Genomic DNA, 230,686 nt, shown 5'->3' with positions numbered 1-230,686 from the left:
CTGTCCCAATCGGTCGGCTGGCCGACCCCGGCCTTGTCGAGCAGCTTGGTGTTGTACCAGATCACCCGCATGTCCAGGTTGTACGGGATCGCCGCATAGCCCTTCTCCACCTTCATGGTGTCCAGCAGGCCGGGCAGGAAGTCGTCGTAGAGCCCGTTCTGCTTCCAGGAGTCCAGCAGGTTGTCGGCGTAGGCGATCTTGCCCTCGGCCTCGAACTGGAAGGCCATCGTGCCGCCGCCGGAGGAGACCGCGGGGCCGGTGTTGGATGCGATCGCCGACGAGAAGGTCTGCGACCAGCTCGCCCACTGGATGATCTGGTAGGTCGCCGCGCCCAAACCCTTGGCGGGCTTGAAATCGGTGGTGATCTTCTTGTCCAGAACGTTGAACTGGGTGTTGCCCCAGGGCATGTTCCAGAATTTGAGTGGTTTGCCGCCGCCGCTGCCGCCCGCTGTGGAGGCCGCCCGATTGCACCCGGTCAGGGCCGCGGCGCCCGCCAGGCCGGCACTGCCGGTCAGTCCGATGAACGCCCGCCGGGACAAGCCCGTAGTCGATAAGCCCGGGCGCGATGATGTTGCTGCCATGTCAGTCCTTTTCAGGCCCTGCAGAGGGCCGGAATGCTCGCCGTTGAACAAAAAAGACCGTCAACGCCAAGCCGGTACCTGACGTCGGCAGCAGCCAGCCTAGACCGGAACCGAGGTGAATCCCGAGAGATCGGGTCGGATGTCGGGATCCAGCCGGATCACCGTCTTGATCACCTCCGGACCGATCGCCAGCGCGGAGTTGAAGTCGTCAAGATCAGCGGTGGACGTGATCAGGCCGTGCAACCAGCGCGGATCGGCCTTCTCCAACTCGGATTGCGCGGTGGCGAAGTGCTCCGGCCCCGAACTGTGGATGCCGAAGATCGCGGAGTTGCCGCCGACCAGTATCCCGCTGAGATCGCCGGTGTCGACCGGATCGTTGCGGCCACCGGCATCGGGGGCGTTGTCGTGGGCATGGGCGATGTAGCAGGCGGCCCCGCCGCGTGACAACAGGGTGACGGTCGCCGCGGTGAATGCGCCGCTGCACTCGACGATCGCGTCAAAGCTGCCGGTCAGCGCGTCGGATCCGCAATGGTACGTGGCTCCGAGTGCTCTGCACTGGTCGACCTTCGGGCCGGCGTCGACCTGATCGACGATGTGGACGTCGTAGCCGCGATGCCGGGCCAGCAATGCGGCCAGCAGCCCGATCGGTCCGGCGCCGAAGATCAACGCCCGGCCGGTCGTACGGCGGGCGAAGGCGTCGATCCGCTCCCAGGCCTTGGCGACGATGCTGGCCGGTTCGATCAGGATGCCCAGCAGGCCGAGTCCATCCGGACCGGCATTGACGCCTACGGCGTACTGCTCGTCGAGCAGGTAGCGTTCGGCGCCGTAGCCGTCCTGGCCGCGGATCCCGCGCTCGACCAGTTGCCCGTTGTCGCACAGGTCGAGCTGTCCTGCCGCACAGGCCGGGCAGGGCACCGGGTCGGGGCGGCGGACGAGCGCGGTGACCAGATCACCGGGCTTGAAGCGCGACCCGGCCGGAGCCGTACGCACCCGGCCGAGCGATTCGTGACCGAGCACCAGGAAGTCCTGTCCGGCCGGTGGTCGTTCGGGGCCCCGGGCGATCAGGCCGCGGTCGGTGCCGCAGACACCAAGCAGCAAACCGTCGACGACCAACTCGTGACCGGATCCGGTCGGCTCGCCGAGATCGGCGATGCCGGGTCCGGCGGTGGTGATGGTCAGCGCGCGCACTCCTCAGATCCCCAGCTTGCGCAGGTTCGCGCGGCTGACCTTCGCGCTCTCCGCCGCGCTGGGCAGCTGGGTGACGTCGGTCTCGACGATCAGCCAGCCGTCGAAATCGTGCTGGTCCAGGACCTGGAACAGGCCGCCGAAGTCGACCGAGCCGTTGCCGACCTCGGTCCAGATCGCGTTCTCCTCGAAGGTCGCGTAATCCCAGCCCTCGGCTGCGCCGCGGGCCTGGACGGCAGCATCGACATCCTTCAGGTGCATCGTCTTGATCCGGTCGCCGTGCCGCCGGGCGAATTCGACCACGTCGATGCCGGCCCAAGCCAGGTGGCCGGTGTCGGCGCCGATGAACAGCACCTCAGGGTCGGTCGCAGCCAGCAGTTTCTCGAATTCGTCCTCGCGCTCGATGAAGGTCCCGCCGTGGTTGTGGTAGCAGGCCTTGACGCCGAATTCGAGCATCGCCTCACCGACCAGCTGCGCGGTCTCGGCGAACACGGCGAACTGCTCCTCGGTGAGCGAGTCCTCCGGTCCGCTGTGGGCGACCACCTTGCTGCGAGTGGTGCCGCTGCGGGTCGGTTCGTTGAAGCCGCCGGCTGCCACGTAGATCTCGGTCAGCCCGAGGGCCTGTGATGCCCGGGCGTACTCGCGCGCGGTGGCCAGCTGCTCATCCCGCTTGCTGAGATCCCAGTAGTCGCCCCACAGGTAGCCGGGCGCCGGCTGGAGTCCGTGCCTGTCGAAGATCTCCCGGGTCTCTTCGGCAGTTCGCTTCGGGCCGCCGAACGGCGCTCCCACATATCCGGCACCGGCGATGTCTGCCAGCACCTCGTCCTCGGTCACCCTCGGCGCCAGATGGTGGTGCCAGGTGATCTGTCCACAGCCGAGTTTGACGTTCATGGTCATCTTGCTGATGCTCCGATCAGACTTTCGGGTCGAGTTGTCGGCGCTCTGCGTCGGACAAGGGTTCTGGTTGCTGGACGGTGCTGGTCAGGGTCACGCTCTGCCCCGACTCGGCCGCCTTGATCAGGCTCTCGATCACGTCCACCACGTGACAGGCGAGTTGTCCTGAGGCGCGCGGCGTCCGGCCGACAGCGATGGCGGCGGCCATCTCCGCGACGCCGAGCCCGCGCCGGTTGTAGAGCCAGTCGGCGGGCTGCCGGCTGCCGGGGATCTCCTGCCACTGTTCGGCCGGGTCCTCGTGCAGCCGTAGGAAGGCCGGATCGCCGAAGTTGTTCGGATTGGCGAACCGGACCACGCCGGACTGGGTGTAGACGTCGAGCACCGGGACCTCGTGCCGGAACGACGAGCCCCAGTTCAGGGTCAACGACGCCGTCAGGCCCGACTCGAAGTGCAGGACGCCGGAGACTCCGACCGTCAGCACCGGCTGACCGGGCTCGGTCGGTGCATTCTCCAGATAGCCGGACACCTCGGTGACCGGCCCGAACAGTGTCGCCAGGGCGCTGACATAGTACGGCGCCATGTCGAAGATCGCGGTGTAGTCGCTGAAATAGCGGGTGCTCAGCGCCTGGCTGCGCAACATCGCCGCGACCGCCGTCAGGGGCCGGCCCAGGGAGCCGTGCTCGAGGGTCCGGCGAGCCGCCTGGAACGCCGTGCCGAGCAGGGTGTCCGGTGCCCCGGCGATCACCAGGCCCTTGCTGTCCGCCAGCGCCAGCAAGTCCTGGGCCTCGGTGACGGATTTGGCCAGTGACTTCTCGGAGTAGACGTGTTTACCCGCCTCGAGGATGTTGCGGGTGACCGGCACGTGGAAGGCGATCGGGGTCAGGTTGACCACGATCTCGATGCTCGGATCGGCCAGCAGTTCGTCGACCCCGACGGCCGGCACGCCGAACTCCTCGGAGACGTTGGCCGCGACGGCGGTGTCGACGTCGCTGACGGCCGCGACCTCAAGGCCCGGCAGTCTCAGCAGATTGGGCAGATATTGGTGGCTGACCGCTCCGGCGCCGGCCAGTCCGATCCGGGTCGGTGACCCGTCTGTTCCCGTGTTGCCTGTCATGCTCGTTGCCTCCTCAGGCATATCCGGCGCTCGTCGGGCCGGGCGTCGCAGGTTCTTCGTCGATGTCCGGCTTTGCCCGCAGCGGGTGGCCCGCGGCGGCCTTCAGCGCCTGGGTCGCGGCAGCGCGCATCAGGCCGGCATCGGAGGCCAGGGTGCACATCCGATAGCCGAGCTCCCACCAGCGGGTGACGGTTTCCACACTGTCGCAGTGGATTCCGGCGACCACGTCATGCTGTTGGCAGCCTTCGAGGATCCTGGTGATCAACTCTTCGTGCTGCGGGTCCTTGACGTCCAGGGCCGGCGGGATGCCGTGCGCCAGCGCGAGATCCATCGGACCGACGTAGACGGCGTCGACGCCCGGGACGCTGAGGATCTCGTCGAGGTTGTCCACCCCGTCCTTGGTCTCGATCATGACGATCACCAGTGTGCTGGCGTTGGCCGATTTCGAGTTGTAGGCCGGCAGTCCGAAGGAGGCGCGGATCGGGCCCCAGCTCCTGGTCCCCAGCGGGGGATACTTGACCGTCTCCACCACCTGGCGGGCATCGTCGGCGTTGTTGATCATGGGAACGATGACGCCTTGGGCGCCGGCGTCCAGCGCCTTCATCACATTCTCCGGTGTGTTCCACGGGACCCGGACCAGCGTCGGTGTGCCGGTAATGCTCAACGCCTGCAGCATCACCGCCATCTGGTCGTAGCCGATCAGTCCGTGCTGGGTGTCGATACACACCCAGTCGAAGCCGGAGCGCCCCATCAGCTCGGCGCTGAAGGCGCTCGGGATCGAGCACCAGCCCCCGACCGTCGGTTGTCCGGTGTCCAGTAGTTCTCGCAGCGTCATCGGCGCTCCTCGTTCGTGGTCGGTCGTTGTCAGATGATCATGGCTTCAAGATCACGCTCGCCGGCGATGATCACTGCGGCTGCGATCAGTGCAGCTGCGGCAGCAGTGCGGAATTGACGACGTGATGGGGTGGCAGATCCTTCAGGAGCACCCGCTGCAGGTTGTCCGCGACCAACTCCAGCAGCCGGGTCCGGGACTCCCGGGTGTCGCCGGCGATATGCGGGGTCAGGAAGACGTTGTCCAGGCCGCGCAGCGGTGAGTCGGCGGCCAGCGGCTCCACCTCGTACACATCAAGGGCGGCGCCGCCGATGGAGCCGGCCGTCAGGGCGTCGACGAGGGCCGACTCGTCGACGAGCGGGCCGCGGCTGGCGTTGATGATCAGGGCCTCGGGACGGGTCCGGCCCAGGGTCTCGGCATTGATCAGGTGCCGGGTCTGGTCGGTCAACGGTGCGTGGATGGTGATCAACTCGGCCTGTTGGAGCAGGGTCTCCAGCGGCACTTGCTCGACGCCGGGGATCGGGTCGGTCGCGACCGGGTCGTAGCCGATCACCGTCGAGCCGAAACCGGCGAACCTGCGGGCGACGGCCTTGCCGATATTGCCCAGGCCCACGATCCCGACTGTCAGTGCCGAAAGCTCGCGGGAACGTTCGAAGGCCCGGTCGTAGTGGCCGGCGTGCATGGAATGATCGCGTCGGGAGCCGTTGCGGGCCAGGTTGAGCGCCGCCATCAGCACCCAGTCGGCCACGGCGTCGGCGTTGTAGCCGCCGGCGTTGGCGACCGGGATGCCGAGGGCCGCGGCAGCGGATGCGTCGATCGAGTCGTAGCCGACGGCAGGCTGCTGGATCAGCCGGCAACCGGCGGCTCCGGACAGGGTGTCACGGTCGAGCCGATGCTTGGCCCGGACGTCGCCGATGATCACATCGGCACCGACCACTGCATCGCGTACGGCCTGGGGTGCGGGCGGGTCGGGCACCAGGCGGACGTCGATCCCTTCCGTGCCCGCCAGGACTTTGACCTGGTCGGACGTGTACGGACTCAGACAGGTGACTACGGTCATCTTCGACCTTCGACTCGGATTGGTGGACCACCGGCGTACGAGCAATTCGATCATAGCGATGGGAGATGATGTGATCATGACCCTCCCCGCCGATGCGCACGTACACAGCGAATGGTCCTGGGACACCGGTGGCCCGGACTCCGATGCCGCGGGCACCATGAGGCGTACCTGTGAACGGGCGGTGCGGATCGGGCTGCCCGCGGTGATCTTCACCGAGCACCTGGACTTCGACGGCTGGCTGATCGACCGGGAGGACGTGCCGCCCGAGCAGGCGAAACTGATCGAGGACGGCCGGCTGGTGCCGACTCCGCTGGACGTCGACGGCTATCTGGAGTCGATCGAGCGGTGCAGGCATGACTTTCCCGAGCTGCGGATCCTGACCGGAGCCGAATACGGCCAGCCCCACCTCTTCGATGATCAAGCCCGGGCCCTGCTCGACCTCGGCTCGCTGGGGCGGGTGAACGGGTCGCTGCACACCTTGGAGATCGATGGTCAGCGCGCGGAGCCGTTCACCCTGTTCCGGCGCTGGCCGGCCGAGAAGGTGATCACCGAATACCTGGCCGAAGTGCCGCGGATGATCGCCGGCTCGGACAGCTTCGCCTGTTTCACCCACATCGACTACGCCGTACGCTACTGGCCGACCGAGACCGAGGGCCCCTTCGATCCCACCCGTTTCGAGGAGCAGTTCCGGACCGCGATGCGGGCGATCGCCGCGGGCGGCCGGGCACTGGAGATGAACACCCGACGGCTGTGGTCGTGGGTCCCGCAGTGGTGGGCCGAGGAGGGCGGCCGGGCGATCTCGTTCGGCAGTGACGATCATGCCACCGCGGCGCTCGCCGCCGGCCTGCCGGAGGCGGCGATCATGGCCGAGCACTTCGGCTTCCGTCCCGGACGGCGACCTGAGGACTTCTGGAACCGGTAGATCGGCGTCTTCGGTCGCCCTCAGCTGACCGCGTTGCCTGTCGGCCATTGGCCTGCGGCTGAAGCCGCTGGTTTTGTGACCGAGGATGACCTCGCCCGGGGCGACACGCCGGGATGGCCTGATCGTCGGCCACAGAATCAGCGAACCCCGAGTCTGAGACGTTGCCCCGTAGAGATCCGCTCTGCGGTTCAGCATCTTCAGGCGGGTTGGGTGGGCGACGGGGTTCGATGCTTCTGCATGCGGATCGGGGCCACTCCGACGAGGTTCCCCGGTTCGTTGGTGCTGACGGTCAGAACGTCGTGATACGGATTCTCTGGTTCGATGACGGGTCAGTCCACGCTCAGCTCGGCCCCGGCCGCCTCGGCCAGCTCCGCTCCGAACAGACCGCCGGGGGTGAACGCTCCCGGCCGGCCTTCGCCGCGGGCCAGCCGCGACGCCACCTCGGCGGTGACGGCAGCGGTGAAGTCCATCGCGTCGCCGGCCCGTAGCCAGGCCGTACGCTCCCGGCCGGCGGTTGTCCGCACCCGGGCGCGGGCCCAGGTGGACGTACGCTCCGCCTCGGAGTCCAGCGATCCCTCCATCGCTGCCATCCGCCGGACCAGCGTCGACCGGATCCAGCCGATCCGGGCCAGTACGCCGATTGCGGTCAGTGCGACCCGGACCGGCAGGCCGGTCGGCAGCAGACTCGTCGCGGCGAGCACGTTCGGAGCACCGCTGGCGCGCTGCGCGGCGATCAACTCACCCGTCGGCGCGGAGCCGGTGCGGATCGTCGTCCCGTCCGGCGTGGTGATCGTCTCCACCCGGCTGCCGATCCCGGCACGGACCAGGCGGCCGCCGGCATAGCGCAGCCCGCCGGCGGTCAGGCCGCCGATGATGCTGCCCGCCAAGGCCTCGCCCATCCGTCCCGGTTCGGGCGCGACCAGCGGCATCGCGTCGCCACGCACGGTGTCGATGTCCTCGAGGCCGGCGCAGGCTTTCAGGACCGCCGCCTCGACTCCGAGGACGCCGAATCCGGTGGCGGTCACGAGGCTGCGGCCGGCGGTGACCGCGTCGTCGTGGCGGGCGAAGACGGCGTTCATCGCCAGGATCTCGTTGGTGATGTCGAGATAGTGGCTGCCGGGCAGGCAGGCGTCGATGATCGGCATCGCCGTCTCGGCGAACGGCCCGATGGTGTTGATCACCACCGATGGCTGTTCCCGGGCGATCAGCTCCGCGGTGGCCGTCAGTGATCCGGCCTGGAGCACGCGTGCGGCGCCGCCGATGACCGACGCGGCGCCGGCCAGCCGCTCGGGGTTGCGGCCAACCAGCACGACATCGAGGCCGGATGCAGCCGCTCGCGGCCCGACCAGCAGTGGGGCAACGGCCCGGCCGACACGACCGGTCGCACCGAGGATCCAGATTTCCGGCATGACGACTCCTCCGAGTGATGACACCTAGTGACATGACGAGTGTAGCCAGATATGGCACCTAGTGTCATCACCTAGACTCGACGCCATGGTCCGCTGGGAACCCGGGGCGAGCGATCGGCTCCAGGAGGCTGCACTCGAACTCTTCGAGGAACGCGGCTACGACGCGACGACGGTGGCCGACATCGCCGAACGCGCCGGACTTACCAAACGCACCTTCTTCCGCTACTTCGCCGACAAGCGTGAGGTGTTGTTCGCCGATCCAGGACCGCTCTACAGCTATGCGACCAGTGCTGTCGCGGAGGCGGATCCGACGCTCACGCCGGTCGAGGCGATGAACGCCGCACTGGCCGAGATCGGCGAGCAGTTGGCCCGGATCGCCGACCAACCGAACCGGCGGCGAGCCGTGATCGCGGCCAGTCCGGAGTTGCGAGAGCGCGAACAGCACAAGATGGCCGACCTGACCCAAGCGGTGATCACCGGGCTGGAGCAGCGGGGGCTTGGGGCCACCGAGGCGGATCTGGTGGCGCGGCTCGGCCTGGCGGTCTTCGCGTCCGCATGGAACCGGTGGGTGGAGCAGGGCGGAGCGGAGTCGTACGCGGCGATCTTCGGCGGCCTGCTGGACACCGTCCGTACGCTGCCTGGCCTGGTCGGTCGTTAGTCCGGTCAGGGTCGGTTCCGGGGCCGGCCAGGGCCGGGGGCGGCATCGTCGGCGGTTGCGTGCGACCGGGGTCCGTACGCTTGAATCGGATGGCCGGATCTTCCGGCCCGATCGGACAGGGACAACATGCCGTCAGCATCCGACTGGTTCTCGACAGAGTTCCGGACGCAGTTCGACAAGCAGGACGCGGCGATCGGGCGCTTCAACCTGGCGATCTTCGGCAAGACCGGTGTCGGCAAGTCGACCTTGATCAACGCGATCTTCGGCGAGGAGGTCGCCGAGACCGGGATCGGCGCCCCGGTGACCAAGGGCAGCAAGATCTACATCGACCGGATTGGCCATCTCGGCATCGTCGACAGTGCCGGACTCGAGGTCGGCAAGGACGACCGGGAGATCCTGTCCGAGCTGGACAAGGCGATGAAGCAGATGCGCCGGCAGCCGCTCGGTGATCAGATCCACCTGGCCTGGTACTGCGTGCGCGGCATGGACCGGCGCTTCGAGGAGGCCGAGGCCGACTTCATCCGGCGACTCGACAAGCTCGGGCTGCCGGTACTGCTGGTGCTGACCCAGGTGCCGATGATCAACGGGCAGTACCACCCCGACGCGATCGCGCTCGCCGAGCACATCCGCTCCCTCGGGCTGCCGATCGTCGGTGATCGGCCGTTCGTCACGCTGGCCAAGGACGATCCGTTCACCGGTGCTCGCGCACACGGTCTGCTGGAGGTTCTCGATGCCTCCTTTCGCGTTGCTCCGGAGGGGGTCCGGCTTGCCCTCACCACAGCCCAGACGATCGACTCCAAGCGCAAGGCGGTGGCGGCGCAGCGGGACATAGTCCTGGCGGCGGGCAGCGCCGCAACCGCCGCCGCGGTGCCGATCCCGTTCTCCGATGCGGCCATGCTGGTGCCGATTCAGCTGGGTCTGATGGCCCGGATCGCGCACATCTACAAGATCAAGGTCGAGCGGGCGGCGTTGATGGCGATCGCCACCACGACCGCCGCGACCCAGGGCGGCCGGGCGGCCTTCACCGGACTGCTCAAACTGGTGCCGGGAGCCGGCACCGTCGCCGGCGGCGTGATCGGTGCCGCGGTCGCGTCGTCCTTCACCTTCGCCCTCGGCCAGGCGTGGCTGGTGGTCTGCCAGCAGATGTCGGCGGGGGCGTTCCTCACCGGCAACGGGCAGGTCGACACCAACGCCGTACGCGATGCCTTCCTCAAGGAATTCCGCAAGCGGATGGCTCCGATCCGCAAATGATCAAGGACCGGTGATGATCAGTTCTTGAGCAGCGGGACGTCCGGCGGATTCAGCCATTTGCCTTGCAGGGAGGCGATCGCGCCGTTGTCGTGCAGTGTCGCCAGCGTTTGGTTGATGCAGCCCGTCAGCTTGCTGCCGTGATCGAGTACGAGCCCGAACTGCTCGGGGTTGCCGTCGGCGGTCGGCAACCGACCGACCATCAGCCCGCCGTCCACCTCGCCCGACACCATCTCGGCCGCGGTAGGCAGGTCGACGACCAGACCGTCGATCTTCTTCTGCTCCAAGGCCTTCACGCCGGCGTCGTTGGTGGCCAGCACGGTCGGCGGGACGTCGGGCTTGATCACGTTGTTGATCGCATCCAGGCTGGTGCTGTCGGCTTGGGCGCCGAGTTTCCCGCCGCGCAGTTCGGCAATGCTGGTGTCGCCGGCCAGCTTGTCGCCCTCGATCGTGATCACCGCCTGGTAGCCGGTGTAGTAGGGATCGGACAGGTCGACGTTCTGCCGCCTGGCGGAAGTGATCGTGACCTGGTTGATGTCGACGTCGAAGGTCTTCTCGCCTGGAGCGATCGCCGCGTTGAAGCCGACGTCGACCCAGTCGACCTCGTCGTCGGTGAATCCGAGATCCTTGGCGATGGCGTAGATCAGCGCCGACTCGTAGCCCTGCCCGTTGTTGGGGTTGTCGGACTTGAACCACGGGGGATAGGCCGGGCTGTCGGTGCCGACGGTGAACCGGCCGGGATTCTTCAGCGGCAGCCGCTTGACCGTGCAGTCCTTCCCCGACGGCGCCGGGCTGGCCTGCAGGCCACCGCTGGGTTGCTGCCCACAGCCGGCGAGGGCGACCGCCACCACGATGGCGCACCCGGTGATGATCTTGGTCCTGATGCCCGACACTGGGAAACCATAAACGCCGTCGGCCGGTGATGGGTGGAACAACGCGCCTGGGACCAGTCCGCGGACCGGTAGCGTTAAGGATCGGGCGCTCGATCGGGCGCAGGACGGGAGTGGACTGTGCCTGACGAGTCGACCGTGGATCCCGCGGAGCAGGCGATCAGGTCCGCACTGGAGGAGTTGGGGCAGCAGGATCTGGGGCTCAGCTGGCAGCGGACCGGTCCGGGCCTGTTCTCGGTGACGCTGCCGGGCACCCGCAAACTCAGCACCGACTGCGCCCTGCAGCTGGGCCGCCACGATCTCGACCTGCGCGCGTTCGTGGCCCGCAATCCCGACGAGAATCACCTGCGGGTCTACCGGTGGCTGCTGGAGCGCAATCTCCGGCTCTACGGGATCCGGTTCAGCGTCGACTCGCTGGGCGACATCTACCTGACCGCTCGGATCTCCCGTGCCGCGGTCACGGTCGAGGAGATCGATCGGCTGCTTGGTGCGGTCGCCGATGCCGCGGATTCGTCCTTCAACACGATCCTGGAGTTGGGCTTCGCCGAAAGTATTCGCAAAGAATGGGCCTGGCGGCTGTCCCGGGGCGAATCGACGGCGAATCTTGATGCATTCACGCACCTTGCCCCACCTGCGGCCCCGATCAGACGTCCGCCATCGACTTGACCTGCAGACCCAAGAGCCGTTTGATACCTCCTAGCCGGGGGAATCTGCTTGTGAAACATGACGAGTTCGAAGAGGAATCGTGGACCAGTCCCAGCTGAGAGATCTGTCCGACCAGGCGACCATGCGGTTGCAGAACATGCCGGGAACGGCATCCAGCCGCCGCGGTGGCTGGATGATGATCTCCACGATCCTGATCGAGGCCTGGGATCTGTACGCGATCTCGTTCCTGTTGATCTTCATCAAGGCGGAGTTCAGCCCGACCGACGTCCAGCTCGGCCTGGCCACCGCCGCCGTCCAGGGCGGCGCGCTGGTCGGCGCGTTGATCGGCGGCTACGTCGCCGACCAGTTCGGCCGCAAGCGCGTCTTCATCACGACGATGATCTTGTTCATCCTGCTCGCGATCGCCCAGGGCTTCTCCCAGAACATCTGGGAGTTGATCATCATCCGGTTCCTGATCGGCGTCCCGCTCGGCAGTGACATCTCCAACGGCTACGCCTACATCATGGAGTCGATGCCCAAGGGCAAGCGCGAGGAGATGGGCAGCCGCTGGCAGGCCATGTTCGGCCTCGGCGAGGTGGGCGCGATCGTGATCGTGACCATCATGTACGTGGCCGGGCTCGATCACGAACTGCTGTGGCGGATCGGCCTCGGACTGGGCGCCATCCCGGCGATCATCCTGCTGCTGTCCCGGCTGAATCTGCCGGAGACTCCGTCGTCGCTGGTACAGCGCGGCCGGTTCCGTGAGGCCAAGGCGTCCTCCCAGGCGCTCTTCGGCGACTCGCTGGACATGTTGCCCAATGAGGACGTGCAGATCGACCGGGTCAAGGTCAGCGACTTCCTGTCGGTGATGTGGGCCGATCCGATCAAGAAGCGGGCCACCATCTTCGGCTGGATCTCCAATGCCATGCAGGGCGCGGAATTCACCGCCTTCGGTTTCTACCTGCCGGTGATCCTGGTCGCCGCGGGCGTCGGGGTCACGGGCAGCGGCGCGGACCAGAACATCGTCGGCACCAACCTGGTCACCGCGCTGGTCTACGTGCTGGCGACCATCGCCGGCTTCGTGGCGCCGATGATGCTGCCCCGGGTCGGCCACCGTGGCCTGTCCATGTGGGGATTCGGGCTGTCCTTCGGCGGTCTGATCGTCGGTGCGTTCGCCCTCGGCATGGACATCAAGCCACTGATCGTGATCGCCGCCTGCGTGCTGATGTGGGGCCACTACTGGGACGCCTCGAACGGAATGACGATCACGTCCCTGGTGGCGCCGCCGCGCTTCAAGGCGACGGCCTCCGGCTTCGGCTACGTCTTCGTCAAGGGCGCCTCGTTCTTCGGCGCCTTCGTCTTCCCGATCATGACCGCCCACTGGGGATCGGTCGGGGCGACGTTGGCCGTCTCGGTGCTCTCGCTGACCGGTTTCCTGTCGGCGAAGTTCATCCTGCCCGAGGTGTACGGCTACGTGGAGCAGGAGACCGCGGCGCTGGAGGAGCGGGTCGAACCGGCCTGACCGAGTCGTGCGTTGAGCTTGTCGAAGCGCGGCCCCTCGACAAGCTCAGGGATCGTGGCGTCAGCCGGCGGCGTCCAGTCGGGCCGCCACGTCGGCCGGGAAACCGCCGGTGGCGATCGGACCCCAGCGGGTCGGGGTGATCCTGATCAAGGACTTGTTCTGCAGTCGCATCGCCGTCCGGTACTCGTCCCAGTCCGGATGCTCCCCGGAGATACAGCGGAAATACTCGACCAGTCCCTCGACCGCCTCCGGCATGTGCAGCACCTCGGCGTCGCCGTCCACCTGGATCCAGGGGCCGCCGAAGTCGTCGGAGAGCACCAGCACCGAGACCTGCGGCCGGACGTCGGCATTGCGGGTCTTGGCCCGGCCCGGGTAGCTGGAGATCACGATCCGGCCCTGCGGGTCGACGCCGCCGGTGACCGGCGAGATCTGCGGACGCCCGTCGGCGCGCTCGGTCGCCAGCAGCAAGTGGTGGCGGGGAAGGACGAAATCCAGCATCTCGTCCCGGTCGATCGTGGTGGTGGTGGCGACAGTACGAGGCATGTTCCGAGACTAGTTCAGCGACGCTGCGGCCGGGTCAGAGCGGTCGGAGACCGGGCAGGATCCCTGGGCGGGATATCCGGGCAGGATTTCCGGACGGGATTCCGGGCAGGGAGCGGAACCGTACCGGGTGCGTACGCGTCCCAGCCCGTGTCGATGGTGATCGAACGCCGACGGCGCAGGACAGTCCGCGCATTCAGCTATTGAACCCTTTATCCGCTAGCTTTCATCGCGGTGATCCCGGTCGGGGTCATCGAACATACCCCAGGAGCACATTCGTGAGCAGCAATTACCCGCCTGGAGGCGACGGGTCGGATCCGCGCAATTCCCAGGGATTCGGTGAGCAGGCACCCAATCAGCCGGGATTCGGATACGGTCAACAGCCCGGCTACGGGCAGAATCCTGCTGGTGGCGATGCTCCGCAGTACGGCGCACCGCAGCAGCCGGGCCAGCAGCCCAACTACGGTGCCCCCGGCAGCCAGCCCTCGGCCGGTCAGCCGGGCTACGGCCAGCAGCCGGCCAGCCAGCCGTCACCCTACGGTGCACCGGGCCAGCAGCCCGCCCAGCCGGCATACGGGCAACCCGGCCAACCGGCCGGTCAGCCGAGCGGTCAGGGCTCGCCGTATGGCGCGCCCGGCCAGCCGGGCGGACAACCCGGTTACGGCCAGCCGGGCCAGCCGCCGGCGTACGGGCAGCCCGGTTACACCCCCGGCGGTTTCGGCCCGACCGGTCCCGGCAACGGCGGCGGGCGCAGCAAGCTCCCCTTCATCATCGGTGGCGGTGGACTCGCCCTGGTGGTGGTCGTCGTCCTGATCATCGTCGCGGTCGTGCACGCTTCCCACAACGGGACGACCGCCAGCGGACCGGACAACTCCTCGCCGACGGCCAAGGCGGAGAATGCCTCGGACGCGGTCAAGGGCTACCTTGACGCGCTCTCCACCGGCGACGCCAAGAAGGCTCTGAGCTACCTGTCCGAGCAGCCGTCGGACACCTCGCTGATGACCGATGACATCCTCAAGGTCTCCACCAAGGAGGCGCCGATCACCGCGATCAAGGTCCCGCAGGTCACCGACAAGTACGCCTACGAGGTCAGTGCCTCCTACAACCTGGGCGACCGGCCGGTCAACGCCAAGTTCGAGGTTGACGACTCCAGCGGCCACTACCTGCTCAGCGATGCCTACGCCACGGTCGATCTGAGTGTGGGCACCAAGGGCCTGCCGCTGACCATCAACGGCACCAAGGTCGCGGCCGACAAGATCTACCTGCTGCCCGGCTCGTACGATCTGGAGACCACCGAGAAGTACATCTCTCTCGGCTCGAGCGGGAAGTTCCTGGTCCAGCAGCCCAACGACTACCCCGACATCGAGCCCAAGCCGGTGCTGAATTCGGCCGGACAGGCGATCTTCAAGAAGAAGGTGACCGAGGCGATCGATGCGTGCGTCAGGTCGACCAAGCTGACGGCCGGTTGTGGTCTGGACGTGCCGGCCACCGTCGACGGCTACAAGATCAAGGACGGCAGCGTGCACCGCACGCTGGACGCCGACACCAAGGCGAAGGTCAAGAGCCTGAAGGGAACGCTGGACTACAGCTCGACGACGGTGGCCGAGGACGAGGACTTCTACGGTGACGTCAACATCACCGTGACCGGGGTCAAGGGCGGCAAGACCTACAAGAATCTCGACTACTTCGGTGGCGGCGAATCCTTCGGCACTCCCAAGATCGACATGTCCAGCTCGGCCCTCACGGTCGAGTGGGAGTGATCTTCGTCAAGACCGACTGAACCTGCGGGCTCAGGCTTCTCGATGCACCTTGTGCTGGGCGGCCTGGGCCCGCGGTCGTACGGTGATCCGGTCGATGTTGACGTGCTCCGGCCGGGTCGCGATCCAGCCGATCACGTCGGCGATGTCGTCGGCCACCAGCGGCGCCGCGACACCGGCATAGACCGTGTCAGCCCGCTCCTGATCACCATGGAACCGGGTCAGGGAGAATTCCTCGGTGTGCACCATGCCGGGGGCGACCTCGCTGACCCGGACCGGTTGGTCGACGATCTCCAGACGCAGCGACTGGACGATCGATCGTTCGGCCGCCTTGGCCGCGCAGTAGCCTGCCCCACCCTCGTAGCCACCGTCGGCGGCGGTCGAGGTCACGAAGATCACCTGGCCCTGGTTCGTGATCAAGGTCGGTAGGAATGCCTTGGTCACGGCGGCCGCGCCCAGCACGTTGGCCGCGTACATCGTCTGCCACGCGTCGAGATCGGCCTCGACGACGGGCTCCATGCCGAGTGCGCCGCCGGCGTTGTTGATCACCAGCGTGACGTCCTCGCCGGCCTCGGCGACCAGCCGCTCGACTGCCTGAGGATCGGTCACGTCACAAGAGACCGCCCGACCGCCGATCCCGGCGGCCAATTCCTCGATCCGGTCGGTTCGGCGGGCCGCGCAGACCACCGAGAATCCTTCTGCGGCCAGTCGGCGGGCGGTCGCCGCACCGATGCCGCTGCTTGCTCCGGTGACCACGGCAGTGCCGTTGGAGGTCCCGGTCGGGGTCTGGCTCGGGCTCTGGGATGTCATGGAGCGCATTCTGCACGATCGCCCACGAAGCTGAAAGGCGCCTGGCCGCCCGGCTCCGGACCCGGCCCGCGGCGTCGGTAGGCTATCGCCATGACGTTCAAGTTGATCTTGCTGCGGCACGGTGAAAGTGCATGGAACGCGAAGAATCTCTTCACCGGCTGGGTGGATGTCGACCTCAACGACAAGGGGCGTGAGGAGGCGCGCCGCGGCGGTGAGTTGCTGGCGGCCGAGGGGTTGCTTCCTGATGTCCTGCACACCTCGCTGTTGACCAGGGCCATCCATACCGCCCAGATCGCCCTGGACGTCCTGGAGCGGCCCTGGCTGCCGGTCCGCCGGTCCTGGCGGCTCAACGAACGTCACTACGGCGCCCTGCAGGGCAAGGACAAGGCTGCGACGCTGGCCGAATTCGGTGAGGAGCAATTCATGATCTGGCGGCGGTCGTACGACACCCCGCCTCCGGCGATCTCCCCGGACGACGAATTCGCCAACTTCTCCGATCCGCGCTACGCGTCGCTGCCACCCGGGGCGCGGCCGGCGACCGAATGCCTGAAGGACGTCCTGGTCCGGGCGCTGCCGTACTGGTACGACCAGATCGTGCCCGACCTGCTGGCCGACAAGGTTGTCCTGGTTGCCGCGCACGGCAATTCGCTGCGAGCACTGGTCAAGCACCTGGACAAGATCAGTGACAGCGATGTGGTCGGCCTCAACATCCCGACCGGCATCCCGCTGCTCTACGAGCTGGACGAGGACCTCACGCCGGTCACCGCGGGCGGCCGCTACCTGGATCCCGAGGCCGCGGCGGCCTCGATCGAGGCGGTCAAGAACCAGGGCCGGAAGTAGCGGTCAGCCGAAGCGGCCGGAGATGTAGGCCTCGGTCTCCGGCAGGCTCGGTTTGGTGAACATCTGCTCGGTGGCGTCGAATTCGACCAGATGGCCGGGTTCGCCGGCCGCCTTCAGGTTGAAGAAGCCGGTCTCGTCGGACACCCGCGCGGCCTGCTGCATGTTGTGGGTCACGATGACGATCGTGTAGTCCTTCTTCAGCTCGTGGATCAGGTCCTCGATCGCCGAGGTCGAGATCGGGTCGAGTGCCGAACACGGCTCGTCCATCAGCAACACCTCCGGTGACACCGCGATCGCACGGGCGATGCACAGCCGTTGCTGCTGCCCGCCGGACAGGCCCATCCCGGGTTTGCCGAGCCGGTCCTTGACCTCGTTCCACAGATTCGCCCCGCTGAGCGAGCGTTCGACGATGGTGTCGGCCTCGGAGCGGGAGAGCCGCCGCGAATTGAGCCGGGCCCCAGCCAGCACGTTGTCGTAGATCGACATCGTCGGGAACGGGTTGGGTCGCTGGAAGACCATCCCGATCTTGCGCCGGACGGCGACTGGGTCGACCGCCGAGGCGTAGATGTCCTGGCCGCCGATGGTCACGGTGCCGCGGACCTTGGCGCCGGGAATGACCTCGTGCATCCGGTTGAGCGTCCGCAGGAAGGTCGACTTCCCGCATCCGGACGGACCGATGAAAGCCGTCACCGACCGCGGCCGGATCGCCATCGACACGCCCTGGACGGCGAGGAAGTCGCCGTAGTAGATGTCGAGATCGCTGACCTCGATTGCCTGTGCCATACCTGCTGTTTCCTTGTCCGGCTGATCTTGGTGATCTTGGTGGTCTTGTGTCGTGCGTCGCTAGCCACTGATCTTCGGCGCGAAGATGCTGCCGATGATGCGGGCGATGATGTTGAGCACCATCACGATGGCGATCAGCAGGAGTGCGCCGCCCCAGGCGAATGCGTAGCCCTGCGGGGTGCTGGTCTCGTACTCGGTCATGATGAAGACCGGCAGGGTCTGGATCCGGCCGCTGAAGAGATTGGTCTGGATGACGTCGATGCTGCCGATCGCGACCAGCAGCGGTGCGGTCTCGCCGATCACCCGGCTGATCGCCAACATGACGCCGGTGACGATGCCGCCGATGCTGGTCGGCAGCACGACCTTGACGATGGTCCGCCAGCGCGAGACCCCCAGGGCGTAGGCCGCCTCCCGGAGATCGTCGGGCACCAGGCGGATCATCTCCTCGGTGGACCGGACGACCGTCGGGATCATCAGCAGCGACAGCGCGACCGAGCCCATCACGCCCATCCGGGTGCCGATCCCGCCGAACTGGGCGAACAGCGCCAGGGCGAAGAGACCGGCGACGATCGACGGTATGCCGGTCATCACGTCCACCAGCAGGGTGACCATCCTTGGCAGCTGCTTGCCCCGGCCGTATTCCACGAGGTAGATCGCGCACATCAGACCGAGGGGCACCGAGATCACGATCGCGCCGAATGTGACCAGCAGGGTCCCGATCAGCGCGTGCAGGACTCCGCCGCCAGACTCCATCTTGAAGGTCACCGGGTTGAGCTTGGTCTGCATGTCGTGGGTCAGGAAGTGCACCGTGATCGCCGGGATGCCCGAGACCAACGTGGTTACGAGCAGCCAGACCAACGGTGCCATCGCGCACAGCAGGGCGGTCCACACCAGGCATGTGACCAGTCGGTCGGTGGCAGCGCGTCGGTTGACCACGACAGCGGTCCAGACCGGCAGCGCGATGTCGACGGCGATCACGCCGAGGATGATCGACGCCACCGGGCCGAGACCGACCGCGGTCAGCAGACCGGCCAGTACCAGACCGCCGACGATCACGATCAGTGGTGCGCTGCGGGGCATCGTCCGTCCGCTGAACATCAAGTCGCCCCGGGCGTTGGATGTCGTGCCGACCGCGGTCATGCGAATCTTCTCTCACTACGGGCGACGATCGCCCGGGCGACGAAGTTGACCAGGAACGTGAAGACGAACAACACCAGGCCGGTGGCGATCAGCACCGTCTGGATCCGGACGTCCTCGGCCTGGTAGTTCGCGGCGATGTTGGATGCGATGGTGGCCGGGTTGTCGCTGGTCAACAGCTTGAAGGTGACCTGCGGGCTGGCGCTGAGCACCATCGCAACCGCCATCGTCTCGCCGAGTGCGCGTCCCAGACCCAGCATCATGCCGGCGACCATGCCGGAGCGGGCGTGCGGGAAGACGGCGTACCTGATCATCTCCCAGCGGGTCGCTCCCAGGCCCAGCGCCGCCTCCTCCAGCAGTTTGGGGGTGCGTTGGAAGACCTCGCGGCAGATCGCGGTACTGATCGGCAGCACCATGATCGCCAGCACGATGGCCGCGATCAGCATGGTCCGGCCGGTGGCCGAGATCTGGCCACCGAACAGCGGGATCCAGCCGAGATGGGCGTTGAGCCAGGTCTGCAGGCCGTGGCTGGCCGGAGCCAGCGTCCGGGCTCCCCACAGGCCGTAGATCACCGAGGGGACTGCGGCCAGGATGTCGATCACGTACGCCACCGGTACGGCGATCCTGCGGGGTGCGTAGTGGGAGATGAACAAGGCCAGCCCGATGGCGAAGGGCACGGCGATGATCATCGCCAGCAGCGACGACAGCGCGGTGCCGAAGAGCAGTTTGGCGGCGTAGGAGAAGAAGTTGTTCGCGGCCGGCTGGTAGACCTCGGGATCGGCGTGGAAGCCACGTGCTCCCTGGGAGATGAGGAAGATGAAGACCGCCGCCAGGGCGATCAGGATGGTCAGTCCGGCCGCCAGGGCGGTCGACGAGAAGATCCGGTCGCCGATGGCGCGGCGCCGTCGGCTCGACGCAACGAACGGGTCGGATCCGGGTTCCTCAACGATGGGAGGACGCTCCCTGGTGACGCTCACAGCTGGGCTCCTGATCACATGTTCTCAATGTGCCGGAAGCGGCGGGTCCCTGAGCGACCCGCCGCTTCGACCAATTGTCGGCGATCAGCCCATCTGGTCGATAATCGCCTGCTCCTTGGCGGCGACTGTCGACGGGAGCGGGGCCGAGTAGGCGTTGGCGGCAGCGGCCTTCTGGCCGTTCTCGGAGATGATGTAGGTGAGCCAAGCCTTGACGATAGCAGTGGTCGACGGGTCGCTGTAGGACTGGCAGGCGATCTCGTTGGAGGCCATGAAGATCGGATACTCCGACGGATCGGTGGTGGTCCGGTTCAGGTCGTAGGTGAGGATCGAAGCCGGAGTTCCGCTGATCTGCTTGGAGGACTCGAGGGCTGCTGCGGCGCCTGCGGCGGTCGGCGCCACGAACTTCGAGCCGACCTTGATCTTGGCGACGCTGAGCTTGGTCCCGTGCACACCCGAGTCGTCGATGTAGGCGATGGTGCCGTTGCCGCCCTGAGCGGCGCCGACGACGCCCGAGGTGCCCTCGGCGGACTCACCCTTGGTGGTGGGCCAGTCGGTGTTGGCCGGCTTCGTCCACGACTTCGGAGCTGCTTTGGACAGGTAGTCGGTGAAGTTGAAGGTGGTGCCCGAGCTGTCCGAACGGTGCACCGGCGAGATCGCGGTGGACGGCAGATTGACCCCCGGATTCAACTGGGTGATCGCCGGATCGTTCCACTTGGTGATCTTGCCGGCGAAGATCTTGGCGACGGTGTTGGCATCCAGGTTGAGCGAGGTGACACCCTCCAGGTGGAAGGCGACGGCGATCGGCGAGATGTAGACCGGGAACTCGATCGGGTCGCCACCGCATTGCGACTTGGCCTGGGCCACGGTGGCATCGTCCATCGCCGAATCAGAGCCGGCGAACTTGTACGCGCCGCTGACGAAATTCTTCTGACCGTCACCGGATCCGACCGGGTCGTAGGTGATGGTCACGCCACCGTTGGTCTGGCTGAAGCCGGCCCGCCAAACCTGCTGGGCGACCTGCTGGGCCGACGAACCGCCGGCGGCGATCTTGCCGCTCAGCTCGGCGGCGGGACTGCTGGCTGCGGGGCTGGAGGCCGAGTCCGCCGGCGCCGAACCGCTCGGCGAAGCCCCGCCCGACGCGTCGTTTCCGCCACATGCCGCGAGCCCGACGGTCGCGGCGAAGAGCGCCGGAATGATGATTCGCTTGAACTTCAAGGGACACCTCAATTGTCTTCGGTCTGCGGGACCGTTGGACATGGCGCTGGGTGCGCGCACGGCCCGCAGGTTGACGTTTCTGCGGGGAACCGTAGGTCGGCGACATGGCGGATCGGGATGGGTCAGGTTAACGGCAGTTGAATGCGGGAAGGTCTCGCGATGAGCATTGCGCGCCGTCGAGATGGTCGGCAGGTGAACGAGGTCTGTCGCCGGGCATGCCTCGATCCCGAGACGCCGAAGTCGTACGGCTCCGGCTGCGTCTCCCGGGAGCCGCAGATCCCGGCCCGGTGGCTATCTGCTCAGTGAGTGGCCGGCGTGACCGGCCAGCTGTGGCCGGCCGGCTCCCGGTCGGCCTGGGCCCAGACATCCTCGTCGGGATATTCGCCGGTCACGACGAACACGACCCGGCGGGCCAAGGAGACCGCGTGATCAGCGATCCGCTCGAAGTAGCGACCGAGCAGGGCGACGTCGACGGCCGCCTCCACCCCGTACGGCCAATCGGTGCCCAGCAGCGTACGGAATTGTGATCGGCGCAGATCGTCCATCTCCTGGTCCTGCTCCAGCAGGTCCCGCGCCAGAGCGACATCGCGCTCCTTCAGCGCCTGGCCGGCGATGGTGACGATCTTCTGGGCGACCTCGCCCATCCGGACGAAATTCGCTCGCAGGCCGTCCGGCACCGCGCTCTCCGGATAGCGCATCCGGGCGATCTTGGCGATATGGGCAGCGAGATCGCCGGTGCGCTCCAACTCGGAGACCATTCGCAGGGTCGCCACCATCATCCGCAGTTCACCGGCGACGGGAGCTTGCAGTGCCAGCAGCGAGAATGCGTGATCCTCGACTCCCGAGCATGCGGCATCGATCTGGCTGTCGCCGCTGATCACGCCTTCGGCGAGATGGATATCGGCGTCGAGCAGTGCCCGGGTCGCGTTGCGCACCGAGACCGACACGGCACCGGCAACCCCGACGAGGTCCCCGAGCACCTCATTGAGTTCCTCCTGATAGGAGTCCCGCATGAACCGCCTCATCCCTGCCGCGCGCGAGTCTCACGCGCTCATCCGCACCTGACATCATCGACCTGATATCGACCCGACGACAACCCGACAACGACCCGACGAAACTCTTCGCGCACGCGTAACGGGTTGCGATGAGCCGCTACCGACCGGTCGATATCCGCATTACCCGGACGCTGCAGCCCCACACGTCCGGTGCACCGCAGTTTAGGCCCGGCCCGTACCACCCCCGTCGCACCTCATGAACGGCGCGTAAACAGTTCCGGAACCCTGGATTTCGATCCCGGTCGGGGAGGAGTTCGGCGTCCCGGGGACCTATGGATATCGGTTTAGTATCGAGCGTGTGAACGCGGGAGCTGTCGGCTTGGCGCTGGTCGCCGGCCTGCTGGTCGGCAGCCTCGTCGTCTGGCTGCTCACCCGCCGGCGGGTCCATGACTCTGAGGCCGACGATCCCGACCAGGTCGCTGAGCGGGTGCCCGCCGGAGTCTCGGACGTGCTGTCGGCGTTGAGTTCCTCGGCCGTTCTGGTCGGGTCGGACGGAGCGATCCTTGAGTCAACGCCGCAGGCCCGGGCTCTCGGCCTGGTGCGCGGCAGCCGGCTGCTGGCGCCGCCGCTGGTGAAGATGGTCCGCGATGTCCGCGAGGACGGCGAGATCCGCAGCGCGGAGTTGGAGTTCAAGCGCGGCGGGACCGGCAGTGTCGAGGTCGTGATCAGTGCTCGGGTGGCGCCGCTGGGGGACGGCCTGGTCGTGATCGTCGCCGAGGACCTCACGGCGGCGCGTCGGGTGGAGGCGACCCGGCGCGATTTCGTGGCCAATGTCAGCCACGAGCTCAAGACGCCGATCGGTGCGGTTGCGTTGCTCGCCGAGGCGCTGGAGGGCGCGGCCGACGACCCGCAGGCCGTGCACCGGTTCGCAGCCCGGCTGTCGGTGGAGTCCCAGCGGCTCAGCGATCTGGTCCAGCAGATCATCGATCTCTCCCGGCTGCAGGCCGACGACCCGCTGGCCAATACCGAACCGGTCGACATCGACGACGTCGTCCAGACCGCGATCGACCGCTGCCGCGTCGACGCGGAGCGACGCGACATCGCAGTGACCGTCGGTGGCGAGCGCGGGTGCAAGGTAGCCGGCAGTCGCGACCAACTGATCGTCGCGGTGGGCAATCTGGTCGAGAACGCGATCATCTATTCCGACACCGGCGCCCGGGTGGCGGTCGCCGCGTCCCGGGTCAGCCGGGGCGGTGTCGAGGCGGTCGAGATCACCGTCTCCGACAACGGCATCGGCATCTCCCGTTCCGATCTGGAACGGATCTTCGAGCGCTTCTACCGCGTGGACTTCGGCCGCAGCCGGGCCAACGGCGGCACCGGGCTCGGCCTGGCGATCGTCAAGCACATCGCCGCCTCCCATGGCGGCGACGTCTCGGTCTGGAGCCAGCTCGGGCAGGGCTCGACCTTCACCATCAACCTGCCGGTCACGGCCGGTTCGGCCGCCGATCTCGACCCCGACCTCGGCCCTCACGCCGACCCTCAGACCGGCCGGGATCTCGATCCCGAGCTTGATCCGGGCCGCGATCTGGGCCGTGACCGCGAGCATGACCTTGACGTTGACCACAGCACCGGATCGACGACCGCGCAGACCGCGCCGGACCACTCGACCCGTGACTGCCGGGACCCCATCGATGCGGAGCCGGCCCACAGCCGTACAACACAACCCCAGGAGATCGTCAGATGACCCGTGTGCTGGTGATTGAGGACGAAGAGTCCTATCGCGAAGCCACGTCCTACATGCTCCGCAAGGAGGGCTTCGAGGTGGTCGAGGCCGCCGACGGCAGCCAGGGCCTTGCCGAATTCGACCGCGTGGGCGCCGACATCGTGCTGCTGGACCTGATGATGCCGGGACTGCCCGGCACTGAGGTGTGCCGACAGTTGCGGGCCAGGGCCGCGGTCCCGGTGATCATGGTCACCGCCCGCGATTCCGAGGTCGACAAGGTGGTCGGGCTCGAGCTCGGTGCCGATGACTACGTCACCAAGCCGTTCAGCCACCGCGAGCTGGTGGCCCGGATCCGGGCCGTCCTGCGGCGTGGCCAGGACGTCGAACTGTTGCCCGATGTGGTCGAGTCGGCGGGCGTACGGATGGACGTCGAGCGGCACGAGGTGTCGGTCAACGGCGAGCGCGTCAAGCTGGCGTTGAAGGAATTCGAACTGCTGGAGATGCTGCTGCGCAACGCCGGCCGGGTGATGACCCGGGGGCAGCTGATCGATCGGATCTGGGGTGCCGACTACGTCGGTGACACCAAGACCCTCGACGTACACGTCAAGCGGTTGCGGACCAAGATCGAACCCGATCCGGCCAATCCCCGGTTCCTGGTCACCGTACGAGGTCTCGGCTACAAGTTCGAAGGGTAGCCGGGAAACCTTCTGCACAAGAAAAAACTGCACCCCGATCCGTACGAAACGGGGTGCAGCTGCTTGATCGAGACGATCTTGCTCAGGCGGCGGCGCGGACCGGCTTCAGGGCAGCGGTCCAGGCCTCCAGCTGATCGAAGAGCACCTTGGCGGATTCCTCGTGCTGCGGGCCCGGCTTGAACTCGGAGAAGTTCTCGAAGTCGGTGAACAGCGAGAAGGACAGCTGCTGGCGTACGTGAGCGATCTGCAGCTCGGACGCGACGCCACGCAGGTGCTCGATGGCGCGGGCGCCACCCAGCGAGCCGTAGCTGACGAAGGCTGCGGCCTTGTTGTTCCACTCGGCGTAGAGGAAGTCGATCGCATTCTTCAGGACCGCCGAGGTGGAGTGGTTGTACTCCGGGGTCACGAAGATGAAGCCGTCGAAGCCGGCGATCTTCTCTGCCCAGGCTTTGGTGTGGTCGTTCTGGTACTGGCCGAACGACGGTGGGATCGCCTCGTCCAGATGCGGGAGCGGGTAGTCGGCGAGATCGACCAGCTCGTAGTCGGCGCCGGTGCGGGCGGAAGCCTTCTCCAGCACCCAGTCGGCGACGGCCTTGCCGTTGCGGCCCGGGCGAGTGCTGCCCAGGATGATGGCGATTTTCAGGTCACTCACGAGTGATTCCTTTCGAGCCCGGATCGGGCTGCGTACCAATGAACTTGAACCTTCAAGAGAAGCGTAGACTAGTTCACATGAACCTTCAAGTAAGGCCGGTTGCGGATCCTGATTCCCGCCGACAGGCCCAGCGACGAGGGCATAGGGTTGGCGTCATGTCCACCGAAGCCGACGCCCCGGCGGATGGCGCGACGGGGGTCGATGCGAGCGGGTCCGGCGAGCCGTCAGTCGCCGGCCCGCCGGCCGAGCCGAACTGGCTCAATGCCGAGGAGTTGCAGGTCTGGCGGGCCTTCACGCTGCTGATCGCGCGGCTGCCGACAGCCCTGGAGTCCCAGTTGCAACGCGACTCGGGACTCAGCTTCGTCGAGTACTACGTGCTCGCAGGTCTCTCCGACGCGCCGGAGCGGACCATGCGGATGAGCCAGCTGGCGATCTTCGCCTATGCGGAGCTGTCCCGGCTCTCCCATGTCATGACGCGGCTCGAGCGGCGCGGGCTGGTGCGCCGCGAGCCTGACCGGACCGATGGCCGCTACACCAATGCGATTCTCACCGACGAGGGGTACGCGTTGCTGGTCCGGGCCGCGCCCAGCCACGTCGCGGCCGCCCGAGAGCTGGTCGTCGATGCGCTCGACCGGGATCAGCTTCAGCAGCTCGGGGCGATCAGCGAGACCATCGTCGCGCGGATCGGCGCCCGGCTCGATCGCGAGACCGGCTGCAGGAGCGACTGCAGGAACGACCCTGCCGATCCCTGCTGAGCCGCGCGATGTGGGGCAGTCGATAGGGCGTCGATAGAGTGAGGGCGTGCTCAGTGACGGCGTCGACAGCGACCGTGCCCTCCGCGATATCACCGTGTTCACCGGTTCCGCGCATCCCGAATTCGCCCAGGAGATGTGCGACATCCTGGGCATCGAGTTGTCGCCGAGCCGGACCACCCGGTTCAGCAACGACTGCCTTCAGGTCCAGTTGAGGTCCAACTGCCGCCAGCGGGACGTCTTCATCGTCCAGCCGCTGGTGCCGCCGGTGCAGGAGCATCTGGTCGAGCTGTGCCTGATGCTGGATGCCGCCCGGGGCGCCTCGGCGGCCCACATCACCGCCGTGATCCCGCACTACGCGTACGCCCGATCCGACAAGAAGGACGCGCCGCGGATCTCGATCGGCGGCCGGCTGGTCGCCGACATGATCGCCACCGCCGGTGCCACCCGGGTGGTGACGATGGCGCTGCACGCGCCGCAGGTGCACGGCTTCTTCTCGATCCCGGTCGATCATCTGAACGCCGTGCACGAGTTGGCCGAGCACTTCAAGCAGCGCGACCTGACCAACACGGTGATCGTCTCGCCGGATCTCGGCAACGCCAAGGTCGCGACCCAGCTGGCGCGCAAGCTCGACCTGACGGTCGCCGCCGGGAACAAGCGGCGGCTGGCCGACGACAAGGTCGTGATCGAGAGCATCGTCGGCGACGTGCAGGACAAGAACGTGATCGTCTTCGACGACGAGATCGCGACCGCGGCCTCGACCGTTGAGCTGTTGCGGTTGGTGCGCAGCCAAGGGGCGCGGCGGATCTCGCTGGCCTGCACCCATGGACTGTTCACCGGCCCGGCGATCGAGCGGCTGGGGGCCGAGGCGGATATCGACGAGATCGTGATCACCAACACCGTGCCGCTGGCGCCGGAGAAGCGGCTGCCGAACATCTCGGTCCGCTCGGTCGCCCCGCTGTTCGCTGAGGCCGTACGGCGGATCACCTCGGGCCAATCGGTGAGCAGCCTGTTCAGCGACGAACCGACCTACGGCTGACGAAGCCGGGACCGGACGACTCGCGTCCGGACCCGGCTCATCGCCGGTGATCTGCTACGGCGCCTGCGTCGCCGCCGTACGCAGGGCGTTGATGAAGGTCTGGCCGTTCGGAGTGCCCAGACCCGTCATCGTGTCGTAGCCCTTGGTCGTGCTCTGGTCGGTGTACACCCGATCCTGCGAGTCGAGCGTCTCCAGTCCCTCCCAGCACAGCTCGCTGGTCGGCGGACAGTAGACGGCCGACCGACTGGCCGGGGTGGACTTGGTCACCGCGAGGGTGTCGTGCCACGCCGCCGTTCCGGCCAGCGAGTACAGCGTCGGATTGACGAAACCGAGTCGGACGCCGCCCTGCTGGACATCGGCCATGATGCCGGCCACCAACGGCGAGGACAGGCTGGTGCCGCCGTCGGGGAAGATGTCGTAGAAGTCCTTGCCCTTGTCGGTCTGCTCGACGTCCACCTGCTGGATGCCGGTGTAGGCGTCGGCGACCGCCGACAGGTCCGGTACGGTCCGGCGGGGCTGGGTCGAATCGCCGGACGGCGGGATGGCCACCTTCTTCGGCACCACGCCGGCCTGATAAGCGGGCTGGGCGTAGAGCAGACTGGCGCCGCCGCCGGCCGCGCTGCGGCCGATGCCCTCGTTGTCGTACTTCTTGCCGTCAAGATCAAGTTCCTCGTTCGACCAGCCGGTCTCGAACAACCGCTGGTCCTTGGCGCCGATCCCCAGGCTGGTGCCGCCGACCGAGATCGCCAGCGAGTCGTCGGCCGGTTGGGACAAGCCGGGGTTGTCCCCGGAGGAGAAGTACATGCCAACGCCCTCGGCCGCGGCCCGCACCAAGATCGAATGCATCGCGGTGGTCAACGCGCTGGTCGCCGCCTCGCCGGTCAGGCCCCAGGAGTTGGATTCGATCGTCGCGAAGGGCGCGCTGCCCGAACCGTCGAGCACGGCGAGCTCGGCATCCAACAACGCCTGTACTCCGCCGTACTTGAGATTGCAGCCGTCGCCGCCGACCAGCAGATGCTTGGCTCCGGGCGCGGTCGTGTAGCCGGCCTCGACATCGAGCTGTTCCTCGACGTCGAACGCATTGCCGCAGTTGTTGACGTCGTCGCCGACCGTGAGCTCGTTGTAGCTGGTCGACTTGGGCGCCGGGAGGCCGCCCAGGGTGGCGTACCTCTTCAGCGACTTCAGCATCCGGTACGGCGTGCCGATCTCGATGTAGGCGATCGTCTGACCGGCGCCGTTGTTGGCCGTGTTCATGCCGTACGCCGCACGCAACTGCTTCGCGGTGTAGCCGCAGCCGACGTACGGGAAGGACGTGCTGCCCTTGTATTTCGGCAGCCCGGTCTTGGTCTTCTGGCCGTAGTAGGTCGAGCAGTCGGCATCCGGGTCGGCGGCCGCGGCCTCTGCTGTGGCGGCCTGTGCTGCGGCCGTCTTCGCCGTGGTCGGACGGGCGGAGTGGAAGGTCCGCGGCTGGATGGTGTCCAGGCCGGTGACCGCCGAGACGTCGCTGCCCAGAGCTGCGGGCAGGGTGATGTCGCGGTCATTGGATGTCACCGTCTGCTGGGTTCCGTCCGGGCCGGTCACCCGATACTTGTTGATCTTGACCGAGAAGGCCTTCTGTACCGTGCTGACCGGAGCCTGGGCGCTGACGTAGTTGTGTTGGCTGTCGGTGCTGAGGTGGCTGAATCCGTGGCCGGTCAGCCAGGACCGCACCTGCTTGATCGTGGCTGAACCGGCGCCGTACGCCTGGGTGTACTGGTCCGGCGTGAGGAAGTGCCGGTAGGTCAAGGAGCCGGGTGTGCTGACAGCGGTGGCGAAGCTCTCGGCCGCCGCTTTCGGCTTCAACCACAGTTGGACGGTGCGGGTCTGTGATGCCGCGGCGGCGCCGATCGCGGGGTGGCCGCTGATCTCGGGCGCGACGCTGCCCTTGAGGACATGAGCCTTCGCATCGGTCGGCGCTGCCTGCGCCTGGCTGGTCGCCAGGGCCAGACAGCCGGCCGAGATCAGTGCTCCGGCCGCCACGATCCGACGGCGTAGTCGTGCTGGTGGCATGGACGTGCTCCTGGAATTGTCGGGTTCCCGCCCGCTGCGGACGAGATGGCGACGATTCTTCCGATGCAGCCCAGCCAACACATCGGCCGGCGGTTTGACTCCGCATCGGCCGACAGGTTGACGTCCTTAGCTACCCGGGTTGGCCGGAGCCGAGGGCGAGACCGTCCCGTAGGTCTCGTTGTTGCCGTCGATGATCGGCACCTTGACCGATTCCGAACCGGCATTGGAGAAGGTCAGCGTCAGGTCGGCATCCTGGCCGGCAGGCAGCGACGACGCGGTGACCGTGATCGGTGCCCGGTCCACGAGCACGACAGCGCTGTTACCGCCGACATTGACCGGGCTGGACAGATTGACGGTCAGGGCCGGGCCGTTGCTGCCGTCGGGGTTGAGGACGTTGCCCGTGACGCCGGTCAGGGAATCGTTGTCCTCCGCGACCAGCGTGGCGGACAGGAAGCCGGAGGTGTCCGACTTGGCCAAAATCATCAGTCCACGGACCTTGATGGTCGAGGAGATCGGGTCCCCGTTGGGTCCGGAGCCGACATCGACGTTGACCCCGTCGGCCGGGGTGTACGGCTGCAGGGTCTGCTCGTCGAACCCGCAGGCCGATAGGGCGAACAGCAGACCAGCCGAGGCCGCCGCCGCGGCGATCAGGCCGCGCTTCCTGGCCGGCGAAGTCTGCGAGGTCTGCTTCATCGTGGTCCTACTCCTACTGTCCCGGGCCGTCGGTCACATCAACTCTTCCGACTCGTCCGCGTGGATCCGCACGTGCTGTCAGCTGCTGTTTCCGATGCTGTTTCCAACTGCTACGCCGATCTACTACAGACGATCGTGGTCAGCCTAGCGACTCGGCGTCCGGCTTCGTAGCCAAGGTGGTCCGTGCCCTCAGATCGGCAGCCGGATCAGCATCGCGCCGAGGACTCGATTTGGCGCTGCGGACTATCCTGGATGAGTTGGGGACCAGCCTCGGATGTACGACCTGAAGAGGGCGTACGGCGCCGGTCGGCCGGGCCGGAAAAGCTGAAACGGCGAGCAGTGGGATGCACATCCGACCGTGGTTTGTCAACCTCTCGGCTGTGGCAATTGTGGCTCTGGCTAGCGCAAACGCCCGCGGCCTGACCCTGAGAGCGTGCTAAACTAGAGGTCGCGAAAGGGGTAGGTAGACAATATGACCTTCACAGTCGGCGAAACGGTGGTTTACCCCAATCACGGGGCGGCCGTCATCGAGGACATCGAAACTCGCAAGATCAAAGGCGAGGACCAGCTCTATCTCGTACTACGCATCGTCGGCCAGAACGACCTCGTCGTGAGGGTGCCGGCCTGCAATCTCGATCTCGTCGGAGTGCGGGATGTCGTGGGCTCGGAGGACCTCGAGAGGGTCTTCAGCATCCTGCGGGCACCGCGCACCGTTGAGCCGACCAACTGGTCACGGCGCTACAAGGCCAACATCGAGAAGCTGCACTCCGGCAACGTCATGCGGGTGGCCGAAGTGGTGCGTGACCTGTGGGGACGCGAGCGCGAGCGCGGCCTCTCCGCGGGTGAGAAGCGCATCCTGGCCAAGGCCCGGCACATCCTCGTCTCGGAGCTTGCTCTGGCCGAGAAGATCGAGGAGGACAAGGCCGAGGTGCTGTTGGAAGAGGTATTGGCTTCCTGACGGCGCGATAACAGCTACGAAAGGGCGGGCATCCGACAGGGTGCCCGCCCTTTCTGTCTGGTTTCTCTGCGAAGCCTTAGGATCTGGTCGCAGCGGTTGGTTGACGAGGAGCGGCGATGTCGGAGTGGATGCACGAGCAGCAGTTCCGGACCGGGATCGGAACCGACGTCCACCGTCTGGTCCCCGGCCGGCCGATGTGGATGGCGGGACTGCATTTCCCGGAGGAGACCTCCGGACCCGAGGGTCACTCAGACGGTGACGTCGCCTGCCACGCGTTATGCGATGCGCTGCTGAGCGCCGCCGGGCTGGGGGATCTGGGAAGCAATTTCGGTACCGACCGGCCCGAGTGGGCAGCGGCGCCGGGAACCGGCTTCGTGATGCAGACCGCTCGGCTGATCAAGGATGAGGGCTTCGTCGTGGCCAATGTCGCCGTCCAGGTGATCGGCAATCGGCCGAGGATGGCGGCCCGGCGGCAGGAGGCCGAGGCGGCACTGTCCGGCATCGTGATGGCTCCGGTGTCCGTCTCCGCCACCACGACCGACGGCCTGGGACTGACCGGCCGCGGCGAGGGGATAGCGGCGATCGCCACCGCGCTCCTGATCGTCAAGCCGAATTCACTGCTCTACTGACCCGCGAGCTATTGACCCGGGAGGCTACTGACCCGGGCCCGCGCGGCCGGCGAGTGGGCCGATCGGCCGCTACTTGACCTCGCTGGCCGGCGCGGTGAACGTGTTGCACTGGCCGACCGCCGAGCTCCCGATACCGCGCCGGGCCCAGAACAGCCGGCTGGTGCCGTGGCCGTGGGTGGATTCGATATTCGGGTTGTCGCTGAGGGTGTCGTCGCCGATCGCGACGAAGATCACCTCCATCGCCGGCACGTCACTCTGCTTGATGCCCAGCGACTGAGCGGTGGAGCGCAGGAACAGTCCGGAGAAGCAGTCGGCCTGCTGCTCGATCCGACGGCTCATCTCCAGGCCCGCGGCCGAATTCGTACCGGCCTGCTGTTCGAGGCCGTTGGCCGAGATCAGGATTCCGGTACGCGCCTGGATGGCATGGCCGAATTCGTGGGCCAGCACCAGGTCGGGACCCCACTTGGACCCCTTGAGATCGGCGACCACATCGGGCAGCGTACGGCTGTAGTAGACCTGCTGGTCGGCCGGACAGTAGAAGGCGTTGCCGCCGGTGGCCTTGCCGCACTTGGTGGTGATCGAGTCGCCGTAGATGGTCACACTCGGTCGTACGATCTGATACCCGGCCGCAGTGACCGCCGGCTGCCAGGCCCGGACCAGACAGGCCATCAGGTTGTTCAGATGGGTGTTCAGTTCGGCGTCGGTCGACTGGTCGGTGATCGGCTTGAGCTCGCAGCGGACGGGGATCGGCATCTTCTGGTTGTAGATCTTGTTGCTGGTGGTCCACTGCTGCGCCTCGTCGTAGGTGCTGGGCGCGGGCAGCGACGGCGGATTCTGGTCCGGCGGCGGCACCTTGTAGTTGTCGTTCTGGTAGGCGACGGTGGTGGTGGAACTCCCGACGACCAGATTCACCACGACCAGACCGACCAGCGCGACCCCGACCAGGCACATCACCGCGACCAGGACTCGCTTCAGCGGGTTGCTCTGCGGCCGGGCGCTGAAACCACCGGGCGTGGGCGCCGGAAGTCCCGGAAAGCCGCCGTTTCGGGCGGGCTGGCCCGGCGCCCAGCCCTGGCCCGGACCGGCCTGCGGCCAGCCCTGTGGTGCTGCGCCGAACTGCCCGCCGAACTGGCCGGTACTCCTCTGCGGCCCGCCCCACTGCTGCTGCGTCACGAGCACCCACCCTAATGGGGACTCGGGCCATCACGGTCGAGCGGTCATCGGGATGGGCCGCCGGTGCGGTAGTTTCCAGCGGGAAGACGATGCGTGATTGAGGCTTGACTGAGCCGCTCGACCGAGAAGGGGCGCCTGGTGCACCAACGAGTACAGCGACTTTCGACCGCTGCACGGATGCTCGCGGCGGCAGCTGCCGCCGCCGGAGTCCTGCTGTTGGGGCAGGTCGTGGGTGGCGTAGTGCCGACCGCTCACGCCGACGGTGCGGCCAGCACGGTCGAGGTGACCTCGACCCTCGACTCCAAGGGCGTACTGAAGGTCCAGGAGAAGATCACCTTCTCCGGTTCAGCGCCCGCTCAGGTCCAGCAGAGTTTCGAGACCAGCGAGAGCCTGATCGGCAACCGCAGCCGGGAATTCGACCTCAGCGGCATCGGCGTCACCGCTGACGCCGGCACCATCCGGTCATCGACCTCCACCGACGGTGATCTGACAACCCTCAGGTTCGCCCCGGGCTCGGCGAAGACGGCAACCGTCAGCTACACCGTTGCCGGCGCGGTGATCAGCAACGGCGGGAATCCGACGCTGCACTGGCGCTTCCTGCAGGGCCTGTCGCTGAGCGTTCGGTCTTTCACCGCTGTGGTCAACATCCCCGGCAACTTCAGCTACGTGAACTGCACCTCCGGGCCGCCGAACACCACCACCCCGTGCTCGAGCTTCTCGGCCGGCGTCGGGTCGCAGAGCCCGACCTTCTCCGACGGTCCGCGGGGTGAGGGCGAAGTGGTCGCCGTGGAGATCGGCTTCCCGGCCGGAGCCGTACCGATCACCGAGAACATCAAGGAGCACTGGTCTTTCGCCCGGGCGTTCTCGGTCAAGCCGCTGCCGCTGGGTCTGGCGATCGGGCTGCTGGTGCTCGGCGGTATCGGGCTGCTGGCCGCGCATCGGCGGATCGGTCGCGATGTCGCCCCGTCCGACGAGATCCGCAAGCCCGCAGACTTCGTGCCGGTGGGCGAGGGGCAGTCGGAATTCCGGGTCGTCGGCGACATTCGGCCGGGCCACATCGGCACCGTCGTCGACGAACGTGTCGACCCGATCGACGTCACCGCGAGCCTGCTCGATCTGGCCGTCCGCGGTCACGTGCTGATCACCGAACTGCCGACGGGCAGCAAGTACGCCCGGACCGACTGGCGGCTCACCCGTACTCCCGCCGACCAGGCCCCCGATGATCTTCGTCCGTTCGAGCGGGTGCTCCTGGACACGGTCGCACCGGCCGGTGAAGGCACCCTGGTGTCCGAACTGGGTCACAAGGTCAGCGGCTCGGTGCACCTGGTGCAGTCGGAGTTGTACGACGAGATGGTCGAGAACGGCTGGTTCCAGCGGCGCCCCGACGCAACCCGCAACACCTGGACCCAGGCGGCGCTCGCCGGGCTGATCGCCGCAGCGGTGATCACCGCGCTGTTGGTGATCTTCACCGAGTTCGGTCTGGTCGGCATCGCGCTGATCCTGCTCGCACTCGGACTGATGTTCATCGGCCAGGAGATGCCGGCCAGGACCGCTCAAGGATCGGCGCTGCTGGCCGGGCTCGGCGCGCTGCGGTCGGATCTGCTGACCACTCCGACCGACCGGATGCCGCCGGGTCGGGAGCTTTCGGAATTGTCCGAGGTGCTGCCGTACGCGGTCGTGCTCGGCGGCGCCGAGCGCTGGCTGGATGCGATCGTCGCAGCCGACGACGACGACGAGCCCGACTCGGAGGACCTGAGCTGGTATCACGGTCCCTCCGACTGGCAGCTCGCCGATCTTCCGCACTCGCTGCGGAACTTCATCGTCACGGTGAACGGGACGCTGTTCAGTCGATAGTCCCTTTCCTTCGGCTGCGATCCCTTCTCGTCGGCTTCCTGCTGCTGCGATCCCTTCTGGTCGGCTTCCTGCTGCTGCCGCCGGTTCTGTGTGACCAATTGCCAGTTCCGGGGGACGACCCCCGGCCCCGTGCGCACTGGCGTCCTCGGCGAGCCAGACCCGGCCCCCTCGTACCTCGGGACCGGTCTCGCTGGCGCTCGACGGGTGCCGTTCCCCGTTTTCTGGCGGCTGGCGTCGGCCTGTCGCTCGGCCCCGAAAGTCGTGACAAGTCGAGTTTGTGGCTGGATCCGGCCCGCCGGCGCCGCGAAGTCGTGACAACTCGAGTTTGGGGCCGGAGCCGGGCCTGCTGGCGCTGTGAAGTCGGGACGACTCGACGTTTGCGGCTGGGGCCGGCGGTGATCACGTCGAGGCGCGGGGGATGAGCTCCATCTTGGTGAGTTCCGTGCCGTGGTGAGGCGTCCCGGCGATGGCGTCGAGGAGGAGCTCGGCGGCGCGGCGGCCGAGGTCCTCCAGGCGCAGATCGATGGTGGTGAGCGGGGGACGGCTGGCCAGCGCCATCACCTCCCAGTTGTCGAAGCCGGTGACCGCGATCGCTTGCGGGACAGCGATCCCGAGCTCCCGGAGCCGGTCCGTCACACCACGCGCTATCTGATCACTGCCGCAGGTGATCGCGTCCACACCAAGATCATCATCGCGGCCCGGGGTCGCCTCCAGTAGTTGATCAACGGCCCGACGACCCCATTCCTCGCTCCACTCGCCGAAGAGCGGCGGGGTAACCAGCCCGAGCCCCACATCGGCCAGTGCCGCGGTGACGGCGGCCGCCCGGACCTCGGACGCGTGCTTGTACGGCAGCCCACCGACGTGAGCAATCCGGTGCCGGCCGCGGTCGAGCAGGTGCTTGACGATCTTGGTCATGCCGTCGGCATCGTCGGGTACGACCGAGGCATCGTCGGCGCTGGTGGACGGGGCGAAGGCGTACACCACCGGGATGTCCGTCTCGACCGGCGGCCTGGGATCAGTGGTCCGGCCGGTGACGATGATGCCGTCGACCCGACGGGCCCGGAAGGTCTTCAGATGGTACGCCTCACGCACCGGGTCGTAGCGGGTGGTTGCCATCAGCGCCGACATCTCTCCCGCTGCCAGGGCGTTCTCGGCGCCGAGCATCACCGGGATCGAGAAGCGGCCTGCGGCGTCGACGCTCAGCAGGCCCACTGTGTAGCTGCGCCGTGCTGCCAGCCAGCGGGCGTCCGGATCCGGGACGAAACCGAGTTGATCGGCCGCGGCCTTGATCCGCTGCCGGGTGCTCTCCTTGAGCGACCCGGTGTTGTTCAGCGCTTTGGAGACAGTGCCGGGGGAGACGCCGGCGAGCGCTGCGACGTCGGTGATCCTGACCGGGCGCTGCACGCTGATACCGATCACCTCCCGTTTCTCAGGTTTCCTATCGCATTGCGGTGAGAGCCGCATCGTACGCGAAATTCCGTGCCCGAGCGCCTATTGACGCGATCGTGTGATCGGCACTAGCGTCTAGGAAAACGCCTTTCCTAGTTTTCCAACACGTTCGATGTGCACTGCCTGATCAGGTGCTCGAAGGAGACCACTCGATGACCACTGCCGGACCGGCACGACCGACAGCACAGGCATGGTCGGCATTCCGTCCGATCGCACCCGGACAGGCCCGGATCACCGGAGGTCTCTGGGCGACCCGCGCCGACCGCAACCGCAGTGCGGCCATCCCGACCGGGTTGAAGCAGCTGCGGGAATTCAAGAACCTGTTCAACTTCGAGGTCGCGGCCGGTCGTGCCGAGGGCGCTGCGATCGGCCCGATCTTCGCCGATTCCGACGTCTACAAGTGGCTGGAGGGGGCTGCCTGGGAGTACGGCCGACAGCCCGACCAGGAGCTGCTTGACGACATCCTCGAGATCGTGGCCCTGCTCGCCAAGGCCCAGGACGACGACGGCTATCTGAATTCGGTGGTCCCGGTCCGGGACGGCGGTCGGTATGTCGACCTGCCGCACCATCACGAGTTCTACTGCTACGGCCACCTCATCCAGGCGGCCGTCGCGCTCAACCGGGCCGCCGGACGGAGCGAACTGCTGGATATCGCGATCAAGGTCGCCGATCATCTGGCCCGGACCTTCGGCCCCGACCTGCGGCACGATGTCGACGGTCACCCGGTGATCGAGATGGCCTTGGCCGAGCTCTACCGGGAGACCGGCGAGCAGCGCTATCTCGATCTTGCCCAGTACTTCGTCGACGCTCGCGGCACCGGTCTGATCGCCGGCTACGGGCTGCCGCCGGCCTATTTCTCCGACCGGGTGCCGCTGCGCGAGCAGACCACCGTCGAGGGACATGCCGTCCGCGCGGTCTACCTCGCCGCCGGCGCCACCGACGTCGCCGTCGAGATCCATGATCAGGAACTGCTCGATGCGCTCGAGGTGCAGTTCGCCTCGATGGCGGCGGAGAAGGAGTACCTGACCGGCGGGCTGGGCTCGCGCTGGGAGGGCGAGGCGTTCGGTGACCCGTTCGAGTTGCCGACCGATCGCGCCTATGCCGAGACGTGCGCGGCGATCGGCGGAGTGCAGTGGGCTTGGCGGCTGTTGCTGGCGACGGGCAAGCCGGCCTATGCCGACCAGATCGAGCGGATGCTCTACAACGGCATCCTCTCCGGGGTCTCGTTGTCCGGCGACGAATACTTCTACGTCAATGCGCTGCAGTTGCGCGACCGGGCGCTGGCCGACACCGAGCGGAGCGTGGCTCACGGCCGGCAGGGCTGGTTCGCCTGCGCCTGCTGCCCGCCGAACGTGATGCGGACCTTCGCCAGCCTGGAGGGCTACGTCGCCACGGCCGACGACTCCGGCGTCCAGCTCCACCAGTACGTACCGGGCACGATCACCGCCGGTGATCTCGGCCTGACGATCGCTACCGAGTACCCCTGGCAGTCGACGGTGACGATCACCGTCGAATCGGCGCCGGCGACCGAGACCTCCATCAGCGTGCGGATCCCGGCCTGGGCCGCCGGTGCCACGTTCGACGGTGCACCGGCCGAGCCGGGGACGTACGCCACGATCACCAGGACCTGGCAGCTGGGTGACCGGCTCGTCCTGGAGCTGCCGATGGAGCCGCGGCTCACGGTCGCCGATCCACGCGTCGACGCCGTACGAGGTTGCGTCGCGATCGAGCGTGGACCGCTGGTGTACGCGCTCGAGCGCGAGGACCAGCCGGGTGCGGTCGCACCGGATGATCTTGTCCTGGACACCGCCGCGGCGCTGACCGAACAGCGATCGGAGCTGCTCGAGGGCATCGTGATCATCAAAGCCTCCGGCGCCGTCGTCGATCATGACGCGGTGCCGGGAGGTTACACCGGCCAGCCGGGGCCCGAGTATGCGCGCCGGGACACCGAACTGGTCGCCATTCCGTACCACCTGTGGGCCAATCGCGGTCCACAGCCGATGAGGGTCTGGATCCCGGTGCAGTAGCCGGGACCGTCCGCGGACGGTCCGGAAGGATCCGGCAACGAAGCTGGAGGTACACGTGTCGCTGACGCGGAGGAGTCTGCTCGCGCTCACCGGCGCCGGGGCAGTGGGCGGCCTGCTGGCCGGATGTGCGGGCAACCTGCCCAAGATCAACACCTCGGCCGCGTCCTTCGGGCGCAACGGGAGCGGTCAGGTCGAGGTGTGGTGTCGGGCGGCGACCCAGACCGGCATCCAGGTGATCGTCGACAACTTCCACAGGAGTCAGGACCGGATCCGGGTCCGGGTGACCGCGGTACCGGATGCGCAGTTCGTCACCAAGCTCGCGACCGCGATCCGTGGCGGCCGGGTCCCTGATCTCGTCGACTTCGACGACATCAACTCGATGCCGTTCATCTATCGCGGTGCATTCGCCAATCTCACCGACCCGATCTCCAAGCTGCCCAACTCCCAGGATCTGAGCCCCGGTCACCTGAATCTGGCGACAGTCAAGGGCAGGACGTACGCGATGCCCTTCCTGGCCGACAATTCCGTGCTGTTCTGCAACACCGAGCTTTTCGAGAAGGCCGGCCTCGACGTGGACGAGTCGACCAAGTCCCTGGAGACCCTGCTGGAGGCCGCGCGCAAGATCAGCAAGCTGGGTAACGGCATCTACGGATGGTCCTATCCGGGCAACAGCGAGGGTGCGCTCGGATTCACCGTGCAACCCCACATCTGGGCGGCCAACACCGACCTGATCAAGGGTGACCTCGGTGCCCAGAGCGGCAACGTCGCGGGTAACGGCGCGGTCCGTGCAACGCTGGAGTTCGTCCACTCGTTGTGGGCCGAGAAACTGGTCCCGCCGCTCTCGTACGCCGACGACGCCTCGCACTGGGGCTCGGACTACCTGGCCGGCAAGATCGGCATCTTCCCGGCCTCGTACGGCGCGGTGGTCCCGGCGGCGAGCAAGGACATGATCGCGAAGACCACTATCCGGTTGATCCCGGGCCCGACGGGGGGCAGGCGCTTCTTCGACGGCGGTGACAACCTCTGCATGCTCAACGGCGCCCCGAATGCCAGTGCAGCTTGGGAATTCCTGGCCTTCTGCGTCACGCCGAGTCAGCAGCAGCACCTGCCGGAGGGCGGCTACGCGCCCATCCGGTCCGACGCCGCGACGCCCGCGTTCCGCAAGCAGTTCCCGCTCGCGGTGCCGACACTGGACAACATCAAACTCGGCTACGCACCCAAGACGCTGGCCTACAACCTGATCTACAACCAGAGCGACGGGCCATGGCTGGCGATGTTCCGTCGCGCCGCATTCCAGGGCCAGGTGGAGGCCGCAATGGAGGAAGCCCAGAAGGGTTACGACCGGATCTTCGCGGAGGCCCAGGCATGACCGCCGTCGTGGGGGCGCGCCGGACGACACTGACCCCGGCCGCCAGCACGCCGCAGCGACGCGACGGGTCGTTGACCCATCCGCCGCGGACCGGTCTGCTGCTCACGCTGCCGGCGGTGATCTTCGTGGTGGTGTTCGTGATCGTCCCGCTGCTGGTGGCGATCTACATCTCGCTGACGAATTTCCCACTGATCGGCGACTACCACTTCATCGGCCTGAAGAACTATCTGCAGGTCTTCACCGATCCGGAGTTCGGCTGGTCGCTGCTCTACACCCTGATCTACACCGCCATCGTCACCTTCCCGATCCTGGCGCTCGGATACTTCCTTGCCGTCCTCGTACGGGCCAACCGGCGGGGCGCGAAACTGCTCCGAACCGTGTTCTTCCTGCCCTTCGTCGTCGGCCTGACGACTCTGAGCTTCTTGACGCTGCTGGAGGCCCAGCCCAACAGCGGGATGATCAACGTCGTGCTGAAGTGGCTGCACATCACCGATGGCAGCACCGCGTGGTTGGTCAGCGGCCCATTGGGAACGGCATTGATCTGCGTGATGGTGGTCTGGGCCGTCTCGGGCCTGACGATGATGTTGCTGATGTCGGGCATGCAGGGGATCACCAGTGACATCTACGAATCGGCCGAACTCGACGGCGCCACCTGGTGGCAGACCGAACGGCACGTCACCATGCCGATGCTGCGCAGGACGATCGCGTTGAGTCTGATCATCTCGGTGATCGGATCGTTCCTGGCCTTCACCCAGTTCTTCATCCTCACCCAGGGAGGACCTGGTATCTCCACCACGACCGTCGTGATGGGGATCTACAAGCGGGCGTTCGTCCAACTGCAGCTCGGGGCGGCGACGGCGATGTCGCTGGTCCTGGTGGTGATCATCGGGCTGATCACCGCAGCCCAGTTCTGGCTGCTCAGGGAGAGGGAGGACTGATCATGGCAACGATCACCGGGTTGGAGCGCGATACACCCACCAAGCAGACCCTGTACGTCATCGGCGGCCTGCTCAGCTTCCTGGTCTTCATCGTCCCGCTGCTGTTCGGCCTGTTCCGGTCCCTGCAGCCGAGCGCGGTGATCACCGCGCCGCCGAGTGTGCACACCTTCTTCGACGTGACTTGGAAGAACTTCTCGGCACTCTTCGCCCAGAGCAACCTCGGCCGCTCGGTGATCAACAGCCTGATCGTCTCGGTCTCCACGGCCATCCTGACCGCCGCGATCGCGCTGTTCGCCGGCTACGGCTTCTCCCGGTTCCGCTTCCGGCTCTCGCCGTTGCTGTTCGCGATCATCGTGCTGACCATGATGGTGCCCTTCCAGGCCATCCTGACGCCGCTGTATCTGCAGATGAACGAGATGCACCTGACCGACAGCCGACTCGGGTTGGTGCTCTTCTACACAACGGTGAATCTGCCCTTCGGCGTCTTCGTGATGCGCAACTCGTTCGCCGGCGTTCCTGCCGAGTTGGAGGATTCCGGGCACGTCGACGGCGCCGGCACCATGCGGACGCTGTTCTCCGTGCTGTGGCCGTTGGTGGTGCCCGGCGTGGCGACCACGGCGCTGTATTCCTTCCTGGCTTCGTGGACCGAGTTCCTCGGCGCACTGACCTTCATCACCAACCCGGATCTGTTCACGCTGCCGGTGGACATGGTCAATCTGCAGCAGGGGGCGTACGGGCAGGTCGACTTCGGGTTGCTCGCCGCCGGAGCTGTCGTCGCCATGATCCCGTGCGTGGTGCTGTACGCCGCTCTGCAGCGGTACTACGTCCGCGGCCTCGCCAGCGGTGCGGTGAAGGGCTGATCCGTCCGCCCGGTTCCGCCTCCGTCGAGTTCGACGCGGATCAACGCACCAGGAACCCGCCGTCGACGGGGATGATCGCGCCGTGGATGTAGTCGGCGGCGGGCGATGCCAGGAAGACTGCGGCACCGGCCATGTCCGCCGGTGTACCCCAGCGGCCGGCCGGGATCCGTACGCTGATCTGCTCGTTGCGAGCGGGGTCGGCGATCAGTGCCTCGTTCATCTCGGTGTCCATGTATCCGGGAGCGATCGCATTCACGTTGACGCCGCGGCCGGCCCACTCGTTGCACAGCGCCTTGGTGATTTGGGCGATGGCGCCTTTGCTGGCCGCGTAGGCCGGGACCCGGTAGCCGCCGGACCAGCTGACCATCGACGCGATGTTGATGATCTTGCCGTATCCACGCTCCAGCATCGGGCGACCGAGCAGCTGGCAGAGCTGGAAGGCGGCCCGCAGATTGACCTGCAGCACTCGGTCGAATTCGATCGGTGAGAAGTCCACCGAGTCCTCGCGATACTGCAGCCCGGCATTGTTGATCAAGATGTCGACCTGCCGCTCGGCCAGCAGATCGGTGATCACCGATTCGATCCGCTCCTGGTCACCCAGGTCCAGCTCGACTCCGGTCACCGCACTCCCTCGATCGGCGGCGTAGTGCACAAGATCATCCGGGACGGCTCCGCGCTGGACTGTGATCACGTCGGCGCCGGCGGCCAGCAGGCCCTCGGCCATACCGCGGCCGAGCCCGCGCGACCCACCGGTCACCAATGCAGTCCGTCCGGTCAGGTCGAAGATCATCCGAACCAGCCCAACAAGGTCCGAGGATCGTCGCTGGTGGTGCCGTCAACGCCGAATTCCACTGCCCGTTCCAGATCCGTACGCTCCCGGCACGGCCAGCCGTGCACACCGACTCCGGCGTCGTGCAAGGAGGACACCGTCTCCGCGGTCAGCCCTGCCCAGCCGGTGTGCACCCGGGACGACCCGGTTTCCTTGATCAACGCCTCGGGTCCGCCGGGATAGCTGAGCGCGGTGTCCCAGGATCCGACGATCACGCCGCGCGGGATCGTCGGCAGCCGCCGTGAGACGGCGGCCATCGCCTCGGCGGAGAAGCTGGTCAGCACCGTCCGGGCCGCTTCGGCCGGATGATCATCCAGATATCCGACCAGCGCGTCGAGGACCGCGAGATCCTTGATCTCCAGCTGGATCGTCCGCGTGGTTGCGGCGTACATCTGCTCCAGGGTCGGCACCCGCTCGCCGGCACCCACGTCGACAGCACTGATCGTCGACCAGTCCAGCTCAGAGGTCGGGCCGAGTTCTTTCCCCTCGGGCCTGGCGGCGACCCGATCCAGGGTGGCGTCGTGCAACATGAACAGCTGCCCGTCGGCGCTGATCCGGACATCGGTCTCCACCTCGTCGACGCCGATCTCCTCGGCGGCGCGGTAGGACGCGATGGTGTTCTCCGGCGCCTCGGCCATCGCCCCGCGGTGCCCGACGACGGCAAGCCTCACCTGCTGCATGATGGGTTGGATCTCCCGACTTCTCATGGTGTCCGATGCGTTCCCCGACAGCGTACGGGGGACAGGGTATGGCCCCGCATCACCGTGCTGAATCGGAGGTAGGGGGATGAATTAGAGTCAGCCCATGGCCTCCGCACGTATTGTCATCGACCCGGCCTTCGAGGTCGGCAGCATTGATCGTCGACTGTTCGGCTCGTTCGTCGAGCACCTTGGACGTTGTGTCTACGACGGTATCTACGAGCCCGGCCACCCGGCTGCCGACCCCGACGGATTCCGTACCGACGTGCTGGATCTGGTCCGCGAGCTCGGCGTCTCGACGGTCCGCTATCCGGGCGGCAACTTCGTCTCCGGTTACCGCTGGGAGGATGGGATCGGCCCGCGTGACCAGCGCCCGAAGCGACTTGATCTTGCCTGGCACTCGACCGAGACCAACGAGGTCGGGGTGCACGAATTCATCACCTGGGCCAAGGCAGCCGGCGTCGAGCCGATGATGGCCATCAACCTCGGCACCCGCGGCGTCCTGGACGCCATCGACCTGCTGGAATACGCCAACGTGCCGGCCGGATCGGCGCTGGCCGATCAGCGGGTCGCCAACGGCGCCGCAGAGCCCTTCGACGTCCGGATGTGGTGCCTGGGCAATGAGATGGACGGCCCCTGGCAGCTGGGACACCGCAGCGCCGAGGACTACGGCAAGCTCGCATCCCAGACAGCCAAAGCAATGCGGCAACTGGACCCGTCGGTCGAGCTGGTCGCCTGCGGCAGCTCCAACCGCCGGATGCCGACCTTCGGCAGCTGGGAGCACACGGTGCTGCAGCACACCTACGACGACGTCGACTTCATCTCCTGCCACGCCTACTACGAGGAGCACGAGGGCGATCTGGACAGCTTCCTGGCTTCCGGGGTCGACATGGACCGCTTCATCGAGTCCGTGGTCGCGACCGCCGATGCGGTCGGTGCCGGGCTGAAGAGCAGCAAGAAGATCAACATCTCCTTCGACGAGTGGAATGTCTGGTACAACGTCCGGGACAAGGAGAAGAACACCATCCGCGGCATCGACAACTGGCCACGAGCACCGCGGATCCTCGAGGACGTCTACTCGGTGACCGATGCGGTCGTGGTCGGCGATCTGCTGATCTCGCTGCTCGGCCACGCCGACCGGGTCCGGGCCGCGAGCCTGGCGCAGCTGGTGAATGTCATCGCGCCGATCATGACCGAGCCGGGCGGCCCTGCCTGGCGGCAGACGACCTTCTATCCCTTCGCCGAGACCGCCCGGCGTGCGGTCGGCTCGTCGCTGCGACTGACCCTTGACTCCGACAGCCACGACACGGACGCGTACGGCGAGGTGGCGACGATCGCGGCCGCCGGAACCCATGACCCGGCTTCGGGGACGACCAGCCTGTTCCTGGTCAACCGTGATCATCAGGCATCGAGCTCGATCGAAGTCGATTGTGCCGCGCTGCCCGGTGTCACGGTCCGGAGTGCGGTGCTGATCGCCGACGATGACCGCCACGCCGCCAACACCCTCGAGCAACGTGACCGGGTCACGCTGAGCGAGCTGACGACGTGCGAGATCGACGGCAACCAGCTCACGATCGAGCTGCCGCCTCTGTCCTGGGCAGCGCTCACCCTGGCCTGACCTTCGACAGGCTCAGGGATCAGCCGCCGAGGACCTCGCCGAGCGTCACCCGGCGGCCCTGGTCGGACGACAGCACGGCCGCCTCGACCATGGCCAAGCTGGCGATGTTGGCCGAGGCGGTCGTTGCCGGCTCTGCCCCGGTGCGCAGGCAGTCGACGAATTCGGCCAGCGAGCCGGCGATCTGCTCCGGCAGCCCGGGTGCGGGCGGCACGTCGGTGCTGCCGTCGAGCCGTTCCACCGTCGGAGCGTTGTCCCCGTCCCAGATCGCCGTTCCGTCCTGGGCGTTCGCCCGCCAGGTGCCGTTCCACGAGGTCTGCTGGCCGTCGGCACACCAGCAGCCCACATAGCTGAAGCGGATGCCGTCGGGGAACTCGAAGACAGCGCTGGCGGCGGCGTCGCCGGCGTACCAACTCCACGCAGGGTTGAAGGTCTCGCAGTAGACGCTGAGTGGATCGGTCCCGATCAGGGCCCGTGCGGCGTCGAAGGTGTGGATCGCCATGTCCACGAGCAGCGGCTGGTCCATCGCGTCCCGGAAGCCGCCGAAATGCGGCGCCTTGAAGAACTCGCAGCTGACCGACCCGAGCGTCCCGAGACCGCCGACCACCTGCCGGAACTGCCGGAAGCCGTCGAAATACCGCCGGGACTGGCTGATCATCAACAGCTTGCCCGCTGCCGCCGCTGCTGCCGCCATCTGCTGTGCCTCGGCAACGGTCGGCGCGATCGGTTTCTCGCAGAGCACCGGCAGCCCTGCTGCCAGGGCTTGCCGGGCGACCGGGGCATGCGCCTGTGGGACGGTCACGTTGATCACCGCGTCGGCTTCGACGCCCAACTCGTCCAGCGAGCGGGCGACCGGCACACCATCGTGACCGGTGCCGGCCGCCGAGGCGCGGGCCGTGTCAAGATCAAGATCGACCAGACCGACCAAGCGGACATCGGGATTCTTCTTGATCGTCGCGAGCCAGCCGCGCCCCATCGAGCCGGCGCCGACCTGGACGACTGCTATCGGATCGCCGATCATCACGCCTGCCTGTTCTGCCATGCGCTCTGGTATTCCTTGCCCGCGAAGAATTCCCCGGTCTCGTGCCGACGGAGCGTCGGCAGTGTCCGGGGCACGGCAGGCCGGGCCCACTGGACGCCGTTGGCGATCACCCGGCGGACATCCTTGTGGTGATAGACCGGGAAGTCCTGGTCGCCGGGGGAGAAGTAGAAGATCTTGCCATTGCCCCGGCGGAAGGTGCAGCCGGACCGGAAGACCTCGCCGCCGCTGAATGAGCTGATGAAGATCAACTCGTCCGGTGTCGGGATGTCGAACTGCTCGCCGTACATCTCCTGCGCCTCGATCTCGATCGGGTGCGGGATGCCACGGGCGATCGGATGGGTGCGGTCGACGGTCCAGACCAGCTCACGATCATGTTCACTGCGCCAGCGCAGCGTGCAGGTGGTGCCCATCAGCTTGCCGAAGATCTTGGACCAGTGGCCGGAGTGCAACACGATCAGGCCCATCCCGGAGAGCACGTGCTGGTGGACGCGCTCGACGATCTCGTCGGCCACCTCGCCGTGAGCCGCGTGTCCCCACCAGAGCAGGACGTCGGTGTTGGCCAGCACCTCCTCGGTCAGCCCGTGCTCGGGCTCGTCCAACGTCGTGGTGCTCACGACGGCCGCGTCGCCGAGATTCTCCTCGATCCCCTCCTTGATAGTGGTGTGCATGCCGTCCGGATAGATCTCGGCAACGTGGGGTTCGCGTCGCTCGTGGCGGTATTCGCCCCAGACGAGGGCCCGGATGGGAGCGTCGAGGTCGACGTCGTTGCTGCCGGAAGCCGGTTGGGTGATCATTCTGGTCGGGTTCTCCCTTGAATCGCGCCGATCATGAGCCCGCTGGGGCGAGCGCACCCAGCTGGAGTTTCGAAAACTTTAGGACGGCGATGACCAATCTAGTGGCGCCCGGAACCCGGCTGTCAAGGGTCGGTCTCGCAATTCAGCGGCGCCGTGGACGGCTCGCTGGGAGAAGCTAGCGGGCGGGCCGGTGGCCGAGATCGCGGGTGCTCTCCCGCTCGATCAGCGCGGTGGCCAGCTCCTGGCGCCGGCTATCCACCCGAACCCCGTGGATCAGCCGGATCAGGGTGCTGGTCGCGCTGGCCGCCATGTCTTTGATCGGCTGCCGCACTGTGGTCAGGTTGGGGTGCACCCAGCGCGCCTCAGGAAGATCATCGAAGCCGACCACGCTGATGTCGTCCGGCACCTTCAGACCGGCCTCGGCGATCGCCTCGTAGCCGCCGATCGCCATGTGATCGGAGCAGATGAAGAGCGCGGTCGGCCGCGGCGACGTGGCAAGCACGGCCGCCGTGAGTTCCCGGCCGCTGGCTCGATCGTAGGTGCCGTGCCGGATGTGCTCGGGACGTACCGTCAGGCCGGCAGCGGCCATCGCGGACCGGAAACCGGCGATCCTGGCGTGCACGTAGAGGTGCTGGGCCGGGCCGGTGATCAGGGCGATGGCGCGATGGCCGTGGTCGATCAGGTACTGGGTCGCCTCGTGGGCTCCGGCCCAGTTGCTGGTGCCGACCGAGTACGCGCCCGTCGGTGGATCTGCCAGCGGATCGATCACGACGTACGGGATGTTCGCGTGCTGCAGTCGGAGGAGTTCGTCCCCGACCAGGTCGACGAGTCCGAGCAGCACACCCTGGCTGCCGGCGGCGATCACCGCATCGACCCAATCACCCTGCTCGGTCGGCGGCCGGGCGACCGAGATCACCACCCGGAATCCGGCCTCGTACGCCGTGGCCTCGGCACCGCTGGCCGCGCTCGCAGCCCAGGAGCCGTCCAGCCCGCGCACCACCAGATCGATCGTCGGCACCGGTTCGAGGCTCGGCTCGGTCTGCCGGCGACGGACGTAGCCGTACTGGGACAGGGCCTGTTCTAGGCGTTGCCGGGTGGCAGCGCCGACATCGCCACGACGATTGAGCACCTTGGAGACGGTCGACACCGAGACACCCGAGGCGGCAGCGATCTGGGCCAGGGTGGGACGATCTTCGGCGGGCGACAGTGGGCACTCCTCACGTTTCGAAACTCCGTGCAGCGCGATCATCAAACCATAGCCGCGCGGGCAACGGTGGTTGGTCGACCCGATCCTGGCTTCAAGGCTGAGCCGGCCTTGACACTGCTGTTCCAACTCGTTCATAGTGAACCCGAGATCCTTGCGGAAACTTTCGAAACTTAGACCGAGTCACGCCGATGATCTCGGCGACCCGAGGATCTTCTGCAACCGCGCGAGGCAAGTTCAAGGGAGAACGACTCATGACGGCACCCATGCTGCGCCGCCGGCCCGTGTGCTGACCCCGCTTGATCATTCGGAACCTCTTTCCAGCTGCGCTACAGAAGGGTCCAGATTGTGAGCATTACCAGACGCGGCCTGCTGTCCGGGGCAGCGCTTGCCGCCGGCAGCGCGCTGCTCTACGGATGCAGCAGTGGCAGCGACAAGAACTCCTCCGGATCCGACAATTCCGGATCCGGCAACTCCGGCGACACCGATGCGTCCACAACGAGTGCGAAGAAGGGTGATGCCACCAAGCCTGTGGCGCGACCGACATCGTTCCAGGAATCGCCGGCGCTCAAGGGGAAAGGTCTGCCGCCGGTCGACCAGCGGCTACCGAAGAACCCCTACGTGATCCCGCACCGGTGGACGGGCGCCGGCAAGTACGGCGGCAAGCTGCAGATGGTCGTGTTCGGTACGACGGGTGCGGCAAATGCGTCCTCGGTGGCAGAGTTCTTCTACGGCAGTTCGCTGCTGCGGTTCCTCAATGACGGCCTGGACATCGGGCCCGGCCTGGTCGACCAGTGGTCGGCCAACGACGACACCACCCAGTGGACGCTGCACTTCCGTGAGGGCATGAAGTGGTCGGACGGGCACCCCTTCACCGTCGACGATGTGCTCTTCTGGTGGGAGGACATGGTGCTTCCCGGCCACGACGCATTGGTGCCGCCGGCGTCCAACGTCTCCGGTAGCGGCAAGTTGGTCACGATGCACAAGACCGATGACAACACCCTGACACTGACCTGGGACACGCCGGCGCCGTTGTTCCCCGACGAGCTCGCGACCTGGGTCAACGGTCCCGGTGGGAACGGGCCGATCTGGGTGCTGCCCAAGCACTATCTCAAGCAGTTCCATCCGAAATACAACAAGAAGGTCGGAAAGGACTGGGACGTCACGGGCGGACTGTGGGAGCAGAAGGCCGACTTCAAGCGCAACCCTGACCTGCCGACCATGAACGGCTACAAGTGCAAGACCTTCGACAACAACAACGGCATCACCCTGGAGCGCAATCCGTACTACTACGTCATCAACACCAACGGCGACCAGCTTCCCTACATCGACCAGATGCAGTTCACGATGCAGCAGAAGGCCGAGACGATCCTGCTCCAGATCCAGCAGGGGACCGTCGACTACTGCCACGGGCGGTTCAACAACATCACTCTCGGTGATGTGTCGACGCTGTCGTCGAAGAAGGACTCCGGCAACTACGACATCCTGTTGTGGAACACGGGATCCGGGACCGGCGACATGTTCTTCTTCAACTACGACTACATCGCCAAGGACGAGAAGTACGGAAAGCTGATCCGTGACCCGAGGCTGGTCCGGGCGATCTCCTACGGCTGGGACCGGAAGACGACGCAGAAGACCTTGTACTTCGGCACCGGCGAACTGACCACCGGCACATTGGGCACAGCCACCGCGGAATTCCATGCCGACCCGGACGGCCCGCAGTCCTACAAGCAGTGGCGCGACGCCTACAACAGCTACGATCCCGCGAAGGCCAAGTCGCTATTGGCCGAACTCGGGCTGAAGGACGTCAACGGCGACGGTTATGTGGAATTCCCCGATGGCAGCAAGTTGACCATCGACGTCCCCTACTCGGCCGACATCGGCAAGGACGGCGCCGCGAAAGATGATCAACTCGTCTCCGACATGAAGAAGATCGGGCTGCGGATGCTGCGGGTCCCGATCGCTCCGAGTGCCTTCGCCGACGAATGGACCTCGGGATCGCTGATGTCGCACACGAACTGGGAGGCCAGCAACGCCGGAACGATCCTCGGCGCACCCGCCTGGCTGCTGCCGGTGAGCAACAGCTACTGGGCGCCGCTGGAGGCCAGCTGGTTCACCTACACCGGCACCGGCAAGAACGAGACCGAACTGGACGTCGCGCCGATCAAGCGACATCCGCCACGGATGAAGCCCGATGCCGGTGGCCCGATCGAGAAGCTGACCTCGCTCTACAACCAGGCGATCAGCGAATCCGATGAGATGAAGCGCAACCAGCTGGTCTGGCAGATGATCAAGATCCACGTCGAGGAGGGGCCATTCTTCCTCGGGTCGACCGCCAACTACCAAGGGGTGACGACCAAGAACCGGGACCTGCAGAACGTGCCGACTGCCGGGAACCTCGCGCTGGGCGGCGACATCAACGACTGGGAGGCACCGAGCCCGGCGATGTACGACCCCGAGTGCTGGTACTGGACCAACCCCGAGCAGCACTCGTGACCGAGGCGGGGTCGCTAGCGGGGTTGCCGTCGCCCGTGCGGCACGGATCGCGGCGCCGGTCCGGTCGAGGTCCGGATCGTCAGCTCGGCGGGGACCGAGCGATTTTGCCGGCGGGGGAGCCGTCCGGTGGCGATCCGCTCGATCAATGCCTGGGTGGCGAGTTCTCCGGCCCGCTCCGCGGAACCGGTCACCGTGGTCAGCGACGGATAGGCCAGTTCGGCTCCGAAGACGTCGTCGCAACCGACGACGCTGATCTGATCGGGGACTCCGACACCCAGCGCACTCAGACCGCGGAGCAGTCCGAGCGCCTGGACGTCGTTGTACGCGATCACGGCGGTCGCCCGGCCGGCTGCGATCTGGGGCGCCGCGCGCTGGCCGCCGTCCAGCGTCGGCGGATGGGCGCCGAGATGCTCGCAGTCGATCTTGTGGCGGATAGCGGCCGACTTGATCGCCTGCCAGCGGCGAGGGCTGAACCAGGCCGACTCCGGACCGCCCAGGTAGGCGATCCGGCGATGCCCGAGCCCGGCGAGATGATCAACGGCCGCGGCCAGAGCCGGTGGGGTGTCGACCAGGACGCTGGGCACTCCGCGGATCCGCCGGTTGACGCTGACGATCGGATACAGCTGCGACAGTTCGGCGAGATCGGCGTCCGACAGCCGCGGGCCGGCGAGGACGGCGCCGTCGGACGTCTTTCGTGCGGCCAGCAGGTGGGTCCGCTCCTGCTCGGTCGATTCCTCGGTGTCGACCAGCATCTGGGTGTAGCCGGCGCGGGCTGCCTCGTGCTGGGCGCCACGGATCAGGTCGAGGAAGAACGGGTTGGTGATGTCAGGCAGCACGAGGGTGATCGCCTCGGACATGCCGGTGTGCAGCCAGCGGGCCTGTGGGCTGGGGGAGTAGCCGAGTTCGGTGGCGGCGAGCCGGACCCGCTCCACCGTCGCAGCGGCGACGAGCTCGGGTCGTGCCAATGCACGGGATACGGTCGCGGGCGACACCCCGACTGCCGAGGCGACATCGTGGATCGTCGCACGCGTTGGCGCCATCTGCACTCTTTCTGTGCCGGCTCAGCCTTCCGGCGTTCGTGGTCAGGTCGCCCCGCGGACCGGACGGTGGAGATTCTAGCGCCAAGAATTGCGCCGCAAACGTTTGCAGTATTGTCGGGAGCAGCCTTAGAGTGCAAGGGGCAACGGCACCGGGCAGGACCATGATCGACAGAACGGGCTGACAGTTGATCGTCAGTCGTGGGCTGACCAGATTCGTCCTTCCGCCACGACGTCTGCTCGCAACGATGTGATCATCCGCTGTGCTTTCCTGCTTGTTTCACAGACCAATGGGGGTCGGAACATGGGTCGTATCAGTCGACGTCATCTGCTCTACAGCTCGGCGCTGGTCGCCGGCGGTGCGGCGCTGGCCGCCTGCAGTGGTGGCGGGTCGAACAATGCCGGGGACAACTCCTCGTCGAATCCGTCCGCCGGCGGAACCGCCGGTGCATCGAAGAAGGGTGACGTCACGACGGCGCTCGCGCGCCCGTCGAGCATCCAGGAATCGCCTGCACTGAAGGGAAAGAGCCTCCCTCCGGTCGCCCAGCGGATCCCGGACAAGCCGTACGTCATCCCACACCGTTGGGCCGGTGCCGGTAAGTACGGCGGCACGCTCAACCAGGTCGTCTTCTCGGCCGACGGCGCGTCGAACGCGACTTCGATGGCCGAGTTCTTCTACGGCAACTCGCCGCTGCGCTTCCTCAACGACGGCCTGAACATCGGGCCGGGTCTGGCCGATTCATGGGAGTCGAATGACGACGCCAGTGAATGGACGTTGCACTTCCGCAAGGGGCTCAAGTGGTCCGACGGCCAGCCGTTCTCCGTCGACGACATGCTGTTCTGGTGGGAGGACATCGTCCTGGCTGGTCATGACGCCCAGGCGCCCCCACCCGCGCTGGTCTCGGGCAAGGGCACCTTGGCCAAGGTGAAGAAGACCGACGATCAGACCCTCGTCTTCACCTATGACGCACCGGTCCCGTTGTTCCCGGATGGTTTGGCGACCTATGTGAACGGCGGCATCGGCAAGAACGGGCCGATCTATCTGCTGCCGAAGCATTACCTCAAGCAGTTCCATCCCAAGTACAACCCCAAGACGCCGAAGGACTGGGACAGCCCGGGCGGACTCTGGGAAGCGAAGTCGAACTGGGTCATGAATCCGGACTGCCCGACCATGACCGGATTCCGGTGCAAGACGTTCGACAACAACACCGGCGTGGTTCTGGAGCGCAATCCGTACTACTACGTGGTCAACACTAACGGCGATCAGTTGCCCTATCTCGACGAGGTGCATTTCACCGTCCAGACCAACGCGCAGACGATCAAGCTGCAGATCCAGCAGGGCTCCGTCGACTTCTGCATGGGCCAGTTCAACCAGATCACGCTGGCCGACGTCTCGACGCTCACCGATGCCAAGGAGAAGGGCAACTACGACATCCTGCTGTGGAACAGCGGTTCCGGGACCGGATCGATCTTCTTCTTCAACTACGACTGGATCGCGACTGACCCCAAGGTCGGCAAGCTGATCCGTGACAAGCGGTTCCGGCAGGCGGTCTCGTACGGCTGGGATCGCGAATCGACCCGCAAGACGTTGTACTTCGGCACCGGTGAGCTCACCACCGGCACGGTCGGCCCGGGCTCGACGGAGTTCCACGCCCAGCCGAACGGACAATCGGCGTACAACCAGTGGCGGGATGCCTACAAGGCTTTCGATCCGGCCAAGGCCAAGTCGCTGCTCACCGACCTCGGACTGAAGGACACCAACGGCGACGGCTATCTCGAGTTCGCGGACGGCTCGAAGCTGAGCCTGCAGATTCCCTACTCGGCCGACATCCCGGCGACCGAGGCGGCCAAGGACGACCAGTTCGTGGCAGACATGAAGAAGATCGGGCTGCACTTCACCCGCAACCCGATCTCGCCCGCGGCATACACCACCAACTGGACCAACGGACAGTACATGGCGCACACCAACTGGTCATGCGACAACGGCACGTCCATCCTGGTCGTCGCGAACTGGTTGGTTCCGGTGAACAACCAGAACTGGGCGCCGCTGGAGGGGTCCTGGTTCAACTACCTCGGCACCGGGACCAACGACAAGGAGACCAACGTCGCGCCGATCAAGCGACATCCACCGCGGATGGAGCCCGAGAAGGGCGGTCCGGTCGAGAAGATGACCCAGCTCTACCAGCAGGCCCGGGTCGAGCCGGACACCACCAAGCGCAACCAGCTGGTGTGGGAGATCATGAAGGTCCACGTCAGCGACGGGCCGTTCTTCATCGGATCGACGGCGAACTACCAGAATGTCGTCACAAAGAGCAAGGACCTGGGGAACGTGCCGACATCGGACAACCTTGCCCTGGGCGGGATCACCAACCCCTGGCACACACCGACGCCGGCGATGTATGACCCCGAACTGTGGTTCTGGAGCGATCCCACCAAGCATTCCTGATCGGCCCGTCGGACAAGATCATCTCGGGAGATTCCTATGCTGATTGTCGTCGTACGCCGGATCGTGTACATGATCGTCACGATCGCGATCGTGTCGGTGTTGAGTTTTGCGATCATTTCGGCTCCGCCTGGTAGTGCGCTGGCGCAGAAGATCAATCAGTTGCAGTCGCAGGGTGGTGCGGTGACGCAGCAGCAGGTGGAGGCGTTGGAGGCTCAGTACGGTGTCAATGATCCGTGGTTTGTGAAGTACGTGAAGTGGATCGGCGGATTCCCGCACGGAAATTTCGGGCAGTCGTTCACGTTGAACGAGCCGGTCGGCAACCTGATCTGGTCCCGGCTGGGCCTATCGCTGGTATTGAGTCTTGGTGCTCTGGTGATCGCGTGGGGGTTGTCGATCCCGCTCGGGGTGTTCTCGGCGACGCATCGGCATACGTTGCCGGATGCGGTGATCACGGTGATCCAGTTCGTGGGTGTGGCGATCCCGGAGTTCTTGTTCGCGTTGGTGGTGATGACGTTGGCGGCGACATATCTGGGTTCGGATGTGGGGGGCTTGTTCTCCGAGCACTTTCAGGGTGCGGCCTGGGACTGGTCGAAGTTCGTCAACCTGTTGTCACATCTGTGGATTCCGCTGGTGGTGATCTCGGCGGGGTCGACGGCCTGGTTGACGCGGGTGATGCGGGCGAATCTGTTGGATGTGTTGAACCAGCAGTATGTGCAGACAGCGCGGGCCAAGGGAGCGACGGAGAGGGTGGTGATCTGGCGGCATGCGGTGCGTAATGCGTTGCATCCGTTGGTGATGACGTTCGGGACGACGTTTCCGGCGTTGATCTCGGGTGAGGCGATCGTGTCGATCGTGTTGAATCTGCCGACGACGGGTCCGTTGCTGGTGAATGCGTTGTTGAACAAGGACATGTATCTGGCCGGGACGATCATCTTGATGTTGTCGGCGTTGTTGGTGATCGGCAATTTCGTCGCCGACATCCTGTTGGCCGTGGTCGATCCGCGGATCCGGCTGGAAGCAGGTCGCTCGTGACCACGGCGGTGCTGCCGGAGACCGGCTCCGACATCCCCCCGCCTGATCAGGCGGGGATCGCCGAGCCGTCGTCGATCGGTGAGGTGTCGCAGTGGCGGTTGATGGCGCGCCGGTTCCGGGCCAGTCGGCTCGCGGCGGCGAGTGTGATCGTGTTGTTGATCTTGTACTTGTGTGCGGTGTTCGCAACCTTCCTGGCGCCGAATCCGTACGACCAGCAGGATTCGGACCAGAAGTACGCGGCCCCGTCGGCGCTGACCTGGGACGGCGGTCCGGCGATCTGCTCCAAGACCCAGTATCTGGACAAGGCCCGGTTCGAGTACAAGTACCGCACCGACTGCGACAACGGTGTCCCGATCCGCGTCTTCGGCCGGGGTTTCGAGTACAAGTTGTTCGGTGTGATCCCGACCGACCGACACCTGCTCACGGTGGCTGCGCCGCACAAACTGTTGCTCTGGGGTGCCGATTCGCAGGGCCGGGACGTTTTCGCCCGCGCGATGCAGGGCGCCCGGGTGTCGTTGACGATCGGCCTGATCGGGGTGGCGGTCGGCACCTTCCTCGGAGCGACGATCGGCACCGTGTCGGGGTTCTTCGGCGGCGCGATCGACAACATCCTGCAACGCTTCATCGAGTTGCTGCTGTCGTTGCCGACGCTGCCGCTGTGGCTGGCGCTGGCGGCGATCCTGCCCCAGGACATGTCGGTCACCAACCGGTATCTGCTGATCACCCTGATCCTGTCGTTGGTCGGCTGGGCCGGGCTGGCACGGCAGGTCCGTGGAAAGGTCCTGGGCTATTCCTCCAGTGAATACGTGGCAGCGGCGCGGGCGGCCGGTTCCGGGAACGCCCGGATCGTATTCACCCACCTGTTGCCGAACGCCACCAGCCATATCGTGGTGACCGCGATGCTCGCCGTCCCGGCCACCATCATTGCCGAGACCTCGCTGTCCTTCCTGGGTGTCGGGATGCTGCCACCGGCAGTCAGCTGGGGCGTCCTGCTCTCCGATGCCCAAAGCGTCTCCACCGTCCAGCAGTATCCGTGGCTCCTCATCCCCGCCGGACTCGTCGTCCTCGCCGTCATCTGCTTCCAACTCATCGGCGACGGACTCCGCGACGCCGTCGACCCCTACAGCTGATGATCCGCACAGCTGATGACTGGTCACTCCGGTCAGGTCCGCGAAGTGTCCGCATGATGATCATCAGGTGGCAATCGGCTGCAACCGGTAGGAATCCGGTGCCCGGCATCGGCAGACTGAGGCAGTAGCTGTAGCAGAGATTGATGAAAGGAACGCGATGACCCAGCAGCCTGTCCGCTTCGCGGCAGTCGGTCTTGATCATGCCCACATCTTCGGTCAGGTCAAGGGCCTCTCCGGAGCAGGAGCCGAATTGGTCGCCCTGGCCAGCGACGACCCGGAGGCCTCGGTCGCGCAGCAGATGCGGGACCTGGTGCCGGACGACGTGCCGTTCGCCGATTCGGTCGACGAGCTGCTCGAACGCGACGACATCGACCTGATCGTCACCGCTGCGGTCCCGGACCGGCGCGGGCCGATCGCGATCAAGGCACTGAAGTCGGGCAAGGACGTGGTGACCGACAAGCCGGGCTGCACGACGCTTGATCAACTCGAGGAGATCCGGCAGACCGTCGCCGACACCGGCCGATTCTGGTCGGTGACCTTCTCCGAGCGGTTCGAGGTGCCCGCGGTGACCAAGGCGGGCGAACTCGTCCGCGCCGGGAGGATCGGCAAAGTCGTCCAGACCCTCGGGCTCGGTCCGCATCGGATCGGTGACCGCGCTCACCTCGCGGGCGGCAAGGGCCGGCCGGAGTGGTTCTACCAGAAGGAGCGCTACGGCGGAATCCTCGCCGACATCGCCTCGCACCAGATCGACCAGTTCCTCTGGTTCACCGGTGCAACCTCGGCCGAGGTGGTGACGAGCACAGTCGGCAACTTCGCCAATCCGGACACTCCCGGGCTGCAGGACTTCGGCGAGGTGCTGTTGCGCAGCGAGGGTGCGCAGGGGTACATCCGCGTCGACTGGTACACCCCGCAGGGCCTGCCGACCTGGGGTGACGGCCGGCTGCTGGTGCTGGGCACCGAGGGTTACATCGAGATGCGCAAATACATCGACATCGAGGGCAGGCCGGGGGGCAACCACCTCTTCCTCGCCGACCAGAACGGCACCGAATACGTCGACTGCTCCGACGTCACCCTCGACTACTACCCGAATCTGATCAACGACGTCCGGGATCGTACGCAGACCGCGGCGCCGCAGGAGCACACCTTCGAAACCATGCGGCTGGCGCTGGTCGCCCAGCAGGACGCCACCTTGCGCGGAGCCGCTCAGTAGAGCGGCCACGAGAGCCGCCCACCAAAGGAGAAGTTGATGGCACAGGCACCGCTGAAGGTCGCCGTCGTCGGTTGTGGAAACATCGGCAACCGGCACGCGGCCGGCTACCTGGCGACCGGCAAGACCGAACTCGTCGGCGTGGCCGACCCTGTCAAGGATCGTGCCGACGGCTACGCCGCGAAGTACGGTTCGACGGCCTACGGCAGTGCCAAGGAGCTGCTGGCCGAGCAGCAGCCCGACCTGGTGTCGGTGCCGACGCCGCCCGGCAGCCATGCCGAGGTTGCGCTCGAGGTGCTCGCGACCGGAGCGTCGGTGCTGCTGGAGAAGCCACCGGTGCTCAACCTCGCCGAGATGGATGCCTTGGCCGAGGCCGAGGCCGCCAACGGCGGGTCGGTCTACGTGATCTTCCAGCACCGGCACGGGTCCGGTGCGCAGCGGGCCCACCGCCTGCTGTCCGCCGGTGATCTTGGTACGCCGCGGGTTGCGGTCTGCGAGACGCTCTGGTTCCGGCCGCGGAGCTATTTCGATCCCGATTGGCGTGGCACCTGGGTCGGGGAGGGCGGCGGCCCGACACTCGGCCATGGGATCCACCAGGTCGATCTGCTGCTGCATCTGCTCGGCCCGTGGAAGACCCTGACCGCAACCGCCGTACGCCTCGACCGCCCTGTGCAGTTCGAGGACGTCTCGCTGGCTACAGTGATCTTCGAGAGCGGCGCCGTCGGCACGGTGATCAACAGCCTGTTGTCGCCGGACGAGTTGAGCCGAATCCGGATCGACACCGACGGTGGGTCGCTGGAAGTCGATCATCTCTACGGCTACTCCGATGCCGACTGGAAATTCCACCCGGCGCCAGATGCGGCCCGCGCCGCGACCTTCGGCCTGAACCCGGGCGAGCGGGGCGCGGACGGCTCGGCATCGGTTGCGGCCACTGATCCGTGGACCGCCTCGGCAGGCGAGGATGCGCCGAGCAACCACCAGGCGCAGATCAGCCGCCTGGTCGACGATCTGCTGGCCGGGCGGACCCACGAGACCACTTTGGCCAGCACGCGGCCGACGATGGAATTCGTCAGCGCTCTCTACGCGTCCGCGCTGACCGGCAGCCCGGTGGACCGGGCCGATCTCGTTCCGGGACATCCGTTCTACGCGGCGCTGAACGGCGGTGTCGGTCAGGACGCGATCGACAAGGCGATGATCATCACCTGATCCGAAAGGCCCTGAGCTGGTCGAAGGGCAACCGGAGCCCTTCGCCAGCGGCGCCGCCCGCCGGCAGCAGGGGGCTCAGACGGGGAAGGTCTCGGTCAGGAACGGTGCGGTCCAGGCACCGTACGCCTTCACCTGGGCGGCGGTGTGTGCGATCCGCAGCCGGGAGTTGATCATGGTTTCGGCAAGCGCTACCGCCGTGGAGACAGGATGTCCGGGGTCCTTGGCCCAGGGCAGCAACAGGGTCTCGTGCGTGATCGTGGCAATCTCGTCCAGAGCTGGCAGATCGGTGGCGGCAGCACCGCGCATGATCGTCGCCATGAGCTCCGGCCTGATGTCCGGCGCCGGCGGTTCGGCGAACATGTCGGCGAAGATCTCCGGTTCGGTCGCATCGGCGAACATCGCCTCAAGGGCTTCTTGATCATTGCGCTCCAGGGCGTCGGCCATCCGGACATAGAAGTCGGATTGCGCTATCCGGGTCTGCCAGGCGGTCGGCGGAGCCGTGAGCACCAGCGCTCCGATCCGGTCGGGCTCCTTGAGCGCGGCGAAGATCGAGGTGGCAGTACCCATCGAGTTGCCCACCAGTGCGACCTGTTGGCCGGGTGCGACGGCCTCGGCGAAGGCGAGCAGGTCGTCGGCGAGCGCGGACCAGTGATAGTCACCCGGGTCGGTGCTGCCGGTCGATTGGCCGTGCCCACGGGCGTCGTAGGAAACCAGCGTGTAGCCGGCGTCGATCACCGGCGACAGATCGAGCAGTCCGGTGGCGGCATTGCTGGCCCGGCTCGAAGTGAGCCCGTGGGCGATGATCACCACCGGTCCGGACCCAGCCCTGGAGTAGGCGAGGTCCACGCCGCGGACAGGGACGGTGCCGGTGGTTCCAGCATCAGTATCGGTCACAGCTGCTGATCGTACGACCGGGTCACGATGCCGCCGCGTCCCGCATGCCCGGCGGGGCTTGCACGAAGGTCCACCGGCGGCCCTCGAGATCCTCGGCCCGGTAGCTGGTGAAGCCATAACTGGTGATAGGGGAGATGATCTTTGCGCCGGCTGCGCGAGCATGATCGAAGTGTTCCTTCAGATCGTTCACATGCACCCAGACGTCGTGGCCGCGCGGCGGCAGATCCTGATCACCGCCGGCGAACAGCGTGACCAGGCCGTCGCCCACGTGGAACTCGATCCAGCCGGATCCGGCACCGGGCTCGGGCAGCTGATCGACGTCCCAATCGCCCAACCGGAACACTGACCGCAGCCAGGATGCAGCAGCTGCCGGATCCCTGTAGTACAAGGCGATTCCCAGCCTGTTGATCTGGCGGGGCGTACGGCTCGCGGTGTTCCGCCGGAGGAACCAGGCGCCGTACGTTCGCAGCATGTTGACCCAGCCGAACCCGGCCTTGGCGGGATCGCCGGCGGGCAGCAGATACTGTCGGACAGTGACTCGGGTGCCGGTGTCGATCTTGGTGAATCTGATCTCGACCTCGGTGTCGGCACCGGTCAGCACCAGTCGCTCGCCGGGCTCCCAGACGGTGACGGTTTCTCTACTGGCCATCTCCCCGGCGGCCTCGTCGTAGACCTCGAGGACCCGGCCGCCGACGCCCGGCTCGATCCGGAACTCCGACAGTCGCGATGCGTCGTAATGGTTGATCGGACCTCGGACCCACCAGAGATCGATCTCGGTGGTGAAGATCTCGAAGGCGGTCATGGGATCGACGGCGACCTCCACGCTGGTCTCGGCCTCGGTACGCGGGGCATCGGTGCTCATCGGGTACGCCTCTTCTCCTCGACATGGGTTTTGAAGGATCCGAGCTGCTCGTCCCAGTGCGCCTGGACCTGGTCGATCCAGGCCTGCAGCGAGGTGATCAACTCAGGGCGAAGCGTGAAGATCCGGGCCCGTGCGTCATCCGGATCGCGAGTGTCGCTGACCAGGCCGGCCTGCAGCAGTTGGCGCAGGTGCCGGCTCATCACCGGGGCTGAGACTCCCGCTCGGGACGCGAGCTCGCCCGCCCGCTGCGGGCCTTCGCCCAGCAGCTCGACGACCCGGAGTCTGGTCGGGTCGGCCAGCGCGGCGAACATCTCCGATTGCTGCACCATAGGGCAATAGTTGTCAATATCTACAACTATTGTCAAGACCCCGGGAACGGAATCAGTGCAGATTCTGCAGCGGGTACCCGTTTTCCTTGCAGCCCCGGATGATCAACTTCTTGGCTTGCTTCGAGGTGTGGGTGGGGTGGTCAGAGGTGAGCAGGGCGATCGCCGCGTCCAGCCATTTCTTGGTGTCCTTGGACGGGTGTGACCGGTCGCGTACCTCTTTCAGCGTGGTCACCGCGACTTCGTTGGCCACCGAACCGGAGGCGACCGTGGCATCGATCGCCGGGCAGCCGATCTTGTACGCGTCCTCGGTTGTCAGATTGGTCTGCGAGCAGCCGGCCAGCGCGGCGATAGCCGCGACTGCCAGCGCGATGGACACCATCTTGCTCCCGAACACGCCCGCCAGTGTAGGTGGGCGAAAGGCCGGAGAACCGTGCACGGGCAGTCGTTCCCGGCCGGGCGGGCGACTTCTTCGGCTGCTTTGTGGATTGCCTCAGCAAGCCGCTATGCGTCGGTTCCGTGGCTGCGTGACCCGTGGAAAGAATCCTGGCGGTCGGGCAGGCCGGCCGTAGGGTCAGTCCGAACCAGAGGGCAGCTGACGACTGCTGACAGCGTCGTCGACGAGATCACCGGATCCCGATGTCCGAGGACGACTACCTCGCCCTCGATGACACCGTCCGCGGCGAGTACTGGATCGTCGACCCGGGGGATCATCAGATCCTCACCCACCAACTGCGCGACGGCTACTTCGTCGAGACCCGGCCGATCCACCGGCGGCGACGCCGCCCTGCGGTACGGCGACGTGACCGTAGCTGTCGACGTGGACGAACTGCTTCAGCCGTGGGGTTCCTAGAGTTCCAGGCCCGGATACAGCGGGTGGTTGCCCAGCAGTTCCTCGGCCGCCTTGTGGGTCGCTTCGGCAACGCCCGGTGCGATGCTGTATTTGGCCTTGCCCGGGGCACCGGAGCGGGTCGGTGTCGCCTCGGTCTGGGACAGGACGCCGACGATCAGCTCGGCCACCCGGTCGAAGTCGTCGATGCCGAGTCCGCGCGAGGTCAGTGCCGGGGTACCGAGCCGTACGCCCGAGGTGTACCAGGCACCGTTGGGGTCGTTGGGGACCGAGTTCCGGTTGGTGACGATGCCGGAATCCAGCAGCGCCGATTCCGCCTGTCGGCCGGTCAGCCCGTACGCCGTGGTGTCCAACAGCACCAGGTGGTTGTCGGTACCGCCGGTGACCAGCTTGGCGCCGCGCTTGAGGAAACCGTCGGCCAGGGCGTGCGCGTTGTCGGCGATGTGCTGCGCGTAGGTCCGGAATTCCGGCCGCCGGGCCTCCGCCAGGGCGACTGCCTTGGCGGCCATCACGTGGCCGAGCGGGCCGCCGAGCACCATCGGGCAGCCGCGGTCGACATCGGCGGCGAACTCCTCCGTGGCCAGCACCATCCCGCCGCGCGGGCCGCGCAGTGACTTGTGGGTCGTGGTGGTGACGATGTCGGCGTGCGGCACCGGGTCCTCGTCGCCGGTGAAGACCTTGCCGGCCACCAGACCCGCGAAGTGGGCCATGTCGACCATCAGCACGGCGCCGTTCTCGTGGGCGATCTCGGCCATCTTCGCGAAGTTGATCCGACGCGGGTAGGCGGAGTAGCCGGCGATCAGCACCAGCGGCTTGAACTCCCGGACCACCCGGGCGACCTCGTCGTAGTCCAGCAGCTCGGTTTCGGGATCGGTGCCGTAGGAACGCTGGTGGAACATCTTGCCGGAGATGTTGGGCCGGAACCCGTGGGTCAGGTGGCCGCCCGCGTCCAGCGACATGCCGACCGCCCGCTGCTCGCCGAACTTCTTGCGGAGCACCTCCCAGTCGTCCTCGGACAGGTCGTAGACGCTCTTCACGCCGTGCTCGGCAAGGGCCGGCGTCTCGACCCGGTTGGCCAGGATCGACCAGAAGGCCACCAGGTTGGCGTCGATGCCCGAATGCGGCTGGACATAGGCGTATTCGGCGCCGAACAGCTCGCGGGCGTGCTCGGCGGCGACCGATTCGACGGTGTCGACATTCTGGCAGCCCGCATAGAAGCGGTGCCCGATGGTGCCCTCGGCGTACTTGTCGCTGAGCCAGTTGCCCATCGTCAGCAGGACCGCCGGCGAGGCGTAGTTCTCCGAGGCGATCAGCTTCAGCGAATCGCGCTGGTCGGCGAGCTCGGACCTGATGGCGCCGGCGATGCGGGGCTCGACCGACTCGATCACCGAGAGCGCGGCGCGATAGGACTCCGAGGCCTTGGCGGTTGCGGTGGCGGCATCGAGGGATTCGGGCACGACGTACTCCTGTGTCGAGGGCTTTGGTCTCGGTGGACCGGTGCTTCTGTGAAAGCTGACTTGCCCAAATCTAGTGGTTGGGGCCCGTCGCTGCCCGACGGGTAAGGTCGCGACCGTGCATGTACGCCCCACGACCGCAGGCGAGGAAGACCGGTGAGTTTGGCGACTGCCGGACCCGGTCCAGGCTCCGCGATCCTGGTCGCCGCCTTCCTCACCGTCGCGCTGGCGGGGATGGCGTACGTGTCGCGGATGCTGGGCAACGGGACACTCGGACCGAATCCGTTGGTGGGCTTCCGGTTCCGGCCGCTGCTGCGGTCTGAGGAGGCTTGGCAACGCGGCCACCAGGCGGCTGTGCGGCCGCTGGTCACCGCCGCCTCAGTCGGCTTCCTGTCCCTGGTCGGTTCGGTGATCGGCTCGCGGCACGTGCTGCCGTATCTGATCTTCGTCGGCATCGCGCTGGCAGTGATGATCGTCGGCGTGATCCTTGCCGCGGTGCTGGCGGTGCGCGCGGCCAAACGGGTCTGACCGGCCCGTTTCAGCCGGCCGGAAGCGGTCCGGCAGACTCTGCTCATGCAGCCTGCGGTACGACGGGATCTTGTGGCGGTCCTGGTGTGTTTCGGCCTCTGCGGTGTCACCGTCGGCACCTGGGTCTCACGGATCCCGGCTGCCCGCGATCAGCTGGACGCGCCGCTGAGTGTGATCGGCCTGGTGCTGCTCTGCATGGGGCTCGGCTCGCTCGTGACACTGCCCTTCGGCAGCAGGTTGATCCACCTGCTGTCGGCGCGGGTGCTGTGCATGATCGGCGGCGCCGCGATGGCTGCCGCCTTCGCCGTGCTGCCGGACCTGCGCTCGCCGTACCTGTTCGGACTGATGTTGCTGATCGCCGGTGGCGCGCTCGGTTGCTGGGAGCTGGCGCTGAACGTGCACGGCGCGGAGGTCGAGAAGGCTGCCGGGCGGGCGGTGATGCCCGCCTTCCACGGATTGTGGAGTGGCGGCGTGATGCTCGGCTCAGGAGTCGGCGCGATCATGGCGTCGACCGGACACGGGATGGGAGTGCACTTCTGGATCGTGCTGCCGATCGCGGCCGTGGCCAACGCGCTGTGGGCATCGCGCTGGGACGATCACCGAACGCCGGTGGCCGAGGACGGCCGTCGCGTCAGGCCGTCGGTGAAGGTGATCACTCCGGCGATCATGGTGCTGGCGGTGATCATCCTGTTCTCCAACACCGGTGAGGGTACGGCCTCGGACTGGCTGGCGCTCTACGTCCACGATCAACGAGGGCTGGGCCAGGGTCTGGCTGCCGCGACCTACACGACGTACTCGGTGACCAGCACCTTCGGCCGGCTGGTCGGCGGATTCGTGGTCGACCGGCTCGGACGGCTTGCGGTGCTGCGGATCTCGGGGCTGCTGACCTGCGGTGCGATCGCGATCGTGCTCTTCGTCCCCGGCGGCGTCGCCCCCTATGTCGGCGCGGCTCTCTGGGGACTCGGCCTGGCCGTGGTCTTCCCGACCGTGATCACGATCGCGGGCATGCGGGGCGGCGACAACTCCGCCGGTGCGATCGCCGTGGTGTCGACGCTGGGCTACGGATCATTCCTGATCGCGCCGCCGCTGATCGGTCTGCTCGCCGACCGGGTCTCATTGCAGTTCGCGCTGGGCTGTGTGATGGTCCTGGTGCTCGGCATCGCGATCATGGCCGGCCCGGCGTTGGCAATGCGGTCAGCCGGCTCCGAGCCGAGTCACGATCACAAGCTCAAACGCTGATCCTGGTGGTGGGTCGCCGGGGCGGATCCGCTGGGATTGTGACCGAGGATTGCCCGGGTCCGGCCGACACGCCGCGGCAGACCGATCTGTGGTCACAATTTCAGCGCGGCCCGAGGGGGATCGGGGAGGCGGTGGTTGGCAGGCGGTGGTTGGCTAACCCTGAGCAGAGGTGGTCCGGGCGCGGAAGACTTCGTACAACGCGATGCTGGTCGCGACGCCGGCATTCAGCGATTCGACCGAGGACGTGATCGGGATGGCGGCGACCGTGTCGCAGGCCTCACGGACCAGGCGTGACAAGCCCTCGCCCTCACTGCCGACGACCAGCACCACCGGATCAGCAGCCTGGGGGAGTTCGGCGATGTCGGTGTCGCCGTCGCCGTCCAGCCCGACCACGAAGACGCCGGCCTTGGCGTAGCTCTGCAGCGTACGGGTCAGATTCGTCGCACGCGCCACCGGAATCCGGGCGGCCGCACCGGCCGAGGTCTTCCAGGCCGCGGCAGTCATCCCGGCCGATCGCCGCTCGGGGATGATCACACCATCGGCACCGAAGGCGGCGGCCGACCGGATCACCGCACCGAGGTTGCGCGGGTCGGTGACGTGGTCGAGAGCGACGAACAGCGGTCGCTCGGAGGCCTCGGCGAGCAGGTCGTCGGGATGCTTGTAGTCGTAGGCCGGCATTTGCACGGCAACGCCCTGGTGTACGCCGTCGGCCGTCATCCGATCAAGATCATTGCGGGTCGTCTGCAGCATCGTCATGCCGCGGTCGGCGATGATCCTGAAGATCTCCCGCAGCCGGTCGTCGCGTTCCGATCCTTCGGCGACATAGGCGGCCTGGATCGGCAACTCCGCCTGTAGGGCCTCGAGCACCGGGTTACGGCCGAAGATCCACTCCGGGCCGACGCCCTTGGGACCGGCGGCACGCCGCGGGCGGGTCGTGGTCGTCGACTGCCGGTCGCGGGACTGTTTGGCCTTGTACGCCTTGTGGTAGGGGCGGTCCTCGGCCTTCGGCGTCGGGCCCTTGCCCTCCAGGCCCCGGCGTACCCGACCACCGGAACCGGCGGTGTTGCCCTTGCCCTTGTGCCGTACGGCGCCCTTGCGCTGACTGTTTCCGGGCAAGATCAACAACCTTCTGTGTCGGGATCCGCACCAATTTCCGAGATCCGCACCAGCTGCAACGGGTGCGGCTCTCGGTATCTGGTGCGGCTGCGTGCTGTCATCGGGCGAGCCGCCATTTCGGCCCCTGCGGGGTGTCGGAGATCTCGACACCGAGTTTGATCAAGGAGTCGCGGATCCCGTCGGAGGCGGCGTAGTCCTTGCGGGCCCTGGCATCCTCGCGCTGCTTGAGCAGTTCGCTGATCAGGCCGTCGACGACCGTCTCGAGGGCGTCGTCGTGTCCGGACTGATGCTGCCAGACCGGGTCGTCGGCGGCCAGGCCGAGCACGCCGAGCATCCCGGAAACCTCGCCGAGGCGCGCGGCGACGACCTGCCGATCACCGGACTCGATCGCCGAATTCCCTTCCCTGACGGCGGTGTAGAGCACGGCAATGGCGCCGGGCGTACCAAGATCATCGTTCATCGCCTCGATGAATGCGTCCGGCAGCGTCGGCTCGACCGGACCGATGACGTCGCGGGCCCGGTCGACGAAGTTGTCGATCCGATCGAGCGACGCGGTCGCCTCGGCCAGCGAGGTGTCGGCGTACTCGATCGCCGAGCGGTAATGCGGTGCGAGCAGGTAGAAGCGGACGGCCCGGGGCGGATACTGCTCGGTGACCTGTTTGACCAGCGCACCGTTGCCGAGCGACTTGCTCATCTTCGCACCCGAAGCGGTGACCCAGGCGTTGTGCATCCAGTAGCGCGCGAACTTCCGGCCTGCTGCGGTCGACTGGGCCAACTCGTTCTCGTGGTGCGGGAAGCGGAGGTCGATCCCGCCACCGTGGATGTCGAATTCGTCGCCCAGGTACTTGCCGGCCATCGCCGAGCACTCAAGATGCCAGCCCGGACGGCCGCGGCCCCAGGGGGTCTGCCAGGAAGCGGTCTCCGGCTCGCCGGGCTTGTGGCCCTTCCAGAGCGCGAAATCCCGCGGATCCTTCTTGCCACGCGGCTCGGAGTCCTCGGCCGGTTCCATATCGTCGATCTTCTGCCGCGACAGCTTGCCGTAGTCGGGCCAGGAGCGGACATCGAAATAGACATCACCGGACCCGTCGGCAGCGGGATAGGCGTGACCCCGGTCGATCAGGACCTTGATCAACTCGATCATCTCCGGGATGTGCCCGGTTGCGCGCGGCTCGTAATCGGGCGGCAGGCAGCCCAGGGCGGCGTACGCGTCGTGCAGCTCCCGCTCGAACTTGTACGCATGCGCCCACCACGGGACGCCCAGCTCCGCCGACTTGGTCAGGATCTTGTCGTCGATATCGGTGACGTTGGCGACCACGGTGACCTGATAGCCGATCCTGGTGAGCCAGCGGCGCAGGACGTCGAAGACGACCTCCTTACGGATGTGGCCGACATGCGGTGAGGACTGGACGGTCAGGCCACAGTGGTAGATCGACACCTGACCCGGGACCACGGTGTCGAGGTCCCGCACGGCCTGCGTGGCGGAGTCATAGAGTCGAAATGGCACGGGCCCAGCTTAGTGTCCACCCCGCCGTGGGACTGCTTCGTTATCCGGCGGCGGCGCCGACTGCACCTGGGGCGTCAGTCGTCGGAGTCGATCAGACCATTCAGCGCCGCGATCGAACGGCGCACCGCGGCCCGGTCCTCGGCGTTCAGAGTGCCCAGCCGGGGCGCCAGGAACGAGCCCAGCTCGTGCCGGATCGCCGACAGCTTGGCCCGGCCCGAAGAGGTCACCGAGATCAGCGAGACGCGGGCGTCCCGCGGGTCGGAGTGCCGCTCGACCAGCCCTTGTTCCTCGAGGCGCTTGATGTGGTTGGTGATGGTCGGCTGGGAACTTCGCTCCTGCAGCGCCAGATCGCTGATCTTGAGCTGGCCGGCGTCCCGCAGGCGGGAAAGGATCCGGGTTGCCGCAACACTGAGGCCTGCCTGGGTTGCCGGTGCCCAGCGGACAACGCGCGCCGAAACGGCGATCAGGTCTTCACCCAGTTGGTGGAGATCGTCTGTCATTGCCGAATCGTACCCGGATCGGGCGGTGCAGGGGGCCGGATCGGAGGCAGTGAAACGTGTGTAGTCTCGGCATCGAGTCAATTTCGCCTCAGCGGAGTTGGCACTGGATTGCCACGGTGTTTCTCGCAGGAGTCTGCCGATGTCTGTCGATCGCTTGTTGCCCGGCGCCGGGTCCGAAGAACTGGTCGCTCTGATTTCGGAGATCGCACACGAACAGCTGGCGCCCCGAGCGAGTGCCGCGGAGGCAGCGGAGAATTTCCCCCGCGACGAATTCCGATTGCTCGGACGTGCCGGGATGTACGGCCTGCCGTATCCCGAGCGGTGGGGCGGACTGGATCAGCCGTACGAGGTCTATCTGCAGGCGTTGGAGGAGGTCGCCGCCGCCTGGATGTCGGTCGGCGTCGGCGTGTCGGTGCATGTCATGACGTGTCTGGCTCTGGTCCGTCACGCCACGCCGCAGCAGCAGGACCGGTTCCTGCCCGAGATGCTGGGCGGGGAGTTGCTGGGGGCGTACGCGCTCAGCGAGCCGCAGGCCGGATCCGACGTGGCGAGCATAACGAGCCGGGCGAAGCGCACCGATTCCGGTTACGAGCTGCACGGCCAGAAGGCATGGATCAGTCACGCCGGGCATGCCGACTATTACCTGAGTTTCATCAGGACCGGCGAGGACCGCAATCACGGGGTCAGTTGTTTCCTGGTCCCGGCGGGAATTGGTGGCCTTTCGTTCGGCGAACCGGAACGCAAGATGGGCCTGACCGCATCGACCACGGGTGCGGTCTATTTCGATGGCGTCGCGGTCGGCGATGACCGGCTGATCGGGGCCGAAGGGGATGGGCTCACGATCGCCCTCGGCGCACTGGATTCGGGCCGGCTCGGAATTGCCGCCGCAGCAACCGGCTTGGCCCAGGCGGCTCTCGACCTGGCTTCGGAGTATGCGGAACAGCGGGTGCAGTTCGGGCGCACCATCGGCGAATTCGAGGGCCTGCAGTTCCTGCTCGCCGATATGGCGGCCGCGGTCGGCAGTGCCCGGGCCTGTTACCTGCTTGCCGCGCGCAGGCGGGATGCGGGCAAACCCTTCAGTCGCGATGCGGCCATCGCCAAGCTGACCGCGACCGATGCGGCGATGAAGGTCACCACCGACGCGGTGCAGGTGCTCGGCGGGTACGGCTACACCCGTGATTTCCCGGCCGAACGCTACCTGCGGGAGGCGAAGGCCACCCAGATCTTCGAGGGCACCAACCAGGTGCAGCGTCTGGTTATTGCCAGGGAACTCCTCCGCGATTGAGGTGCTGGCGCACCGCAACCGCGGAGGAGTTCCGGCAATAACGGCAAGGGGGACGACCCCCTTGCATCCCCCGGTCGCATGCCTCGGGTGCCTTCGGTTGCGAGAGCGGTCGAATCGCATCGAGCGATTCGACCACTGATCGGTGCCTCGGTTCGGTGCCTTCGCTTTCGAGAGCCGCTCAGTGGCTGTTCTTGTCGTCGCGCCAGGCGAGCCAGTCGCGCAGGGGACCGACGTCGTAGCCGGTCGCGCCGTCGCACTCGACGGTGAGCAGCCGGGTGCCGGTCTCATAGATCGCGTCGCCGCCGGCATCGGGCGATCGCGGGGCGCCGGAGGCACGTTCGATCTCGGCGGGATTCCGACCGACCCGGGTGCACCAGTCGTTGAGCACCTGGTTCTTGTGGGCCAGAGTTTCGGCGTCACCGAAGCCATGCCAGATATCGGCGTGTTCCGCGACGATCTTGAGCGTCTTGCGTTCGCCGCCGCCGCCGATCAGGATCGGGATCGACCGGGTCGGCTGCGGATTCAGCTTGGCCCAGCGGGCCTTGATCCGCGGCAACGCCTGTGCCAACTCGTCGATCCGCGAGCCGGCAGCGCCGAATTCGTAGCCGTACTCGCTGTAGTCGCGCTCGAACCAGCCGGCGCCGATGCTCAGGATCAGCCGGCCGGAGCTGATGTGATCAACGGTGCGGGCCATATCGGCCAGCAGATCCGGATTGCGGTAGGTGTTGCAGGTCACCAGGGCGCCGATCTCGGCCCGGCTGATCTGCTCGCCCCAGGCACCGAGCATCGTCCAGCACTCGAAGTGCTTGCCGTCGGCTTCGCCGGACAGCGGGAAGAAGTGGTCCCAGTTGAAGATCACGTCGACGCCGAGTTCCTCGACCTGGTCGACCGCCCGCCTGATGTCGGCGTAGTCGGCGTGCTGAGGCTGGATCTGGACGCCGATCCGCATCGGACGGTCGGCGTACGAGGGTTCGGTCATGGCTGCTCGCCTTCTGAGGGTGGTGGGTGTGGCGCGATCTCAGGCCTGCTTCTGGCGCTCGGCGCTGCGGCGTCGCAACGCTTCGATATCAAGGAATCCTGGTTGCACGTCGGCTTCGGTCTCCGCGGCGGGATCGTCCTCCCACGGGTCGTACGGCTTGTCCTGCTCGCCGTCGGCGAAACCCTGGGACGGATCGTACGGATTCTCCAGCCGGCCCAGCTCGTCGCTGTCGGGGACCTCGACCTGTTCGTCGGGCAGGTTGCGCAGCACCGTTCGTACGTAGCTCTTGGTGGCGTCCGGCATGGAGATCTCGTGGCCGGCCCGCTCGGACTCGAACCAGCGGTGGTCGAGCACCTCATGATAGATCTGGGCCGGCTCCAGCTTGCCCCGCAGGTCGCTCGGGATCGCGGCGAGCACGGGCTCGAAGCGCTGTTGCAGCCACTGGTGGGCGACGATCGCCTCGTCGGCGTTCTGCTGGTCGGTCTGGGCCCGGAAATAGTCCAGGTCGTTGAGCAGCCGCCGGGCCTGGTTCTCTTCGACGTCCAGCCCGGTCAACCGGAGCAGCCGGCGGGTGTGGTGACCTGCGTCGACGACCTTGGGTTGGATCCGGACCGTCGAACCGGCGAAGTCGGTGGTGATGTCCAACTCCGCGACGTCGAAACCCAGCGCGTTGAGCCGCCGGACACGGCCCTCGATGCGGTGCATCTCACTGCCGTCGAATTCCTCGACCTCGGTCAGCTCGGCCCACAGCTCCCGGTAGCGGCTCTCGATGGTCTCGACCAGGGTCTGCGGATCCAGCGACTCGTCCAGCAGGCCGCCGGCCTCGACATCAAGGAACTCTCCGAAGAGGTTGGTCCGGGCGATCGACAGGTCGTGTTCGCGCTGGCCGTCGGTCAGCTCCTCGTGCAGTTCGCCGGTCTCCGCGTCCACCAGGTAGGCAGCGAACGAACCGGCATCGCGACGGAAAAGCGTGTTGGACAGCGACACGTCGCCCCAGAGGAAACCGACCAGGTGCAACCGGGCCAGCAGCACGACCATCGCGTCGACCAGGCGGTTGACGGTGTCCTGGCGGACGCCCCGGTTGAACAAGGACCGGTAGGGCAGCGAGAACTGCAGATGTTTGGTGATCAGCACCGAGTCCAGGACTTCGCCGTCGGGGTCGTAGCGCTCGGTGACGACGCCGAACGGCTCGACCGACGGGGTGGCCAGCCGGTTCAGGTCGCGGAGCATCTCGTACTCGTGCCGGGCCAGGTGCTCCACGACCTCTTTGAAGGCGTAGATCTCCTTGCCGACGCGGACGAACCGGACGACGTGGCGGGAGATGCCTCGCGGCAGCGCGACCAGATTGTCGGTCGGCCAGTCTTCCAGCGGCTTGTCCCAGGGCAGGGTGATCAGCTGGGGATCCGGCCTGGCAGACAGGAATCGGGGCACTGTTTTCCTTGAACGGGTCTAGCCGAGAGGCCGCGAGCCCCCGGACGCACCAGGCGCCGGGGGCTCGCGAACTTGCAGCTATCTCTCCTGGAGCTTCTCGCCGGGGCGATCAGTCGGAGATGCGATCGCCGCTGCTGGTCGAGAACACGTGCAGGTGCTCGGGATCAGCGGTCAGCCGTACGGTGTTGCCGCGGCCCGGCGCCTGACGTGCGGAGATCCGGGCGACGTACTGCTGGCCGGTGATCTCGTTGTCGGTGGCGCCGCTCAGGGTGCCGTAGAGGTAGCTGTCAGCACCGAGTTCCTCGACCATCACGACGTCCAGCGGGATGCCCTGCTCGGCGATCGAGAGATTCTCCGGGCGGATGCCGACCGTGAGGGTCTTCTCGTTGCCGGCCTTGGCCAGCACGTCGCGGGCGATCGGCAGCGTGTAGTCGCCGATCTTGACGCCACCCTCGGTGGCCTCGCCCTCGATCAGGTTCATGGCCGGCGAACCGATGAAGCCGGCGACGAACAGGTTCTTGGGCTTGTCGTACAGGCTCAGCGGGCTGTCGACCTGCTGCAGCAGGCCGGCGCTCATCACGGCCACCCGGTCGCCCATCGTCATGGCCTCGACCTGGTCGTGGGTGACGTAGACGGTGGTGACACCCAGGCGGGCCTGCAGGGCACCGATCTGGGTACGGGTCGAAACGCGGAGCTTGGCGTCCAGGTTCGACAGCGGCTCGTCCATCAGGAAGACCTGCGGCTGACGGACGATGGCGCGACCCATCGCGACGCGCTGACGCTGACCACCGGACAGCGCCTTCGGCTTGCGGTTGAGGAATTCCTCCAGGCCGAGCAGCTTCGCGGCGTCGAGGACGCGCTGCTGACGCTCGGCCTTCGGAACATTGGCCATTTTCAGGGCGAAGCCCATGTTGTCGGCAACGGTCATGTGCGGGTACAGCGCGTAGTTCTGGAAAACCATCGCGATGTCGCGGTCCTTCGGCGGCAGATCGGTGACATCACGATCGCCGATCGTGATGCTGCCGGAATTCACCTCTTCCAGGCCCGCGAGCATGCGGAGCGAGGTGGACTTGCCACAGCCGGAGGGGCCGACCAGGACCATGAATTCGCCGTCACCGATCTCGAGTTCGAGTTTGTCGACAGCGGGTCGGTCCGACCCAGGATAAATGCGAGTTGCTTCGTTAAAAGCCACGGCAGCCATGCCGCACTTCCTTCCACGGGCAGGTACGTGCCCGACGATCCGTAGTGGATAGAAACTGTGGCCCAAGGATGCCATGCGGCCGTCCCGGCGACAACTACCACCCCCCGGGTCGACTCCCTGCGGCTGCCGCGACCTGGCACCACCAATTGCGAGTTTTCGGGGGCGACCCCGAACCCCGGGCCGGTCGCCTCCTCAGACCGGCTTGCGGGGCGGTTGCTCCGCACGCTCCGCAACCACGAACCGCCGGGTGGCTAACACTCCACGATGTTGACGGCGAGGCCGCCGCGGGCGGTCTCCTTGTACTTGATCTTCATGTCCCGGCCGGTCTCCATCATGGTCTTGATCACCTTGTCCAGGCTGACGGTGTGCCGGCCGTCGCCGCGCAGGGCCAGCCGGGCAGCGGTGATCGCTTTCACCGAGCCGACCGCATTTCGTTCGATACAAGGGATCTGGACCAGTCCGCCGACCGGATCGCAGGTCAGTCCGAGGTGGTGTTCCATGCCGATCTCGGCGGCGTTCTCGACCTGGTCGACGGTGCCGCCGAGCAACTCGGTCAAGGCTCCGGCGGCCATCGAACAGGCGGTGCCGACCTCGCCCTGGCAGCCGACCTGGGCGCCGGAGATCGAGCCGGTCTGCTGGTAGATGGCCCCGATCGCGCCGGCGGTCAGCAGGAAGCGGATGATCTCGTCGTCGCCGACACCGGGCACGAAGCGTACGGCGTAGTGCAGCACGGCCGGGATGATGCCCGCCGCACCGTTCGTCGGGGCGGTGACCACCCGGCCGCCGGCGGCATTCTCCTCGTTGACGGCCAGGGCCCACAGCGAGACCCAGTCCATTGCGGCCAGCGGGTCTGCGTCCTGTGAGGGTGCCGGAGAGCCGGCCAGCTGCTGGTGCAACTCGCTGGCCCGGCGGCGTACCTTCAGCCCACCCGGCAGCGTGCCGGGCGTGGTGCAGCCGTGCGCGACGCAATCGGCCATCGTCTGCCAGATCCGCAGCAACCCGTCCCGGACCTCGGGCTCCGGCCGCCGCGCCACCTCGTTGGCGAGCGCGACGTCGGAGATCGACAGGTCTCCTGTGTGGCAGATGGCCAGCAGTTCGTCACCGGTCCGGAACGGATAGGGGACCGCGGTCGGATCCGGCTGCAGGGTCGGCCGGCCGGATCCGTCGTCGTTCAGGACGAAGCCGCCACCGATCGAGTAATAGGTGCGTTCGGCGAGCACCAGGCCGCTCGCGTCCCACGCGGTGAAGATCATGCCGTTCGGGTGGAAAGGCAGCGACTTGCGGCGATGCAGGACCAGATCCTCGTCCGGGGCGAAGTCGATCTCGTGCCGGCCGGCAAGACAGATCGTCCTGGTGTCGCGCATCTCCTGCGCACGTTTCGGCCCGGTGTCGGTGTCGACCTTCTCCGGATCCTCGCCCTCCAGTCCCCAGAGCACGGCGTTCTCGCTGCCGTGACCATGGCCGGTGGCACCCAGGGACCCGTACAATTCGGCCCGCACCCGGCCAACGCGCGCCAGGGCGCCGGAGTCGGCAAGCTCAGTCGCGAACCGTCCGGCGGCGCGCATCGGGCCGACGGTATGGGAACTGGACGGGCCGATGCCGATACTCAACAGATCGAAGACACTGATGCTCACGACGTGGTCACGGTTCCGATCTCCATGCTCCCAGTATCCGCATCGCACCACCCCCGCGTGTCGCTACCCCGGGAGCGGCCGAGCTCTGCCAAGACTTGGTTCCAAGCGTCCTCTCCAACGACGGCGGGTGCGTGGCGCGGTGCCGGGTATGAGCCGGCACCGCTTTGTTTTCCCCCTCCAGGCCGCGATCGGGCGATGGAATAGGTTCAGCGGTGTGAAAGCGCTGGTGAAAACGACAGCCGGACCCGGACTCGAGCTGGCTGACGTGCCAGAGCCGACCGTGGGGCCCACCGACGTCCTGATCGAGGTCAAGCAGACGGGGATCTGCGGGACGGATCTGCATATCGAGGGCTGGGACGACTGGGCCGCCGGCCATGTGACCGCGCCGCTGATCGTCGGCCACGAGTTCTCCGGTGTCGTGGTCCAGGTCGGCCAGTCGGTCACCGACGTCGCCGTCGGAGACGTGGTCAGCGGCGAGGGTCACCTGGTCTGCGGCCGTTGCCGCAACTGCCGAGCCGGCCGCCGGCATCTGTGCATCAACACCCGCGGTATCGGGGTCCAGTTGGACGGCGCCTTCGCCGAATACATCGCGATCCCGTCGTCCAACGTCTGGGTGCACACCAATCCGATCGGCTTCGACGTCGCGGCGATCTTCGATCCCTTCGGCAACGCCGTGCACACGGCGCTGACCTTTCCGATGCTGGGGGAGGACGTGCTGGTGACCGGCGCCGGACCGATCGGGATCCTGGCGGCGATGGTCTCCCGGCACGCGGGCGCGCGGAACGTGGCGATCAGCGATCTGAGCGAGCCGCGGCTGGAGCTGGCCAGCCGGCTCGGTGTGAGCGTCGCGCTGGACGCCCGACAGCACAAACCGCAGGACGCGTACGCCGAGCTCGGCATGTTGGAGGGATTCGACGTCGGGCTGGAGATGTCGGGCAGCCCGGTCGCGCTGCGGGACATGATCGGCTCGATGACCCACGGCGGCCGCATCGCCGTGCTCGGCCTGCCGTCCGGAGAGATCAACATCGACGTCGCGACGGTGGTGTTGAACATGCTCACGATCAAGGGCATCTACGGCCGGGAGATGTTCGAGACCTGGTACGCGATGTCGGTCCTGTTGCAGAGCGGGCTGGACATCTCCGGAGTGATCACCGATCGCTTCGACCACACGGAATTCGAGAAGGCGTTCGCGACAGCGCGGTCCGGGCACGGTGGCAAAGTGATCATGAGTTGGGAGAAGTAGATGTACGGGTCGATGAAGGATCAGTTGATCACCGAGCTGGAGCAGCTGAGGGTCGAGGGCCTGTACAAGGCCGAGGCGGTGATCGACACACCTCAGTCAGCCTCGATCGGCGTCGGGGGTGAGACGGTTCTCAACCTGTGTGCCAACAACTACCTCGGCCTCGCCGATCATCCGGCGATGATCAAGGCTGCCCACGAAGCCTTGGAGCGTTGGGGATTCGGGATGGCATCGGTGCGGTTCATCTGCGGCACCACGGCACTGCACAAGCAGCTCGAGGCCAAGATCTCCGGCTTCCTCAAGACCGAGGACACGATCTTGTACGGATCCTGCTTCGACGCCAACGGCGGTCTGTTCGAGACCTTGCTGGGCGATCAGGATGCGATCATCTCCGACGAGCTCAACCACGCCAGCATCATCGACGGCGTACGGCTGTCGAAGGCCCGCCGGCTGCGCTATCGCAACCGCGACATGGCCGATCTGGAGGCCCAGCTGCAGGTGGCCGCCGACGCGCGGTATCGGCTGATCGCCACCGACGGCGTCTTCTCCATGGATGGTTATGTCGCCCCGCTGGACAAGATCACCGAATTGGCCGAGAAGTACGACGCTCTGGTGATGGTGGACGACTCTCACGCCGTCGGCTTCGTCGGCCCGACCGGGGCCGGCACGCCGGAACTCTTCGGTGTCCAGGACAAGATCGACATCGCGACCGGGACCCTGGGCAAGGCGCTCGGTGGCGCGAGCGGTGGTTACACCTCGGCGCGCAGTGAGATCGTCGAGATCCTGCGGCAGCGGTCCCGGCCGTATCTCTTCTCGAATTCACTGGCCCCGTCGATCGCCGCGGCCGCCGTCGCCGCGCTCGACCTGCTGGAATCCTCGGGCGACCTGTTGGAGCAGTTGCGTGAGAACACCGCGTACTTCCGTGAGCAGATGAACCAGCGGGGCTTCGAGATCCCAGAATCTGATCATGCGATCGTCCCAGTGATGATCGGCGACGCAGTGCAGGCTGCCCAGATGGCCGACAAGCTGCTTGCCGACGGCATCTACGTCCGTGCCTTCTCCTATCCGGTGGTGCCGCGCGGCAAGGCCCGGATCCGCACCCAGATGTCGGCCGCGCACACCCGGGATGATCTTGATCGGGCAATCGCCGCCTTCGAGCGGGCGCGCGAAACGGTTTGATCAGCGGTTCACAAGCGATCGTCGTGCCCTCGGTTGAGGCGACCGTCTCCATGGACAACTCCTGGGTGGTCGGTCTCCCTGCGCGCCCCGCATCCATCCTGACGAGCGATCCGGCTCCGGGGACCCGATCCAGGCAGGCTTCGACTGCGCCTTACCGGAACTGTCGGAGGCTTGTTGTAGCGTCGCGGGGGGACACCTGTCGGTCATGCCCGGGGTTGCCGATTTTCTCTTGTATGTAAGGGATTCCGGAGATTTCGGGTGTTGCATTCGTACGGGGGATCGAATAGAATCTGTCGTTATGGGGTATCAGTCGTTGTCGGGGCCGGAGTGGCTTCCGGGTGAGCTGGATGCCCTGTTCGCGAGGGAGCCGGAGGAGTTGGAGCCGACGGTCCCGGATCCTGAGGATCCCTGGCCGGTGGACGTTGACGATGAAGATCTTGGCGGCTGGTTCGAGTCTGACCCCGATTACGACCCGGTTCCCGATTCCGGTCCTCGCTCCGATTCGGGTCCGGGCTGTGGCGGGGCGTCTGTGTCTCCGGTGTCGGTGGTGGATCGGTTTGCTGGCGCGGTGGGCCGGTTGTCGGCGGATCTGGATGATCTGGCGTCGTTGGCTGGCGATCCGGGGCTCGGCTTGGCCGACGGGGACTTGTTGATCCGCTGGGTGCAGCAGTTGGAGCGGTCCAGGAATCGGTTGCAGGTTCCGGATCAGGTGTTGCTGAATTTGATGGAAGCGGCCGGGTGTCGGGTGGATGGGCCGCTCGGTTTGTTCGCCAGTCCGCAGGCGTTTCTGGCCGCTCTGGTGGGGGTGCCGGTGGGTCAGGCGCGGGCCCGGGTGCAGGCGGCCGGTCTGTTCGCCCCGACGGTCGGCACGGATGGTCAGCGGGTGCCGGCAAGGTTTCCGGTGTTGGCCGAGGCGATCGGGTCGGGGGAGATTTCTGCGGACCGGGTGTGGTTGGTGACCAAATCCCTGGTGGAGTGGGAGAAGCTGCTCCCGGTCGACGGTAACAACGTCACTGCTGAGACCTTGGTTGAGGCCGAAGGACTGTTGGCGGCTCAGGCGCGGGTGTTTGGTGGCCGGCAGTTGATGCAGGTGTTGGATCGGGTGGCGGCCTGGTTGTGTCCGGACGGGATGGTGGATGACCGTCCGGCGCAGGATGCGGTGCGGGGGTTGGAGGTCCGTCCGATCGACCGGGGCATGCATAAGGGCATGTATCGGGTCGAGGGTCGGCTGACCGCTGAAGCCGGGGCGAAAGTGTTGGCGGTGTTGGATCCGTTGTCCAAGCCTCAACCGGTCACTAATGAGTCTGGGCATCTGGTCGAGCAGGACTGTCGGGACCGCGGCCAACGTATGCACGATGCGCTCGAGACGGTGATGGATCGCAGCCTTCGGGCGGGGGAGTTACCAGCTCATGGTGGGACGCCGGCGACGTTGATCCTGCTCGCCGAGGAGGACGAGTTCGTTGCGGGTACGGGTACGGGTACGGGTGCGGGTGTGACCGAGACCGGCGACCGCTTGCCGATGGATGTGGTGCGCGGTCTGGCGGATGAGGCCGAGATCGTCCGCACGGTGTTTCACAAGCAGACCCGGGAAGTTCTCTCCCTGGGTCGGACCCGCCGGCTGGCGTCGTATGCGCAGACTCTTGCTCTGGCCGCTCGGGATGGTGGGTGCACGTTCCCGGGCTGTGACAAGTCGCCGAAGTGGTGTCAGCGTCATCACATTGTGGATTGGGCCAAGGGCGGCAAGACGGATCTGGTGAATCTGGCGTTGTTGTGCCCGTTTCATCATGCCCGGTTTGCTCGGCATGGCTGGTCGGCTGAGTACCAGGCTGGCAGGGTGTGGTGGCGGCCGCCGAAGATCATCGATCCGGAGCAGAAACCGATCCTGAACATCCGCCACCGCGCCGGACCACTCCTCACCTGAGTCGCGAGGGAGGCAGAGGTCCCGGGTCACGCGGTCAGCTGCGGGCGCCAGTGCGCCTGGCGGGCAAGACCTCGCGGAGTTGATCGCCCGCGCCCGCGATCAGGCCGAAGTGAATGCGTCGTAGGTATCCTGCCCGAAGAGTACGAAGATCACTTCGCCAACCGCGGTTCCGGCGGAACGCACAGTGCTGACGCCGATTCGGGCTGCGTCATCAAGCGGCCATCCGTAGATCCCGGCCGAGATGGCTGGGAACGCGACGGTCTTCGTGCCGAGCTGGTCAGCGACGCGGAGCGACTCCCGATAGGCCGAGGCCAACAGCGCAGATCGATCCTCGGCCTTCGCGTACACCGGGCCGACTGTGTGGATGACCCACCGCGCCGGCAATCGTCCGGCGGTCGTCGCCACCGCCTGCCCGGTGGGCAGACCGTCCGGGTAGCGGGTCCGCCGCAGCTCCCGGCATTCGGCCAGGATCTCCGGCCCGCCGCGGCGATGGATCGCGCCATCGACGCCGCCGCCGCCCAGCAGCGACGAGTTCGCCGCGTTGACGATGGCATCGGCGCTGACCGTGGTGATGTCGGTCTGGATGAATCGCAGCTCGGTCATGCCACCACGCTAATCATCCGGTGTTCACGACCCCGCGCTGGTGTGTAGCCGCACTCCGCTCTATGTTTGACGGTGAATTAACGACCAGTCGTACGCCAAATCCGACCAGGACCCGCGGACGACGGGTCACCGGACGTCCGAATGGGGAGCACGGCTTGAGTAACGCGTTGGCCCACGAGGTTGTGATCACGGGTTTCGGGGCGGTCACGCCTGTCGGCAACGACCGCGAAAGCACCTGGCGTGCATTGCTTGCGGGCACGTCCGGCGTCGCCGAGATCACCCAGTTCGACTCCAGCGACTTCGCCGTCCACATCGCCGCCGAGGTCAAGGGTTTCGACCCGTCGAGTGTGCTGATCGGCAAGCGACTGCGCCGATCGACCCGATTCACCCACCTGGCGGTCGCCGCCGCGCGGGAGGCCGCATTGGACGCCGGCCTGATTCCCCCGGAGGCTGACGTCCCGCGGGACGAGCGCGACCGCGTCGATCTGGCCGAGGGCATCGATGCGACCAGGGTGGGCGTCGTGATCAATGCCGCCGTCGCCGGCTTCGACACCATCGAGCACGCGACCCGGCAACTGCTCGGTGACGAACAGGGTCGGATCAGCCCGTACTTCGTCTCCTCGTCGCTGACCAACATGCCGGCCTGCGAGGTGGCGATCGATCTCGGCCTGCACGGTCCGGTGACTGCCAGCGCATTGGCGTGCGCGAGCGGTGTCTACGCCTTCCTCGAGGCCCGCAGGCTGATCCTGTCCGGCGAAGCCGATGTCGTGGTCTGTGGTGGCACCGACGCCGCGATCACGCCGGCCATGTTCGCCGGACTGCAGGCGATGGGTGCGCTCAGTAAGTACGACGGCGACCCAGCCAAGGCGTCCCGACCGTTCGATGCCGACCGGGACGGATTCGTCTTCGGCGAGGGCGCGGTGGTTGCGGTCCTGGAGTCGGCCGAGCACGCCGCATGCCGGAGCGCCAAGCCGTACGCCGCGGTCGCCGGCGGTGCGCTGACCGCCGACGCGTTCCACGTCAGTGCACCCGAACCGACTGGCACGTACGCCGCCAACTCGATCTCGGTCGCGCTCCGCAACGCCGGCGTCAAGCCGGACGAGGTCGACTACGTCGCCGCGCACGGCACCTCGACCAAGGCCAACGATCGTACCGAGACCGCCGCCCTGCACCAGGCGTACGGGGACGCGGCCGGCAAACTGGCGATCAGCAGCCCGAAGTCGATGGTCGGCCATCTGATCGGCGCTGCCGGGGCTCTTGGCGCGATGGCATCGGTACTGGCGATTCGGGACCAGATCGTGCCTCCGACGATCAACCTCGACACCGCCGACCCGGACTGCGACCTGGATTATGTGCCCAACGTCGCGCGGCGGATGCCCGTCGGTATCACCGCGACCAATGCCTTCGGATTCGGCGGTCAGAACTGCGTGGCGGTGTTCAGCGCCGTACAGTGACCGACATCGCCGCTCGCGGCGAGAGCCGGTCGCCGGAGACCGGGGTCGAGGAAGATCGAGGGGAACATGTCGTACAGCTATGACAACAGCGCGTACCGCGCCACATTCGACGCCAACTTCACTTACCTGGCAGGGTTCTGGCGCAATGTCGGCCGATTCGGCGACCGGCCCGCGCTGATCGACCCGGCAGCCGGGACCAGCTGGACCTACGCCGAACTCGGCGAGGTTGTGGCCCGGCTGGCGCAGGGCCTCGCCGACCGCGGTGTCGGCCCCGGCGACGTCGTCACCTATCAGCTCTTCAACTCCGCCGAATTCGCCCAGCTCTACTTGGCCGTCGAGCAACTCGGGGCGGTCGCGTCGCCGATCAACTTCCGCTTCTCCGCCGGTGAAACCGCTCACGTGCTGGACGACAGCCTGCCCAAGGTGTTCATCTACGACTCGAGCCTGGCCGAGGCTACTGCAAGCGCATTGGAACTGGCCGCACATCGTCCGAATGCGCTCGTGGCCGTCGGCGGTGAACCGGGGATCGACGGCGCCGAGCGTTACGAGGAGCTCCCGGCCGGCCCGGGGATCGGGACCCCGCACCCGACCGCCGCCTGGGACGAGACTCTGCGCCTGTACACCTCGGGGACCACCGGTATGCCGAAGGGGGTTTCGCTGCCGAACTCCGCCGAGGTGCTCAGCGCCCACGACGTGATCATGCACTTTCCGCTGGCGCCGCAGGACAAGACTCTGAATATGACGCCGTGGTTCCACCGCGGCGGGATATCCTCCGGCGGCCCGCAGCCGGTCTTCTACGTCGGTGCCGCATCGGTGATCCTGAAGCACTTCGACGCCGATGTCGTTCTCGATCTTGTCGAGCAGCAGGGCCTGACCTTCCTGGTCGGCGCCCCTACCAACCTGGCGTTGCTGGCCGCCGCCCAGGAGGAGAGTCCTCGGGACCTGGGCACGCTGTCCGGCATCGTCACCATGGGTGCTCCGCTGGAACGGGCTGCCTGTCTGCGCTACCAGCGGGTGCTGACTCCACGGATCTTCAACGGCTATGGCACCACCGAGGCATTCTGGAACACTTTCCTCCGACCGGCTGACCTGCCCGACCACGCCGGCAGTGCCGGCCAGGCCTGCACCGACGACGACGTCCGCGTCGTCAACGTCTACGAAGATCATCCGGCCGACCCGGATGATCTTGCGCCGAAGGACGGCAGTTCCACCGGCGAGGTGATCATGCGCTCGCTGAAGTCAGGATATGCGTACGTGAACAAGCCGGACGAGCAGGAGGCGAAGTTCCGCGACGGCTGGCTCTACTCCGGCGACCTCGGCACCTGGGACGCCGCGGAATTCGTGACCATCGTCGGACGTAAGGACGACATGATCATCTCGGGCGGGGAGAATGTGCACCCGGTCCAGGTCGAGGAGGTGCTCAACGAGCACCCCGGCGTGGCTGATGCGATCGTGGTCGGGCTGCCCGACGAGCGATGGGGCGAGGTGGTGGTCGCCTATGTCCAGCGCACCGACGGCACGGTGTCGGCCACCGAACTCGACAAACACTGCCTGGCCAGCCCGATGCTCGCCGACTTCAAACGGCCGCGTCGGTACGGCTTCGTCGATGATCTTCCTCGGACCGCGACCGGCAAGAAGATGCACTACGTGATGCGTGGCCGGTTGTCCGATTCCGGCGAGGTCGACCGGTTGCACAAACCCTGATTGCGCTTCGGGATTTACTGCAGGTATCAAGGGCGGGTTGATAGTTCCTTCACAGAAGCGCGTGTCAGGATTAGTGCCGATCAGCGGCCGTCCTGCGCCCGTGAACCGGGACGGGTGATCGCGTGCGACTTCGAAGGAGCCCTGCCTGTGCCGGAACCGACGGCGACTGCCGATACCGATCAGCAGACCTCGGAACCTCGACCGACCAACGGTCCGGTTGGCGACGCCGGCGATCCGACCGGTCGCCGGGGCCGTCACCAGTCCCTGTTGATGGTCACCGGGCCCGGCCGCAGCGGCACCAGTGCGGTCACCGGAGCGCTGAACCAGTTGGGCATCCACGTTCCGCCGGTGCTGGTCAAACCGAACCGGAGCAACAACCGCGGCTTTTTCGAGACCCGCTGGGTGGTCGACTTCCAGCGAAAGGTGCTGGAGAAGGCGCACACCTACGAGTTCGACGCCGACCCGCAGGCGGTCGAGCGGATGGCCAAGGCCGACAGTCAACGCAACCGGGAGCAGTTGACGAACTGGCTACGCAGCGCAGTCCGCGGCCATCAGCAAGTGGTCATCAAGGACCCCAGGTCAGTCTGGCTGGACGACCTGTGGGCGGGCGCCGCCGACACGATCGGGCTGACGATCAGCTTCCTGACCATGCTCCGGCATCCAGCCGAGGTTGTGGGCAGTCGGCAGACCTACTACGCGTCGACCGACGATGAGCGCAAGGCTCGTGACTATGCGATCTCCAAGGTGGCCGGCTGGATCAATGTCAGCCTGATCAACGAGCGTCAGACCCGCGGTCGCTCCCGGGTCTTTCTGCGCTACACCGACCTGCTCGACGACTGGCGTACGGCTCTGGGCGGCATTCGCGACCGGCTCGGCCTGGAATTCAACGCCTCGCTGGATCCCGGCACACCGAGCCCGATCGACGACTTCATCAGCCCGGAGCTGCATCGGATCCGGACCGGATGGGACGACCTCGGGGTGCCCGAGCCGTTGCGGGAGTTGGCCGACGAGGTGTGGGCCGCCTGCGAACGACTGGCCGACGACGGAGAGAGCGCCGAACTCGAAGCTGTTTTCGATGCCCTGTCCCGGCGCTACGAACGGCTCTACCGCGACGCCGCGGCGATCACCATCGACACCACCGCATCCGCCGTCTCCCGCGCGGTGGCTCGCGTCACCCGATCTCTGCAGCAGCAACAGACCCGGGACTCCGCCAAATCGCCGTCGATCGGCCGGGCCGTCGCGCTCGGCCGGCGGGCCGCCAGGCGCGTACGCCGCCGGATCGGACGCTGACCGGTCGGCCGGTTTGATCGTTGCGGGGGTCGGCTGTCTAGGATTGGCGCGCACGGTCACCCGTGCGCGCCGCGTTAGCTCAGTTGGCAGAGCGTCGATCTTGTAAATCGAATGTCGGGAGTTCGATTCTCCCACGCGGCTCCGGGAGCAGGACCGGCCGCAATTGCGACCGCGCCGGCGCTCAGGAGCGGACCGCGGTCGCGGACAAGAATGAGCGTGTCGCAGCAAGCGATTCCTCGGTCGTGATCACCGGGCGAGGCTTGCGGATCAGCTGGGTCAGCACCCACTCAGCCGGGTCGCTGAACGGGCCGCAGGAAACTGCGATCGGGTCGCCACCGTTGGTGGCCGAGCGCAGCACTCCGCTGGCGACGTCCCATTCCACCGCGCCGGCCGGCCCGGCAACCTGCAGGATCGACTGGCCCTGGGGCAGGTCGGAGCGTCGGCGGACCTCAAGAGTGACCGGTCGGCGCGGATCTGTGCCGGCCATCGCCAGGATCAGCTCGCCGAAATCGCGATCCTCGTCCGGCTCGTCGGAGATGGTCGTCGACCCCAGGGTCGCGCCGGTCAGCCAGCCGAACAGATCGAGCGCCTCGCCGATGATCCGGTCGAGCTCGCCGCCGCTGACATCGGCCGCCACGATCAGCGACACCAGGTCCGGCGTGCCCAGCGAGCCGGAGGAGACGATCTCACGGGCGGTGAGCGAGGCCGGGTGGCCGCGATAGAGATGAGCTGCCGTCACCTGGTGGCCGCTGGATCGGGCCAGGTCGGTGATCTCGTCCAGTTCCGCGGCTGTCAGGCAGACCGGAGGGGTGACCAGCACATCGGCCCCGCTGCGGAGTGCGTCGATCACCACCGGGCCGGGATTCGGGACGGTGACGGCCACCAGGGACGGCTGGATCGCGGCGAGGAGCTCGCGATGATCGGCAAAGACCGGCAGCTCGTACTGCTGGGCGAACTCGTCGCGGACCTCCGTGTCGGGATCGCTCAGACCTACGATCCGTACGCCGGCCCGCCGTCGCAGCAGCGGCTTGAGATAGCGGCGGTGCCGTGGGTCCGAGCCACCCACCAGGCCGACCCTGATCACCGGGCGACCACTGTGTCGTCGTTATACATGGGATGAGTATTCACGGCCGCCCCCGACGTCGTGCACCCGGACCGGCCCGGCATGATGGGCGGGCCTGCCGAGCGGCCTGCGCGGCAGGACGGGATGGGCTCGACGAGGAGGCACAAGTGGGCATAGCGGAGCGGCCGCGGGTGGCATTGGCGATGGGTGAAGCGGTGGCCGAACGGCAGTTCGGCGGCGGCCGGCTCGACAGGCTGCGCGACAACGTCGAGGTGCTCCCCGGTGTGATCACCGACTTCGCCGGACCCGGTGCGCGGCAGCTGCTCGCGGAGGCCGACATCCTGCTCACCGGCTGGTCCTGTCCACGGATCGACGGCTCCGTGCTGGAGGCGGCGCCCCGGCTGCGGGCCGTGGTGCACGCGGCCGGCACCGTCAAGGCGATGCTGGCCGACGAGGTCTGGGACTCCGGCCTGCTGGTCTGCTCGATGGCCGAGCTGAACGCGCTCCCGGTCGCCGAATTCGTCCTGGCGATGATCTTGTTGGAGAACAAGCGGGTGCTGCCGATCACCGCCGAGCATCGGCGCACGCGACGATTCCCGGCCGAAGCGGTCTATGCCGGAGCCGGGAACTACCGCAAGCGGATCGGCTTGATCAGCGCATCCAAGGTCGGTCGCCGGGTCGCGGAACTGCTACAACCCTTCGAGCTCGACGTGGTGATCGCTGATCCGTACTGCGGGGCAGTGGAGGTCGAGGCACTCGGCGCCACCAAGATCGAATTGGAGGACCTGTTCGCCACCAGCGACATCGTCAGCCTGCATGCACCACTGCTGCCACAGACCATCGGCATGATCAACTCCGACCTGCTGGCTCGGATCAAGGACGGCGCAACCTTCATCAGCACCGCCCGCGGCAAGATCGTTGATCATGACGCGTTGATCGGCCAGGCGCGGACCGGGCGGTTCCGGGTGCTGCTGGACGTCACCGATCCGGAACCACTGCCCGCCGACTCGGCGTTGTGGGACCTGGAGAATGTCGTGATCACTCCGCACCTGGCCGGCTCCAAGGGAGTGGAACTGGACCGGATGGCCGACGGTGCGATCAGCGAGATCAACCGGATCGTCGCCGGCGAGGAGCCGCTCTTCCGGGTGCCGCCGGAGCGCCGCGACCTGCTGGCCTGAACCGGATTCGCGAGGCGGAACGGCCAACTCGTTCAGACCAGGCCGTCGGCGCCGATGAAGACCGTCCCGGACCCGCGGACGACTGCACTCTCCTCGGCCTTCAGGAACGCCGACTGGCCGCGGCCCAGACCAAGATCGAATCCACCGGATCGCAGGGTGACCGAACCGTCGCCGCAGAGCACCACACGCCCGGAGCCGTACGCTGGAATCGCGACGCCCTCGGACGGCGCCTCGTCGACGGCCACCCGCCACAATCCGAATTCCGGCGCCGGCGTGCGGTAGCGGTAGACGGCATCGGACTGCCGCTCGATCGGCACCGGCCCGGCCCAGCCCGGGGTGAAGTCGAGCAGCTTGAGCAACTCGTCCACGTCGATGTGCTTGGCGGTCAGGCCGCCGCGCAGGACGTTGTCGGAATTGGCCATGATCTCCACGCCGAGACCCTTGAGGTAGGCGTGCAGGTTGCCTGCGGGCAGATAGAGGGCGTCGAAGCGCGACAGCGACACACGATTCATCATCAGCGCCGCCAACACCCCCGGATCGCCCGGATTGAAGCTGGCGATCTCGACGGCCGTCCGTGCGAACCGGCCGACCGGACCCGGCTCGGAGACCAGCCGGACCGCGGTGTGGACCACCGAATCGGCCAGCCGGCCGGCCTCCGGCATCCGGAACAACCTGCCGAAGACCTCCTCGATCTGAGCTGCGCCGCCGTTCTGCAATCCCGCGACCAGGTCGAGCGCCTCCGGCTCGCCGAGTGCGGCGAAGAGCTGATAGGTCTCGGCCGGCTCCCGAAAGCCGCAGAGCGCCTCGAAATCGCCGAGCGCACAGAGCGCCTCCGGCTTGGGCCAGTCGTCACGATAGGTACGCTCCGGGGCGTCCCGGGCGATGCCTGCCGCCTCCTCGCGGGCGAATCCCTGCTGCGCCTGTTCGCGATTCGGATGGGCCTGCAGCGACAGCGGCTGGGCCGCAGCCAGCACCTTCATCAGGTAGGGCAGCCGTGGTCCGAACCGATCGACCGCCGCGGTCCCGAGCCAGGCGTTCGGATCGGCCCCGATCGCCGCATCGAGGGTCTGGTCTCCGTCCAGTTCGGCCGGTGCCATCGGATGGGCACCCAGCCACAACTCGGCCTGCGGATCGCCGGTCGGCTCGGCCCCCAGGAAGTCCGGCAGGGCAGTGGTCGATCCCCACGCGTACGGCTGGATCTTGCCGACCAGGCGCTTCACCGACCGCCCTCCTCATGGTTTCCGGGTTCGACTCGTCCGGGTTCGACTCGTCCGGGTTCGACTCGTCCGGGCCCGCCGACCTGATCGAGCCAACGATCCAGCGTTCGGGCCACTCCCAGGGTGTCTACCCACGGAACCAGCGGCGACTCGAGTTCGCCGGCCCGCAAGCGCTGCATCACCTCCTGGGCCTGCAGGGTGTAGCCACCGCCGGGCAGTTGAGTGGTGAGTTCCTCGGAGGTCTCCTCCGGTTGGCCCTCGGCCGGGTCGCCGGTCGGGCTCCGGACGACCGTGATCGACTCCGGCTTGACGACGTTGCCGATCTCGATCCGGCCGTCCTCGCAGTAGACGGTGGTGCGGTTGGCGGGATTCAGGTCCAGGGTGCACAGCGCCGAAGCCGTGGCAGCCGGGCGTTGCGCGGTGGCCGGGTAGGCGTACACCGCCGCGGCATGGGCATCGACACCGGTCCGGGCCCGGTAGCCGTAGCCGTGCACGCTCTCCGGCTCGCCGAGGAACAGATTGACGACGTGGGTCGGGTAGACGCCGAGATCGAGGATCGCGCCACCAGCGAGGTCCGGATTGACCAGTCGGTGATCGTCGTCGCCGGTGAAGCGGAAGCCGAAGCTGACCTCGACGTGGCGGATCGGGCCCAACTCACCGGACCGGGCGATCTCGGCTGCCCTGCGGAGCAGCGGATTGGTGCGCGTCCACAGCGCCTCCATCAGGAACAGCTGCTTCTCGGCCGCGAGCCGGATCAGTTCGTCGGTCTCGGCGAAGCTGGTGGTCAGCGGTTTCTCGACCAGGACCGACTTCCCGGCCTCCAGACAGAGCTTCGCCGACGCGAAGTGATCACTGTGCGGCGAGGCGATGTAGACGACCTCGACGTCGGGGTCGTCGACGAGCTCGGCATAGCTGCCGTAGGAGCGCGCGAAGCCGTGCTCGGCGGCGAACGCGCTCGCCTTCTCGGGCGTCCGGGAGGCCACGGCGGTGAGTTCGGCCTCATCGGGCAACAGGGCCAGGTCGCGGGCGAAGACCCCCGCGATATGGCCGGTGCTGAGGATCCCCCAGCGGACGCGGGGCAGAGTGCTGGCGGGTTCTGCGGTGTCGGTCACATCGGCTATCCAACCGCATCGGCGTACGGCCGTGGCCGGGAGTCCTCGATCAGTCCGCCGGGGGCCGCGCGGCGAGATTCGACGCGCCTGCGGGGGACCGGCTGAATGACACGGCTGTTATTTGGTCCTAGGATGGGCGGCATGGTGTCAGCGAACGAGGCAGTCAACGTCCCGGGTGAGGACCGGGCGGGCGAACTCAACGAGCGCGATGCCGAGATCCTGTCCTTCGAGCGCCAGTGGTGGAAGTTCGCCGGTGCCAAGGAGCAGGCCATCCGCGACAAGTTCGAGATGTCGGCGACGCGCTACTACCAACTGCTCAACGCCCTGATCGACCGGCCCGAGGCGCTCGCTTTCGATCCGCTGCTGGTCAAGCGGCTCCGTCGGCTGCGGGCGACCCGGCAGCGCAACCGCTCGGCCCGCCGGCTGGGTATCGACCTCGGCGTCGACAACTAACGCGCCCGGCACGTCCCGCCCGGGATCCCCGCAGGACCGCAGGTGCAGTTGCACGACGATCAGCTGCCGATCGACGAGGCGCTGGTCCGCTCCCTGATCGACACCCAGTTCCCGCACTACTCGGGACTCCCGCTCCGGCAACTCGATCTCTCCGGATCGACCAACACGCTCTTCCGGCTGGGCGACGATCTGGTCGTACGCCTTCCGCTGCAGCCGGGGGCCGGTGCGGCGATCGCCTCCGAACGACACTGGTCCGACACCTTTCGCACCCGATTGCCGGTCGCATTGCCCGAAACCGTCGCGATCGGCAGTCCGGGGTCCGGCTATCCGGAGACGTGGGCGATCCTGCGCTGGCTGCCCGGTGATCGACCGGGAGCGTACGAATCCGGAGACCCGCCCGATCCGGTGCGGAGCCGGCTGGCGGCAGATCTCGCCGCCGTGATCACGGCGCTGCGCGACACCCCACTGACCGAGCAGGCCGTCCACGATCCTCGGCTGCGGGGGTACCGCGGCCGGTCGCTGGCCGAATTCGATCCGTCGGTACGCAGCTATCTGGCCGATTGCCGGGCCAACGAGGAGATCGATCTCGACCTGGATCACGCCCAGCGGGTCTGGGAGCAGTCGCTGGAGTTGCCGGGATCCGGCCATCCGGGACCCCACCCGGTGGCCGCCGATCGTTGGTATCACGGTGATCTGGTCGCGGAGAATCTCCTGGTCGGTGACGGCCGGCTGTCTGCGGTCGTCGACTTCGCCGTCTCGGTGGGGGACCCGACCGTCGACCTGCACGGGGCCTGGGAGTTGTTCGACCCGCCGGCTCGTGAGGTCTTCCGACAACGGCTGCAGGTCGACGACGCCGCCTGGCTGCGCGGCCGGGCGTGGGCGCTGGGGATCGCACTCGGCACCTTCAGCTACTACTGGCACAGTCTTCCGGCCCGCCGGCGCGACCGGCTGGCGATGATCCGCAACGTCCTCGACAACGCCTCCTGACGGGCGCGGCTGCCCAGGATATGGGCATCATGCCCGAAATGTGAGACGGGGATTAGGTGTGGAGTGGGTCCGCGACCGTAGTCTTGACCCAGCTCATCAAGAGGGGGCGAGGGACCGGCCCGCTGACCCCCCGGCAACCGGCTGTTCAGATCAAGCAATGTTCTGAACAGACAAGGTGCCAACTCCGACCCGGACGAAAGTCGTCCGAGACAGATGATGAAGGATGGTCCCGCTGTGACGACGGCGCTTGAAACCGAACTTCCCGCAGGGTGTCGCCCCGGTGCGTTCGGGAATGCAACCCACCTGGTCTGCCGCGCATGTGGCGCGACGAGCCCGCTCGGCCCGTTCTACGCGTGCGTCGAATGCTTCGGCCCGCTCGAGGTCGGTTACGAATATCCGCGGATCACCCGCGAAGAGATCGAGCGCGGACCGAAGAGCATCTGGCGCTACCAGCCGCTGCTGCCGGTGCCGGCCGACATCGCGAGCTTCCGGTCCACCGACCCCGGTTTCACCCGGCTGGTCGACGCGCGCAACCTCGCCGATGACCTCGGTCTGCGGCAGCTGTGGGTCAAGGACGACTCCGGCAACCCGACGCACTCCTTCAAGGACCGGGTCGTCGCCGTGGCCCTGTCGGCCGCCCGCGAGCTCGGCCTGCAGGTGCTGGCCTGCCCGTCGACCGGCAACCTGGCCAACGCCGTGGCAGCAGCAGCGGCCCGCGCCGGCATCCGCTCGGTCGTGCTGGTGCCCTCCAATCTCGAACAGCAGAAGATCATCGCCTCGGCGATCTACGACACCACCCTGATCGCCATCGAGGGCAACTACGACGACGTCAACAAGCTCGCCAGCGAGATCGCCGGCGAGGAGGAGGGCTGGGCGTTCGTCAACGTCAATGTCCGTCCGTACTACTCCGAAGGCTCCAAGACCCTCGGCTTCGAGATCGCCGAACAGCTCGGCTGGCGGCTGCCCGACCAGGTCGTGATCCCGGTCGCGTCCGGCTCCCAGTTGACCAAGATCGACAAGGGATTCCGGGAGTTGATCAAGCTCGGGCTGGTCGACGACAAGCCGTACAAGATCTTCGGCGCCCAGGCCACCGGTTGCTCGCCGGTCGCCCAGGCCTACCGCGAAGGCTACGACGTGGTGCGGCCGGTCAAGCCGGACACGATCGCCAAGTCGCTGGCGATCGGCAACCCGGCCGACGGCCCGTACGTCCTGGACACGGTTCGCCGGACCGGCGGCAAGATCGCCGACGTCGACGACGAGACCGTGGTGACCAACATCCTGCGGCTGGCGCGTACCGAGGGGATCTTCGGCGAGACCGCCGGCGGTGTCACCGTCGGCGTCACCGCCAAGCTGATCGCCGACGGTGATCTCGACCCTGCGGCCGAGACCGTGATCATCAACTCTGGCGACGGTTTGAAGACGCTCGACGCCGTCTCGGGCAAGGTGGGACCGAAGACGACGATCAAGCCGCGCTATGACGCGTTCGAGGAATTCTGGAAGGCCAACAGCTGATCATGAGTGCATCCGTACGCATCCCGACCATCCTGCGCACCTACACCGGTGGCGAGAAGGAGGTCAAAGCCGACGGCGGCACCATCGCCGAGCTGATCGACTCACTGGAGCAGGATCATCCGGGGCTGAAGGCCAGGGTGCTCGACGACACCGGTGCCCTGCGGCGGTTCGTCAACGTCTATGTCGGTGACGATGACGTGCGCTTCATCGGCGGCCTGGAGGCCGAGGTCCCCGACGGCGCCCAGGTCTCCATCATCCCGGCTGTCGCCGGCGGCAGTAGCCCGAATCCGGACCAGCGGATCTGATCAGGCGACAAGACTCGACACCGCGCCGGCCACCAGCAGCAGGGCGCCGACGCCGCCGACCACCCAGGTCCAGATGCCGAACGGGATGAAGAACAGGGTCGACTGGGTCCGGCGGAAGAGCGGCTGGCCGGTCTGTGGGTTGACTGCCTGGACGGGTCGTGCCGGGACCGGTCGGCCCCACTGGTCGACGGTCGGGGGAGCCATCACGAGCACCGGGATGGGCTTGTCCATCTTGGGCAGGACGTAGTGGTCGAAGGCCCAGATGCCGGCGCCGGCGAGCAGCAGGCCGACACCGAAGAACACCGGCTGCAGGCCGCCCACGGACGCGAACACCGCACTCAGCAGGCCCCCGAATCCCATACCGGCCAAGGCGATGAGGACGACGAGGAATCCCCAGCGGCTCCAGATGATCACCGCAGAAATGTAGCGACCCAGAGGTTCAACCCGGCACGGCTAACCGCCCCAGGATGACAGGCCGGGACCGGTCGGCAGCGGGTAGCAGCCGTCGACCAGTTGCACCGAGCCGTCGGCCGGCAGCAGCCCGCTCTCCATGAAGATCGTGTTCGGCAGTGCCGCCAGTACGTGGATATGGGCGCCCCCGCCGTGCGAGGCGTACGGGATCCCGAATCCTGCGGCCATCAGGCCGACCTCGTAACAGTCGGTGATCCCGCCGGCCCGGCGCAGGTCCGGCTGCACGACGCCGACGCCGTTTCCGGCGATCAGGTCGCGGAAAGCCTGCTGTCCGTAGCGGTTCTCGCCGGCGGCGATCGGGATGTCCAGGTGTTCCGCGAGTCTGACGTGCGCATCGGTGTCCGAGGCGGCGACCGGCTCCTCGAACCAGTAGCAGCCGAGATCCTGGTACGCCTTCCCGCGCCGCAGGGCCTCGGCATAGCTGAAGGCCTGGTTGGCATCGACCATCAGCGCAGCGTCCGGGCCGATGACGTTGCGGACGGCGGCGATCCGGGCGAGGTCGGTGCTCAGTGGCCCGCCGCCGACCTTCATCTTGACGCCCAGGAAGCCCTGTTCCATAGCGGCCGCCGCTACCCGTTCCAGGCCGGGTACGTCGAGCTCGAGCCAGCCGACCATCGCGTACGTGGCGATGTGGGTCCGCTGAGCACCCAGCAGTTGCCAGACCGGGACACTCAGCGCTCGACCCTGCAGGTCCCAGAGCGCCTGGTCGATCGCGGAGATCCCATACGACGACAGTCCGGCGGTGCCCTGGTAGTCGGTGAGCCGGCGGAGCTTTTCGCGGATCAGCCGGATGAAGGCCGGGTCCTCCCCGATGATCACGGGTGCCAGCTGCTCGTCGATGATCTTCGCCAGCACGGCCGGGGAGGACGGCATCCGGCCGAAGTAGGTGCGGCTGCTGCCGCTGACTCCCTCGTCGGTGTGGATCGTCACGGTGGTGAGTCCGTCGTAGTCCAGCAGCTGCAGGGCGTCCCGGACCGGATGCTTCTTGGGTGTCGCGCTGCTGCTGACCTCGATCGTGGTGATCTTCACGACGTGCTCCTCTGCTGGTCGGTGAGGTTGCGTCCCGGTCGATCCGTCAGCCGGATGGTCTCTTTCAGCCGGATGATCACGGCCGGAACCCAATTGTCGCGTGCCGAAACAATGCGGCGGCCGGCGGGTGTCCGGTCTGCCGACTACCGGTCCAGTACGGTCAGGGCCATGACAGTTGCTCTCGAGCGTGGGGCCGAACTCGACCGGTCCGATCCACTCCGTGATCACGCCGACCGATTCGTCCCGACCGACGGTTCCGTGCGGGCATATCTGGATGGCAACTCGCTCGGCCGGCCGGCAGTCGATCTTGCCCAGGTGATGGCCGATTTCATCAACCACAGTTGGGGCAGCCGGCTGATCCGCGGTTGGGACGAGGAGTGGATGGACTGGCCGCTGGCCGTCGGTGACGCGCTGGCCGCGGCGGCGCTCGGCGCCGCCGCGGGGCAGACGATCATCGCCGACTCGACCTCGGTGTTGATCTACAAACTCGCTCGGGCGGCACTGAGCCTGCGGTCACCCGAACGGGACGAGATCGTCGTGGACGTGGACAATTTCCCGACCGACCGCTATCTGATCTCCGGGATCGCCGACGAGCTCGGCCTGCGGCTGCGCTGGATCCGGACCGATGCGGATTTGGGTATCACTCCCGACCTGGTGGCCCGGACGGTGGGGGAGCGTACGGCGCTCTTCCTGGCCAGCCACATCTCCTACCGGTCCGGCTATATCGCCGATGCCGCCGAGATCACCCGGATCGTGCATGCAGCGGGGGCGCCGGTGCTGTGGGATCTGTGCCATTCCGTCGGCGCGATCCCGATCGCACTGGACAACTGGCAGGTCGACTTCGCCGTCGGCTGCGGCTACAAGTTTCTCAATGGCGGGCCGGGCGCGCCGGCCTTCGGCTACGTCGGGGCCCGGCACCAGGACCAGGCCCGGCAACCGCTACAGGGTTGGATGGGGCACGCCCGGCCGTTCGAGATGGGGCCGGGCTACCAACCGCACCCAGGCATCCGCAGCTTTCTCACCGGTACGCCGCCGATCCTGGCCATGGTGCCGCTGCGGCACGCCATCGGTATGATCACCGAGGTCGGGCTGGATGCCATCCGGGCGAAATCGCTGGCGCTGACAGATTTCGCGATCGAGTTGATCGACGAGCGGCTGGTGCCGCTCGGCGTACGGCTGGCCTCGCCTCGTGATCATGAGCACCGCGGCGGCCACGTGACGATCGTCGGGGACGGTTTCGCCGAGGTCAAGGACGAGCTGTGGAAGCGCGGCGTGCTGCCCGACTTCCGCCGGCCGGACGGCATCCGGCTCGGCCTGTCGCCGCTGTCGACCCGGTTCGCCGAGGTGGCGCTCGCGGTCGAGGAGATCGCCGACATCCTCGGCTAGCGGCCAGGATCAGATCGTGATCGGCGTGCCCTGGTCGACGCTGGTGTGCACCGCCTCGATCGCGCGGGTGATCAACTCGCCGTGCCGGCCGTCGGGCAGCTCGAGATCGACACCGTTCAACCGGTCGATGAAGGAGTTGATCATGTCGATCGGGACACCGGTCAGCGGCGGCCCATCGACGACTCCGAACTGCGGACGGCTGATGCCGGTGCTGTCGTATCTGGTCACACCGGAGTCGGCGATGTCGAAGTAGTAGCTGGACGCTTCGGTGTGCAGTTCGTAACGGAAGTCGAAGACCGACGGGTGGCTCTCGGTGAGGATCCACTGGGAGTTGAGCACCAGCAGCGATCCGTCCGACATCGCGAACGATGCCGTGATCGCGTCCCAGGTCTGTACGCCGCGGGCATCGAGGTAGCCGCGACGGCCGCGGGCGTACACCTCGGTCGGGGACGCACCGGACAACCAACAGGCAAGATCGAGGGTGTGCGGCATCAGGAACCAACCGGGGGTGGAGCGGCCCGCCCAGCCCAGCATCGAGGTCGGTACGAACCGGGTGTCGTTGAGGTTGATCACCTGGTTCACCACGGGCGAACCGGCAGCGGCGAGCTGGTCGCGTACCGCGCTGAACCGCGGGTTCCAGCGATTCTCGAAGCCGATCATGATCATCGTGCCGGCTGCCTCGGCAGCGGCGACGATCGCCCTGGCCTCGTCGACCGCGGTCGCCAACGGCTTCTCGATCATCAGATCCAGGCCGTGCTCGATGCCCAGCAGTGCCACGTCGCGGTGGGCGAAGTCGGGAGTCGCGATCACCAGTGCGGTGAGCTCGGGCACGCTCGTGATCATGGAGCCCAGGTCGGCGAAGGTGTCGACCGACAACTCGGCTGCCAGCCGCGTCCGGCGGCCATCGTCGGATTCGCAGATCCCTGCCAGCCGGGCGTCCGGATGCTGGCGCACCGCTGCGGCGAACATCGATCCCCGGATTCCGCCACCGACAATGCCGATCACCGGCTGCACCGAACGTGCCATCGCATCCCCCTGAACATCATCTGGCCGAATATCGTCGGGCTGGGCCCTGCCGGGCTGCGCCTCACCGAGCCCGCACGGTGACGGGTCTGCGCACATCGTGCCGTAGACCGGTGGAGCCCGAGCAACGCGGGGCCTGTGGACAGTTTGCGGACGGCGTCGGTGCGGACAGGCATGATGGCCGCATGGCCACCACGACCAGCCGACAGAGCACCGAGACCGCCGAGATCCTGGACCGCACGATCAAGTCGGTCGCCGGTCCTGAAGCGGCACCGCGGGAGGACCAGCTGAGCGCCGTCAGTGCGCTGGTTGACGAGCGCCGCCGGGTGCTGGTGGTGCAAGCGACCGGCTGGGGTAAGTCCGCGGTCTACTGGGGTGCGACCGCTGCCCTGCGCGCAGCTGGGGCGGGCCCGACGCTCGTGGTCTCGCCGCTGCTGGCGCTGATGCGCGACCAGATCGCGGCCGCCGGCCGGGCCGGGTTGCAGGCGGCCACCATCAACTCGACCAACGTCGACGACTGGGATGCGATCTTCGCCGATCTGGACATCGACCGGCTGGACGTGTTGCTGGTCTCGCCCGAGCGGCTGTCGAATCCGCGCTTCGCCGGCCGGCTGCCGCAACTGCTGTCCCGCTGCGGACTGCTGGTGATCGACGAGGCGCACTGTGTCTCCGACTGGGGTTTCGACTTCCGTCCTGACTACCAGCGTCTGACCCGGACGCTGCTGTCGCTCGCGCCGGGGACACCGGTGCTGGCAACCACCGCAACCGCCAACCGGCGGGTGACCGCCGACGTCGCGGCCCAGCTTGGCGAGGACACCGTCACCTTCCGCGGTTCGCTGGCCAGATCCTCGCTGCGGCTGGCGGTGGTTCCCGAGCTGGCGCCGTTGGAGCGCTACGCCTGGGTCTCGGAGGCGCTCGATTCGTTGCCTGGCTCGGGAATCGTCTATGTGCTCACGGTCGCCGAGGCGGAGCGGGTCGCGGGGTTCCTCAGCGAGCAGGGCCACACTGTGGCCGCCTATACCGGGCAGACCGACAACCGCACCGAGCTCGAAGATCAGCTCCGGGACAACCGGGTGAAGGCACTGGTCGCCACGTCGGCGCTCGGGATGGGGTACGACAAACCTGATCTTGCCTTCTGCATCCATCTCGGCTCGCCCGCCTCCCCGGTCGCCTACTACCAGCAGGTCGGCCGTGCCGGCCGGGCGCTGGACGATGCGGTCGCCGTGCTGGTGCCGTCGGTGGCCGACGAACGGATCTGGGACTACTTCGCCACTGCGGGCATCCCCGATCCCGAGCAGGTCGAGCGGGTGCTGGCGGTGCTCGCCGACGAGCCGCAGTCGGAGAGCGCGATCAGTACGGCGACCGGGATCCGTCCGGGGCGGCTGTCGACGCTGCTGAAGATCCTGGCCGTGGACGACGCCGTGCAGCGGGCGCCGGGCGGCTGGCTGGCCAGCGGCAACGGGTGGACCTACGACGACCGCAAGTGGTCCGAACTGCGGCGGGTCCGGGCGACCGAGGCCGATCTGATGCGGCACTACGCCCACGGCGACGGCTGCCTGATGCAGTTCCTGCAGCAGGCCCTCGACGATCCCGATCCCACCCCGTGCGGCCGCTGCTCGGTCTGCACCGGACGACTGCCGGCGCCCGGACCGAGGCCGGATCCTGCCACCGTCCGGGCCGCACAGCAGTTCTTTCGCGGGCTCGACGTCGCGGTGGAGCCACGCAAGCTCTGGCCCTCCCGCATCGACGGAGTCAAGGGCAAGATCAATTTCCTGGCCGAGGGCAGGGCGATCGCGTACGCCGACGATCCGGCCTGGCAGCAGACCCTGGCCGCGCTCTGGCGCTCCGACTCCGCGGCACCGCAGGAGATTCTCGACGCCGCCGTCGAGGTGCTGAAGCGCTGGTCCCGCAGCTGGCGGCGCCCGACGGCCGTCGTGCCGGTGCCGTCGCGGCGGTTCCCGATCTTGATCAACTCCGTGGCCGCCCATCTCGGCGAGGTCGGCCGGCTGCCGGTGGTCGACGGGTTGACGATCATCGGACGGCGGCCGACCGACGATGCTGCCTCGGGCGTTCGGGTGCGTGAGCTGCTGGATGGACTCGCGGTCCGGGACGGGGTCCGCTTCGACGGCCCGGTGCTGCTCGTCGACGACACCATCCGGACCCGGTGGACGATGACCGTCGCCGGAAAGTTGATCACCGACGCCGGTGCGAGCGAGGCGTTGCCGTTCGCCATCCACCAGCTGCCCTGATCACAGCTGTCGGGATCACGCGCAGTTCAGTCCCGGGGCGGCACGCTGACGATCGCCTTGCCCGGATTGAGAATCCCGTACGGATCCAGTGCGGCCTTGACATCGGCCTGCATTCGTTGCACCACGGGATCCAGCTCGGCCGCCAGGCCGTCCAGCTTCAACAGTCCGACACCGTGCTCGCCGGTCACCGTCCCGCCCAGCTCCAGGCAGCCGGCGATGATGTCGGCAAAGGCTGCCTGGGCCCGCTGCCGGGCCGCCTCGTCGCCGATCGGCGTGATCAGCAACGGATGCAGATTCCCGTCGCCGACGTGGGCGATGTTGGCGATGGTCGTCTCGTGTTCGGCGGCGATCGCCTCGATCCGGGCCAGCATCGCAGGAACTTGACGAAGCGGCAGGCAGATGTCCTCGGTCAGCACCGGCCCGAGGCGTTCCAGCGCCGGATAGGACAACCGGCGGGCGGCGAACAGGGCATCACCCTCGGCCGGATCGTCGGTCTGCGCGCTCCAGGTCGCGCCACCGGCCTCGAATGCGGCAACCATCGCACTCGCCTCCTGGGCGCCCGCCTGCCCGGGAGCATCGGTACGCCCGAGCAGGATCACGTTGGCATCGGCCGACAGACCCATGTTCTTCCAGGCGTCGACGGCTTCCAGACACTTCCGGTCGACCAGTTCCAGCGCCGACGGCACCACACCGGACTCGGCCAGTCGGGTCACGGCCAACCCGGCGTCGGTGATCGAATCGAAGTAGCCGACCACCGTGTGCTCGACCGGCCGGGCCCGCCGGAGTCGTACGGTGATCTCGGTCACGATGCCCAATGTGCCCTCGGAGCCGACCAGCAGCGAGGTCAGGTCGTAACCGGCGACTCCCTTGGCCGTCTGCGTGCCGATCCGGACGATCTCGCCCCGACCGGTCACCACTTCCAGGGCCAGCACGTAGTCCCGGGTGACGCCGTACTTCACACAACACACGCCGCCGGCGTTGGTGGCGACGTTGCCGCCGATCGACGACCAGGGGGAGCTTGCCGGATCCGGCGGATACCAGAGCCCCTGTTCGGCCACCGCGGCCCGCAGGTCGTCGTTGATCACACCGGGGCCGACGACCGCCAGCCGCTCGGTCGGATCGATGATCTTGATCTCGTTCATCCGGGACAGGTCGATGACGATCGAGCCGGCGACCGCGTTCGCACCGCCCGACAGCCCGGTGCCGGATCCGCGGGGCACCACCGGTACGCCGTGCCTGATCGCTGCCCGGACCACCGCCTGCACATCCGCGGCCGAGCCGGCCCGGACGACGACGGCCGGCAGCACCCATGGCGCCCACTCGGCGTCGTCGTGGGCCAGCGACTCCATCACGTCAGGATCGGTGACGAGCTGATCCGGGCGGAACAGCGAAGCAAGATCATCCAGCAGTGACGGCAGGGCGGCAGAACTCACCCGCCCAACCTAACCGGAGCCGGCGACCGGGCTGCAAGACTTTGGGTATGAACGCGGCCATGACCGAGAACAGGCCGGTGGACAGCTGGTTGACCGACATGGACGGCGTCATGGTCCACGAGCAGAGCGCGCTGCCTGGGGCGGCCGACTTCATCGCCGCGCTGCAACGCGCCGGGCGACGGTTCCTGGTGCTCACGAACAACTCGATCTACACCCCGCGCGATCTCCGGGCCCGGCTGCTGTTCAGTGGCATCGACTTGCCGGAGGAGTCGATCTGGACCTCGGCGCTGGCGACTGCCCAGTTCCTGTCGGAGCAGAGTCCGCACGGTTCGGCGTACGTGATCGGTGAGGCCGGCCTGACCTCGGCCCTGCACGATGCCGGCTTCGTGCTCACCGAGTCCGATCCGGACTACGTCGTGTTGGGCGAGACACGGACCTATTCCTTCGAGGCGATCACCCGGGCGATCCGGCTTTTGGAGCGCGGCGCCAAGTTCATCGCCACCAATCCCGATGCCACCGGCCCGTCGGCCGAGGGATCGCTGCCGGCCACCGGTTCGGTGGCGGCGTTGATCACCCGTGCTACCGGGCGGGAGCCCTACTACGTCGGCAAGCCCAATCCGTTGATGATGCGTTCGGCGCTCAATCGCCTGGAGGCGCACTCGGAGACCACGATCATGGTCGGCGACCGGATGGACACCGACGTGATCGCCGGGATCGAGGCCGGGATGCGGACCATCCTGGTGCTCACCGGTTCCACCACCCGCGACCGGGTCGGTTCCTTCCCGTATCGGCCGACCATGATCAAGGACTCGATCGCCGACGTCGTCGGGCTGGTGCAGGAGTTCGCCGCGGGCGACGGGGGAGCCGAGAGCTGACGAACGCTCAGCCGTCGTCGCTCTTCCTGCGCCGGCGATAGGCCCGCATCGACACCATCGACGCGCAGTTGGGGCCGTGGTAGACCGCCGACCCGTTCCGGGACCGGTCGAAGAACCCGGCGTGACAGATGTCGTTGCGGCACGCCTTGACCCGCTCCCAGACGCCTGCCCGATCCAGATCCGCAACGCCGGCCAGGACAGCACCCAGTGCAGCCCACATGCCCGTGCCCGGCGCTCGCAGCGACACACCGGTCGCAGTGATCAGCAAGGTCACCGGGACCTGGTCAGCCGTACGGGCCAGTCGGGTCTCGGCGGCCTGCACCCGGTCCCGAGTAGCCGCATCGTCACCCGAATGCGCCAGCATCAGCAGCTGCAGACAGTCCCGGACCTCGCGGACCACGGCCGCGTCCGCGTCTGTCACGTCGGCATCCGGGTATCCGGCGCCGTCGAGCCAGCCGCGCAGGCCGCCGGCGTCTGCCAGCTCGTCGTCGCGGTCACCGGCAGCCGTGTTGACCAAGCTCAGCACCAGGCCTGCCTGCTCCGGCTGCGTCAACGGGCTGACTGAAGCTCCTGCTGGCATCCGATCCTCGATCCCTGATGGTCCTTTTCGGCTCAGGATACCCAATCCGATCAGTTGGTCGAGAAATCAGCACGACTCCAACGTTTTTGGATCTGAGGGCTTGATAGTTATGGTCGAAACTAATACGCTCGCAACTATGCAATTGTCGAACGCCGAGTCATCGACTGTCCTGGACGATCCCGGACTGGACAACCCGGTGTTAGGATCCCTGGCCGGTCGGCATCGTGGACTGGCGATCGGCGATGCACGGGCCGTCCGCTATCCCGGCGAGGTCTCCCCGTTCATGGCGATCGCCGACGATGCCGATGCTGAGGACTGGGTGGCGTTGGCCCGGTTGGCGGCGCCCGGGCCGGTGATGATCCTGGACACGACGACAGCGGTACCGCCGTCGTGGCGGCTGGTGCACCGCTTCGACGGGTTGCAGATGGTCGGCCCAGTCGGCGATGCCCTGCACGATGCATCGATCCTGGCCCGGACGGCGGGCGACCTCCAGCTCGTACGACTCGGATCGGGCGACGTGCCCGCAATGCTCGACCTGGCCGGTCGCACCAAACCTGGCCCGTTTTTGCCCCGCACGGTCGAACTCGGCGTCTACTTCGGCGTCCGCGACGGCGACCGCTTGGTCGCGATGGCGGGCGAGCGGCTGCAGCCGCCGGGTTGGAGCGAGATCAGCGGTGTCTGCAGCGATCCGGACTATCGCGGCCGCGGGCTGGCCCGGCTGCTGGTCGAAACGGTCGCCGACGAGATCCGGGCTCGCGGGGCCAGGCCGTTCCTGCACGTCGTCGAGGGCAACGACACCGCGATCCGGCTCTACCGGTCCATGGGTTTCACGACCCGACGAGGTCTGACGATCAGCTCCTACCAACCCGAAAGCAGGTAATCGTGTCCCACCCGTTGTCCAACTCGTCCTCCATCACAGCCTTCGCCGTCACCGTCGACGCAGCCGACGCTCGTCGAGTCGCGACATTCTGGGGCGCCGCCCTCGGCCGCCCGGTTGCTGCCGGCGCCGACGAGGACAGCGCCTCGGTCGAGGAGGATCCGCAGCTTCCCGGCCCGCGACTGGGATTCCGCAAGGTCCCTGAGCCCAAGGCGGTGAAGAACCGCCTGCACTTCGATCTGGTGACCCAGGAGTTCGACCCCGAGGTGCAGCGCCTCGTCGGTCTGGGCGCCACCAAGCTGCGGGAGAGCAACGGCGGCCTGCGTTACGCGACGCTGGCCGATCCGGAGGGCAACGAATTCGACCTGGTCGCGGTCTGAGCAGGGTAGCGGGCCCTGAGCTGGTCGGCGACCATGATCAATGAGTCGATCAGCTCCGGCGGCTCGAGGACCTCGATCATGTCGCCGAACCCGGCCAACATGCCTGTCGTTCCGCGGATGCCGGTGACCGGTGCCTCGATGATCATGGCGTCGCCTTCTGTGGTGATCACTGGCGGACCGGCCAGCTGCACGGCGAGGTTGCGCCTGACCAGGTCCAACCACTGCCGCGGCACCCGGATCTTGATCATGATCGCGGCCGCAGCGTGGGCGTACTCCGTGCGCAGCTGTTCCCACAGCGCAGCCAGATCAAGATCATCGGGCCGTACGGCAGGCTGGGCGAGGATCCGGGCGGAGATCATCCGCGAGACCCGGTAGGTCCTCGGCCGACCGCGATGGGCGGCGATCAGGTACCAGGCTCCGGCGGCCTGCAGCAGGCCGTACGGATCGACCGTACGGACGCCCGGTCGCCGTCCCGGCCGCGGCAGGTAGTCGAATCGGAGTCGACGGTCGTCGAACACCGCCTGCTGCACCGTTTCCCAGCAGGGCAGCGATTCCGGACCCGTCGTCCAGCCTGCTGCGGCGATCACGATCCTGCTGCTGGTCCGGTCGACCCGCTGCTGGTGCTCGGGTGGCAACTCCATGCCGAGCTTGGTCAACGCCGATGCCAGCGGCGCAGCCAGTCCGAGCCGGTCGAGTACGGGCTGTCCGCCGGCCAGGAACAAGGCCCGGGCCTCGTCGGCGCTGAGACCGCCGACATCGGGCCGGTACTCGGGCAGCAGAGCGAAGCCGCCGTTGCGCCCACGCTCGGCGTAGATACCGAAGCCGGCCGTCGACAGCGCCTCGACGTCCCGCAGCACCGTCCGCCGGTCGACCTCCAGGCGCCGCGCCAGCTCGGTCGCCGACAGCTTGCCGTGCCGGCGCAGCAGCGCCACCAGGGTCAGCAGCCGGTCCGCACGCATGGGATCCAATTTCTCACAAATACACGACACCGGATGTCACTCTTCGGGCTTCACCATCGATCTGTCGGCCGCAGCGAGCGGCCCGGACTCTCGAGGAGCAGACGATGAACGCGACACCCGCCACCGAAAGGCCCGTAAGCGCCCTGCCCGATCTGCGCCCGCAGCTGGCGCGCGCCCAGCAGTGGGTGGAGACCCTGATCGCCGGTGTCACACCGGACCAGTTCGACGATCCGACGCCGTGCGAGGAATTCGACGTACGGACCCTGATCGGCCACCTCTACACCGGTGCCCGACGGGTCGAGGCGATGGGCAAGGGCCGTGATGCGCGCACGGTCGAATTCATCACCGACCTGCCCGACGGCGACCTCGCGGCCGGCTACCGGAGCCATACCGCGGCCAGTCGGCTGGCCTGGGCCGGCAAGGATCTGGGCGAGCCGGTCACCGCGCCGTGGGGCACCGTCCCCGGCGCCCTCGCCGTCGGCGGCTACCTCCAGGAAGCACTGACCCACGGCTGGGACCTGGCCGTGGCGACCGGTCAGCCGGCCGAGGCGGACGCCGACCTGGCCGCTGCCGCCCTGGCCGTCGCGCACCGAGCGCTGCCGGCCCAGCCGCGAGGTGGACCTGTCCCCTTCGGTCCGGTCGTCGAGGCCCGCCAGGACGCGAGTCCGACCGAGCGACTGGTCAACTGGACCGGCCGGTCGGCGGCCGACTGGATGAAGCGGGTTGGATGAAGCGGGTTGGATGAGCCCGGTTGGATCGCGGCAAGGGACCGGCCGCCGGTTCAGTCGGCGGTGCGGATCTGCCGCGGTATCACCAGGATCGCCAGCACCATGATCACCGCGACCGCCAGGGCGCCGATGAAGACCTGATGGACGGCATGCGACAGCAGTACCGGCGAGATGGCCAGCGAGCCGTCGGCATTGGTGTCGTTGATGGATCCGTGGCCACCGAGCGAGGCGTTGGCGACGGCACCGAAGACAGCGGTACCTACCGCGCTGCCCATTGAGCGGGCGAACATGTTGGTTCCGGTGACGACGCCGCGCTGTTGCCAGGTCACCACCGACTGCGCGGCGACCAGTGTCGGGCTGGCGATCAGTCCCAGTCCGAGACCGATGACGACGCAGCTGACCGCGACCTGGATCGGGCTGGAACCGGATCCGAGCAACAGCAGTGACGCAGCGCCGACGAGGGCGAAAGCGCCGCCGATCAGCCCGGTGTTGCGGAAACCGATCCGCAGATAGATCCTGCCGGCCTGGCTGGCGGCGACCGGCCAGCCGAGGGTCAGCGCGGCCAGCGCGAAACCGGCCACCAGGGCACCGGTTCCGAGCACCTCCTGGACGAACATCGGCACGTACGAGCTCAGCCCCAGGGTGAGTACGCCGACCGCCATCGAGGCGATGTAGACACCGGCGAAGATCCGCCGGGTGAAGGCCCAGCCGGGCAGCACCGGTTCCGCCGCGTGTCGCTCGATCACGACGAAGATCGCCAGCAGCAGGAAGCCGATCGCGAAGATCGCGATACCGGGCAGCGAGACCCAGTGCCACAGGACTCCACCCTCGAGCAGCCCGAGGATGATCAAGGACGCGCCGAAGGTCAGCGTGATCGCACCGGAGAAGTCGATCTTGTGCCGGGTGATCGTGACGTCCTCCTTGAACCGCCGCACCAACATCACCGCCGCGATGATGCCGAGCGGGATGTTGATCACGAAGATCGCCCGCCAGTTAACGAAATCGGTGAAGACGCCACCCAGAGCCGGCCCGACGACCGAGGCCACACCCCAGACGCTGGCCACGTAGCCCTGCACCTTGGCGCGTTCGGCGACGGTGTAGATGTCACCGATGATCGTCATGCCCATCGGCCCGATCGCGCCGGCGCCGAGACCCTGGACGGCCCGGAAGATGATCAAGGAACTCATCGACCAGGCGAAGGTGCAGAAGATCGATCCGAGGACGAAGAGTCCGACACCGACGAGCATGATCGGCTTGCGCCCGATCTGGTCGGAGAGCTTGCCGTAGATCGGCACCGACACCGCCTGGGCCAGCACGTAGATGCTGAACAGCCAGGGGAACTGCGAGAAGCCGCCGAGCGAGCGGACGACCGACGGCACTGCCGTGGCCAGGATCGTCGAGTCCAGTGCGATCAGCGCCGTACTGAGCATCACCGCTCCGAGGATCGGCCCACGTTCGGAGCGCAGGCCCACTCCGGTGGCTACGGTCGGCTGGCTCATCGGTCCCCTTCACGAAACGGCTTCACAGAACGGCGGAACCTGCGATCGCGCACCGGACGGGTCCGCGATCGCAGGCAGGAGAAGAGCGGGTGCGGCACGGGCCGCACCCGATGATCACGTCACGCTTCCTCCAACACCTCGCCGGAGTGCTGTGCCGCGATCAGTTCGGCAGCCCGCACCGATCGTACGGCTGCGATCCGCTCGCCGACCAACGTGACCACCGTGACCAACACGGCGACGCCGATGAAGATGGTCGAGGTGTGGAAGGCGTGATGCATGCCGGTCATCAAGGCTCCTACCGATGCGACGCTCCCGCTGCCGATCCCGGAGGCTGCGACCAGGACCGCGAGGCCCAGCGCCGCGCCACCGGCCTGTTGTGCGGTCTGCAACATCCCGGATGCCGCACCTGCGTCCTGGGGGCGGACGCCGGCCAGGATCCGGATGTTCATGGGCAGGAAGACCATCGCTGCGCCGATGCCCAGGAACAACATCGGCCAGAACACTCCGGCCAGGAAGCTGTCGGATGCGGTCACCTGACTGAGCCAGATATGGGCGGCCAGCAGCAACGCCAGTCCGACGAGGGCGACGCGCAACGGGTGGAACCGCCCGATCAGCCGCGGCACGATCCGTGACATCACGAAGATGCCCAGCGACAGCGGCAGGAACGCCAGCCCCGAGGTGAAGGCGTCGTAGCCGTGGGCGCTCTGCAGGTACTGCACCAGGAAGAAGAAGCCGCCCATCTGCCCGCCGACCACCAGCATGAAGGTCAACAGGGCGCCGACCCGACCGGGGGAGCGGAGCAGGCGGAGTGCGAACAGCGGGTGGGCCATCCTGCGCTCGATGATCACGAAGGCGGCCATCGCCACCACACCCAACCCGATCGCGGCGATGGTCCGGGTCGACCAGCCGTACTCGGGGATCCAGACGAAACCGGCGACCAGTGAGGTCATGCCGACAACCGCGGCGAGCGCGCCGCCGAAGTCGAACGGCTCGTGGCGACGATCGGTCTCCGGCAGCAGCCGTCGGCCGAGGATGATCGCAGCGATGCCGATCGGAACGTTGATGTAGAGGGACCAGCGCCAGGAGACGCTGGTGGTCAGCAGGCCGCCGACGATCAGTCCGATCGAGGCGCCGCCGGAGCTGACGGCCGCGAACAGACCGAGTGCGCGGTTGCGGGCGGTGCCCTCCGGGTTGGACCGGGTGATCAGCGACAGGGCGGCCGGTGCGGCGAGCGCGGCACCGATGCCCTGGGTGGCCCGCGCTGCGATCAGCCAGGCCGAGTCCTGCGCCGCGCCGCCGAGTGCGGAACTGAGCACGAAGACGGCCAGGCCGAGCAGGAACGTACGACGATAGCCGAGAACGTCGCCGAGCCGGCCGCCGAGCAGCAGCAGGCCGCCGAAGGCGAGGGTGTAGGCGTTCAGCACCCAGGACAAGCCGGCGGCGGAGAAGCCGAACTGCTGGTGGATGACCGGCAGCGCGACGTTGATGATGGTGGAGTCGAGCACCAGCATGAGTTGGGCGGTGAGGATGACCGCCAGGGTGAGACCGGCGCGGGTGCGGTTGCTCGCTGCCGGTGTGGTGATGTCGGTGGAAGTACCAACAGACACAGGTAATCCTTCTGACGACGGTTGGTCGGCGACCCCACGCCGTCGGGTACGACGGGTCGGAGGGTCACAGGCCGGATATGGATGGCTGGGACGTCAGCAGTGACGTACGGAACAGGCGTCGGCACTGACGTCAGCGGAGAACTCGGAGTAGAGTTATTCGGAGAGCGGCTCCGATTAGCGCTGCTGAGCGTTCCGATCAGGTGATCGGGATGATGGGGTAACCGGAGACGGTCTCCGTATACAGTAGCGGAGACAGTCTCCGGATAGCAAGGGTTTCAGTCAGCCAATTAGGACGTGTGATGCAGGCCACATCGGGATCGGTCGCATCGGTGCCCCGGAAGATGCGGGCGGATGCGCAGCGGAACTACGACACCATCGTGGCGACCGCGCGCCAGGTCTTCAGTGAGTCCGGTGCCAACGCCTCGCTCGATGAGATCGCCAAGCGCGCCGGCGTCGGACCCGGCACGCTCTACCGGCATTTCCCGACCCGCGGTGATCTGCACCGCGCCGTCCTCCAGGACTGGATGGCCGAGGTCGAGCGCGAGGGGAACAGGATCGCCGCCATCGAGGATCCCGAGGCGTCGCTCGACCAGTGGCTGCGCCGCTACGCCCAGTACAAGAACTTCTTCCGCGGCCTGCACGAGGCCCTGCTCGAGGTGCCGGGAGAGAACGACAATTCGGCCCTGGCCGAGTGCAAGGGCCTGATGACGGGGATCAGCGCACGGATCATCGAGCGCGCCAAGACCTTCGGGTTGGTACGCCAGGACGTCAATCCGATCACCGTCTGCCAGATGGTCAGCGGGATCGCGTTCCTGGTCGACCGTAGCCCGGTGGGCTCGGTCGACGTGGACGCCCAGTTGGACATCATTCGGGCCGGTATCCGCCCTGCAGCCTGACCCTCCGCTTCCGCCGGTCAGAGCCCGCGCCGCTTCCGCGAGGGGTCACAAAATCCTTCATTTGTGCGGTGTGTCGTGGGGCGAGCGACGAGGCGTACGACGACACGCCGCCCATATTGAGGAATAAGTGACCCCTCGGCGGGGTCGGCGCTAGGGCTGGGAGCGCAGCGATTCGACGATCGCGGCGAACTCCTCGACCCGTTCCAGGTGTGGCGAGTGTCCGACGCCGTCCCAGACGTGTTCGGTGACGTCGCCGCCGCGATCGCGATAGCGGTCGAGCACCCGCTTCCGGAAGTCCGCCTGGTGCGCCCGGTTGGGTACGTCGGCTCGTAAGTCGTGACAAGCCGAGTTTGGTGGTTGGCTGCGTTCGGTTCGGGCTGCGTAAGTCGTGACAAGTCGAGTTCGGTGGTCGGTTGCGTGAGGAAGGCACCACGTGGCGCCGAACGAACGCAGTTCGGCCACGGAGTCCGGTTCTCCGGCGCCAGATGGTGCGAAACGCGCACCGAGTCCGGTTCGAACCGGCGTACGGATTTCGACCGCGGTCGGGAAGTGTTCGTCCGTCGTCGAATCGGGACAGCCCCCGAACGTCGTAGCCTGATCGTCATGGCATGGTCTGGATGGGGACAATCCCCGCAGCAACCGCCGGCTCCGGTGAAGAGACGGAGCGGCACACCCCAGCTCGTCATCGGCATCGTGCTGGTCGCGTTGGTCCTCGTCGGCCGGGCCGGGAGCGCCTCGACTCCGCTGCCGAGTGACCCTGCCGAGCTCGCCGGCTACGTCTTCTTCAACCTGGCCATGCTCGCCGGCGGGGTGGTTCTGATCGTGATCGGCGCACGGATCAAGTCCAAGAACAACAAGGCCGATCTGGCCGCCCGACAGCAGGCTCAGCTCGGTTGGCAGGCACAGCCCGGGCCGTACGGTCAGCCGGGCCACTACGGGCCACAGCCGGGCCAGCCGAGCGGGTACGGCCAGCCGGATCCGTACGGTCAGCCGGGCCAGTACGGCCAACCGCCGGGCCAGCCGGATCCGTACGGTCAACCAGGCCAGTACGGCCAACCGCCGGGCCGACCGGGGAACCAGGGACAACAGCCCGGGGCAGCCGGGGCCGTCCGCACCGTACGACCAACCCTGGCAGCCGGGACCGTACGGTCAGTCGCATCCGCCCGAGGACCAGAACCCAAGCTCCTGAAAGGGCGGGGACCGTTTGCACTCGCACCGGTCGAGTGCTAAACATTGAGCTAGCACTCTCCCCGTGAGAGTGCCACCAACCCAAGGTCGGTGAGGTCCTCGGCTCAACACCGGAGGCCGTCCGTCGCGGGCACCGCTCTGGGGCAACTTGACATCCATGACAGTCAAACGGCGGCTGGTGTCGCCTGACGCGGGAGGACTCGCGGAGCAACATGCCCAAACTCATTGAATTCGACACCGAGGCGCGGCGTGGCCTCGAGCGAGGAATGAACATCCTCGCCGACGCGGTCAAGGTGACCCTTGGCCCGAAGGGCCGCAACGTCGTCCTTGAGAAGAAGTGGGGCGCGCCCACCATCACCAACGATGGTGTGTCGATCGCCAAGGAGATCGAGCTCGAGGAGCCGTACGAGAAGATCGGCGCCGAGCTCGTCAAAGAGGTCGCCAAGAAGACCGACGATGTCGCAGGTGACGGCACCACCACCGCCACCGTGCTGGCCCAGGCGCTGGTCCGCGAGGGCCTGCGCAACGTCGCCGCCGGCGCCAACCCGATGGACCTCAAGCGGGGCATCGACAAGGCCGTGTCCGCGATCAACGAGCAGTTGATCGGACTGGCCACCGAGGTGGAGACCCGCGAGCAGATCGCCGCCACGGCGTCGATCTCGGCCGGTGACACCCAGGTCGGCGAGATCATCGCCGAGGCGATGGACAAGGTCGGCAAGGAAGGTGTCATCACCGTCGACGAGTCCAACACCTTCGGTCTGGAGCTCGAGCTGACCGAGGGCATGCGGTTCGACAAGGGCTACATCTCGGGTTACTTCGTCACTGACGCCGAGCGTCAGGAGACGGTGATCGACGATCCCTACATCCTGATCGCCAACTCCAAGATCAGCAGCCTGAAGGATCTGCTGCCGGTGCTGGAGAAGGTCATCCAGTCGGGCAAGCCGCTGGTCGTGATCGCCGAGGACGTCGAGGGCGAGGCGCTGGCCGGCCTGATCGTCAACAAGGTGCGTGGCGTCTTCAAGTCCGTCGCCGTCAAGGCCCCGGGCTTCGGCGACCGCCGCAAGGCCATGCTCGGTGACATCGCCATCCTGACCGGTGGCCAGGTCATCTCCGAAGAGGTCGGGCTGAAGCTCGATCAGGTGGATGTCGATCTGCTGGGCCAGGCCCGCCAGGTCGTCGTCACCAAGGACGAGACCACCATCATCGAGGGCGCCGGCGACTCCGACGCGATCGCCGGCCGGGTCGCCCAGATCCGTGGCGAGATCGACAACAGCGACTCCGACTACGACCGCGAGAAGCTGCAGGAGCGCCTGGCCAAGCTGGCCGGCGGTGTTGCGGTGATCAAGGTCGGCGCGGCCACCGAGGTCGAGCTGAAGGAGCGCAAGCACCGGATCGAGGATGCCGTCCGCAACGCCAAGGCTGCGGTCGAGGAGGGCATCGTCCCCGGCGGTGGCGTGGCGCTGATCCAGGCCGCCAAGCTAGCCGACATCAAGCTCGAGGGTGAGGAGGCCGTCGGCGCGCAGATCGTGCTCTCCGCCGCCGCCGCACCGCTGAAGCAGATCGCCCACAACGCCGGTCTCGAGGGCGGTGTGGTCGCCGAGAAGGTGGCCTCGCTGCCGGCCGGTCAGGGTCTGAACGCTGCCACCGGTGAGTACGTCGACATGCTCGCCGCCGGCATCAACGACCCGGTCAAGGTGACCCGTTCCGCGCTGCAGAACGCCGCCTCGATCGCCGGTCTGTTCCTGACCACCGAGGCCGTCATCGCCGACAAGCCGGAGAAGGCTCCGGCCGTTCCGGCCGGTGGCGACGGTGGCATGGGCGGCATGGACTTCTGAGTCCGACCACCTGAGCCCGTCGAAGGGCAAACAAGATCGCCGGAAGGGGCGGTCCCGGTTCGCCGGGGCCGCCTCTTCCTGCGTGCTCAGCAGGTGGACGTGCATTCTTGCGGGCCGGATCGGCCATTAGCGTCGTCAACGGACGTCCCGGTGCATCTGGCCCGCAGATGTACTCACGAAGCGCAGGAGCGATGATGGCGACGGCGGTGCAGTACCGCGAATTCGGCGGCCCGGAGGTACTCGAGGTGGTCGAGGTACCGACCCCCGTGCCCGGACCCGGCGAGGTGCTGGTCGCGATCCGAGCCGTCGGGGTCAATCCCGTCGAATGGAAGCAGCGCCGGGCCCTCCGTCCGACCGGACCGATCATCGAACCGCGACGTCTCGGCAGCGACGGGTCCGGTGTGATCGCCGAGGTGGGCGACGGTGTTACCGGGTGGCAGCCCGGCGACGAGGTGATCATCAAGTCCGGAGCTGGCACCTACGCCAGCCATCTCGTCGTGCCGCCGGAGAAGCTGGTCGCCAAGCCGTCCGGGATCTCCTTCGAACAGGCCGCCGCGATCGGCGTTCCGGCCAGTACGGCCTACCAGGCACTGAAGTCACTCGGGGTCGGCGAAGGCACCACGCTGCTCGTGCACGCCGGTTCCGGCGGCGTCGGCCAGTCCGCGATCCAGTTCGCCAGACTGTGGGGTGCGACGGTGATCGCCACGGCCAGCGAGCCGAACCATGATCGACTGCGTGAGCTCGGCGCGATCCCGGTCGCGTACGGCCCGGGCCTGCTGGACCGGCTGCGCGCGGTCGCACCGGACGGCGTCGACGTCGTCCTGGACGCCGCCGGCACCGACGAGGCGCTGGAGGCATCCTTCCCGTTGGTCGCCGACCGTCAGCAGATCGCCACTGTCGTGGCCGGCCCGCGAGCCGCCGAGCTCGGGATCCGGGCCTTCTCCGGCGGCAATCCGGTTCCGCTGACCGCTGAGGAACAGCGGCTGCGGGAGGAGGCGTACGAGGTCGTCGGCGACCTGCTCGCCCAAGGCCGGTACGAGCTCGAGGTCGGTGACGTCTATCCGTTGTCCGAGGTGGTCGCCGCTGCGCGGCAGAGCGAGTCCGGTCATGTCCGCGGCAAGATCGTCCTGATCCCTGAGGACCCTGATTCCTGAGGACGCGGATCCCCGGCGCCAACCTTAGGCGTTGCTGACCGACAACACGCCCTGGTTGGCCAGCTGATCGGCACGTTCGTTGCCCTCGTCGCCGGAATGGCCTTTCACCCACGTCCAGTTCACCTGGTGCCGGGCGAGTTCCTCGTCGAGCTCGCGCCACAGCTCGGCGTTCTTCACCGGTTTCTTGTCCGAGGTCTTCCAGCCGTTGCGCTTCCAGCCCGGCATCCATTTCTGGACGCCGTTCATCACGTACGAGGAATCGACGTGCAGCTCCACCTGGCAGGCCCGGGAGAGCGCGCGGAGGCCCTGGATCACCGCCATCAGCTCCATCCGGTTGTTGGTGGTCAGCGCCTCGCCGCCGAACAGTTCCTTGCGATGATCGCCGAAGCGCAACAGCGCGCCCCAACCGCCAACACCCGGGTTGCCCTTGCACGCGCCGTCGGTCCACATCAGCACCGGCGGTTGATCATCGGTTTTCGCCACGCTGACAACCTATCGAGCGGACCGTCCGGACCGTACGGACGCGGCAGTGCGAAGATGGCCGGGTGACGTTTCCCTTCCTGAGTGTTGTCGACGGCCACAACGATCTCCCGTGGGCGATGCGGACCGTCAACTACGACTTCGGTGTCCGCGACATCGCCGAACACCAGCCCCAGATGCACACCGACATCGCCCGGCTGCGCGCCGGCCAGGTCGGCGGTCAGTTCTGGTCGGTGTACGTGCCGAGTTCGCTGGCGGGCGACAGCGCCGTGACCGCGACCTTTGAGCAGATCGACGCCGTCTACTCCATGATCGAACGCTATCCCGACCAGTTCGAGCTGGTGACCAGTGGGGCCGGGTTGACGGCCGCCGTCGACGGGGCCGGATCCGGCGGCCCGATCGGTTCGCTGATGGGCGCCGAGGGCGGCCACTCGATCAACAACTCACTGGGTACGCTGCGCAGCCTCTATCGGGCCGGTGTCAGGTACATGACACTGACCCACAACGACAACACCGCCTGGGCCGATGCCGCGACCGCCGAGCCCGAGCACGACGGCCTGACCGACTTCGGCCGCGAGGTCGTCCGGGAGATGAACCGGCTCGGCATGCTGGTCGACCTGTCCCACGTCGCCCCGGCGACGATGCACGCGGCTCTGGACGTGTCGGAGGCGCCGGTGATCTTCTCCCACTCGTCGGCGCGCGCGATCTGTGATCATGTCCGCGATGTCCCGGACGAGGTGTTGGCCCGGCTCGCCGACAACGGCGGCACCTGCATGATCACCTTCGTCCCGGACTTCGTCAGCCCGCGGGTCCGCGAGTGGTCCCTGCAGGTCAAGCAGGCTGCCGAGGATGCCGGAGTCGACAGCTTGGACTGGCCGGCGATGAAGGAGTTCCGGGCCGGCTACGGCGTCCCGCAGCCGACGGCGACTCTGGACGAGGTGGTCGCTCACGCCGAGCACGTCCGGGAGGTCGCCGGGATCGATCACATCGGCGTCGGCGGCGATTTCGACGGCGTCGGGTCACTTCCCGAGGGCTTGCAGGACGTCTCGGCCTACCCCAACCTGTTCGAGGCGCTGGCCGAGCGCGGTTGGAGCGAGGAGGACCTGCTCAAGATGGCGCACGGCAACATCATCCGCACCTTCGCCGCGGCCGAAGCACGCGCCGCCGAGATCCGTACGACCCGGGGTCCGTCGCTGGCCCGGATCGAGGATCTCGACCGGGTTCCGGCCGGATCGTAGGAGCGCGACGCGGATGGCCGGCCTGCTGGAGGTGATCGCGCTGCATGCTGCCGACGCCGAACGGGCGGAGGCGGGCGGTGCCGACCGCCTTGAGGTGGTCGGCACCATGGACAGCGACGGCTTGTCCCCGGAGCCGGCACTGATCGGCCAGCTCAGCCGGGTGACGTCGCTGCCGTTACGGGCGATGGTCCGGCTGCGCGAGGGCTTCAGCACCGACGGCGGAGAGATCGTCCGGTTGAAGGGGCTGGCGGCCGGCTACCTCGACGTCGGAGCCGAGGGGCTCGTGCTGGGCTTTCTCAACGGCTATACCGAGATCGACGTCGAGGTCGTCGCCGAGTTGATCAACGATCTCGACTGCCCGTGGACCTTCCACCGGGCGATCGACTCCTGCATCTCGCCGGATCGCGCCTGGCGCGACCTCCGTTCGCTGGCACGGCTGGACCAGGTGCTGACCGCGGGTTCGGCGCGCGGGGTCGAGGACGGTCTGGAGGATCTGCTGCGCAGGGCCGGCCAGGACGCGTTCGCCCGGAAGATGATCATGGCCGGTGGCGGCCTGAAGGCCGAGCACGTGCCCTGGTTGGCCAACGCCGGCGTGCGGGCCTTCCACATCGGCAGCTCGGCACGACCGACCGGATCCTTCAAGGCCTACGTCGATCCCGAGCTGGTCCGCAGCTGGCGGACCTTGATCGACAACGCCGTCGCCCATGCCAGCGGTCGTACCGATCAGCCCGGCGCAGCGGGCTGATGGCGATCTTCATCGACGCTCCGAACTGGCCGGGGCACGGCCGGTACTGGTCGCATCTGATCAGCGACCGGTCGTTCGCGGAGGTGCAGGAATTCGCCGACCGGCTGGGGATTCCGCGCCGGGCGTTCGACGGTGATCATTACGACATCCCCGGGGAGCGTTTCGAGGAGTGCCTGGCGGCAGGAGCCGTACGCTGCCGGTCCCATGACCTGGTCGTGAAACTGAATGCGGCCGGACTGCGAAGGAGAAAACGATCACGACTCGCGCTCTGAGCTCCCGCACCTGGCCCGCCTCGATCGGCGCCGGGTCGGTGATCGGGCTGGTCGCACCCAGTGGCCCGATGGCACCGGATCGGATCGACGCAGGCATCGAGAACCTCGAGGCCTGGGGTTTCGAGGTGCGTGCCGGCAAGCATCTCTACGACCGGCATCCCCGGTTGAGCTATCTCGCCGGATTCGATCAGGAACGAGCCGCGGACCTGCAGGCGACCTGGACCGATCCGGACGTCTCCGCGGTCTGGTGCGCCCGCGGCGGCTACGGCGCCCAGCGGATGATCGACCTGCTGGACTTCGACGCGCTCCGGGCCGCGGGACCCAAGCACCTCATCGGCTTCTCCGACATCACCGCCCTGCACACCCGGATCGGCCGCGAGCTCGATCAGGTGACGATCCACGGCCCGGTCGGCACCGGCACGCAACTGGCGGATGCACCGTCGGCCGAAGCGTTGCGGTCGCTGATCCTGCGGCAACCCGGACCGGGCGCGACCCTGCTCACCGGTAAGCCGCTGGTCCCGGGCTCCGCGACCGGCCGACTGATCGGTGGCAACCTGGCACTGATCGCCGGCGATCTCGGGATCGAGCCCGCGCCCGACGAGCCGAGTGTGGTGATCATCGAGGACGTCGGTGAGTCCGGATACCGGCTGGACCGGATGCTCACCTCGCTGCGCCGGGCCGGATGGTTCGAGTCGGTCACCGGTGTCGTGCTGGGCGACTTCACCGAGGCCGATGACGACGACCTGGTGGCCGCGGTGCTGGCCGATCGGCTGGCCGACCTCGGCGTCCCGGTCCTGCAGCGGGCGGTATTCGGGCACGGGGACTGCAACCTGGCGCTGCCCCTGGGTGCGGTGGTCGATCTGGATGCCGCGGCCGGGACTGTACGCCTGGCCGCGTGAGTCGGGCAGCTGGGTCTGGCGGCTGGGCCCGGCAGCTGGATCGGGCGAACGCCGGGTCCTGGCACCAGGCTGTGGCCCCGGGACCGGCGACACTACGGCCGTCCCGGGTCGATCGATAGAATCACCGGGTCCATCCATTCCGGCAGGAGCCCCAGCACGCCAACCGCAGCACAGTTCTTCAGCACCTTCAGCTTCCAGCCGGTGCCGGCGATCATGATCATCCTGCTGGCCGGCGGCTATCTGGGCGCGGCGGTGATCGGCGTCCGACGGGGCGTGGGCGTCGTCTGGCCGGCGGTGCTGGCGTTCCTGGCTGGGCTGGCGCTCTACGGCTGGGCCTGTTTCGGCTTCCTGGGCGTCTATTCCGCCCAGTTGCGGTGGGCCTTCAGCACCCGGATCGCGATCATGCTGGTCGTCGCACCGTGGCTGCTCGGGCTCGGCCGGCCGGTTGCGGTGGCCCAGGCGGCCCTCGCCGAGCGCGGCCGCGCCGGACTCGACCGCTTCCTGCAGTCGCGCCCGATGCGGATCGTCGGGTTCGCCGGCTTCGAGCCGCTCTTCACCCTGGCCTTCCTGCTGGTCTTCCTGACTCCGGCTGCCGGGTTCCTGCGCACCGTGCCCGCCGCCGAAGCCGGTGTCAGCATTCTGGTTCCCCTGATCGGGCTACTGATGGTGACGCCGATCGCCGAGGACACCCGGCCGTACGCGACCTATTTCGTCGGTCTGGAATTCCTGATCGCCTTCATCGCGCTGGTCGCCGACGCGATCCCCGGCCTGGTGTTGCGGCTGACCGACACGATCTATGACGGTGTCGCCAGCGCCGGTACGGCGCCGGGATGGTTCCAGACCAGGCTCCAGGACCAGCACCTGTCCGGGGACATCCTGTGGTGCCTGGGCGAGGCGGCCGACCTGCCGATCCTGGCGATCCTGTTCGTCCGCTGGGCGCGCATCGACCGGCGCGAGTCGAAGGCGGTCGACGACCTCAGCGACGAGGAGTTCGAGCGGCTGAGCCGGGAGCATCTGCGCCAGGGCCGTTGACCGCAGATCGCTCAGGGACCGTCGACAGGCCCAGGGACTTCGACAGGCTCAGGGACCTTACGCGGCGACCTGGTCCTGCGGATCCAACTCCGACGGCAGCGGCTCGGTGTGCACGATCTGCAAGGACGTGACCGCTCGGGTCAGGCAGACGTAGAGCCGGCGCAGGCCGGTGACTCGGTCGGGCTCCCCGGCGACGATGGCGGCCGGTTCGAAGAGCACCACGTGGTCGAATTCCAGGCCCTTCGCGATGGACGCCGGTACCACGTCGACCCGCCGGGTCAGTGCTTCGTCGACCGGTTCGCCGTCCTCGGTCTCGGTGATGCTGCGGCCCAGGACGGCGTAGGAGATCCGATGATCGCCCAGGGCGGTCTCCACCGCGGCCAGCCGGGCGTCGGGGGTGATCAGCCCGATGCTGCCCTCGCTCTCCAGCGCGACGGCGACGGCCCGGGCGAGATCGTCGGCCGGGGCGGCGCTGGTGATCATCACCAGATCGCCACGGGTGCGGCGTACCGAATGCGGGGGTGTGAGCTCGGGTGCGATGTCCGGCAGCAGCCGGGCGGCGAATTCGATCACCGCGGCCGGCACCCGGAAACCGGCCACCAGTTCCTCGACCACGGCCTCCGGCTTGCCCAGATGGCCGAGACTGTCGGACCAGGACGTGGTCGCCCAGGGCGTGGTCGCCTGGGCAAGATCACCGAGCACCGTCACCGAACCGGTGCTGGCCCGGCGACCGACCGCGCGCAACTGCATCGCCGACAGGTCCTGGGCCTCGTCGATGATCACGTGGCCGAGGCTCGGGGTCCGGTTCAGCTGATCGGCGGCCTCGTCCACCAGGACGATCTCGGCGACCGACCACTTGTGGGATTTCACCGACCGGCCCGGTTTGGCGAGCGATACGCGTTGCTGCTCGGCCTCGGTCAGCAGTCCCTCGGCATGGGCGGCCAGGAACTCGGGCTCGCTGAGCAGCCGGAGCACCAGCTTGGCGGCATCGAGCGTCGGCCAGAGCTGTTCGGCGTACGCCTTCACCGGCTTGCTGCGCGCCACCGCGTTCTGCACGCGGTCATCGGGTGAGTCGCCGTCGGCCTCCATCCGCAGCAGCACCTGGTGGGCCAGCCGCTGCGGCAGCATGTCGCGGCCTGCTGCGTATCGGACGCCGCGCGCCTTGATCGTGGCGACCATCTCGTCGGCCAGATAGGCAGCCACCCGCCACTGGTGCGAGCCGCGCGGCACGACCAGGGTCCCGGTCGCCGGTCGCAGGTGGCTCCACACCGCGCGCCGGATCACCTCGGCCATCCGGGCATCGCCCTTGATCACTGCCGAGGCAGCATCCTCCAGCCGTCCGGCCTTCAGGCCGGTCGCCCGGCTGACCAGCGCCTCGACGGTGGTCTGGGTAGCATCGATCTCACCCAGCGCCGGAAGCACGTCGGCGATGTAGGACAGGAAGCTGTCGTTCGGCCCGACCACCAGCACGCCCTGGCGGGACAGCTGGTCGCGGAACGCATAGAGCAGGTACGCCGCCCGGTGCAGCCCGACAGCGGTCTTCCCGGTGCCGGGAGCACCCTGGACGCAGACGGACCGGCTGAGCTCGGTCCGGACGATGACGTCCTGCTCCGGCTGGATGGTGGCGACGATGTCGCGCATCGGCCCGGTACGGGGCCGTTCGATCTCCGATTCGAGGATGTCGGAGTTGTTCAGGGTGTCACCGGCCAGCAGCTTCTCGTCCTCGTACGCGGTCAGCGAGCCGGCGGAGAAGCCGAACCGGCGTCGCAGTGCGACGTCCATCGGCTGGTCCCGGGTGGCCTGGTAGAAGGGCAGCGAGATCGGCGCCCGCCAGTCGATCACCATCGGCTCGCCGCCCGCCTCGCCGGTGATGTGCCGGCGGCCGATGTAGAGCCGGGCCGGTAGGTCGGACCGCTGGTAGTCCAGCCGGCCGAAGAACAGCGGCACGGTCGGGTCGTCCTGGAGGGATTGGACCCGGCGGTAGAGGGCCTGTTTGAGGTGCTCGGTCGAGACATTCGGGCCCTCGCTGACCGCCGCGGCACCGACGGCGTTGAGACCGCCCACCCGCTCGCGCATCAGGGCCAACGCGGCCCGGGACTCGGCCAGATGCCGCCGCTCGGCTTCCAGGGCCGGGTCGAGCTCGGCGTCGGGGTGGCGATCCCCAGGGGAGTCGGCCGGGGAATCGGTGGTGTCGGGTTGACTGGTTCCGGGCATGCAGAGACACTCCGATGCTGGTCGGGTGGCGAAAAGGGAGCGTCGGGACGTTACTCCCCGGTTGCGCCAACGGCAACTGCTTTTCCGCCGGCCGCCCTATTGCGAGTTCCGGGCCCCGGCTAGCCTCGGCCTGTGACCGTCCCGCCGCGCCCGTTCGTGATCCCCGATGACCCGGCCGACCGGCTCTGGCGGCGGCGTACCGCCGCGCGGGTGATCGTCGTCGATCACCAGGACCGGATCCTGCTGCTGCAGGACACCGATCCGGGCTATCCGGATCAGCACTGGTGGGTGACTCCCGGAGGCGGTATCGATCCGGGTGAGACCGAGCGGCAGGCCGCCGTACGGGAGATCGCCGAGGAGACCGGCCTGGTGATCGCCGAATCCGATCTGGTCGGACCGGTCGCGCACCGGCTGGTGCGGCACGGCTACTCCGACCAGGTGCTCGAGCAACGGGAGGCGTTCTTCCTGGTCCGGGTGCAGCACTTCGTCCCGGACGACTCGGACTTCACCGAGGAGGAGAAGGTCACCATCGCCGGCAGCCGATGGTGGACGCCCGCGGAGGTGCAGGCCGCGGTCGATTCGGAGTGGATCTGGCCGCGGTCGCTGCTGGAGCTGGTCGCCCATGCAGGCAGGATCGGCGCCGAACCGATCGACCTGGGGCTGGTCACCGACGAGTCGACGCGTCCGGTCTGAGGTCCTGCGGCTGAGAGCGATCTGAATCGCGGTGTTCACCGGGAGGTCGTGACTCGGCAGGATGTCGGCCGCCGGACCGTTTTCCACCACTCCGTACGCTGCGAGCATGACCCCGATCAGGTCCACCGGGTGAATCCGATGCGGATCGCGCTCGTCACCGAGACCTGGGTCCCCGCCGTCGACGGAGTCGTGACCCGACTGCGCGTGACGATCGCCGAGCTCGTCCGGCGCGGGCACCAGGTGCTGCTGATCGCGCCCTCCGGCCACGGCACGTCCGAGCATCCGGACGGCGTCACGGTCGTCGAGGCGCCGTCGGTCGCATCACGGTTCGTGTCCGACGGCCGCCGCTTCGGAGTGCCGTTGCGCGGGCCGGTCCGCCGGGCGCTGCAGGAGTTCCGACCGGATGTGGTGCACGTGCTCAGCCCTTACATCCTCTGCCGGCCGGCGATCACCGCGGCGCGGCAGCTGTCGGTGCCGGTGGTCGGTTCCTTCCACTACCACCTGCCCGATGCCGCGCGGTCGACCGGGCTCGGGCTGCTGTCGCGGCCGTTGTGGGCCTATCTGCGTCACCAGCACGGCCATGCCGACCACACCCTGGCGACCTCGCACGCGATGGTGCAGGTGATGCGCGAGCTGCAGGTCGGGCCGGTTTCGCTATGGCCGTTCGGTGTCGATCTGCAGCGCTTCACGCCGCTGCGTCGTACGCCCTCGGCCCGCCGTGCTCTGGTCGGCGACCGGGAAACGACGATCGCGCTCTACGTCGGCCGGCTCGCCCCGGAGAAAGGGGTCGAACGGCTTGTCCCGCTGGCCCACGACCCGCGGATCACGCTGGTGGTCGTCGGCGACGGGCAGTTGCGGCCGCGGTTGGAGCGCGAACTCAGCGGAACCGGCGCCGTGCTGACCGGCTGGCTGTCGGGCGATGCGCTGGCCGATGCGTACGCTGCAGCGGACGTCTTCACCTTTCCCAGCGATTCCGAGACCCTCGGATTCGTCCTGATCGAGGCGCTGGCCTCCGGTCTGCCGGCGCTGGCGGCCGACAGTGCGCCGACTGCGGAGATCCTCGGCGATTCTGGCGCCGGGGTGCTCCTCCGGCGGCCTCAGTGGGCAGGCGCTGCGGAGCTGGTCGCCCGGCTCGGACGCGGGTCCGGGCGATCACGGGCCGCCGCTGCCGCCCGTTCCCGGGCCAGCGGCTGGGACTGGTCGGCTGCGACCGACAGCCTGCTCGACGTCTACCGCAGCCTGGTCGGGTCCGAACCGGTGCTGGTCGGATAACAACTCCGCAGCATTGCCGCGTCGGGTTGTGGATTGACGGAAGATGGCAGTCAAACTTGTTACTGAAGTTGCACAGGAGACTGCTGTGACTGAGGTGTCGAGCTATTCCCAAGGGGGACCGATGCGGGAGACCGTCAATCCGCTGTTGCTGCAGGTGCTGCACCGACGCCGGATGCTGCGGGGGGTGCGCTGGAGCGCGACCGCCTGGGTGATCTTCGGCGGGCTGCACATCGCGGTCTGGTGGTTCGCCTTCGAGCACACCCCGGACGGCTGGCCGCGTGGCCTGCTCGGTGCGGCGGTCTGGCCGCTGTTGCTGATCGCGACCGCCAGCTTCATCACCCTGGTCGTCTACGGCACCCGCTGGCTGCTGTCCCCGATCGAGGCGCCGGCGGACGACTGGTTGGAGCGTGCGGTCGCAACCGAACCCGGCATCGACCGGGATGCGGCCGACGACGGCGAGCCGACGATCGTCGGACTGCGCGCCTGACCTCGGCGGCGCCCGAGTCGCGAGTGACCCGCAAGCTCAAGCTTTGAGGCTCCGGTGTCCGGCCTCGGCGTGTGGCCCCGCAGGGTCAAGGGTTGAGATTCGGTCGAGGGTCCCAGCGGCGAAACAGCAGGGCCGGTCGGGTTGGGGCGTCGTGGTTACAGTGTGCGGGTGATTCTCCGCCGCCGGACCATCGCAGCAGCCCTGATCAGTGGCGCTCTGACTGCTTCCATCCTGTTGGCCGCCTGCAGCGGCGGCAGCGACGGCGCCGGCACTCCCGCGCCGAGCCCGGCCGGACCGGCGACGGTTGCCTCCCTTCCGGCCGGATCTGGCACCGGATCGCCATCCGCGAGCGTGCCGCCGCCGAAGGCGCCCGGCTCCTCAGACGTGTCGCTGGGCGATCTGGACACCAAGAACTTCAGCTACGCCGGGGGCTGCGGATTCGAGTTGCCGGCGCCGCCGATCGCCCTGGTCGACGGCCGGCAGAGGCACCAGACGCCGGCCTTCGACGGTCATTCCAGTAGGGCGACCTGGTCCTCGAGCACCGAGGTCACCCTCGCCGGCCGGCCCTACCTGGTGGTCCAACTGCGGTGCGCGGTCGGGTCGACCCGCTACGTCGGCGCCCACCTGGTCGGCCTCGCCGATCACAAGCCGACCGATCTGGGCATCATCGCCACCGGAACCAAGATCACCATCCGCGCGAAGCATGACCAGCTCGCGGTCAGCACTGCGTACCCGACCATCAAAGATGATCATGTCGGTCCGACCGGACATTCGTCGTACGCGATCACGATGGCCGGGCTGACACCGGTCAGGTTGTACGCCGGCGAGCACGCCGCGCAGATCGACCGTGCGATCGCGAAGCTCCCGGCACACGGCTATGACGCCGGACTGGTCGGCATCAGCGGCTATGCCGACGACCCGAGTGACACGAGCTGGGTGGTCGGGCTGCTGGACCGACCGGGACGGGTGCTGACCGCCGAGCTGCTCGGCGGCGGTTACGACTCGGGGCTGTGTTGGAAGGCGACGATCTACACCCAGGCGAGTGAGAAGCTCGGCCACAAACACCTTGCCTACAACGGAAATGACGGCGGCACCGGGACGGCGATCGACCTGTCCGCGCCGAGCAAGGCGACCACTGGAGTTCGGGGCACGACCGACTTCCCGGTCACTGAATCCACGCCCGGCCTGTTGATTCCGGCCAACGGCGTTGTCCCGGCTCTTGCGACCGCGACGACCGAGACCGCGGCCAACGGCCAGGGCGACGCGGTGGTGACCACCAAGGCGCCTGCCGACGCCGTCCTGGACATCGAGCACTTCGGTGCCGCGTCGGGCAGCGAGTATTCGCTCCCGGTCGGCGCGTTCGCGACCGCCGACGGCAAGATCGCAATGACCGGGGCCTGGTACAACGATCCGGTCGACAAGAGCAACGCGGCCTTCGGCATGCGGCCGATCGTCGACCCGGCCGATCTCGGCGAGAAGACCTGCTGAATCTGTGAGCGACGGCCCGGGCCCAGCGGTCGTTGACCCGGGCGTCCCTACCATCGGTGCATGCGATTGCAGTTCGAGATCAGTGCCGCTGATGCGGAACTGTCCGACCCGATTCCCGCCGACCAGGCCGCCGCACTGGTCGAGCGGATCCGGGATCGGCTCACGGTTGCGGGATTGTCGGTCTCGGTCGGCTCCGACGAGGCGTCGGTCTCCCCGGGCGAGGCCGACTGGGAGCTCCTGACGCCCGTGGAACAAGAGGAGGGCGGATTCACCTACCCGGAGCTGTTGGTGGACGGTCCCGCCGACATCGCGGTGAGTGTGTTCAAGCGGTCGGTCTTCTTCAGCTCGGATCCCGGTTTCGGCGACGAGCAGCTCGCCGCCGCACAGGTGGTCACCGCTGTCCGGGCCCTTGATGGTCTGGTCCCGGTCCCGGCAGACGTCAGGGCAGAACTGACCGAGCGCGCCGCACAGCTCGGGATGGGCCGCCAGTGGTCACCCCGCAGTGGTCACCCCTAGCGGTCAGACTGCGTCGGCAGCGTCGAGGATCCGGTAGGCGTACCCCTGCTCGGCCAGGAAACGCTGCCGGTGCTGGGCGAAGTCGGCATCGACGGTGTCCCGGGCGACCACCGCGTAGAAGCGTGCGGTCGTGCCCGAACCCTTCGGGCGCAACAGCCGGCCGAGTCGCTGGGCCTCCTCCTGCCGGGACCCGAACGCGCCGGAAACCTGGATCGCAACCTGGGCGCTGGGCAGATCGATGGAGAAGTTGGCGACCTTGCTGACCACCAGCAGATCGATCTCGCCGGACCGGAACTGCTCGTACAACTTCTCCCGCTGTCGTACGGTGGTCTCGCCCTTGATCAACGGCGCGCCGAGCCGCTCGGCAAGATCATCGAGCTGGTCGACGTACTGACCGATCACCAGGGTCGGCTGGCCGCGGTGCTTGTTGACAAGATCGACAACGACCTCGGTCTTCGACTCCGCGGTCGAGGCCAGCCGGTATTTCACGTCCTCCTCGGCGATCGCGTACGTCATCCGCTCCTCATCGGTCAACGTGACCCGTACCTCGACACAGTCGGCGGGAGCGATGTAGCCCTGTTGTTCGAGGTCCTTCCAAGGAGCGTCGTAGCGTTTGGGCCCGATCAGGGAGAAGACATCGCCCTCGCGGCCGTCCTCCCGGACGAGTGTCGCCGTCAGACCGAGCCGCCGGCGGGCCTGCAGATCCGCGGTCATCCGGAACACCGGCGCCGGCAGCAGGTGCACCTCGTCGTAGATGATCAAGCCCCAGTCCCGGGCATCGAAAAGCTCCAGGTGCGGATGGATCCCGCCGCGCTTGGTGGTGATCACCTGATAGGTGGCGATGGTGACCGGACGGATCTCCTTGCGGGCACCGGAGTATTCGCCGATCTCGTCGGCGGTCAGTGACGTCCGGCGCACCAGCTCGTCCTTCCACTGCCGCGCCGACACGGTGTTGGTGACCAAGATCAACGTGGTCGCCTTGGCAGCGGCCATCGACGCCGCGCCGACGACCGTCTTCCCCGCGCCACAGGGCAGCACGACCACACCCGATCCGCCGTGCCAGAACGACTCAGCGGCCTCCTTCTGGTAGGGCCGCAGGTGCCAGCCCTGCTCGGCCAGGTCGATCGCGTGCGCCTCGCCGTCGACATAACCGGCCAGGTCCTCGGCCGGCCAGCCGAGCTTGAGCAGAACCTGCTTGAGATGGCCGCGTTCGGACGGGTGCACAACGACCGTGTCGTCGTCGATCTTCGCTCCCAGCAGTCCCTTGACCCGGGCGCTCTTGGTGACCTCGGTGAGCACCGCGCGATCGGTGCTGACCAGCACCAGCCCGTGGGTCGGGTGCTTCTCGATCCGCAGCCGGCCGTAGCGGTCCATGGTGTCGGCGACGTCGACCAGCAGCGAGCTCGGCACCGGGTAGCGGCTGTAGGTCAGCAGCACGTCGACGACCTGCTCGGCGTCGTGTCCGGCGGCGCGGGCATTCCACAGACCGAGCGGGGTCAGCCGGTAGGTGTGGATGTGCTCGGGTGCCCGCTCGAGCTCGGCGAACGGAGCGATCGCGATCCGGCAGGCGGGTGCGTCAGGATGGTCGACTTCCAGGAGCAGGGTGCGGTCGGACTGGACCACGAGCGGGCCTTGGCTCATAGCGTTCGAGCGTACTCGGCGCCGCCGACAGCCCCGGAGCGTCCTCGGTCGTTCGTCGCGGATCGGGCTATGGCCCGGGGACGCCCGATCGGGCGGTCGCCGGTCCGGGCGCCGAGTCCGGGTCGCCGGGAACGACCGGCTTGACCGGTGGCCCGGTCTGCGGCGGTGCGCTGCTGAGCGCAGCGGTCTCCGGCTGGACCGGTGACGCAGTCGGAGTCTGGCCGGGTGTCGGGGGCTGACCGGGTGTCGGGGTCTGGCCTGGCGTTGGGGTCTGGCCCGGCGCCGGCGGGGTGGACTGGATCGGCGTCGGGGACGGCCGGGTCGTCGGGCTGGTCGTGGGCCTCGGGTGGCTCGTCGGACGGCTCGGCGGGGTCGGACTCGGAGCCGGCGGTCGATCGACGACCAGCGCGTTGCCGGGCCGTCCGCGGGTGCCGTCGAGAGCGACGGCGTTGACCCGGATGAAATGCGAGGTCATGTCGTCGTTGAACCAGTCGATCGTCAGTTCCAAGCCGGCGGTTTCGCCGACCGGGATGCCGTTGAGCGTGGCGTGGTAGTACGCGACGGTCCCGGCTCGTCGGCCGGCCAGGTCGGTATCGGCCGGCGGGGACACCGGATTCCAGCGGATCGTGATCGAGTCGTGGTCGGCCTGGATCACCCGCAGTCCTCGGACAGCCGCTGGTCTCAGGTCTGCGCCGGGCAGTTGCTCACCGTTCGGGAGGCGCTGACCGACCGGCAGGCGACTGTCGGGATCCGTACGACGCCCCGAGGCGGACGAGTCGGGCGCAGACGAGTCGGGTGCAGCGGGGATCGGTGACGACGCGTCGGCGGTCGGGGCGGGTGAGGACGCAGGCAGGATCCCGGACCGGCTGCTCGCCCCGGGTTGCACCGGGACTGCAGCGTCCAGAGTCGACAGCGACCGATCGGCCACGATCCAGAGCGCCACGACACCGCAGGCGCACAGGACGATGACCAGCAGGCGCCGGATCGTCGTCTCGCGCATTTGCGCGAAGTCTATGTCGGGCCGGATCGCGCAGGCGGTTAATTCGGCGGGTCGCCGAGGAGAACACCGGAGATTCGTGCGATCGGCACCGAGACCGTCTCACCGGTGCCGGGATCCACGCCGTGCACGGCGCCGTCACCGACCCGCTGGACGCGCAGCTCGCGGGTCGACGGACGGCCGTTGCCGTCGACCAGTCCGAGGCGTACGACCTCGGCCCGCTCGGCTGCCCGACGCAGAGACTCCAGGCCGTCGTCGACCGACGCCCCGGCGCCGGCCGGCGGGCGCGGCAGCCGGCGGTCGGCCGCCAGTACCGCAGCGGCGATCTCCTCGGCCGCGGCCTGTCGACGCTCGGGTGGATCCGGGCGGCGGCTGCCGGCCCGGCGCGGCGGGCGGGTGGTCAGCAGTCGGCCCTGATCGTCCTCGGCCGCAGGTTTGAGGCCCAGTCCGCGGAGTGCCTGGACCACCTCCTCGGGATCGGCACCCGACACCAGGACGCCTGGGGCGATCGAGCGCAGCTGGAGCCGCGCCGCCTCGGGATGGGCCAGGATGGCGGCCTGCTGGGCGGGGTCCTCGATCCGCAGGTAACTCGCCGCGCCGCCGACCCGGACAGTGCCGTGCTGCCGGGCGACGTCGTCGATCAGATAACGCAGGGGTTGCGGGATCCCGGTCGCCGAGTGCCGGATCAGCCAGTCGCTGATCTCGGCGGCGGCCCAACCCGAGTCGAATCCGCGGCGCACCGAGCCGGGGCTGAATCGATAGACCGCACCGCCGCCCCGGGACTCCTGGTCGGCCAGGAGCCGCAAGGTGCTGGCCACGGCCGCCTCCAGTGGGCCCTGGGCGATCGCGGTCAGGTCGGACTGGATGATCACTCGGTCCAGCGGCTCGGGGAACAGCCCGGCGAGGTCGTCGGGGACCGGACGATCGTCGAGCACCGCGGGCAGCAGATCGGTGACCGCACCCAGCGCGGTCAGCCCGAGCCAGGTCGCTTCCTGCCAGGTCCAGCCGATCACCACCGCGAGCTGCTGGGCGTGCCGGCCCGCCGATGGCCGGTGCCAGGCCGTGACCTCGGCAAGATCGTCGACGTTGATCACGGTTCCGACGCCGGCGGAGGCCGCGGCGTTCATGATCAGTCGCCGGTTGTCGGGTGCGCGGGGCGCAACCGCCTCGGCGCTGAGCGGGTGCGACTCGACGGTCGAGGAGAAGTAGCGGTCGGCATCCCGCCAGGCCGTTGCCAGTCGTAGCCAGCGGTCCGGGCCCGGCAGGGTCACCCAGCGGTCGAATTCGGTGGTCGGCAGCACCGTGATCCGGTCGGGGCTGCCGATCAGTCCGGCCGCGGAGGCGGCCTCCAGCAGGAATCCGGTGTAGTCGACCCGGCCGTCCAACGCCCTGCTGATCGCCTGGACGTCGCGGGTCGAGATCCCCGAGTCCCGCAGGAGTCGCCGCGGGTGGGCGTCGAGGTCGGAGATGATCAACTCGGCGTCGTGGACGATCTCGTTGGCCGCGCCGGCTGATGCCGATCGGATGACCGTCCGGCTCGCTGCCCGCCCGGTGATCATCGGCGCGGCCGGCGACACCGGCTCGGGGCCGAGCAAGTAGTCCGATGTCGCGGACCGCAGCCGCAGCGCCACCTCCTGGGGCATGATCACGGTGTCGCGGTCCAGGGGCCGGAGCAATCGGTGCGCGAGCAGCAACTCGACCGGGGTGCGGGCATCGGCGACCCGGATCGTCCGGTCGGCGTTGCGGACGGTTCCGGTCGGCGGGCCCCAGAGCAACCTGTCGAGCACCGGCCGGACCTGATCGCCGGCCGCCGCCAGCGCGGTGTCGATCTGCCGGTCGGTCAGGGGGTGGGGGGAGGGCGGTGCCAGCCCGGCCGGATAGCTTCCGAAATGATCACGGGCGGCACGGACCAGATGAAGATCAGCATCGGTACCCCAGAGCAGTGCCCGGCGGCGCAGGTCCTCGATGGCGCCGCTGATCGCCGGCCGCGGCCTGCCGACGAGTCCGCGAAGATCGTCGATCGTCGCGCCGTCGGCGAGGACGGCCAGCCCCCCGGCGATCGCCAGCTGCCAGGCATTCAGTGCCTCGATCGCCCGGCCGATCGAGACCGACGTGGTCGCTTGGCTGACGAGTTCGCCGATGTGGCGGGGAAGCGGATAGCCGAGATCGGGCCGGAGCCGGAACAGTTCGGTCAGTTGATCTTGATCGAGAGCTCGCAGTGCCTCGGTCAGCGTACGCGCCGGCGTCACTGCGAAGTCATCGTCCGGACGGCGGCCACTGCTGTTGATCATGGCGGGGCTGCCCGGGCGCCGGTTGATCATGACGGGGTTGGTAGTCGCGCGGGAGCTGGGGATAGCCGCCGGGATTCCCGGGACCGGGTCCGCCGCCGAGATTCTTGAGCTCGGTGTTCACCAGGACCAGGATCAGCACGATCATCAGCAGCGAGCCGAGCAGCGTCCAGGTCGACAGCAGCCGATACCAGTCGCCGAAGGTGCCGAAGTTGCTGATCGTCGTAATGGTCGCGATCAGCAACACCACGACGGAGACGACGGTGAATGCCGTCAGGATGCGGCGCCGGGCGTAGCGGGCCCGAGCGGATAGGACGAAGCCGACTGCGAAGGCGAACGGTGCGACGATCCAGAAGATCGAGATCGCCAGCACGATGATCGCGCCCGGCGGCGTCGCTCGGAACAAGGTCGGCGGCGGCTGCCGCGGTGCGGGCGCTGCCGGCCCGGGCCCGAACCAGCCAGGCGTGCCGGGTGCCGGCAACCCGTTCGGAGCCGAGGGCGGCGCCGAGTGCAGTGTCATCGGATCGGTGGGCAGTGCCGTCGGGACGCTGCTGGGCGGCCCCCAGGGCGCCGGTGCAGCAGTGCCGGCCGGTGGGCCGGTCGGTGGCCGCCAGTGGGCCGCGCCCCAGGCGCCGCCACCGCCACCCGACTGGGTCATGGCGTCGGAATCCACTTCGAAGGGTTGATGCGGATCCCGCTGCTCGCCGCCGATCGACGGCACCAGCGTGGCCAACGGCGCCGTCTGCTGCTGCGGCTCGCCGAAATACGGCTGCTCAGCCGGCGCGGTGGGCGGCTCGGGCGGTGGGTCGGCCTGGGACAGCGGAGGAGCGTCCGCCTCGCGGAACTCCGCCGGCGGTTCCAGCGGGGCGTATTCCGGCCCGTCCTCCCAGGTAGCCATGCCGGACAGTCTATTTGCTGGCCGGCCCAGCATCAGCAGGGCGGTGGCCCGCCGGCAACCGTCAGGTCACCGAGAGCTCGATGATCCGGTCGTCGCCCGACTCCGGGGTGGTCCGGCCGTCTGTATTGCTGGTGGTGATCAACAGCGTGTGATCGTCCAGGGCGATCACGCTCCGCAGCCGGCCGAAGCGGTCCTTCAGGAAGTCTTCGGGCGGACCTGCGGTGTGGGCGCCGTCCAAGGGGATCCGCCACAACCGCTCGCCCTTCAGCGCGGCCATCCAGATCGACCCGCCGGCATAGGCGATCCCGCTCGGCGAATCTTCCTCGGTGCCCCACTGGGCCACTGGCGAGGTGTATTTCGCGATGTCAGTCTTCCCTTGGGTGGCCGGCCAGCCGTAATTGTGGCCCTTCTTGATCAGGTTGAGTTCGTCGACGTCCCGGTCACCGAATTCGGAGGCCCACAGCCGGCCCGCCGGGTCCCAGGCCAGCCCCTGGACGTTGCGGTGCCCGTAGGTCCAGACCAGCGAATCCGGGTCCGGGTTGCCCGGGGCCGGTGCTCCCGATGGGGTCATCCGCAGGATCTTGCCGCCCAGCGACGACTTGTCCTGGGACAGTTCTGGCACTCCGGACTCGCCGGTGGTCGCGTACAACATTCCGTCCGGGCCGAACGCCAGCCGTCCGCCGTTGTGGTGCAGTCCGTGCGGGATGCCTGTGACGATCACGTGCAGCCCGTGCAGCTGATGGCCGGGCTTCGCCGTCGGGTCGTAGGTCAGCCGGGCGATCCGGTTGTCGTTGTCGGTGGAGTAGTAGACGTACAGCCGGTGGTCGTGGGCGAAATCGGGGGACAGGACGAGACCGAGCAGCCCGGCCTCGCCGCCCTGGTCGCCGTTGGATCGGGCCTGGCTGATCTCGCCGACCGGCGTCTTGTGGCCGGTCTTCAGATTGACCCGGGTGATCGTGCGGGTGTCGCGGGAGGTGACCAGCAGCTCGTTGCCCGGCAGCAGCGCCAGGCCCCAGGGGACGTTGAGTCCCTCCGCGACCGTACGCACCACCCGTACGGACCCGTGCACCGGGGCTGCGGTCGGACTGGCGGAGGCCTTCGTGGGTGATGGGGTCGGGGAGGGCGACTTCGAGGGGCCGGTCGGCGACGGTGTAGTCGACGGTGTAGTCGGCGACGGTGTAGTCGACGACGGTGTAGTTGCCGACGGGGTCTTGGTGGTCGGGGAACCGGTGGCCGACGGCGTGCCGGCGGGTCCAGCACCGGAGCAGCCGGCCAGCGCCAGCGCGATCGCCGTCGCTGTGGACAACACGGCTGTACGCGCCCGCTTCATGCCGCCAGCCTGTTCATGCCCAGCCTTTTCATGCCCAGCCTTTTCATGCCTCCAGCCTCTTCATACCGTCAGCGTACGGACACCTCGATGATCCGGTCGTCGGAGCGGCCCGGGGTGGCCCGGCCGTCGGTGTTGCTGGTGGTGATCAGCAGCTTGCCGGGGCTGAGTCGCAGTACGCCGCGGATCCGGCCGTACTTGCCGACCAGGAACGCCTTGGGCGTGCCGGCTTTCGCGCCGTGCATGGGGATCCGCCAGAGTCGCTCGCCCTTCAGCGCGGCCATCCAGATCGTGTTGTTGGTGTAGGCGATCCCGCTCGGGCTGTCGACCTCGGTGCCCCACTGGGCGACCGGGCTGGTGTAGCCCTTGTGGCTGGTCTTGCCCTGGGTAGCCGGCCAGCCGTAGTTGTGGCCCTTCTTGATCAGGTTCAGTTCGTCGGCCTTCCGATCGCCGAATTCGGAGGCCCACAACCGTCCGGACGGGTCCCAGGAGAGGCCCTGGACATTGCGGTGCCCGTAGCTCCACACCGACGATCCCTTGAACGGATTGTTCGGTGCAGGCTTGCCGTAGCGGGTGATACGCAGGATCTTGCCGCCGAGCGACGTCTTCTTCTGCGGCAGCGAGGTGTTCTCGGCGTCACCGGTGGTGACGTACAACATGCCGCCCGGGCTGAATCTGAGTTGGCCGCCGTTGTGGTGCAGCCCGTGCGGGATACCTGCCTTGATCACGTGCGGTCTGCCCAGCTGGTGGTACGGAGCGCGGTTCGGGTAGTAATGCACCCTGGCCACCCGATTGTCCTTGGCGGTCGAGTAATACACGTAGAGCACGTGGGTCTTGCTGAACTGCGGATCCACCGCGATGCCCAGCAGGCCGCCCTCGCCACCGGCCGACGGATCGGACCGTGCGGGTTTGATCTTGCCGATGGTGTGGAAGGTCCCGGTCCGGACATTCACCCAGCGGATCAGGTGGGTGTCGCGCTCGGTGTAGACGATCTTGTTGTCGGAGAGTTTGGCCAAGCCCCAGGGCACGTTCTGACCTTTGACCAGGGTGCGCAGGACCTTGACGGATCCGGTCGCGGCCTGCGCCGCCGGCAGGCCGGCCGGCCCGACGCCGGTCAGCAGCGCAGCTGCCGTGACAGCCGCAACGGAACCGGCCAGGAGTTTCTTCGGCTTGGTGATCATGATCGACCTCGATCCGGATCGACGGTGGTCTGCTCCCGATACCCGGGTCAGGCTACTCCGAAGCGCAGATGGGCCCGCTCAGCCAGGCTGGTCGGTCGGGCTGAGCGGACCCGGGAGCTCCAGGCTCAGCGATGCACGATCTGCAGCGGCATCCGGCTGCGGCTGACGCTGACGGTCAGCTTGGACTGCCGGGCCATGGCCAAGCCGGCGCCGACCGCGGCCAGGCCGACAATGCTGCCGCAGAGCAGCATCGTGCTCTGGACCCCGATCCGGTCGATCACGACACCGACGATCGGGCCGCCGATCGCCTGGCAGCCGAGCAGCATCAGCAGATAGACGCTCATCACCCGGCCGCGGACCGCATGGGGAGCGGTCATCTGGACCAGCGAATTGGCGCTGGTCATGAAGAGCAGGCTCATCATGCCGATGCCGACCAGGGTCAGGCAGAACAGCGGCTCCCAGCCGAACCGGGAGGCCAGGATCAGGCCGATGCCCAGGCCACCGAGCGCGCTGACCAGGAAGCGCAGCCGGGGGCTGTCCGTACGACGTGCCGAATACAGCGCACCGGCCAGAGAACCGACGGCGACCAGGGTGTTGAAGAGGCTGTAGCCGCCGACCCCGCCGGGGAAGACGTTGGTGGCGAAGGCGGTCAACAGGACCGGCATGTTGGTGCCGAACAGGGCCAGCGCGGTGACCAGCACGATGGTCCACAGCACCTCAGGCGTACGGCGGATGTAGCCGAGGCCCTCGCTCAACTGGCGGGCGATGGAGACCGATTGGGCCGGCTTCGCCGCGACTGCCGACGGCACCTTCATGATGCCTAGCAGGGTCACGACCAGCAGGCACGCGCCGCTGTTGATCAGGAACGACGGTCCCTGGCCGATGGCATGGATCAGGATGCCGGAGATGGCGGGCCCGATCAGGCCGCCGAGCTGGAAGACCGAGGAATTCAGGCTGACCGCGTTGCGGATGTAGTCGCGCCCGACCAGGTCGGAGACGAAGGCCTGCCGGGTCGGATTGTCCACCACGGTGACGAAGCCGAGCATCACCGCGATGGCGAAGACATGCCAGGCCTGGACGACGCCGGTGATCGCCAGCACGCCGAGCAGGGCGGCCATGGACGCTGCGACCGACTGGGTGACCATCAGCACCCGCCGCTTGGGCAGCCGGTCGGCGACCAGCCCGCCGAACATCCCGAAGAACAGTACCGGCAGGAACTGGCAGGCGACGGTGATCCCGACGGCCGCCGCGCTGCCGGTCAGCTGGCTGATCATCCAGTCCTGGGCGATGCGCTGCATCCACAGCCCGGTCGTGGCCACGATCTGGCTGCCGAAGTAGATCCGGTAGTTCAGGACCTGAAGAGCCACGAAGCTCTTCGGCCACCGGGAAGCCTCCGGCGCGGCGCCGGGCTCGGCAACCGCCAGCTTCCCGACGGGGTTTCCGATCTGGTCCGCTACGGGATCATCGGATAGACGGACAGGTACACGGCGTTCTGCGGGCACCGCGGACACGAAGCAATCACCAAACTCTGATCAAATACCACTGGCTGCACTTAAGCACTTCTCACTCGGCCTCGGTCATGGCGACGTGCGGTCAGACGGTCGCAGCCCGTGATCCAGCCTGCTCAGCAGGCGGTGGGCAGGTCACATCGACGACACCGGAAGGTCTGGAACCGGCGATCGATGGGGTGGGATCGGATAGATCCGCGAAGGTCCGAACCGTGAGGCTCTGACGACAACACTAAACGGTCACTGATTATTGCCCCGCATCATTGAGACTATATCTATCATTGGGTGTCGTAATGGCTCTGTACGGAGCCCGGCGAGGGGGCGACAGTGGCGGACGAACAGACCTTCGATCCGGTGTTGCTGCGCACCTATCTTGCCGTGGTCGAGGGGCTGAGCTTCACCCGGGCCGCCGAGCAGCTCGGGCTCAGCCAGCCGACCGTGTCCCAGCACGTCCGCCGGCTCGAGCAAGCAGCCGGCCGCCAGCTGGTCTCCCGGGACACCCGGACCGTACGGCTGACCGACAACGGCGAGGCGATGGCCGGCTTCGCCCGGACGATCCTGGCCGCCAACGACGAGGCGATCGCCTATTTCCGCGGCTCGGCGATGTCCGGCCGGCTGCGATTCGGTGCCGCCGACGAACTGGCGCTGAGCGAGTTGCCGCACATCCTGCGCGACTTCCGCCAGCTCTATCCCAAGATCAACCTCGAGCTCACGGTGACCCAGTCCGGCGTTCTGCAGCGCCGGCTGCTGGCCAACCACCTGGATCTGATCTTCATCAACCAGGAGCCGGACACCGATCGCGGCCGGCTGGTGCGGCGGGATCGGCTGGTGTGGGTCGGTCTGGACAAGATGGAGATCGATCCGGACCAGCCGGTGCCGTTGATCACCTACTACGCGCCCAGCTACAGCCGCAGCGCCGCGATCAGTGCCCTGGAGGGTGTCGGCCGGACCTGGCGGATCACCTGCAACACCCGTGAGATCAACGCGGTGCTGGCGGCCACCCGGGCGGGGCTCGGACTGTGCGTGCTGGCCCAGAGCCGGGTGCCGGGTGATCTGCGGGTGGTCAGCGGCCGGTACGACCTGCCGGTGCTGCCCGATGTCGAGATGGCGCTGGTGGACAATCCGCGCGCTCCGCGGGAACCGGTCGAGGCGCTCAGCCGTGCCATCCACAACCTGCCGCTGGCGCCCCTGCGGCCGTAGTGATCACGACCGCTGATCATGCCCGGTGATCATGCTCGCCGGTCGGGCGTGAGCACGATCCGGCCGTCGAGCGTCCGACTCTGCATCCGCTCGTGCGCGATAGCCGCCTCGGAGAACGGCAGCGTCTCGATCTCGATGTCAGCCAATCCGGCGGCCGCCGCCTCGAGCGCGGCGTCGAGAGCCGGTCGGACGACCTCCGGGTGGGTCGGCAGATAGACCCCGGCGTTGAAGCCGGCGACGGTGAGGCTGCCGAACCACAGATCGTTGGTCGGGATCTGATGGGCCCAGTCGCCGCTCGCATTGCCCGCGGCGATCAATCGGCCACCCGGTCGCAGCAGACCGAGGCTGGCGGTGCGGACCGGTCCGCCGACCGGATCGACGACGACATCGAACCGCTCGTCGCGGAAAGCACCCGGTAGGTCCGCGGAGTCGACGATCGCGTCGTACGGCAACCGAGTGCGCCGGGCCGCGGCCAGCTTGCCGGTCCGGACGGTTCCGACCACCCGGGCGGCGCCGAGCTGCCGCGCGATGCCGGGGAAGGCGGCCGAGAATCCGCCGAGCGCACCATGGACCAGGACGCTCTCGCCGTCGGCCAGCCGGGCGATCCGGGTCAGGGCGACATGGGCCATCGCGGCGTTCGGCACCACGGAGACCGAAAGCGCCGGATCGAGGTCGTACGCGTCCAGCGAGGCGACCAGCGACTCGGCCGCCAGGTACACCTCGGCGTACCCGCCGATGCCGCCGCCGGAAGACGTCGAGACGACGGGTTCGCCGACCCGGAACCGGGTCGCCCCCTCGCCGATGGCCCGGACCGTGCCCGCGACCTCGAGTCCCGGCACGAACGGCGGCTGCGGCATCCCGGGACGGTCGCGATAGGCGCCCTGGCGGAAGAAGAGGTCGATCAGTCCGACGGCAGCATGGCTGACATCGATCGCGATCTGGCCGGGACCCGGTGCGGGATCGGGAAGTTCGGCGACGACGAGCACGTCGGGATCGCCGAACCGGGTGGCTTGGACGGCCTGCATGGGAGCTTCTTTCCGGGGGTGCGACGCGGGACATTTAACGCACCTCATGATGCGTTATGACACACAGTAGCACTGTCGTACGGATAGCGCACACTGTGATGCGTTACATTGGGCCGATGCGCGACCGGGCCCGATCTGTCGAGGACAAGGCACAGCGCTCGGAGGATCTCCTCGATGCCGCGGAGTCTTTGGCGGTCGAACTGGGCGGGGTCCGTTTCGTGACTGTCGCCGCGGTGACGGAGCGGGCCGGACTGCACCGGACCGGCGTACGGCGCTATTACGCGAGCAGGGAGGAACTCTTCCTCGAGCTGGCCGAGCGCGGCTGGCAGCGATGGCGTGACGCGGTCACCGCCTCGGTGGCGGGCCGGAGCGGTCTCCGGCCGGGCGAGGTCGCCGCCGTGATGGCTGAGACGATCGCTGCGCTGCCGGTCTTCTGCGATCTGCTCTCCCATGTGGCCATGAGCCTCGAGGGCGATGTCGATCTGGAACGAGCGCGACGGTACAAGACCAATTCGTTCCGCGCCCACGATGACCTGATCGAGGCACTGGACCGTGCCAGCACGATGACTGTCGAAGAATTGCAGGCACTGGCGGCGGCGGCCGGTGCGTTCGCGGCCGGCTTCTGGCAGGTCTCTCACCCGACCCCGACGTTGGCCCGGCTCTACGCGGAAGTGCCGGAGTGGGGTCACGTCGCCCTCGACTTCGGCCCGCGCCTGAACCTGTTGCTCCGGGCGACGGCAGTCGGGCTGGTCCACACCGACGAGCGGACTGCCGAGGATCCCCGATGATCAGTTCCGGGGACGAGCCCGCTCGGCCGTACGGCCTGATGGCCGACCTGCAGCACGAACCGGTCGGCGTCGACACGGTTGCGCCGAGACTGTCCTGGATCGTCCCGGCCGTCGGAGACGGCATGCAGCGGATGTACCGGATCCAGGTCGCCGGGTCACCCACGTCGTTCGACCGGCCGGTCTGGGACAGCGGGCCCGTCGATTCACCGGCATCGGTCGCCGTCGGTTACCGCGGGCCCCAGCTGCGTCCATCCACGCCGTACTGGTGGCGGGTGGCGGTGGAGACGTCCGAGCCCGGCGACTGGTCGGAGCCGGCGCGCTTCGTGACCAGGATCTCCGACTGGGGCGGTGAGCCGATCTGGGGACCGGAGACCGACAGCCCCTGGGTCCTGCTGCGGACCGAATTCGATCTTCCCGACCGGACCGTCCTTGCCGCCTACGTCGAGGCGGCCGGCCTGTCGCCGGAAGGCGGTCCGACCGAGCGCGGCATCGAGGGCGGGCGGCAGTACGTCTACAAGCTCTGGGCCAACGGCTCGGTGGTGGGACGGGGCAGTGTTCGTGCCAGCGACGACCGGGCGCGCTACCAGACCCATGACGTGACCAGGATCGTCCGGCCCGGACGCAACGCGCTGGCCGCGCTGTGCTGGGCCGAGCACGGCCGTCAGTTCGTCGCCCGGCTGGTCGTGGTGTTCGCCGACGGCGACCGGATCGAGGTGCCGACGACGGTCGTCTGGAGGACGCTCGGCGGGTCGCGATTGCTGCCAGGGTCCGAGGACATCGGCGGCGGCTGGTATCGCGCACCGCAGGAGGATTGGGACCTGCGGCACGAACCGGTCGGCTGGACGCAGCCGGGTTTCGATGATCATGACTGGACGCCTGCCGTCGCCGCGGCAACGCTGCCCGCTCCGGCGCCCGCGATCACCTCGATCGAGCAGCAGGTCCACGCACCCGTACGGGCCGAGCGGCAGGCGCCGGGCCGCTGGTTCGTCGATCTCGGACGGGAGCTCGTCGGCGGGATCCGGCTCGACGTGTCCGGCCGTGCCGGCGACCGGGTGATCATCCGGCTCGGTGAGGAGCTCGAGCACGGACGCGTACGCTTCCGGTTGCGAACCGGCAACGTGTACTCCGACACCTGGACACTGCGGGACGGACCGCAATCGGTTGAGCACTGGGGATTCCGGGCCTTTCGGTATGTCGAGCTGGAGTGCGATCCCGATCTTGATCTGAGCCAGGCCGTGTCGCCGGTCGTGCTGCGCGCGCCCTACGTCGGCGGCGGCTCGTTCCGATCGTCCGATCCCGATCTGGACCGGGTCTGGGAGCTGTGCCGCTGCACCATCGAGGCCACCTCGCTGGACCTGTACCTGGACACCCCGGCGCGGGAACGCGGCCCCTACGAGGGCGACGCGTATGTCAACCAGCTGTCCCAGTACGCCGTCGAGCGCAGCTACGCGCTGGCCAGATATTCCGGCGAGTATCTGACCCGGCGGCCGACCTGGCCGGCCGAGTACCACCTGATGCCGGTGCTGATCGGCTGGCAGGACTATCTGACCACCGGCGACGACCGGCAGCTGCGGAGCGACTTCGAACTGTGGGAGTCGCTGGACTACGACCGTTTCCTCGGCGACGACGGGCTGCTGCACAAACCGCCGATCGCCTCCGGCTGGGACGCCGAGCTGGTCGACTGGCCCCCGGTCTTCCGGGACGACTACGAGTTCACCGAGGTCAACACGGCGCTCAACGCGTTCCAGTGCGCCGCCCACGCCGCCCTGACCGACATCGCCATGGTGATCGACCGGCCGCAGGACGCCGATCGCTATCGCGACCTGGCGGCGCGGATGCGTGCTGCGATCACCGCGCGGCTGCTCGACGACGTCGCCTACCGGGACGGGCTGGGCTCGGGCCATCATGCCCAGCATGCAACCGCGATCCCGGTCGCACTGGGCATCGCACCCGTCGACCGCCTGCCGGGACTCGGCGCCTGGCTGGCCGGTGGTGGCGTGCGGGTGAGCATTTATGCCGTCCAGTTCCTCCTCGACGCGCTGTTTCGGGCCGGATTCGTCAACGAGGCGGCCAGAATACTCACAGCGACCGGGCCGTCGAGCTGGCTGCACGTCATCGATGATCTCGGGGCGACGCTCGCACCGGAGGCCTGGGACCCGGAGCTGAAGCCCAACATGACCTTCTCGCACGCCTGGGGATCGGCGCCGGTCAACGTGGTCGCCCGCTGGATCCTCGGTGTCAGGCCCGAGGCACCAGGAGCTGCCAGGATCGTTGTCGAGCCCCGGCCCGGACCGCTCGCGACGATGTCGGGAACGGTCCCGACGATCCGCGGCCCGGTCGAGGTCGAGCTCGATCGCGCCGCGGGCACCCTGGCGATCATGGTGCCCACCAACACCCGGGCGCGGATCGTGCTGCACAAGTCGGAGTTGGGGCTCGCCGGCCCGTTGACGGTCACTTCGGCCGGCCACCCGATCGCGTCCATCGGATCGGGTGATCTTGTCGAGGTTCCCGACGTCGGACCGGGTGAAGTGGTCGTCGCAAGCGCCTGAGATTGAGGCTGTGCATCCAGGTGCACGCGCCGATGGCCCCGCCGTGCTGGATCATGATCGGATGACGGAGCCCACCCGAGGACAAGCGGACCCGGCCGGCCTTCAGACCGGACCGCGTCATCCGCGGAGTGTTCTTCGCCGAGGTGGCGCTGGTCGTCCGGAAACCGCGGCGGTGGCGATGAAGGCCGGCGTGACCCGTCGTGCCGGAATCTGGTCACTCCTGAGACGGCGCGCCTTCCTGCCCGCATTGTTCTTTTCCATCGCGGGACTGTCCGGCCTGTTCTTCGGCACGCAATCGTTGCCGTTCGCGCCGCAGGAGACCGGGAGCGCGACGGCCACCGTGATCGAGTCGGCACTGTGTCATGGCTACCAGGACCCGGCCACGGCGACCTTCACGGTTGGTGGCACCACCTATCGCGGTGACGTCTCCTGCAGCCACCACGTCGGGGACCGGGTCCAGATCTGCTACGACCCCACCGATCCGTATCACAACGGTGACACCACGGGCCGTGTCGTCCAACGATACGGAGCCGGCCTGTTCCTGACGCTTATGGCGCTGCTCACCTGGAGGCCGCCGCGGTGGCTGCGGAGCCGCAGGAACCGATAGCAGCGACCAAAGTCTGTTGGGCAGCATTGGGTGAACTCGATACGCTTGGCGGGCCCGGAATGCTCCGGGCCGAGTACGGCGTTGGATCCTGATGCCGGATTCGTACGGTGCCGTGGAAGGGCTGCGGCGCCGCGGCAAGCCACAAGTGAGGTAGCGGTGCCAACAGGCAAGGTCAGGTTCTACGACTCCGCCAAGGGGTTCGGATTCCTGAGCAAGGAGGAGGGCGGCGACGTCTACGTGCGCGCCAACGCGCTGCCTCCCGGCGTCACCACCCTCAAGCCCGGCCAGCGGGTGGAGTTCGGCGTGGTCGAGGGCCGCAAGGGTGAGCAGGCGCTCTCCCTGCGGTTGATCGACGCGCCGCCGTCGCTGGCCCAGCAGCGCCGCAAGTCTCCCGACGAGATGGCTGTGATCGTCGAGGATCTGATCAAGATGCTGGACTCGATCAGCAACGGCTACCGGCGCGGTCGGCATCCCGATGCCAGGATCGGCAAGAAGGTCGCCAGCGTGCTGCGCGGCGTGGCCGACGAACTTGACGTCTAGCCTCGTTCTGCCGGCGGTCGCGGGCACGTGTTGGGGATAGCTCGGGGATAGCCGACACCCGCGCCGGTGCCCTAGGATCCAGTGGCCATGGGAGCACCCACAGTGACCACGCCCGGGACGCCGGCGCAATCGTCCGGTGTGATCGATCGGTGGTTCGAGATCACGGCCCGCGGATCGACAGTCGCCCGCGAGATCCGCGGCGGCCTGGTGACCTTCTTCACCATGGCCTACATCCTGGCCTTGAACCCGTTGATCATCGGCACCGCCGCTGATCACAACGGTCACCTGCTGGGTGGTGCTCCGTGGAAGGACGCCGCCGGGCAGGTGATCAGTGCCAACGTCGGGCATTCGATCACCCTGGTCGCCGGTGCGACCGCGCTGGTTGCCGGGATCACCACGATCGCGATGGGGATCTTCGGTCGCTTCCCCCTCGGTCTGGCGACCGGCCTCGGCCTGAACGCGTTGCTGGCCTTCACCATCGCGCCGCAGATGACGTGGCCGCAGGCCATGGGGCTGGTCGTGATCGAGGGCATCGTGATCGCGATCCTGGTGCTCACCGGCTTCCGTACGGCCGTCTTCCGCGCTGTGCCGGCCTCGCTGCGCGCCGCGATCTCGGTCGGTATCGGCCTGTTCATCGCCTTTGTCGGGCTTGCCGATTCCGGTGTCGTTCGGGCAGGCAGCGGCACCTTGGTCCAACTCGGCGTGAACGGGTCACTGTCGGGCTGGCCGATGCTGGTCTTCGCCATCGGCCTGTTCACCGTCGCGGTGCTCCACATCCGCAAGGTGCGCGGGGCGATGTTGATCTCCATCGTCCTGGCCACCATCATCGCGGTGATCATCCAGGCGGTGGCGAACCTGCCTGCCCAGAGCAGTGATCATCCGACCGGCTGGGCACTCAACATCCCGACTCTCGGCAAGATCATCTCGGTGCCCGATCTCAGCCTGATCGGCCACGTCGACGTGTTCGGAGCCTTCATCGACGGCGGCATCGGCCGCTTCGTGCCGTTGGTGCTGCTGGTCTTCGCACTGATCCTGTCCGATTTCTTCGACACCATGGGCACCGTCGTCGCGATCGGCGCCGAGGGCGGCCTGCTGGACGAGCGTGGCAACCCGCCGCACCTGACCCAGATCCTGCTGGTCGACTCACTGGCTGCGGCCGCCGGGGGTGCCGGCTCGGTGTCGTCCAACACCACCTACATCGAGTCCGCATCGGGCGTCGGCGAGGGCGCCCGGACCGGGCTGGCCTCGGTGATCACCGGCCTGGCCTTCCTGGTGGCGATGTTCCTGGCGCCGCTGGCAGGCTTGGTGCCGTCCGAAGCGGCGACCCCGGCGCTGGTCTTCGTCGGCTTCCTGATGATGTCCCAGGTGACCAAGATCAACTGGTCGGAGTTGGAGGAGGGCCTGCCGGCCTTCCTGACGATCGCCCTGATGCCGTTCACCTATTCGATCACCAATGGCATCGGCGCCGGCTTCGTGATGTACGCGTTCCTCAAGATCGTGCGCGGCAAGGCCCGCAGCGTCCACCCGCTGATGTACGGCATCTCGATCGCGTTCCTGATCTACTTCCTGCAGGGATTGATCAACAGCTGGATCAGCTGATCGGCCCGCCGGCAGTCGCCGGGCTCAGTTGGGGGGAGCCAACCGCCGCTTGAGCTGCGGGATGTCCAGATCGGTCTTCGGGTAGCGCGGATCGAGATCGCGCAGAGTGTCCCGCAGCAGCACGCCGACGGCCCAGTTCCGATACCACTTGCGGTCGCTGGGAATCGCGTACCAGGGGGCGACCTCGGTCGAGGTCGCCGCCAGGGCTTCGGCGTACGCCTTCTGGTACTCCGGCCACATCCGACGCTCGGTGATGTCGTCGACGTTGAATTTCCAGTTCTTGGTCTCGTCGTCCAGCCGGGCCAGCAGTCGCTCGCGCTGCTCGTCGTAGGAGATGTTCAGGAAGCACTTGATCACTGTCGTCCCGGCAGCGACCAGTCCGGCCTCGAATTCGTTGATCGTCCGATAGCGGCGCAGCCGTTCGGCATCGTCGATCTGATCATGGACGACGGTGACCAGCACGTCCTCGTAGTGGGATCGGTCGAAAACCCCGATCATGCCCGGACCGGGCAGCTCCCGCTTGATCCGCCAGAGGAAATCGTGGGCCCGCTCCTCCTCGGTCGGTTTCTTGAAGGCGCGGATGTGCGTGCCCTCAGGCCCTACCAGCCCGACGACGTGGTCGATCACCCCGCTCTTGCCGGACGTGTCCATGCCCTGCAGCACCAGCAGCACCGACCGCTGCTCGCCGGCGACGCCGTCGGCGTAGAGCCGGGTCTGCAGGTCGACCAGTTCCGCCCCCAGGTCCTCCAGGGCGGCCAGCGACGCCTTGCGGCTGTCCGGGCCGGTGGTGATCTTGCGCGGCGAGTAGTCGGCCAGGTCGACCACACCGTCCTCGGGGTCGATCCGCAGCGCGCTGCGGAGGTTCTTGGTCGACGATGACTTCTTCGGCATGGCCGAAGCTTACGGTCCGGGGCCGGCGCGCTCGGCGGATCCGCTCGGCAACCGACACGGCAGCCGCCCTTCGTACGCATATTCTGAGGCCGTTGCTGCAGTGCAGGACCAGATCTCGAGCAGACGGGAGCGACGGGTGGACACCGACCGGGCGTCGACGGACCGCGAACACGGTGTCGGTCACGCCCTGGGCTCCGGGGTCAAGGGCGCGGGCCGGGGGATCGGCCATGGCATCGGCCACGGGCTGCGCCGGGTCGTCGACTACAGCGATTCCGGTGGCGCCGGGCCGACCGGGCTGGGCAAACTCGTACGGCTCGAATTCACCGACTCGGTCGGCGACGCGGCGGTCACCATCGCGTTGGCGGGCACCATCTTCTTCGGCACGCCGACCGACGAGGCCCGCCCGGAGGTGGCGCGCTTCCTGGCCATGACGATGGTGCCGCTGGCCATCCTGGCACCGCTGATCGGCCCGTTCCTCGACCGGTTCCGCTACGGGCGGCGCTGGGCGATCGGCATCTCGACGGCGCTGCGGGCATTCCTGTCCTGGGTGCTGGCCGGGGTCGTCCACGACCCCAATTCGGTCTGGCTGTTCGTCTGCGCACTCGGCGTGCTGGTCGCCAACAAGGCGAACACGGTCAGCCGCGCGGCGGCCGTACCGCGTTTGCTGCCCGAGGGTTTCACGCTGGTGAACGCCAACTCCCGGCTGTCGATGGCCAATGTCGTCGGGCTGGGGGTCGGCGGCATCCTCGGCGGTGCGCTGTCCCGGCTCGGACCGGACTGGGCCCTGCGGTTCGCCTTCGTGGTCTTCCTGGTCGCAGTCGGCCAGACCATCCTGCTGCCCGGACGGGTCGACTCGACCAAGGGTGAGAAGTCGGCGGGGGCGGTCTTCTGGCGCCGCAAACACGGACCGGGGGACCAGCGGCGGTTCCGGAACATGACCGCGCCGGTCCAGCTGGCGCTGCTGGCCAATCTGGGCGCCAAGCTGATGGGCGGCTTCCTGACCTTCTTCCTGGCGTTCCTGTTCCGCGACCACCCGCTCGGCTCGCTGCCCGCACTGGTGGCCCTGGGCATCGTGGTCGCCGCCTCCGGCGCCGGGAGCGCGATCGGGACGGTCGTGGGCAACCTGCTCAAGGACAAGCGGCCCGAGTTGATCGCACTGATCTTCCTGGGAATCGACGCCGCGATGGCCGTGGTGACCGCGGTCTTCTACTCGCCGCCGACGGTGATCGCGATGGGTTTCGTCGCCGGGCTGTCGACCCAGATGGTCAAGCTCGGCTACAACGCGCTGGTGCAGCGCGACGTCTCCGACGAGGTGCAGACCTCGGTCTTCGCCCGGTCGGAGGCGGTGTTCCAGATCTGCTGGGTCGCCGGTGGCTTCCTGGGAATCGCCTTGCCGCTGATCCCACATCTCGGCTTCGGCGTGGTGGCCGGTCTGCTGCTGGGAGTCGCGGTGCTGATCGTCATCCACTGGATCCGCACCCATCGGGCGGCGGCCGCCGAGGACGTGGGTTTCCAGACTCCCCAGGCGGGCTGACAGAATAGGGGTCATGGCAACTTCGGCACGTGCGCGCGCGGTGAAACTCGATTCGATCGCCGCCGGTGCAGTCGATCTCGCTCGGGATGCGGCGCTTGAGACCGCCGGAGTGCTCGGCGTCGGCGAGTATCTGGGCAACCAGGCCGAGGCTGAGCGGGTCGTCAGCCATCACTTCGCCTGCCCGCACCCGGGTTACCGCGGCTGGCACTGGTCGGTGACCGTCACCCGGGCTTCCCGGGCGCGTACGGCCACGGTCGACGAGGTCGTGCTGCTCCCCGGCTCCGACGCGCTGCTGGCCGAGCACTGGGTGCCGTGGGTCGAGCGGGTGCAGCCGGGCGATGTCGGCCCGGGGATGTTGATGCCGGCGCCGGACACCGACCCGAGGCTGGAGCCGGGCTACACCGGTGGCGAGGACGCTGCCGACGCCGATCCGGCGGAGGCGGCGATCATCCGCTCGGTGGTGTCGGGGTTGGGGCTCGGCCGCGAGCGGGTGCTGTCGGTCGAGGGCCGTGACGAGGCCGCCGAACGCTGGCTCACCGGCGATGGCGGGCCCGACAACCCGCTGAGCAAGCAGGCCCCGGCGACCTGCGTGACCTGCGGTTTCTTCGTACGGCTGCGCGGACAGCTCGGTCGCGAGTTCGGGGTCTGCGCCAACGCCTACTCACCCTCGGACTCCCGGGTGGTGACCATCGACCATGGTTGCGGCGCGCATTCGTCGGTGCCCGAGCCGGAGCGCGCCAAGGAACTGCCGGCGCCGGTCTGGGACACCATCGCCTGGGACGAGACCGGCGGTCTCTTCGACTGAGGCTTCCGGTCCGGAGAGATGTATCGGCTGGGGGACTTCGGCTGATTCCGCGCGGCTCACCAGCGGCGGTAGGCCTCGTAGGCGGCCCGGAACTCATCCTCGGTCAACGGCCACTCGACCCCGGCGCGGGGCAGTTGCTGAAGCTGCGGCAGCAGCGTCGCGCTCCAGTTGAACAGGCCGCCGCGCCAGTGCTTCCTGATCAGCTTGCCCGGGCGAGTGGTTCTGAACCTGCCGTCGTGGTGCTCGATCAGACCCGCCTGCAGCAGGGCGCCGAGGGACGAGGCCAGCTGGTCGCGGGTGGGGATGTCGTGGTTGATCGCGTCCGCGGAGCCGATCAGGCCGGAGAGCGTGCTGCCCCGACGCCCGCTCGAGGTCGCCGCCAGGATCCAGGCGTCGGCATGGCTCCACGGTCCCTGCTCGCGGTCCGGCACGGGTCCAGCGTACGGACGCCGGGAGTTTAGGCTGGGGCGGGTGACCTTCGAGGGCTTCCCGGCTGCCGCACTGGACTTCTACGACGATCTGGAGATCGACAACTCGCGAGCGTTCTGGGATGCCAACAAGCACGTCTACATCGAGTCCGTGCTGGCGCCGATGAAGGCGATCGTGGCCGAGATGGAGCCGGAATTCGGCAAGGCGAAGATCTTCCGGCCCTACCGTGACGTCCGGTTCTCCGGGGACAAGACTCCGTACAAGACTCATCAGGGAGCTTTCCTGCCCCGGGCTGAGGAGACCGGCTACTACCTCGAGGTCTCGGCCAGGGGCGTACGGATCGGTGCCGGTTTCTACCACGCCTCGCCCGAGCGGCTGGCCGGCTACCGCGAGGCGGTCGCCGAGAACGGCAGCGGGCGGCAGCTGTCCCGGATCGTCAACAAGCTGAGGTCGGCCGGTTTCGACATCGGCGGCGACCGGCTGAAGACCCGGCCGCGAGGCGTCGAGCCGGACCATCCGCGGCTCGAGCTGCTCCGGCACCGGTCGCTGGTCGCCGGGCGGATGCTCGGCTTCGACCCGGTGATCCACAGCGCCGAACTCACCGAGGTCGTCCGCGCCGACTTCCGTGCCTTCGGGCCGCTGGTCGACTGGGTCGTCAAGCACACCGCGAGCTAGCCATGAGGAGCGGCCGGCTTCCCGGCCGATCCGAGGAGGGCATCGACCCGTTCCGCTTCAGTTCGTGCGGCCTCGCTTCAGTTCGTGCGGCCTCGCTTCAGTTCGTGCGGCCTCGCTTCAGTTCGTACCGCCCCCGCTTCACGCCCGTACCCGCGCTTCGCGGCGAACGGGAGCGAGGGGACGGAGCTGAGGCGAGAACGTTCCCGCTCCAGTTCCTACCGCTCCTCGCTCCAGTTCGTACCGCTCCTGCTCGTTCGTACCGGCTGAATCGGCTACGCGGCGGTGACCAGGGCCGGCCGTCGGGTGGCCGAGGACAGGCTCGTCCGGAGCCGTACGGCCGCGATCACGGCGACCAGGCTGATCGCGATGTTGACGCCGATGAAGACGTTGCTCAGACCAGCGCCGAGGGTGGCACCGGCGATCATCGGGCCGAGCGTCGATGCGCCGGTCTGCAGCGCCGTGAACAGCCCGAGCGTGGAGCCGACCATCCCACTCGGCGCCAGACCGGCGATCAGCGGGTTGAGAACCGGGGCGAACAGGGTCTCTCCGACCGCGAAAATGCCGAAGGTGCTCAGGAAGATGATCGGCGCCAGGGTGTGCAGTCCGGCAGCAGCACCGAGCAGCGTCCAGGCCAACACCCAGATGCCGCCGACGATCATCAGCAGGACCGCTGCCGACCGCTTGGCGGTGAAGCGGATGACGACGACCTGCAGCGCGAGGATCACCGCGCAATTGAGCGCCGCGGCGATTCCGACCGCCCGGGCGTCAACACCGAGCACGGTCAGCCCGTACGCCGGCAGCCCGCTCTCGAACTGGGCGTTGTAGGCCAGGGCCAGGCCGATGCTGATGATTGCGGTCAGTACCAGCGGCCGCGAGGACCTGATCATCGAGAACGCCTGCCGGGCACCGACCGACAGTTCGTCGGTGTTCACGGCGCTGCCGCTGAGGATCTTGTCGCCGCGGGCGGCCGCCACGATCAGCAGCCCGGACAACGCGAAACCGGCGCCGGCCATCAGGAACGCGGGGAGCATGCCGTCCGGGCGGTCGAGATGGACCAGGAAGCCGGCGACGAAAGAGCCGATCCCCATGCCGAGGGCCTGGCCGCTGGCGATCCAGGCGAAGACCTTGCGTCGGTCGCCGGCACCCGGGGCCCAGCGCAGCGCCAGCACCGACTGGGCCGGTGTTCCGCCGGACAGTCCGAAGCCGAAGGCGGCCATACCGGCCAGAAAGGTGGTCGGGCTGTCGGCAAGGATCAGCGAGAACGCGCCCGCCGCCGCGATCGAGCGGGCGGCCAGGGAGACCAGGACGGGAGAGTACCGGTCGGCGAGCCGGCCACCGAGCGGGGCGGCCAGCAGGGCACCGACCGAGAAAAGGCTGGACGCCGCCGCACCGACCATGCCGCCCCAGCCGCGGGTGGTCGCAGCGTACGCATACTGATACGGCAGCACCGTGCCCCAACCCAGCATGGCAACGGCAGCGGCGATGATCAGCAGGACTGCGCGGCGCACGACGGACCCCCTCAGGACGTGACGAATCTGGCGTAACGAAACCCGACCCCCAGATGCCCGGGGCCGGGTCGTTGGTTGACCTATGGAGAAGATTTCGACCGACAAGATTTCGGTCTGCAAATCTTCGATATCGAAATATTACCACGTCAACCAACCCGGTCCCGCCTCGCGGTCGGGCCGGACCTGCCAGGATGGCCCTGATGGCCAGGGCAAAGCGCAGGACGCTGACCGATGAGTACCGGGAGGCGGTCGCCAGTTATGTGGCGGCCGGTGCCGACGAGCAGGTACAGCGGGTGATCACTGCCGTCGGTCGGTTGAGCAAGCGACTGGACCAGTGGTACGACAATCAGCTGGCAGATCTCAACGTCTCCTCCGGTGAGTGGGCCGTGCTCAGCGAGTTGGCCCGACGCGACGGCGAAGCGATGACCCCGAGCCAGTTGGCCACGGCGACCGACGTTGCGGCCTCGTCGATGACGCACCGGCTCGACGGTCTGGTGCAGCGGGGTCTGGTGCAGCGGGAGGCGGACCCGGGCAATCGGACCCGGGTCCTGGTCAGGCTGTCCGACGAGGGCTGGGAGTTCTTCGCGGCCGCGATCCGGGAGGCCAATGTGGTCGAACGCGATGTCGTGGCGCCGCTGACCGAACGCCAGACCCGCGAGCTCGCCGGTCTGCTGGAGCGGCTGATCGAAGGCCTGGATGCAGCCGACAGCAACGACTGATCGACTGGGTTGTCGAACGTGGGCTGGTCGATCTGCCAGGACTTGATCGATTATCCGGGAGTGCGCAATCCAGCAACGTCAAACCACGGTCTGGGATCGCCGACGCCGTGCTGGCGCGGCCCGGTCCCAGTGCGGTTGGTTATCTCGTTGAGGGCTTCGTCAGCCTGCGCGAGGATGTGTCGGATGGGATGGGATGCACTCAGGCATTGGGGCGACGACGTCGTACGCGGCGAACGGCTGACCGGCGGAGCCGGCGTCAACGAGGTGTGGACCGTCCGCGTCCGGGGGCATCACGCAGTCGCTCGTCTCGGCCGACGCAGCGACGCTGATCTGGCGTGGGAGACCGATCTGCTGCGACGCCTGGATGCGGAAGGAATGCCAGTGCCGACGCCTATCCCGACCAGGGACGGCCGGCTCTTCGTCGACGGGCTGGTGGTGATGACCTACTTGGAGGGAGGACCGCCGGAGACCGAAGCGGACTGGCGTCGCGTTGCCGAGGCACTCCGCCGGCTGCATGCGCTCACGCAGGGTTGGCCCCGACGCCCGGGCTGGCGATCGTCGACCGACCTTGTCCGCGCCGGGACCGGGACGAGGGTCGACCTCGACGCGATGCCGCCGGAGGGCGTCGTTCGATGTCGGGCGGCGTGGGCGCGACTCATCGGCCGGACGACGTGCGTCGTCCACGGCGACCCCAACCAGCGCAACATTCGCATGACCGCGGATCGCGTCGCGATGATCGACTGGGACGAGTCGCACGTCGATGTTCCCGACCTCGATCTGGCGCTGCCACACAACGCCGCAGGTCTGGACAACGACGCGTACGACATCGCAGCGCAAGCGCGGGCCGCGTGGGAGGCCGCCGTCTGCTGGGATCCCAGCGGGACCGACCAGTTCGCAGTCAAGCGGCTCGCCGAGGTTCGAGCGATCTGAACCCGGCCGCTGGTTTTGTGACCGAGGATGGCCTGCTCGAGGGCGACACGCCACGTGGGACTGATCGTCGGTCACAGGATCAGCGGATGCGGAGCGGCCCGTCGTTTCGAGGCCCCTACGCGGGGCCGTAGCTGCGGGGCGCGCAGGGAGATGCTTAGCATTTGTAATTAGCAGTGCTAAGGATTAGGCTTACCTCAGTGACCACACGTGATGTCGAGACGGTCGGCCCCGTCACCAGCACCCGGGATCTGCGCAGCAACGCCGGTCTCGCAGCTGGCCTACGGCCGGCGTTGTTGCGGCTCGCACGTCGGTTGCGTCAGATGCGCGACGAGTCCCTCGACCTGACCTCCAACCAGCTGTCGGCGATGAGTGTGCTGTTCAACAACGGCGACCTGCTGATGGGGGAGCTCGCCGCGCGCGAGTTGGTCCAGCCGCCGTCGATGACCCGGATCGTCAACGAACTCGAGCGGCGCGGTTACGTCCTGAGATCGGGCGATCCGCAGGACAAGCGCCAGGCGCGGGTGTCGTTGACCGACACCGGACGCCAGGTGCTGTTGGCCAACCGCAAGCGACGCAACGACTGGCTGGCCCGACGGCTGGCAGAGCTCAGTCCCGAGGAGCGCGAGGTCCTGCGCAAAGCCGTACCGATCCTGGAGAAGGTGAATCAAGCGTGACCCAAGCGTCCTCGACGCTTCCCGACCCGTCCGGCGAGCTGTCGCCGCAGAATCCTGATCACAACCCGGATCCAGACCTGGATTCCGACGACCTGGCAGCGGACTCGAATCCGCCGGAGCCCGGTTTCGCCGAGCCCGGCACCTCGGTCGCCCAGGCCGACGATGCCGACGATCCCTCTGATGTTGCCTCCCGCGCGCGGCGCCGGCGCCGGCTGCCGAGCCTGAGCTCGGCCGCCAGCACCTTCGCCGCGCTGGGAATCCGCAACTACCGGATCTACTTCTTCGGCGCGCTCTTCTCCAACATCGGCACCTGGATGCAGCGGGTGGCCCAGGACTGGCTGGTCCTTGAGCTGTCCCACGGCTCCGGCTTCGCCGTCGGCCTGACCACGGCGCTGCAGTTCCTGCCGATGCTGCTGATGACGCCGTACGGCGGTGTGATCGCCGACCGCTTCGACAAGCGCACCATCCTGAGGATCACCCAGACCTGGATGGCGCTGTCAGCCGGAGCGCTGGGCATCATGGCCGTCGCCGGGGTCGCCCAGGTCTGGGAAGTGTTCGTGCTGGCCTTCGTCTTCGGCATGGGCACCGCCTTCGACAACCCGGCCCGGCAGGCCTTCGTCTCCGAGGTCGTCGGCCGCGACCGGCTGCCGAATGCGATCGGGCTCAACTCGACCAGCTTCAACGCCGCGCGGTTGATCGGTCCGGCGGTCGCCGGCCTGGTGATCGCCGGATTCGGCACCGGCTGGGCGATCCTGGCCAACGCCATCAGCTACCTGTCGATGATCGTGGCGATCACCCTGATCGACCCGAAGCGACTGCAGAAGTTCGACCGGCCGCCACGCGCCAAGCGCCAGATCCGGGAGGGATTCGCCTACATCCGCCAGCGCGGCGACATCATGCTGGTGATGGGCACGGTGTTCTTCATCGGAACCTTCGGCCTGAACTTCCAGATGACCTCGGCACTGATGGCCCAGCAGACCTTCCACAAGGGTGCCGGCCAGTACGGCATCCTCGGAACGATCATGGCGATCGGCTCGCTGATCGGCTCGTTGATCGGCGCCCGCCGCAAGACCAAGCCGCGGATCCGGTTCGTGATCACGATGGCGCTGGTCTTCGCCGCGATCGAGATCATCGTCGGGATGATGCCGACCTTCTGGAGCTATGCGGCGCTGTTGCCCTTCATGGGCCTGGCCTCACTGCTGACATTGAATTCGGCCAATATGAGCGTCCAGATGGGTGTCGACCCGAAGCTGCGCGGCCGGGTGATGGCGATCTACATGATGCTGATGCAGGGCGGTACGCCATTGGGCTCGACCTTCCTCGGTTGGGTCGGCCAGGTCTTCGGTGCCCGCTGGACCTTGATCGGCGGTGGCGGGCTGGCGTTGATCGGCGTGCTCGTCTCGGCCGCGATCCTGAGCCGCCGCGGCGGTGTCCGGGTCAGCCCGGAGGTCACGCTGCGACCGCTGCACCTGGGGCTTCGTACCCACACCCGATGATCATCAGTTGCCGCCGACCGCCACTGCCTCGTCCGTGTCGGCGAAACCACCCTCGAGCCGGTGATTGCGGCGCAGCTGCGACGTGAGGATCCGCGGGGTCTGGGGCACGATCAGCGCCATCACCAGAGCCAGCGCCGCACCGCCGACCGGGAACAGGAAGGCAGCGGAGTAGCTGAATCGGTCGACCAGGAAACCCATCGCCACCGGCGCCAGGACGCCCGCAAGCTGACCGCCGAAGTTGATCGTTCCCGAAGCCGATCCGGTGAAGCGCCCGTTCAGAGCCTTGAGCGGAACCGACATCACCGGCATGAAGGCCAGGCCGAAGCAGCCCACACCGACACACTCGAAGATGATGAAGGCAGTCAGCGACGGCGAGTACGCCATCGCCAACAGTGCGGCACCCCCGACCGCCATCGCCGGCGCGACGCTGAGCCGCGGTCGGCCACCGAGTCGGTCAGACAGCCGGCCGCCGGCCATCGTCGCCAAGCCGCCGACCACGGGCGGAATCGCCAGCAGGACAGCAGAACCGCTCAGGCTCAGCCCTCGCGCCTCCTCCAGATAGGACGGCATCCAGGTGTTGATTCCCCAGCCGATGATGTCCAGGCCGAAGAACATCGCCACATAGAGATAGATCTGCGGGCTGGCCAAGATCGCCCATGGCCTGGCCTTCGGCAGTTCAGCCTCCGGGGCGGGTGCCGACTCGACCACCGCCGCCTGGTCGCGGCCCGGCAGCAGCAACAGCAGGATGATCAACATCACGACGCCTGCGATCGCCGACACCCCGAAGCCGGCCCGCCAGCCGATCGCTGCGATCAGTGGTACGGCGACCAACGGGGCGACCGCTGCACCGAAGTTGTTGGAGCTGAGCATCACGCCGTTGGCCAGCATGCGCTCCCGCGGGGTGGTCCGCTCCGCGATCGCCTTCATCGAAGCGCCGGGGAAGATCCCTTCGCCGATGCCGAAGAGGATTCGGATCGCGATCATCGCGCCGAAGCTCCAGGCGGCGGCTGTCAGCCCGGTGAAGACCGACCAGATGATCATCGCAGCGGCGACCACGTTCTTGGTGCCGAAGCGATCGGCCAGCATGCCACCGGGCAACTGGGAGAATGCGTAGGCGAAGAAGAAGGCGGAGACGATCAGTCCTTCCTCGGTGTGGTTCAGACCGAATGTCTTGCCGACATCAGGGAGGGCGATGGTCATGATCAGGCGGTCGAAGTAGTCGATCAACCAGGTGAAGAAGAGCAGGCCGGTGGTGATCTTGGCCACCCGGGACATCTGTGCCCGGGCCGGCGCCGTCGAGGAGTCGCTCATAGCCGTTCAGCCTTGTCGACCGTACGGCCGGCTGCCTTTGGTCAGACGACCAAAGTGTCGTACGGCTCTTTGGTCGGACGGCTGGCCCGCGCGCCGGTCCGGCAGTCCATCATGAGGTATGCCCGCCGACCCCACATCCCTGCCCAGCACCTCCGTGCCCAGCACATCCCTGCCCAGCGGCGACACCCGGTTCGACACTCTGATCATCAACGGCCGGATCATCGACCCGGCGAATGATCGCGACGAGGTCGGTGCCATCGGCATCACCGACGGCAGGATCAGCTATGCCGGGCCGGTTGGAGATCAAGCTGTCGATCGGGCCCGTACTGTGATCGACGCGACGGGCCTGGTGGTAGCGCCAGGCTTCATCGACATGCACAGCCATGCGCAGACGATCAACGGCGCCCGACTGCAGGCGCTCGACGGGGTGACGACAGCGCTCGAGCTCGAAGGCGGTGCGCTGCCGGTCAGCGACTTCTACCGCTATTCCGAGGAGACCGGCCGTCCGATCAACTACGGATACTCGGCCTCCTGGGCTTCGGCCAGGATGCAGGTCCTGGACGATGCGACAGTGATCAGCCCGCTCGCCGATTCCGACTTCCGACTGGGCCTGAGCATGTTCAGCAAGTACCAGGACGGTCCGCGCTGGCGCGGGCCGGCCGATGCCCGCGAGGAGGCGATGATCATCGACCGAGTACGCGGCCAGGTCGCCGACGGCGCCATCGGCATCGGCGTCCTGCAAGGCTATGTACCGGATTCCGAGATCGCCGAGCAACATCATCTGGCCGAGCTGGCGGCTGAGGCGGGACAGCCGATGTTCGTGCATTCCCGGTCGATGGCTGCGGTCGGCCCGGGCAACGCCCTTGATGCCGTACGCGAGTTGATCGACAGCTCGGAACAGTCGGGGGCGCCGATCCACCAGTGCCACATGAATTCGACGTCCGGGCACCTGGCGGACCGAGTGGCCGAGGAGCTCACGGCCGCCCAGCAGCGCGGCGTCCGGTTGACCACCGAGGCCTACCCGTACCACGCCGGCTCGACCGTGATCGGCGCCGCCTTCATCGATCCTGATCAGCTCGAGCGCCAACGCATGACTCCGCGCTCGGTGATCTATCTCGCCACCGGCGAGCGGGTCGCCGACGAAGGTCGGCTGCGCGAGCTCCGCGCGGCCGATCCCGGTGGTCTGTGCGTGCTGGAGACATTCGATCTTGAGGACCCGAAGCAGGTGTCGCTGCTGATGGCTGCCGTCACCTATCCGGGCGGCGCGATCGCCTCTGACGCGATGCCGATGACCTACGTCGGTCCCGTCGACGGCCGCGAGCTCGGCATCCGGGCGTTGACCGAGGACGTCTGGCCGATCCCGCCGGGCATGATCGCCCACCCGCGCAGCACAGGCTGTTTCGCCCAGGCATTGAGCTGGGTGGTTCGTGATCTTGGTGCGATGAGCCTGACCGAGATGATCAGGCGGAGCACGGTCGTACCGGCCACGATTCTGGAACAGGCGGCGCCGGCGCTGGCCCGCAAGGGACGACTGGGGATCGGGGCCGACGCCGATGTGACGATCTTCGATCCGGCGACCGTACGTCCGGGCGGCGACTACCAGCATTTGGGGCCCTCGGTCGGATTCCGGCATGTGATCGTCGGCGGTGTTTCCGTCGTCAGCGACGGCGAGCTGGTCCCGAGTGCGTTCCCCGGCCGGCCGATCAGGGGATCCGCGGGCTGACCCTCGCGGTGCCGGTTGTCCCACTCGTGTGGTCGTCCGGAGTCGGCGCTAGGGTGGCCGGATCATGGGTTCGGCCACCATCGGGCGATTGCTCGACCGCCTCGGGTACACCCTGCTGCGTGCTGTCGAAGACGGTCTCGACCGGAGCGCGCCGGTGGACGGGGTCTGCTTCTACGATCTGCTGGAGCCGACACCACTGCCGCCGCGCACTCTCGTGCTGGGCAACGTCGCCGCTGACACCGACCTCGCCGTCCGGATGATCAAGGAAGCCGGCCGTGACGGCGCGACGGGTGTCGTGCTGCGCGACCGGCTGAGCGCCGAGGACGAGATCCGCTCTGCTGCCAGGCAGGCGGGCGTGATCCTGCTCGACCTGGTCCGTGGTGCTTCCTGGCTGCAGCTGGCGAGCATGATCAACTCCGTGTTGCCCGGCGCTGCCTTGGACGTCGGTCCGTCGGCTGATCAGAACGGTCCCGATCTCTTCGATCTGGCTGACACCATCGCTCACCTGACGGGCGGGCCGGTGACGATCGAGGACCTCGGCTCGGTGATCGTCGCCTACTCGGCGGACCAACATCAGGCCGATGTCGCTCGCCAGGAGAGCGTGCTGGGACACCAGGTGCCGTCGGAGTATTCGGCGCCACTGGTCGAAGCCGGAGTCTTCGCCAGCATCTACGCCTCGGCAGAGCCGGTGTTCGTCCCTTCGATCGCACCCGGGGTGCGACCACGCGTGGCGATCCGTCTCGAGGTTGGCGGGGAGGTGCTCGGGTCGATCTGGGTCGTCGTCGACAAGCCGCTGAACCAGCACCAGCGCCGCGCGCTCTGCGAGGCGGCCGGGGTGGTCTCACTGTCACTGTTGCGCCGCCGTACCGGAGCTGATGCGGCGCGCCGGATCCGGTCCGAACAGATGGCGGTCGTGCTCGACGGCGGCCCGGGCGGCCGGGACGCGGCGCTGCGGATCGGCTTCCCGCTCGGATCGCTGGTCGTGCTGGCCTTTGCGGTCCCGCCCGAGTCCGCGCACCCGGCAGCAGACCTGGAGCGGCTGGCGAGCTCCGTGCAGATGTATCTGAGCGCCGCCCATCCGTCGGCCAGGTCCGCAGTGCTCGACGAGACGGTCTACGTGGTTCAGCCGCTGCGCGAACCGGACCAGCCGAAGATCGCCGTCGAGCTCGCCGAGGAGTTCAGCCGGCGGATCCGGACGCTGATCAAGCCGCTGGTCGGGATCGGCTCTCCGGTCAGCAACATCGAGCGGGTCCACCGGTCGCGTACGGATGCCGATGCCGTGCTGCGGGTGCTGGCCGATCGCTGTCGTTCTCCACGGAGCAGCGCGCAGCGGATCGCGACCGTGGACCGGGTGCACACCGAGATCCTGCTGCACAGATTCCGTGATCATCTGGTCCGCGCCGACGAGCCGTTGCGGGGTCCGCTGCTGTCCTTGATCGAGTACGACGCTGCGCACGATGCCGGACTGGTGGACACCCTGGAGGCCTGGCTGGAATCGTTCGGCGACGTGCTCGGTGCCTCGAGGGCCCTGCACATCCACAAGAACACCTTCCGCTACCGGCTCCGGCGGTTGACCGAGATCGCCGGAGTGGATCTCGGCGACCCCGACACCCGCCTCGGACTGATGCTGCAGCTGCGGGTCTACCGGTCGGAGATCTGAGGCGCCGATTCGGCGTCGGCGTGTTGGCGCGACGGCCGACGACCGGAGCGGATCTTTGGACGATCGGCTAAGGCGGGAACGCTGCGCTCGGGCCATCCTGGTTGTATGACCGACTCGCCGGCGCTGCGGCCGCTGATCATCGACGACCTCTATCGGATCCAGACGCCGACCTCACCCACGATCACTCCGGACGGATCCCGCGCGGTCTACGTCCTGCAGCGCAGCGACCGCGACTCCGACTCCAACCAGACACTCCTGTGCAGCGTCGGACCCGGACATCCGGCGGCGCCGCTGACCGACGGCCCGGCGGACTCCAGCCCCGCCGTCTCACCGGACGGCCGCAGCGTTGCGTTCCTGCGCACGACCGACGGCGTGCCGCAGCTGGCCGTGGTGTCGATCGACGGCGACCAGGTGCGGACGATCACCGACCTGGCGTTGGGAGCCGGATCCCCGCACTGGTCGCCGGACGGCTCGCTGATCGTTTTCTCCGCCCCGGTGGAGCCCGAGGGCCGCCAGGAGAACGCGCCGATCGTTGCCGACCGGCTCAATTTCAAGGCCGACGGCACCGGCCGGTACGGGGCCCGGACGACCCACGTGCATGCGGTCGAGGTGGCGACCGGAGCCGTACGTCGGCTGACCGCCGGTGACTGGCACGCCGGGACCCCCGTGGTCTCACCGGACGGGACCATGATCGCCTTCACCGCCCGGGCCGAGCCGGATGCCGATCTCGAGATGACCTCGTGTGCCTATGTGCTGCCGCTCAGCGGTGGTGAGCCGGAACGGATCGGGCAGACCCGTTTTGTCGGCGGGCCGTTGCTGTGGCTGGCCGACAGCGATGCGGTGGTGGCGGTCGGCCGTGCGGACGAGCAGATCGGCAACTCCCGGCTGATCGTCCTGGATCTCGGCGGCGCGCCGGATCGCGATCTGACGGCGGCGTTGGACCGCAATGTGATGCCCGGCGGTTCGGCGGCCTACCCGGGCGCGGCGCCGGCGCTGACTCCGGACGGCCGGGAGATCATCTTCTGTCTGCGGGATCGTGGCTGGACCCATGCGTATCGCATTCCGGTGACCGGCGGACCGGCCGAGCCGTTGCTGACCGGCGATCAGCAGGTGGTCAAGGGACTGGCGGTCGCCGCAGGCGCTGCAGTAGCCGTCGCGGTGGTCGCCGATGACCAGTCCTTCGGTGAGATGATCTTCGTACGGCTCGGCGACGGCGGCCGGCAGCCGGTCACCCGGCTGACGATGGAATCCCTGGACGGTACGGCCCCGCTGCCTTTCGAGCAGCGGCTCTTCACGATCAGCGACGGAACAACGGTGCATGGCTGGCTGCTCCGTCCGCCGGGTCTGGAGGGTCCCGCCCCTCTGCTGCTGGATGTGCACGGCGGCCCGCACAACGCCTGGACCGGTGTCGCCGACGCCGTGCATCTCTACCAGCAGGTCCTGGCCGGGCGCGGCTGGAACGTGCTGATCCTCAATCCCCGCGGCTCCGACGGCTACGGCGAGGACTTCATGCGGGCCGTGGTCGGCGGTTGGGGAGCGGCAGACCGTGCGGATTTCATCGAACCGATCGATCAGCTGATTGCCGAGGGTCTGGTCGACCCGGACCGGGTGGCGATCACGGGTTACAGCTACGGCGGCTTCACGACCTGTTATCTGACCGCGCACACCGATCGATTCGCCGCGGCCATCGCCGGCGGTGTGGTCTGCGATCTGAACGCTCAGCTCGGCGCCTCCGATCTCGGCCTGGAACTCACCTCTGTCTTCGGCGGTGCGGACCCGGTGACCGACCAGGAGAAGCTGATCGCCGCGTCACCGATCGGTTCGGTGGGCAAGGTGACTGCCCCCACTCTTCTGCTGCACGGTGCCGAGGATCACCGGTGCCCGGTCAACCAGGGTGAGCGATGGTTCGGCGCGCTCCGAGCGCAGCGGGTGCCGACCAGTCTGGTGATCTATCCCGGGGGTGCGCACGGCTTCGTGATCAGCGGTCCGCCCTCGCACCGGTCCGACTACAACCATCGGGTGGTCGATTGGCTTGATCGCTACATGCCCGAATTGCCGTAGGGTCGGGCCGGAGCCGCAGCTGCACGAGATGCGGTGGGATGAGACGCGCGGATGAGAAGGATGATGATCACGTGACAGAACTGGTGAGTCGGGCCGAGCAGGCGCTGGACGAGTTGATCAAGGACATCGAAGCGCTGGTCCGGCTGGAGTCGCCGTCGAGTGATCTTGATGCGCTGCGCCGCAGTGCTGATCTGGTCACCGAGATCGGGACCCGCTATCTGGGCGTCGGCCCCGAGCGGATCGAGATCGACGGACGGCCGCACCTGGCCTGGCGATTGGGCGACGGGCCGCGTCGGGTGATCGTGCTGGCCCACCACGACACGGTGTGGCCGGTCGGCTCCTGGGGCGACGATCCGTGGAGCCTGGTCGACGGGGTGATCCGCGGGCCCGGCTGTTTCGACATGATCACCGGAATTCTGCAGGCCATGCTCGGGATCCGGCTGCTGGTCGAGGACGGCGTCGACGTCGACGGCCTGACCCTGCTGGTCACCGCCGACGAGGAGATCGGCTCGCCGACCTCGCGAGCCTTGATCGAATCCGAGGCTCAGGGATGTACTGCCGCCTTCGTGCTGGAGGCATCGGGCCCGGGCGGGGCCTTGAAGACCGAACGCAAGGGAACCTCCAACTACTTCGTCAATGTCGTCGGGCGCGCGGCCCATGCGGGTCTCGAACCGGAGAAGGGTGTCAACGCCGGGGTCGAGCTGGCCCACCAGGTGCTGGCGATCAACACCCTCGGTGATCCGGACCTCGGCACAACGGTGACCCCGACGGTGCTGTCGGCGGGTACGACCACCAACACCGTGCCCGCCAAGGCACGGATCAGCGTCGACGTCCGGGTGCGCACGATCGACGAACAACAGCGCGTGGACGAGGACTTCGGCCGCCTGCACGCGGTGCTGCCCGGCGCAGTGCTCGAGGTCGAAGGCGGACCGAACCGGCCGCCGTTGCAGGCTTCGGCATCGCAGGACCTTTTCGCGCGAGCACAGGAACTGGCCGCGGCAGCGGGGCTGGACGCCCTGGAATCGATCGCCGTCGGGGGAGCCTCGGACGGCAATTTCACCGCAGGCGTGGGGATTCCGACCCTGGACGGACTCGGCGCCGTCGGCGGCGGAGCGCATGCCGACGACGAGCACGTGATCGTGGACAGGATCCCTGGCCGTACGGCACTGCTCGCGATCTTGATCAAGGACCAGCTCTCCGCGTGACGACGATCCGGATGCTGCACTCGTTCGAGGAGGTCTCGGCCGTCGGCGCACTGCTGGCCGACATCTGGGACGCGCCACCGGAGCAGCCGCCGATCGACCTGTCGATGGTGCTGGCGCTGGCGCACAGCGGCGGCTACGTCGTCGGCGCCTACCAGGACGGCGACCTCGTCGGTGCCAGTGTCGGTTTCGTGGGTGGCCAGGACCGTGACGAGCTGCACTCGCACATCACCGGGGTGCGTAAGGACCGGATGTCGACCGGCATCGGCTTCACGATCAAGCAGCACCAGCGCAACTGGGCTCTCGAGCGCGGCCTGACGACGATCACCTGGACCTTCGACCCGCTGATCGCCCGGAACGCCTACTTCAACCTGACCCGGCTCGGCGGCCGGATCGCGGAGTACCTGATCAACTTCTACGGCCCGATGGACGACGGCCTCAATCTCGGCCAGCCGAGCGACCGGGCCTTCGTCCGCTGGGATCTTGCGGCAGAGCGGACGCCTCCGGCAGCGCCGGTCGGTCCGGCCCGGGTGATCCTGGACCGTGCACCGGATGGATCTCCGGTGTGGCACGGCGAGCTGATCGCCGACGATCCGGTGGAGTTGATCATCCCCGCCGACATCGAGACGATGCGGCAGCAGGACCCGGCGCTCGCGCTGCGGTGGCGGCTGGCACTGCGGCATGCGATCACGGCGCTGCTCGACGAAGGCTGGGCCGTCACCGGATTCCGGCGGGGTGGCGGATTCCTCGTCGCCCCCTGGGCCCGTATGAAGACCATCACGCAAGAAGATCGCGACGAAAGAAGACCATGAAGATCGATGAGCTGATCCTGCACACTGTTTCGATGCCGTTGGTGGCACCGTTCACGACCTCCTTCGGCACCCAGACCGTCCGGACCGCGCTGATCCTCGAGCTGCACGCCACGGCTGCGGACGGGGCACCGCTGGTCGGTTGGGCCGAGTGCGTGGCGGACGAACATCCCTTGTATTCCGGCGAATTCCTGCCGGCCGCCAAGATCGTGATCATCGATCATCTGCTGCCGCGGCTGCGCGACGTCGAGGTGACCGCGGAGACCGTCGGCCATCTGTTGCGCGTGGTCGTCGGTCACCGGATGGCCAAGGCCGCGGTCGAGATGGCCGTGCTCGATGCCCAACTGCGCGGCCAGGGTGTCTCACTGGGCTCGTACTTCGGTGCTGTCGTCGACCGGGTGCCGTCGGGGGTCAGCGTCGGGATCCAGCCGACGACCGAGCAACTGCTCGACGTCGTCGGCGGCTATCTCGACCAGGGCTACGTACGGATCAAGCTCAAGATCGAACCAGGACGCGATATCGAGCGAGTGCGGGCGGTCCGCGAACGATTCGGCGACGACGTGCTGCTGCAGGTCGACGCCAACGCCGCGTACACCCTGGTCGACGCGCCACTGCTGCGCCGACTGGACGAATTCAACCTGCTGCTGATCGAGCAACCGCTGGGTGAGGAGGACCTGCGCCAGCACGCGGCACTGGCCCGGCAGATGAGCACGCCGATGTGTCTGGATGAATCGATCACCTCGGCAGAGGCCGCCGCTGCGGCGATCGCCCTCGGCGCCGCAGCGGTGATCAACATCAAGGCCGGCCGGGTGGGCGGCTACCTCGAGGCCAGGCGGATCCATGATCTCGCCCGCGCCAACGGCATCGCGGTGTGGTGCGGCGGGATGGTGGAGACCGGCGTCGGCCGGGCAGCAAACGCAGCGCTGGCCGCGCTGCCGGGCTTCACCCTGCCCGGTGATATCTCCGGCTCGGATCGCTTCTACACCAAGGATCTGACCGAGCCGTTCGTCATGCAGGACGGCTATATCCAGGTGCCGACCGGGCCCGGCCTGGGCGTCGAGCCGCTTCCGGACGCGCTGGCCGAATTCTCCATCGACACCACGCCGGTCGTCATCTGACTCGAGCCCGTCAACGATGAATCACCAAACCCCGAGCTAACTCATGATCCAGGCGCTCAGATCATGAGTTGGCTCGGAGCCTGGTCATCGGACCAAGGCTGCCTTGAGTCGATCGGCGTAGGGCCGCCGTTCCTCGGCTGAGACGAAGCCGGGCAGCGGGCTGGTGCTGTAGAGATGATCACCGGCATAGCGCGGGAAGACGTGCACATAGAAGTGCCAGACATCCTGGCCGCCTGCCGGCTCGTTGTGCTGACGGGTTGATACGCCGTCGCAGGCGTATGAGTCGCGCATCGCAACGGCAACCTGCTGGACAAGATCATGAACCGCATGTCCGAATCGGGCCGGAATCTCGTACAGGTTCTCCGTATGCAGACTGGGCACGACCAGCGCATGTCCCGGGTTGTTCGGCCACCAGCGGTTGGAGATCAACGCCACTGCGTCGGATCGGGCGCTGACCAGGCCCGGATCGACAGTTGCCGGCTCCGCAGATTCTCGGATCACCCGGCAGAACGGACAGTCATATCCGAGTGGTTCGTGACTGTAGGTCATAAGCGGAGCGTACGAGCTGACGGTGGCCCTGGTGATCCCAGGTTGGCCAGGCAGCTTGTCCCGTGACCGGCTTCGGGCAAGGCTGGGATCGTGCCCACACCACGGTGGGCGCGGTGCGGAAGGAATCCATGTCATCAACCACTGTTCGCGGCAATCTCCCCGGAGGCACCTACCGGCTCGGTGATCTCGAGGTCACCCGGGTCGGCTACGGGGCGATGCAACTGGCCGGTCCCGGGGTCTTCGGCCCACCGAAGGACCGGGATGCGGCGATCGCCGTGCTGCGCAGGGTCGTCGAGCTCGGCATCAACCACATCGACACCTCCGACTACTACGGTCCGTATGTCACCAACGAGGTCATCCGCGAGGCGCTGTATCCCTATCCGGACGATCTGCGCATCGTGACCAAGATCGGCGCCCGGCGGGACGCCGAAGGCGGCTGGCCCGAGGCGAGGAGCCCTGAGGAGCTTCGCCAGCAGGTGCACGACAATCTCGACCGGCTCGGGCTGGACGCCCTGGACGTGGTCAACGTCCGGGTCGGCGGTTTCCAGGCGGCCGAGCCCGGTTCGATCGCCGAGCAGGTCGAGACGGTGGCCGAGTTGCAGCAGCAGGGCCTGGTCAAGCACATCGGCCTGAGTACGATCAACGCCGAGCAGCTGGCCGAGGCCCAGCAGATCGCCCCGGTGGTCTGCGTACAGAACTTCTACAACATCGCCCATCGTGCTGACGACGATCTTGTCCGGTCGACGGCCGAACAGGGCATCGCCTTCGTGCCGTACTTCCCGCTGGGTGGATTCTCCAGGCTGCAATCCGACGAGCTGGATGCCATCGCGGAACGTCTGGACGCCACGCCGCTGGCCGTTGCGCTGGCCTGGCTGCTGCAGCGGTCGGAGAATATCCTGCTGATCCCCGGTACCTCGTCGGTCGCCCATCTGGAGGAGAACGTGGCCGGCGCCGGACTGCAGCTGCCGGCCGATGTGATCACCGAACTCGACGCTCTGGGCGGCTGACCAGGACCCGAGCCCAGGACGTGGGCCGAGTGGTGTCGGACCGGGTCGCGTCGGCCGGGTGCGACGCCACTGACGGGATCCAGAGCCGGACCTATTAGATTCTCCCCATGTTCTCCAAGGTCCTGGTCGCCAACCGTGGTGAGATCGCGGTCCGCGCCTTCCGTGCTGCCTACGAACTCGGCGCACAGACGGTTGCGGTCTATCCGTACGAGGACCGCAATGCGGTTCACCGGATCAAGGCCGACGAGGCGTACGAGATCGGCGAGCGCGGTCATCCCGTCCGGGCCTACCTGGACATCGACGGCATCATCCGGGCTGCGGTCGACAGCGGCGCCGACGCGATCTATCCGGGCTACGGTTTTCTGAGCGAGAACCCGGATCTGGCCCGGGCGTGCGATGCCGCCGGGATCACCTTCATCGGCCCGCCGGCCGATGTGCTGGAGCTGGCCGGCAACAAGGTCCGGGCGATCGGAGCTGCCCGGGCGGCCGGCATCCCGACCTTGAAGTCGACCCCGCCGTCGGACGACGTGGAGGAGCTGGTCGCCGGGGCCGAGGAGGTCGGCTACCCGGTCTTCGTCAAGGCGGTCGCGGGCGGTGGCGGCCGCGGCATGCGTCGGGTCGACGAGCCGGGCCAGCTCCGCGACGCCTTGGACCAGGCGATGCGGGAGGCGGACAGCGCCTTCGGTGATGCGACGGTCTTCATCGAGCAGGCGGTCAGCAGGCCGCGACATATCGAGGTGCAGATCCTGGCTGACAAGGCTGGCAACACGATGCACCTCTTCGAGCGGGACTGTTCGCTGCAGCGCCGGCACCAGAAGGTGATCGAGTTGGCGCCGGCGCCCAACATCAGCGACGAGCTGCGCGCGGCATTGACCGGCGACGCGGTGAAATTCGCCGAGTCGCTGCACTACTCCTGCGCCGGCACGGTCGAATTCCTGGTCGAGACCGAGGGGCCCCGCGCCGGTCAGCACGTCTTCATCGAGATGAACCCGCGGATCCAGGTCGAGCACACCGTGACCGAGGAGATCACCGGTGTCGACCTCGTCCAGTCTCAGATGCTGATCGCCTCCGGGTCGACCCTCGAAGATCTCGAGCTGTCCCAGGACCGGGTCACCATCACCGGCGCCGCGCTGCAGTGCCGGATCACCACCGAGGACCCGGCCAACGGCTTCCGCCCGGACACCGGGATCATCACCGCCTACCGGTCGGCCGGCGGAGCAGGCGTACGACTCGACGGGGGCACCGCGGACACCGGCGCCGAGGTCAGTGCGCATTTCGACTCGATGTTGGTCAAGCTGACCTGTCGTGGCCGGAACTTCGCGACCGCCGTGGCCCGTGCCAGGCGGGCGCTCGCCGAATTCCGGATCCGCGGCGTGAGTACCAACATTCCTTTCCTGCAAGCGGTTCTGGACGATCCGGAGTTCCTGGCCGGCAACGTCGCGACCAACTTCATCGAGACCAGGCCGGAGTTGTTGAACGCCCGCACTCCGGGTGATCGCGGCACCAAGCTGCTGCGCTATGTTGCCGAGATCACGGTCAACAAGCCCAACGGCAACAGGCCGACGCTGCTGGACCCGGGGGAGAAGCGGCCGGCGGGCGTTGATCTTTCGGTGCCGTCGCCGCACGGCTCCCGGCAGCGGCTTCTCGATCTTGGTCCGGCCGGTTTCGCTGCGGAGCTGCGGAGTCGGACGAACGTCGAGATCACCGATACCACGTTCCGGGATGCCCACCAGTCGCTGCTCGCGACCCGGGTGCGGACCAAGGACCTGCTGCGGATCGCGCCGTACGTCGGCCGGATGACGCCGGAGCTGTTCTCGGTGGAGTGCTGGGGCGGAGCGACCTACGACGTGGCGCTGCGGTTCCTGCACGAGGATCCTTGGGAACGTCTTGCTGCGTTGCGCTACAACATGCCGGGACTGGCGCTGCAGATGCTGCTCCGCGGCCGCAACACCGTCGGCTACACGCCGTATCCCGAGAAGGTCACCCGGACCTTCGTGCAGCAGGCCGCCGAGACCGGGATCGACATCTTCCGGATCTTCGACGCCCTCAACGACGTCGAGCAGATGCGGCCGGCGATCGAGGCGGTGCTCGAGACCAATACCACGGTCGCCGAGGTCGCGCTCTGCTACACCAGCGACCTCAACGATCCGAATGAGCCGACCTACACCCTCGACTACTACCTGCGGCTCGCCGAGCAGGCAGTCCAGGCAGGGGCGCACATCCTGGCGATCAAGGACATGGCCGGGCTGTTGCGGCCGCCGGCCGCCGCCCGGCTGGTGTCAGCATTGCGGGAGCGGTTCGATCTTCCCGTGCACCTGCACACCCACGACACCGCGGGTGGCCAGATCGGCACTCTGCTGGCGGCGATCGATGCCGGGGTCGACGCGGTCGATGTGGCCAGTGCCCCGATGTCGGCAACGACGAGTCAACCTCCTGCGTCGGCCCTGGTCGCCGCGCTGGCACACACCGAGCGGGAGAGCAACCTCGACCTGCGCAAGGTGATGGACCTGGAGCCGTACTGGGAGGCGGTCCGCCGGATCTACGCGCCCTTCGAGTCCGGCCTGCCGAGCCCGACCGGCCGCGTTTATGATCATGAGATCCCGGGCGGTCAGCTGTCCAACCTGCGTCAGCAGGCGATCGCGCTGGGTCTCGGGGAGAAATTCGAGCAGATCGAGGCCATGTACGCCGCGGCCAACAAGATCGTCGGCCGCCCGACCAAGGTCACGCCGTCCTCCAAGGTCGTCGGTGATCTTGCCCTGCACCTGGTCGCGGTGGGCGCCGATCCGAAGGACTTCGAGGAGAATCCGGGCAAGTACGACATCCCTGATTCGGTGATCGGCTTCCTGGCCGGTGAGCTCGGTACGCCGTCGGCCGGCTGGCCGGAGCCCTTCCGTACCAAGGCGCTGGCGGGTCGCAAGGTCCCGGTCCGCGAGGAGACGTTGAGCTCCGAGGACGAGACGGCGCTGGACAAGGGCGGCCGGGTTGCCCAGGACGCCCTCAACCGGCTGCTCTTCCCGGGGCCGACCAAGGATTTCCTGGCGGCTCGGGACGCCTACGGCGATGTCGGACGGCTGGACACCGCGGACTTCCTCTACGGGCTGCAGGCCGAGACGGAGCATGTGGTTCGGATCGGTCGCGGAGTCAGCGTGATCCTCGGGCTGGAGGCGATCGGCGAGGCGGACGAGAAGGGCATGCGCACCGTGATGTGCACGCTCAATGGCCAATTGCGCCCGATCCGGGTCCGGGACAATTCGATCAAGGTCGACATCAAGGCGGCGGAGAAGGCCGATGCAGGCAACAGCGGTCATGTCGCAGCGCCGTTCTCCGGTGTGGTCAGCCTGCGGGTCGCCGAGGGCGACACGGTCGAGGCCGGAGCCACCGTGGCGACGATCGAGGCGATGAAGATGGAGGCGGCGATCACCGCGCCTCGGGCCGGAACCGTACGACGGCTGGCGATCGGTCCGGTGCAGCAGGTCGAGGGCGGAGATCTGGTGATCGTCCTCGGCTGATAGAAACGTCGACGGTGTTCGTGCTCCAGGCCGGAATCGGGCCCAGGAATCGCAACGCGGTCGACGTTCCTATCGCCGCGACCAGTTGTGTGGTCAGGGTCCGTTCACGCTCATCTCGTGAGCGAGCGGGGTGACCAGCCACTCCTGCAGCAAGTCGGCGCTGAGGTCGCAGCGCAGCAGGTAGTGCAGTTTCGCCAGGGCAGCTTCCGTGGTCAGATCGTGTCCGCTGATGACACCGGATTCGGCCAGCGCGGTCGTGGGATGGGACACTCCGAGGCTGATCGCCGGCTCGGCGCATTGGCTGATGGCGACCACGAGAGTGCCGGCGTCGATGGCGGTCCGCAGGACCCGAAGGATGGCTTCGTTCGTCGGCAGGTTCCCGTATCCGTAGCACTGCAGCACCACTGCTCTGCGTCCGGCGATCATGCGGTCCATCGTTGCTGCGGACATCCCGGGATAGCAGCGCAGCACCGGGATCTCATCGTCGCCGAACCCTTCGAAGCGCTCCTCCAATGCGGTCGGTGGGGTGGCCTCCGTCCGGCCGCCGTCGTGACCGTGGGCGAAGGGCACCTCGCCAAACGCTGCCAGTCCCGTAGCGGACAGCTTTGTTGCCCGCGCACCGTTGATCACCTGACCGCCGAAGCAAATCTCGACCCGAGGCGTCGGAATCCGCGCGGTTCTCCTCAGCGCCGCCTCGAGGTTTGCCGGACCGTCCGAATCCGACACCGCGATGGGGATCTGCGCTCCCGTGAACACGACCGGAGAAGGCCGCACATGGCGGGCGATCGCGACGGCTGCCGCCGCGTAGGCCATGGTGTCAGTGCCGTGGATGATCACGATTCCGGAGTGCTGAGGGCCGAGCTCGGCGACCACATCGACCAGCCGCTGCCAATCCGCGGGTGCAGCGTGAGCACTGTCGATCTGGGGTTCCAGTTCGAAGACCTCACACGGACGGGGCGCACCGTCCACGAGCCGGCGGATCCGGTCGCGGACCGGGGCGGGCGCCAACCCTCGAGCGGTGTCCCGCATCCCGAAGGTGCCGCCGGAACTCACCACCGCGATGGTGTCCCGCGTCGTGCTCATGCCGTGACGGACTCCGCAGGGTGGAACGTGGGAGCTGCACCCTCGACGGGATAGTGACAGGCGACCGGGTGCGAACCGCCCCGAAGTACGAGCGCCGGCTCCTGCTCGGCACACAGTTCGGTCGCCAGAGGACAACGGGTGCGGAACCGGCAGCCGCTCGGCGGATCGATGGCGGAGGCGATCTCGCCGGACAAGCCACCTTGAGCGCGAGCTACCTCTCGGGAGGCGTGAGGACGCGGGATGGATGCGATCAATCCGGCCGTGTAGGGGTGACGTGGGTTGCCGTAGACCGAGTCGGTCGGCCCGATCTCCACCAGCTTCCCCAGGTACATGACCGCGATGCGGTCGGCGAGGTATTTCAACAGGGACAGGTCGTGGGAGATGACGACATAGGTCACGTTGTACTCGACTTGCAACGATCGCATCAGATTGAGGATCTGCGCCTGCACCGATACATCCAGAGCGGAGACCGGTTCGTCGGCGATGATGATCTTCGGCCGCAGGATCAGCGCACGGGCGATGGCGATCCGTTGGCGCTGGCCACCGGAGAATTCGTGCGGGCGGCGCTGTGCGGCCGACTGGGGCAGCCCGACCGCGTCCAAGAGCTCCAGGGCACGTCGCCGGCGTTCGGCGCGGGTTCCGATCCGCTGCACCACCAGCGGTTCGGCGATCAGGTCGAGTACGGACATCCGCGGATCGAGTGCGGCGCCGGAGTCCTGGAACATCATCTGCACTGTCCCGGCTCGGGCCCGTCCGGTCGGTACCCCCACGCCGGTGACTGAGCCCTTGGTCGACTGCTCGAGTCCGACGAGGAGCCGTCCGACGGTAGTCTTTCCCGAACCGGATTCGCCCACGATTCCCAGGGTTTCCCCGGCCCGGACCTCGAAACTGACATCGGAGACCGCGTGCAGCGGGCGGGAACGACCGAACAGGTCGGCGCTCTTGACCCGATACTGCTTCTCCAGATGGTCGGCGGTGATCAAGCTCACTCCTGCCGGGATGTCCTCCGCCTCCGGCAGTTGCCTCGTCGGTCGTCCCAGGAGCGAGTCCGTCGACTCCGGCGGCGCGGCGGGGCCTGCGTGGAAACAGGCGTGCACATGATCAGGAGCCACCTCCAGCAAGACAGGATCCTGACCTCGACACAGCTGGTCGGCGTAGCGGCAGCGATCGGCGAAGCGGCACATCGGCGGAAGATCGATCAGCTGGGGCGGAGATCCGGGGATCGAGGTCAACGCGCTGTCCGGGTCCATCTCGACCGTAGGCATCGATTCCAGCAGAGCTTGGGTGTAGCGATGCAGCGGAGCGCTGAACAGGGTCTGGGTCGGAGCTTGCTCGACGATCCGACCGCCGTACATGACGGCAACGCGGTCGGCATACCCAGCGATCACCCCAAGATCATGAGTAACCAGGATGACGGCCATCCCGAGCCGCTGCTTGAGATCGTCGAGCAGCTCGAGGATCTGTGCTTGGATCGAGACGTCGAGGGCCGTGGTCGGCTCGTCGGCAACTAGCAGTTTCGGCTCGCAGACAAGGGCGATCGCGATCATCGCTCGCTGCCGCATGCCGCCGGACAGCTGATGCGGGTAGCTCCGGAGCCGGTCCTGTGGCCGGGGCATGCGGACCAAGGACAATACCTCGACCGCGCGACGATCGGCCTCCGCCCTGGAACTGTTCCGATGGTGGATCCGGTAGGCCTCCCTGAGCTGGCTTCCGATGGTCCGGGTCGGGTTGAGCGAGGTCATGGGATCTTGGAACACCATCCCGATGTCTCGTCCGCGCAACGACCGCAGTTCGGGTCCGGAGAGCTTCGTCAGGTTGGTGCCGTTGAACTCGATGGAGCCGGAGTCGACGCGGCCGTTGCCGGGGAGCAGGCGTAGCACCGCCATGGCGGTCATCGTCTTGCCTGAACCAGACTCTCCGACCACGCCGAGTGTCTCGCCGCGGCGGACGTCGAAAGTGACCCCGTCGACCGGACGGACCACGCCGGCCGGGGTGTCGATCGCGACCCGGAGATCGCGTACGGCAAGAACCGGATGGTCGGAGGCGGTGGACAACGCATCGGCGTGGGGCGTGGCGGAGGTCATGATTGTCTTTCGCTGGCTGTGGACGATGAGGTCTGCGGGGCCGCTTCCCTGGCCGGACCCGCCATGCCGGGCACACCTTCCGATGCCGCTGATGCGTTCGTTGCGGCGGGCATCGTGTGTCCGATTCCGCGGAGAAAGCGGAAACGGGCGTGGCTGCGGGTCCGGCGAGGGTCAAGGAGATCCATCATCCAGTCGCCCGCGTAATTGGCCACCAGGATGGTGACGGTGATCGCCAGGCCCGGGAAGGTCGGCAGCCACCAATTCGTGGAGAGGCTCGTCGCACCGGCTGCGAGATCGCTGCCCCAGTCGGGATTGGGCAGCTGGACGCCGAGTCCGAGAAAGCTGAGCGTCGTCGCGGTCAGCGTGGCCCACCCGATCGCGCTGCTGGCCATCACGATCACCTCGGTGATCAGGTTGGGTAACAGGTGTCGGATGGTGATCTGAACACCGCCGGAACCGAAGATCCTTGCTGCCTGGACGAATTCGATCGCGCGCAGCTTGCGGATCGAGGCTTCGACGATGCGCGCAAAACCGGGTGTGTACGCCACCCCCAGAGCGATGACGATGCTCCAGAGGCCGGTCCCGATGGTTGCGATCAGGATCAGCGCGATCAGGAGAACGGGCAGGGCGAGCAGCATGTCGACGATCCGCATCACGACCGTCGAGATCCACCGGGGAGCGATGCCACCGATGGTGCCGACCGTCACTCCGGCCAGGCTTGCCAACAGCACGCCCAGCAGACTGGCCGTCAGTACCGGCCGAGCTCCGAAGATCACCCGGGCGTAGATGTCTCGGCCGAGCTGGTCGGTGCCGAAGGGATGATGTGCCGACGGCGCGGCCAATAGGTCCATCCCGTTATCGAGTGGGCTGGTGTGGGCGATGAGTCCAGGCATGACCAGCACCGCTGCGAAGGCCAGGATGATCACGATCATCACGATCGAGGTGACCCGCCGCCTGACGGTGCCTTGGAAATGTCGCTGCGCTCGCACTTCGGCGGCAACTGCAGTAATCGTCATGAGCTTCTCCTTTCGACGCGTGACTCAGGCTGTGGCGCCCGCGACCCGGGCGCGCGGATCGACTGCGCCGACGACCAGATCGACCACCAAATTAATCACGATGTAGGCGACGCCGATCAGCACCACGGCGCCCTGGACGACCGGTACGTTCTTGTTGGTGATCGAGTTCGCAAGGAAGCTGCCAACGCCGGGTCGCCCGAAGATCACCTCCGAAACTGCCGCGCCAGTCAGGATGTTCCCGAACTGCAGTCCCAGCATCGTGATCGCGGGAATGGCCGAGTTGCGGAAGACGTGGCCGAGCAGCACCCGTGCTTCCGAGCAGCCGCGCGCCCGGGCCGACTTCACGTAGTCGCTGTTGTATTCCTCGATCACCCGACCGCGTACCAGCCGGGTCAGGATCGCTGCGTAGCCCCAGCCGAGGGAGATCGCTGGGAGCACGAGCGCTGCGGGCGTTCCGTTGTCGATCGCGGGAAGCACATCCAACTGGATGGCGAAGATCAACACGAGCAGCAGGGCAAGGAAGAAGTAGGGAACGGCGACCCCGATGAACGCGATCACCCGCGAGATCGAATCCCAGATCGAGTTCGGTCTGAACCCACCGATCAGACCGAGCGGAACGCCGATCACGACCGCGATCAGCATGGCCGAGCCGGTCAGCTGCAGGGTGCTGGGGGCTCTGGACACAAGTTCGTGGGCAACGCTGTTGTGCGTTGCGTAAGAGGTGCCGAGATCTCCGTGGAGAAGTTGGCCGATGAAGTCGGCGTACTGCCTCCACAGAGGAAGATCCAACCCCAGTTGGCGATGTAGAGCCGCGAGCTGTTCGGGAGTCGCGTTGGAACCGAAGAGCATGATCTGCGCGGGATCTCCGGGGACCATGTGGATCAGTAGGAACGCGATGATCGTCACCCCGAGCAGGACCGGGATCGACGCGATGAGGCGTCGGACGATGAATACCATGGCGCCTTTTCTAGGCCCCGATTGCTACGGCCGTGTTTCGGCGACCGCGAGAAGCCGGCGCGTCAGGGTGTTTTGATCATGATCCGATCGCTCGGAGTGCCGTCGGATTTGGCGGATTCCTTCAGCAGCTGTGCCGCTGAGGATGATCACTCAAGGCTGACGAGTGCCGGCGCGGGGTGCTCGAGCCGGTCGTCCCAGATGTTGACTGGCACTGTGCCGGTGGCCCGGCCGGAGGAGTCGACCAGCCGGCCCTGACGCTTGACAGTCCGCAGCACTACCAGCCGGTCGGCGATGTGCACCTTGGGAAGCCTGGTCGAGATCGCCACCTCCAAGCGATGCAGTTCCTCGACCGTGTGCAGCCATGCGCAGATCATCATGCCGGGCGACGAAGCGAGCGTTGCGCAGACGCGGATCTCCCGGAATTTGGTGAGTGACTTCGCCGTCTCGGCGTATTCGGCGACTGGAGCGTCGACGAAGAAGTAGACCTGAACGGGCGTCGCGGTGTGCTCCGCGGCGACGTCGGTGCGTGGCAGCAGGGTCCGCGACCGGAGGAGCGCGTGCACGTAGCGTCGTACCGAGGTGGCACTCATCCCGGTGGCGGCGGCGAGGGCGGTGTAGGAGGCCCGGCCGTCCTCGTTGAGCAGTTCGGCGATCCGCTGTAGCTGGGCCGTCATCTCCACCGGGCCGTCGTCGGGAGCGCCGGGCTGGGCGTCGCGTGATCGTTCCAACAGCCGTACGGCGTCACGTTCCAGGCCGCTCAACCGCCAATGCGAAGCCTCAGCGAAGATGTGGGTCGCCAATCTCGCCCGGGTGCTGACGATGCCCTCGACATGACTCAGGTGATCAAGCAGATAGTGGGACATCGCCGTGAGGTTTGCGGCAGCAGTAGTGAGGAAGACGTCGGCGTTGCCCGTCGTCAGTTCGACCGTGAGCACCATCGGATGGCGGGACAGCTCGGCGGCGAGGGTGTTGCGCCGTGCCGGCGGACAGTCCACCTCGATGTAGGCCAGACTCTGCGCGCCATGGCGGACCAGACCCGGCGCCGTCGTGACCCACGCAAGTCCCTCGCGGCGCACTCGTTCCCAGCGTCGAGCGGCCGTGATGCCGCTGATCCCGAGCGCTGCGCCGATGTCGCTCCAGGGAGCCCGGGGCGCTATCTGGAGCGCGCTGATCAAGCTCGCGTCGTCGCGCGTCAGAATGGCTGAATCCTTCGCCTTTGGACAAGATCTGAACGATTTATCGACTGAAAAGTAGTTGTAATACACGGATCATACGCTGAGTGCCAACTTCAATGAAGGAGGCTCATGGCGTTGCAGTCGCCTGCCTGTTCGTCACTTCCCAGTGCCGCCGTGGATCTGTTGCCCGAGATCATCGATCTCCGGCGCCGGCTCCACCGTCATCCGGAACTGGGGCTTCATCTGCCTCGCACGCAGCAAGCGGTCCTGGACCATCTCGCTGATCTCGACCTCGAGATCACAACCGGAGCGTCGACGACGTCGGTGACGGCGGTGCTGCGGGGAACGGGCGGCTCCGCCGACAGCAGCGACACGGATCGGCCTGCGGTACTCCTGCGGGCCGACATGGATGCGCTGCCGCTGCAGGAGCAGACCGGACTGGACTACGCCAGTGAGATCGATGGAGCGATGCATGCGTGCGGCCATGACCTGCATACCGCGATGTTGGTCGGTGCTGCGCGGTTGCTCACTGCGCGGCGTGACGAACTGGTCGGTGACGTCGTGTTGATGTTCCAACCGGGTGAAGAGGGCTGGGACGGCGCAGCGCACATGATCAACGAGGGCGTACTGACTGCCGCGGGGGTGAAGGTCGGTGCCGCTTTCGCCATGCATGTGCAGTCGAACCGGAATCCGGCCGGCCGGTTCACCTCTCGCCCCGGCCAGTTCCAGGCCAGTAGCAGCAAGATGATCGTTACGGTCACCGGACGGGGCGGGCACGGATCCTCGCCTCACAGGGCGGTCGATCCGATCGTCGCGGCAGCGGAGATGATCACGTCCCTGCAGACGATGATCACCCGCCGGTTCGACATCTTCGATCCTGTCGTCCTGACCGTGGGGATGATCCACGGCGGCACGAAGAGCAACATCATCCCTGACCAGGTCGAGTTCCAGGCGACCATCCGCACCTTCTCCGATGCTTCGACCGATCGCGTGAGCAGGTTGGTGCACGACGTGTGCGAAGGCGTCGCGGTCCAGCACGGTGCCGTCGCCGACGTGCAGTTCTGGGTGGAGTATCCGAGCACTCACAACGATGCGGCCAGCACCGAATTCGCCCGCGCTGTTGTCACCGACTTGTTCGGCACCGACAGCTACGCCGAACTCGACCACCCCGGAGCAGGTTCGGAGGACTTCTCCCGTGTCCTGCAGGAGGTGCCGGGGTGCTACCTGAATCTTGGCGCCTGTGCGCAGGAGGATTACCAGAACGCTCCGGCCAACCACAGTGGGCTCGCCAGATTCGACGAATCCGTCATGGCCAAAGGGATGGCCGTGCACACCGAGCTCGCACTGAGATCCGTGCAGCGCATCGCCGCGATGCGCTTCTGATCCCCAGCCGATCACAGCAGTGGCTGTGGGACGGCCGACACCCCGCCCGATCCAGAGCAACGCCGCTCGCCACCATCCAGATCACACAGAGAGACCGAGCATGAGCGACCAACTTAAGCTGGGGTTGAATTCCTTCCCTGCGGCGGCACCCCGATCCGGCAGGACTTCACGGCAGATGTTCCTGGACCGACGGCGGCTGCTGCAGTTCGGCGGGGTCGGGTTGCTGGCCGCCGGATCCAGCTCGCTGCTGGCAGCATGCAAGGGGGCGAACTCGGCGACCGCCTCCAGTGCATCGACCACGTTGACCGTCGGTGTGTATCAGGAACCTGACACGCTGGACCCGGCCGCGACAGGCTTGGCGATGGTAGCGATGATGATCACGCACATCTTCGACCCGCTGATCTGGTGGCTTCCCGACAGCTCGGGAACGAACCAGTTCTATCCCGGCCTCGCCAAGAGTTACAAGGCATCTGCCGACGCCAGGACCTATACCTTCACCCTGCGTCAGGACGTCGACTTCCATGACGGGACGCATTTCGATGCCAAGGCGGTGAAGGCGAACTTCGACCATGTGGTCGACCCGGCGACGAAGTCGCGATCGGCCGCAAGTGGGCTGGGTCCCGACTACGACAAGGTCGAGATCGTCGATGACTACACCGTCAGGATTCACTTCAAGCAACCGAACGCGTCGTTCCTGCACAACGTCACCGCGATCACACTCGGAATGCAATCGCCGGCGGCGATCAAGCAGTACGGTGCAGCAGGGGTGTCCAATCATCCTGTGGGTACTGGTCCGTTCAAATTCGTCGAGTACCAAGCCCAGGACCACGTGAGCCTGGAGCGATACGACAAGTACGCCTGGGCGCCGGAGCCGTTCGCGCTGACCGGTAAGGCGAAACTGGAGAAGCTGGACTTCAAGATCCTTCTCGACACCAATGCGCGCTACAACGCGCTTCGATCCGGTCAGATCCAGATCGCCCAGAATCTCGACCCGGACACGATCGCATCGATCCAGAAGTCCAAGCAGTTCACCCACTACAACGTCCCGTCCACAGGGCAGCCCTACGGATTGCCGATCAACATCGACAAGGCGCCGACCGATGACATCCGGGTTCGCCAGGCGATCTTGCACGCGGTGGACCAGAAGTCACTCAACGAGAAGGTGTTGCACGGCGCCTACACCCCCGCCTACAACATCCTGACGCCGAGCACCCCCGGGTACGTCAAGGCCAACGACTCGATGTTCGCCTACGACCCGGCGAAGTCGAAGAGCCTGTTGGACCAGGCGGGATGGACCGCCGGCGCGGACGGCAGCCGATCCAAGGGCGGGAAGAAGCTTGAGGTGGAGATCCTGATCCAGAGTGCCAACGGCTTCGATCTGCCTGCCCAGTTCGTTGTGAACGCACTCCAGCAGGTCGGCATCAGCGCCAGCACCAAGTCCCAGCCGTTCACGACCGCGGCGGCGTCCTACAACCAGGGCGTGGAGAATCTTGCAGCCGTCTTCTTCTACTCGCTGGACGCCTATCTGCTGCACACGATCTACGACAGTTCCCAGATCAAGTCGGGCTTCAACTGGTCGCATCTGGACGATCCGTCGATCGACAGGGCGATCAACAAGGCCAACACCATCGCCGATCCCGATGCAAGTGCAGCCGCGTACAGCAAGATCAGTACCGACATCATGAAGAAGGCCCTCTTCCTTCCGCTGTGGAATGTCAGTGGTGTGTACGACGGGGTGACGAACCTGAAAGGGATCAAGTTCGGGCCTACCGGCTACTCGTACTTCCATTCGGCATCCTTCACCTGATCCGGACGCCTTCGAATGATGTCCGAGCGAGCGAAGGGAGGCATGGCGTGATCTTCGACATGCACATGCACATTGAGAATCGGTCATCGTGGATCGTGACCGCCGAAGACTGCATCAGAGCCATGGACGAGGCCTCGGTCGACAAGGCCGCGGTTATGACGCTGGGCGACTATCCGGGCCTTAACCCCGATGCGATCGAGCTGGTCACCGAGGCGATGAGCCGCTATCCCGACCGGCTGTACGGCCTGGCGCGATTGCACCCGGGGCACCTGGAGACCTCCCAGGCGACGCTGGATCGAGCGGTGACGCACTTGGGTTTCGTCGGCCTGAAGCTGCACCCCGTGTCGACCCACCAGCATCCGGCCGGCGAGGCGACCATCGCTCTGGTCAGGCAGGCGGGAGAGCTTGGCGTGCCGACGCTCTTCCACTGTGGCGACGAGCATATGACGACTCCGCTGGCCATCGCAGAGACGGCAGCTGCGTGTCCCGGCTCGGTGATCATGCTCGGACACATGGGCGGCTACTTCCATGTCGACGAGGCACTCCAGGTCGCCGAGCGCTACCCCAATGTCGTGTTGGAGACCTCGGCGATGCCATACCCGGAGAAGATCATCGAGGCGGTGCGCCGGGTCGGTGCGGAACGGGTCGTGTTCGGCAGTGACGGGCCGGTCGCCTCGCCGATCGTCGAGAAGCAGAAGGTGGTGATCGCGGCACTCGGCGCCGACGATGCCGCGCTCGTGTTGGGCGGGAACGCCGCCAGAATGCTGAGGTTGGGCTCGTGACGACAACATCTTCTCCGGACGCGATCATCGACGGGCTCGTCTACCTGGGGCGATCCCATTACGGCTGGTCGCATACCGCGGACGAGCTGATCGCCGGGCTGAACCGCGTACACATCGGGTCGGCGATCGCCGTGGCCGCCCATCCCACCGGTGCCGACTTCCAGGCCGCCAACGACCAGTTGCTGGCTGCTGCCGGTGGCCATCGACAACTGATTCCGGTGGCCCGGATCGACCCGTGGGCCGAGCGGCCGGGCGAACTGTCTCGGGTGGTTCGAGCGGGTGCAAAGGGAGTGTTCCTGCATCCGGCTGAGGAGCACTTCCGGATCAATGATCAGGTACGGGTCCGGCCGATTATGGAAGCAGCCGCCGAGCACGACGTGCCTGTCATGATCGCCGCCGGATTCCATCTGATGGCAGAGCCGCTCCAGCTCGGTGAGGCTGCCGGCTGGGTGCCCGAGCTGCCCGTCGTGCTCACCAACGGCGGTCAGTTCAACATCTCCGGTGGCTCTCAGTTCGACGTCGAACTGATCATGGAGCAGAACCCGAATCTGCATGTGCATACCACGGCGATGTACCGACAGGACTTCTTGGAGCGAGTGGTGACGCGTCGCGGTCCCGACCGGCTGTTGTTCGCCTCCGCCGCACCGTTGTTCACGATGGAGTTCGAGAGGGCGAGAGCTGATCTGATGCACGTCGACGCAACGCAGCGGGCGTTGATCATGGGTGGCAATGCTGCCCGGATCTTCCGGCTCGGGGCAGCAGCGTGATCACGGCCGACGCCGACCGCGGAATTCCCGTCGGCGTGCTGACCGGACGCACCGCGTTGATCACAGGGGCAGCGCACGGGATCGGCGAAGCGATAGCCCTGGCCTACGCTGACGCCGGGGCCTGGCTCGTTCTGCTCGATCGCGATGCCGGTGCGAGACTCGACTCAGTGCGGGACGCGTGCACGGCGCTGGGCGTGGAAGCTGTGTCGATTGCTGCCGATGTCTCGGATCAAGGCCAGCTCGAACGGGCCTACGCCGAAGGTCGTGCCGCGTTGGGAGCGATCGATGTGGTCGTCAACAACGCCGGCATTCTGTCCGAGCACACCGTGACGGGTATGCCGACCGAGCTCTGGGACGAGATGATCGCGGTGAACCTACGCAGTGTGTTCCTGTCCTGTCGGATCGCCTTGCCGTCGATGCTGGAGGGCGGTTTCGGACGCATCATCAACATCTCGTCGCAACTCGGTCAGCGCGGTGGCCCAGGCTTCGCCCACTACGCCGCGGCCAAGGCAGGTGTCATCGGTTTCACGAAGTCCTTGGCGCGCGAGCTGGGCGACAGCGGCGTGACTGCCAACTGCATCGCACCCGGTCCCATCGACACGGGCATCGGGGGCGGGTCGCTGTCCCCGGAGTGGTCGCGGTCTTTGATGGCAGGACTTCCGATGAAGCGTTCCGGACATGCGCGGGAAGTAGCCCCGACGGCAGTGCTGCTGGCGAGCGAACCCGGAGGCAACATCTACACCGGGCAGACCCTGACTCCCAACAGTGGTGACGTCATGCAATGACTCGGTGCTGGGCTGATAACAACGTCGACGGCGTTTGCGCTCGAGGCCGGAATCGGCCGGGAATCACAAACGCCGTCGACGTTCCTATCGCCTTCGTCTATGTCAACAGGGCGTAGTGACCCTCCGGCCAGGCGAGCATGCCCTCGATCCTGGTCATCCCGGCCTGGTGCAGCAGCGGAACCGGGTTGCTGTCGAAGTGGTAGAGCCCGGTGTCAGGATCCTGATACCGGCTGCGGGCTTCGTCGGCGTACGCCGCAGCGGCAGCGCGGAAGGACTTGTCCTTGCGGACCGAGGACAGCCGCAGCAGGTTGGCGAAGAAGATCGCGTGGAATTCGGCCGGCTGGGTGAAGTAGGTGTCGTCGGTGGCGTAGAAGTCCAGTGCCGTCTTCGCGGTGTCGAACGCCTGGTCGAGATAGCTTCGCTTGTGGGTGGCCTGGTAGAGCAGCGTTGCGGCGCCGAGCATGACGCCCTGGTTGTAGGACCACTGGGTCTTCTCGATCGTCCCGGTGAGATCGACATGGTCCCAGTAGAGGCCGTTGGGGGCCAGCAGGGTGTCGCGCACCCAGTCGTACATCCTCTCCGCCCAGCGCAGCCGCGACCGATCGCCGGTGAGCAGATAGAGCCGGGCGCCGATCTCCGCACCGGGGGCGTTGGAGATCGTGTTGCGGTCCTGGCTCCAGGTGGCCTGGGTCCAGAAGACACCGCCCGGATACGGATGGCTCGGATCGGTGTCCCAGCCGTAGACGATCAGGTCGTGCAGCAGCTTGGCCTTGGCCAGTGCGGCTTTGTCGTGCAGGTTGGCCTGGTTGTTGCGGAGCAGGAAAGCCAGCGCGATCCAGGAGTTGTCGTCGTAGAACTTGTCGCCGCCACCGCCGTACGGCGGTCGCAGATAGGAGTCGTAGCCGACCGGGTCGGTGGTCGAGTTCCAGTAGGCCTCCAGTGCGGTGAACCGGTCCGCGACCTGGGATTTGTACTTGTGCTCGTTGCCCGGGATGCCGGCCAGGGTCTGGGTCGCCACCGTGGCCTGGGAGAACTCCCAGACATAGGAGTAGGGGTTTCCGTCCACGTACGGATGCTGCTCCAGGTAGAAGCCGGTGGCCGGGTCGTAGAGATTGGCCTGCATCGCGTCGTAGCTGAATCTCGCCCGGCGTGCATACTCCTTGGCGCCGGAATCCGCACGGGCGATCCCCGGAGCCCCGAAGCCGACTCCCACCGCGGTCGCGGCGCCCAGTCCACCGGCGAGCAGGGCTCGTCTGGAAACGTTCCCACGCTTGCCGGGATCTGGCTGCTGCTGATGCGTCATTGCACGTCCTTCACGGGTTGTCCCCCGAAGCCGATAGTGGTGATCAACATGCATCGAACCGACCCCGGATGTCAATCGGCTGCTCGAATCGGGCGTGGCGACGGACCCCGGCAGCCGGAAGCCCGGTGATACGGGAGACTGTTGGTTGTGATGATTGACAGCGGCGGTCCGGTTGGCGGCCCTACCAGTAAGGATGGTGCTGGTTTCACCAGCCCGACGGCATTCGGCTTCACCGGCACCGGCGAGGCGGCCGAGGTGATCGAGGCGGCGCTGGCCGGCCGGAGAATCATGACGGGTGACCGGTTGCGCTACGCGATCTACCCTGAGCTGGATCCCGATCTGGAGTACGCCGCGACCTACGCCGCCCTGGACCTCCGCTTCACCGACGGCACGCTGCTTTCTGAGTTCGGCGTCCATGATCAGCACCAGATGCCGGCCGACGCCGCCGGCCAGGGCGCGGCCAAGATTCTCTATGCCGACCAGTGGAATGACGTGCAGATCGGACTGGATGCTGCAGCAGGCCGGACGATCGAGGCCGTGTTGATCACCGTGGCACCGCCGGAATCCTTGCAGGACAAGCGATACCGCGGTTGGGTCGACGTGCTGCACCTCGGTCCGGCGCCCGCCGACCCGGATGGCACGGACCTGTGCGCGTACGTCGACACCCGACGCGGAACCAACGCCAACGGCGCCTTCTCCCGGGGCAACAACCTGCCGATCACCGCCTGGCCCAACGGCTTCAACTTCCTCACCCCGGTGACCGACGCCAGCACGCACCGGTGGCCGTACGAATACCAGCACGCCAACAACGCCGACAACCGCCCAGAACTCCAGGGCATTGCGTTCAGTCATCAACCGAGCCCGTGGATGGGGGACCGCGACCAGCTGATCGTGATGCCGGTCGCAACCGCCGAGCCGTTGGGCCATCCGGCCGAGCGTGCCGCCGCCTTCAGCCACGACGACGAACTTGCCCGTCCGGATCTCTACCAGGTCGACCTGACCGGCGGTCTCCGGGCGGAGGTGGCACCGACCGATCACGGCGCGATCTTCCGCTTCACCTTCCCCGACGACTCCGCGGGCCGGCACGTGATCATCGACACCATCGACGAGTCCGGGAGCTTCGAATTCTCCGGCGGTGCGCTGACCGGCTGGGTGGAGAACGGCTCGGGTTTCGGCCGGACCAGGATGTACTGCTACGGAACCTTCGGCACCGAGCTGGCCGATTTCGGGCCGACCGTCGGCGGCAGGTCCGTGGCGCGTGCCGCCAGCTTCGGACCGGACGCGACAGAGGTGGTCCTGCGGATCGCCACCTCCTTCATCAGCATCGACCAGGCCAGGAGGAACCTGCTGCTCGAGCTGGCCGATCCTGATCTTGACGACGTCCGGCAGCGGGCCAACGCGATCTGGAACGAGCGACTGTCGGTGATCAAGGTCGCCGAGGCCACTCAGCCACAGCTGCGGACCCTCTATGGGTCTCTCTACCGGCTGAATCTCTATCCCAACTCACAATTCGAGAACGCCGGCACCCCCGACGAGCCGGACTTCCGCTACGCCAGCCCGGTCCAGCCGACCGACGGTGAGGCCGGAGTCGATCACACCAACGCGGTGATCAGGTCCGGGAAGATCTACGTCAACCACGGCTTCTGGGACACCTACCGGACGGCCTGGCCGGCGTACGCGCTCTTCTATCCCGAGCTGGCCGCCGAACTGGTCGACGGCTTCGTCCAGCAGTACCGCGACGGCGGCTGGGTCGCTCGATGGTCCTCGCCGGGCTATGCGGACCTGATGACCGGCACCAGCTCCGACGTGTCGTTCGCCGACGCGTACCTCAAGGGTGTGCCGCTTCCGGACCCGCTCGGGACGTACGACGCCGGCTTGCGGAATGCGACCGTCACCCCCGACGACCCGGCGGTCGGCCGCAAGGGCGTCGCGGACGGGCTCTTCCGCGGTTACGTCAGCACCGACACCGAGGAGAGCGTGTCCTGGGCGCTCGAGGGCTACATCAACGACTTCGGCCTGGCCAACCAGGCGGCCGCACTGGCGGTCGATCCCGCGACTCCGGACGACCTTCGCGGCCGGCTGGCGGAGGAGGCCGAATACTTCTCCCGCCGCAGCCGCAACTACACCCTGCTGTTCGACCCGGCCGTCGACTTCTTCCAAGGCCGGCGCAGCGACGGTCGTTTCGCCAAGCACCGCGAGGAATTCGACCCCGAGGAGTGGGGCGGCGACTTCACCGAGACCGATGGCTGGAACTTCGCCTTCCACGTGCCGCACGACGGCGCCGGACTGGCCGCGCTCTACGGCGGCCCCCAAGGTCTCGAGGCCAAGCTGGACACCTTCTTCAGCACTCCGGAGAAGGCGGACAAGAAGGGCACCTACTCCAGCGTCATCCACGAGATGCTCGAGGCTCGCGCCGTCCGGATGGGCCAGTACGGCTTCAGCAACCAGCCCGCTCATCACATCGCCTATCTCTACAACTACGCCGGTAGGCCGGCGAAGACCCAGCGAGTCGTCCGCGAGGTCCTGCAGCGGCTCTTCGTCGGGGAGCAAATCGGCCAGGGGTATCCCGGCGACGAGGACAACGGCGAGATGTCGGCCTGGTATCTCTTCAGCGCGCTCGGTCTCTATCCGCTCCGGGTCGGCGCCGCCGAGTACGCGATCGGCTCGCCGCTGTTCGGCGAGGTGACGGTGACTCCGAAAGGTCGCGAACCGATCGTGATCACCGCCGCCGGCAACTCGCTGCGCAACGTCTACGTCCAGTCCGCGGTGATCGACGACACGCCGCTGACTGCGCCGTCGATCAGCGCTGATGATCTTGCCGGCGGGCACCTGCACTTCGAGCTGGGACCCGAGCCGTCGACCTGGGGGACGACCGAGCCGGCACCGTCGATCACCCGGCCGGGTGGGCAGCCGGCGCCGCTGCTCGACCTCTGCCCGGCCTCCGACGGGCCCGCCGCGGCTCTCTTCGACGACGACTCGAGAACCGAGTTCGCGCTCACTGGTGGGGTCATCGGCTGGCAGTTGCCGACGCCGGCGGAGCCGGTCTTCTACACGCTGACCTCCGGAGCCGGTCCCGCCGATCCCACCGGCTGGCGGCTGGAAGGATCGACAGACGGTGTGCAGTGGTCGGTCCTGGACGAACGCCATGATCAGGTCTTCGCCCGGCGCCGGCAGACCCGACCGTTCAAGATCAGCAACCCGGCCGTCGCGGATCGCTATCGGCTGGTGATCACCGCGGCCGAGGGTGCGACGCTGGCCCAGATCGAGCTGGTGGCGTGAGGATTCCCCAGCGGCTGCTCGCCAATGCGGGACGCGACCAGGGCTGGGACGACTGGCTCGCGCGGCTGCCCGCGATGATCACCGACCTGCTCGATGACTGGCGGCTGACGCCGGACGGCGAGCCGATGGCGGGCGCAACGGCGTACGTGCTGCCGGTCCGTGACCAGGACCGCCGCCCGGCCGCGCTCAAGATCGGTGTCCCTCATTGGGAGGCGGAATTCGAGCACCTCGCCTTGCGGGCGTGGGACGGCAACGGCGTGGTCCGGCTCTACCGCGCCGATCCGCATCGGCGCGCGATGTTGCTGGAGAGCGCCGACCAGAGCAGGGACCTGAACGGGCCGGAAGTCGTGACAGCGTGTGAAATCATCGCCGGTCTCTACCCGCGGTTGCATCGTCCGGCCATCCCGCAACTCCGGAAGTTGTCCGAGGTCACCGCGGAGGTCGCCGACCAGCTGGCCGGACTCCATGATCATCCGGCAGTGCCGCGGCGGCTGGCCGACCAGGCCCGCTCGCTGGCTCACAGCTTCGCCGAGGATCCGGACACCGACGGCCGGTTGATCCACACCGACCTGCACTACGACAACGTGCTGGCCGCTGATCGTGAGCCGTGGCTGGTGATCGACCCCAAGCCGCTGTCGGGTGATCCTGCTTTCGAGGTCGCCCCGCTGCTGTGGAACCGGTGGGAGGAGGCAGTAGCCACCGATGATCTTCGCAACGCGATCCTGGACCGGCTCTTCACCGTCGTCGACACTGCAGGTCTGGACGAGGACCGGGTCCGCAACTGGGTGATCGTCCGCGAGCTGACCAACGTGATGTACGCCGTCGAGGGCGGCAGCGCCCCGGACGACGACTGGATCACCATGTCGATCGTGATCGCGAAGGCGATGGTGCCGTGATCAGCTGACGATCACCATGCGCTCGGGCATGGAGGTTGCCGGCTCCGGAAGCCGCAGCGGTTGCCGTCCGGGAGTGAAGGAGCCGAGCAGCGACGAGGCCCCGGTCGCACTGGACAGGGTTCCCGGCAGGCCGTTCCAGCTCAGGTAGCCGATCAGGGCCATCAGGTAGGCCTCCTTGGCCTGCGCCGGCAGCCCGAAATCGTCGATCGGCCGGACGGGTACCGCGGCGTTGACCGCGATCCGCGCCATCAGCGTGGGATTCCTGATCCCGCCGCCGGCCACCACCAACTCCGTCAGCCGGTGCCGCGAACACGCGGCGGCGACCAGCAGTGCGGTCAGTTCGGTCAGGGTGGCGGCAAGATCGTCCAGGCTGATCGGCAGCTCGGCGACCATTCGGGACAGATACAGAGCGTCGAAAAGTTCCTTGCCCGTCGACTTCGGCGGCGCCAGCCGGTAATAGGGCTCGCTGAGCAGCTTCTCGAGCAGGCTCGTCTGAACCCGGCCGCGGGCTGCCCGCGCCCCGTCGGTGTCCATCCGCTCCGCGCCGCCGGTCGCCTGGCTCACGGCCAGGTCCAGCAACGCGCTCGCCGGACCCAGGTCGTACGCGATCACCTCGCGCCCACTCGCACCGGAACCGTTCGGATCAGGTTCGGAGACGGTGATGTTGGCGATCCCGCCGAGATTGAGCGAGCCGCGGCGGACGTCGTCGCCGGACAGCACCAGCAGCGCGTCGAGGATCGCGGCCAACGGGGCACCCTGGCCGCCACGGCTGATGTCACGGGTCCGGACGTCGGAGAGCACCGCGGCGCCGGTCGCTTCGGCGATCCAGGCAGGGTTGCCCAGTTGCAGGGTGCCCAGCGCCTCCCGGTCCTCGACCCAGTGGAACACCGTCTGACCGTGCGACACCACCAGGTCGACCGGGCCCAACTCGGCGATCGCCTGTCCGGCGACCCGGGCGAAGAGCTGCCCCAACTCGGTGTCCAACCGGCACACGGTGGCGATGTCGGTCGGGTGGGGCGGCAGCAGACCGGCGATCGCGGACCGCAGTCCCGGCTCCAGCGGCACACTCACCATGCCGACCGGTCGGCAGGCCAGCACCGGCCCATCACGTTCGAACCCATCGCGTTCGAATTCGGCGACCGCGACATCGACGGCGTCGAAGGAGGTGCCGCTCATCATCCCGGCGATCCTGATGGTGTTCCCGGCGCTGTGTGCGGCGCCCGCGGTAGTCGTCCCAGCGTCTGGCATCGCACTATTCTGGCCGGGCCATGCCAGAGAACCGCCGCCGGACCAGTTTGAGCCCGCGACGCGGGCTCAGGATCACCCTGCGCGGGCCCCGTGACCCTGCCAGCACGGCGGGCCAACGCCGCCGCCGGACGCACGCGGAGCTGTCGGACCGCTACATCCGACAAGTGCTCGACCTGACGATCCGGCTGGGCGAGGTGATGCTCTCGTCCGGGTCCGGCACGGCCGACGTCGTCGCCACGGCCCAGGACGTCGCTCAGGCGTTCCGGCTCACCGACTGCGTCGTGGACATCACGTTCACCACCATCATCGTCTCCGCCCAGACGTCGCCGGACAGCGATCCGGTCACGCTGGTGCGGGCGGTCCGCAACCGGGCGACGGACTACACCCGGCTGAGCGAGCTGGACGATCTCGTCCGGCGGATCACCGCCGGCGGCGTCACCCCCGACGAAGCCCATCAGGCGATGGACGAACTGACCCAACGGCCGCATCGCTATCCGCGGTGGCTGGCGACTCTCGGCTGGGCCGGCTTTGCGCTCGGGGTTGCGATGCTGCTCGGCGGCGGCTGGATCACCTGTGGACTCGCCGCCGCGACCACCGCAGCGATCGACCGGGTCGGCCGAGTCCTCAACCGGGTCAAGCTGCCCTTCTTCTTCCTGCAGGCCTCGGGTGCGGCGATCGCGACCGCGGTCGCCGTGGTGGCGTCCCGGATCACCGGCCAGTCGCCGGAGACCCTGATCGCCACCGGGATCGTCGTCCTGTTGTCCGGGCTGACCCTCGTCGCCGCGGTCCAGGACGCGCTGACCGGCTACATGGTGACCGCGACGGCACGGTTGGGCGACGTGATCTTCATGACCGCCGGCATCGTGGTCGGCATCGTCATCGTGCTCGAGTTGTCGACTCTGGTCGGTTACCGGGTCGCGGTCGACGTCGGCACCCCGACTCCGTACCGGACGCCCGACCAGCCACTGCCGATCGCAGTCGCGGTCTTCGGGGCGGCGCTGGCCGGATTGAGCCTGATGGTCGCCTGCTACGCGCCGTTGCGCTCGGTGCCCGCGGCGGCCATCGCCTCCGGTCTGGCCCAGCTGCTGGTCATCGGTTTCGGCCTGATCGGCTTCGGTCAGGTCGTGTCGAGCGGTCTGGCGGCAGTGGCCGTCGGCCTGGCGGCGACCCTGGTGTCGGTACGCCGCCGGGCGCCGGCGGTCGTCGTGGTGATGGCAGGGATCACGCCGTTGCTGCCCGGCCTCTCGGTCTTCCGGGCGGTGTTCGCCTCCGTCGAGTCCCGCGTCGACGACGGCCTGGGCCAGATGCTGGCGGCCACCGCGATCGCGCTCGCGTTGGGCGCCGGCGTCGTGATGGGGGAGTTCCTCAGCTCGCCGCTGCGACTCGGTGCGGGCTGGCTCGGCCGGCGGTTGCGGGTCGACGGGACGCCGGGCCTGCGCCGTGGCGTCGGCATCGCCGTCACGCTCCGGGCGACCGAACCGGTGACGACCGCCGACGAACCGCTGGCCGTGGCCGGCAGCCTTCCGCTGGTCCCGGTCGAGCCGGACGCGGTCGACGAGCTGGTCGCCCAGACCCAGCTGCGACCGCCGCAGGGCAGCCGGTCCGAGAGGGACAGCCGGGACGAGGACGACGAACCCCGGGTCCTGCCGGGCGTCGGCGATCAGGGCGGGCCGGACGTCCCGGGGTCCGGCGCCGCCGGCTCCTGACCGACCAGCCCGTCCAGCACCGACAGCCACAGCGTCTCCAGGTTGCGCGCCGGCCTCTCGGCATGCAGCCGATTGGTGACCATGACGATGACGGCGTCCTGGGTGGGCAGGACGGCGAACCCGACACCGGGAAAGCCGGTGTGCCCGATCGCCGGGCCGGCCGGCGTCGTCCAGTGCCGCAGTCCGAGTGCCTGGCCGGGATCCTGTCCGGGTGTCAGGAACCGTGCCGCCGTCGCGGAGCTCGCCGGCCCCGAGCCGGCGAGACTGTCCAACAGGCCCCGGCCGAAGCGGAGCAGGTCGCCGGCGGTGGTGAAGACACCGGCATGCCCGGCGACCGAACCGAAGGCATGGAAGCTGTTGCCGTCGTTGATCTCGCCGATGAGCGTGTGCTGCCGCCAGCCGGCGAAGTCGTCGACGGAGCCATCGACCGGATAGGGGACACCGGTGTCGATCATGGTCCGTTCGATCCGGTCGCCCGACGAGCTCGCGGCGACCGGAGCTCCGGGTACCGGAGTGCCGAAACTGGTGTGATCCAGGCCGTACGGACCGAACACCAGCTCTTGGGATGCCTTGTCCAGAACGAGATCCGTGACCTTCTCGACGACGGCTCCGAGCAGCATGAAACCAAGATCGGAATAGTGCCGGCCGGCTCGTCGCGGATAGCGGGCCGGCAGCGAGCTGATCAGATCCAACGCCTGATCATGATCACGGGCCCGCAGATACAGCGGCCACCATTCCCACAATCCGGCCTGGTGCTCCAGCAGATCGCCGACCGTGATCGGTGCCGGCAGCGTCCGGCCGACGATCGGCCCGACAAGATCATCGAGTGCGAGCCGCCGGGAGTCGACCAGCGCCATGATCGAGGCCGTCGTCGCGATGATCTTGGTCACCGAGCCGGCGTCGGTCCGGGTCCGGTCGGTGAACGGTTCCACCCGGCCGGGCAGCCGCACCGCATCGCCGTACGCGACGACCTGCTGCCGGTCGCCGATCGCGATGCCGAGCACCGCGCCGGGTGGCGGCTGGGTGCCGGGCTCCGCGGTCCGGCACAGGTCGGCTGCCAGCGCGGGCAATCGCGCGGACCAGTGCTCGTACGACAGCGGTCCCGCACCAGCCGTCAGGGTGCGCTCCAGAAGCCGATCAGATCCGGTGCCGGTCGGCCCTGGGTCTCAGCGATCCGGGTCCAGTGCGGGAAGCCGTCCAGCCAGTTGGCCAGACCGTAGGCGAGATCGCGGTGCCCGGGCTCTTCGATCCCGGGCAGCGCCTGCCGGTAGGACGCGGCCATCCACTCCGCCTCCTCGCCGGTGTGGTAGCCGACGAACAGCCCGGGTGGAAGCCTCAGCGGCAACTCGGTCGGGGTGTTGAGCACATGCCGTAGTCCGGCGGCCGCATTCACCCCGCCGCGGGCGAGCGCGAAGTCGAAGCTGTCCAGTTCGTCGCCGGCCAGCGGCACCCCGGTGCCACCCCAGCTGTTCTCCCGGATCAAGGTCTCCAGCACTCGCCAGGTTGCGATGCTGCGCTCGGCCGGTACGAACGCGCCGGTGATGATCCGCTCCAGATCCGCGGGCGTCGGGTCGTCGGGATCCAGCACCGGTGTACCGGGAACGCGGCGGAAGATCGGGCCGAGGCGGGACAACAGGCCCTGGCGGTCAGAGGCATGCGACGGGGCAGGAAGCAGTGCCGCGTGGCCCTGTCCACGGAGCCGTTCCGCCAGCTCGGCGTGGGCGCCGAACATGTCGCGCACCTCGTCGATCCCGATGGCGTACAGCCGAAGCTCGCCCATGGCCACCAACCTAACCGAGTGATCGGGACTGAGCTATAGGCTCGCCCTGTGAACACCCGGACGCGTCGCCTGATCGTGTCCGGGCTGCTGGTCCTGATGCTTCTGGTGGTGATCGGCGCGGCTGTCCTGCGGCAGCTGTAAGGCCGGGCCTGTACGCTGCGACGTCAAGTGCGCCGGAGTCGGGTCCGGCCCACTGTCGATCGAGGCAACGAGTGCTGCGCGCAGCCGGAGGGGAAACCGGGTCCATGAGTCGAGGGGTGACCGTCGCACCCGTGCGTGCCGGTGCCGGGCTCCTCGCGTGGTGGCTGCTGGTCCCGTTCGCGGTCGCCGCGCTGATGCTGCCAGGCACCGGACCCGCCGCGGCCGACCCCGCCACCGCGCAGGCGAAAAAGGCTTTCGCGATCAAGAGCCGGCTGGTCACTGCTTCCAGCGGGCTGACCCGCGATCCGGCGGACAACCTCTACTGGACAGTGAACGCCTCCGGCGACTCCGGCCGGGCGATCGCACTGGACGAGACCGGAGCGGTCCAGGGGTCGGTGAAATTCCGGGCCGACATCGTCGACGTCGAGGCGGTCCAGTATGCCGGCGGTGCGCTCTACGTCGCCGACATCGGCGACCGGACAGGCGACCGCGATCACGTCACGGTCTACGTCCTCTACGACCTCCAGCCCAACGACTCCACGGTCCGCTATCACGCCTACGACTTCCGCTATCCCGACGGCCCGCACGACGCCCAAACCCTGCTCATCTCGCCCTCCGGGCAGCTGTATCTGGTCACCGATCAGGCCAAGGGCGGTATCTACCAGGCGCCCGCGGAACCGTCCCGCAGCGACGTCAACACGCTGACACGGGTCGGCGACGCGCCACCGTACGTCACCGACGGGCAGTTCCTGGCCGACGGCCGGATCGCGCTGCGCAGCTACGTCGACGTGTCGGTGCTCGACCCGCAGCAGGACTACAAGGTCGTCGCCCGCGCGGCGACGCCTTACCAACCGCGTGGTGCGTCGTTGACCCAGAGCCTCGACGGCAGCACGTTGCTGGTCGGCAGCGGCGGTTCCGACTCGATCGTCTACCGGATGCCGGTTCCCGCCGCGCTCGGCTCCGCGCCGACGCCGGGTCCGTCGCCGCCGCCCAGCCCGGCCTCCTCGCCGTCGGCGGCAAAGTCACCGAGTGACTCGAAAACGGCCGCCAAGGCGTCGCCCTCCGACCAGGATCCCGGTGGCAGCACCGAGGCCGACCAGGACACCGACGTCGACGAGAATTCCCGTCCCGGCAGCTCCGGGACGATCGCGGCGCTGTTGATCGCGGCCGGCGTGGCGGTGGCGGCCGGAGTCGGCGTCCACCTGGCCCGCGGCCGGCACCAGCGACCTTGATGTCGGGTCAGCCCCGCCGTTCGAGCAGGTAGTCGAGGCACCGGGTCAGCGCGGTGATGTCGTCCGGATCCACGTTGACGAACATCCCGATCCGCAACTGGTTGCGGCCCAGGCTGCGGTACGGGTCGGTGTCCACGATCCCGTTGCGTCGCAGGGTGGTCGCCAGCCATGCCGCGTCGATGTCGTCGGCGAAATCGATGGTCCCGATCACCGGCGACCGCAGGGCGGGATCGGCGACGAACGGGGTCGGACCCTCGGTCGCCTCGGCCCAGGCGTAGAGCCGCTTGGACGATTCGGACGTCCTGGCCCCGGCGAAGGCCAGCCCGCCGCTGGTGTTCAGCCAGTCGAGCTGGTTGGCCAGCAGCAACAGGGTCGCCACCGCCGGGGTGTTGTAGGTCTGGTCCTTGACCGAATTGTCCACCGCTGTGGCCAGGCTCAGCGTCGGCGGGATCCACCGGTCGCTCGCCGCGATACGACGGACCCGGTCCAGCGCCGCGGGGGACAGCAGGGCGATCCACAGGCCGCCGTCGGAGCCGAGATTCTTCTGCGGCGCGAAGTAGTAGACATCGGTCTGGCTGATGTCGACCGGTACGCCACCGGCCGCCGACGTGCCGTCGATGACCGTCAGACCGTCGGCCGGAATCCTGCTGACCGGGGCGATGGCGCCGGTCGAGGTCTCGTTGTGGGCCCAGGCGTAGAGATCCACACCGTCGACCGGCTCCGGCAGGGCGATCGAGCCCATCGGCGCCGACGTCACCACCGGCTCCTGGAGGTAAGGGGCGGCCTTGGCGGCGGCAGCGAACTTCGCCGAGAATTCACCGAAGTTGCCGTGCGCGCTGCGCCGGTCGATCAGCGAACTGACGGCGATGTCCCAGAAGGTCGTCGAACCGCCGTTGCCCAGCACCACTTCGTAACCGTCGGGGAGGGCGTACAACTCCCGCAGCCCGGCGCGGATCCGGGCGACCAGATGCTTGACCGGGGCCTGCCGGTGCGAGGTGCCCAGCAGCGTACGACCTGCGGCGGCGAGCTCGTCCACGGCTTCGGGCCTGATCTTGGACGGGCCGGATCCGAAGCGCCCGTCGGCTGGGAGCAGGTCGGCGGGGATCACGAGATCGGCGGTCACGGAGGAGATTCTTGCATCCGGGCTGCGAGACTGGACAGATGAGCCACGACCTCGCCGCCGAACGCATTGACTACTCCGGTGTCCACCTGCTCGAGGACACCGCGCCCGCCGATCCGTACGCGTTGTTCGGCACCTGGCTGGACGATGCGTTCGCCGCCCGCGAGCGTGGCGTGCTGCCCGAGCCGACCGCTGTAGTGATCTCGACGGTCTCGCCGGACGGCCGCCCCAGTTCGCGGACCGTGCTGCTCAAGGGATTCGAGCCTTCGACCAGCGCAGGGCAGCGCGACGGTTTCACGATCTTCACCAACTACGACTCGCAGAAAGGCCGCGACCTGGCCGGTAACGCCGGCGTGGCCTTGCTCTTCGGCTGGTATCCGCTGCAGCGTCAGGTCAGGGTGGAGGGCACTGCGGCGAAGGTGCCGGCCGAGGAGTCGGACGCCTACTTCGCGACCCGGCCGCGGGGATCGCAACTGGGGGCCTGGGCGTCGGCGCAGTCCTCTGAGGTCGATTCACTGCAGCGGCTGCAGGCCGACTATGCCGAGGCGGAGCGCCGGTTCGACGGTGTCGACGTGCCCCGTCCTGATCATTGGGGCGGCTATCGGATCAGCCCGGAGACGATCGAGTTCTGGCAGGGGCAGCCGAGCCGGATGCATGATCGGCTTCGCTACCGCCGCACCGGCGATGGCTGGATGATCCGTCGGCTGGCACCGTGACGGCCGCGCCCAACCGTCCTAGGCAAGATCATTGAGCTCGATCTGTACGGCCAGGAACTGGTCAGGAAACGCTTCCAGGACACGCAATCGCGGATCTTCGGCAGGATAGATCCTCGGCAGGAGCAGGTTCCTGACATCCTGAAGTCGCCGCTCGGAGAGGGTTGCCTCGACGCCGGCCCGATCACCGCCACCGGCAACCGCGGCAAGATCATCGACGACCGGGAGCAGAACGGCGACGACGGCCTCGGTCGCCTTCTCGTACAACTGCTTGGCCTGGTTGCCGCGGCGCCGGGCGTAGCGCTGCTGGGACCATCCGCCCGCCTTGGTCTGGCTCTGCACGTAGGACGAGCCGACCTTGGAGTTGATCAGTGTGGTGGCCTCGAAGACGCCGACGGCGAAGCCGCCACGCCGGACCAGTACCGCGCCGATCCGGCGATCGACCAGCACGTGCTCGACGAGCCGGTCAGTCGGTGATCGGTCGCCGGCGGGCAGCAGTCCGAACGGGACACCGATCCGGGCCTCGGCACCGTCGGCCGCGGTGACGATCACAACACCGTCGTCGGCGCGGGCCGAGCAGTCAGGATGCCGGGTGGCGAAGTTGTCCAGCCACCGGCCGAGCCGGTCCCGTCCGACGGTGATCATCCGGCTCATGGTGACAAGCCTAGAGCGATGGCAGCCTGGGCCCGGACGTGCGAAACCCGCGAGCTGTGCTTCGGTCTCAACCGCTCACTTCAGGAGAGCGGGCCTCGTGGGAGGTGAGAGATCCGAAGGCCGGGGGACAAATCCGGCACTCGCGGGTTCGGGTGTTGGCTTTGGATTAGCCGGCCGCTGCACGGCCAGTGATCCAGACCAGCTGAATCAAGTCCAAGGGCGGCTAGCTAGCCACCACCTCACAAGTCCGTAAGTCATTCATTGATCGGACCACCTCCTTTCCGTGTGTCTCCACGGTAGGTCGCCGGAACTTCAATGGTCAACGGGTTTCCAGCTTTTGGGCATGCGTGTCGTCCGTCACCGCTCAGTCGCCCGGTCGCGGTCGCCCGGTCGCGGTCGCCCGGTCGCGGTCGCCCGGTCGCGGTCACCTGGTTCGGGTCGCGGGTCGGCGTCCGGCCGCGCGAGCCCGAAAGTCGCGACTACTCGACTTTCGCGCCAAGGCACGCAGAAGCCAAGGCACGCAGAACTCGTGTTGTCGCGAGTTGTGGGGTCGTCGGGGGGTCGTACGGGCCTGGGAACTCGTGTTGTCGCGAGTTTGCGGTGCCGGCCCCGGTGCGTCTGGTCGGACCGGGGTGCGTACGGGGCCGGGTGCGTACGGGCTGGGCGTCAGCAGACGATGACGTCGACGCCGTGGTCGCGGACCCGGGCGATCTGCTCGGGGTCGGCATCGGCGTCGGTCAGCACGGTCGAGACCTCGCTGAGCTGGCAGATCCGGGAGAAGCCGACCTCGCCGAATTTGGAGGCGTCGGCGACCACGACCGCGCGCTTGGACCGGGTCACCATGATCCGGTTGATGGCCGACTCGTCCTCGTCGTCGGTGGTGACGCCTTCGACGGCCTCGACGCCGGTCGCGCCGAGGAAGCAGATGTCGGGGGTGAGCTGGCTCAACGTCTCGGAGGCGAGCGGGCCGACCAGCTCGTAGCTCTGTGGCCGGGCCACGCCACCGCAGACGACGATCTTGATGAACGGCCGGACCGTCATCTCGGTGGCGATGTTGATGGCGTTGGTGACGATCGTGATGCCGTTGTGCAGTGGTGCCGAGGTCGGTATCGTCCGAGCGATCTCGACCGTTGTGGTGCCGCCGTTCATGGCAACCGTGCAGCCCGGCCAGAGCATCCCGACCGCACGTTCGGCGATCCGCGTCTTGGCCTCCGCCCGGTTGCTGGACTTGTAGCGCAGCGGCAGGTCGTAGCTGGTGGAATTGGGCACCGCACCGCCGTGGGTCCTGGACAGCAGTTGCTGGTCGGCGAGGTGGTCCAGATCTCGGCGGATGGTGGCCGCGGAGACGCCGAAGAAGTGAGCTGATTGCTCGACGTCGATCCGCCCCTGCTCGACCAGACGCTCGAGCAGGGCGGTCAACCGTTCGGCTCTGGTCATCGCGCCTACTCTCGCCCGGTACGTTGACAGCATGATATGTTCATATCTGCTTGTTTGACTACCCAAACAAGCACAATTCGGACAAACCGGAGGCTGTAGTGGTCACACCCGCCCAAGCTGCGCCGGGAGCATTCGTCACCGCGGAGATCGCCTCGCAGCCCGAGGTTTGGGCACGTGCGATCGATCTCGCCGGAACCGTCGCCGGCCAGTTGCCCAAGCCGGGCGAACGCGTCGCCTTCGTCGGCTGCGGGACGTCCTGGTTCGTCAGCCAGGTGATCGCGACCTGGCGGGAGGTGGCCGGGCTGGGGGAGTCCGACGCCTTCACCGCGACCGAGGTGCCGCTGCACCGGGCCTATGACCGGATCGTGACCATCACCCGATCCGGTACGACCACCGAGGTCGTCGAACTGCTGGCGTCGGTCCGTGGGCGGATCCCGACCCTGACCCTGACAGCCGTGCCGGACACCCCGGTTGCCGACGTGGCCGACAGCCTGGTCGACCTGTCCTTCGCCGACGAGGAGTCGGTGGTGCAGACCCGATTCGCGACGACGGTGATGATGCTCTTCCGCCAGGCGCTGGGACTGGTGCCCGCCGGCATCCTCGAGTCCTGCGGCGTCGCGACGACGGCCGAGCTTCCGGCGGCCCACGTGGCCGCTGACCAGGTCAGCTTCCTCGGTACCGGATGGACCATCGGCATCGCCAACGAGGCGGCGCTGAAATTCCGCGAGACCTCCTCGAGCTGGGCCGAGTCCTATTCGGCGATGGAATACCGTCACGGGCCGATCAGCATCGCTCAGCCGGGCCGGCTGACCTGGATGTTCGGCGACGCACCGGTCGGACTGGCCGGGCAGGTCGCCGCGACCGGAGCGGAATTCGTCGACCACGACCTGGATCCGCTGGTTGATCTGGTGCTGGCCCAACGGGTCGCCGTCGCCCGGGCGCTGTTGCTTGGCGTCGACCCGGACCAGCCGAGGAATCTGACCCGCTCGGTCGTGCTGTCCTGAGCCGGACCGGTTGTCGGCACTGGAATTGATCATGGAATCCTGGTGAACGTGGAATCGGATGCTCAGGAGCTGGTGGCTGCGGTCGATCTCGGCGGCACCTTCACCAAACTGGGGTTGATCGCCCCCGACGGCGCCGTCCGCGCCGAGACCCGGGTTCCGACCCGGCTGACCGCCTTCACCGACGGTGACGGCGGCCGGGGCACGGTCGAGTGGCTGGGCGAGGAGATCAGTGCCTTCGCCGCGGCCGAGGCCGAGGCGATCGGGGTCCGTACGGTCGGTTTCGGGGTCGTGGTGCCGGGCATCGTCGATTCCGCCAGCGGCGTGGTGATCTCCGCGGCGAACATCGGCTGGACCGGGGGAGTCGAGCTCGGGGACCCGCTGCAGGCCCGGCTGGGGCTGCCCGGTGGCATCGGGCACGACGTCCGGACCGGCGGACTGGCCGAGTGGCAGCTGGGCTCCGGTCGCGGTCTGACCAATCTGCTCTTCGTGCCGCTGGGAACCGGTATCGCCGCCGCCGTGATCGTCGACGGTCGACTGCTGGAGGCCGACGGCTATGCCGGTGAACTCGGGCACGTGCAGGTGCCGTCCGCGGGCGACCAGCAGTGCGCGTGCGGTCAGGTCGGTTGCCTGGAGATCGTCGCGGGCGCGTCCGGGGTGGTCCGCAACTATCGTCGGCTGGCCGGAGCGACTCCCGGTGACGAACCCGTCGCCGCCGAGGAGATCGCGACCCGCGCACGGGCCGGTCAACCGGAGGCACTCGGCGCCTTCGAGATCGCCGGTACGGCGCTGTCCGAGGCCTTTGTCATCGCGCTGACGTTGTTCGGCCCCGAGGCGATCGTGGTCGGCGGCGGATTGTCCGGCGCGGCCGACCTGCTCTTCCCGATCATCGATCAGGAATTCGACCACCGGCTGACCTTCCAACGCCGGCCGAAGCTGCTGACGTCCTCTTTCGGCAGCCGCGCCGGTCTGGTGGGTGCCGGACTGCTCGGCTGGCGGAGCGTCACCGCCGAGGCGCAGTGATCACGCCATGATCAACAGGGAGGTGCCATGACGACCCACCGGTTGCGATGCAGCCATCTCGTCACCGCCGACGGCCTGCTCACCGACGCCATCGTGATCATCGATCAGGACCGGATCACCGCCGTCCGGTCCTTCGATCCGGAAGACCAGTTCGCGTTGGGTGAGAGCACCCCGATCGAGGTGATCGACGGCTGGGTGGTGCCGGGGTTCGTGGACACCCACACCCATGGCGGTGGCGGATTCGATCTTGCGACCACGTCGGTCGACGACGCCCGGGCTGTGATCGACTTCGCCCGTCGGCACGGCACGACCAGTCTGTTCGCCAGCCTGGTTACCGCTCCGATCGAGACTCTGCAAGATCAACTCCGGGCCCTCGCACCGCTCGTCGACACCGGGGAGCTGGCCGGGATCCACATCGAAGGACCCTTTCTCTCGTACGGGAAACGCGGCGCCCACACCCCGGAGCTGCTCCGCGATCCCGATCCGGAGAGTGTCGAAGCGCTGCTGGCCGCTGCCGACGGCAGGCTGTCCATGATCACCATCGCGCCCGAGCTGCCCGGTGCGCTGGATGCGATCGCCCGCTTCGCCGCCGCCGGGGTCGCGGTGGCCGTCGGGCACACCGAGGGCGACGACAGAGTCACCCGCGCCGCGCTGGACGCCGGTGCCAGCGTCGCCACGCACCTCTTCAACGGCATGCCGCCGATCCACCATCGCGAGCCCGGCCCGGTGCCGGTGCTGCTCACCGACGACCGGGTGCTTGTCGAGCTGGTCTGCGACGGCGTCCACCTGCACCCGGAAGTGATCAGGATGGCGGTCGATGCTGCCGGCCCGGACCGGGTCGGGCTGATCACCGACGCGATGATCGCGACCGGGGTCGCCGAGGGGGACTACAACCTCGGTGGGCTCGAGGTGGTGGTTGCCGACGGGGTCGCCCGGTTGCGGACCGAGGACGGCAGTCAGGGCTCGATCGCCGGGTCGACGCTGACGACCGCCGGAGCCTTCGCCTTCTGCGTCCAGCAGGTCGGCCTGTCGGTGCCGGAGGTCGCACAGATGGCAGCCGGTACGCCCGCGCTGCGCCACGGGTTGACCGACGTCGGCGCCATCGCGGCCGGACGGCGGGCCGATCTGGCGGTTGTCGACGACCGGGGCAACCTGCAACGACTGATGTACGCCGGCACCTGGCAGACCGGCCACCAAGATCAGACCGGCCACCAAGATCAGACCGGCCACCAGGATCAGACCGGCCACCAAGATCAGACCGGGCAGGATCAGACCGGGCAGGATCGGGAGGACGCATGACCCTGGCCAGGCTGACCGATCTGCTCGGCCCTGCGGTGGCGGACCATCGTGGCGTGGGAGCCTTCAACGTCTTCAGTATCGAGCACGCCGAGGCCCACGTCGCGGGCGCCGAACGGGCCGGGATACCGGTGGTGCTGCAGATCTCGGAGAACGCGGTCAAGTACCACCACGGACTGGAACCGATCGCGCTGGCCACGCTGTCGATCGCGCGCAGCGCCAGCGTCCCCGTCGTCGTCCATCTCGACCACGCCACTGACGACGAGCTGGTCGACCAGGCGATCGGCCTGCGCTTCGGCGAAATGGGGTTCGGCTCGGTGATGTATGACGCCTCCGGGCTGGATTACGACGCCAACGTCGCGGCCACGGCGGCCGTGGTGGCCCGCGGGCATGCCGCCGGGCTGGACGTCGAGGCCGAGTTGGGCGAGGTCGGCGGCAAGGACGGTGTGCACGCGCCCGGCGCCCGGACCGACCCGGCCGACGCGGCCCGGTTCGTCGCGGCGACCAGTGTGGACGCGCTGGCGGTCGCGGTCGGATCGTCGCACGCGATGACCACTCGGACGGCCCGTCTGGACCTGGAGCTGATCACCGCACTGCGGGATGCCGTCGGAGTACCGCTGGTGCTGCACGGGTCGTCCGGGGTGCCCGACGACGAGATCGTCCGGGCCGTCGCGGCGGGAATGACCAAGGTCAACATCGCCACCCACCTCAACGTGGTCTTCACCGGAGTCGTACGCGACCTGTTGACCGGTGATCCGAAGCTGGCCGACAGCCGCAAATACCTCGGTCCCGCGCGGGATGCCGTCGCTGCGGAGGTGGCGCGGCTGCTGGGGGTGCTAGCCGGTCGCCCGATCGACTAATCTTGCATCGTTCCAGATTGTGGGTCCTGCTGGGTGGCCCGAGGCGGGGCGTGTGAGGGTGACGGAGGTAGGGAGACGACGTGCGGGATCTGATCGACACCACCGAGATGTATCTGAAGACGATCTACGAGCTCGAGGAGGAGGGCATCGTCCCGCTCCGGGCTCGGATCGCCGAGCGGCTGCATCACAGCGGCCCGACCGTCTCCCAGACAGTTGCCCGGATGGAGCGCGACGGTCTGTTGCACGTCGAGGGTGACCGGCATCTGGAGTTGAGCGATCTCGGGCGCCAGCGCGCGACCCGGGTGATGCGCAAGCACCGGCTGGCCGAGCGGTTGCTGACCGACGTGATCGGCCTGGAATGGGAACTGGTCCACGACGAGGCCTGCCGCTGGGAGCACGTGATCTCCGAGGAGGTCGAGGAGCACCTGGTCACTCTCCTCAAGGCCCCCGTCGACTCGCCCTACGGCAACCCGATCCCCGGTCTGGGCGAGCTCGGAGTGACTCGCGAGATCGACGGATTCCGGACCGGGAACGAGCCACTGGTCGACGTCGTCGATGCCGCGACCGGTAGCGTACGGGTGAAGCTCCTCCGGATCGGCGAGGAACTGCAGAAGGATGTCGAACTGATGGCGGACCTGCGCAACGCGGGAGTGGTGCCGGGCACCGAGATCCAGGCCGGATCGGGTGGACCGGGCACCTCGGCAATACGCCTCGACCTGGACAACGGCACCGGCTGCGACCTGGACCGTACGGCGGCGGTGCATCTGTTCGTCAGCAAGGTCTGACCGATCGCGGTGCCGGTGACCAACGACAACAACGGGACCGTCCCACCCGACCAGGTGCCCGATGAGAGCGGTGCCGGGTGGGCGGACTACCTGGCCGAATTCCACAACCAGCGACCTGGTGCGGTCGAGGCGGTGCTGTCCCAGGCCGCGGCCGGGGACACCACGCCCTACCGCTGGCTCGCGCGGGCGATCCCGCCCCGGGTGCGGACGGTGCTCGACCTGGCCTGTGGCTCAGGTGCGGTCTCCCGGGAGCTGGCCAGTGCCGACCGGATGGTGATCGGCATCGATCTCTCCGAGGCCGAGCTCGACCTGGCCTCCCAGCGCGGTCCAGGACCCTGGGTGCGCGGCGACATCCGTCGGCTGCCGTTCGCCGACAGCTCGGTCGACGCGGTGACCGCCTCGCTCGGGCTGGTGGTGACTCCGGAACTGTCCCAGGTGCTGTCCGAGGTCGCTCGGGTGCTCAAACCGGGCGGCGTTCTGGCCGCGATCGCCCCGGCCCTGCGCGGTATCGCTCCCCGTGACTTGCGGGTGCTCGGCCGGCTGACGGCCCGGCTGCGGACCAGGCCGCAGTTCCCCGGTGCGGTCGAGCTCGCCGGCTTCAAACGCAGCCTCAGCGAGGCGGGGTTGCGGCGGGTCGAGGACGGCCGCGAGCGGTACGGCTTCTGGGTCACCTCCCGGGCCGATGCCGAAACCGTGATGAAGGCGCTCTACCTGCCGGAGACCCGATGGTCCCGGGTCGAGTCGGCGATCGAACACCTGGAGGACCGGATCGCCAAGCACGGCCCGGTCGAATTGGCGATCCCGATGCGCCGGGTGGTCGCGATCAAGTAGGGATCCGGGCCATGGGCAGGGTAGTGGAATAGGCATCACCCCGGCAGGCGTTACGCCAGCGACACCGAACAGCCGAGACAGCATACGAGGAGCACAGATGGCAACGGTCGAAATCACCGCCGAGACATTCGAGAAGACGATCGCCGACAACGACATCGTGCTGGTCGACTTCTGGGCCGATTGGTGCGGTCCGTGCAAGATGTTCGCGCCGGTCTTCGACAAGTCGTCGGAGGAACACGGCGACGTCGTGCACGCGAAGCTCGACACCGACGCCAACCAGCAGTTGGCGGGTGCGCTGGGCATCCAGGGGATCCCGACGCTGATGGCGTTCCGCGAGGGGGTGCTGGTCTTCAACCAGGCCGGTGCGCTGCCCGCCAAGTCGCTGGAAGAGGTCGTGACCGCGGTCAAGGGTCTCGACATGGAAGAGGTGCACGCCCAGGTCGCCGCCATGAAGGCCGAGGACGAGAGCGCGGCCAGCTGAGCTCGCGGAGCTCCACGGATAGCACCACGAGAAAAGGGACCGGCCAGCGGCCGGTCCCTTTCGCGTCGTCGCCGAGCGCCCTCGGTGCGATTCGAACGCACGACCTACCGCTTAGGAGGCGGTTGCTCTATCCCCTGAGCTACGAGGGCAGGGCCGGGGAGATTCCGGTGCCGCCCCATCTTGTCACAGCCTGAGCCGTTGACCGGACCGCAAAGGGTCGCGGCCGCGCCGATGAGTGGTTCGGCACGTACGGCGGCTAGATTGCTCCGTATGGGAGGACAGGTCACCGTACGCAGCGGTGGCAATGTCGCCGTCGCGATCGCCGTCTGGCTGTTCTGCCTGGTGGCCCTGGTCGACGGCATCTGGCGGGGCTCGGCGACCTACATCTTCCACGACGTGATCCTGGTTGCGGCCGCTGCGGTGGCCGCCTGGATGGTCTTCTTCCGGCCGCGGGTGATCGTCTCCGACGACGGGCTGCGGGTGATCAACCTGCTGCGCAGCTACGAGATCCCCTTCGCCAGCCTCGTCGACTGGCGAGTCGGAGGCGTCCTGCAGTTGGACGTCCGGGCGGACGGGGACCGGATCCGCAAAGTGACGAGCTGGGGCGCGCCTGGGGTCCGCAAACAGCGGCCGGCGCTCTCCTCGGTCATGGGACGCAATCGCTTCGGCGCCATTCCCGGACAGACTCCTACTGCAACTGCCGACCTCAGATCCGTCACAGAACTGGCGATCGAACACCGAGAGCGCGAATGGCGCCGGACACATAGATCCGCTGAGGATGCTGTTGCGGAAGTGACCTGGAACTGGCTACCGGGTGCAGTTGTGGTTACGCTGATCGTCGTCCGTGTTGCAGTTGGGTAACATGACGCCGACCGCGCGGATCGCGGGATAAGATTCCCCGCATTGTGGGCGGCAGAGGGGTCAACTGTGCCGTCCATCTGTACGGTCGGGGCCGCCTCGGAAACGGCACTCGGCGTCGGGATCGAAAGGGTAAGTACGCCAATGGATCGCAGGGTGGTTAAGTCGTGCTCGCCAGCGGGCGACAGATCGAGAGGCTGACGTACCAGCGTGCTCGCCTATCTGGTCCGACGGATCATCAACTACCTCATTCTCACGATCATCGCGACGTTACTGGCGTACATCCTCGCCAGCTACACGCTGAATCCTGAGGCGCGGTATCTGGGTCGTAACCCACCGCTCAATCAGAACTCGATCCACAACATCCTCGCCGGCCTCGGCCAGGATCCGTCCGTCCCCGTTATCCAGCGGGCGCTGACGTGGTTCGGCAATATCATTTTCCACGGCGACTTCGGCATGATGTACAACAATCAGCCGGTGCTGCATTCGATCATCGTTCGCTCTGGAATCAGCCTCCAACTACTCATTGTCGGGACAATTCTGGGCGCATTTCTGGGCGTCGTCCTCGGCGTCTGGGGAGCGGTGCGGCAATACCGCGCCAGCGACCAGATCGTCACCGCACTGTCATTCCTGGTGCTGGCGACGCCGGCGTTCGTCCTCGGCGTTCTGTTGATGATCACTGCGACCCGCTTCAATGCGGCGGTCGGACACCAGGTGATCAGTTTCACCGGTCAATACACCCCGGGCTTGAGCGGGACCGGACGAATCCTCGCCGACCGGGTCAGCCATCTGGTGCTGCCCAGCATCGCGTTGATCATGACCGGTGCCGCCAGCTATTCGCGCTACCAGCGCAGCGTGATGCTCGACGTGCTGGCCAGCGATTTCATCCGTACGGCCCGGTCCAAGGGCCGGCGCCGCGGATCGGCGATGATCCGTCACGGCGTCCGGGTCGCGCTGATCCCGATGTCCACCTTCTTCGCCTACAACTTCGGCCTGCTGGTCACCGGATCCACCTTCCTGGAGACGGTCTTCAGCTGGCACGGCATGGGGGAGCTGGCGCTGACCTCGATCACCAACCACGACATCAACGGCGTCTCCGGCTCCATCTGCTATGTCGCCGTCCTGATCCTGATCGCCTCAACGTTGTCGGAAGTCCTGTACGCAGCCCTCGATCCGAGAGTGAGGGTGTGAGATGACAACCCAGCAAGTCGACGAACTCGGGATCGACCTCACCGGGCCCGAGCAGGCCACCACCGAGCGCGGCGGTCACGCCAGCCGGGGGATGCTGGTCTGGCTGCGGATGCGCAAGTCGCCGCGTTTCTGGATCGGCATCGGAATCGTCGGTCTGATGGCGCTGTGGGCGATCTTCGGCCCGCTGTTCTACCCGTGGAAGCCCAACGTCCAGGACCTCTTCAACACCGGGTCACCGCCTTCGGCCGATCACTGGCTGGGCACCGACGCGGTCGGCAACGACATGTACGCCCTGGTGATGGCCGGTCTGCGCACGTCGTTGATCATCGGCCTGATCGCCGGACCGGCGGCCACCCTGATCGCAGCCATCGTCGGATCGCTGGCGGGCTATCTCGGTGGCCGGGTCGACGCGGTGATCAGCTGGTTCATCAACCTGATGCTGGTGATCCCGAGCTTCTTCATCCTGATCATGATCACTCCGGTGCTCAACCATCTGATCATCCCGGGACTGATCTTCTTCATCGCCGGCTTCGGCTGGATGGTGATGGGTCAGGTCGTCCGCGGCCAGGCGCGCTCGCTGCGACAGCGCGATTTCGTCCGCGCGGCTCGCTACATGGGGATCGGCACTTTCGAAATCATCCGCCGGCACATCATCCCGAGCATGGCGTCGCTGTTGATCATCGATGCCACCCTCGGTGTGGTCGGCGCGGTGCTGAGTGAGACAGCATTGTCCTACTTCGGCTTCGGCATCCAGCCGCCGAGGACCTCGATCGGCACCCTGCTCGCCGACAACACGCAGGCGGCAACGACGCAGCCGTGGATGTTCCTGTCCCCTGCCATCGTTCTGGTTGTGCTGCTGTTCGGCGTCAGCCTGATCGGCGAGGCCCTGCGGGACGCGCTGGATCCGACGTCAGGAGCAGCTCGTGACTGAGCTCGATACGACAACCGAACAAGGCGCTCGTCGCGTCACTCGCAACACCTCCGGGGTGCCGTTGCTGCAGGTGGACAATCTGTCGGTCGACTTCCCGGCCCCGCACCAGCCGGGTGGCGTGGTGCACGCGGTCCGCGGTATCAGCTACCAGGTCCACGAGGGCGAGTTCCTCGGCATCGTGGGCGAATCCGGTTCCGGCAAGTCCGTCTCCTCGATGGGCGTGATCGGGCTGCTGCCGTCGTCGGCGCGGGTCCGGGGGAGCATCAAATTCCGCGGCGAGGAGCTGGTCGGCAAGAGCGACGCGTCGATGTCGTCGCTGCGCGGCCGGGAGATCGCGATGATCTTCCAGGATCCGCTGTCGGCGCTCACCCCGGTCTACAACATCGGCTGGCAGCTGACCGAAGGACTGAAACTCCACGATCGGGGTCTGACCGATCGGGCCGCCCAGGCCAGAGCCGTCGAACTGCTGCGGATCGTCGGCATCCCGTCGCCGGAGCGTCGGCTGCTGTCCTTCCCGCACGAATTCTCCGGCGGCATGCGGCAGCGCGTGATGATCGCCATCGCGATCGCCAACGATCCCAACCTGATCATCGCCGACGAGCCGACGACCGCTCTCGACGTGACCATCCAGGCCCAGATCCTCGAGGTGCTGCAGAAGGCCCGGGAGATCACCGGTGCGGCCGTGGTGTTGATCACCCACGACCTCGGTGTGGTCGCCGGCAACGCCGACCGGGTCGCGGTGATGTATGCCGGCAAGCTCGTCGAGACCGGCGGCGTGGACGACATCTTCTACCACCCGGCGATGCCCTACACCGCCGGCCTGCTGCGCTCGGTGCCCAACATGCAGACCGCCGGGAACCAGCGGCTGGTCCCGCTGGAAGGCAATCCGCCGTCGCTGTCCAATCTCCCGCCGGGTTGCCCGTTCGAGCCCCGATGCCCGGCAGCGATCGACGCCTGCCGGACTGCCGAGCCGGAGTTGCTGCCGGTCGCCGGAGCGGACACGGCCGACCGGGCCGCAGCCTGCATCCGGTCCGATGAGATCGTCAGTGGCCGGCTGCCGGTGTCGGAGATCTTCCCGCGTCCTGAAGCCCAGGAGATCAAGCGGTCCCGTGGCGCGGAGCCGGTGATCAAGGTCCACGATCTGGTCAAGCACTTCCCGCTGACCAAGGGTGCGGTCTTCCGTCGCCGGGTCGGCACGGTCAAGGCAGTCGACGGGGTCAGCTTCGAGCTGGCACCGGGCGAGGTGCTCGGTCTGGTGGGCGAGTCCGGCTGCGGTAAGTCGACCACGGTGATGGAGATCCTGGAGCTGGCCAAGCCCCAGTCCGGGGCGGTGGAGATCAACGGAGTCGATGTCTCCGAGTTGTCCAACAAGGACCGCCTGGCGCTGCGCAAGGAGATCCAGGTCGTCTTCCAGGATCCGATGGCGGCCATCGATCCGCGGTTCACGGTCCGCGACATCGTCGCGGAGCCGATGCGGGTGCACAACGTGCCGGAGCGGCAGCAGTCCCACAAGGTCGCCGAGATGCTCGAGCTGGTCGGCCTCGACCCGGCCACGGCATCGCGGTACCCGCACGAATTCTCCGGCGGCCAGCGGCAGCGCATCGAGATCGCGCGGGCGTTGACCACCGATCCGAAGATCCTGGTCCTTGACGAGCCGGTGTCGGCACTGGACGTTTCGATCCAGGCCGGCGTCATCAACCTGCTCGAGGATCTGCGAGAACGCCTCAGTTTGTCCTACCTGTTCGTCGCCCACGATCTTGCGGTGGTGCGTCAGGTTGCTGACAAGCTGGCGGTGATGTATCTGGGCAGGATCGTCGAATACGGCGAGGCGGCGAAGATCTTCGCCGAGCCCAAGCATCCGTACACCAAGGCGTTGATGTCAGCCGTCCCGATTCCCGACCCCGAGGTCGAGCGGAATCGGCGACGGATTCTGTTGGAAGGTGATCTCCCGAGCCCGGTCGAGGACTTCGTCGGGTGTCGGTTTGCGGGTCGATGCCCGCTCTATCTGCAGCTCGGGGAGGAGCAGCAGAAAAGGTGTCATGCAGAGGATCCACAGCTGCACGATGCGGGCGGTACGTCCGCGGCGTGTCACTACACCGATCAGCACCGACTGATCAGCGGGTGATCGCCCGTGTTGACATCTGATTCAGGATTGGCCGCCAGGCGGGCCACCTTACGAAAGGGAACAACCATGAAAGCAAGAAGGGCAACGCTTGCGGCTACCGCCGCGATCTTTGCGCTGTCCGCTGCGGCCTGTGGATCAAATTCCACGAGTCCGGGGGACCAGCACGCGTCCAACGAGCCGAAGGTCGGCAGCACCGCTTCGGCGGGCCTGCCCACCACCGACTACACCAAGCTGGCCTACGACCAGGTCAAGAAGGGTGGGACGCTGACCCTGGCCATCGGCCAGCTGCCGAACAACTGGAACAACAACACCGCCGACGGACAGCTGGCGGACACCTCCAGCATCCAGGGCCCGCTGGTCGGCAGCGGCATCAACTGGGCGGCCGATGGCAGCTGGAAGCTGAACACGGACTACGCCACGTCCATCAAGGTCACCAGCGACAGCCCGACCACGGTTGACGTGCAGATCAACCCGAAGGCGGTCTGGAGCGACGGCAAGCCGATCACCGCCGCGGACATGATCTCCTACTGGAAGGCCCAGAACGGGTCCAACAAGAAGTTCAACGTCGCGGGCACCACCTGCTTCGAGGACATCAAGGACGTCAAGCAGGTCGGCAGCGACACCCGGCACTACACCGTCACCTTCGACAGTGCCTACGCCGAATGGCAGGCCTGCGTGTGGCCTGACCTGCCGAAGGCCGCGACGGCGACGCCGGCGGACTACAACACCGCCTACAAGACCAAGATGTACCCCGGTGACGGCCCGTACGTCGTGGACAGCATCGACCAGAACGGTGGCGTGATCACCGAGGTGCCGAACCCGAAGTGGTGGGGTCGTGCTCCGAAGCTGGACAAGATCGTCTTCCGGGTGATCGACCAGGCCGGCCTCGGCCAGGCCTTCGCCAACGGTGAGGTCAACTACATCGACACCGGCGCCCAGCTCGATGTCATGAAGCAGGCCCAGTCGAAGTCTGGTGCGATCGTCGAGCGGACCGGTGGCACCACCTACACCCAGCTGACGCTGAACGCGCAGAGCGGGCCGTTGAAGGACGAGAACGTCCGGCAGGCGATCTTCTACGCGATCAACCGCCAGCAGTTCGCCTCGGTCACCCAGAAGGGTCTGGGCGTCCCGCCGGTCACCGTCGGCAGCAACATCCTGCTGCCGGGGCAGAAGGGCTACGTCAACACCGAGGACCAGCTGTACCCGTACAGCAAGGACAAGGCCCAGGCCGCGCTCAAGGCCGCCGGTTACACCATCACCGGTGGCAAGGCGATGAAGGGTGGCAAGCAGCTCGAGCTGAGCGTCGTCACGCCTGCTGAGACCCCGACCAACAACCAGCGTGCCCAGCTCATCCAGAACTACCTGGGCCAGGTCGGCATCAAGGTAGACATCAAGAACGTGCCGTCGGACAAGTACTTCTCGGACTACGTGGTCACCGGTCCGAACAAGAACTTCGAGATGACCTCGTTCTCGTGGGTCGGTTCGGCGCTGCCGATCTCGGGCAGCAAGTCGCTGTTCACCCCGGCCAACTCCGGTCAGAACTACTACGGCATTTCCACCGATGAGATCGGCACCCTCTACAAGAAGGCCAGCGAGACGCTCGATCAGAACGCGCGGATCCAGATCTTCCACCAGATCGACAACGCGATCTACAAGGAGGCCGTGATGGTCACCTTCACCGCGACTCCCGTGATCGGCGTTGCTGATCCGACCGTGGTGAACTTCGGCGCGGCCCAGTTCGAGACCACCGACTGGACCCAGGTCGGCTTCAAGGGCTGATTCGCCCCCGATAGAAGTATCGATATTGCATCGATAGCCGGTCGAACATAAGTCAGGAGAGCCGGTTCACGTCCGAGGACGTGAACCGGCTCTTTTGTATTTCGGCGATAGATGGCGACGGATTCGCTCTCAATCCGGTAAATATCCTTGCCGAATCGCACGACCTGGGTGGAGTGTGGAAAGGGTCCGGTTCTTGAGCGGTCGGTGAAGCGTCGGATGGCTTATCGGCTCGCGCAGCAGGTCGACACGAGGGGATCCGATGAGAGTACGACGCAGTGCATTGGTCGCGGCCGTGGCCGCAATGACCCTGACAGCTGCCGCTTGTGGCGGCGGTGGATCCGGCCCGGGAGATCAGGGCCAGACCGGTCAGCCGAAGGCGGGCAGTACGGCGTCGGCAGGGCTGCCGACCACCGACTACACCAAGCTCGCCTACGGCCAGGTCAAGCAGGGCGGGACCCTGACGCTGGCGATCGGCCAGCTGCCGACCAACTGGAACAACAACGCCGCCGATGGCAATCTCGCCGACACCCAGACCCTCCAAGGGCCGCTGATCGGCAGCGGGATCAAGATCGCGGCCGACGGCAGCTGGCAGCTCAACCCTGACTACGCGACCTCGATCAAGGTCACCAACGACAGCCCGACGACCGTCGACGTGCAGATCAATCCGAAGGCGATCTGGGACGACGGCAAGCCGATCACCGCCGCGGACATGATCTCCTACTGGAAGGCCCAGAACGGCACCAACAAGAAGTTCAGCCCGGCCGGCACCGCCTGCTTCGAGGACATCAAGGACGTCAAGCAGGTCGGCAGCGACACCCGGCACTACACGGTGACTTTCGACGGCGCCTATGCCGAGTGGCCGGCCTGTGTCTGGCCGGACCTGCCGCAGGAGGTCACCAAGAGTCCGGAGGCATACAACACCGGCTTCAAGTCCAAGCAGTGGACGGGTGACGGTCCGTACGTGATCGACAGCGTCGACCAGAACGGCGGCGTGATCACCGAGGTGCCCAACCCGAAGTGGTGGGGCCGCAAGCCCAAGCTCGACAAGATCATCTTCCGGGTGATCGACCAGTCGGGACTCGGTCAGTCCTTCGCCAACAACGAGGTCTCCTCGATCAACACCGGTGCCCAGCTCGACGTGCTGAAGCAGGCCGAGGCACGGTCCGGGGCTGTCGTGCAGCGCTCCGGGGGGACCACCTACACCCAGCTCACCCTGAACGCCGAGAGCGGCCCGCTGACCGATCTCAATGTCCGCAAGGCGATCTTCTACGCGATCAACCGGCAGCAGTTCGCCGCGGTGACCCAGAAGGGTCTCGGCGTTCCGGCGGTCACCGTCGGAAGCAGCATCCTGCTTCCCGGACAGGCGGGTTACGCCAACACCCAGGACGCGATGTATCCGCATGATGTGGCCAAGGCGCAGGCCGCGCTGAAGGCCGCCGGCTACACCATCACCGATGGCAAGGCGATGAAGGGCGGGCAGCAGTTGACCCTGAGCATCGTCACGCCCGCCGAAACGCCGACCAACAACCAGCGCGCCCAGCTGGTGCAGAACTACCTGCAGCAGGCCGGCATGAAGGTCACGATCAAGAACGTCCCGTCGGACAAGTACTTCTCCGACTACGTCGTCACCGGGCCGGACAAGAACTTCGAGATGACGTCATTCTCCTATGTCGGCAGCGCATTCCCGATCGGCGGCGCCAAGGGCATCTTCACGCCGGCGGATTCGGGGGCGAATTTCTCCGGGATCTCCAGCCCGCAGATCGGTGATCTTTTCAAGCAGGCGGGCTCGACCGTCGACCCGACCCAGCGCTATGCCGTGATCAAGAAGCTCGACAACGCGATCTACAGCCTGGCGGTGATGGTCACCTTCACCGCGACGCCGAACATCGTGGTGTCCGACCCGAATCTGGTCAATTACGGCGCCGTGCAGTTCGAGACGACCGACTGGACGCAGGTCGGCTTCAAGTCCTGATCGCGGCTTCGCTCCGGACCGTTCAACCGGTTGTAGCCGCCGTCCTCTACGATCTGGGAGATATGAGCGGTCTGGAGCAAGCACGGCAGAAGATGACGGAGGCCGGAGTAGCGCCGGAGGCCATCGAGGTCTTCAGTCACTACTACGGCCAGCTGGAATCCGGGGCCACCGGCCTGATCCCGGAGGACTCGATCAGTCCGCTGACCGATCCGGACAAGCTGTCCGATGTCGAGATCGATGCCGGCTCGCAGCAGGCCGCGCTGGCGAAGACGGTGATCATCAAGCTCAACGGCGGCCTGGGCACCTCGATGGGCATGGAGCGGGCCAAGTCGCTGCTCCCGGTGCGTGACGGCAGGACCTTTCTCGACCTGATCGTGTCCCAGGTGCTGGGCGCCCGGGAGTCGTACGGAGTCGGGTTGCCGCTGCTCTTCATGAACAGCTTCCGGACCCGCGACGACACCCTGGCCGCACTGGAGCAGTGCGCTGACCTGGCCGTCGAAGGGCTGCCGCTGGACTTCCTGCAGAACCGCGAGCCCAAGTTGCTGACCTCCGACCTGACCCCGGTCGAGTGGCCGGCCGATCCGAGTCTGGAATGGTGCCCGCCGGGACACGGCGATCTCTACACCGCGCTGCTGGCGTCCGGGGTGCTGAAGACGCTGCTGGACGCCGGCTACCGGTACGCGTCGGTGTCCAATTCCGACAACCTCGGAGCGGCACCCAATGCCGAGATCGCCGGTTGGTTCGCAGCCTCGGGGGCGCCGTACGCGGCCGAGCTGTGCCGTCGGACCAAGGCCGACCTCAAGGGCGGCCACCTGGCGGTCCGCAAATCCGACGGCCGGCTGATCCTGCGCGACACCGCCCAGACCCCGGCTGACCAGATGGACTACTTCACCGATCCGGACCGGCATCCGTTCTTCCACACCAACAACCTGTGGTTCGACCTCGAGGTGCTCTACCGGACGCTGGTCGAGCGCAAGGGCGTACTCGGGCTGCCGTTGATCAAGAACGTCAAGACGGTCGATCCGACCGACTCGTCCAGCCCCGAGGTGGTCCAGATCGAGTGTGCGATGGGGGCGGCGATCGAGGTCTTCGACGGCGCGACCGCGATCGTTGTCGGTCGCGAGCGATTCCTGCCGGTCAAGACCACCAACGATCTGCTGCTGCTGAGGTCCGACAGCTACACCGTCGGCGAGGACGGCACGATCAACAAGGCCGTCGACACGGTGCCGCTGATCGATCTGGATTCCCGCTACTACAAGAAGATCCACGACTTCGATGCGCGCTTCCCGGCCGGTGCACCGTCCCTGGTTGCCGCCGAGAGCCTGACCGTGAAAGGTGATTGGACCTTCGGCGCGGACACCCGGGTCGAGGGTGCCGCCGAGCTCTCCGACGACGGCGAGCCGCAGACCATCCCTGATGGTTCGGTCATCAGCTGACACTCGGGCCGGGCTGGGAGCAGGAGGCTGCCGATCGCCGGCGATCTCATGCGCTGGCCGCCGGGGCCGGCGCGGAATCCACAAGCCGAAGACGCAGAACGCTCCCCGACCTGCTGGTCGGGGAGCGTTTGCAGTGATGATCCGTAGAGGGGATCAGGTCAGAGGATGGTGGCGACCTCGGTGAAGTCCAGCCGCGGGTTGCGGTCGAACCAGGGGTTCTCGCCGGGCTTGCCGATGTTCACCACGACCAGCACGTCGTGCTTGCCGTCGGGGAAGAACTCCAAGCTGACGGCCTCGGCGTCGAAACCGGCCATCGGACCGGCGGCCAGGCCGGCGGCCCGGACGCCGATGATGAAGTAGCCGATCTGCAGGCCGGCGCTCAGTCGCGCCATCGCCGCGCGACCTTCGGCATTCTGGGCCAGCGAATCGCGCATCGTCTCGCCGGCGTGCGGGAAGACCTTCGGCATCTCCTCGTGGAAGTCGTTGTCGACGGCGAGCAGCGCGACCACCGGCGCACTGGCGGTCTTGACGCGGTTGCCCTCGCTCATCAGCGGCAGAAGTCGCTCCTTCGCCGCATCCGAGCGTACGAAGACGATCCGCAGCGGCTGGCTGTTGGCGGCGGTCGGTGCGTACTTGACCAGTTCGTAGATGGCACGGATCTGATCGTCGGTGACGGGCTCGTCGGAGAAGCTGTTGGCGGTGCGGGCCGCGCGGAACAACAGGTCCTGGGCGTCGGCGGCAAGCTCGAGCTGATCGGCGAACTCGGCCTCGAACTCAGCGAGGGCCGCGGGGGCGACGGGTGTGGTGTCGGTCATGTTCGCTTGAACCGTCAACCGAACTGCTTTCTTCCGCTATGGATTGTGACGCTGCTCACGAGCCCCGAGCTTGTCGAGGGGTCCCTCCGACGAGCTCAGGGACCGGTGACGACCAGCACGACCAGATTCCGCGGCCCGTGCACGCCTTCGACCCGGTCGAGCTCGATGTCGCTGGTCGCACTCGGCCCGGAGATCCAGGTCAGCGGGCGGGTCGCATCCAGTCGGGCGATCGCCTCCGGCACCGTGCCGACGATCGCATCGGCCTCGACCACACACAGGTGGGTATCGGGCACCAGGCTGATCGCCCGGCGTCCCTGGATCCGGCCACCGTCCAACACGATCGTCCCGGTCAGCGCGATTCCGACCGCGCTGCCGGTGATCACCCCCTCGATCTGGTCGAGGTCCCTGGCCGACAGGTCGGCGGAGTCTCGTACGACCTGGCTGGTGACCGTGGTCAGCCACCCCGGATCAAGGTCATCCGGCACCACCACGGAGCGGACCCTGCGGTCGGCCAGCACGTTTCCGATCACCCGCCCGACCTCGGCGCGATCGATCACGTGGACCTCGGCGCGATAGTCGTCCACCCGGGTGGCGAACAGGTCGATCAGCGCCGCCCGGTCCAGCCCGAGATCGCGGGTGTAGCCGCGAGGGATCTCCGGTGCAGCGACATCCTTGATCGCGCCGCGCACCGCCGCGAGCACCTGCTCCTTGTTGCCCATCGGCCCGATGATCCTGTCCCGCGGTGCGGCGTCGCGGCTCATCGCTGCTCCCCCCGGGTGCGCCGCCACCACTCGTGGAAGGACTCCTGCGGGATCGGCGGCAGATCGCGGCTTGCGGTCCAGCCGCCCAGAAGACCCGGCAGTCGGCGTACGTGGCGGGCCACCGGGCCGGTCTTGCCCGCCAGCTTCTGCGCCCGCTCCAGTCGGCGGTGATCGGCGAACGTCCACGCTGCGACCCGCATCGCCAGCGATTCGGCGTTGGGCCGTCCGGATTCCGCGCGCTCCTCGACCACCTCGGCCCGCTGCTCGATCAGCACCGACGGGATGTCGATCTTGACCGGGCAGGCCTCGAAACACGCGCCGCAGAGACTTGAGGCGTAGGGCAGTGCTGCGTCGTGTTCATCGGAAACCCCGTGCAGCAAGGGATTCAGGATCGCTCCGATCGGGCCCGGGTAGACCGAGCCGTACGCGTGCCCGCCCACTCGCTCGTAGACCGGGCAGACGTTGAGGCAGGCAGAGCAGCGGATACACCGCAGCGCCTGCCGGCCGGTGTTGTCGGCCAGGGCCCGGGTGCGGCCGTTGTCCAGCAGGATGACGTGCATCTCCTGCGGCCCGTCGCCCTCGGTCACCCCGGTCCACATCGTCGTGTACGGATTCATCCGCTCGGCCGTGGAGGACCGGGGCAGCACCTGCATCAAGACCTCGAGGTCGCTGAAGGTGGGCAGCAGCTTCTCGATGCCGACCATCGACACCAGCACATCGGGCAGGGTCAGGCACATCCGGCCGTTGCCCTCCGATTCCAGCACCACCAGGGTGCCGGTCTCGGCGATGGCGAAATTGGCGCCGGAGAAGCCGATCGAGGTGTCCAGGAACTTCTCCCGCAGGTGCAACCGGGCGGCTTCGGCGAGCCGGCGCGGTTCGTCGGTCAGGTCGTCCGGAGCCGGTCGGCCGACGCTGCCCATCTCGTCGATGAAGATCTGCCTGATCTCCTCCCGGTTGCGGTGGATCGCCGGCACCAGGAAGTGACTCGGAGTGTCACCGCCCAGCTGCACGATCAACTCCGCCAGGTCGGTTTCCCAGGCGCGGATTCCCTGCTCGGCAAAGGCCTCGTTGAGGCCGACCTCCTGGGTGGCCATCGACTTGACCTTGATCACATCGGTGGCCCGGTGGGCGCGGACGATCTCCAGGCTGATCCGGACGGCCTCGTCGGCATCCGCCGCCCAGTGCACCGTGGCGCCGGCAGCGGTCGCCGCGGCCTCGAACTGCTCCAGGTGCCGGTCGAGATCGGCCAGCGTACGATCCTTGATCGCCGCGGCCGCAGTGCGCAGGTCCTGCCAGTCGTCCAACTCGCCGACGACCCGCTTGCGCTTGTCCCGGATGGTGTGGGTCGCGCGGCCGAGATTGCGCCGCAGTTGATCATCACCGAGCGCGATGTGGGCCGCTTCGGTGAAGGCGGGCATCCCGAGGAAGGCAACCCCGGGCTTGGGCTGCAGTTTCGGTTGGGTGCTGGCCATGATCAATCTCCTGCCGCCAGGATCTCGGCCAGATGCATCGACCGGACCGAGGATTTGCGCCTGCCCAGCAAGCCGCCCAGGTGCATCATGCAGGACGAGTCGGAGACTACGAGCACCTCCGCTCCGGTCGAGAGCGCGTTGTCGATCTTGTCCTCGCCCATCGCGCTGGACACCTCGGCGTTCTTCAGCGCGAAGGTACCGCCGAAGCCGCAGCACTGCTCGGCTTCGGGCAGCTCTTTCAGCTCGAGTCCTTCGACCGCCTCCAGCAGCCGATAGGGACGGTCGCCGACCCCCAGCAGGCGCAGCGAGTGGCAGGTCGGGTGATAGGTGACGCTGGCGTCGAACTTGGCGCCCACATCGGTCACGCCGAGCACGTCGATGAGGAATTCGCTCAACTCGTAGACCGGCGGCAGGTGTACGCCCGGCGCGACGTCCTGGCCGTAGACGCGCAGCATCCCGGTGCAGGATCCCGAGGGCACCACGACCGCCTCGGCGCCGGCGAAGGTCTCGGCGAAGCTGCGGACCATCTCCCCGGCGGGACGGGCGTAGCCGGTGTTCATGTGCATCTGGCCGCAGCAGGTCTGGGCGGTGGGGAAGTCGACTTCGCAACCCAGCCGTTCCAGGACCGTGACCGTCGCGCGGCCGACGTCGGGGAACAGGGTGTCGGCAAGGCAGGTGACGAAGATCGAGACCTTCACCGGCTACTCCTCTTCCCAACGGCTCGATGATGTGTGGACAACCATACGAGGCGCGCGCCGACAGGTCCCGGCAGGCCCTCCTAGGATGTTGATCATGTCTGATCAGCCGGCCCGGTGGAATGCTGCGCTTGCGTACGCGATCACCGGACAGCGCTGGGACGACCTGGCCGAATCCGGCAAGCCGGAACTGGTGCAGCTGGCGGACGAGATCCGACGCCGATACCCCGGTGGGGTCGAGGCACTGCAGGCCAGGATCATCGGGCGAGTGCAGCAGGACGAGCCCTGGCCGTACGAGGTCCCGGACGATCTTCGGGCCGGCCTGGGGGCGGCACAGTGGTGGGCAGCGCTGTCCCAGCTCCGCCGGCGACTGGCCGTCGGTCCGCAGCCCGACCGGCCGGTGCTCAGCGATCGCAAACCCGACGCCGATGAGCAGCGACTGCTGCGCGACGTGCCGCCCCATCACGGTCATTGAGGGCGGCCGACGTCAGATGCTGCGGGGAAACACCCGCACAGTTGCCGCGTGCCCGTCCGTGTCCAGCTTTGCATCGCAGGTGTAGAGCGGTGCGTCGACAATCTCGGCGAGCGCGAGATAGCTGGCGTCGTAACTGGTGAACTGATGACGAAGCGACCAGATCCGTTCGACGAGCGGCTCGGTGTTCCAACGGATGATGTTCAGGTCGAGAAGGTGCGTCAGAGCGTCCTGTGCGGATGCAGGTTCCAGCTTGCTGCCTCGGTTGAGACCACGAAGCGCTGAGATCACCTCGAGATCAAGGATGTGCGGCGTCGCAATGTCGCCCTCGAGCGCATCGAGCAACTCATCGTCGCGATGCTGCCCGACCAGGGCTTCCGTCATGGCGGAGGCATCGATGATGATCATTCGCCCCGCAGCGCCCTGATCTCGGCAACGATCTCATCTGTCGTCGGTCCTCCTGAGCGGTCCTTGGCGCGCAATCTGTCGACGACCTCGGCGTTGGTCGGCCTCGACGCGAGCTTGGTCAACTCCGCACCGACGTAGGCTGAAAGCGACAGTCCCTGTGCGGCCGCCCGCTTCTTGAGCAACGCGGTCACCTCATCCGGCACGTCGCGGATGTAGAGCGTTCCCACGGTTGCCATGCTAGCAACTTGCAATCACGTCAGGAGCAGACTGAGCTGGCTTCCGGCGGCCGCATCGGCAAGAGCGGTCGCCTGGTCGGTGCTCACCTCGACCAGCACCAGGGTCTGCGGGTCGCCGGAGTCCGGGCTGAGGCTGCTGCCGGAGTCTGACGGTCGGGGAATCGTCACCACCCGGACCTGCTCGGCGATCACGTGCGCGCCCGATCCCGATTGTGGATCGGCGGCGACGATGTCGACCCGATCACCGACCCGGAGCAGCCCGATCACCGCCGCATCGGAGATCCGCACCGGTGCGATCACCATCCCGGCGGCGACGGTCGGATGGTCACCGATGACGCTCAGTGTGGTCAGCACCGACCCACGGCTCAGCGGGGCGACCAGGGTGCGGCCGACGACGGCTGCGGGGTCGGTGATCGCAGCATCGGGCACCGCGGAGCCCGGCACCCGATGAATGCTCAGGTCGCCGGCGACGAGCCGGTCGCCGCCGGTCAGCTGCCGGCCGGCCACGACGACCGGGACGGTCGGCGGAGCAGGTGGCGAAGCCGCGCTGATGCCGGCAGCCGTTGCACCCATCGCCGCAACGACGGCCAGCTTGCGGCGGTGCCAGGAGGCGAGCCGGATCAGGCCGGCGAAAGCTGAGGATCCCGTACGAGCCATGCGCCGACGCTAGAACGTCGGGCGCCGCCGTGGGTCGGGTTATCCACAGCGGGCGTCAGTTCAGTCGGCTGCGGCCTTGGCCGGCGCCGGGGTGGAGGCTGCCGTCGACGAGCTGCCCGAGGAGCTGCTCGACGACGCATCACCGGAGGACGAGCTGCCGGAGGAACTGCCGGACGACGAGCTCGAGGAGTCGGAGCTGCTGGTCGAGGACTTGGAGCTGCTGCCGGACCGGTTGTCGGTGCTGTAGAAACCGGAACCCTTGAAGACCACACCGACAGCGTTGTAGACCTTGCGCAGCTTGCCGCCGCAGTTCGGGCATTCGGTGAGCGCGGCGTCGCTGAACTTCTGGACGGCTTCCAGGTCGTGGCCGCATTCGGAGCAACGGTACTGATAGGTCGGCATCTGATTCCTCTTGACAACACATCCGGTCATGAGAAGTCGAGCTGGTGACAGATCGACTGGCACTCAAGCATAGCGACTGCTAACGGATTCTCATTCCTCGAGGCCTTCTTCGAAGACCCTGCAGCCACTCGCGCCTCAGCGGTGCGACGGTGCCGAGTCGTTACGCTGACCCGGTGCGTCGAGTGCATCGGTGGGTGCTGTTCGTGGTCTTCGTGCTGGTGTTGATCGTCGGCGCGCTCTCCAGCCTGGCCGTGACCACCGTCCGATCCTCCTACCCGCAGACCTCGGGAGAGATCTCGATCTCCGGCCTCGATGCGCCCGTCCGGGTGGTCCGCAACTCCTACGGGGTGGCCGACATCTACGCCTCCAATGCCGACGATCTGTTCGAGGCACAGGGCTACGTCCAGGCCCAGGAGCGGTTCTGGGAGATGGACTTCCGCCGACACATCACCGCCGGACGGCTCTCCGAGCTCTTCGGCCCGTCGCAGCTGCAGACCGACGAGGTGATCCGGACGATGGGCTGGCGGCGGGTCGCCCAACAGGAGGTCGCCGAGCTCTCGCCGACCAGCCGCGGCTATCTCGATGCCTACTCCGACGGCGTCAACGCCTACCTGCGAACCCACAAAGCGTCGACCATCTCGCTGGAATACAACGTCCTGGGCCTGACCGGCCTGAACTACCAGCCCGAGGAGTGGAGTGCGGTCGACTCGGTGTCCTGGCTGAAGGCGATGGCCTGGGACCTGAGCGCCAACAAGGACCAGGAGATCGAGCGGGCGCTGCTGACGCCGAAATACGGCGCCGCCGAGGTCGCCGAGTTGTTCCCCGACTATGCCGGCTCCGAGTACGGGGCCGGTGGCAGGGACCAGCCGATCGTCGGTCAGGGCACGGTCAAGGGCGGCGCCTTCGATCCCGATCCGGCCGGCGGCTCCGCCCGGCCGGCTCCGCTGACGTCGCCGCAGCTGCACGACGCCTCCGGCGAACTGGAGCAGACCGCGCGCGACATCGACTCCATCCCGGCGCTCGTCGGCGACGGCGGCGCCGATCTGGGGGTCGGTTCGAATTCTTGGGTCGTGTCCGGATCCCGTACGACGACCGGCAAGGCGATCCTGTCCAATGATCCGCATCTGGCCACGTCGATCCCGTCGGTGTTCGAGCAGATGGGGTTGCACTGCACGACGATCACTCCACAATGCCCGTACGACGTCAGCGGCTACACCTTCTCCGGCATGCCGGGCGTGGTGATCGGGCACAACGAGCAGATCAGCTGGGGGCTGACGACCTCCTACGCCGATGTCGAGGACCTCTACCTCGAACAGGTCCGGGGCAACGAGGTCCGGGTCGGTGACAGCTGGCAGCCACTGACCGTCCGGACCGAAGAGATCAAGATCAAAGGCGAGGCGCCGCACAAGATCACCATCAGGCAGTCCCGGCACGGACCGCTGCTGTCCGACGTCGATGATCAGTACGCGCGGGTCGGCAGGCAGGCCGGGGTCTCGTACGCAGTCGCCCTGGCCTGGACCGCGTTGAGGCCCGGTCGGACGATGGAGGCGATCTTCGGCCTGGACAAGGCGACGAACTTCCAGCAGTTCCGGAATGCGGCCAAACTGCTCGCCGCACCCTCCCAGAATCTTCTGTACGCCGACCGGTCGGGCAACATCGGCTATCAGCTCCCGGGCGAGATCCCGATCCGCGGCAAGGGTGACGGTTCGATGCCGGTACCCGGCTGGGACAGCAGCTACGACTGGAAGGGCATGATCAAATTCGATGAGCTGCCCTACAGCTACAACCCGCCCGACGGTTACCTTGTCGCGGCGAACCAGCCGATCATCAAGAACTATCCTTATCCGCTGTCGGACGGGGAGTCCTACGGTTGGCGGAGTCAGGAGCTCGTCGACAGGATCACCCACGCCGGCAAGATCAGCCCCGCGACCGCGGAGAGCTTCTTCTACGACGACAAGGTTCCCTACGCCGACGCGTTGCTGCCCGGTCTCCTCGACGTCAAGATCACCGACCCCTGGGTCGCCCAGGGCCAGCAGGTGCTCCGGGCCTGGAACGGGCACTCGGATGCCAACTCCGCCGGGGCGGCCTTCTTCTACATCGTGATGCGGGACCTGCTGCAGAAGACCTTCGATGATCAACTCCCGGCCGATCTGCAGCCGTCTTCCGGTGACACCTGGTACGCCGTCCTGGCCGAGCTGATGAAGAAGCCGGATGACCCGTGGTGGGACGACACCAGGACCAAGGGCGTCAAGGAGACCCGCGACGACATCATCACCAGTGCCATCTATCAGGCCCGCAAGGACATCACGGCCCTGCGATCACAGGATCCTTCCGGATGGTCCTGGGGGTCGTTGCACACGATCACCCTCAAGCACCAGGCCTTCGGCGATGTCAGCCCGATCAGCCGGCTCTTCAACCGCGGCGACTATCCGGCTCCGGGCGGACCGGCGGTCGTGGATGCGCTGTCCTTCGACGACCGGACGAGCTTCGCGGTGACGAACGGGCCGACGATGCGGATGCTGATCAACTGGGCCGACGTCGACGACTCCCGCTGGATCAACCAGAGCGGGAACTCCGGGCACGCATTCGACAAGAACTACGACGACCAGCTGCCGCTCTGGGCAACGAACAAGACACTGCCCTTCCGCTTCACCAGGGCAGCGGTCGCCAAGAATGCCGCGGACACGCTGACCTTACGGCCCAGCAGCTGATCATTCAGCCACTGAGCCTCGATCGGCTGCTCAGTCAGTATCAGCTGGGCGGTAGGCATCGGCCTGGAGGCGGTACATAGCGGCGTGCTGGCTGGACAGCGCGTCCTCGGTTTGAGCCGACCACGCGTTTGAGCTGCCGGTGTGAGGTGTAAAGGTGGGCGTATGAGTGATATCGATGCACTGCGAGCACTGGTCGGCGACGCCTTCGGCCGGGTCGGCGAATTGGTCGACGGCATCACCTCCGATCTGAGTCCGGCGGTCGCCACTTACCGGCCGGATCAGGGCGCCAACACGATCGCCTGGCTGGTCTGGCACGCGACCCGGGTCCAGGACGACCACATCGCCGATCTGGTCGGCGGGGAACAGGTCTGGCCGGCCTGGCGGGACCGCTTCGGGTTGCCCTTCGACGATGACGCGACCGGTTACGGCCAGAGCGCCGAGCAGGTCGGCCAGGTGCAGGTGGCCGGTGACCTGCTGGCCGGCTATCACCGCGATGTCCAGAAATTCACCAGCAGCTATGTCGAGAGCTTGACCGGCGAGGAGCTGGAGCGGGTCGTCGACACCCATTGGGATCCGCCGGTCACGGCCTCGGTCCGTCTGGTGAGCGTGATCGGCGACATCACCCAGCACCTCGGCCAGGCCTACTACGTCAAGGGCCTGGCCGAGCGGGCGGGCGTGCGCTGATCCGGTTCGGTCCGAGGATCAACCGGCGACCGGCAGCGGGTTGATCTCCTCGACGCCGCGGCCGGCGGTCCGTGGGCCGAGCGCAGCGATGTTCAGGATCAGGATCAACATCAGTACGCCGACGACGGAGAACATCATCGGTGCGCCGGCTGCGTCCAGGATCGGGATCAGGATGAAGGACTGCAGTCCGCTCATCAGCCGGGACAGCGAATAGGTCGACCCGACGGCGGTCGAGCGGAGCGACGTCGGGAAGATCTCTGCCTGGTAGATGTGGAAGCCGTTGGAGAAGACGTTGCTGGCGACGGTGGTCAGGAAGCCGAAGGCGACGATCAACGCCGGCGTGCCCGAGATCGCGAATCCCAATCCGAAGATGTTCATCACCACGGCAGACCCGATGATCACGAATTTGCGCTCCAGACGGGCGATGATCGGTGTGGAGATCAGCGAGCCGATCGGGTAGCCGAGGTAGGTCAGCGCGATGTAGAGCAGCGACTGGGTGACGGTGTAGCCCCGCGCGACCAGCACCGTGCCGGCGAGCGTGCCGAAGCCGTAGTAGCCGAAGCCCTGGAGGATCTGGAAGACCACCAGCATGATCATCCGCTTGAGATAGGGCTGGGTGCCGAGCGTCCGCAGTGGCAGCGGGGCGACCGACTCGATACCGGACTCCGTACCGTCCAGCGGCCTGCCCTCGAGGCCGGCCTCCCGCTCGAAGCCGACGACTACCTGCTCCGCCTCGGTCATCCGGCCCTGGGACGCCAGCCAGCGGGGCGACTCCGGCAGTCCGCGCCGCAACAGCATGACGATGATGCCGCCGATCCCGCCCAGGACGAAGATCCATCGCCAGCCGGCGATCCCGAGCGGTGCGTGCGGTGCCAGCCAGAGCGCCAGGAAGCCGACGACCGGCACCCCGAGGAACGAGATCGTGTACGCCCAGGTGGCCACCCGGCCGCGGTCCTTGGCCGGCAGCAGGTCGCTGAGGTAGGTGTCGCCGAGCGGATACTCGGCTCCGATGCCGACTCCGGCCACGAAGCGGGCGATCATCAGGAAGACCGGGCCGGGCGCGAAGGCGCCGACGACCGACGCCACGGAGTAGAGCGCGATGTTGAAGAGGAACGCGCGCCGGCGGCCGATCTTGTCGGCCAGCCGGCCCAGCACGACGGCACCGGCGAACATGCCGATGAAGGTGGAGCCGAGGATGTAGGGCAGCGCAGCCTTGCTGAGGTTGAACTGGGCCACCAGCACCGAACTGATCGTCCCGGCGAGGAAGATCTCGTAGATGTCGAAGAACAGTCCGACACCGACGGCGGCGACGGCCCGCCGGTGGACCGGCGTGATCGGCAGCCGGCTCATCCGGGCCGCCAATTCGGTTGAGAGCTGTTGATCGGGAAGCGCTGGCATCGTTGCCCCTTTCTGTACGGCGCGGACATTATGTCAGCAGACAGATAGGCGACCAATGCAGTCCGGTGGTGATCGGTCCCGCTGGTGACGGGCAGCAACCGGGTGGTGATCCCCGAATCAGCCCACGGCTGCGGAGAACCCGGGGTAGATCGGCAACTGATCGGCCTCTGTCCAGCGGACGGCCAACTCGGCCCGGATCCGCTGCGCGAGTTCGGCCAGCTCAGAGAGTCGACCAGTGGCGTTCGCGGTGTGGATGAAGGTGTCGAGCCGGGTGAGCGCTCGGGACCGGGTGCTGGCGATGCCCCAGGTGCGGGACTCGACCGGTACGTCCTCGGCGATCGATTCGAATGACATCAGCAGCCAGTAGGCCATCACGTGGACTGTCGCCTCGGCGTACAGGGCGTCGTCGGCGGCCTGTGGGATCCTGACTGCCAGATCGGCACGGTAGAACCAGGCCAGCTCCGCGCCGAGATCATCGGGGACCCTGTTGCAGCACCAACAGGACGGGAAAGGCAGTTGCGGGTAGAGCCCGTCGATCAGGGCGTGGCCGGGTCGTCCGAACTCGAAGTCGAGCAGCCGGGCGCCGGAGGAGGTGATCACGACATTGTCGGGGCAAGGATCGTTGTGCACCAGGACGGTGAAGGGCCCGGGCCGGGTGAGGGTCTGCTTGACGGAGTCCAACTCCGCTGCGAGCCCATGAGGGTTCCCGGCCGGTGACAGCCCGAGCTCATTCTGCAGTCGGTCCAGGCCCTGGGCTCCGTCGTCGATCCCTCGTCCATATCGGGCCAGGACCTGCTCGGTGAGCAGGGCGGCCGGTGCTCCGAGGTCGGTGACGGTCCGGTCCCAGTCCGCCGAGCGGTAGGCGGTCGCGCCATGGATCGCGGCCAGCCGTCGTACGAAGCTGATCATCGCCGAGCGCGCCGCACCTGCCGAGCCGTCCAGCAGGGGCTGGACCAGCGTCGCGTCGGTTCCGAGGTCATCGAAGATCATCAGGCCGGTGCTCCGATCGCTACCCCAGCAGCGTGGGGTGTGCTCGCCCGGTGCCAGCCTGGTCAGCAGGGTGGCCGCCGCGGCCTCCCGGAAGAAGCGGAGTCGATCCTCCTCTGTGGTGTCGGGGAGGTCGAAACCGACGGTCTGCTTGGCGATCACCGTCCGGCCTGCGTCAGCTCCCGAAGTGACGCGAAGCCGCGCGACCAGATTGCGCCGGTCTGCCTCGGACAGCAGGTCGACCAGCTCGACCGGTCGCCCGATGAGCATCGCTACGGCCTCGGAAAGGTTCATGGGGATGATCATCGCGCATTCGAGCAGGCCCATGGCCCCGACGAGCCAGGGCGGGTGGGATCCCCGACTCCTACACTGGTCAGGCGTCTGACGTGCACCGTGTGCGTCGGGATCTGGAGAAGGGAGCGTGCTTGGTGCTGACCTGCTGCCGCGTGACCTGCTGAGAGGGGACGGCGCCGCAGCCGGTGCGATGAGATGACACCTACCGGTGGCCATGGGCATGAGCTGGTGGACAGTGGTCAGGACAATGATCGATGCGAGCGATCGACATGATCAACAAACCTGATCGTGGTTCGGATCCGCCTCACAGCGGTGAAGTCGGAACTGGAAGTAATCGCCCGATCGTGGGCGGTGAATAGCGTCAATCTCTCGTCAAGCCCGGTACCCCGGACGATCCGGGGGAGAGCCAACGGAACCCTCCGCCTTCGCAGTCGTATCCCTACGACCGCGGGGAGCAGGAGTGTCTCGCGCAACCGAAAATCAATCGTTCAGGTGCGCTCACTGCGGTGAGCGCGTTCGCCGTCTGCAGAACGGCAGTTTCCGAAATCACTGCCCGCAGTGTCTTTTGGTCGTTGCACGTCGACAACCGGCCAGGAGACCGGGCGTCGGACTGCGGCGGCCTGATGGAGCCGGTCCGATTGGACCGGCCCCGGGGGAAGGGTCTTGCGGTCGTGCACGTGTGCATCGTGTGCGGTCACGAGTCTCGTAACCGGCTCGCCGGAGACGACCCGATCCAGCCGGACTCCTGGGAAGCGGTCGCACGCGTCCAAGAGCGTGCGACCCGGTTCCGACGCTGATCGACCAATGGGTGCCGCTGGCGGTTTGGCCAGCGGCACCCGTTGTCGCGATCAGCCCTCGCAGGGGACCGGTGTAGCGGCCAGTGTGGTGATCCACTCCGGATTGGTACGGGAGTCGTCGATCGGCTGGTAGCGGCCGTCGACGATCTCGTACGACCACTGCGGGCCATCGGTGACCAGAGACCGCAACGCGGCGAGCAGTCGGTCGATGTCGGTGGCCCGGCTGCCGGCGCCGAAGCTGGCTCGCAACGCTCCGCCGGGGACACCGAGGCGGGCGGCCAGCGGGTGGGCGCAGAAGGCCCCGTCGCGGACGCCGATGCCGTGTTCGGCCGACAGGTAGGCGGCGACCAGGCCGGAGTCGTACCCGTCGACGGAGAAGCCGACGACACCGACGGCGTCGGTACAGTCGGACCAGATCGACAGCACGTGCACCGCGCCGATCGCCGCCAGTCGGGACAACAGCCGGGTGCGCAGCCGCCACTCGTGCCGGCGAAGATGATCATCCCCGATCCGGTCCAGCTCGCGGCAGGCAGCGGCCAGGGCGGCCGCGCCGAGGACATTCGGCGTGCCGCCTTCGTGGCGGGCCGGACCGGTTGCCCAGTCGGTGTGCTCGACCGTCACCTTGCGCACTGCGCCACCGCCGGCGAGATACGGGTCGGCGGCGTCCAGCCAGTCGGCGCGGCCGATCAAGGCACCGCTGCCGTACGGGGCGTAGATCTTGTGACCGGAGAAGGCCAGGTAGTCGACACCGACGTCAGCCATGTTGATCTTGCGGTGCGGCACGAGCTGGGCGCCGTCCACGGCGATCCGGACGCCGTGCCGATGGGCGAGCTGGGCGAACCTGCGGATCGGCAGCACTTCGCCTGTGACATTGGAGGCGCCGGTGATCGCCAGCAGCGACGGCCGGGCGGTGATCAACACCTGCTCGAGATCACGAAGGGTGTCCTCGAGGGTGCCGGCCGGAGACAACACGATCGCGCCGATTCGCTGCCAGGGCAGGAGATTCGCATGATGTTCGGTGTCCAGGCAGACGATGCCGGCACCCTCGGGAACAGCACCGGCGAGCAGATTCAGGGCGTCGGTGGTGTTCCGGGTGAAGATCGTCAGATCGTCGCTGCGGGCGCCGACGAACTCGGCGACCGTCGTACGAGATTGCTCGAAGAGTGCCGTGCTGACCGCGGACGCATACCCGGCGCCGCGGTGCACAGAGGCGTAGTAGGGCAGGACGCGCTGCTGGTCGGCGATCACGGCGGCCAGGGCGGGTGCGCTCGCGGCATAGTCAAGGTTCGCGTAGCGCACCGTCCGGCCGTCGACCAACGGCACGTGCAGGTCGGCACCGGTCACCTCGGCCAGCGGGCCGAACACGTCCCGCCGGCCGAACTGATCGCCATGATCACGGATGACCGGTGCCGGTAGACAGGACTGCGCCGCGGCAGTAGCACGATCATCTGCAGAGTCGGCTGCAAGATCATCTGCAAGATCAGCCTCAAGATCAACTGCAAGACCAGCTGCACGGTCGACGGGGGACGTGACTGCGAGCGACACCAGGCACTCCTCGGATCAGGGGCCCGCGTCTGGTTGCTCGGGACCCGCGCTTGCCGGGTCCAGGATCGGCCCGGCCGTGTGGTTCACCCGGGGCACCCCACCGCGGAAGGAGGGTTGCCGGTCAACAAGCCGGGGCTTGACGCTGACACTCATCACACGTTCGTACGACCAGCAACTCTGCGACACGGATGCCGTGAATGCAATCGCTGGTCCCATAATTCAAGACTGAGTCTCGGATGTCGAGACGGGCGGCTGTCCGTCGGCCCGTCCTCGCATCAGGTCGATGAAGTGGTGCGAGAACGGACGCGCGGGTCACGAACCGGTGCAGGCTTCAGGGGACGAAGACCATTCGGCGACCGGTCGGCACCGGCTCGTCCCAGGCGTTCTCGACATCGGCGAGGCGACGGACGACCGGTTCGACGCCGATCCGGCCTGCGGCAACGTGGTCGATCACGGCCGGGAGCTGAGCCGCCATGTCCCGCATCGGTGCGCTGCCGAGTCCACTGCCGATCAGGTGCAGATCGTTGCTACGCAGCAGATCGGCAGCCAGGGGCAGACTGCGTCCGGCGATCGAACCGATCTGCACCCAGGTCAGCCGGCCACCCTGGTTGCGACCGCTCAGGACCGGCAGTAGCTGGGCCGCAGGATCGCCCCAGGTGTAGTCGAGGACGATGTCGGGACGCCCGTCCAATTGCTCGGCCCAGCCGCCGTCTGTGGTGATCCGGACGACCTGATCGGCACGATCCGCGATCTGCTCCAGCGCGGAGGCGGAGCGGCCGATCGCGATCACCCGGCCGGCACCGAGCAGTCTTGCCGCCTGCAGGGCGGTCCGTCCGGCGGCACCGGTGGCACCGAGGACTGCGACGGTCTGGCCGGGCTGCAACTCGGCGCGCAAGGTGAGCGCCATCCATCCCGATCCGCCCGGATTGAGCGAGGCGGCGATCACGGCCGGATCGGCGTCCGCCGGCACCGGCAGCGCCCAAGAGGTCACGACTGCACGCTCGGCGAAGGTGCCGTACGGCGGCTTCAGCCCGCCGATGTAGATCAGATTGCCGTCCGCCCGGCGGGCGACGCCGTCGATGCCGGGAATCATCGGCAACTGTCCGTGCGCCGCGTAGTGCTGACCGGACGCCTGGGACCGGGTGATGTTGTGCAGCCCTGCGGCCAGGATCTCGACGGTCTCCTCACCCTCGGCGGGCTGTGGATCGGCAAACTCCCGATAGGCGGGCGGCCGACCGGCTTCGTACACCACTGCTGCTTTCATGATCGCTCCTTAACGCTGTTAAATGGCCTGCGTCCAGTGTGCTTAACGCTGTTAAGTTCGTCAAGATCCTGGCAGAATCTTTTGCATGGCGTTAGACCGGGAAGTCGTCGTCCGCACCGCTCTCGACCTCCTCGACAGGGAAGGACTGGACGGGCTGACCCTGCGCAAGATCGCGACCGCTCTGGACGTCAAGGCGCCCGCGCTGTACTGGCATTTCCAGAACAAACAGCAATTGCTCGACGAGATGGCGACGACCATGGCTCGGGATGCGGTCAAGGAACAGCCGCCACCCAACCAGCCGTGGCAGGACCACCTGCGGATGGTCGCCAACGGACTGCGTCAGATGCTCCTGAGCCGCCGGGACGGTGCCCGGCTGTTCGGCGGCACCTATATGACCGATGCATCGCCGGTCACCGCCGGTGAGCCGGTGCTCCGGGCCCTGGTCGACGCGGGCGCCGACCTCCGCCACGCGGTCGGGGTGAGTCGGACGCTCAACTGCTACGTGATCGGCTTCGTGCTGGAGGAACAGGGCGTTGTCAGCCCCTCGGGTGAGCGGGATCATCGCTTCGATCCGGAGCACCGGCGCAGCCGGATCGACGAGGACCACTTCCCGCTGACTGCCCGGTCCAGCGAATACGTCTTCGGCGACCTCGACCGGTCCTTCTCCGACGGCGTGGACTTGATCATCTCCGGGATGGACCAGCTGTTGCGGGCCGGCGCCAAGGATCAGCACAAAGGATCAGCACAAAGGATCAGCACAAAGGATTAGTACGGCTCGGCCCGCGCGGATTACGATGGTGGGCACAGGCATCGACCCGGCCATCACCGGTGAGCCTCCGGAAGAACGAGACCTCGACAGGCTCAGGGATCTGGGCGTCGGGTCTTCACTAGAACCGGACGGGTAGGCCCGTCACAGCCGTTACGAGTGGTCGTTGCGATCGACGTCGATCGTCAGCGGCAAGCGGGGTGGTACCGCGGCGCCCGGTCGAGAGCATTCGGACGCCGTCCTCGTGCAGGCACGAGCAGGACGTCGGCACCCAGGAGAGGCACCCGCGATGAGTTACCCGAAAGCGACCACCGCACCGGATCCGGACGGCAACCCGGAGCACACCTCGGTCCCCTCCAGCCCTCGGTTCGCCGAGATCGAGGAGCGGGTGCTCGCCTTCTGGAAGGACGACGACACCTTCAAAGCCTCGGTCGCCCGCAATCCCGCCGGTGAGAACGGCTCCAACGAGTACGTCTTCTACGACGGTCCGCCCTTCGCCAACGGCCTGCCGCACTACGGCCACCTGCTGACCGGCTATGTCAAGGACATCGTGCCGCGCTTCCAGACGATGCACGGACGGCATGTCGAGCGGCGGTTCGGGTGGGACACCCACGGACTGCCGGCCGAGCTCGAGACCATGAGCCAGCTGGGGATCAAGACCACCGACGAGATCCAGGAGATGGGGATCGGCACCTTCAATGCCGAGGCCCGTGCGTCGGTGCTGCGCTACACCCAGGAGTGGCGCGACTACGTCACCCGCCAGGCCCGCTGGGTGGACTTCGACAACGAGTACAAGACGCTCGACCTGACCTACATGGAGTCGGTGCTCTGGGCCTTCAAAACCCTGTGGGACAAGGGATTGGTCTACGAGGGCTTCAAGGTCCTGCCGTACTGCTGGAACGATCAGACGCCCCTGAGCAACCACGAGCTACGGATGGACGAAGACGTCTACCAGGTACGCCGCGACCCGGCCGTCACGGTCGGCTTCCGGCTGGAGACCGGCGAGCTGGCGCTGATCTGGACCACCACGCCGTGGACCCTGCCGTCCAACCTGGCGATCATGGTCCACCCGGATGTCGACTACGTCGTGGTCGAATCCGACTTCACCGGCAGCACCGAGCGCTACATCCTGGCCGAGGCACGGCTGGACGCCTACAAGCGGGAGCTCGGCGAGGACGTAGCCGATCACGTGGTCGAGCGGCTGAAGGGTGCTGATCTTGTCGGCCGCAGCTACACCCCGCCGATGAATTACTACCTGGGTTGGAAGAACGCACACACAATCGTCCCGGCCGAGGAGTTCGTCACCACCACCGAGGGCACCGGGCTGGTGCACAGTGCCGGCGCCTTCGGCGAAGAGGACAAGATCGTCACCGACCGCAACAACATCCAGCCGGTCCTCCCGGTCGGTCCCGACGGCAGATTCACCGCGCCGGTCACCGACTACCTCGGCGTGCACGTCTTCGACGCCAACGTGCTGGTGATCGAGCACCTGAAGAACCGCACCCGCGGTCAGGATGATGATCTTGGCGCGACCACCGAGGGCACCGTGCTGCTCCGGCAGGAGATGTACGACCACAGCTATCCGCACTGCTGGCGCTGCCGCAATCCCCTGATCTACATGGGCGTCTCGTCCTGGTTCGTCCGGGTCACCGAGTTCAAGGATCGGATGGTCGAGCTCAACCAGCAGATCAACTGGGTGCCCGAGCACGTCAAGGACGGCCAGTTCGGCAAATGGCTGGCCAACGCCCGCGACTGGTCGATCAGCCGGAACCGCTTCTTCGGCAGCCCGATCCCGGTCTGGAAGTCCGACGATCCCGCCTACCCCCGGGTCGACGTCTACGGCTCGCTTTCCGAGCTGGAGAAGGACTTCGGCGTCGAGGTCACCGACCTGCACCGGCCCTTCATCGACGAGCTGACCCGGCCGAATCCCGACGACCCGACGGGAAAGTCCACGATGCGCCGGGTGCCGGAGATCCTCGACGTCTGGTTCGACTCCGGGTCGATGCCCTACGCCCAGGTGCACTATCCCTTTGAGAACGCGGAGTGGTTCGAGCATCACTACCCGGGCGACTTCATTGTCGAGTACGTGCCGCAGATCCGCGGCTGGTTCTACCTGATGCACGTCCTCGCGACCGCGCTCTTCGACAGCCCTGCCTTCCTCAACTGCATCTGCCACGGGACGGTGCTGGGCAGCGACGGTCGCAAGATGAGTAAATCGCTGCGCAACTACCCGGATGTCCGCGAGGTCTTCGACCGGGACGGCGCGGATGCGATGCGGTGGTTCCTGATGAGTTCGCCGGTCCTGCGGGGCGGCGATCTTGCCGTCACCGAGCAGGGCATCCGCGAAGGCGTACGACAGGTGATCATCCCGCTGTGGAACGCCTGGTACTTCTTCAGCCTGTACGCCAATTCCGCCAATGGTGGCCAGGGGTACGACGCCCAGTGGTCGACCTCGTCGACCGACGTGCTGGACCGCTACATCCTGGCCAAGCTGCGCCAGACGGTGATCAAGGTCAACGACTCGCTGGAGGCGCTGGACATCGCAGCCGCCTGCGATGAGGTGCGCTGGTTCGGCGAGGTGCTGTCCAACTGGTACATCCGCCGCTCTCGGGAGCGCTTCTGGGACGGCGAGAGCGAGGAGTCCAAGCGGGCCTTTGACACCCTCTACACGGTGCTCGAGGTGCTGACCCGGATGGCGGCTCCGCTGCTGCCGCTGATCACCGAGGAGATCTGGAAGGGGCTGACCGGCGGTCGGTCGGTGCACCTGACCGACTGGCCGGATGTTGATCAACTTCCCGCCGACGATGATCTCGTCGCGCAGATGGACCGGGTCCGCGACGTCTGCTCGGCGACCTCGGCGCTGCGCAAGGCCAAGCACCTGCGCGTACGGCTGCCGCTGGCCGGCCTGCGGGTGGCCGCCGACGACGCGAAGGTGCTCGAGCCGTTCACCGGCCTGATCGGCGACGAGCTCAACGTGAAGTCGATCGAGCTGGTCGACCTGGCCGCTGCCGGAGATGATCTTGGCGTCCGTCAGGAGCTTGCGGTCAACGCCCGGGCGGCCGGGCCGCGGCTCGGCCGCGAGGTGCAGACGGCGATCAAGGCGAGCAAGTCCGGCGACTGGTCCGTGGCCGAGGACGGCGTCGTGACCGCGGGCGGGATCGTCCTACAGGAGGGCGAATTCACGCTCCGTACGGTGGTGGCCGACGCTGACGATGATCAGCAGGCAGTTGCGATGCTGCCGGGATCGGGATTCGTGATCCTGGACACCGGCGTCACCCCCGAACTGCAGTCGGAGGGGGTGGCCAGGGATCTGGTGCGCGCCGTCCAGCAGGCACGCAGGGATGCCGGATTGGACATCAGCGACCGGATCGCGCTGTCGCTGCAGGGCGACGACGAGATCCGTGCCGCCGTCGAACAGCATCGCCGGCTGATCGAATCGGAGACGCTGACCGAGCGGCTGACCGTCGCCGTCGGTGGCGCCGGCGAGACCTCCGCCGATCTGGGTGAGGGCCGCAAGGTCACGATCGGGGTCACGAAGATCAACAGCTGACATCTGTGCCCGCTGTTACCATGTGTGGGCTACGCGGTGTGCCGGGAAGTCTGGTCGGCGACATGACAGTCGTGCTCCAGGAGGTCGCCCCGTGTCGGATGCCATCGGTTTCGGGATCGGTGTACTGGTCGTCGCCGGCGCCATCATGGCCGCCGTTTTCGGCGGCCGGGTCAGCTCCCTGCTCCGGGTCCCCGCTCCCGCGCTGTTCCTGGCCGCAGCGGCAGTCTGCGCGCTCTTCCTGCCACCGATCGGCCGCAGCGGACGGCAGCTCGGCGAGGAGATCGTCACCGTCGCCCTGATCTTCATCCTCTTCGACGGCGGGATGAATATCGGCTGGCGCCGGTTCCGCTCGGCGATGGGCTCGATCGCCTGGATCGGAGTCGCCGGCACCGCGGTCTCGGCGGCCGCGCTGGCCGCCTGCGCGCACTTCGTCTTCGGCCTCGGCTGGCAGCCCTCACTGCTGTTGGGGGCGGCACTGTCGCCGACCGATCCGGCCGTGGTCTTCTCGGTCCTCGGCGGCAAGGAGATCACCGGACGGACCGGGACGATCCTGGAGGGCGAGTCGGGCGCCAACGATCCGGTCGGAATCGCACTGTTGACCAGCCTGGTCGCGGCCACCGGATCGGGCCTGGACGCGCTCGGCTCCGGCCTGCTCGAATTCGGGCTGCAGATGGTGGTCGGCGCGGCCGTCGGGATCGTCGGCGGATGGTGCCTGTCGGCGATGGCCCGGCGCGTCCGGCTGGACAACCAGGCGATGCACGCCGTGCTGATCGCCGCCGGTGCGGCGCTGATCTACGGTGCGGGCTCAGCGCTGCACGGCTCGGGTTTCCTGGCGGTGTTCATCGCCGGCATCCTCTTCGGTGATGTCCGGGCACCCTATCGGCGGGAGATCGACCAGTTCGCCTCCGGGCTGGCCGGGCTGGCCGAGATCGTCGCCTTCATCGTCCTCGGGCTCACCATCGACCTCCGCGAGACCGTACAGCCGCGGGACCTGCTGGTCGGGGGCGTGATCGCGGTCGTCCTGATCGTGGTGATCCGGCCCGTGCTGGTCGGGTTGATCACCCTGCCGATCAAGCTGGACCGTGGCGAACGGGCGTTCGTGCTCTTGGCCGGGCTGAAGGGCGCGGTCCCGATCCTGCTCGGTCTCTTCATCCTCGACACCCGCCGTCCCGATGCCGAACTGGTGTTCGCGGTGATCTTCATCGTGGTGTTGATCTCGGTGGTGCTCCAAGGAGGACTGGTGCCGTGGCTTGCCGGCCGCTTCGGCGTCCCGATGCGTACGGCGCCTCCGCGCCCCTGGTCGCTGGATGTCCGCTTCAGCGAGGAGCCGCAAGGTCTGCACCGCCACGTCATTGCGGCCGGCTCGACTGCCGACGGCCGGACGATCGCCGACCTCGGAGTCGGCGACCGGGCCTGGATCAGCCTGATCAGCCGCCGCGGGCGGCACCTGCCCGTCCGCAACACGACGCGTCTGCAGGCCGGGGACGTCGTGCTCACCGAGATCGACGAGGATGCCAGCCTCACCGACCTCTTCGACGCCCCGGACTCCTGAGCCTGGCGCGTTGCGGGTGCTGACGCGGGTACGGCGGGCGTGAGATGGTCGTCTTGAGAGTGTCGAAGTCACGCGATGGCGGAGGGTGAGACATGGCGGTAGCCGGCGTCGAGGCGGAGCAGGTCCCGGTAAGTGGAGAGCTGAGCAGGCGGCAGATCAACCTGATCTTCGTCACGGTGATGCTCGGAATGCTGTTGTCGGCCTTGGACCAGACGATCGTGTCGACGGCGCTGCCGACGATCGTCGCCGACGTCGGCGGTGCCGGCCACCTGTCCTGGGTGGTGTCGTCCTACCTGTTGGCCGACACGGTCGCAACCGTGCTGGCCGGCAAATTCGGGGACCTGTTCGGACGCAAGCTGGTGCTGCAGCTGGCAGCCGGACTCTTCGTCGTCGCCTCCGCCGCGTGCGG

202 protein-coding genes, 2 tRNA genes, 2 pseudogenes and 2 riboswitches (1 of these 208 cut by a window edge) are annotated in these 230,686 nt (G+C 67.4%); of the genes and pseudogenes, 114 read left to right on the top strand and 92 right to left on the bottom strand.

What is annotated here, in order from left to right:
• The 6 genes from IEY07_RS07925 to IEY07_RS07900 form a co-directional block, all read right to left on the bottom strand.
• A protein-coding gene (locus tag IEY07_RS07925; protein WP_229669835.1) for an ABC transporter substrate-binding protein crosses the window boundary here: on the bottom strand, window positions 1-539 show its 5' end (the start). It extends 775 nt beyond the left edge of the window; the window shows 539 of its 1,314 coding nt (coding positions 1-539); it begins with the start codon at window positions 537-539; its stop codon lies off the left edge, out of view.
• Window positions 540-680: 141 nt separating this feature from the next.
• Complete coding sequence (locus IEY07_RS07920) at window positions 681-1,769, bottom strand: alcohol dehydrogenase catalytic domain-containing protein (protein WP_188894653.1); 1,089 nt, start codon at window positions 1,767-1,769, stop codon at window positions 681-683.
• A gap of 3 nt (window positions 1,770-1,772) precedes the next feature.
• Entirely contained in the window at window positions 1,773-2,663 is an 891-nt protein-coding gene (locus tag IEY07_RS07915) for a sugar phosphate isomerase/epimerase family protein (RefSeq protein ID WP_188894652.1), read from the bottom strand.
• A 16-nt stretch (window positions 2,664-2,679) separates the two neighbouring features.
• A complete protein-coding gene (locus tag IEY07_RS07910; protein WP_188894651.1) occupies window positions 2,680-3,774 on the bottom strand; it encodes a Gfo/Idh/MocA family protein in 1,095 nt (364 codons plus the stop codon).
• 13 nt (window positions 3,775-3,787) lie between these two features.
• The gene (locus IEY07_RS07905; protein ID WP_188894650.1) at window positions 3,788-4,609 is read right to left on the bottom strand and encodes an HpcH/HpaI aldolase family protein; all 822 of its coding nucleotides are present in this window, start codon (window positions 4,607-4,609) and stop codon (window positions 3,788-3,790) included.
• An 85-nt stretch (window positions 4,610-4,694) separates the two neighbouring features.
• On the bottom strand, window positions 4,695-5,666 hold the full coding sequence (locus IEY07_RS07900) for an NAD(P)-dependent oxidoreductase (protein WP_188894649.1): 972 nt from the start codon (window positions 5,664-5,666) through the stop codon (window positions 4,695-4,697).
• A gap of 76 nt (window positions 5,667-5,742) precedes the next feature.
• On the opposite strand from IEY07_RS07900, the gene IEY07_RS07895 reads away from it, so the two are divergent.
• Window positions 5,743-6,588: a PHP domain-containing protein gene (locus tag IEY07_RS07895; protein WP_188894854.1), complete on the top strand. Its 846-nt coding sequence runs from the start codon at window positions 5,743-5,745 to the stop codon at window positions 6,586-6,588.
• A gap of 329 nt (window positions 6,589-6,917) precedes the next feature.
• On the opposite strand, the gene IEY07_RS07890 is transcribed toward IEY07_RS07895, so the two are convergent.
• Entirely contained in the window at window positions 6,918-7,997 is a 1,080-nt protein-coding gene (locus IEY07_RS07890) for a saccharopine dehydrogenase NADP-binding domain-containing protein (RefSeq protein WP_188894648.1), read from the bottom strand.
• A gap of 85 nt (window positions 7,998-8,082) precedes the next feature.
• Between IEY07_RS07890 and IEY07_RS07885 the strand changes: the two genes are divergently transcribed.
• Window positions 8,083-8,655, top strand: a complete 573-nt coding sequence (locus IEY07_RS07885; protein WP_188894647.1) for a TetR family transcriptional regulator — start codon at window positions 8,083-8,085, stop codon at window positions 8,653-8,655.
• A 126-nt stretch (window positions 8,656-8,781) separates the two neighbouring features.
• Window positions 8,782-9,906: a GTPase family protein gene (locus tag IEY07_RS07880; protein ID WP_188894646.1), complete on the top strand. Its 1,125-nt coding sequence runs from the start codon at window positions 8,782-8,784 to the stop codon at window positions 9,904-9,906.
• Between the two features lie 17 nt (window positions 9,907-9,923).
• Here IEY07_RS07880 and IEY07_RS07875 read toward each other — a convergent pair whose 3' ends face one another.
• Window positions 9,924-10,796: an ABC transporter substrate-binding protein gene (locus tag IEY07_RS07875; RefSeq protein ID WP_229669834.1), complete on the bottom strand. Its 873-nt coding sequence runs from the start codon at window positions 10,794-10,796 to the stop codon at window positions 9,924-9,926.
• Window positions 10,797-10,913: 117 nt separating this feature from the next.
• On the opposite strand from IEY07_RS07875, the gene IEY07_RS07870 reads away from it, so the two are divergent.
• Window positions 10,914-11,459: a type III secretion system chaperone family protein gene (locus tag IEY07_RS07870; protein ID WP_444543318.1), complete on the top strand. Its 546-nt coding sequence runs from the start codon at window positions 10,914-10,916 to the stop codon at window positions 11,457-11,459.
• 79 nt (window positions 11,460-11,538) lie between these two features.
• Window positions 11,539-12,960 carry an MFS transporter gene (locus IEY07_RS07865; protein ID WP_188894645.1) on the top strand — a complete coding sequence of 474 codons (1,422 nt, stop codon included), beginning with the start codon at window positions 11,539-11,541 and terminating at the stop codon, window positions 12,958-12,960.
• 60 nt (window positions 12,961-13,020) lie between these two features.
• On the opposite strand, the gene IEY07_RS07860 is transcribed toward IEY07_RS07865, so the two are convergent.
• On the bottom strand, window positions 13,021-13,503 hold the full coding sequence (locus IEY07_RS07860; protein ID WP_188894644.1) for a PPOX class F420-dependent oxidoreductase: 483 nt from the start codon (window positions 13,501-13,503) through the stop codon (window positions 13,021-13,023).
• Window positions 13,504-13,778: 275 nt separating this feature from the next.
• On the opposite strand from IEY07_RS07860, the gene IEY07_RS07855 reads away from it, so the two are divergent.
• On the top strand, window positions 13,779-15,260 hold the full coding sequence (locus IEY07_RS07855) for a polyadenylate binding domain-containing protein (RefSeq protein ID WP_188894643.1): 1,482 nt from the start codon (window positions 13,779-13,781) through the stop codon (window positions 15,258-15,260).
• A 30-nt stretch (window positions 15,261-15,290) separates the two neighbouring features.
• On the opposite strand, the gene IEY07_RS07850 is transcribed toward IEY07_RS07855, so the two are convergent.
• Window positions 15,291-16,067, bottom strand: a complete 777-nt coding sequence (locus tag IEY07_RS07850) for an SDR family NAD(P)-dependent oxidoreductase (RefSeq protein WP_188894642.1) — start codon at window positions 16,065-16,067, stop codon at window positions 15,291-15,293.
• 90 nt (window positions 16,068-16,157) lie between these two features.
• Between IEY07_RS07850 and IEY07_RS07845 the strand changes: the two genes are divergently transcribed.
• On the top strand, window positions 16,158-16,907 hold the full coding sequence (locus IEY07_RS07845; RefSeq protein ID WP_188894641.1) for a phosphoglyceromutase: 750 nt from the start codon (window positions 16,158-16,160) through the stop codon (window positions 16,905-16,907).
• A 3-nt stretch (window positions 16,908-16,910) separates the two neighbouring features.
• Here IEY07_RS07845 and pstB read toward each other — a convergent pair whose 3' ends face one another.
• From pstB to phoU, 5 genes are all read right to left on the bottom strand, one after another.
• The gene (gene pstB, locus IEY07_RS07840; protein ID WP_188894640.1) at window positions 16,911-17,690 is read right to left on the bottom strand and encodes a phosphate ABC transporter ATP-binding protein PstB; all 780 of its coding nucleotides are present in this window, start codon (window positions 17,688-17,690) and stop codon (window positions 16,911-16,913) included.
• 60 nt (window positions 17,691-17,750) lie between these two features.
• Window positions 17,751-18,830 (bottom strand): phosphate ABC transporter permease PstA, encoded by a 1,080-nt coding sequence (pstA, locus tag IEY07_RS07835; protein ID WP_188894639.1) that lies wholly within the window; start codon window positions 18,828-18,830, stop codon window positions 17,751-17,753.
• Entirely contained in the window at window positions 18,827-19,804 is a 978-nt protein-coding gene (gene pstC / locus IEY07_RS07830) for a phosphate ABC transporter permease subunit PstC (RefSeq protein ID WP_229669833.1), read from the bottom strand. Before pstC ends, pstA begins: the two co-directional genes overlap by 4 nt.
• Before the next feature lie 84 nt (window positions 19,805-19,888).
• Window positions 19,889-21,019 (bottom strand): phosphate ABC transporter substrate-binding protein PstS, encoded by a 1,131-nt coding sequence (gene pstS, locus IEY07_RS07825; protein ID WP_229669832.1) that lies wholly within the window; start codon window positions 21,017-21,019, stop codon window positions 19,889-19,891.
• A 299-nt stretch (window positions 21,020-21,318) separates the two neighbouring features.
• Complete coding sequence (phoU, locus tag IEY07_RS07820; RefSeq protein WP_188894638.1) at window positions 21,319-22,032, bottom strand: phosphate signaling complex protein PhoU; 714 nt, start codon at window positions 22,030-22,032, stop codon at window positions 21,319-21,321.
• A 340-nt stretch (window positions 22,033-22,372) separates the two neighbouring features.
• Here phoU and IEY07_RS07815 point away from each other — a divergent pair.
• Together IEY07_RS07815 and IEY07_RS07810 are read left to right on the top strand one after the other, a co-directional pair.
• Window positions 22,373-23,497, top strand: a pseudogene (locus IEY07_RS07815) (sensor histidine kinase); the annotation flags it as partial.
• A gap of 257 nt (window positions 23,498-23,754) precedes the next feature.
• Window positions 23,755-24,432 (top strand): response regulator, encoded by a 678-nt coding sequence (locus IEY07_RS07810; protein WP_188894636.1) that lies wholly within the window; start codon window positions 23,755-23,757, stop codon window positions 24,430-24,432.
• Window positions 24,433-24,514: 82 nt separating this feature from the next.
• On the opposite strand, the gene IEY07_RS07805 is transcribed toward IEY07_RS07810, so the two are convergent.
• Window positions 24,515-25,084, bottom strand: coding sequence for an NADPH-dependent FMN reductase (locus IEY07_RS07805; protein WP_188894635.1), 570 nt, complete (start codon window positions 25,082-25,084; stop codon window positions 24,515-24,517).
• A 155-nt stretch (window positions 25,085-25,239) separates the two neighbouring features.
• Between IEY07_RS07805 and IEY07_RS07800 the strand changes: the two genes are divergently transcribed.
• Window positions 25,240-25,839, top strand: a complete 600-nt coding sequence (locus tag IEY07_RS07800) for a MarR family winged helix-turn-helix transcriptional regulator (RefSeq protein ID WP_188894634.1) — start codon at window positions 25,240-25,242, stop codon at window positions 25,837-25,839.
• A gap of 46 nt (window positions 25,840-25,885) precedes the next feature.
• Window positions 25,886-26,875, top strand: a complete 990-nt coding sequence (locus tag IEY07_RS07795) for a ribose-phosphate diphosphokinase (RefSeq protein ID WP_188894633.1) — start codon at window positions 25,886-25,888, stop codon at window positions 26,873-26,875.
• A gap of 54 nt (window positions 26,876-26,929) precedes the next feature.
• On the opposite strand, the gene IEY07_RS07790 is transcribed toward IEY07_RS07795, so the two are convergent.
• On the bottom strand, window positions 26,930-28,924 hold the full coding sequence (locus tag IEY07_RS07790) for a S53 family peptidase (protein ID WP_188894632.1): 1,995 nt from the start codon (window positions 28,922-28,924) through the stop codon (window positions 26,930-26,932).
• 126 nt (window positions 28,925-29,050) lie between these two features.
• Window positions 29,051-29,617, bottom strand: a complete 567-nt coding sequence (locus IEY07_RS07785) for a hypothetical protein (protein ID WP_188894631.1) — start codon at window positions 29,615-29,617, stop codon at window positions 29,051-29,053.
• A 472-nt stretch (window positions 29,618-30,089) separates the two neighbouring features.
• Between IEY07_RS07785 and IEY07_RS07780 the strand changes: the two genes are divergently transcribed.
• On the top strand, window positions 30,090-30,575 hold the full coding sequence (locus tag IEY07_RS07780) for a CarD family transcriptional regulator (RefSeq protein ID WP_188894630.1): 486 nt from the start codon (window positions 30,090-30,092) through the stop codon (window positions 30,573-30,575).
• Window positions 30,576-30,691: 116 nt separating this feature from the next.
• Complete coding sequence (gene ispF / locus IEY07_RS07775; RefSeq protein ID WP_188894629.1) at window positions 30,692-31,204, top strand: 2-C-methyl-D-erythritol 2,4-cyclodiphosphate synthase; 513 nt, start codon at window positions 30,692-30,694, stop codon at window positions 31,202-31,204.
• A gap of 69 nt (window positions 31,205-31,273) precedes the next feature.
• On the opposite strand, the gene IEY07_RS07770 is transcribed toward ispF, so the two are convergent.
• Window positions 31,274-32,377, bottom strand: a complete 1,104-nt coding sequence (locus tag IEY07_RS07770; protein WP_188894628.1) for a neutral zinc metallopeptidase — start codon at window positions 32,375-32,377, stop codon at window positions 31,274-31,276.
• Between the two features lie 138 nt (window positions 32,378-32,515).
• Here IEY07_RS07770 and IEY07_RS07765 point away from each other — a divergent pair, with 138 nt between their 5' ends.
• The gene (locus IEY07_RS07765) at window positions 32,516-34,231 is read left to right on the top strand and encodes a DUF2207 family protein (RefSeq protein ID WP_188894627.1); all 1,716 of its coding nucleotides are present in this window, start codon (window positions 32,516-32,518) and stop codon (window positions 34,229-34,231) included.
• A gap of 399 nt (window positions 34,232-34,630) precedes the next feature.
• Here the strand turns inward: IEY07_RS07765 and IEY07_RS07760 are convergent, their stop codons facing one another.
• Window positions 34,631-35,650: a LacI family DNA-binding transcriptional regulator gene (locus IEY07_RS07760; RefSeq protein ID WP_229669831.1), complete on the bottom strand. Its 1,020-nt coding sequence runs from the start codon at window positions 35,648-35,650 to the stop codon at window positions 34,631-34,633.
• Between the two features lie 182 nt (window positions 35,651-35,832).
• Here IEY07_RS07760 and IEY07_RS07755 point away from each other — a divergent pair, with 182 nt between their 5' ends.
• The 4 genes from IEY07_RS07755 to IEY07_RS07740 are packed head-to-tail and all read left to right on the top strand — an operon-like array spanning window position 35,833 to window position 40,874.
• A complete protein-coding gene (locus IEY07_RS07755; RefSeq protein WP_188894625.1) occupies window positions 35,833-37,707 on the top strand; it encodes a glycoside hydrolase family 127 protein in 1,875 nt (624 codons plus the stop codon).
• Between the two features lie 55 nt (window positions 37,708-37,762).
• Window positions 37,763-39,076: an ABC transporter substrate-binding protein gene (locus IEY07_RS07750; RefSeq protein ID WP_188894624.1), complete on the top strand. Its 1,314-nt coding sequence runs from the start codon at window positions 37,763-37,765 to the stop codon at window positions 39,074-39,076.
• A complete protein-coding gene (locus tag IEY07_RS07745; RefSeq protein WP_188894623.1) occupies window positions 39,073-40,014 on the top strand; it encodes a carbohydrate ABC transporter permease in 942 nt (313 codons plus the stop codon). Before IEY07_RS07750 ends, IEY07_RS07745 begins: the two co-directional genes overlap by 4 nt.
• Window positions 40,015-40,016: 2 nt before the next feature.
• A complete protein-coding gene (locus tag IEY07_RS07740; protein ID WP_188894622.1) occupies window positions 40,017-40,874 on the top strand; it encodes a carbohydrate ABC transporter permease in 858 nt (285 codons plus the stop codon).
• A 40-nt stretch (window positions 40,875-40,914) separates the two neighbouring features.
• On the opposite strand, the gene IEY07_RS07735 is transcribed toward IEY07_RS07740, so the two are convergent.
• Window positions 40,915-41,664 (bottom strand): SDR family oxidoreductase, encoded by a 750-nt coding sequence (locus IEY07_RS07735; protein ID WP_188894621.1) that lies wholly within the window; start codon window positions 41,662-41,664, stop codon window positions 40,915-40,917.
• Window positions 41,661-42,374 carry a glycerophosphodiester phosphodiesterase gene (locus IEY07_RS07730; RefSeq protein ID WP_188894620.1) on the bottom strand — a complete coding sequence of 238 codons (714 nt, stop codon included), beginning with the start codon at window positions 42,372-42,374 and terminating at the stop codon, window positions 41,661-41,663. The genes IEY07_RS07735 and IEY07_RS07730 overlap by 4 nt, the downstream gene beginning before the upstream one ends.
• Before the next feature lie 133 nt (window positions 42,375-42,507).
• On the opposite strand from IEY07_RS07730, the gene arfA reads away from it, so the two are divergent.
• Complete coding sequence (gene arfA, locus IEY07_RS07725) at window positions 42,508-44,019, top strand: arabinosylfuranosidase ArfA (RefSeq protein WP_188894619.1); 1,512 nt, start codon at window positions 42,508-42,510, stop codon at window positions 44,017-44,019.
• Between the two features lie 19 nt (window positions 44,020-44,038).
• Here arfA and IEY07_RS07720 read toward each other — a convergent pair whose 3' ends face one another.
• The 3 genes from IEY07_RS07720 to IEY07_RS07710 all read right to left on the bottom strand — a co-directional run bounded on the left by IEY07_RS07720 (window position 44,039) and on the right by IEY07_RS07710 (window position 47,194).
• Entirely contained in the window at window positions 44,039-45,058 is a 1,020-nt protein-coding gene (locus IEY07_RS07720; RefSeq protein WP_229669830.1) for a Gfo/Idh/MocA family protein, read from the bottom strand.
• On the bottom strand, window positions 45,037-45,852 hold the full coding sequence (locus IEY07_RS07715; protein ID WP_188894618.1) for a ThuA domain-containing protein: 816 nt from the start codon (window positions 45,850-45,852) through the stop codon (window positions 45,037-45,039). The genes IEY07_RS07720 and IEY07_RS07715 overlap by 22 nt, the downstream gene beginning before the upstream one ends.
• A gap of 175 nt (window positions 45,853-46,027) precedes the next feature.
• Window positions 46,028-47,194 carry a LacI family DNA-binding transcriptional regulator gene (locus tag IEY07_RS07710; RefSeq protein ID WP_229669829.1) on the bottom strand — a complete coding sequence of 389 codons (1,167 nt, stop codon included), beginning with the start codon at window positions 47,192-47,194 and terminating at the stop codon, window positions 46,028-46,030.
• 210 nt (window positions 47,195-47,404) lie between these two features.
• On the opposite strand from IEY07_RS07710, the gene IEY07_RS07705 reads away from it, so the two are divergent.
• Window positions 47,405-49,552 (top strand): ABC transporter substrate-binding protein, encoded by a 2,148-nt coding sequence (locus tag IEY07_RS07705; protein WP_188894617.1) that lies wholly within the window; start codon window positions 47,405-47,407, stop codon window positions 49,550-49,552.
• 14 nt (window positions 49,553-49,566) lie between these two features.
• Here IEY07_RS07705 and IEY07_RS07700 read toward each other — a convergent pair whose 3' ends face one another.
• A complete protein-coding gene (locus IEY07_RS07700; protein ID WP_188894616.1) occupies window positions 49,567-50,592 on the bottom strand; it encodes a LacI family DNA-binding transcriptional regulator in 1,026 nt (341 codons plus the stop codon).
• 301 nt (window positions 50,593-50,893) lie between these two features.
• Between IEY07_RS07700 and IEY07_RS07695 the strand changes: the two genes are divergently transcribed.
• From IEY07_RS07695 to IEY07_RS07675, 5 genes are all read left to right on the top strand, one after another.
• Window positions 50,894-53,035: an ABC transporter substrate-binding protein gene (locus IEY07_RS07695; protein WP_188894615.1), complete on the top strand. Its 2,142-nt coding sequence runs from the start codon at window positions 50,894-50,896 to the stop codon at window positions 53,033-53,035.
• Window positions 53,036-53,071: 36 nt separating this feature from the next.
• Entirely contained in the window at window positions 53,072-54,067 is a 996-nt protein-coding gene (locus tag IEY07_RS07690; RefSeq protein ID WP_188894614.1) for an ABC transporter permease, read from the top strand.
• Window positions 54,064-55,197 carry an ABC transporter permease gene (locus IEY07_RS07685; RefSeq protein WP_229669828.1) on the top strand — a complete coding sequence of 378 codons (1,134 nt, stop codon included), beginning with the start codon at window positions 54,064-54,066 and terminating at the stop codon, window positions 55,195-55,197. Before IEY07_RS07690 ends, IEY07_RS07685 begins: the two co-directional genes overlap by 4 nt.
• 157 nt (window positions 55,198-55,354) lie before the next feature.
• Entirely contained in the window at window positions 55,355-56,407 is a 1,053-nt protein-coding gene (locus tag IEY07_RS07680) for a Gfo/Idh/MocA family protein (protein WP_188894613.1), read from the top strand.
• Between the two features lie 36 nt (window positions 56,408-56,443).
• Window positions 56,444-57,610 (top strand): Gfo/Idh/MocA family protein, encoded by a 1,167-nt coding sequence (locus tag IEY07_RS07675; RefSeq protein ID WP_188894612.1) that lies wholly within the window; start codon window positions 56,444-56,446, stop codon window positions 57,608-57,610.
• Between the two features lie 75 nt (window positions 57,611-57,685).
• On the opposite strand, the gene IEY07_RS07670 is transcribed toward IEY07_RS07675, so the two are convergent.
• The 5 genes from IEY07_RS07670 to IEY07_RS07650 form a co-directional block, all read right to left on the bottom strand.
• A complete protein-coding gene (locus IEY07_RS07670) occupies window positions 57,686-58,504 on the bottom strand; it encodes an alpha/beta fold hydrolase (protein ID WP_229669827.1) in 819 nt (272 codons plus the stop codon).
• Between the two features lie 22 nt (window positions 58,505-58,526).
• Window positions 58,527-59,366, bottom strand: coding sequence for an SRPBCC domain-containing protein (locus IEY07_RS07665; protein WP_188894610.1), 840 nt, complete (start codon window positions 59,364-59,366; stop codon window positions 58,527-58,529).
• Entirely contained in the window at window positions 59,363-59,695 is a 333-nt protein-coding gene (locus tag IEY07_RS07660) for an ArsR/SmtB family transcription factor (protein ID WP_188894609.1), read from the bottom strand. Before IEY07_RS07660 ends, IEY07_RS07665 begins: the two co-directional genes overlap by 4 nt.
• A 52-nt stretch (window positions 59,696-59,747) precedes the next feature.
• Entirely contained in the window at window positions 59,748-60,089 is a 342-nt protein-coding gene (locus IEY07_RS07655) for a hypothetical protein (protein ID WP_188894608.1), read from the bottom strand.
• Between the two features lie 452 nt (window positions 60,090-60,541).
• Window positions 60,542-61,999 (bottom strand): glycine hydroxymethyltransferase, encoded by a 1,458-nt coding sequence (locus tag IEY07_RS07650; protein ID WP_188894607.1) that lies wholly within the window; start codon window positions 61,997-61,999, stop codon window positions 60,542-60,544.
• 153 nt (window positions 62,000-62,152) lie between these two features.
• Here IEY07_RS07650 and IEY07_RS07645 point away from each other — a divergent pair, with 153 nt between their 5' ends.
• Window positions 62,153-62,524: an SdpI family protein gene (locus IEY07_RS07645; protein ID WP_188894606.1), complete on the top strand. Its 372-nt coding sequence runs from the start codon at window positions 62,153-62,155 to the stop codon at window positions 62,522-62,524.
• 45 nt (window positions 62,525-62,569) lie between these two features.
• Window positions 62,570-63,763, top strand: coding sequence for an MFS transporter (locus tag IEY07_RS07640; RefSeq protein ID WP_188894605.1), 1,194 nt, complete (start codon window positions 62,570-62,572; stop codon window positions 63,761-63,763).
• A gap of 153 nt (window positions 63,764-63,916) precedes the next feature.
• Here IEY07_RS07640 and rlmB read toward each other — a convergent pair whose 3' ends face one another.
• From rlmB to IEY07_RS07625, 3 genes are all read right to left on the bottom strand, one after another.
• Entirely contained in the window at window positions 63,917-64,879 is a 963-nt protein-coding gene (rlmB, locus tag IEY07_RS07635) for a 23S rRNA (guanosine(2251)-2'-O)-methyltransferase RlmB (RefSeq protein WP_188894604.1), read from the bottom strand.
• A 97-nt stretch (window positions 64,880-64,976) separates the two neighbouring features.
• Window positions 64,977-66,383, bottom strand: a complete 1,407-nt coding sequence (gene cysS / locus IEY07_RS07630) for a cysteine--tRNA ligase (RefSeq protein ID WP_188894603.1) — start codon at window positions 66,381-66,383, stop codon at window positions 64,977-64,979.
• A gap of 74 nt (window positions 66,384-66,457) precedes the next feature.
• A complete protein-coding gene (locus IEY07_RS07625; RefSeq protein WP_188894602.1) occupies window positions 66,458-66,883 on the bottom strand; it encodes a MarR family winged helix-turn-helix transcriptional regulator in 426 nt (141 codons plus the stop codon).
• A gap of 139 nt (window positions 66,884-67,022) precedes the next feature.
• Here IEY07_RS07625 and IEY07_RS07620 point away from each other — a divergent pair, with 139 nt between their 5' ends.
• Complete coding sequence (locus IEY07_RS07620; RefSeq protein ID WP_188894601.1) at window positions 67,023-68,168, top strand: acyl-CoA dehydrogenase family protein; 1,146 nt, start codon at window positions 67,023-67,025, stop codon at window positions 68,166-68,168.
• 178 nt (window positions 68,169-68,346) lie between these two features.
• Here the strand turns inward: IEY07_RS07620 and IEY07_RS07615 are convergent, their stop codons facing one another.
• The 4 genes from IEY07_RS07615 to IEY07_RS07600 form a co-directional block, all read right to left on the bottom strand.
• A complete protein-coding gene (locus IEY07_RS07615; RefSeq protein WP_188894600.1) occupies window positions 68,347-69,147 on the bottom strand; it encodes an LLM class F420-dependent oxidoreductase in 801 nt (266 codons plus the stop codon).
• A 39-nt stretch (window positions 69,148-69,186) separates the two neighbouring features.
• Window positions 69,187-70,578: a DUF4032 domain-containing protein gene (locus IEY07_RS07610; RefSeq protein WP_188894599.1), complete on the bottom strand. Its 1,392-nt coding sequence runs from the start codon at window positions 70,576-70,578 to the stop codon at window positions 69,187-69,189.
• Window positions 70,579-70,687: 109 nt separating this feature from the next.
• Window positions 70,688-71,779 (bottom strand): ABC transporter ATP-binding protein, encoded by a 1,092-nt coding sequence (locus IEY07_RS07605; RefSeq protein ID WP_188894598.1) that lies wholly within the window; start codon window positions 71,777-71,779, stop codon window positions 70,688-70,690.
• Between the two features lie 251 nt (window positions 71,780-72,030).
• A complete protein-coding gene (locus IEY07_RS07600; RefSeq protein WP_188894597.1) occupies window positions 72,031-73,413 on the bottom strand; it encodes an L-serine ammonia-lyase in 1,383 nt (460 codons plus the stop codon).
• A gap of 214 nt (window positions 73,414-73,627) precedes the next feature.
• Between IEY07_RS07600 and tdh the strand changes: the two genes are divergently transcribed.
• The 3 genes from tdh to IEY07_RS07585 all read left to right on the top strand — a co-directional run bounded on the left by tdh (window position 73,628) and on the right by IEY07_RS07585 (window position 77,753).
• Window positions 73,628-74,656 (top strand): L-threonine 3-dehydrogenase, encoded by a 1,029-nt coding sequence (gene tdh / locus IEY07_RS07595; protein ID WP_188894596.1) that lies wholly within the window; start codon window positions 73,628-73,630, stop codon window positions 74,654-74,656.
• 12 nt (window positions 74,657-74,668) lie between these two features.
• Entirely contained in the window at window positions 74,669-75,832 is a 1,164-nt protein-coding gene (locus IEY07_RS07590; protein ID WP_229669876.1) for a glycine C-acetyltransferase, read from the top strand.
• A gap of 298 nt (window positions 75,833-76,130) precedes the next feature.
• Complete coding sequence (locus IEY07_RS07585; protein ID WP_188894594.1) at window positions 76,131-77,753, top strand: HNH endonuclease signature motif containing protein; 1,623 nt, start codon at window positions 76,131-76,133, stop codon at window positions 77,751-77,753.
• Between the two features lie 99 nt (window positions 77,754-77,852).
• Here IEY07_RS07585 and IEY07_RS07580 read toward each other — a convergent pair whose 3' ends face one another.
• Complete coding sequence (locus tag IEY07_RS07580; protein ID WP_188894593.1) at window positions 77,853-78,356, bottom strand: O-acetyl-ADP-ribose deacetylase; 504 nt, start codon at window positions 78,354-78,356, stop codon at window positions 77,853-77,855.
• A 155-nt stretch (window positions 78,357-78,511) separates the two neighbouring features.
• Between IEY07_RS07580 and IEY07_RS07575 the strand changes: the two genes are divergently transcribed.
• From IEY07_RS07575 to IEY07_RS07560, 4 genes are all read left to right on the top strand, one after another.
• Entirely contained in the window at window positions 78,512-79,810 is a 1,299-nt protein-coding gene (locus IEY07_RS07575; protein ID WP_229669826.1) for a beta-ketoacyl-[acyl-carrier-protein] synthase family protein, read from the top strand.
• A 66-nt stretch (window positions 79,811-79,876) separates the two neighbouring features.
• Window positions 79,877-81,514: a class I adenylate-forming enzyme family protein gene (locus IEY07_RS07570; protein WP_188894591.1), complete on the top strand. Its 1,638-nt coding sequence runs from the start codon at window positions 79,877-79,879 to the stop codon at window positions 81,512-81,514.
• A 147-nt stretch (window positions 81,515-81,661) separates the two neighbouring features.
• Window positions 81,662-82,804, top strand: a complete 1,143-nt coding sequence (locus IEY07_RS07565) for a sulfotransferase family protein (protein WP_188894590.1) — start codon at window positions 81,662-81,664, stop codon at window positions 82,802-82,804.
• A gap of 68 nt (window positions 82,805-82,872) precedes the next feature.
• Window positions 82,873-82,945 (top strand) — tRNA-Thr (locus IEY07_RS07560).
• 40 nt (window positions 82,946-82,985) lie between these two features.
• Here the strand turns inward: IEY07_RS07560 and IEY07_RS07555 are convergent.
• Complete coding sequence (locus IEY07_RS07555) at window positions 82,986-83,888, bottom strand: Gfo/Idh/MocA family protein (RefSeq protein WP_268239192.1); 903 nt, start codon at window positions 83,886-83,888, stop codon at window positions 82,986-82,988.
• A 146-nt stretch (window positions 83,889-84,034) separates the two neighbouring features.
• On the opposite strand from IEY07_RS07555, the gene IEY07_RS07550 reads away from it, so the two are divergent.
• A complete protein-coding gene (locus tag IEY07_RS07550) occupies window positions 84,035-85,045 on the top strand; it encodes a hydroxyacid dehydrogenase (RefSeq protein ID WP_229669825.1) in 1,011 nt (336 codons plus the stop codon).
• A gap of 32 nt (window positions 85,046-85,077) precedes the next feature.
• On the opposite strand, the gene manA is transcribed toward IEY07_RS07550, so the two are convergent.
• Window positions 85,078-86,265: a mannose-6-phosphate isomerase, class I gene (manA, locus tag IEY07_RS07545; protein WP_188894587.1), complete on the bottom strand. Its 1,188-nt coding sequence runs from the start codon at window positions 86,263-86,265 to the stop codon at window positions 85,078-85,080.
• On the bottom strand, window positions 86,262-87,374 hold the full coding sequence (locus IEY07_RS07540) for a Gfo/Idh/MocA family protein (RefSeq protein WP_188894586.1): 1,113 nt from the start codon (window positions 87,372-87,374) through the stop codon (window positions 86,262-86,264). The genes manA and IEY07_RS07540 overlap by 4 nt, the downstream gene beginning before the upstream one ends.
• A 141-nt stretch (window positions 87,375-87,515) precedes the next feature.
• Here IEY07_RS07540 and IEY07_RS07535 point away from each other — a divergent pair, with 141 nt between their 5' ends.
• The 4 genes from IEY07_RS07535 (at window position 87,516) to IEY07_RS07520 (ending at window position 90,631) form a co-directional block, all read left to right on the top strand.
• Entirely contained in the window at window positions 87,516-87,827 is a 312-nt protein-coding gene (locus IEY07_RS07535) for a DUF3263 domain-containing protein (protein ID WP_188894585.1), read from the top strand.
• Between the two features lie 42 nt (window positions 87,828-87,869).
• Window positions 87,870-88,814: a phosphotransferase gene (locus IEY07_RS07530; protein WP_188894584.1), complete on the top strand. Its 945-nt coding sequence runs from the start codon at window positions 87,870-87,872 to the stop codon at window positions 88,812-88,814.
• Window positions 88,815-88,904: 90 nt separating this feature from the next.
• Window positions 88,905-89,034: riboswitch (SAM riboswitch) on the top strand.
• A 14-nt stretch (window positions 89,035-89,048) separates the two neighbouring features.
• Window positions 89,049-90,326, top strand: coding sequence for a threonine synthase (gene thrC / locus IEY07_RS07525; RefSeq protein ID WP_229669824.1), 1,278 nt, complete (start codon window positions 89,049-89,051; stop codon window positions 90,324-90,326).
• A gap of 2 nt (window positions 90,327-90,328) precedes the next feature.
• A complete protein-coding gene (locus IEY07_RS07520) occupies window positions 90,329-90,631 on the top strand; it encodes a MoaD/ThiS family protein (RefSeq protein WP_188894582.1) in 303 nt (100 codons plus the stop codon).
• Here IEY07_RS07520 and IEY07_RS07515 read toward each other — a convergent pair whose 3' ends face one another.
• Window positions 90,632-91,045 (bottom strand): hypothetical protein, encoded by a 414-nt coding sequence (locus IEY07_RS07515; protein ID WP_188894581.1) that lies wholly within the window; start codon window positions 91,043-91,045, stop codon window positions 90,632-90,634.
• Window positions 91,046-91,084: 39 nt separating this feature from the next.
• Complete coding sequence (locus IEY07_RS07510) at window positions 91,085-92,131, bottom strand: mandelate racemase/muconate lactonizing enzyme family protein (RefSeq protein ID WP_188894580.1); 1,047 nt, start codon at window positions 92,129-92,131, stop codon at window positions 91,085-91,087.
• Between the two features lie 168 nt (window positions 92,132-92,299).
• On the opposite strand from IEY07_RS07510, the gene IEY07_RS07505 reads away from it, so the two are divergent.
• The gene (locus tag IEY07_RS07505) at window positions 92,300-93,517 is read left to right on the top strand and encodes a kynureninase (protein ID WP_188894579.1); all 1,218 of its coding nucleotides are present in this window, start codon (window positions 92,300-92,302) and stop codon (window positions 93,515-93,517) included.
• Window positions 93,518-93,526: 9 nt separating this feature from the next.
• Here IEY07_RS07505 and IEY07_RS07500 read toward each other — a convergent pair whose 3' ends face one another.
• A complete protein-coding gene (locus IEY07_RS07500; protein ID WP_188894578.1) occupies window positions 93,527-94,543 on the bottom strand; it encodes a Gfo/Idh/MocA family protein in 1,017 nt (338 codons plus the stop codon).
• A gap of 182 nt (window positions 94,544-94,725) precedes the next feature.
• Between IEY07_RS07500 and IEY07_RS07495 the strand changes: the two genes are divergently transcribed.
• Window positions 94,726-96,789, top strand: coding sequence for a RecQ family ATP-dependent DNA helicase (locus IEY07_RS07495; protein ID WP_188894577.1), 2,064 nt, complete (start codon window positions 94,726-94,728; stop codon window positions 96,787-96,789).
• Window positions 96,790-96,815: 26 nt separating this feature from the next.
• On the opposite strand, the gene IEY07_RS07490 is transcribed toward IEY07_RS07495, so the two are convergent.
• A complete protein-coding gene (locus IEY07_RS07490) occupies window positions 96,816-98,222 on the bottom strand; it encodes an FAD-binding oxidoreductase (RefSeq protein WP_229669823.1) in 1,407 nt (468 codons plus the stop codon).
• 59 nt (window positions 98,223-98,281) lie between these two features.
• Here IEY07_RS07490 and IEY07_RS07485 point away from each other — a divergent pair, with 59 nt between their 5' ends.
• Complete coding sequence (locus IEY07_RS07485) at window positions 98,282-99,097, top strand: HAD-IIA family hydrolase (protein ID WP_188894576.1); 816 nt, start codon at window positions 98,282-98,284, stop codon at window positions 99,095-99,097.
• Between the two features lie 7 nt (window positions 99,098-99,104).
• On the opposite strand, the gene IEY07_RS07480 is transcribed toward IEY07_RS07485, so the two are convergent.
• The gene (locus IEY07_RS07480; RefSeq protein WP_188894575.1) at window positions 99,105-99,650 is read right to left on the bottom strand and encodes a CGNR zinc finger domain-containing protein; all 546 of its coding nucleotides are present in this window, start codon (window positions 99,648-99,650) and stop codon (window positions 99,105-99,107) included.
• A gap of 163 nt (window positions 99,651-99,813) precedes the next feature.
• Here IEY07_RS07480 and IEY07_RS07475 point away from each other — a divergent pair, with 163 nt between their 5' ends.
• Both IEY07_RS07475 and IEY07_RS07470 read left to right on the top strand, forming a co-directional pair.
• Window positions 99,814-100,557 (top strand): GNAT family N-acetyltransferase, encoded by a 744-nt coding sequence (locus tag IEY07_RS07475; RefSeq protein WP_188894574.1) that lies wholly within the window; start codon window positions 99,814-99,816, stop codon window positions 100,555-100,557.
• Window positions 100,558-100,559: 2 nt separating this feature from the next.
• Window positions 100,560-100,934 (top strand): VOC family protein, encoded by a 375-nt coding sequence (locus IEY07_RS07470; RefSeq protein ID WP_229669822.1) that lies wholly within the window; start codon window positions 100,560-100,562, stop codon window positions 100,932-100,934.
• On the opposite strand, the gene IEY07_RS07465 is transcribed toward IEY07_RS07470, so the two are convergent.
• Entirely contained in the window at window positions 100,880-101,893 is a 1,014-nt protein-coding gene (locus IEY07_RS07465; RefSeq protein WP_188894573.1) for a helix-turn-helix transcriptional regulator, read from the bottom strand. The two genes, IEY07_RS07470 and IEY07_RS07465, sit on opposite strands and share 55 nt — an antisense overlap.
• A gap of 104 nt (window positions 101,894-101,997) precedes the next feature.
• On the opposite strand from IEY07_RS07465, the gene IEY07_RS07460 reads away from it, so the two are divergent.
• Entirely contained in the window at window positions 101,998-102,624 is a 627-nt protein-coding gene (locus IEY07_RS07460; protein WP_188894572.1) for a TIGR03086 family metal-binding protein, read from the top strand.
• Between the two features lie 50 nt (window positions 102,625-102,674).
• Here the strand turns inward: IEY07_RS07460 and IEY07_RS07455 are convergent, their stop codons facing one another.
• Window positions 102,675-104,120 carry an MFS transporter gene (locus IEY07_RS07455; RefSeq protein ID WP_188894571.1) on the bottom strand — a complete coding sequence of 482 codons (1,446 nt, stop codon included), beginning with the start codon at window positions 104,118-104,120 and terminating at the stop codon, window positions 102,675-102,677.
• Window positions 104,121-104,239: 119 nt separating this feature from the next.
• Window positions 104,240-105,727 carry an MFS transporter gene (locus tag IEY07_RS07450; protein ID WP_188894570.1) on the bottom strand — a complete coding sequence of 496 codons (1,488 nt, stop codon included), beginning with the start codon at window positions 105,725-105,727 and terminating at the stop codon, window positions 104,240-104,242.
• Between the two features lie 299 nt (window positions 105,728-106,026).
• Between IEY07_RS07450 and IEY07_RS07445 the strand changes: the two genes are divergently transcribed.
• Complete coding sequence (locus tag IEY07_RS07445) at window positions 106,027-106,623, top strand: TetR/AcrR family transcriptional regulator (RefSeq protein ID WP_188894569.1); 597 nt, start codon at window positions 106,027-106,029, stop codon at window positions 106,621-106,623.
• Window positions 106,624-106,773: 150 nt separating this feature from the next.
• On the opposite strand, the gene IEY07_RS24435 is transcribed toward IEY07_RS07445, so the two are convergent.
• Window positions 106,774-106,905: a hypothetical protein gene (locus tag IEY07_RS24435; RefSeq protein WP_268239191.1), complete on the bottom strand. Its 132-nt coding sequence runs from the start codon at window positions 106,903-106,905 to the stop codon at window positions 106,774-106,776.
• Window positions 106,906-107,226: 321 nt separating this feature from the next.
• Between IEY07_RS24435 and IEY07_RS07440 the strand changes: the two genes are divergently transcribed.
• From IEY07_RS07440 to IEY07_RS07430, 3 genes are all read left to right on the top strand, one after another.
• Window positions 107,227-107,853: a chromosomal replication initiator protein DnaA gene (locus tag IEY07_RS07440; RefSeq protein WP_188894568.1), complete on the top strand. Its 627-nt coding sequence runs from the start codon at window positions 107,227-107,229 to the stop codon at window positions 107,851-107,853.
• 170 nt (window positions 107,854-108,023) lie between these two features.
• The gene (groL, locus tag IEY07_RS07435) at window positions 108,024-109,646 is read left to right on the top strand and encodes a chaperonin GroEL (RefSeq protein ID WP_188894567.1); all 1,623 of its coding nucleotides are present in this window, start codon (window positions 108,024-108,026) and stop codon (window positions 109,644-109,646) included.
• 194 nt (window positions 109,647-109,840) lie between these two features.
• Window positions 109,841-110,800: an NADP-dependent oxidoreductase gene (locus tag IEY07_RS07430; protein WP_188894566.1), complete on the top strand. Its 960-nt coding sequence runs from the start codon at window positions 109,841-109,843 to the stop codon at window positions 110,798-110,800.
• A gap of 24 nt (window positions 110,801-110,824) precedes the next feature.
• Here the strand turns inward: IEY07_RS07430 and rnhA are convergent, their stop codons facing one another.
• Entirely contained in the window at window positions 110,825-111,283 is a 459-nt protein-coding gene (gene rnhA, locus IEY07_RS07425) for a ribonuclease HI (protein ID WP_229669821.1), read from the bottom strand.
• 62 nt (window positions 111,284-111,345) lie between these two features.
• Between rnhA and IEY07_RS07420 the strand changes: the two genes are divergently transcribed.
• The 4 genes from IEY07_RS07420 to IEY07_RS07405 are packed head-to-tail and all read left to right on the top strand — an operon-like array spanning window position 111,346 to window position 114,434.
• Window positions 111,346-112,518, top strand: a complete 1,173-nt coding sequence (locus IEY07_RS07420; protein WP_229669820.1) for a dipeptidase — start codon at window positions 111,346-111,348, stop codon at window positions 112,516-112,518.
• Between the two features lie 13 nt (window positions 112,519-112,531).
• A complete protein-coding gene (locus IEY07_RS07415) occupies window positions 112,532-113,263 on the top strand; it encodes a copper homeostasis protein CutC (RefSeq protein WP_188894565.1) in 732 nt (243 codons plus the stop codon).
• Window positions 113,263-113,535, top strand: coding sequence for a DUF4031 domain-containing protein (locus tag IEY07_RS07410; protein ID WP_188894564.1), 273 nt, complete (start codon window positions 113,263-113,265; stop codon window positions 113,533-113,535). Before IEY07_RS07415 ends, IEY07_RS07410 begins: the two co-directional genes overlap by 1 nt.
• A gap of 38 nt (window positions 113,536-113,573) precedes the next feature.
• Complete coding sequence (locus IEY07_RS07405; RefSeq protein WP_268239190.1) at window positions 113,574-114,434, top strand: S66 peptidase family protein; 861 nt, start codon at window positions 113,574-113,576, stop codon at window positions 114,432-114,434.
• Between the two features lie 92 nt (window positions 114,435-114,526).
• Here IEY07_RS07405 and IEY07_RS24430 read toward each other — a convergent pair whose 3' ends face one another.
• Entirely contained in the window at window positions 114,527-114,649 is a 123-nt protein-coding gene (locus tag IEY07_RS24430) for a hypothetical protein (RefSeq protein WP_268239189.1), read from the bottom strand.
• Between IEY07_RS24430 and IEY07_RS07400 the strand changes: the two genes are divergently transcribed.
• On the top strand, window positions 114,636-115,466 hold the full coding sequence (locus IEY07_RS07400; RefSeq protein WP_229669819.1) for a cytochrome c oxidase assembly protein: 831 nt from the start codon (window positions 114,636-114,638) through the stop codon (window positions 115,464-115,466). The genes IEY07_RS24430 and IEY07_RS07400 overlap by 14 nt on opposite strands.
• A gap of 57 nt (window positions 115,467-115,523) precedes the next feature.
• On the opposite strand, the gene IEY07_RS07395 is transcribed toward IEY07_RS07400, so the two are convergent.
• Window positions 115,524-117,680, bottom strand: a complete 2,157-nt coding sequence (locus IEY07_RS07395; protein ID WP_188894562.1) for a HelD family protein — start codon at window positions 117,678-117,680, stop codon at window positions 115,524-115,526.
• Window positions 117,681-117,812: 132 nt separating this feature from the next.
• On the opposite strand from IEY07_RS07395, the gene IEY07_RS07390 reads away from it, so the two are divergent.
• From IEY07_RS07390 to IEY07_RS07370, 5 genes are all read left to right on the top strand, one after another.
• Window positions 117,813-118,373: an NUDIX hydrolase gene (locus IEY07_RS07390; protein ID WP_188894561.1), complete on the top strand. Its 561-nt coding sequence runs from the start codon at window positions 117,813-117,815 to the stop codon at window positions 118,371-118,373.
• 48 nt (window positions 118,374-118,421) lie between these two features.
• Window positions 118,422-119,645 (top strand): glycosyltransferase, encoded by a 1,224-nt coding sequence (locus tag IEY07_RS07385; protein ID WP_188894560.1) that lies wholly within the window; start codon window positions 118,422-118,424, stop codon window positions 119,643-119,645.
• Between the two features lie 85 nt (window positions 119,646-119,730).
• Window positions 119,731-120,132 (top strand): hypothetical protein, encoded by a 402-nt coding sequence (locus IEY07_RS07380; protein ID WP_188894559.1) that lies wholly within the window; start codon window positions 119,731-119,733, stop codon window positions 120,130-120,132.
• 168 nt (window positions 120,133-120,300) lie between these two features.
• Window positions 120,301-121,620 carry a hypothetical protein gene (locus IEY07_RS07375; RefSeq protein ID WP_188894558.1) on the top strand — a complete coding sequence of 440 codons (1,320 nt, stop codon included), beginning with the start codon at window positions 120,301-120,303 and terminating at the stop codon, window positions 121,618-121,620.
• Window positions 121,621-121,680: 60 nt separating this feature from the next.
• A complete protein-coding gene (locus tag IEY07_RS07370; RefSeq protein WP_188894557.1) occupies window positions 121,681-122,136 on the top strand; it encodes a hypothetical protein in 456 nt (151 codons plus the stop codon).
• 3 nt (window positions 122,137-122,139) lie between these two features.
• Here the strand turns inward: IEY07_RS07370 and IEY07_RS07365 are convergent, their stop codons facing one another.
• The 7 genes from IEY07_RS07365 to IEY07_RS07335 all read right to left on the bottom strand — a co-directional run bounded on the left by IEY07_RS07365 (window position 122,140) and on the right by IEY07_RS07335 (window position 131,835).
• The gene (locus tag IEY07_RS07365) at window positions 122,140-123,777 is read right to left on the bottom strand and encodes a DNA repair helicase XPB (protein WP_188894556.1); all 1,638 of its coding nucleotides are present in this window, start codon (window positions 123,775-123,777) and stop codon (window positions 122,140-122,142) included.
• A 67-nt stretch (window positions 123,778-123,844) separates the two neighbouring features.
• Complete coding sequence (locus tag IEY07_RS07360) at window positions 123,845-124,777, bottom strand: hypothetical protein (protein ID WP_188894555.1); 933 nt, start codon at window positions 124,775-124,777, stop codon at window positions 123,845-123,847.
• Window positions 124,778-124,815: 38 nt separating this feature from the next.
• Window positions 124,816-127,095 carry a helicase-associated domain-containing protein gene (locus IEY07_RS07355; protein ID WP_188894554.1) on the bottom strand — a complete coding sequence of 760 codons (2,280 nt, stop codon included), beginning with the start codon at window positions 127,093-127,095 and terminating at the stop codon, window positions 124,816-124,818.
• The gene (locus IEY07_RS07350; protein ID WP_188894553.1) at window positions 127,031-127,960 is read right to left on the bottom strand and encodes a hypothetical protein; all 930 of its coding nucleotides are present in this window, start codon (window positions 127,958-127,960) and stop codon (window positions 127,031-127,033) included. Before IEY07_RS07350 ends, IEY07_RS07355 begins: the two co-directional genes overlap by 65 nt.
• A gap of 61 nt (window positions 127,961-128,021) precedes the next feature.
• On the bottom strand, window positions 128,022-129,290 hold the full coding sequence (locus tag IEY07_RS07345; protein ID WP_188894552.1) for a PQQ-dependent sugar dehydrogenase: 1,269 nt from the start codon (window positions 129,288-129,290) through the stop codon (window positions 128,022-128,024).
• A 68-nt stretch (window positions 129,291-129,358) separates the two neighbouring features.
• Window positions 129,359-130,468 (bottom strand): PQQ-dependent sugar dehydrogenase, encoded by a 1,110-nt coding sequence (locus tag IEY07_RS07340; protein WP_188894551.1) that lies wholly within the window; start codon window positions 130,466-130,468, stop codon window positions 129,359-129,361.
• Window positions 130,469-130,593: 125 nt separating this feature from the next.
• Complete coding sequence (locus tag IEY07_RS07335; RefSeq protein WP_229669818.1) at window positions 130,594-131,835, bottom strand: MFS transporter; 1,242 nt, start codon at window positions 131,833-131,835, stop codon at window positions 130,594-130,596.
• Between the two features lie 468 nt (window positions 131,836-132,303).
• Between IEY07_RS07335 and IEY07_RS07330 the strand changes: the two genes are divergently transcribed.
• Complete coding sequence (locus tag IEY07_RS07330) at window positions 132,304-133,176, top strand: LysR substrate-binding domain-containing protein (RefSeq protein WP_188894550.1); 873 nt, start codon at window positions 132,304-132,306, stop codon at window positions 133,174-133,176.
• A 29-nt stretch (window positions 133,177-133,205) separates the two neighbouring features.
• Here IEY07_RS07330 and IEY07_RS07325 read toward each other — a convergent pair whose 3' ends face one another.
• Window positions 133,206-134,201: a quinone oxidoreductase family protein gene (locus tag IEY07_RS07325; protein WP_188894549.1), complete on the bottom strand. Its 996-nt coding sequence runs from the start codon at window positions 134,199-134,201 to the stop codon at window positions 133,206-133,208.
• A 116-nt stretch (window positions 134,202-134,317) separates the two neighbouring features.
• Here IEY07_RS07325 and IEY07_RS07320 point away from each other — a divergent pair, with 116 nt between their 5' ends.
• The 5 genes from IEY07_RS07320 to IEY07_RS07300 all read left to right on the top strand — a co-directional run bounded on the left by IEY07_RS07320 (window position 134,318) and on the right by IEY07_RS07300 (window position 140,284).
• Window positions 134,318-134,989: a TetR/AcrR family transcriptional regulator gene (locus IEY07_RS07320; protein ID WP_188894548.1), complete on the top strand. Its 672-nt coding sequence runs from the start codon at window positions 134,318-134,320 to the stop codon at window positions 134,987-134,989.
• Window positions 134,986-137,538: a family 78 glycoside hydrolase catalytic domain gene (locus IEY07_RS07315; RefSeq protein ID WP_188894547.1), complete on the top strand. Its 2,553-nt coding sequence runs from the start codon at window positions 134,986-134,988 to the stop codon at window positions 137,536-137,538. The genes IEY07_RS07320 and IEY07_RS07315 overlap by 4 nt, the downstream gene beginning before the upstream one ends.
• Before the next feature lie 190 nt (window positions 137,539-137,728).
• Entirely contained in the window at window positions 137,729-138,145 is a 417-nt protein-coding gene (locus tag IEY07_RS07310) for a hypothetical protein (RefSeq protein ID WP_188894546.1), read from the top strand.
• Between the two features lie 156 nt (window positions 138,146-138,301).
• The gene (locus IEY07_RS07305) at window positions 138,302-138,685 is read left to right on the top strand and encodes a cold-shock protein (protein ID WP_188894545.1); all 384 of its coding nucleotides are present in this window, start codon (window positions 138,302-138,304) and stop codon (window positions 138,683-138,685) included.
• A gap of 87 nt (window positions 138,686-138,772) precedes the next feature.
• A complete protein-coding gene (locus tag IEY07_RS07300) occupies window positions 138,773-140,284 on the top strand; it encodes an NCS2 family permease (RefSeq protein ID WP_188894544.1) in 1,512 nt (503 codons plus the stop codon).
• 24 nt (window positions 140,285-140,308) lie between these two features.
• On the opposite strand, the gene IEY07_RS07295 is transcribed toward IEY07_RS07300, so the two are convergent.
• Complete coding sequence (locus IEY07_RS07295; RefSeq protein WP_188894543.1) at window positions 140,309-141,175, bottom strand: PPK2 family polyphosphate kinase; 867 nt, start codon at window positions 141,173-141,175, stop codon at window positions 140,309-140,311.
• A 136-nt stretch (window positions 141,176-141,311) separates the two neighbouring features.
• Between IEY07_RS07295 and IEY07_RS07290 the strand changes: the two genes are divergently transcribed.
• The gene (locus IEY07_RS07290; RefSeq protein ID WP_188894542.1) at window positions 141,312-142,709 is read left to right on the top strand and encodes an MFS transporter; all 1,398 of its coding nucleotides are present in this window, start codon (window positions 141,312-141,314) and stop codon (window positions 142,707-142,709) included.
• A 13-nt stretch (window positions 142,710-142,722) separates the two neighbouring features.
• Entirely contained in the window at window positions 142,723-143,514 is a 792-nt protein-coding gene (locus IEY07_RS07285) for a DUF3027 domain-containing protein (protein WP_188894541.1), read from the top strand.
• A gap of 56 nt (window positions 143,515-143,570) precedes the next feature.
• Here the strand turns inward: IEY07_RS07285 and IEY07_RS07280 are convergent, their stop codons facing one another.
• Entirely contained in the window at window positions 143,571-143,945 is a 375-nt protein-coding gene (locus IEY07_RS07280) for a hypothetical protein (RefSeq protein WP_188894540.1), read from the bottom strand.
• A gap of 40 nt (window positions 143,946-143,985) precedes the next feature.
• Here IEY07_RS07280 and IEY07_RS07275 point away from each other — a divergent pair, with 40 nt between their 5' ends.
• On the top strand, window positions 143,986-144,618 hold the full coding sequence (locus IEY07_RS07275; protein ID WP_188894539.1) for a DUF2461 domain-containing protein: 633 nt from the start codon (window positions 143,986-143,988) through the stop codon (window positions 144,616-144,618).
• Window positions 144,619-144,890: 272 nt separating this feature from the next.
• On the opposite strand, the gene IEY07_RS07270 is transcribed toward IEY07_RS07275, so the two are convergent.
• Window positions 144,891-146,126, bottom strand: a complete 1,236-nt coding sequence (locus tag IEY07_RS07270) for an MFS transporter (protein ID WP_188894538.1) — start codon at window positions 146,124-146,126, stop codon at window positions 144,891-144,893.
• Between the two features lie 200 nt (window positions 146,127-146,326).
• On the opposite strand from IEY07_RS07270, the gene IEY07_RS07265 reads away from it, so the two are divergent.
• From IEY07_RS07265 to IEY07_RS07250, 4 genes are all read left to right on the top strand, one after another.
• Window positions 146,327-146,845: a MarR family winged helix-turn-helix transcriptional regulator gene (locus IEY07_RS07265; RefSeq protein WP_188894537.1), complete on the top strand. Its 519-nt coding sequence runs from the start codon at window positions 146,327-146,329 to the stop codon at window positions 146,843-146,845.
• Window positions 146,846-147,028: 183 nt separating this feature from the next.
• Window positions 147,029-147,775 carry a phosphotransferase enzyme family protein gene (locus IEY07_RS07260; RefSeq protein WP_188894536.1) on the top strand — a complete coding sequence of 249 codons (747 nt, stop codon included), beginning with the start codon at window positions 147,029-147,031 and terminating at the stop codon, window positions 147,773-147,775.
• A 197-nt stretch (window positions 147,776-147,972) separates the two neighbouring features.
• Window positions 147,973-148,449 (top strand): MarR family winged helix-turn-helix transcriptional regulator, encoded by a 477-nt coding sequence (locus IEY07_RS07255; protein WP_229669817.1) that lies wholly within the window; start codon window positions 147,973-147,975, stop codon window positions 148,447-148,449.
• The gene (locus tag IEY07_RS07250; protein ID WP_229669816.1) at window positions 148,446-149,945 is read left to right on the top strand and encodes an MFS transporter; all 1,500 of its coding nucleotides are present in this window, start codon (window positions 148,446-148,448) and stop codon (window positions 149,943-149,945) included. Before IEY07_RS07255 ends, IEY07_RS07250 begins: the two co-directional genes overlap by 4 nt.
• Window positions 149,946-149,948: 3 nt before the next feature.
• Here IEY07_RS07250 and IEY07_RS07245 read toward each other — a convergent pair whose 3' ends face one another.
• The gene (locus IEY07_RS07245; protein ID WP_188894535.1) at window positions 149,949-151,256 is read right to left on the bottom strand and encodes an MFS transporter; all 1,308 of its coding nucleotides are present in this window, start codon (window positions 151,254-151,256) and stop codon (window positions 149,949-149,951) included.
• 118 nt (window positions 151,257-151,374) lie between these two features.
• Here IEY07_RS07245 and IEY07_RS07240 point away from each other — a divergent pair, with 118 nt between their 5' ends.
• The 6 genes from IEY07_RS07240 (at window position 151,375) to menC (ending at window position 159,829) form a co-directional block, all read left to right on the top strand.
• Window positions 151,375-152,979, top strand: a complete 1,605-nt coding sequence (locus IEY07_RS07240; RefSeq protein WP_188894534.1) for an amidohydrolase family protein — start codon at window positions 151,375-151,377, stop codon at window positions 152,977-152,979.
• A gap of 64 nt (window positions 152,980-153,043) precedes the next feature.
• Window positions 153,044-154,639: a PucR family transcriptional regulator gene (locus tag IEY07_RS07235; protein WP_188894533.1), complete on the top strand. Its 1,596-nt coding sequence runs from the start codon at window positions 153,044-153,046 to the stop codon at window positions 154,637-154,639.
• Window positions 154,640-154,744: 105 nt separating this feature from the next.
• The gene (locus tag IEY07_RS07230) at window positions 154,745-156,700 is read left to right on the top strand and encodes a S9 family peptidase (RefSeq protein ID WP_188894532.1); all 1,956 of its coding nucleotides are present in this window, start codon (window positions 154,745-154,747) and stop codon (window positions 156,698-156,700) included.
• 71 nt (window positions 156,701-156,771) lie between these two features.
• Complete coding sequence (locus IEY07_RS07225; RefSeq protein ID WP_229669815.1) at window positions 156,772-157,905, top strand: M20 family metallopeptidase; 1,134 nt, start codon at window positions 156,772-156,774, stop codon at window positions 157,903-157,905.
• Window positions 157,902-158,714, top strand: coding sequence for a GNAT family N-acetyltransferase (locus IEY07_RS07220; protein ID WP_188894531.1), 813 nt, complete (start codon window positions 157,902-157,904; stop codon window positions 158,712-158,714). The genes IEY07_RS07225 and IEY07_RS07220 overlap by 4 nt, the downstream gene beginning before the upstream one ends.
• The gene (gene menC, locus IEY07_RS07215) at window positions 158,711-159,829 is read left to right on the top strand and encodes an o-succinylbenzoate synthase (protein ID WP_188894530.1); all 1,119 of its coding nucleotides are present in this window, start codon (window positions 158,711-158,713) and stop codon (window positions 159,827-159,829) included. The genes IEY07_RS07220 and menC overlap by 4 nt, the downstream gene beginning before the upstream one ends.
• A gap of 84 nt (window positions 159,830-159,913) precedes the next feature.
• Here the strand turns inward: menC and IEY07_RS07210 are convergent, their stop codons facing one another.
• A complete protein-coding gene (locus IEY07_RS07210; protein WP_188894529.1) occupies window positions 159,914-160,378 on the bottom strand; it encodes an HIT family protein in 465 nt (154 codons plus the stop codon).
• 128 nt (window positions 160,379-160,506) lie between these two features.
• Between IEY07_RS07210 and IEY07_RS07205 the strand changes: the two genes are divergently transcribed.
• Both IEY07_RS07205 and IEY07_RS07200 read left to right on the top strand, forming a co-directional pair.
• Complete coding sequence (locus tag IEY07_RS07205; RefSeq protein ID WP_188894528.1) at window positions 160,507-161,385, top strand: oxidoreductase; 879 nt, start codon at window positions 160,507-160,509, stop codon at window positions 161,383-161,385.
• Between the two features lie 107 nt (window positions 161,386-161,492).
• Window positions 161,493-164,894, top strand: a complete 3,402-nt coding sequence (locus IEY07_RS07200) for a pyruvate carboxylase (RefSeq protein ID WP_188894527.1) — start codon at window positions 161,493-161,495, stop codon at window positions 164,892-164,894.
• A gap of 93 nt (window positions 164,895-164,987) precedes the next feature.
• On the opposite strand, the gene IEY07_RS07195 is transcribed toward IEY07_RS07200, so the two are convergent.
• The 5 genes from IEY07_RS07195 to IEY07_RS07175 form a co-directional block, all read right to left on the bottom strand.
• Window positions 164,988-165,977: an asparaginase domain-containing protein gene (locus IEY07_RS07195; RefSeq protein WP_188894526.1), complete on the bottom strand. Its 990-nt coding sequence runs from the start codon at window positions 165,975-165,977 to the stop codon at window positions 164,988-164,990.
• A complete protein-coding gene (locus tag IEY07_RS07190; RefSeq protein WP_188894525.1) occupies window positions 165,974-168,061 on the bottom strand; it encodes a dipeptide ABC transporter ATP-binding protein in 2,088 nt (695 codons plus the stop codon). The genes IEY07_RS07195 and IEY07_RS07190 overlap by 4 nt, the downstream gene beginning before the upstream one ends.
• Window positions 168,058-169,077 (bottom strand): ABC transporter permease, encoded by a 1,020-nt coding sequence (locus IEY07_RS07185; protein WP_188894524.1) that lies wholly within the window; start codon window positions 169,075-169,077, stop codon window positions 168,058-168,060. Before IEY07_RS07185 ends, IEY07_RS07190 begins: the two co-directional genes overlap by 4 nt.
• A gap of 24 nt (window positions 169,078-169,101) precedes the next feature.
• Window positions 169,102-170,034, bottom strand: a complete 933-nt coding sequence (locus IEY07_RS07180; RefSeq protein ID WP_188894523.1) for an ABC transporter permease — start codon at window positions 170,032-170,034, stop codon at window positions 169,102-169,104.
• 146 nt (window positions 170,035-170,180) lie between these two features.
• Window positions 170,181-171,299 carry an Lrp/AsnC family transcriptional regulator gene (locus IEY07_RS07175; RefSeq protein WP_373288813.1) on the bottom strand — a complete coding sequence of 373 codons (1,119 nt, stop codon included), beginning with the start codon at window positions 171,297-171,299 and terminating at the stop codon, window positions 170,181-170,183.
• A gap of 84 nt (window positions 171,300-171,383) precedes the next feature.
• Between IEY07_RS07175 and IEY07_RS07170 the strand changes: the two genes are divergently transcribed.
• The 5 genes from IEY07_RS07170 (at window position 171,384) to IEY07_RS07150 (ending at window position 176,733) form a co-directional block, all read left to right on the top strand.
• A complete protein-coding gene (locus tag IEY07_RS07170; protein ID WP_229669814.1) occupies window positions 171,384-172,592 on the top strand; it encodes a M20 metallopeptidase family protein in 1,209 nt (402 codons plus the stop codon).
• 100 nt (window positions 172,593-172,692) lie between these two features.
• Window positions 172,693-174,399 carry an ABC transporter substrate-binding protein gene (locus IEY07_RS07165; protein WP_188894520.1) on the top strand — a complete coding sequence of 569 codons (1,707 nt, stop codon included), beginning with the start codon at window positions 172,693-172,695 and terminating at the stop codon, window positions 174,397-174,399.
• Window positions 174,400-174,458: 59 nt separating this feature from the next.
• Window positions 174,459-175,181: an amidohydrolase family protein gene (locus tag IEY07_RS07160; protein WP_308422924.1), complete on the top strand. Its 723-nt coding sequence runs from the start codon at window positions 174,459-174,461 to the stop codon at window positions 175,179-175,181.
• Window positions 175,178-175,948, top strand: a complete 771-nt coding sequence (locus tag IEY07_RS07155; protein WP_188894518.1) for an amidohydrolase family protein — start codon at window positions 175,178-175,180, stop codon at window positions 175,946-175,948. Before IEY07_RS07160 ends, IEY07_RS07155 begins: the two co-directional genes overlap by 4 nt.
• The gene (locus tag IEY07_RS07150; protein ID WP_229669813.1) at window positions 175,945-176,733 is read left to right on the top strand and encodes an SDR family NAD(P)-dependent oxidoreductase; all 789 of its coding nucleotides are present in this window, start codon (window positions 175,945-175,947) and stop codon (window positions 176,731-176,733) included. The genes IEY07_RS07155 and IEY07_RS07150 overlap by 4 nt, the downstream gene beginning before the upstream one ends.
• A gap of 97 nt (window positions 176,734-176,830) precedes the next feature.
• Here the strand turns inward: IEY07_RS07150 and IEY07_RS07145 are convergent, their stop codons facing one another.
• Window positions 176,831-178,036: a glycoside hydrolase family 76 protein gene (locus IEY07_RS07145; RefSeq protein ID WP_188894517.1), complete on the bottom strand. Its 1,206-nt coding sequence runs from the start codon at window positions 178,034-178,036 to the stop codon at window positions 176,831-176,833.
• A gap of 150 nt (window positions 178,037-178,186) precedes the next feature.
• Here IEY07_RS07145 and IEY07_RS07140 point away from each other — a divergent pair, with 150 nt between their 5' ends.
• Both IEY07_RS07140 and IEY07_RS07135 read left to right on the top strand, forming a co-directional pair.
• Window positions 178,187-181,315, top strand: a complete 3,129-nt coding sequence (locus IEY07_RS07140; RefSeq protein ID WP_188894836.1) for a GH92 family glycosyl hydrolase — start codon at window positions 178,187-178,189, stop codon at window positions 181,313-181,315.
• Window positions 181,312-182,211, top strand: a complete 900-nt coding sequence (locus IEY07_RS07135; RefSeq protein WP_229669812.1) for an aminoglycoside phosphotransferase family protein — start codon at window positions 181,312-181,314, stop codon at window positions 182,209-182,211. The genes IEY07_RS07140 and IEY07_RS07135 overlap by 4 nt, the downstream gene beginning before the upstream one ends.
• On the opposite strand, the gene IEY07_RS07130 is transcribed toward IEY07_RS07135, so the two are convergent.
• Window positions 182,212-183,459, bottom strand: a complete 1,248-nt coding sequence (locus IEY07_RS07130; RefSeq protein ID WP_229669811.1) for an anhydro-N-acetylmuramic acid kinase — start codon at window positions 183,457-183,459, stop codon at window positions 182,212-182,214.
• A 20-nt stretch (window positions 183,460-183,479) separates the two neighbouring features.
• Between IEY07_RS07130 and IEY07_RS07125 the strand changes: the two genes are divergently transcribed.
• Window positions 183,480-185,165: a threonine/serine exporter family protein gene (locus IEY07_RS07125; RefSeq protein ID WP_188894516.1), complete on the top strand. Its 1,686-nt coding sequence runs from the start codon at window positions 183,480-183,482 to the stop codon at window positions 185,163-185,165.
• Here the strand turns inward: IEY07_RS07125 and IEY07_RS07120 are convergent.
• Together IEY07_RS07120 and IEY07_RS07115 are read right to left on the bottom strand one after the other, a co-directional pair.
• On the bottom strand, window positions 185,120-186,235 hold the full coding sequence (locus IEY07_RS07120; RefSeq protein WP_188894515.1) for a serine hydrolase domain-containing protein: 1,116 nt from the start codon (window positions 186,233-186,235) through the stop codon (window positions 185,120-185,122). The genes IEY07_RS07125 and IEY07_RS07120 overlap by 46 nt on opposite strands.
• A gap of 44 nt (window positions 186,236-186,279) precedes the next feature.
• Window positions 186,280-186,945 carry a DUF7691 family protein gene (locus IEY07_RS07115; RefSeq protein ID WP_188894514.1) on the bottom strand — a complete coding sequence of 222 codons (666 nt, stop codon included), beginning with the start codon at window positions 186,943-186,945 and terminating at the stop codon, window positions 186,280-186,282.
• A 257-nt stretch (window positions 186,946-187,202) separates the two neighbouring features.
• Here IEY07_RS07115 and IEY07_RS07110 point away from each other — a divergent pair, with 257 nt between their 5' ends.
• A complete protein-coding gene (locus IEY07_RS07110) occupies window positions 187,203-188,318 on the top strand; it encodes an SdiA-regulated/phytase-like domain-containing protein (protein ID WP_188894513.1) in 1,116 nt (371 codons plus the stop codon).
• A 7-nt stretch (window positions 188,319-188,325) separates the two neighbouring features.
• Here the strand turns inward: IEY07_RS07110 and serC are convergent, their stop codons facing one another.
• Window positions 188,326-189,441, bottom strand: a complete 1,116-nt coding sequence (gene serC / locus IEY07_RS07105; RefSeq protein ID WP_188894512.1) for a phosphoserine transaminase — start codon at window positions 189,439-189,441, stop codon at window positions 188,326-188,328.
• Window positions 189,442-189,479: 38 nt separating this feature from the next.
• Here serC and pdxH point away from each other — a divergent pair, with 38 nt between their 5' ends.
• Window positions 189,480-190,154, top strand: a complete 675-nt coding sequence (gene pdxH / locus IEY07_RS07100; RefSeq protein WP_188894511.1) for a pyridoxamine 5'-phosphate oxidase — start codon at window positions 189,480-189,482, stop codon at window positions 190,152-190,154.
• Window positions 190,155-190,172: 18 nt separating this feature from the next.
• Here pdxH and IEY07_RS07095 read toward each other — a convergent pair whose 3' ends face one another.
• Window positions 190,173-190,805 carry an acVLRF1 family peptidyl-tRNA hydrolase gene (locus IEY07_RS07095; RefSeq protein WP_188894510.1) on the bottom strand — a complete coding sequence of 211 codons (633 nt, stop codon included), beginning with the start codon at window positions 190,803-190,805 and terminating at the stop codon, window positions 190,173-190,175.
• Between the two features lie 666 nt (window positions 190,806-191,471).
• Entirely contained in the window at window positions 191,472-192,242 is a 771-nt protein-coding gene (locus IEY07_RS07090; protein ID WP_188894509.1) for a DeoR/GlpR family DNA-binding transcription regulator, read from the bottom strand.
• 98 nt (window positions 192,243-192,340) lie between these two features.
• Here IEY07_RS07090 and IEY07_RS07085 point away from each other — a divergent pair, with 98 nt between their 5' ends.
• The 7 genes from IEY07_RS07085 (at window position 192,341) to trxA (ending at window position 198,519) form a co-directional block, all read left to right on the top strand.
• Window positions 192,341-193,246 (top strand): SIS domain-containing protein, encoded by a 906-nt coding sequence (locus IEY07_RS07085; RefSeq protein WP_188894508.1) that lies wholly within the window; start codon window positions 192,341-192,343, stop codon window positions 193,244-193,246.
• A gap of 48 nt (window positions 193,247-193,294) precedes the next feature.
• Window positions 193,295-194,266, top strand: a complete 972-nt coding sequence (locus tag IEY07_RS07080; protein ID WP_188894507.1) for an ROK family protein — start codon at window positions 193,295-193,297, stop codon at window positions 194,264-194,266.
• A 27-nt stretch (window positions 194,267-194,293) separates the two neighbouring features.
• Entirely contained in the window at window positions 194,294-195,565 is a 1,272-nt protein-coding gene (gene nagA, locus IEY07_RS07075) for an N-acetylglucosamine-6-phosphate deacetylase (protein ID WP_188894506.1), read from the top strand.
• Complete coding sequence (locus IEY07_RS07070; RefSeq protein ID WP_188894505.1) at window positions 195,562-196,422, top strand: class II fructose-bisphosphate aldolase; 861 nt, start codon at window positions 195,562-195,564, stop codon at window positions 196,420-196,422. The genes nagA and IEY07_RS07070 overlap by 4 nt, the downstream gene beginning before the upstream one ends.
• Before the next feature lie 80 nt (window positions 196,423-196,502).
• Complete coding sequence (locus IEY07_RS07065; protein ID WP_188894504.1) at window positions 196,503-197,207, top strand: iron-dependent transcriptional repressor DtxR; 705 nt, start codon at window positions 196,503-196,505, stop codon at window positions 197,205-197,207.
• 15 nt (window positions 197,208-197,222) lie between these two features.
• A complete protein-coding gene (locus IEY07_RS07060) occupies window positions 197,223-198,038 on the top strand; it encodes a class I SAM-dependent methyltransferase (RefSeq protein ID WP_229669810.1) in 816 nt (271 codons plus the stop codon).
• Between the two features lie 97 nt (window positions 198,039-198,135).
• On the top strand, window positions 198,136-198,519 hold the full coding sequence (trxA, locus tag IEY07_RS07055) for a thioredoxin (RefSeq protein WP_188894503.1): 384 nt from the start codon (window positions 198,136-198,138) through the stop codon (window positions 198,517-198,519).
• A 76-nt stretch (window positions 198,520-198,595) separates the two neighbouring features.
• On the opposite strand, the gene IEY07_RS07050 is transcribed toward trxA, so the two are convergent.
• Window positions 198,596-198,668, bottom strand: a tRNA-Arg gene (locus IEY07_RS07050).
• 121 nt (window positions 198,669-198,789) lie between these two features.
• Here IEY07_RS07050 and IEY07_RS07045 point away from each other — a divergent pair.
• The 7 genes from IEY07_RS07045 to IEY07_RS07015 all read left to right on the top strand — a co-directional run bounded on the left by IEY07_RS07045 (window position 198,790) and on the right by IEY07_RS07015 (window position 208,811).
• Window positions 198,790-199,380: a hypothetical protein gene (locus tag IEY07_RS07045; RefSeq protein ID WP_188894502.1), complete on the top strand. Its 591-nt coding sequence runs from the start codon at window positions 198,790-198,792 to the stop codon at window positions 199,378-199,380.
• 207 nt (window positions 199,381-199,587) lie between these two features.
• On the top strand, window positions 199,588-200,568 hold the full coding sequence (locus IEY07_RS07040) for an ABC transporter permease (protein WP_188894501.1): 981 nt from the start codon (window positions 199,588-199,590) through the stop codon (window positions 200,566-200,568).
• A 1-nt stretch (window position 200,569) separates the two neighbouring features.
• Window positions 200,570-201,499: an ABC transporter permease gene (locus tag IEY07_RS07035; protein WP_188894500.1), complete on the top strand. Its 930-nt coding sequence runs from the start codon at window positions 200,570-200,572 to the stop codon at window positions 201,497-201,499.
• Entirely contained in the window at window positions 201,492-203,624 is a 2,133-nt protein-coding gene (locus tag IEY07_RS07030; RefSeq protein ID WP_188894499.1) for an ABC transporter ATP-binding protein, read from the top strand. Before IEY07_RS07035 ends, IEY07_RS07030 begins: the two co-directional genes overlap by 8 nt.
• Before the next feature lie 66 nt (window positions 203,625-203,690).
• Window positions 203,691-205,403: an ABC transporter family substrate-binding protein gene (locus IEY07_RS07025; RefSeq protein ID WP_188894498.1), complete on the top strand. Its 1,713-nt coding sequence runs from the start codon at window positions 203,691-203,693 to the stop codon at window positions 205,401-205,403.
• Between the two features lie 259 nt (window positions 205,404-205,662).
• Window positions 205,663-207,375: an ABC transporter family substrate-binding protein gene (locus IEY07_RS07020; RefSeq protein ID WP_188894497.1), complete on the top strand. Its 1,713-nt coding sequence runs from the start codon at window positions 205,663-205,665 to the stop codon at window positions 207,373-207,375.
• Window positions 207,376-207,437: 62 nt separating this feature from the next.
• A complete protein-coding gene (locus tag IEY07_RS07015) occupies window positions 207,438-208,811 on the top strand; it encodes a UTP--glucose-1-phosphate uridylyltransferase (RefSeq protein ID WP_188894496.1) in 1,374 nt (457 codons plus the stop codon).
• Window positions 208,812-208,969: 158 nt separating this feature from the next.
• On the opposite strand, the gene IEY07_RS07010 is transcribed toward IEY07_RS07015, so the two are convergent.
• The 4 genes from IEY07_RS07010 to IEY07_RS06995 all read right to left on the bottom strand — a co-directional run bounded on the left by IEY07_RS07010 (window position 208,970) and on the right by IEY07_RS06995 (window position 212,557).
• The gene (locus IEY07_RS07010) at window positions 208,970-209,626 is read right to left on the bottom strand and encodes a malonic semialdehyde reductase (RefSeq protein ID WP_188894495.1); all 657 of its coding nucleotides are present in this window, start codon (window positions 209,624-209,626) and stop codon (window positions 208,970-208,972) included.
• Window positions 209,627-209,721: 95 nt separating this feature from the next.
• Window positions 209,722-210,387: a LutC/YkgG family protein gene (locus IEY07_RS07005; protein ID WP_229669809.1), complete on the bottom strand. Its 666-nt coding sequence runs from the start codon at window positions 210,385-210,387 to the stop codon at window positions 209,722-209,724.
• Window positions 210,384-211,859 carry a lactate utilization protein B gene (locus IEY07_RS07000; RefSeq protein ID WP_188894494.1) on the bottom strand — a complete coding sequence of 492 codons (1,476 nt, stop codon included), beginning with the start codon at window positions 211,857-211,859 and terminating at the stop codon, window positions 210,384-210,386. Before IEY07_RS07000 ends, IEY07_RS07005 begins: the two co-directional genes overlap by 4 nt.
• Window positions 211,860-211,861: 2 nt before the next feature.
• A complete protein-coding gene (locus tag IEY07_RS06995) occupies window positions 211,862-212,557 on the bottom strand; it encodes a (Fe-S)-binding protein (RefSeq protein ID WP_188894493.1) in 696 nt (231 codons plus the stop codon).
• A gap of 94 nt (window positions 212,558-212,651) precedes the next feature.
• Here IEY07_RS06995 and IEY07_RS06990 point away from each other — a divergent pair, with 94 nt between their 5' ends.
• Entirely contained in the window at window positions 212,652-213,029 is a 378-nt protein-coding gene (locus IEY07_RS06990) for a hypothetical protein (RefSeq protein ID WP_188894492.1), read from the top strand.
• Between the two features lie 12 nt (window positions 213,030-213,041).
• On the opposite strand, the gene IEY07_RS06985 is transcribed toward IEY07_RS06990, so the two are convergent.
• The 4 genes from IEY07_RS06985 to IEY07_RS06970 are packed head-to-tail and all read right to left on the bottom strand — an operon-like array spanning window position 213,042 to window position 214,729.
• Window positions 213,042-213,434, bottom strand: a complete 393-nt coding sequence (locus IEY07_RS06985; protein ID WP_188894491.1) for a type II toxin-antitoxin system VapC family toxin — start codon at window positions 213,432-213,434, stop codon at window positions 213,042-213,044.
• A complete protein-coding gene (locus IEY07_RS06980; protein ID WP_229669808.1) occupies window positions 213,431-213,670 on the bottom strand; it encodes a FitA-like ribbon-helix-helix domain-containing protein in 240 nt (79 codons plus the stop codon). Before IEY07_RS06980 ends, IEY07_RS06985 begins: the two co-directional genes overlap by 4 nt.
• Window positions 213,671-213,685: 15 nt before the next feature.
• On the bottom strand, window positions 213,686-214,327 hold the full coding sequence (locus tag IEY07_RS06975; RefSeq protein ID WP_188894490.1) for an RcpC/CpaB family pilus assembly protein: 642 nt from the start codon (window positions 214,325-214,327) through the stop codon (window positions 213,686-213,688).
• Between the two features lie 60 nt (window positions 214,328-214,387).
• A complete protein-coding gene (locus tag IEY07_RS06970; protein ID WP_188894489.1) occupies window positions 214,388-214,729 on the bottom strand; it encodes an FmdB family zinc ribbon protein in 342 nt (113 codons plus the stop codon).
• Window positions 214,730-214,902: 173 nt separating this feature from the next.
• Between IEY07_RS06970 and IEY07_RS06965 the strand changes: the two genes are divergently transcribed.
• A complete protein-coding gene (locus IEY07_RS06965; protein WP_229669807.1) occupies window positions 214,903-217,440 on the top strand; it encodes a penicillin acylase family protein in 2,538 nt (845 codons plus the stop codon).
• A gap of 162 nt (window positions 217,441-217,602) precedes the next feature.
• A complete protein-coding gene (locus IEY07_RS06960) occupies window positions 217,603-218,124 on the top strand; it encodes a mycothiol transferase (RefSeq protein WP_188894487.1) in 522 nt (173 codons plus the stop codon).
• Between the two features lie 18 nt (window positions 218,125-218,142).
• Here the strand turns inward: IEY07_RS06960 and IEY07_RS06955 are convergent, their stop codons facing one another.
• Both IEY07_RS06955 and IEY07_RS06950 read right to left on the bottom strand, forming a co-directional pair.
• Complete coding sequence (locus IEY07_RS06955; RefSeq protein ID WP_188894486.1) at window positions 218,143-219,522, bottom strand: MFS transporter; 1,380 nt, start codon at window positions 219,520-219,522, stop codon at window positions 218,143-218,145.
• 117 nt (window positions 219,523-219,639) lie between these two features.
• Window positions 219,640-220,803, bottom strand: a complete 1,164-nt coding sequence (locus IEY07_RS06950) for a phosphotransferase family protein (protein WP_188894485.1) — start codon at window positions 220,801-220,803, stop codon at window positions 219,640-219,642.
• A gap of 460 nt (window positions 220,804-221,263) precedes the next feature.
• Between IEY07_RS06950 and IEY07_RS24660 the strand changes: the two are divergent.
• A pseudogene (locus tag IEY07_RS24660) lies at window positions 221,264-221,359 on the top strand (RNHCP domain-containing protein); the annotation flags it as partial.
• A gap of 16 nt (window positions 221,360-221,375) precedes the next feature.
• On the top strand, window positions 221,376-221,600 hold the full coding sequence (locus IEY07_RS24655; RefSeq protein ID WP_373288819.1) for an RNHCP domain-containing protein: 225 nt from the start codon (window positions 221,376-221,378) through the stop codon (window positions 221,598-221,600).
• A gap of 51 nt (window positions 221,601-221,651) precedes the next feature.
• Here the strand turns inward: IEY07_RS24655 and IEY07_RS06940 are convergent, their stop codons facing one another.
• Both IEY07_RS06940 and IEY07_RS06935 read right to left on the bottom strand, forming a co-directional pair.
• Window positions 221,652-223,145 carry an aminotransferase class V-fold PLP-dependent enzyme gene (locus tag IEY07_RS06940; RefSeq protein WP_229669806.1) on the bottom strand — a complete coding sequence of 498 codons (1,494 nt, stop codon included), beginning with the start codon at window positions 223,143-223,145 and terminating at the stop codon, window positions 221,652-221,654.
• Between the two features lie 41 nt (window positions 223,146-223,186).
• A riboswitch (SAM riboswitch) is annotated at window positions 223,187-223,302 on the bottom strand.
• A 174-nt stretch (window positions 223,303-223,476) separates the two neighbouring features.
• The gene (locus IEY07_RS06935; protein ID WP_188894484.1) at window positions 223,477-224,409 is read right to left on the bottom strand and encodes a quinone oxidoreductase family protein; all 933 of its coding nucleotides are present in this window, start codon (window positions 224,407-224,409) and stop codon (window positions 223,477-223,479) included.
• Window positions 224,410-224,494: 85 nt separating this feature from the next.
• Here IEY07_RS06935 and IEY07_RS06930 point away from each other — a divergent pair, with 85 nt between their 5' ends.
• The 4 genes from IEY07_RS06930 to IEY07_RS06915 form a co-directional block, all read left to right on the top strand.
• Window positions 224,495-225,178, top strand: coding sequence for a TetR/AcrR family transcriptional regulator C-terminal domain-containing protein (locus IEY07_RS06930; protein ID WP_188894483.1), 684 nt, complete (start codon window positions 224,495-224,497; stop codon window positions 225,176-225,178).
• Window positions 225,179-225,464: 286 nt separating this feature from the next.
• A complete protein-coding gene (gene ileS, locus IEY07_RS06925; RefSeq protein WP_188894482.1) occupies window positions 225,465-228,725 on the top strand; it encodes an isoleucine--tRNA ligase in 3,261 nt (1,086 codons plus the stop codon).
• A 91-nt stretch (window positions 228,726-228,816) separates the two neighbouring features.
• Window positions 228,817-230,277, top strand: coding sequence for a cation:proton antiporter domain-containing protein (locus tag IEY07_RS06920; protein ID WP_229669805.1), 1,461 nt, complete (start codon window positions 228,817-228,819; stop codon window positions 230,275-230,277).
• Window positions 230,278-230,369: 92 nt separating this feature from the next.
• Window positions 230,370-230,686, top strand: a 317-nt coding sequence (locus IEY07_RS06915) for an MFS transporter (RefSeq protein ID WP_188894481.1), incomplete at its 3' end; no start/stop codon positions are given.

Origin of the sequence: Microlunatus endophyticus (assembly GCF_014646195.1) — a bacterium.
GTDB classification, from domain to species: domain Bacteria; phylum Actinomycetota; class Actinomycetes; order Propionibacteriales; family Propionibacteriaceae; genus Microlunatus; species Microlunatus endophyticus.
This window is presented reverse-complemented; position numbering and strand designations above follow the sequence as displayed.

Coding starts and splice junctions, on each gene's coding strand:
- IEY07_RS07520 (WP_188894582.1), top strand. CDS start 90,329: ATGAGTGCATCCGTACGCATCCCGACCATCCTGCGCACCTACACCGGT.
- IEY07_RS07340 (WP_188894551.1), bottom strand. CDS start 130,468: ATGATCACCAAGCCGAAGAAACTCCTGGCCGGTTCCGTTGCGGCTGTC.
- IEY07_RS07000 (WP_188894494.1), bottom strand. CDS start 211,859: ATGGCCAGCACCCAACCGAAACTGCAGCCCAAGCCCGGGGTTGCCTTC.
- IEY07_RS07005 (WP_229669809.1), bottom strand. CDS start 210,387: ATGAGCCGCGACGCCGCACCGCGGGACAGGATCATCGGGCCGATGGGC.
- IEY07_RS07130 (WP_229669811.1), bottom strand. CDS start 183,459: ATGCCAGACGCTGGGACGACTACCGCGGGCGCCGCACACAGCGCCGGG.
- IEY07_RS06970 (WP_188894489.1), bottom strand. CDS start 214,729: ATGCCGACCTATCAGTACCGTTGCTCCGAATGCGGCCACGACCTGGAA.
- IEY07_RS07780 (WP_188894630.1), top strand. CDS start 30,090: ATGACCTTCACAGTCGGCGAAACGGTGGTTTACCCCAATCACGGGGCG.
- IEY07_RS07355 (WP_188894554.1), bottom strand. CDS start 127,095: ATGATCAACCGGCGCCCGGGCAGCCCCGCCATGATCAACAGCAGTGGC.
- groL (WP_188894567.1), top strand. CDS start 108,024: ATGCCCAAACTCATTGAATTCGACACCGAGGCGCGGCGTGGCCTCGAG.
- IEY07_RS07900 (WP_188894649.1), bottom strand. CDS start 5,666: ATGACCGTAGTCACCTGTCTGAGTCCGTACACGTCCGACCAGGTCAAA.
- IEY07_RS07585 (WP_188894594.1), top strand. CDS start 76,131: ATGGGGTATCAGTCGTTGTCGGGGCCGGAGTGGCTTCCGGGTGAGCTG.
- IEY07_RS07035 (WP_188894500.1), top strand. CDS start 200,570: ATGACAACCCAGCAAGTCGACGAACTCGGGATCGACCTCACCGGGCCC.
- IEY07_RS07230 (WP_188894532.1), top strand. CDS start 154,745: ATGACCGACTCGCCGGCGCTGCGGCCGCTGATCATCGACGACCTCTAT.
- IEY07_RS07025 (WP_188894498.1), top strand. CDS start 203,691: ATGAAAGCAAGAAGGGCAACGCTTGCGGCTACCGCCGCGATCTTTGCG.
- IEY07_RS07590 (WP_229669876.1), top strand. CDS start 74,669: ATGAAGGATCAGTTGATCACCGAGCTGGAGCAGCTGAGGGTCGAGGGC.
- IEY07_RS07235 (WP_188894533.1), top strand. CDS start 153,044: ATGGGTTCGGCCACCATCGGGCGATTGCTCGACCGCCTCGGGTACACC.
- IEY07_RS07785 (WP_188894631.1), bottom strand. CDS start 29,617: ATGAAGCAGACCTCGCAGACTTCGCCGGCCAGGAAGCGCGGCCTGATC.
- IEY07_RS07910 (WP_188894651.1), bottom strand. CDS start 3,774: ATGACAGGCAACACGGGAACAGACGGGTCACCGACCCGGATCGGACTG.
- IEY07_RS07020 (WP_188894497.1), top strand. CDS start 205,663: ATGAGAGTACGACGCAGTGCATTGGTCGCGGCCGTGGCCGCAATGACC.
- IEY07_RS07300 (WP_188894544.1), top strand. CDS start 138,773: ATGGGAGCACCCACAGTGACCACGCCCGGGACGCCGGCGCAATCGTCC.
- IEY07_RS07095 (WP_188894510.1), bottom strand. CDS start 190,805: ATGAGCCGGATGATCACCGTCGGACGGGACCGGCTCGGCCGGTGGCTG.
- IEY07_RS07240 (WP_188894534.1), top strand. CDS start 151,375: ATGCCCGCCGACCCCACATCCCTGCCCAGCACCTCCGTGCCCAGCACA.
- IEY07_RS07880 (WP_188894646.1), top strand. CDS start 8,782: ATGCCGTCAGCATCCGACTGGTTCTCGACAGAGTTCCGGACGCAGTTC.
- IEY07_RS07165 (WP_188894520.1), top strand. CDS start 172,693: ATGAGCGACCAACTTAAGCTGGGGTTGAATTCCTTCCCTGCGGCGGCA.
- IEY07_RS07370 (WP_188894557.1), top strand. CDS start 121,681: ATGCGATTGCAGTTCGAGATCAGTGCCGCTGATGCGGAACTGTCCGAC.
- IEY07_RS07665 (WP_188894610.1), bottom strand. CDS start 59,366: ATGAGCACCGATGCCCCGCGTACCGAGGCCGAGACCAGCGTGGAGGTC.
- IEY07_RS06990 (WP_188894492.1), top strand. CDS start 212,652: ATGTCTGATCAGCCGGCCCGGTGGAATGCTGCGCTTGCGTACGCGATC.
- IEY07_RS07345 (WP_188894552.1), bottom strand. CDS start 129,290: ATGAAGCGGGCGCGTACAGCCGTGTTGTCCACAGCGACGGCGATCGCG.
- IEY07_RS07660 (WP_188894609.1), bottom strand. CDS start 59,695: ATGGTGCAGCAATCGGAGATGTTCGCCGCGCTGGCCGACCCGACCAGA.
- IEY07_RS07045 (WP_188894502.1), top strand. CDS start 198,790: ATGGGAGGACAGGTCACCGTACGCAGCGGTGGCAATGTCGCCGTCGCG.
- IEY07_RS06985 (WP_188894491.1), bottom strand. CDS start 213,434: ATGATCATCATCGATGCCTCCGCCATGACGGAAGCCCTGGTCGGGCAG.
- IEY07_RS07680 (WP_188894613.1), top strand. CDS start 55,355: ATGACCCAGCAGCCTGTCCGCTTCGCGGCAGTCGGTCTTGATCATGCC.
- IEY07_RS07295 (WP_188894543.1), bottom strand. CDS start 141,175: ATGCCGAAGAAGTCATCGTCGACCAAGAACCTCCGCAGCGCGCTGCGG.
- IEY07_RS07195 (WP_188894526.1), bottom strand. CDS start 165,977: ATGAGCACGACGCGGGACACCATCGCGGTGGTGAGTTCCGGCGGCACC.
- pdxH (WP_188894511.1), top strand. CDS start 189,480: ATGAGCCACGACCTCGCCGCCGAACGCATTGACTACTCCGGTGTCCAC.
- IEY07_RS06930 (WP_188894483.1), top strand. CDS start 224,495: ATGGCGTTAGACCGGGAAGTCGTCGTCCGCACCGCTCTCGACCTCCTC.
- IEY07_RS06980 (WP_229669808.1), bottom strand. CDS start 213,670: ATGGCAACCGTGGGAACGCTCTACATCCGCGACGTGCCGGATGAGGTG.
- ispF (WP_188894629.1), top strand. CDS start 30,692: ATGTCGGAGTGGATGCACGAGCAGCAGTTCCGGACCGGGATCGGAACC.
- IEY07_RS07895 (WP_188894854.1), top strand. CDS start 5,743: ATGACCCTCCCCGCCGATGCGCACGTACACAGCGAATGGTCCTGGGAC.
- IEY07_RS06955 (WP_188894486.1), bottom strand. CDS start 219,522: ATGCCAGCGCTTCCCGATCAACAGCTCTCAACCGAATTGGCGGCCCGG.
- IEY07_RS07605 (WP_188894598.1), bottom strand. CDS start 71,779: ATGGCTGCCGTGGCTTTTAACGAAGCAACTCGCATTTATCCTGGGTCG.
- IEY07_RS07415 (WP_188894565.1), top strand. CDS start 112,532: ATGGCCGGCCTGCTGGAGGTGATCGCGCTGCATGCTGCCGACGCCGAA.
- IEY07_RS07505 (WP_188894579.1), top strand. CDS start 92,300: ATGACAGTTGCTCTCGAGCGTGGGGCCGAACTCGACCGGTCCGATCCA.
- IEY07_RS07735 (WP_188894621.1), bottom strand. CDS start 41,664: ATGATCTTCGACCTGACCGGACGGACTGCATTGGTGACCGGTGGGTCG.
- IEY07_RS07620 (WP_188894601.1), top strand. CDS start 67,023: ATGTCTGTCGATCGCTTGTTGCCCGGCGCCGGGTCCGAAGAACTGGTC.
- IEY07_RS07465 (WP_188894573.1), bottom strand. CDS start 101,893: ATGCGTGCGGACCGGCTGCTGACCCTGGTGGCGCTGCTGCGCCGGCAC.
- IEY07_RS07475 (WP_188894574.1), top strand. CDS start 99,814: ATGCAATTGTCGAACGCCGAGTCATCGACTGTCCTGGACGATCCCGGA.
- IEY07_RS07115 (WP_188894514.1), bottom strand. CDS start 186,945: ATGGGCGAGCTTCGGCTGTACGCCATCGGGATCGACGAGGTGCGCGAC.
- IEY07_RS07070 (WP_188894505.1), top strand. CDS start 195,562: ATGACCCTGGCCAGGCTGACCGATCTGCTCGGCCCTGCGGTGGCGGAC.
- IEY07_RS07695 (WP_188894615.1), top strand. CDS start 50,894: ATGGGTCGTATCAGTCGACGTCATCTGCTCTACAGCTCGGCGCTGGTC.
- IEY07_RS07745 (WP_188894623.1), top strand. CDS start 39,073: ATGACCGCCGTCGTGGGGGCGCGCCGGACGACACTGACCCCGGCCGCC.
- IEY07_RS07180 (WP_188894523.1), bottom strand. CDS start 170,034: ATGGTATTCATCGTCCGACGCCTCATCGCGTCGATCCCGGTCCTGCTC.
- IEY07_RS07860 (WP_188894644.1), bottom strand. CDS start 13,503: ATGCCTCGTACTGTCGCCACCACCACCACGATCGACCGGGACGAGATG.
- IEY07_RS07395 (WP_188894562.1), bottom strand. CDS start 117,680: ATGCCCGGAACCAGTCAACCCGACACCACCGATTCCCCGGCCGACTCC.
- IEY07_RS07485 (WP_188894576.1), top strand. CDS start 98,282: ATGACCGAGAACAGGCCGGTGGACAGCTGGTTGACCGACATGGACGGC.
- IEY07_RS07460 (WP_188894572.1), top strand. CDS start 101,998: ATGAACGCGACACCCGCCACCGAAAGGCCCGTAAGCGCCCTGCCCGAT.
- IEY07_RS07125 (WP_188894516.1), top strand. CDS start 183,480: ATGCCAGAGAACCGCCGCCGGACCAGTTTGAGCCCGCGACGCGGGCTC.
- IEY07_RS07845 (WP_188894641.1), top strand. CDS start 16,158: ATGACGTTCAAGTTGATCTTGCTGCGGCACGGTGAAAGTGCATGGAAC.
- IEY07_RS07580 (WP_188894593.1), bottom strand. CDS start 78,356: ATGACCGAGCTGCGATTCATCCAGACCGACATCACCACGGTCAGCGCC.
- pstA (WP_188894639.1), bottom strand. CDS start 18,830: ATGACCGCGGTCGGCACGACATCCAACGCCCGGGGCGACTTGATGTTC.
- IEY07_RS07915 (WP_188894652.1), bottom strand. CDS start 2,663: ATGACCATGAACGTCAAACTCGGCTGTGGACAGATCACCTGGCACCAC.
- IEY07_RS07140 (WP_188894836.1), top strand. CDS start 178,187: ATGATTGACAGCGGCGGTCCGGTTGGCGGCCCTACCAGTAAGGATGGT.
- IEY07_RS07800 (WP_188894634.1), top strand. CDS start 25,240: ATGTCCACCGAAGCCGACGCCCCGGCGGATGGCGCGACGGGGGTCGAT.
- IEY07_RS06950 (WP_188894485.1), bottom strand. CDS start 220,803: ATGAACCTTTCCGAGGCCGTAGCGATGCTCATCGGGCGACCGGTCGAG.
- IEY07_RS06960 (WP_188894487.1), top strand. CDS start 217,603: ATGAGTGATATCGATGCACTGCGAGCACTGGTCGGCGACGCCTTCGGC.
- IEY07_RS07210 (WP_188894529.1), bottom strand. CDS start 160,378: ATGACCTACAGTCACGAACCACTCGGATATGACTGTCCGTTCTGCCGG.
- IEY07_RS07010 (WP_188894495.1), bottom strand. CDS start 209,626: ATGACCGACACCACACCCGTCGCCCCCGCGGCCCTCGCTGAGTTCGAG.
- IEY07_RS07200 (WP_188894527.1), top strand. CDS start 161,493: ATGTTCTCCAAGGTCCTGGTCGCCAACCGTGGTGAGATCGCGGTCCGC.
- IEY07_RS07905 (WP_188894650.1), bottom strand. CDS start 4,609: ATGACGCTGCGAGAACTACTGGACACCGGACAACCGACGGTCGGGGGC.
- IEY07_RS07740 (WP_188894622.1), top strand. CDS start 40,017: ATGGCAACGATCACCGGGTTGGAGCGCGATACACCCACCAAGCAGACC.
- IEY07_RS07365 (WP_188894556.1), bottom strand. CDS start 123,777: ATGAGCCAAGGCCCGCTCGTGGTCCAGTCCGACCGCACCCTGCTCCTG.
- IEY07_RS07500 (WP_188894578.1), bottom strand. CDS start 94,543: ATGGCACGTTCGGTGCAGCCGGTGATCGGCATTGTCGGTGGCGGAATC.
- IEY07_RS07625 (WP_188894602.1), bottom strand. CDS start 66,883: ATGACAGACGATCTCCACCAACTGGGTGAAGACCTGATCGCCGTTTCG.
- nagA (WP_188894506.1), top strand. CDS start 194,294: ATGACGACCCACCGGTTGCGATGCAGCCATCTCGTCACCGCCGACGGC.
- IEY07_RS07755 (WP_188894625.1), top strand. CDS start 35,833: ATGACCACTGCCGGACCGGCACGACCGACAGCACAGGCATGGTCGGCA.
- IEY07_RS06975 (WP_188894490.1), bottom strand. CDS start 214,327: ATGGCTCGTACGGGATCCTCAGCTTTCGCCGGCCTGATCCGGCTCGCC.
- IEY07_RS07320 (WP_188894548.1), top strand. CDS start 134,318: ATGCGCGACCGGGCCCGATCTGTCGAGGACAAGGCACAGCGCTCGGAG.
- IEY07_RS07790 (WP_188894632.1), bottom strand. CDS start 28,924: ATGCCACCAGCACGACTACGCCGTCGGATCGTGGCGGCCGGAGCACTG.
- IEY07_RS07455 (WP_188894571.1), bottom strand. CDS start 104,120: ATGAGCCAGCCGACCGTAGCCACCGGAGTGGGCCTGCGCTCCGAACGT.
- pstB (WP_188894640.1), bottom strand. CDS start 17,690: ATGGCACAGGCAATCGAGGTCAGCGATCTCGACATCTACTACGGCGAC.
- IEY07_RS07015 (WP_188894496.1), top strand. CDS start 207,438: ATGAGCGGTCTGGAGCAAGCACGGCAGAAGATGACGGAGGCCGGAGTA.
- IEY07_RS07710 (WP_229669829.1), bottom strand. CDS start 47,194: ATGAACGAGTTGGAACAGCAGTGTCAAGGCCGGCTCAGCCTTGAAGCC.
- IEY07_RS07260 (WP_188894536.1), top strand. CDS start 147,029: ATGGGATGGGATGCACTCAGGCATTGGGGCGACGACGTCGTACGCGGC.
- IEY07_RS07350 (WP_188894553.1), bottom strand. CDS start 127,960: ATGGCTACCTGGGAGGACGGGCCGGAATACGCCCCGCTGGAACCGCCG.
- IEY07_RS07535 (WP_188894585.1), top strand. CDS start 87,516: ATGGTGTCAGCGAACGAGGCAGTCAACGTCCCGGGTGAGGACCGGGCG.
- IEY07_RS07675 (WP_188894612.1), top strand. CDS start 56,444: ATGGCACAGGCACCGCTGAAGGTCGCCGTCGTCGGTTGTGGAAACATC.
- IEY07_RS07570 (WP_188894591.1), top strand. CDS start 79,877: ATGTCGTACAGCTATGACAACAGCGCGTACCGCGCCACATTCGACGCC.
- IEY07_RS07890 (WP_188894648.1), bottom strand. CDS start 7,997: ATGCCGGAAATCTGGATCCTCGGTGCGACCGGTCGTGTCGGCCGGGCC.
- IEY07_RS07160 (WP_308422924.1), top strand. CDS start 174,459: ATGCACATGCACATTGAGAATCGGTCATCGTGGATCGTGACCGCCGAA.
- IEY07_RS07185 (WP_188894524.1), bottom strand. CDS start 169,077: ATGACGATTACTGCAGTTGCCGCCGAAGTGCGAGCGCAGCGACATTTC.
- IEY07_RS07440 (WP_188894568.1), top strand. CDS start 107,227: ATGGCATGGTCTGGATGGGGACAATCCCCGCAGCAACCGCCGGCTCCG.
- trxA (WP_188894503.1), top strand. CDS start 198,136: ATGGCAACGGTCGAAATCACCGCCGAGACATTCGAGAAGACGATCGCC.
- ileS (WP_188894482.1), top strand. CDS start 225,465: ATGAGTTACCCGAAAGCGACCACCGCACCGGATCCGGACGGCAACCCG.
- IEY07_RS07410 (WP_188894564.1), top strand. CDS start 113,263: ATGGCGATCTTCATCGACGCTCCGAACTGGCCGGGGCACGGCCGGTAC.
- IEY07_RS07265 (WP_188894537.1), top strand. CDS start 146,327: ATGGCCAGGGCAAAGCGCAGGACGCTGACCGATGAGTACCGGGAGGCG.
- IEY07_RS07325 (WP_188894549.1), bottom strand. CDS start 134,201: ATGCAGGCCGTCCAAGCCACCCGGTTCGGCGATCCCGACGTGCTCGTC.
- IEY07_RS07495 (WP_188894577.1), top strand. CDS start 94,726: ATGGCCACCACGACCAGCCGACAGAGCACCGAGACCGCCGAGATCCTG.
- IEY07_RS07245 (WP_188894535.1), bottom strand. CDS start 151,256: ATGAGCGACTCCTCGACGGCGCCGGCCCGGGCACAGATGTCCCGGGTG.
- IEY07_RS07205 (WP_188894528.1), top strand. CDS start 160,507: ATGTCATCAACCACTGTTCGCGGCAATCTCCCCGGAGGCACCTACCGG.
- phoU (WP_188894638.1), bottom strand. CDS start 22,032: ATGCGGGACTCCTATCAGGAGGAACTCAATGAGGTGCTCGGGGACCTC.
- IEY07_RS07430 (WP_188894566.1), top strand. CDS start 109,841: ATGGCGACGGCGGTGCAGTACCGCGAATTCGGCGGCCCGGAGGTACTC.
- menC (WP_188894530.1), top strand. CDS start 158,711: ATGAAGATCGATGAGCTGATCCTGCACACTGTTTCGATGCCGTTGGTG.
- IEY07_RS07700 (WP_188894616.1), bottom strand. CDS start 50,592: ATGGCGCCAACGCGTGCGACGATCCACGATGTCGCCTCGGCAGTCGGG.
- IEY07_RS07190 (WP_188894525.1), bottom strand. CDS start 168,061: ATGACCTCCGCCACGCCCCACGCCGATGCGTTGTCCACCGCCTCCGAC.
- IEY07_RS07720 (WP_229669830.1), bottom strand. CDS start 45,058: ATGGCAGAACAGGCAGGCGTGATGATCGGCGATCCGATAGCAGTCGTC.
- IEY07_RS07315 (WP_188894547.1), top strand. CDS start 134,986: ATGATCAGTTCCGGGGACGAGCCCGCTCGGCCGTACGGCCTGATGGCC.
- arfA (WP_188894619.1), top strand. CDS start 42,508: ATGGCCTCCGCACGTATTGTCATCGACCCGGCCTTCGAGGTCGGCAGC.
- IEY07_RS07360 (WP_188894555.1), bottom strand. CDS start 124,777: ATGCGCGAGACGACGATCCGGCGCCTGCTGGTCATCGTCCTGTGCGCC.
- IEY07_RS07285 (WP_188894541.1), top strand. CDS start 142,723: ATGGCAACTTCGGCACGTGCGCGCGCGGTGAAACTCGATTCGATCGCC.
- IEY07_RS07715 (WP_188894618.1), bottom strand. CDS start 45,852: ATGATCACCCAACCGGCTTCCGGCAGCAACGACGTCGACCTCGACGCT.
- IEY07_RS06935 (WP_188894484.1), bottom strand. CDS start 224,409: ATGAAAGCAGCAGTGGTGTACGAAGCCGGTCGGCCGCCCGCCTATCGG.
- IEY07_RS07145 (WP_188894517.1), bottom strand. CDS start 178,036: ATGACGCATCAGCAGCAGCCAGATCCCGGCAAGCGTGGGAACGTTTCC.
- IEY07_RS07885 (WP_188894647.1), top strand. CDS start 8,083: ATGGTCCGCTGGGAACCCGGGGCGAGCGATCGGCTCCAGGAGGCTGCA.
- IEY07_RS24430 (WP_268239189.1), bottom strand. CDS start 114,649: ATGATCGCCGGCACCGGCTGGAAGCTGAAGGTGCTGAAGAACTGTGCT.
- IEY07_RS07850 (WP_188894642.1), bottom strand. CDS start 16,067: ATGACATCCCAGAGCCCGAGCCAGACCCCGACCGGGACCTCCAACGGC.
- IEY07_RS07640 (WP_188894605.1), top strand. CDS start 62,570: ATGCAGCCTGCGGTACGACGGGATCTTGTGGCGGTCCTGGTGTGTTTC.
- IEY07_RS07090 (WP_188894509.1), bottom strand. CDS start 192,242: ATGACCAGAGCCGAACGGTTGACCGCCCTGCTCGAGCGTCTGGTCGAG.
- IEY07_RS07445 (WP_188894569.1), top strand. CDS start 106,027: ATGCAGGCCACATCGGGATCGGTCGCATCGGTGCCCCGGAAGATGCGG.
- IEY07_RS07690 (WP_188894614.1), top strand. CDS start 53,072: ATGCTGATTGTCGTCGTACGCCGGATCGTGTACATGATCGTCACGATC.
- IEY07_RS07810 (WP_188894636.1), top strand. CDS start 23,755: ATGACCCGTGTGCTGGTGATTGAGGACGAAGAGTCCTATCGCGAAGCC.
- IEY07_RS07615 (WP_188894600.1), bottom strand. CDS start 69,147: ATGACCGAACCCTCGTACGCCGACCGTCCGATGCGGATCGGCGTCCAG.